The following is a 229,329-nucleotide window of genomic DNA, read 5'->3' as shown; positions in this document are numbered from 1 at the left end:
TGGCGGCTTCCAGCGCGTCGGGCAGCCGCGGCTCGACCTGCACGCGCTCCTCGCCGAACACCTCCACGGCGATCCCGGCGAGCTCGTCGGAGTCCATGGCGCGATGGCTGGAGTTCTGTGTGATGACGACCTCGGCGAACACCGGCTCGAACGCCTCCAGCAGCCCCCGGACGTTCTTCTCGCCGCTCGCGCCGACCACGCCGATGAGGCGGCTGAACTGGAACGCCTCCCCGATCGCCTCGGCCGCCGCCCGGGCACCCGCCGGGTTGTGCGCGGCGTCCAGCACGACCGTCGGAGACCGGCGCACGACCTCCAGCCGGCCCGGCGACGCCACGGCGGCGAAGGCCTTGCGGACCGTGTCCGGATCCAGCGCGTCGGCCCGCTGCGCGCCGACGCCGAAGAACGCCTCGACGGCGGCCAGGGCGACGGCCGCGTTGTGCGCCTGGTGCGCGCCGTGCAGCGGCAGGTACACCTCGGGGTACTCGCCACCGAGCCCGCGCAGCGTCACCAACTGCCCGCCGACGGCCACCTGCCGCTCGACGACACCGAACTCCAGCCCCTCCCGGGCCACGGTGGCGTCCACCTCGACGGCCTTCTTCAGCAGCACCTGCGCCGCGTCGACCGGCTGCTGCGCCATGATGACCGTCGCACCCTGCTTGATGACGCCGGCCTTCTCCGTGGCGATCTCGGCGTGCGTGGTGCCGAGCCGGTCGGTGTGGTCGAGGTCTATCGGCGTGACGACGGCGACGTCCCCGTCGATCACGTTCGTGGCGTCCCAGGAGCCGCCCATGCCGACCTCCACGACGCCTACGTCGACGGGCGCGTCGGCGAACGCCGCGTACGCCATGCCGGTGAGCACCTCGAAGAACGACAGCCGGTACTCCTGCGCGGCGTCGACCATCTCCACGTACGGCTTGATGTCCTGGTACGTCTCGATGAACCGCTCGGGCGAGATGGGGGCGCCGTCGAGGCTGATGCGCTCGGTGATCGACTGCACGTGCGGCGAGGTGTAGCGGCCGGTGCGCAGTTCGAAGGCGCCGAGCAGGGCCTCGATCATGCGGGCCGTGGAGGTCTTGCCGTTCGTGCCCGTGATGTGGATCGACGGGTACGCCCGCTGCGGTTCCCCCAGCACGTCCATCAGCGCGGCGATCCGGCTGACGGAGGGTTCCAGCTTGGTCTCGCCCCACCGGGTGGCGAGCTCGGTCTCGACCTCGCGCAGGGCCTTGTCGACCTCGGGGTCGGCGGGGCGCGTGGGGATGTCGGCGTCGGGGGGTCCGCCCTGGGTGCGCAGGGTTCGGCTGCCGGCCTCGATGACCGCGAGGTCGGGGTCGCGGGTGGTCTCCTCCGCGATGATCTCGTCGAAGGCGTTGAGGGGGTCGGGCTGGTCGTCGGCGTTGTGGTCTGGAGGGAGCTCGCTCACGGGGCCCAGTCTACGGAGACCGACTGACATTGCTTGCGGTGGCTTGTGTCCCCGGGCGGTTGCGGGTCCGTGGGGGTCGCTCGCGCCGTACCCCGCACCCCTGAACAGCAGGTCCGTGCCCCTGAGGCATGCGTGAGGCCCCCGGACCCGACAGCTGCGGGGGCCTCACACTCGTACTGGCCCTTACCCCTGCGGCAGCCTCTCCAGCTGCGCCTGAATGCGGACGATGTCCTCCTCCGCCTTGGCCAGGCGGGTACGGATCTTGTCCACGACGTGGTCGGGGGCCTTCGCCAGGAACGCCTCGTTGCCGAGCTTGGCGTTCGCCTGCGCCTTCTCCTTCTCGGCCGCGGCGAGGTCCTTGGCAAGACGCTTGCGCTCCGCCGCCACGTCGATCGTGCCGGACAGGTCGAGGGCGACCTCCGCGCCGGCGACCGGGAGGGTCGCCGTGGCCGTGAAGGCGTCGCCCTCCGGCTGGAGACGGAGCAGCTGGCGGATGGCCGGCTCGTGGGGCGCCAGGGCGGTGCCGGTCAGCTCCAAGCGGGCCGGGACCTTCTGGCCGTCCTTCAGGCCCTGGTCCTTGCGGAACCGGCGCACCTCCGTGATGACCCGCTGGACCAGCTCGATCTCCTGCTCGGCGGCCTTGTCACGGAACCCGGAGTCCTTGGGCCAGTCGCCGATGACCAGGGACTCGCCGCCGGTCAGGGTGGTCCACAGGGCGTCCGTGACGAACGGGATGACCGGGTGGAGCAGACGCAGCATCACGTCCAGGACCTCGCCGAGGACCCGCCCGGAGACCCTGGCCGGCTCGCCGCCGGCGAAGAACGTGGTCTTGGACAGCTCGACGTACCAGTCGAAGACCTCGTCCCACGCGAAGTGGTAGAGCGCGTCGGCGAGTTTCGCGAACTGGTAGTCGTCGTAGTACGCGTCGACCTGGGCGACCGTGGTGTTCAGGCGCGAGAGGATCCAGCGGTCCGCCGCGGACATCTCGGAGGCGTCCGGCAGCGGGCCCTCGATCGTGGCGCCGTTCATGAGGGCGAAGCGGGTGGCGTTCCAGATCTTGTTGGTGAAGTTCCGGGAGGCCTTGACCCAGTCCTCGCCGATCGGCACGTCCGCGCCCGGGTTGGCGCCGTTGGCGAGGGTGAAGCGGACGGCGTCGGAGCCGTAGGCGTCCATCCAGACCAGCGGGTCCACGGCGTTCGGGTTCGACTTCGACATCTTCTTGCCGAACTCGTCGCGGACCAGGCCGGTCAGCGCGATGGTGTGGAAGGGGGCCTCGCCGTCCATGGCGTAGAGGCCGAACATCATCATCCGGGCGACCCAGAAGAAGATGATGTCGTGGCCGGTGAGCAGGACGTCGGTCGGGTAGAACTTCTTGAGGTCCGGGGTCTTCTCCGGCCAGCCGAGCGTGGAGAACGGCCACAGGCCGGAGGAGAACCAGGTGTCCAGGACGTCGGAGTCCTGGGTCCAGCCCTCGCCGGTGGGCGGCTCGTCGTCCGGGCCGACGCAGACGACCTCGCCGTCCGGGCCGTACCAGATGGGGATGCGGTGGCCCCACCACAGCTGGCGCGAGATGCACCAGTCGTGCATGTTGTCGACCCAGTCGAAGTAGCGCTTCGACATGTCCTCCGGGTGGATCTTGACGCGGCCGTCGCGGACCGCGTCACCGGCCGCCTTGGCGAGCGGGCCGACCTTCACCCACCACTGCATGGAAAGGCGCGGCTCGACCGTGGTCTTGCAGCGCGAGCAGTGGCCGACGGAGTGCATGTACGGGCGCTTCTCGGCGACGATGCGGCCCTGCTCCTTGAGGGCGCCGACAACAGCCGAGCGGGCCTCGAAGCGGTCCAGGCCGATGAAGGGACCATGAACCGTGATCACGCCGTGCTCGTCCATGATCGTCAGGGACGGCAGGTCGTGGCGGCGGCCGATCTCGAAGTCGTTCGGGTCGTGCGCCGGGGTCACCTTGACCGCACCGGTGCCGAACTCGGGGTCGACGTGGGCGTCGGCGACGACCGGGATGGTGCGGTCGGTCAGCGGGAGCTTGATCTGCTTGCCGATGAGGTGCCGGTAGCGCTCGTCGTCGGGGTGGACGGCGACGGCCGTGTCACCGAGCATCGTCTCGGCGCGCGTGGTCGCGACGACGAGGCTTTCCTCGCCCTCGCCGTAGCGGATGGAGACCAACTCGCCCGCGTCCTCCTGGTATTCCACCTCGATGTCCGAGATGGCCGTCAGACAGCGCGGGCACCAGTTGATGATGCGCTCGGCGCGGTAGATCAGCTCGTCGTCGTAGAGCCGCTTGAAGATGGTGAGGACGGCCTTGGAGAGGCCTTCGTCCATCGTGAAGCGCTCGCGGCTCCAGTCGACGCCGTCACCGAGGCGACGCATCTGGCCGAGGATCCGGCCGCCGTACTCCTCCTTCCACTGCCAGACGCGCTCGACGAACTCCTCGCGCCCCAGGTCGTGCCGGGACTTGCCCTCCTCGGCGAGCTGCTGCTCGACCTTGTTCTGCGTCGCGATACCGGCGTGATCCATACCGGGCAGCCACAGCGCCTCGTACCCCTGCATGCGCTTGCGGCGCGTGAGGGCGTCCATGAGGGTGTGCTGGAAGGCGTGCCCCAGGTGGAGCGAGCCCGTGACGTTCGGCGGCGGGATGACGATGGTGTACGGCGGCTTCTCGCTCTTCTCGTCCGCCTCGAAGTAACCCCGCTCTACCCAGCGCTCGTACAGCGGCCCCTCCACGTCGGCCGGCGCGTACTGGGTCGGCAGGTCGGTGCTGGGCGCTGGTGGCTGCTGCTGAGCGTTCTCGGTCACGGGGGTCAGTTTAGAGGTGTCACGGCCCCGTCCCGAAACGCGTTTGCCGTGTAACGGTGGGAGCCCCGGTGCCATGCACACGGCGGGTCTGCGCCAGGATGTCCGAAACACATAAGCATCTGGAGGGGAACCCAGAACATGAGCTACAACCAGCCGGGCCCGTACGGCGGGCAACCCCAGCAGCCCGGTCCGTACGGCCAGCCCGGTCCGTACGGCCAGCCGCCGCAGGCGCCCCAGCCCGGCTACGGCTACCCCCAGCAGGCCCCTCCGCCCCAGCCCGGCTACGGCTACCCGCAGCAGCCCCCGCAGGGCGTCCCGCCCCAGCAGGCGCCCTATGGCCAGCAGCCCCCGTACGGCCAGGCCCCCTACGGCGTCCCCCAGCCACCTGCCCCGGGCGGCGGCAAGAAGAAGACGGGCATCATCCTGGGCGCGGTGGCCGTCGTGGCCGCGATCGCTGTGGGCGCGTACTTCGTGATCGGCGGGGGCGGCGGCGGCCTGGAGGACGACGGGCCCCACAAGCTGTCGACGCCGGCGACCGTGCTCACCGAGTACAAGCGCACCACGAAGGACGGGCAGACCACCGGCTCCGAGGAGAAGTCGGAGTTCGAGAAGAGCGGCGTCAAGAACGCCAAGACCGCGGCGGGACTCTACTCCACGGTGGATCAGAGCGACTACGACCCCGACGATCCCTCCTCCGCGGCGAAGATGGCATCGGCCAAGACCCTGTCGGTCGCCGGCGCCTACGGTGAGATCTCCGACCCCGAGGCGACCCTGGACCTGTTCTTCGCCAGCTTCAAGAAGTCGTTCGAGAAGGAAGCCACCACCGGAGCCGGCAGGCCCGAGCTGGTCGGCGAGCCCGAGGAGACGGACCTCGACGGCGCCGTCATGAAGTGCCAGTCGCTCAAGGGGCAGGACCGGAAGACCCAGAAGACGAAGACCAACTGGTTCTGCGCGTGGGCCGACTACAGCACGATCGCCATCGTGTCGCCGGGGGAGGTGGCACAGGGCATTACCAAGGACGTGGCCATCGACCTCACCACCAAGCTCCGCGAGGAGGTCCGCGTCCCCGCCTGACGCCGGCAACGACGAAGGCGCCCGGCAACTGTGCTGGGCGCCTTCGCGTGCAGTGGGTGACTAGGCCGTCTTCTGCTCGCCCGGCCCGCGGCCGTTGCGCGCGTCCCGCGGGATCAGCGTCGGGTTGACGTTCGACTGGACGACGTCCGCCGTGATGACGACCCGGGCCACGTCCTTGCGGGACGGGACCTCGTACATCACGCCCTGGAGGACTTCCTCCATGATGGCGCGCAGGCCGCGCGCGCCGGTCTGGCGGAGGATGGCCTGGTCGGCGATGGCTTCGAGGGCCTCGCGCTCGAAGTCCAGCTCCACGCCGTCGAGTTCGAAGAGGCGCTCGTACTGCTTGACGAGCGCGTTGCGCGGCTCGACCAGGATCTGGAGCAGCGCCTCGCGGTCGAGGTTGTGGACCGAGGTGATGACCGGGAGACGGCCGATGAACTCGGGGATCATGCCGAACTTGACCAGGTCCTCCGGCATGACCTCCTGGAACTGGTCCTTGGACTCCATCTCGCGCTTGGAGCGGATCTGCGCGCCGAAGCCGATGCCCTTGGCGCCGGCCCGGGACTCGATGATCTTCTCGAGACCGGAGAAGGCACCGCCCACGATGAACAGCACGTTCGTCGTGTCGATCTGGATGAACTCCTGGTGGGGGTGCTTACGGCCGCCCTGCGGCGGGACCGAGGCCGTGGTGCCCTCCAGGATCTTCAGCAGGGCCTGCTGGACGCCCTCACCCGACACGTCGCGCGTGATCGAGGGGTTTTCACTCTTCCTCGCGACCTTGTCGATCTCGTCGATGTAGATGATCCCGGTCTCGGCCTTCTTGACGTCGTAGTCGGCCGCCTGGATCAGCTTGAGCAGGATGTTCTCGACGTCCTCGCCGACGTATCCCGCCTCCGTGAGGGCCGTGGCGTCGGCGATCGCGAAGGGGACGTTCAGCATGCGCGCGAGTGTCTGCGCGAGGAGGGTCTTGCCGGAGCCCGTGGGGCCGAGGAGCAGGATGTTGGACTTCGCCAACTCGATGGCGTCGTCACGGCCGTTCGCCCCGCCGTTCTCGCCGGCCTGGACGCGCTTGTAGTGGTTGTACACCGCTACGGACAGGGCCTTCTTGGCGGCCTCCTGGCCGACCACGTAGCCCTCGAGGAACTCGTAGATCTCGCGGGGCTTCGGGAGTTCCTCCCAGCGGACCTCGCTGGTCTCGGCCAGCTCCTCCTCGATGATCTCGTTGCAGAGGTCGATGCACTCGTCGCAGATGTACACACCGGGCCCTGCGATGAGCTTCTTGACCTGCTTCTGGCTCTTGCCGCAGAACGAGCACTTGAGCAGATCGCCGCCGTCACCGATGCGTGCCACGGTGTGCTTCCCCTTCGCCTGGGAGACTCCTGGACGTCGACGTCCAGCGGACTCCTGGTGCTGCCTTATGTCCGACGGTACCTTGCCGGGCCCCTCGTCCGGGCCCCCCTTGGCGCGGTTCGCTTTGACGTGAACCGAGCCAAACCATGCCAAGGGGCGGCAGACGATACAGCCTCTCGCCTCAACGCAGGCTCGAGTTGTCCATCTTCCGGGTGCTGATGACCTGGTCGATCAGTCCGTAGCTCAGCGCATCCTCGGCCGTGAGGATCTTGTCGCGCTCGATGTCCTCGCGGATCTTCTCGACCGGTGTCGTGGAGTGCTTGGCCAGCATCTCCTCCAGCTGCGAGCGCATCCGGAGGATCTCGTTCGCGGCGATCTCCAGGTCGGACACCTGACCGCGGCCGGTCTCGCTGTACGGCTGGTGGATCAGCACGCGCGCGTTCGGCAGGGCCATGCGCTTGCCCGGCGTACCGGCGGCCAGCAGGACGGCGGCGGCGGAGGCGGCCTGGCCCATGCAGACCGTCTGGACGTCCGGCTTCACGTACTGCATCGTGTCGTAGATCGCAGTGAGCGCCGTGAAGGAGCCGCCCGGGCTGTTGATGTAGACCGAGATGTCACGGTCGGGGTCCATCGACTCCAGGCACAGCAGCTGCGCCATGACGTCGTTGGCGGAGGCGTCGTCGATCTGGACGCCGAGGAAGATCACGCGCTCCTCGAAGAGCTTCGCGTACGGGTCGTACTCGCGGATGCCCTGGGAGGTGCGCTCGACGAAGCGCGGAATGATGTAGCGGGACTCGGCCTGCGGGCCGGTGTAGCGGCCCTGCGAGCCGCTCATGTCCTGCACGGCGTCCATACGGTCGTAGATCCCGCTGCCGGGGAACTGGTTCACGGTGTCTCCTGAAGAGGGCTGAGGCGGTCGGCTGGGGCTGTCTGGGGTCGCTGGGCGCCCGGGAGGGCTCCGTGGGCCTCACGGGGCACCACAGGCCCCGTGGGGACCGCTCAGGCCCCGGTGCCGCCGCCGCCCGGCATACCGGCGGCCGTCGTCATCACGTCGTCGATGAGGCCGTACTCCTTGGCCTCGAAGGCGTCGAACCAGCGGTCGCGGTCCGAGTCGCGGGTGATCTGCTCGATCGTCTGGCCGGTGTGCTGCGAGGTCAGCTCGGCCATGCGCTTCTTGGTGTGCAGCAGCCGCTCGGCGTGGATCTTGATGTCCGAGGCCGAGCCGGCGAGGCCGGCGGAGGGCTGGTGGATCAGGATCTCGGCGTTCGGCAGCGCGAAACGCTTGCCGGGGGTGCCGGCGCTGAGCAGGAACTGGCCCATCGAGGCCGCGAGGCCCATGGCGATGGTCACCACGTCGTTCTTGATGTACTGCATCGTGTCGTAGATCGCCATGCCGGCCGTGATCGAACCGCCGGGGCTGTTGATGTACAGGTAGATGTCCTTCTCCGGGTCGGAGGCAAGGAGCAGCAGCTGTGCGGTGATCTTGTTGGCGATGTCGTCGTCGACCGGCTGGCCGAGGAAGATGATCCGCTCGTTGAGCAGCCGGTTGTAGACCTGGTCGCCGAGGCCACCACCGATGGAAGGGTCGCCGGCGGCTGAGGGCATCAGATTCGTCACGTATCCACCTGCTCGTCTTACGACGGCGCCGGGCCGTCTCACGTTTCCCTAGGGGCTAGGAGCCGTTCGGGGACTCCACTGCCCTCGTATTCATGGACCCTAACGCGCGGGTCCCTTCGGGGAATCCCGGAGATGGGAGTGTTCGCCGGGGGCGTAGCGCGGTGGGCTCCGCCGGGGCGCCGTGCGGTCCCGTCGTGGGTGGTGCGGAAATCGCCGGGCCGCAGGCGGGTGGGGGCTTGTCGCGCAGTTCCCCGCGCCCCCTGGAGTGCGCTTTGCCCCCGGGATGGCGAGAAGGCCCTGGGGCATACCCCAGGGCCTTCTTCACGAACTCACCGCGACCGGGACTCAGCCCTCGGTCTTCTCCTCGGCGGAGGCCTCCGTGGCCTCGGCCTCGACGGCCTCGGTCTCGTCCTCTTCGTCGTCGAGGTCGACGACCTCGCCGTTGGTGTCCTTGACCGTGGCCTTCTCGACCACGACGGCCAGGGCCTTGCCGCGGGCGACCTCGCCGACCAGGAGCGGAACCTGGCCACCCTCGACGACCGCCTGGGCGAACTGGTCGGGGGACATGCCGGAGGAGGCCGCACGGCGCATGAGGTGCTCGGTGAGCTCCTCCTGGTTGACGTTCAGCTTCTCCTGCTTGACGAGCTCGTCGAGCACGAACTGGGTCTTGATGCCCTTGACCGCGGCTTCCTTGGTCTCGGCTTCGAACTCCTCCTCGCTCTTGCCCTGGATCTCCAGGTACTTCGCGAGGTCGAGACCCATCTGGCCGAGCTGGTGGTGCTGGAGGTTGTGCTTGCGCGTGTTGACCTCGTCCTCGAGCAGCTTCTCGGGGACGGGGACCTCGACCAGGTCGAGCAGCTTCTCCAGGACGCGCTCCTGGGCCTGCGTGGCCTGGTCGTACTGCTTCATGTTCTCAAGGCGCTTGCGGCTGTCCTCGCGCAGTTCCCCGATGGTGTCGAACTCGGAGGCGAGCTGTGCGAACTCGTCGTCCAGCTCGGGCAGTTCACGCTTGGCGACCTGGGTGACCTTGACGGTGACCTGGGCCTCCTTGCCGGCGGCGGAGCCGCCCTTGAGCTCGGAGGTGAAGGTGGCCTCGCCACCGGCCTCCAGGCCCTTCACGGCGTCGTCGATGCCTTCCAGCAGCTCACCGGAGCCGATGGTGTAGGAGACACCGTCGGCGACGCCGTCCTCCAGGACCTCGCCCTCGACCTCGGCCTGCAGGTCGATCGTCACGACGTCGCCGTCTTCGGCGGCACGCTCCACCGGGGCGGTGGAGGCGAAGCGCTCGCGCAGCTCCTCGACGGCCTTGTCGACGTCCTCGTCGGTGACCTCGACCGCGTCGACCTCGACCTCGATGCCGGAGAAGTCCGGGATCTCGATGGCCGGGCGGATGTCGACCTCGGCGGTGAAGTTCAGCGTCTCGCCGTCCTTCAGCTCGGTGATGTCGACCTCGGGCTGGCCCAGCACGCTGAGCTCCGCCTCGTTGACCGCGTCGGTGTAGAACTTCGGAAGCGCGTCGTTGACCGCCTCCTCCAGAACCGCACCGCGGCCGAACCGCTGGTCGATGACCCGGGCCGGGACCTTGCCCTTACGGAAGCCCTTCACCGTGACCTGCTGGTTGATCTTCTTGTACGCCGCGTCGAGGCTGTCCTTGAGCTCCTCGAAGGGCACCTCGACAGTGAGCCGAACCCGAGTCGGGTTCAGGGTCTCCACGGCGCTCTTCACGGTTCGGTCTCCTTGTGGCTGACTTCTTGGTTTCTGCCGGGACCAGAACGGCCCGGCGGACTTCGCCGCCCGGAGACTTCAGACCTGAGACACACGGGCGTGCAGCTTGCATAGTAACGGCAGCGACTACACCGCCCAAAAGGCGATCACCTGAGTGATCCGATGGGCGATCACGCGAGTGATCGGGTGGCTGGTCGGGGTGGCGGGATTTGAACCCACGGCCTTCCGCTCCCAAAGCGGACGCGCTACCAAGCTGCGCCACACCCCGTCTGGTGCGACACGTAGGGTACATGCCGACGGGCGGTGCGGCGGCCGCATTTCCACAGGGCCGTGCCGCGTCGCCCCCGGCACGAATGCGGTGTGCGACGAAGGGGGCCGACCCGCTACGATGCCTTCAGTGCCGCGGTCACCCGACCCGCGGCGCGTGCTGTGCGGGCGTAGCTCAATGGTAGAGCCCTAGTCTTCCAAACTAGCTACGCGGGTTCGATTCCCGTCGCCCGCTCCATACGGCTCAGGGCCAGGTCAGAGGATCACTCCTCCGCCTGGCCCTGAGTGTTTCCGGGGACTGCGTTCAGTCCGGCGTGTCCCCCGCGTGCCCCTCCGGGCTCCTGATCTTGTTTCCGCTTCGGCTTCCGTCCCTTGTGGACCAGGGCGCTCAGCATGTCAGCGATCAGCCGGTCACCTGCGGCACTCGCGTGCTGATACAGCGCGGCCCGGGCGGTGCCGTGGCCCATATGTTCAACGGACAGTGCGAGATCAAGGCTCCCAAGAGCGCTGCGGGCAGACGCACCGTGTCGATTCCGGCCGCTCTCGTTCTTTGCCCGACTCGCCATGAGCTTACGAGGCCATGATCACCCGCCCCATGGCAGCTCCCGCCCGAAGCCGCTACGCCGACCGCGTGGTCACACTGCCGCCGTCGCTCCCCCTGGCCGTCGGGGACGAACTCGTCGGCTCACTGCGGTGGGGCTTCCAGGACGAAGCGGATCTCCGTTGTCTCATAGCCCGCGCGGTCGAAGGCGGCGGCCATCGGAACGTTGACGATGTCCGTCGTAGCGGTAATGCGGTCGGCGCCCTCGCTCGCGTGGAACCTGGTGATCTCGGCGAGGATCTCGTCGATCAGGCCCTGTCCGCGCTGCTCTGGAACGACACCCAGGTAGCCGACGTTTCGGTGGTAGGGGGTCGCGGAGGGGATGGCCAGGCCCGCCAGAGTGCCGTCCGGGAGTTCGGCAAGGCGCCACCAGGAGCGCTCACCGGGACAGTCGAGGTAGAACTCGATGTCCTCGCGGGCCAATTGCTCGGCGTCCATCGAGCGGAGCTCGTTCTGCGTGTGCTGATCCAGGCTGCCAGCGGACAGCCGGATGAACGCGTCGAGGAACTCCTCGTCCGTACCCTCCCGGAAGATCAGCTTTCCCTCAGGCACAGGGACCTTGGCAACCGGTGTCCACTCGTACCGCAGACGCTCGATCTCGCTGCTCAGTCCGGACCTGCACGCCGCCTCCCTGCGCCAGGCCACCGCATCGACCAGCACGGGGTCGTTCCGCCAGTCGCGGGGCAGCGAGATGTTGTAAGCAGGAAGAGCCCCGAAGGCGGCATGGCCGGCGGCTAGCAGCCCGGAGGCGATGGCGACCGGGTCGAGGACGCCGGAGCGTACCTGGAGGCAATCGAGCGCGATCGGCCGCGCGCTGTCGGCACGGCCCCACCACAGAGCGCGAGCCAGGATCTCCCCGTCCTCGTCCTCAGCGAACCAGATCCACTCGGGGCGGAACTGGTTGCTCGCGAGCTCCTCTCGGATCCTTTCCGCGGTCAAGGCGGGGACGGGACCATCGGCCGGGTAGGCGGCGGCGCGATTGAGGTCTGCGGGGTCTGCGGTGGCAGCGCGAAAGAGCATCGGATCACGATGACACCGTGCGGCCAACGGGACCACGTCTTTTCGCCCAGGTCTTCGGCTGCTGATCGCGCTCGAGGGAAGCCTGACTCGACCATTGAGCCTCTACCGACTTGTGGCCGGTCTTCGTCCCCGGATCCACCGCCCCGCCGACTGAATCAGAGGTTCCGGACGTCCACGGTGTAGACGGACCGGACGCCGTACGGGACGTACAGGGCGTCGCCGACGAGGAGGAGCGGCGCTCCGGAGGTGACGAGTATGTTGTGGGCCCGGCCGCCGTCATCGCGGCCCTCCCGGGTGCCCTCGACCTTGCCGCTGCGCGCGTTCAGGGCGGCCAGGCGGCCGCTGGGCGAGGCGAAGTACACGTGGGTGGCTGAGGCGGTCGGCGGACCCTGCCGTTCCAGGGTGGAGTTGGATTCCCACAGCGTCCGCCCGGTGCCCGGCGAGACGGCGCGGACGCCGCCGCTGCTGCGCGTGAAGTAGACGGTGCCGCGCACCAGGTACGCCCTGGAGTCCTCGGGCCGGGGCTTCGCCAGTCGGCGCACGGTGAGCTCGTGCGAGGAGACGTCGATCAGGGTGAGATCGCGGGTCGCCGTGGACCGGCCGTCCGCGAACACCAGGCGTCCCTCATGCCGGCCGAGCATCTCCAGGCCGCCCTCGGCCTCGACGGTCCAGCGGGTCCTGCCGGTGGCCGGGTCGATCTCGGAGACGGTGCTTTCGGCTGCATTCTCGTCGTTCGTCTCGTTCTCGCAGATCAGATAGGCACGGTCGGCCGCCGAATCCAGCAGGCAGTCGCCCCGGGCCTCCGGCCTCGGCTGCCGCCAGCGGACCTCTCCGGTATCCGCGTCGAGCAGGGCGTACTGGTCGCCCAGTGATCCGTAGAAGGTGACGACGCCGTCGGGCACGGCCGTGGCCGCGCCCTGCGTGCTGTCGGGGACCGATGCCATTTCGCCGCTACCGGTCGGGGTCCGCCAGAGCTCCTTGCCGGTGTCGGCGGCCAGGGCGTATACCGCGTAGCTGGAGCCGACGCCGCTCGTTCCTTCCGCGTCGTCGGCCCCGTAGGCGAAGACGCGTCCGTCGCCGGTGCCGATGAGCGCGCCCTCGTCGCCGAAGGCGCCGTCGGGGTTGGCGTCGACGGCCCGGCTCCAGGTGTTGCGGCCGTCGGCGAGAGCGAAGCGGGTCGCCATGAGGTCGGAACCGGCACACACCAGGGAGGCGTCCACGGCGGAGCAGCCCTTGAGGGGCGTGTCGGCCCCGACCGGGACGCCCTTGTCCTTGTCCGAGGTCTTCACCGTGGCCACCCACGGCTTCCAGCCCTCGGGAAGGTCGGCCGCCCTCGCGGTGGACGAGGGCGGGCGGTCGTTGTCGCGGGTCAGGGTGACGGTGGTGGTGACGATCGCGGCGAGCGCGACGGCCACCGCGGCCGTGACCAGCAGCAGTCCGTGTCTGCGGCGGCCGCGGATGCGTTCCGCCTCGGGCGTCGGCGGCCCGGCCGGGTCAGGTGGTGTCTGGTGCTGTTCCGTCGAGGTTCCGCCTGGCCGCGGGTGCCGCGCCCCGTCCTGTTCGGCGTCCGCCTCCTCGGGCGGGCGGCGCGACATGTCGTCCCGCTCGGCGCGGGCCGTGCCGGGCCATGCGGTGCCGGCCGGCTCGGTCGGCGGGGCGCCCGGCCACGGACGTACGGGGCGCGGTGCGCGGGTGCCGGGCACCAGGACCGGGCCGGGGGTGCCGCCCTCGCGGAGCAGGGTGAACAGTTCGTCCGCGGCGGGACGGTCCTTCGGGTGCTTCTCCAGGCAGAGGCGGATGAAGGGGAGCAGTTCGTCGGGGACGCCGGTGAGGTCCGGTTCGCCCTCGACGACCCGCAGGGCCGTTTCGTAGGGGCTGGGGCTGTCGAACGGGCCCCGGCAGGTGGCGGCGTGGGTGAGGACGGAGCCGAGGGAGAACATGTCCGCGGCCGGGCCGACGTCCTGCGGGGAGGCGAACTGCTCCGGGGACATGAAGGGCGGGGTGCCCATGACGCGGCCGGTCTGGGTGAGGACGTCGGAGGCGGCGTATTCGGCGGCGCGGGAGATGCCGAAGTCGATGACGCGGGGGCCGTCCTCGGCGAGCATCACGTTGGCCGGCTTCAGGTCACGGTGGACGACTCCGGCGCGATGGATGTCGCGCAGGGCCTCGGCAAGGCCGGCGGCGAGGCCGCGCAGGCGGGGCAGCGGGAGCGGGCCGTGCTCGCGGACGTGGGTGCCGAGGTCCGCGCCCGGGATGTACAGCGTGGCCATCCAGGGGTGCGTGGCGTCGGCGTCGGCGTCCACGACGGGGGCGGTGAAGGCGCCGCTTACCCGGCGGGCGGCGGCGACCTCGCGGCGGAACCGGGTGCGGAACTCGTCGTCGTCGGCGTACTGGCTGTGCACGACTTTGATCGCGAGGCGGCGGCCGGAGGCCGAGCGGGCCAGGTAGACCACGCCCATGCCGCCGGAGCCCAGGCGGTCCTCGATGCGGTAGCCGCCCACCTCCGACGGGTCAGAATCGCGCAGCGCCATCCCTGTACGTTCCCCCCGTCACGCACCGTCCTGTGGTCGGGGCGAGCGTAACCGCCCCTGCGGCGGGCCCGTTGCGCGGGGCGCGGGAGGGGGTGTCGGCGCCCCGGTCAGAAGCTGATGGAGTTGATGGTCTGCGCTATCGAGTTGAGGAACCGCTGGATGTCGTCGGCCATGCCGGTCGAGGCGAGGAAGAAGCCGAAGAGGACCGCCACGATCGCCGGCCCTGCCTTGATGGATCCCCCTCTCAGCAACACCACAAGGATGATCGCCAACAGCAGCACCACAGACAGTGAAATGGCCACAACTGATCACACACCCTCGGTCGGTCCGCTCTCCCGGCCCGGGGACGCGACCCCGCGCACCCCCGCCAGAACCATCGTGCCACCAACACGGCCGGGCTATGCGGCCGGTGACGCATCGACCACACACGTGTCGCACCCGCCCGCCCGGGATGTTTGTGTGCAAGGTCTCAACGCCGAGGAGTCGCACGGCAATTCGACGAGCCACCCGCACAGGGAATTCGACCGCATCGTTTCCATCTCCACACAACGCGTTCGCAGCTAATTCGAATTGCTGCCACGAGCCCATCAACAGCCGTGCGAACCCGGGCCCGAAGAGGGCGGAAGCGGACATTCCACCGGAGTCGCCTGCTGGTCTTATGCATCACTTAGTCCGGAAGTGTCATGACAAGCAAGGCCCAGGCGCCGCACGCGATCCGCCACCGGATGATGTGTCGGCCATCACGCCGGCAGTGACGTCAACTGCCCGTATTCCGGGGTACCCGCAGCGAATAGCCAGGAATCACGTCCGGCGTTTTACGAATAGCTGCAGGGAACGCTAGGGTGCCTCAGATGTTCCACGCTGCCTCGTCCCCCGCACGCGCAGCGAGGTCCCGGATCGTCTCCCCGAGCTCCTGGTGGGAGGGTCTGTGACGAACTCGCTGCGACCGAACGGCGACCGCAGGGCGCCACTTCCCCCGGCACAGTCGCCGGCCGACGGAGTGCCGAGCCCGCGCTCGCCGCAGAGCACGCAGAAGAAGCAGAACGGCAAGCAGCGCGACGCGTTCTTCGACAACGCCAAGTACCTCGCGATCGTGCTGGTGGCCATGGGCCACGTCTGGGAGCCGCTCAAGGGCGACAGCCGGATACTGGAGGCGGCGTACCAGGTCGTCTACGCGTTCCACATGCCGGCGTTCATCCTCATCTCCGGCTACTTCTCCCGCAGTTTCGACATGCGGCCCGACCGGCTGAAGCGCCTGATCACCGGCGTGGCCGTGCCGTACATCATCTTCGAGACGGCCTATCCGCTCTTCAAGCGGGTCATCGACAACGACCCGCACCAGGAGATCAGCCTTCTCGACCCCTGGTACCTGACCTGGTTCCTGGTCGCGCTGTTCATCTGGCGTCTGACCACCCCCATCTGGAACCTGGTGCGCTGGCCGCTGCCGCTCGCGCTGGGTCTCGCGATGATGGCGACCGTCACCCCGGAGATCGGTGACGACCTGGATCTGCAGCGCGTCCTGCAGTTCCTGCCGTTCTTCGTGCTGGGCCTGGTCATGAAGCCCGAGCACTTCCACATGGTGCGCCGCCGTTCCGTGCGGATCGCCTCGGTGCCGGTGTTCGCCGTCGCGCTGGCCTTCAGCTGGTGGGCGGTGCCGCGCATGAACACCGCGTGGTTCTACCACCGTGACGCCGCGCAGGAGCTGGGCGCCCCCTGGTGGACCGGTCCGGTCATGGTGCTCGCGATGTTCGGCTGCTCCCTGGTGCTGACCGCCTGCTTCTTCGCCTGGGTGCCACGCCGCCACATGTGGTTCACCGCCCTCGGCGCCGGCACGCTCTACGGCTATCTGCTGCACGGCTTCCTGGTGAAGGCCGGCGACTACCAGGGCTGGTTCGAGGCGTCCTGGCTGCACCGGCCGACCGGTGAGATCCTCGTGACCGTCCTCGCCGCCGCCGTCGTGACGGCGCTGTGCACCAAGCCGGTGCAGCGCATGTTCCGGTTCGCGATGGAGCCGAAGATGGAGTGGGCCTTCAAGAAGGACGCCGCCGAAGTCGCCCGCGAACGCCAGAGCGCCGAGCGGCGCGAGCGCGAGCGTGAGCGCGAGAAGGTCAACGCCTGACCCTCACAGCGGAATTCATCCGACGAGACCGAGAAGCGCGCCCATCCGTGCGTACTTCTCGGTCAGTCGTTTCCGGGTCGCCTCGTCGAGGACCGCGAGGCGGGCCGGGTCCGCGTTGTGCGCCAGGTCCGACTCCTTCACCAGCAGCGCCCCGGGCGTGGCGAGGATCCGCGCGGCGTACGCCTCCGGCGGCTCCCCCGCCCGTTTGGTGACCGCGAGGACGATGTCCTTCGTACGGCTGCTCAGCGGGGCCTCGCGCAGCCACTGTGCGGAGAGGGCGTCGTCCTCGACGGCGTCGTGCAGCCAGGCCGCGGCGATCTGCTCCTCGTCGCCGCCCCGCGCCCGTACGCCCTCCGCCACGGCTCGGAGGTGCTCGGCGTAGGGCCGTCCCGCCTTGTCGGTCTGTCCGGTGTGCGCGGCCCGGGCGGCGGCCTCGACCTGGGCCAGGGTCATACGGGATGTCTCGGTCACCGCTCCAGTGTCTCCCCGCGCAGCGCCGCCCGGGCCGGCAGGGTGACCGCGGCCAGGCCGAGGACGAGGATCGCGGCGGCGAACGAGCCGTACACGAGCGGGGGTATGTACGGCCCCCGGCCCGTCAGGCCCCTCGTCATCGGTACGAGCGTTGGGGAAAACCCCACCTCAGCGGGGAACGGCGGCCGTCGGTCCCTCGCGGCAGATCAGGAGCAGGGCCCGGTCGTCGTTGACGTCCTTGGCGACCGCCTCGATGAGGTGCCAGGCGGCACCGTGGAAGCCGCCGGCCACATAGCGGTCGGCCTCGCCGGTGAGACGGTCGATGCCCTCGACGATGTCGCGGTCGGCGGTCTCCACCAGGCCGTCCGTGAACAGCATCAGCACGTCGCCCGACCGCAGCGAGCCCTTCACCGGGTCGAACTGGGCGCCGTCGTACACCCCGAGGAGCGGGCCCTCGGCCGTCTTCTCCTCCCAGCGGCCGGTGCCGGCGCTGAGCTGGAGGCCGGGCGGGTGGCCGGCGGAGTAGAGCTCGTAGTCGCCGGAGTCCAGGTCGAGGACCAGGTGGATGGAGGTGGCGAAGCCCTCGTCCCAGTCCTGGCGCAGGAGGTAGCCGTTGGCGGCAGGGAGGAAGGCGTGCGGCGGGAGGGAGCCGAGCAGGCCGCCGAACGCGCCGGACAGCAGCAAGGCACGGGAGCCCGCGTCCATGCCCTTGCCGGAGACGTCGGTGAGGACGACTTCGAGCGTACGGCCGCCGTTGGTGCGCGCCGCGACCACGAAGTCGCCCGAGAACGACTGGCCGCCCGCCGGGCGCAGGGCCATCTCCCGGTGCCAGCCGTCCGGCAGGTCGGGCAGCTTGCTCTGCACCCGGATGCGTTCACGCAGGTCGAAGAGCATGGTGCCGCCGCGCCGCCAGGGCACACCGACCCGGCTGCGGAACTGGGCGAGGAGCAGCCCGAAGAAGCCGCAGGCCGCGACCACGAGCACGACGCCCGGGGTGACCCGCGACGGGCCCTCCGTGTACGGGCCGAGTTGCACCGACTCCACGATCAGTGCCGTGGCCGCCGCCGCGTACAGGCCGAGCAGGCTCGCCGGGCGCAGCAGCAGCCCGCCCACGACGACGGGCAGCACCAGCGCGGCCGGTGAGAACCACACCGAGTTCGCCAGGGTCGCCGCCGCGATCAGCGGGACGGTCAGGAGCAGACCGACCAGGGCGATCCAGTCCGAGCCGTTGCCGCGGAAGTAGTCCACGGCCGCTCGTCGCACGCCGACGCGGACCCGGTGCCACTGCTTGTTCAACCGGGCCGTGAACGTCTCGGCTTCCGCGCGCCGCTCTCGTCCTGATGCCATTAGTTCGGGACCCTATCCATCGGACCAGCCGCTTGGCACGGGAGGTCCCACTTGTCCCCCGTCCGAGGGCCGACTTCACAGTGAACTTCACAGCGCGCCGCTCCGCCGCCACCCGGGAGAAATTCCCTGGCTCGTCCCGCATTGCCCTGGTAGGCATGGCTCATGGCAACTGACGCGAACGGCCTCTCGCCCGGTCTGCGGGTCCTCCGCAGGGATGACTGGGACAAGTGGTACGACACTCTGATCCGGGGCTTCGGAGGCGTGCCGGAGTCCGCCGAGGAGCGGGAGTTGTGGAACTCGCTGACCGAGGTAGACCGTTCACTCGGCGCCTGGGACGGGGACGAGTGTGTGGGGACGGCCGGTGCGTTCAGCTTCCGGCTCACGGTGCCCGGCGGCGCCTCGGTGCCGGCCGCGGGCGTCACCATGGTCAGCGTGGCCGCCACCCATCGCCGGCGCGGGGTGCTGACCTCGATGATGCGGCGGCAGCTGGACGACGTCCGCGCCTCGGGTGAGCCGCTGGCCGTGCTGACGGCCTCCGAACCGGCGATCTACGGCAGGTTCGGATACGGGGCCGCCACCTTCCAGTTGAGCGCCGAGATCGACACGATCCGGGTGCGGCTCACGTCGCTGCCCGCGGGTACGGACGACGTGCGCGTGCGCTACGCCGTTCCCGCCGACGCACTCGATGCCTGCGAGGCGTTGTACGCCCGGCTGGTCCCTTCGCGGCCCGGGATGCTGGCACGGCAACCCGGCTGGGAGCGGCTGGAGTTGCTCGATCCGGAGAGCGACCGGGGAGGAGCGTCTCCACTGCAGTGCGTCCTCGCCGAGCGGGACGGCGAGACGGTCGGGTACGCGCGGTACCGCATCAAACCGGACTGGGAGGCCGCCGGGCCCAACGGCACGGTGATCCTCGAGAGCTCCGCCGCGCTGGACCCCGCGGCGGACGCGGCGCTGTGGCGGTTCCTGTTCGGCATCGACCTGACGTCGTCGCTGGTGGTGCGGGGGCGGGGCCGGCCGGTGGACGACGCGTGGCGGCACTGGGTGTCCGACATCCGGCGGTGCCGGCCGCGGCTGCTGGATTCGCTGTACCTGCGGCCGGTTGATCTGGGGGCCGCACTGGAGGCGCGGACGTATCAGACGCCGGTGGACGTGGTGTTCGAGGTGGAGGACGTGTTCTGCCCCTGGAACTCCGGGCGTTGGCGGCTCAGCGGGGATACGAAGGGGGCGACCTGCGAGCGTACGGCGGATGCGGCGGATCTCGTGCTGTGCGTACGGGAGTTGGGGGCCGCGTACCTCGGGGGTGTGCCGCTGGCCTCGCTGGGGACGGCGGGGCGGGTGCGGGAGGTGCGGCGGGGGGCGCTGGCGGAGGCCTCACTGGGGTTCGGGAGCGGCGTGGCTCCGTGGTTGCCGCACGGCTTCTGAGGCCCGGGGGTCTTGTCCTGAGGCCGGGGGTTCTTGCCGGCGTGGCTGCTCAGGGGCGTTGGCAGGACGGGCACCAGAAGAGGTTGCGGGCTGCGAGGTCGGCGGTGCGGATCTCGCCGCCGCAGATGTGGCAGGGCAGGTTGGCCCTGCGGTAGACGTACACCTCGCCGCCGTGGTCGTCCACGCGGGGCGGGCGGCCCATCGCCTCCGGCGTGTGCTCCGGGCGGACGGTGTCGATGCGGTTGTTGCGGACGCCCTCGTGCATCAGGTCGACGAGGTCGGTCCAGATCGCGTGCCACTCGGCGGGGGTGATGTCCTTGCCGGCGCGGTACGGGTCGATGCGGTGCCGGAAGAGCACCTCGGCACGATAGACGTTTCCCACGCCGGCGATGACCTTCTGATCCATGAGGAGGGCGGCGATCGTCGTACGGCTGCGAGTGATGCGGCGGTACGCGGTGTCCGGGTCGGCGTCCTCGCGGAGGGGGTCCGGGCCCAGGCGGTCGTGTATCGCCTGCTTCTCCGGGGGTGTGATGAGGGCGCAGGTGGTGGGGCCCCTGAGGTCCACGTAGGTGGTGTGGTTCGCCAGGCGGAGGCGGACGGTGTCGGTGGGGGGTGGTTCGGGGGCCGGGCCGAAGGTGACCTTGCCGAAGAGCCCGAGGTGGATGTGGATCCAGTCGGTGTCGCGGAAGCCGAGGAAGAGGTGTTTGCCGTGGGCTTCCGTGTGGGTGAGTTCCGTGCCGGTGAGGAGGGTGGCGGCGGGGGTGAACTTGCCCTGAGGGCTGGTGGTGCGGGGTTTCGTGCCGAGGAAGGCGGTGGCGTAGTCCTGGGCTAGGCGGTGGATGGTGTGGCCTTCCGGCACGGGGTCTCCCTGTGGTCGTTCGCGGTTGCCCGCCGGCGGTGAGGCTCCGCCGCGGGCGGGGGCTTGCCCACCCGCCCGCCCGACACGGTTGGCCGAGAGGCCGAGTCGAAACGCCCCGGGGCTCCGCCCCCGGCGGGGGCCTGCCCACCCGCCCGCCCGACACGGTTCGTCGAGAGGCCGAGTCGAAACGCCTCGGGGCTCCGCCCCGGACCCCGGCGGGGACTTCGTCCCCTGCACCCCTCCCGGGGGCTCCGCACCCGCACCCCCGACGAGGTTTCCACTGCTGCCCCCGACGAGGTTTCCGCTGGTGCCCCCGCAGGGTTTCGCTGCCGACGCCGCAGGGTTTCGCTCCTGCCTCCCGGCAGTGCTCCGCCCCTGGCAGGGCAGCGCGCCCACTCGGGTTGGGCAGTACCCCGGCCCTTGCAGTGCAGCGCGCCCGCTCGGAGCGGGCAGCGCTCCACCCCTGGCGACGCAACGCTCCACTCGGGGTGGGTCGTGCTCCGGCCCAACCAGGGCAGAGCTCTCGCTCGGAGCTGGCTGTGCTCCGGTCCTGGCAGAGGCGGGAGTCCGGCTCCCGCAGGGCGCACGCAGCACCCGCTCCACCTGGGCGACAGTCTGCCCTTCCGGCAGCGGGGCTCCAGCACCGGGCAGGTTCCGGAAACCGGCCCTACGTGCCCGTCCCGGGTGGGCTACTGCTGCGGATGGTGCGGGGGAATCGGAGGCAGGTCGCCGGTCGTCTCGTAGGCGGACAGCATGTCGATCCGGCGGATGTGACGTTCGTCACCGGAGAACGGCGTACCGAGGAACGCCTCCACGAACTTCGTCGCCTCGTCCTGCGAGTGCATGCGCGCGCCCACGGCGACGACGTTCGCGTTGTTGTGCTGGCGGCCCAGGGACGCCGTCTCCTCGCTCCAGGCGAGGGCCGCGCGAACGCCCTTGACCTTGTTCGCGGCGATCTGCTCGCCGTTGCCCGAGCCGCCGATGACGACGCCGAGGGCGTCGGGGTCCGCGGCCGTGCGCTCCGCTGCGCGGAGGCAGAAGGGCGGGTAGTCGTCCTGGGCGTCGTAGATGTGCGGGCCGCAGTCGACGGGGTCGTGACCCGCCTCCTTCAGCCACTCGACGAGGTGGTTCTTGAGTTCGTAGCCCGCATGGTCCGAGCCGAGGTACACGCGCATGGGACGAGTGTGACACGGGTGTTTCCGGGAAGGCGCGCGGGGTGGCGCTCATGAAAACTCGAGGCGACTGTGAGCCACATAACCGAACCTCAGGAAAACCTCAAGTAACAATCTGGATTCAGAGGTTCTCCTCGTGGTTCACCTCAGATTCACTGGACCGGCTCGTACATCGCTCGTGCGAGCCCCCGTACACCGCCATGCCGCGAAACACCCCGTTCGTGCGGCTCGTGCGCTCCGTACGGAAGTACAGCTCCCCGGCGCAAAGGAAATCCGTTCCATGACCTCGCAGCCGACTCTCAACACGACCGGAAACGACCCCGGAGACCCCGGAGACCCCGGAGGCCCCGGAGCCGAGGGCTCCGGCCTGCAGGCCGGGCTCAAGGACCGGCATCTTTCGATGATCGCCATCGGCGGTGTCATCGGCGCCGGACTCTTCGTGGGGTCCAGCTCCGGTATCGCCACCGCCGGGCCCGGCATCCTCCTGTCGTACGCGCTCGTCGGCACGCTCGTGGTGCTGGTGATGCGGATGCTCGGTGAGATGTCGGCCGCCAACCCGACCTCGGGTTCCTTCTCCGCGCACGCCGACCGGGCCCTCGGCTCCTGGGCCGGTTTCTCCATCGGGTGGCTGTACTGGTTCTTCTGGGTCGTCGTGCTGGCGGTCGAAGCGACCGCCGGGGCCGTGATCCTGGAGGGGTGGATACCGGCGGTGCCCCAGTGGGGCTGGGCCCTGATCGTGATGCTGGTGCTGACCGCCACCAACCTCGTCTCCGTCGGCTCCTACGGCGAGTTCGAGTTCTGGTTCGCGGGCATCAAGGTCGTCGCCATCGCCGCGTTCATCGTCATCGGCGGACTGGCGGTCTTCGGGCTGCTGCCCGGTGTGGACAGTGAGCAGGCCGGGCTGAGCAACCTCACCGAGCACGGCGGCTTCCTGCCCCACGGGGCCGGCGCCATCCTCACCGGTGTGCTGCTCGTCGTCTTCTCCTTCATGGGCAGCGAGATCGCCACCCTGGCCGCCGGTGAGTCCGAGAACCCCCGGCAGGCCGTCACCAAGGCCACCAACAGCATCATCTGGCGTGTCGCCGTCTTCTACCTCGGCTCGATCGCCGTCGTCGTGTGCCTGCTGCCGTGGGACAGCAAGTCCATCACCAAGGACGGCTCCTACGTCGCCGCGCTCGACTCCCTCGGCATCGCACACGCCGGTCAGATCATGAACTTCATCGTGCTGACCTCGGTGCTGTCCTGTCTGAACTCCGGCCTCTACACCGCCTCCCGCATGGCCTACTCCCTCGGCCAGCGCGGTGACGCGCCGAAGGCGTTCTCCCGCACGACGTCCAACGGCGTGCCGCGCACGGCGATCCTCGCCTCCGTCGCCTTCGGCTTCGTAGCGGTGTTCTTCAACTACAAGTTCCCGGACTCCGTCTTCCTGTTCCTGGTGAACTCCAGTGGTGCGGTCGCCCTGTTCGTGTGGCTGGTGATCTGCTTCTCCCAGCTGCGCATGCGGAAGATCATCAAGGCCGAGGCGCCCGAGAAGCTCGTGGTGAAGATGTGGCTGTACCCGTATTTGACCTGGGCGACTGCCGCCCTGATCGTGTTCATCCTCGGCTACATGCTCACCGACACCGAGCACGACGGGCGCCAGACCATGCTGCTGTCGCTGCTCGTCGCCGCGGTGGTGCTCGTCATCGCCTTCGTGAAGAAGGGAGTGCGTGGGGGGCACCCGGCCGCCGATGCCCCGCAGGCCCAAGGTGAGGAGCGCAGCGAGGTGTCGGCCGGCTGATCCTCCGGCCGCCGCCCCGCCGTTCGTCGTGAACGGGGCCTGTGGTGCGTGCTGCCGCACGCGCCGCAGGCCCTTCTCGTTTGCCACGGCCGCCTACAGCACCGTGAAACTGTCCCTGACCTTCTCGTAGGTGGCGAGTGCCTCCTGCTCGATCCCGGCGTCGTACCACGTGTTGACCTGGTACGACTTGCCGGTCACGTTGAAGCCGAGCAGACGGGCGTGCCAGTGGACGCCCTTGAGTGTGAACGTGTACTCCCAGACCACCGCAGGGTGGCCGCGGAACGTGGTCTCCTCCAGGCGGATCTTGCGGTAGTCCTGGCCCTGGTGGGCGTTGCGCTCCGAGGTCTGCCAGGTCTCCAGCAGGTCGCCTCGGGCCAGGGAGGACTTGCCGACCAGTTCCTGGGCGCCGTCCGGGGAGGTGTAGTGCACCTCCGCGCCCGTCTTCACGTCCCTGCGCCAGCCGTCCGGCGTCGCCCAGGCGAAGCCGCCTGCCTCCCGGTGTGTGCCGGGCGGCAGGGTCTGCGGCCTGGTGGTGCCCCCGACGGTGGGCGAGGGGGTGGTGCCGCCGGTGGTGGTCGGCGCCGACGCTGAGGATCCGGCGCGGGGAGTGTCGTCGCCTTCCGGTGGACCCGATGACGTCGCCAGCAGGATGCCGGCGACGGTGCCGGCGGTGGCGAGGGTGGCTGCCGCGGCGATGAGCACCGTACGGCGACGACCCGCGCCGGGGCGGGGACGCGAGCCGGGTGCGGCCGGGACGGCGGGCCCGGGGAGCTCGCCCGGCGACATCGGCGTGGACGCGGGGTGGGGGCGGCGCTCTGTCTCCGCCTGGGAGCGGGTGAGGGAAACGGGGCCCCGGGAGTTCGCGGACGCTTCCGTGGGTGCGGTGCGTGCGGTGTGCGCGGTGTGTTCCGTGTCTGCGGTGTCTGCGGGGTGGTGGTCCGGGGCCGGGACGGGGGCGGACCGGCGGGAGGCCCGCGGCCCCACCGCGACCGTCGGTGTCGGGGGCGGGAACGCCACCGGTCGCAGCGCTCCCTCCAGCGCCTCCAGGTCTGGGCGGGCCGACGGCTCCTTCGCCAGCAGGGAAGTCAGCATGTCCCGCAACGGGCCTGCCGAGACAGGGAGTTCAGGCTCCTCGTACAGGACCGCGTGCAGCGTCGCGAGCGTGGTGTCGCGGGAGAACGGGGAGCGACCGCCCAGGGCCGCGCAGAGGGTCGCGCCCAGGGACCAGATGTCGGACGGCGGGCCCTGGGGGCGGCCGGAGATGCGCTCGGGTGCCATGTAGTCGGGCGAGCCGACCAGCATGCCGACCATCGTGAGCGCCTTGGCGTCCTGGATCGCGGCGATTCCGAAGTCAGTGAGGACGATTCGCCCCCCGCGGCCGGAACCGGTGCCGTTGCCGCGTCCGGATCCGGCCACCCCCTCCGCGTGCTCGACGAGTACGTTGCCGGGCTTGATGTCGCGGTGCAGTACGCCCCGTTCATGCACCTGCCGCAGCGCGGCCACCAGACCGAGTCCGATGCGGGCCGCCTCGCCGGGGCCCAGCGGGCCCGTCTCCGCGAGGATCCGTTCGAGGGAGCGACCCGCTACCAACTCCATGACGATCCACAGGCGTTCGCCCTCGTCGACCACGTCGTAGACCCGCACGACGTTGGGATGGTCGATCCGGGCCGTGGCCCTGGCCTCCCGCAGGGTGCGTTCGCGGCGGGTCCTGCTGTCCTCCGCGTCGAGACCGTCGATCCGCATTTCCTTGACGGCGACGGGCCGGTCGAGTATTTCGTCGGCGGCTCGCCACACCCGCCCCATTCCCCCCTGGCCGATACTTTCGACCAACCGATAGCGTCCCGTCACCAATATCCCTGGAACACCGCCGCTGTTCGCATTCCCCGGCAATCCGCTGCACCCCCTCCACGACGCCGCGACCGACTCCAGTGAAACACAACGGTCACACTTCGCGCCGCACCAGGATAGTGCGATGAAATCTTGTGGTACCTCTTTCAGTGCTGCGAATTCAGGCGCAGTACTGGGGGACGCAAGGGGGGACGAACATGAGTTCTCGTCGTTCGACAGCGGTCGCGGGATCGCTGGTCATGGCATCTTTCTCGGCGGTGTTGATCCTTTCCGGCACAGCCGGCGCGGAGGACGAAGGGCCGCCGAGCGGCAAGGGGGGAAAGGCGGTTGACGAGGCACCTGCGGGGGTGAAGCTCACCACGCTGCTGCCCGGGAAGATCTCGGTCGACAACGGTTCGGAAAAGACAGCGATTACCGCCACGGTGAAGAACGAGGGGAGCAAGGACAGCGGGAAGATCAGGCTGTTGGTCGTCGGTTTCGACGGGCTTGTCGTCAAGGGCGTCCAGGGATGTTCGGCGATACCCGAGAACGGACTTCCGGAGGGCTCGAACAGCGGATTCGCATGCCCGATCGACAATCTCGCGGCCGGTAAGTCGAGGTCGTTCCCCGTCGACGCGACGTTCGACCTCGGCAAGACCGGGAAGATCTGCCTGCCCGTGCAGACGGGCGACGGGAAGGAGACCTTCTGGCAGCAGGGCCCGGTGCCGTTCGGCACGAGCAACCCGTCGCCGGACGCCCCGGCCACGCCCTTGCTGCTCGGCACCGACAACGAACCTGCGGGCCCGGGCGGCAAGGAACTGCCGAAGACCGGCCCGGCCCGTGATCTGCTGCCGCTGGGTGCGGCCGGGGCGTCGCTGCTCGCTGCGGGCGTGGCCGGAATGTGGTGGTCGCAGCGGCGGCGGCCGGGGGCTCAAGAGGGCTGAACCAGCCGCTGTCGCACCGTACGGAAACGCGGAGAGGCCCGCCGGGGGACATCGCCCCCGGCGGGCCTCTGTGCAACGCCCGTGGCGTCAGCGCTTGTTCGCGAACTTCCAGGCCGTCGGCAGGGCACCCATCGCCAGCGCCGCCTTCAGCGCGTCGCCGATGAGGAACGGTGTGAGGCCGGCCGCGATCGCGGCGGTGGCGGACATGCCGGTGGCGAGGGCCAGGTAGGGCACGCCGATGGCGTAGATGATCGCCTCGCCCACCAACATCGTGCCGGCCATGCGCAGCATCGAGCGGTCGGCGCCGCGGCGGGCCAGGGCGCCGACGGCGACGGTGGCGAGGATCATGCCGAGGATGTAGCCGAAGGAGGGGGCGACACCGGAGGAGGCGCCGGCGAACCACGGCACACCGGCGATGCCCGCGAGGGCGTACAGCGCGAGCGCGAGGAAGCCGCGGCCGGCACCGAGGGACGTGCCGACGAGCAGTGCGGCGAAGGTCTGGCCCGTCACCGGCACCGGGGAGCCCGGCACGGGCACGGAGATCTGGGCGGCGAGGCCGGTGAGCGCGGCGCCGCCGAGCACGAGGGCCGCGTCCCGGACTCGGGAGGAGGGGAGCAGGTCGGCGAGGACCTGCCCGGCGCGGGCGGGTGTGGCGGCAGCGGTGCTCATGGGGACTCCGCGAGGGTGAGGGCCGGTGGGACATCGTGACGCTATCCCAGCGCGTCCGGCCCGATCACCGTCAGCCGTCCACAAAGGCATGGACCGGCCGTTGGTCGGCTTCGCACAAAGCGTGCCTGTTACAGCGACCGCGGCGTGATACCGGTCACGGTGATGGGGTGCCCTGCACCACGAGAGGCGGAGAGCGTGCCTCTGTAGGTTTCCCCCAAAGCCTCCGCGTCCGCCGTCTCGACAGCCGGCCCCGCCGCCTGCACCGGGTGACGCTCGCCGCGGACGTCCTCTTGAGGTGGAGGGGAAGGGGAGCCACACCACCGGTGGCAACGCCTCGCACGGCACGCCGGTCGCCGCCCGGCCACACAGAGCGACGCGACCGTCCACATGGTGGGATGTCTCCTCGTGCCGACGGGAAGGCAACCGACACTGGCGGCGTTTTTGCCCTCGTACGCCCTCACGCATTGGACGAGCCGCGCCCATGCCCAGCAGCACCACTCAGACGCCGACCGGCACGGACGGCGCCTCCCTCTCCCATGGCCTGAAGCAGCGCCACCTTTCGATGATCGCGCTCGGCGGGGTGATCGGAGCCGGTCTGTTCGTCGGCTCCGGTGCCGGTATCGCAGCGGCCGGTCCGTCGATCGTGGTCGCCTACGCCCTCTCCGGCGTCCTCGTGATGCTGGTGATGCGGATGCTCGGCGAGATGTCGGCCGCGTATCCGTCGTCGGGGTCGTTCTCGGCGCACGCCGAGCGGGCGATCGGCCCCTGGGCCGGGTTCACCGCCGGCTGGTCCTTCTGGGTGCTGCTCTGCACGGCCGTCGGCCTGGAGGGCATCGGCGCCGCGAAGATCGTCAGCGGCTGGCTGCCGGGCACGCCGGAGTGGGCGTGGGTGGCGCTGTTCATGGTCGTCTTCTGCGGCACGAACCTCGCGGCGGTGAAGAACTTCGGCGAGTTCGAGTTCTGGTTCGCGGCACTGAAGGTCGGCGCGATCACCCTGTTCCTGGTGCTGGGTGTCCTGGCGATCCTCGGGATCCTGCCCGGCACTGAGTCGCCGGGCGCGAGTCACCTCACGGACTTCCTACCGAACGGCGGCGAGGGCCTGGTCATCGGCCTGCTCGCCTCGGTCTTCGCCTACGGCGGCCTGGAGACGGTCACCATCGCGGCGGCCGAGTCGGAGAACCCCGTCCAGGGCGTCGCGAGCGCGGTCCGTACGGCGATGTGGCGCATCGCGCTGTTCTACATCGGCTCGATGGCCGTCATCGTCACGCTCGTCCCCTGGGACTCCAAGGAGGTCGTCGAGAAGGGCCCGTACGTCGCCGCCCTCGACGAGCTCGGCATCCCGGGCGCCGGCCAGCTGATGAACGTGGTGGTGCTGGTCGCCCTGCTGTCGGCGATGAACGCCAACATCTACGGTGCCTCCCGCATCGCGTACTCGCTGGTGGAGCGCGGCCAGGGCCCGAAGGGGCTGGGCAGGGTCTCGGGCGGGGTGCCGCGGGTCGCCGTGCTGGCGTCCTCGGTGTTCGGCTTCCTGTGCGTGCTGCTGAGCTACTGGAGGCCCGACGACGTCTTCGCCTGGCTGCTGAACATGATCGGCGCGGTCATCCTGGCCGTCTGGATCTTCATCGCCGTCTCGCAACTGCGCCTGCGCCGCCGCCTGGAGCGCGAGTCCCCCGAGAAGCTGGCCGTGCGCATGTGGGCGTTCCCGTGGCTGACCTGGGTCGCCCTGGCCGGTATGGCCGCGGTCTTCGTCCTGATGGCCCGGGAGCCGGACACGCGGGTGCAGCTGTACTCGACGGGCGGGATGATCCTGGTGCTGGCGGCGGTCGGGTACGGGTGGCAGAAGGCCCGCGGCCGGCAGTAGGAAGTCCACCGCGAAAGGCCCCCGCGACACGCGGGGGCCTTTTGCGTTCCCGGGCCACCCCGCGCCCACTCTTGCTGCTAGCGTGCAGTTGCAAGCTTGTTGCAATAAGAGCCCGGAGGGGATCCCGCCCATGCCCGTCTACACGTTGCCCGAACTGCCCTACGACTACTCCGCGCTCGCCCCCGTGATCAGCCCCGAGATCATCGAGCTGCACCACGACAAGCACCACGCCGCCTATGTGAAGGGCGCCAACGACACGCTGGAGCAGTTGGCCGAGGCGCGGGACAAGGAGACGTGGGGATCGGTCAACGGGCTGGAGAAGAACCTGGCCTTCCATCTCTCCGGGCACATCCTGCACAGCATCTACTGGCAGAACATGACCGGTCCGAAGGACGGCGGCGGCGAGCCGCTGGCGCAGGACGGGGTGGGTGAGCTCGCGGACGCGATCACCGAGTCCTTCGGGTCCTTCGCGAAGTTCAAGGCGCAGTTGTCCAAGGCCTCCGCGACCACGCAGGGCTCCGGCTGGGGCGTGCTCGCGTACGAGCCGCTGAGCGGGCGGTTGATCGTGGAGCAGGTCTACGACCACCAGGGCAACGTCGGCCAGGGCGCCACCCCGATCCTCGTCTTCGACGCCTGGGAGCACGCCTTCTACCTCCAGTACCGCAACCAGAAGGTCGACTTCATCGAGGCGATGTGGCAGGTCGTCAACTGGCAGGACGTGGCCCGGCGTTACGAGGCGGCCAAGTCCCGGGCGGACGTGCTGCTGCTCGCGCCGTGACGACGGCCCCGTGAAGCGTCCTGCCTCGTGATCGTCTTCTCACCCTTCACGAACGGCAGGCGGAAAGAAGGGAGCCCCCGCGAGGACCTGACTCGCGGGGGCTTTCCCGTGCCCGGCGGGGTCAGGGCTTGCGGCCCAGGCCGCCGTGCTGGCCGATCGGCTCGGCCGGCGCGCCCGGCTCGGGGTGCCACAACGGCACCGAGACCACACCCGGTTCCACCAGCTCCAGACCCTCGAAGAATGCCTCGATCTGCTCGACCGGCCGCAGGAAGTACGGCACCGCGCCGGTCTCGTTGTAGGCGTCCTGCGCCTGCTCGTAGACCGGGTCCGTGCCGCGGGAGCCCTCGTTGAGGGAGAGGTGGCTGCCGGAGGGCAGCGGGGCCATGAGGCGGCGAACCAGGTCGCGGGCCTGCTCGTAGTCCGCCACGTGTCCGAGGATGCCGCTGAGGATCAGGGCCGTGGGCCGGGTGAGGTCGAGGGTCTTCCCCGCGGCCTCGATGATCAGCTCGGGCTCGAAGAGGCTGACGGGCTCGTACGCCGTCGCCCCCTCGGGTGTGGAGGTGAGCAGGGCGCGGGCGTGGGCGAGGACCAGCGGGTCGTTGTCGACGTAGACGATCCGCGCTTCGGGGGCGAGCCTCTGGGCGACCTCGTGGGTGTTGTCGACGGTCGGCAGGCCGGTGCCGACGTCGAGGAACTGCCGTACGCCGGCCTCCCGGACGAGGTACCGGATGCTGCGGCCCAGGAAGGCCCGGCTGCTGCGGGCGATGGTGACGATGCCGGGGAAGACGGCGGTGTACGCGTCACCGGCCGCCTCGTCCACCGGGTAGTTGTCCTTGCCGCCCAGCCAGTAGTTCCAGATCCGGGCCGAATGCGGCACCGACGTGTCGATCTGTGTCATGTGCTCATCGTGCTACGGCAGATCGGCCTCGCACGGCACATTGAGTGAAAGGAGTGCGGCGGAACCGTCGGGGTTCATACGCAGTTCGCTGACGGCGGCGTTGCGCAGCCGCGGGAGCACTCTGCGGTACTCGCCGACCGGGATCGACAGCAGGGTGCACAGCACCAGGCGCAGCAGGGTGTTGTGGGCGACGACCAGGACACGTTCGCCGGGGTGGGCGGCGGCGATGCCCCCGAGGGCGCGCACCCCGCGGGCCGCCGCCGCCAGCGGGTCCTCGGCGCCGGGGAAGGAGTGCTCCACCGGGTCGGCCCGGTAGGCCGCGGCCCACTCCGGGTCCTCGGCCTCGAACTCGGCGAGGGTGCGGCCCTCCAGTACGCCGAAGTCGCATTCGCGCAGGTGGGGTTCGCTCTGGGAGGTGAGGCCGAGGGCACGGCAGGCGGGTTCGGCGGTGGCGACGGCGCGGGACAGCGGGGACGTCCAGATCGCGTCGACGGGATGGGCGGCGGCCCACCGGCCGAGGGCCTCGGCCTGTGCGCGGCCGGTGTCGGTGAGGTCGATGTCGCTGATGCCGGCGTAGCGGTTCTCGGCGTGCCAGACGCTCTGTCCGTGACGGACCAGCAGGAGGGTCGTACTCATGATGCGGAAGTATCCCCGCTCAGCCGGCTGTGTGCGTGCGCGGCGACCGGGCCGGGCAGCCAGCCGCGGTCCCGCAGGGCGTCGACCAGACGCGCGTACGGCTCGGCGAAGGCCGCGGTGCGGCCGGGGCGGGGCGCGACGACGGTCCGGACGCGCACCATGCGTTCGGCGACGTCCGCGAGCGCGTCGGCCCCCGACGCCCCGTAGGCGGCCAGTGCCGCCATGCCCAGGGCGGCTTCCGTCTGTTCGGGGACGCGGGCCGGGCGGCCCAGGATGTCGGCGCGCAGCTGGTTCCAGTACGGGCTGCGGGCACCGCCCCCGGTGAAGGTGAGCGGGCCTTCGAGGGGCGCGCCGAGGTGGTGCAGGTAGTCCAGGCACAGGCGTTCGGCGAAGCCGACGCCCTGGAGGAGCGCGGCCCACAGGTCGGCGTCGTCCGCGGGGTCCCCCAGGACGAACGGGGTCGCCTCCGGTGCCCGGAACGGGAACCGCTCCCCCGGCGAGACGAGGGGGTAGGCGATCGCGCCGGACGGTTCGAACGCCCCGGCCCGTTCGTCCATCGCCGCGGGAGCGGCGTCCGGGAAGTGCGCCGCGAGCGCCCCGGCCCCGACGCTCGACGCCCCGCCGGGCAGCCATGTGCCGTCCGGGGCCCGGTGGTTGTAGACCACGCCGGTGGGGTCGCGGACCGGGTCGCGGGCGGCGCCCTTCAGCACGAGCGTGGTGCCGAGCACGGAGTTCCAGGAGCCGGGCCGCAGCGCGCCCGACGCGATCTGGGCCGCGCAGCCGTCGGTCATCCCGGCGAACACCGGGGTGCCGGCGGGGATGCCGGTGGCGTCGGCGGCGGCCGGGCACACCTCGCCCAGACGGGTCCCCGGCCGGACGACACCCGGCAACAGGCTGTCGGGCAGACCCAGTTCGGCCAGGGCGGCCTCCGGCCAGCGGTCGCCCGCCAGGTCGTAGCCCGTTTTCAGGGCATGGCTGGAGTCGGTCGGCTGTGGCTCGCCCGTGAGCCGGCCGACGATCAGGTCGGGCTGGTGCGTCAGGCGCAGCGAGGTGCCGCCGTACTCCCCCAGCAGCCACAGCGCCTTCGGCAGCGCCCAGGTGTCCTGGACCGCGATCCCCGCCTCCCGCGCCCGCGCGGCCTGCGCCTTGGCCCGCCCGTCGTCGTACATCAGCGCGGGGCTCACCGGGCGGCCCGAAGGGTCCGTCAGCAGCACCGTGCCGGACGTGCCGCACACGGCGAGTCCACCGACCGGCAGGCCCGGGGGCGCGGAGCCGAGGGCCGTCCGTGACGCCTCGCACAGCGCCGCCCACCACCGCAGCGGATCCTGCTCGTGCCGCACCCCGTCCCGCCGCCCCGTGAGCGGGGACGAGCCGCTGCCGAGGACCGTACCGTCGGCGGTGACGAGCAGCACGCGGACGCTCTGCGTGCCCAGGTCGACGCCCAGCCAGGCCATGCCCTCGCTCTCGCCCGCACCCTCGTCCACCATCCGGAACCTCCCACACCGTCGCAGCCGGATCTGTGAACTTCTCACTCTGCCCCGATATTTTCCCGTGCGCGAGGGATTGACGCCCAACTTCGGTCGTTCCACCCTCTGTTAACGAGTCGACTCGACGTGTTAACCAGGCTCCACGCGGAGGTACGGATGGACACGCACGCGCACGACCGCCGGCGCTTCCTCGCCCTCGCCGCCGGGGCGGCCGCCGCCCCGCTGCTCACGGCCTGCGGCGCCGGCTTCGGCGGGAACGACGACAAGAGCGACGGCTCCGCCGCGGACGACGTCACCGGTTCCTTCGACTGGAAGCGGGAGAAGGGCACCACCGTCAAGGCACTCCTCAACAAGCACCCGTACACGGACGCGCTCATCGCCGACCTGAAGTCCTTCACCGAGAAGACCGGCATCAAGGTCGAGTACGACGTCTTCCCGGAGGACAACTACTTCGACAAGCTCACCGTGGACCTGTCCAGCGGGCGGGCCTCCTACGACGTCTTCATGCTCGGCGCGTACATGGTGTGGCAGTACGGGCCGCCGAACTGGCTGGAGGACCTCGGCCCCTGGATGCGCAACTCCTCGGCGACGGGCGCCGAGTGGGACCAGGCGGACTTCTTCCCGAACCTGCTCCGGGCCGACCAGTGGTCCCTGAAGGCGGGCGCGCCGCTCGGCCAGGGCGGGCAGTACGCGCTGCCCTGGGGCTGGGAGACCAACGTCGTCGCCTACAACACCGAGGTGTTCCGCAAGCTCGGCGTGAAACCTGCGGAGACGTTCGACGAGCTGACCGAACTCGCCGGGACCATCAAGCGGAAGGCGCCGGGCGCCGGCTTCGACGGCATGTACGGGATCGCCGTGCGCGGCTCTCGGAGCTGGGCGACCATCCATCCGGGCTTCATGACGATGTACGCCCGCAACGGGCTGAAGGACTTCACGGTCGACGGCGGGAAGCTCACCCCCGCCATGAACAGCCCCGAGGCCGTCGCCTTCACCGAGGACTGGGCCCGGATGGTCAAGCGGGGCGGGCCGCCGTCCTGGACGTCGTACACCTGGTACCAGTGCTCCAGCGACCTCGGCGCGAAGAAGGCCGGGATGATGTTCGATGCCGACACGGCCGCCTACTTCCAGGCGGTGAAGGGCGCCAGCCCCGCGTCCGGGAAGATCGCCTTCCACCCGGGGCCGAAGGGGCCGGGCGGGTCGCTCGCCACCAACATGTGGATCTGGTCGCTCGGCATGAACGCCAAGAGCAAGAAGAAGAGCGCCAGTTGGCTGTTCCTCCAGTGGGCCACCGGCAAGGAGCACCTGCGCAAGAGCGCGATCACGCACAACCACATCGACCCGGTGCGCAAGTCCGTCGCCGACGACGCCGCGTACAAGGACAAGATGCGGCATCTGCCGGACTTCCTGGAGACCTTCGAGACGGTCGTCGACCAGACGAAGATCCAGTTCACCCCGCAGGCCCAGTTCTTCGACGCGACGACCAGCTGGGCGGCGGCCCTCCAGGAGATCTACGGCGGTCAGGGCGCGCGGTCCGTCCTGGACGGGCTGGCGGACGATCTCGCCGGCAAGGTGGGCTAGAGCGATGGGGTGGCGGCTCGCCGTGCGCCCGTACGTCCTGATCGTGCCCGCACTGCTGCTGACCTGCGGGATCCTCTACCCGTTCGGGCTCGGCCTGTACTACACGCTGTTCGACTTCTCGGCGAGCAAACCGCAGCCGGACATGGTGCGGTTCGAGAACTACAGCGCCGTCTTCACGCAGGAGGCGTTCTGGAACTCGGCGTGGGTCACGGTGCTGTACGCCGTCGGGGCGGCCCTCGCGGAGACGGTGCTCGGGGTGGCCGTCGCCCTGCTGCTGCACCGCTCGACACTGATCGGCCGGGTCCTGGAGAAGATCCTGATCCTGCCGCTGATGATCGCCCCGGTGATCGCGGCGATCATCTGGAAGCTGATGCTCCAGCCCTCGGTGGGAGTGGTCAACTACCTGCTGAGGCCCTTCGGTCTGGGCGGGGTGCAGTGGACCGACACCCCCACGGGTGCCCTCCTGTCGTCGATCGCCGTGGACGTGTGGGTGTACACGCCGTTCGTGGCGATCCTCGCCCTCGCCGGTCTGCGGTCACTGCCCGCCTCCCCGTTCGAGGCGGCGGCCGTGGACGGCGCGGGGTGGTGGTACACCTTCCGCCGGCTGACCCTGCCGATGCTGTGGCCCTACGTGCTGGTCGCGGTGATCTTCCGGTTCATGGACTCGCTGAAGGTGTTCGACATCATCTACGCCCTGACGGAGGGCGGGCCGGGCGACTCGACGGTGGTGCTCCAGATCCGGGCGTACCTCGAAGCCATCCGCTTCCAGCGGTACTCCTTCGGGATCAGCTACACGATCGTGCTGTGGGCCGTGGTGTACCTGGCCGCGATGGTGCTGGTGAAGCACCTGGGGAAGATCCAGCGGAAGGCCGCGGAGGTGACCACATGAGGAAACGCCTGGTGGGGTGGCTGTGCGACACCGCCCTGATCCTCTACTTCGTCTTCGCGCTGTTCCCGATCGCCTGGATGGTGATCCTGTCGCTGAAGCCGGCCGACCAGCTCTTCTCCACGTACTTCTCCTTCTCCCCCACCCTCGACGGCTACCGGACGGTCCTCGGCGACAGCGAGGGCATCCCGTTCGTGCGGTTCTTCGTCAACAGCCTGGTGGTGTCCGTGGGGGCGGTCGCGCTGTCGCTGGTGGTCGGGCTGCCGGCCGCCTACGCCTCGGCGCGGTGGCGGTTCAAGGGCTCCGAGAACCTGATGTTCACGCTGCTGTCGTTCCGCTTCGCACCCGAACTCACCGTGATCATCCCGCTGTTCGTGCTCTACCAGAAGCTCGGCCTCTTCGACACGTACGTCGGCATGGTGTGGGTCCTGCAACTCGTCACCCTGCCGCTGATCGTGTGGATCATGCGGTCCTACTTCGCCGACCTCACACCGGAGCTGGAACAAGCGGCCCTGCTGGACGGCTACACCCGCAAGCAGGCGTTCTTCAAGGTGGCGCTTCCGCTGGTCAAGCCGGGCATCGCGGCCGTGTCCCTGCTGGCCTTCATCTTCGCCTGGAACAACTTCGTCTTCCCGCTGATCCTCACCTCCAACGAGGCCCAGACGGTGACCGTGGGCGCCCTGTCCTTCCTCGGCGGGGACCGGCCCAAGTACAACCTGACGGCCGCCGCCGCGCTGGTGTCCGTCGTACCGCCGCTGCTGCTGGCGCTGACGATCCAGCGGTACCTGGTGCGCGGCCTGTCGTTCGGGGCGGTGAAGTCTTGATCCGGCTGAGCGGGATACGCAAGGCGTACGGGAGGACCGTCGCACTCGACGAGCTCGAACTGGAAGTGCGGGAAGGCGAGTTCTTCTGCCTGCTCGGCCCGTCCGGTGCGGGGAAGACCACCACCCTGAAAACCGTCGCCGGGCTCGAGCAGCCCGACTCCGGCACGGTCGTGCTCGACGGCGAGGACATGCGGGGTGTCGAGCCGTACGACCGGGGCGTGGCGATGTGCTTCGAGAGCTACGCCCTCTACCCGCACCGCTCGGCCTACGACAACCTGGCCTCGCCGCTGCGCTCGCCCCGGCACCGGCTGCCCGCCGCCGAGGCCCGGCAGCGGATCGGCGCGATCGCCGAACTGCTCGGCATCTCCGGCCTGCTGGACCGGCCCGTCGGCCAGTTGTCCAACGGCCAGCGGCAGCGCGTCGCCCTCGGCCGGGTCCTGGTCCGCCCCGCCCGGGCCTTCCTGCTCGACGAGCCGCTCTCCCACCTCGACGCCAAGCTCCGCCAGCAGATGCGGGCGGAACTGAAGGCGATCGGGGCCGTGCAGCACACCACCACCCTCTACGTCACCCACGACTCGGTCGAGGCACTGGCGCTCGGCGACCGGATCGGGGTCATCCGGGAGGGCCGGATCGTGCAGACGGGCACGCGGGAGGAGATCTGGTACGAGCCGTACGACACGGAGGTCGCGCGGGCCTTCGGCCGGCCCCGGATCAACCTGCTGCCGGGGGTGGTCACGGAGAGCGGGGTCCGCGCGGACGGCGGGATCGAGTTGCCGGTCCGCGCACCGGCCTCGCCCGGCACGGACGTCCTGGTCGGTCTGCGCCCCCGGGACCTCGCCCTGCACGGCGAGGGCCACGAGCTGACCGGGACCGTGTACGTCACCGAGGTGCTCGGCCGGTCCGTCGAGGTCACCGTCCGGCTCGGGACCGGGGAGCAGCGGGTGTCGCTGGTGGCCCCCCGGGCGGACGCGGCGCGCCTCCGTCCGGACGATCCGGTACGGCTCGTCGTGCGGCCTGAGAACCTGCTGCTGTTCGAGGCCGACCGGCCGGAGCGACCGGGACGACGGATAGAGACACAGCCATGAGCAGCAACAGCAGTGGTGGACAGCAGGGGCCCGCGGCACGCCAGGCCGCCATGGCCGAGCAGGTACTGGCCGACGGCTCGGCGACGGCGGCCGAACTCGCCGAGCGGTTCGGGGTGAGCCTGATGACCATCCACCGGGACCTCGACGAGCTCGAACGGCAGGGCATCGTACGGAAGTTCCGGGGCGGGGTGACCGCGCAGCCGTCGGGTGTCTTCGAGTCGAACGTGCAGTACCGGCTGAAGACCATGCGGGCCGAGAAGGCCGCCGTCGCCGAGCACGCGCTGCGGATGGTGGAGCCCGGCATGGCGATCCTGCTGGACGACTCCACGTCCACGCTGGAGATAGCCAGGCGGCTGCGCACGGCCGAGGTCACGCCGCTGACGGTCGTCACCAACTTCCTGGAGGCGATCAATCTCCTCTCCGACCAGCGGGGCATCCACCTGATGGCGCTCGGCGGCGACTACGACCCGCTGCACTCGTCCTTCCTGGGGGTGTCGTGTGTGGAGGCGGTCGAACAGCTCCGGGTGGATGTGTGCTTCGCGTCGACGTCGGCCGTGCACGGGGGTTACGCCTACCACCAGGAGCAGCACATCGTGTCGGTGAAGCGGGCGATGCTCGACGCGGCGGCACGGAACGTCCTGCTGGTCGACCACACCAAGCTCGGCCGGGTCGCCCTGCACCGGGTCGTCCCGCTGTCCCGTTTCGACACGCTCCTCGTGGACGACGGGGCGTCGCCGGAGGCACTGCGGGATCTGGACGAACACAAGGTCCGTTACGAGGTTTGCGCGATGAAGGGCGGCCATGACGGGACTGGAGCTACGTGAGCTGCGGAAGACCTATCGGTCGCGGGGGCGGCCAGGGGTGGACGCCGTCCGGGGGATCGACCTGAGCCTCCGGTCCGGGGAGTTGCTCGGGCTTCTCGGGCCGTCCGGGTGCGGCAAGTCGACCACCCTACGGATGATCGCCGGGCTGGAGTCCGTCACCGGCGGGGACATCCTGGTCGGCGGGACGTCGGTCGTCGGACGGCCCGCTCAGCAGCGGAACATCGGGGTCGCGTTCGAGAACTACGCGCTGTATCCGCCGCTGTCGGTGGCGGAGAACCTGGCGTTCGGGCTGAAGGCCCGCACGAGGGCCGCCCGCGGTTCCAGGGGGGACGTCGACCGCAAGGTGAAGGAGATCGCCGAGCGGGTCGGCCTGACCGGCCTGCTCGGTGCCCGCCCGGCCGGCCTGTCCAGCGGCCAGAAGCAGCGGGTGTCGCTGGCCCGGGCCCTGATCCGCGAACCGGACGTGCTGCTCCTCGACGAGCCGCTGTCCCACCTGGACGCCGCCCAGCGTGACTCCACCCGCCGCGAACTCAAACGCATCCAGCAGGATTTGGGTCACACCGCGATCCTGGTCACCCACGACCAGGAGGAGGCCCTCTCCCTCGCCGACCGGATCGCCGTGATGAAGGACGGCGTCATCCAGCAGCTCGGTACCCCCTACGAGATCTACGACAGCCCGGCCAACGTGTTCGTCGCGGACTTCGTCGGCGAGCCCGCGATCACCCTGCTGCCCGGCGTCTCCGACGGCGACGGCCACGCCCGCCTCTCCGGCACGGTGCGGATCGCCCTGCCCGTGCCGGTGGACCGGGGGCGGGAGGTGGTGGTCGGCATCCGCCCCGAGGACGTCCGCCTCACCGCCGAGGGCGGCCTGCCCGCCCGGGTCGTCGCCCATGAACCGCTCCTGGAGTCGGGCCTCGCGACCCTCGCCCTGGACGGGGTCGAACGGCATCTGGTGGTGCTCACCGACCCCGAGGTGCGGCTCGCCCACGACGACCGGGTCCGGGTCGCCGCCGACCCCCGCCACACCCATGTCTTCGACGCCGAGACAGGAGAGACCCTGCGATGACTGACGGAAACAGCGTGCGTGTCGTGGCCGCCGGTGACCAGTTCGTCCTGCCGTCGCTGATCACGCGGGCGGTGGAGCACGAGGTGGAGCGGGCGCAGATCAAGGAACTGGAACTCGGCTGGCCGCTGGAGCCGTTCGGGCCGGTCGCCGAGGTGCAGGAGGCCAGTGACGCCGAGGACGAGCTGATCGAGGCGCTGGCCGGGGCGCAGGTGCTGGTCACGCAGATGGGGCCGGTCACCGAGCGCGTGCTCGCCGCCTGCCCCGATCTGAGGCTGGTCGTGGTCTGCCGGGGCGGGCCGGTCAACGTCAACCTCGACGCGGCGAAGAACCGTGACGTGCGGGTGTGCTTCGCGCCGGGCCGCAACGCCGCCGCCACCGCGGAGTTCACCGTCGGCCTGATGCTGTCGGCCCTGCGCCGCATCCCCCAGGCCCACACCCCGCTCGCCGGCCGGGGCAGCTGGGAGGGGGCGACGTACTACACGTACGAGCACAGCGGACTGGAGCTGGAGGACCTGCCCGTCGGGCTGGTCGGGTACGGGGCCGTCGGCAGCCGGGTCGCGCGCGTGCTGTGCGCGTTCGGGGCGCGGGTGATGGTCTACGACCCGTATGTGCACGGCGAGATCCACGGCCTGCGGGTGACCTCGCTCGACGACCTGCTGCGCCGCTCTCGGCTGATCACCCTGCACGCCCGGCTCACACCCGAGACGCGGGGGCTGATCGGCGCCCGCGAGCTGGGGCTGCTGCCGTCCGGCGCGGTGGTGGTGAACGTGGCCCGGGGACCGCTGCTGGACGAGGGCGCGCTGTGCGACGCGCTGGAGAGCGGCCGGGTGTCGGCGGCGGCGCTGGACACGTACGAGCGGGAGCCGCTGCCGGCGGAGTCCCGGCTGCCGGGTCTGTCCGACCGCGTGGTCCTCACCCCCCACTTGGGCGGGGCGTCACGCGCCGTCGCGGAGAAGGCCGCCCGGATCGCCGCCGAAGAGGTGGGCCGCTGGGTGCGCGGGGAGCCTCTCGCGCACTGCCTGACCTGAGGACCGGGAGGAGAGCCGTATGTACGTGGGGATCGACGTGGGCACGTCCATGGTCAAGGCGGCGGCCTTTGACGCCATGGGCCGCCAACTGGCGGTGGAGTCCCGCCCGGTGGGCCTGACCATGCACGGCGGGGTCGTCGAGCAGGACATGGAGGAGGTGTACGGGGAGGTCGTCGCGGTGCTCGAAGCGCTGACCTCCGCCGTGGCGGAGCCCGTGGAGCTGACCGGGCTCACGGGGCAGGGCGACGGGGTGTGGCTGGTCGACGGCGAGGGCCGGCCGGTGCGGCCGGCCGTGTCCTGGATGGACGGGCGGGCGCACGAACTGGTCGACCGGTGGCTGGCGGACGGCACCTTCGAGACGGTGTTCCGGCGGACGGGCGGCGCGATGTTCCCGGGCTCCCCGGGCCCGCTGCTGGCGTGGCTGGAACGCCACGAACCGAAGTCACTGGATGCCGCGAAGGCCGCCGTGTACTGCAAGGACATGGTGTTCCAGCGGCTGACGGGCGCCGGTTCGACGACGGACGTGTCGGACGCGTCGATGCCGTTCCTGAACCCGCGGACCCGCACCTACGACAACCGGGTCGTCGAGCTGCTCGGGCTGGCGCACCGCAGGGGTCTGCTGGCCCCGGTCAGCGACCCGGTCGCGACGGCCGGGGCGCGGGGCGAGGGTCTGCCGGCCGGGACCCGGATCGCCAACGGCCCGTACGATCTGCCGGCCTGCGCGCTGGGCGCCGGGGTGACGTCCCCCGGGGACGGCCTGCTGATCGTCGGCACCTGTCTGGCCAGTCTGGTCGCCACCACCGAGCTCGACCTGACCGGCGAACCGGCCGGCCTGTACATCTCCACCGACCGGCCCGGGCACTGGCTGCGCGCCATGCCCGCCATGGTCGGCACGGCGGCTTTGGACTGGGTGCTGTCGACGACGGGAGTGCGGCACGACGAGGTGGACGGCCTGCTGGCCGGGACGCCGCCGGGCGCGAACGGTGTCCGGGTGCTGCCGTACTTCGCGCCCTCCGGCGAGCGCGCACCCTTCGTCGAGCCGCGCCTGCGGGCCGAACTCACGGGCGTCTCACTGGAGTCGAGCCGGGGTGATCTGGTCCGCGCCACCTGCGAGGGCATCGGGTACGCGGCCCGGCACTGCCTGGCGGCGGCGGGCCTCACCGGGAGCCTGGCCGTGTGCGGCGGCGGCACCCGCAGTTCCGCCTGGATGCGGCTGCTGGCCGATGTGCTCGGGCGGCCCCTGCGGGTCGTCGAGGGCGAGGTGGGCGCGCGGGGCGCGGTCCTGGCGGCTGCCGAGCGGTACGGGGTGCCTCTGGACGCGGAGGTGTGGACGAAACCGACGGCGGTCGTCGAGCCGGACCCGGACCGGGCCGCGTTCTACGCGAGGGGTTTCGAGGAGCACCTGGACCGGCTGGCCGGGGCACGGGCCCGGGCACGGAAGTGAACCTGCCTTCGACGAAGGGGAGTCGTATGCGACTCGGACGGAGATCCCTCCTGCTCGCGGCGGCCGCGGGAACCGCCACAGCCGCCACGGCGGCCCCGGCGGCGGCCGGGCCCTCGAAGGGCGGCGGCCCGGTCGTCATCGGCCACCGCGGGGCGGCCGGCTGGCGCCCGGAGCACACGGCCGCCTCCTACACGTACGCCGTGCAGACGGGCGCCGACTGGATCGAACCGGACCTGGTACCGACGAAGGACCATGTGCTGGTGGTCCGGCACGAGAACGAGATCTCCCAGACGACCGACGTGTCCCGCCACCCGGAGTTCGCGGACCGCCGTACGACGAAGACGGTCGACGGACGGCACGTGACCGGATGGTTCACGGAGGACTTCACGCTGGCCGAGCTGAAGACGCTGCGGGCGGTGGAGCGGCTGCCGGCGGTCCGCAACCGCAACACCGTCTTCGACGGGCGTGCGGAGGTCATGACCTTCCAGGAGGTCGTGGACCTGGCGCGGCGGCTGTCGCGGGAGCACGGCCGGACGATCGTGGTCTTCCCGGAGACCAAGCACCCCACGTACTTCCGTTCGATCGGGCTGCCGTTGGAGCCGAGGCTGGCCGCCGCGATCCGCCGCAACAGGCTCGGGCGGCGCGAGTGCGTCGTGCAGTCCTTCGAGCCGACGAGCCTGCGGCGCATGGTGGATCTGAACGTGCCGCTGTGGCAGGCACTGGGGACGACGGGCGGGCCGTACGACCTGCCCTCGACGACCTACCGGGACATGATGACGCCGGCGGGACTGGCGGGAATCGCCGCGTACGCGGACTGGATCGGGCCGGACAAGTCCTCGGTCGCGGGCACGACGCTCGTCGCCGACGCGCACGCGGCGGGGCTGCGGATCGGGCCGTACACCTTCCGCGCGGAGAACCAGTTCCTGCCGGAGCGGTTCCGGCGCGGGAGCGGAGCGAACGATTTCGGGGACACGTTCGCCGAATACGCGCTGTACTACCGCATGGGGGTCGATGCGGTAGTAACCGACTTCCCGGACTTGGCGGTGATCGCGAGGAGGAGCTGATGACGGTGAGCCGGGCGTGCCGGACCTGCGGCACCATGCAGGAGTTCCGGATGTTCAACGCCGCCGAGCGGGCGGTGGTCCGGGCGGTGAAGGGGGCCGGGCACTTCGTGGACGACTACTGGCGCTGCACCGCCGTCGGCTGCCGGTGGTACCAGCGCTACCTCAACCGCGGCGAGGACGGCCTGCTCCCGGAGGGACTCGAGATCCAGGCCGCCCCCGCCGAATGACCCCTACAGGTTGGAGAAGTCCGGGCCCTTGGTGCGGGTGCGCTTGATCTCGTAGAAGCCGGGGACCGAGGCCACGGCGAGGGTGCCGTCCCAGAGGCGGCCGGCCTCCTCGCCCTGCGGGGCCGGGGTGACGACCGGACCGAAGAAGGCGATCTGCTCGCCGTCGGGGCCGGGCACGGCGATGACGGGGGTGCCGACGTCCTGGCCGACCTTGTCGATGCCCTCCTGGTGGGAGGCGCGCAGCTCCGGCTCGTACGGGGTGGAGTCCCAGTGCTCCAGGAGGGACTCGGGCAGGCCGACGTCCTTCAGGGCGGCGGCGACCGTCTCCTTGCCAGGGCCCTCGCCCTGGTTGTGGATGCGGGTGCCGAGCGCGGTGTAGAAGTCGCCGAGGACCTCGGGGCCCTTCTCCTGCTGCGCGGCTATGACGACCCGGACGGGGCCCCACGCCTTGCTCTCCAGCAGTTCGCGGTACTCCTCGGGCAGTTCGTCCAGCTTGTTCTCGTTGAGCACGGCGAGGCTCATGACATGCCAGCGGACCTCGATGTCCCTGACCTTCTCCACCTCCAGCACCCAGCGGGAGGTCATCCAGGCCCAGGGGCACAGCGGGTCGAACCAGAAGTCGACGGGGGTCTTGTCCGACATGTCTCTCCTCAAGAGGAAACCGTTTCTCCGGCAACGCCGGTGTGCGCTCCCGTCATTCCCGGCTGCCCCGTGTCAGGGGCACGTGGCAGGATCGGTCCTGTTCAGCCGTACCCCACGACATCCGAGGAGTGCCGCCCGTGCCCGGTGAGAATCTGTCCCGCGACGAGGCCCGGGAGCGGGCCGCCCTGCTGAGCGTCGACGGGTACGAGGTGTCCCTCGACCTGCGGTCCGCGGTCGGTGAGGACCGGGGGGACGGGCCCCGCACCTTCCGCTCCGTGACGACGGTCCGCTTCCGCTGCAACGAGCCCGGGGCGAGCAGCTTCGCCGACCTGATCGCGCCGAGTGTGACGGCCGTCTCACTCAACGGCCGTGATCTGGACCCCGGCGAGGTCTTCGACGGCTCCCGGATCACGCTGGAGGACCTGGCCGCGGACAACGAGCTGGTGGTCGACGCCCAGTGCGCCTACTCGCGCACCGGTGAGGGACTGCACCGCTTCGTCGACCCCGAGGACGGCGAGGTGTACCTGTACACGCAGTACGAGCCGGCCGACTCGCGCCGGGTCTTCGCCAACTTCGAGCAGCCCGACCTGAAGGCCCCGTACCGCTTCGAGGTGCGGGCTCCCGAGGGCTGGACGGTGTGGAGCAACGGGGCCGGTGAGCAGGCCGACGGGGTGTGGCGGTTCGCCGAGACCAAGCCGATCTCGACGTACATCACGTGTGTGGTGGCGGGCCCGTACCACTACGTGACGGATTCCTACACGCGCTCCTTCGCGGACGGCGCGACGCTGGAGATCCCGCTCGGCGCCCTGTGCCGCAAGGGCCTCGCTCCCTACTTCGACGCCGACGACGTGTTCCTCGTCACCAAGCAGGGCCTGGACTTCTTCCACGACCACTTCGACTACCCGTACCCGTTCGGGAAGTACGACCAGGCGTTCGTGCCCGAGTACAACCTGGGCGCCATGGAGAACCCGGGCCTGGTGACGTTCCGGGAGGAGTTCATCTTCCGCGGGAAGGTGACGCAGGCGTCCTACGAGGGCCGGGCCAACGTCATCCTGCACGAGATGGCGCACATGTGGTTCGGCGACCTGGTCACCATGGAGTGGTGGGACGACCTGTGGCTGAAGGAGTCCTTCGCGGACTTCATGGGCGCGTTCTCGCTCGTCGGCGCGACCCGCTTCGTCAACGGCTGGATCACCTTCGCCAACCGCCGCAAGGCCTGGGCCTACCGCGCCGACCAGCTGCCCTCCACGCACCCGGTCACGGCGGACATCCGCGACCTGCAGGACGCCAAGCTGAACTTCGACGGCATCACGTACGCCAAGGGCGCGTCGGTGCTGAAGCAGCTCGCGGCGTACGTCGGCGAGGAGGCCTTCCTGGAGGGCGCCCGGCGCTACTTCAAGCGGCACGCGTACGGCAACACGCGCCTCGGTGACCTGCTGTCGGTACTGGAGGAGACCAGCGGCCGGGACATGAGCGCCTGGTCACGGTCCTGGCTGCAGACGGCCGGGGTGAACTCGCTGACGCCGCAGGTACTGCTGGACGCGGACGGCCGCGTCGAGGAGCTGGCGGTGGTGCAGGAGGCCGCGGAGTCGCACCCCGAGCTGCGCCCGCACCGGGTCGCGGTGGGCCTGTACCGGGTGACGGACGGCGGGGCTCTGGAGCGCTACGCGCGCGTGGAGACCGACGTCGACGGCGCCCGGACGATCGTGGCGGAACTGGCCGGAGCCGAGGCACCGGACCTTGTCCTGGTCAACGACGACGACCTGACGTACTGCAAGACCCGCTTCGACGCGACGTCGCTGGCGACCCTGCGTGAGCACCTGGGCTCGGTCACCGACCCGCTCGCGCGCGCCCTGTGCTGGTCGGCGCTGTGGAACATGACGCGTGACGCCCTGCTGCCGGCGCGGGACTTCGTGGACCTGGTGCTGCGGTTCGGCGGGCGCGAGTCCGAGATCGGCGTCGTGCAGATGCTGCACGCCTGGGCCCAGTCGGCGGTCACCCACTACACGGCGTCCGCCCGGCGCGAGACGGCCGCCCGGCTGCTCGCCGAGGGCGCCCGCCGCGAGCTGTACGCGGCAGGTCCGGGCAGCGAGCACCAGCTGGCCTGGGCCCGCTTCTTCGCCCGGACGGCCACCGCCGAGGCCGACTTCGAGCTGCTGCGGGACCTGCTCGCGGGCACGGCGACGGTCGACGGCCTCGACCTGGACCAGGAGCTGCGCTGGGCCTTCCTGGAGCCGCTGGCCGCGCACGGCGCCGTGGACGAGAAGGCGCTGGCCGAGGAGCTGGCCCGGGACGACACGGCCTCCGGCAAGCGGCATCAGGTGCGCTGCCTGGCGGCCCGCCCGTCCGAGGCGGTGAAGGCCCAGGCATGGGCGCAGGTCGTGGAGTCGGACGCGCTGTCCAACGCCATGGTCGAGGCGACCATCGCGGGCTTCTCCCAGGGCTCGCAGCGGGAGCTGATCGCGCCGTACGCCGAGAAGTACTTCGCGGCGATCGAGCGGGTCTGGTCCGAGCGGTCGATCCAGATCGGCATGCACGTGGTGCAGGGCCTGTTCCCGTCCCTGCAGCAGTCCCAGGAGACGCTGGACGCCACGGACGCGTGGCTGGACACCCACGAGGAGGCGGCACCGGCGCTGCGCCGGCTGGTGCTGGAGTCCCGTGACGATCTGGCACGGGCGTTGCGCGGACAGGCGTGCGACGAGGCCTGACCAGTAGCTTTGGCCTGAGATCGGGGCGTTCCGCCCTCGTTACGAGACGATCGCCCCGTGAGCCGTAACCCCTGGCCCGCACCCGAACGGACCAGGGGCTTTCGGCATCCGAACACCCGTCCTTTAGAGCCGGATTGTCCGTATGTGTCGACGGACGTGTAACAGCGGTTCAAAGAGGGCCGGAGCGCGGCACATTGCGGGCATGACCCACAACACCCCGCTCTCCCCCCGCCCGCTGCACGACCTGTCCGGTGGTGGCCGCCCCCGTGTGACGACCACGGCCCGGCTCCGCTCGCGAGGCGTCTCCACGGCCGAGACGAACGAGCAGTGCCGCGCGGGCGGCCCCTGGCAGCAGCTCCTCCCGGGCGTCGTCCTGCTCCACCCGGGCCCGCCGACCAGCGAGGAACGGCTGCACGCGGTGCTGATGTACGCGGCGCGGGAGCGCGGCACCGGGGTCCCCGCCCAGCCCGGCGGGAGCCGGCCGCACGCCCCCGCCTACCCCGAGGCGATGATCACCGGCCTGGCCGCGCTGACCTTGCACGGCTTCTCCTCCACTCCCCCGCTGCCGTCCCTGGACACCATCGACGTCCTGATCCCGCGGCTGCGGAGGCTGCGCTCCACGGGCTGCGCGCGCATCGTCCGCACGCCCGTCATGCCCGACCCCGAGCAGGTCACGGGGGTGCCGGTGGCGCCGGTCGCCCGCGCGCTGGCCGACGCGGTGGCCGAACTCGCGGACGCCGGCACCGTCCGCCGGCTGCTCACGGAGGCGGTCCGCGGCGGCCACTGCGACCCGGCGGCGGTGGTCCGTGAACTGAACCAGGCCCGGCTGCTGAGCCGCCCGCACGTCGTGGACGCGGTGGACTCCCTGCTCGCCGAGGGCCGGGCACGCGCGGAGGACCGCCTGTACCGGATGATCCGCGAGTACGACCTGCCCGAGCCGGTCTGGAACGTCGACCTGCGCCTTCCCGGCGGCCCCTACCTCGGCGGCCTCGACGCGTACTGGCCAGACCAGGCGGTGGCGGTGGAGCTCGACACCCGGGCGCCCCGGCAGGACGACGACGCCCTGTGGTCCGAGTACGCCCGCAAACGCGAGCACCTGGAGCGGCTCGGCATCACGGTCGTCCACATCACGCCGCGCAAGCTCCGCGATTCCCCGGAGCAGCAGGCGACGGTGCTCCGCACGGCCCTGATGGCCTCGGCCGACCGCGAACCGGCGGCGTATGTCGCGGTGCTGCCCCGGTAGTGACGGACCGGGGCAGGGCCAGGAGGGGAGAGGAGGGGCCGCCGGGCGTGCCGGGCGGCCCCTCCTCGCGCCGTGGGGCGCTACGGGCCGCAGAACTCCGCCTCGACGACCGCTTCCGTGCTGCCCGACCAGTCCCCGTTGAAGTTGACCGCCAGGGAGTGGCGGCCGTCCCCGGTCGTCACGGCGTCCGAGTTGGACCCGGTGATGCCGCCGTCGTGGCCCCAGACGTGGACTCCGCAGCTGAGCTTGCGGTCGACGAGCCCCAGACCGTAGCGGCTGGTTGCGCGACTGGAGGGGACCGTGGTCTTCATCTTCTTCAGCTGCCGCGGTGGGAGCAGCTTGCCGCGCAGCAGGGCCGAGTAGAAACGGGTCAGGTCGGCCGAGCTGGAGACCATCTGGCCGGAGCCGTAGGCCAGGCGCGGGTTCAGTTCCGTGACGTCGTACGTCGGGCCCGTGTCCGTCCTGGCCAGCTTGGAGTGGGCGCGGCTGCTGGGCCGGGGCAGGGTGACGCGGGTGGTGGGGACCGACGTGGAGGTCAGGTGCAGAGGGTCGATGATCCGGCGGTCGATCTCCTCGCCGTAGTCGTTGCCGGTGGCCTTCTCGATCACCAGGGCGGCCAGGACGTAGTTGGTGTTGGAGTACGTGAACGACCCGTCCGGATCGGAGTGCGGCTCGTTCGCCATGGCGATGGCGAGCAGGTCCTCGGGGTCCGCCTGGTCGAAGCGGTGCTTCATGAAGCCGTCCGCGGTCATGTACTTCTGCTGGAAACCGGGGTCGCGCAGGTAGTCGAAGATGCCGCTGGTGTGGTTCAGGAGCCGGCGCAGGGTGATCCGCCGCCCGTCGTGGCCGTTGCCCCGGACCACGCCCGGCAGCCATTCCTCCACCGTGTCGTCGAGCGAGAGCTTTCCCTCCGCCTCCAGTTGCAGGACGACGGTCGCGACGAACGTCTTCGTGATGCTGGCGACGCGGTAGTGGTCCCGCGTCGAACGGGGCTTGCCCGTCGCGGGGTTGCCCACGCCGGCCGTGGCCGCCCAGGTGCCGTGCCCCCGCCGCACCGTCACGGTCACGCCCGGCACGCCGTCGGCGACCGCGGCCCGTACCGCCTGCCGGGTCGCGCCATGGCCGCCGTGAGCCGTACCGGGGACCGCTGCCAGTGCCGGGGCCGCCAGGGCCGCCGTCAGTGCCACCGCGGTCGCCGCCGTCAGGGTCGTACGTGCGTGTCTACTCATGTCCCCGTTTCCCCCTGCCACTTAGAACCGTGTCGGGGGGAGGGACCGGGGCCGCCCGGACCGGGTTGACCGTGTCCGGGCCGGTTGGGCGGGATTCAGCCCTTCTTGAGCACCAGCTCGGTGTTGCGGTCGGCCGGGGCGCCGCCGAGGGTGGTGCGTGCGCCGGGCGCGTTGAGGGACAGCTCGCGGTAGAGGGCCGCGAGGCCGGTCTGGGAGAGGTCGGAGAAGTCCGTCCGGTGCGGGGCGGAGGACTCGACGAGGGTGGTGAACACGGAGATCGTGCCGTCCTTGTTGTCGGTCAGCTCGATGACCCGGGCCAGCTGCGGGAAGTCGACGTGGGAGGCCGTGGAGATCTCCCAGAAGGAGCCGCCGCTCGCCAGGGCGTGCGGGGTGATGACGTTCTTGTGGATGTGCCCGTTCACCCACGCGAGCACCCTGGGGTGGCCGCCGAGCAGGGCGAGGACCTCCTGGCCGTCGTGACGGCGCTCGGCGGGGCGGGCCGGGTCGCTGCGCAGGTTCGTCATCGTCTTGCTCGTGTGGTGGCTGAAGATCACCGCGTAGGAGTCCTTGTTGTCCCGCAGCGTCTTGTCGAGCCACTTCAGCTGGGCCGTGCCGATGGACCCCTCGTAGTGGCCGCCGGAGTCGGTGGTGTCCAGGCTGATGCCGATGACGTCGTCGGAGATGCGGAAGGCGTAGTACTGGGTGCCCGTGTCCAGGTTCGCGGAGGAGTAGCCGTGGCCGGCCGGGCCGACGCCGCGGTGGGCCGGGTCCAGGTGTGCCCGGAGGTACTCGGCCGGCGTGAAGGGCGCGCGCCTCTCGTCGGGGGTGACCGACCGCATGCCGCGGGCGTGGGACGTGAGGAAGTCGTGGTAGCGGGCGCCCTCGGGGTCGCGGGCCTTCTTGATCTGCGCCTGGAGCCGCTGCGCCTCGGCCGCGGAGACGTCCATCAGCTTCTTGCCGCCGACGGCGAGTTCGGTGAGGTACGAGTCGCCGTGCGAGGCGTAGCAGCCCATCGGCAGCGAGTCGTGGTTGCCGACCGTCGAGTACCAGGGCAGGTTGAGGCCGGGGCTGCGCACCTCCCGGATCGCGGCCTTCAGGAAGCCGTCGAGGTGGGGGAAGCCCGCCTGCTTGTCGCTGTCGCGGACCGGGGCGTCCGGCTGCCAGTACTGCTTGAGGCCGCTGTTCTGGACACCCTCGTACCGGCGCGGGTCGCCGGTGTTGGGCGTGATGCGCCCGCCACTCATGATCTTCAGGAACCAGTCCAGCTCGGACTTGGCGTTGTTGTCCGTGTTGTCTCCGGTGGTCATGGCGAAGTGCAGCGGGGCGCCGGTGACGGGGGCGCCGCGCAGCGCGTTGATCCGCTCCACCAGCGCGATGGCGCCCTGCACGGTCAGCGCCTCGTGCGGACGCCAGGCGTGGATGTCGGCCGAGCGCAGGTACTCCAGACGCAGCGGGTGCTGGGCGTCGATGATGTGCAGGTCGGTGAGCTGTACGAACGCGGCGAGCGGGGTGCGGCGGCCGGCCCGGCCGGGCTTCGGCGCGGCCAGGTCGGAGCGGACGACCCGCTGCCACCCGGGCCCGTCGTTCAGGCGGCGGTAGCCGGAGCTGCCGCGCGGGGCGGCCACGGACGCCACGGTGGTGCCCTTGGTGTAGGGGGCGAGTGGTGCGGCCGGTGCCTGCCGCGAGGAGGCGGCGACGCCCTCGGTGGCCTGCTGAGTACCCGTGGCGGCCTGGCTGTCACTGGGCCGCAGGGCGTAGCCGACGCCCCCGGCCAGGGCGACCGCGCCGGTGGCGGCGAGGACGGAACGACGGTGGATGCCCCGGCCGGAGCCGGCGACTGAGCGTGTGCGCGACATGCGCTTCTCTCCCCGAGTGCGAACGCGTCGGCAGTGGTCGCGGGGCGTTCACGACGTGAACACCCCGCTTCTACTCGATCGTTGGCACCGGGAATGACCTGCGCGTGAACGAGGCGGCAACGCGCAACGCCGATCACCGTACGTGGATCTTGGGCGACCCTGTGCGTCGTCGCCTGCTCCGGATACGGCCCGGAGCCGGTCACACGGCGTTCATCTTCCGGGGTAGTGCACCTGCTCGGGGCGTCGGCCGGGCGTCCGGGGCAGGGCCTACTCCGGGGCGTCGGCCAGCCGTCCGGTGACCGGGCGTTCGCGCCACATCCGCAGGGCGATGTCGACCATCGGCACCCGGACGAGAGCGGGGACCGCGGCCAGGTCCTGCCAGGCGGCGAGGTCGGTGGAGCCGTTCACCTCGTTGCGGAGTTCGCCGCCGATGATCCGGCCCTCGTAGACGAACCGGACGCCGTGGTTTTCGACGGCGCGTCCGAGGCCGTCGCGGAAGACGCGGGTGGAGGAGTTCACGCCGAGCAGTCCGGTCACCTCGATGCGGTACCCGGTCTCCTCCTCCGCCTCCCGCCGGACGGTGTCGTAGGGGTCCTCGCCATGCTCCATGCCGCCGCCCGGCACGACCCACTCGGGCGTGCCGTCCTGGGCGGTCGAGCGGGCGAGCAGGATCTGTCCGTCCCGGACGCATATGGCGTAGGCCGCCACCCTCAACTTCTGTCGCACTTGGGGACGTTAACCGATTTCTTCGCCACCTTCAGGACTGATGCTCACAAAACGCATCGCGGGTTTTCCCCATACATCCATTGCGTTTCGGTCAACGCTCCCCAAAGAACTTCCCCTTGCGTAAGGCTGTGCGATCGTCCGGGCTTGCCGTTCGGACCATCTGCGACCAGGACCGATCGGGCCCCGGTCGCTTCCCGCTCGTTCCTTTACCTACAAGGGATGCCGATGACCCCTCCCACCCCGCGCGATCAGATATCGGGTCCGAGACGTGTGGCACGCATCGCCGTGGCCGCCGGTCTCGTCGCCGCGCTCTCCGCGGCCGGGCCGATCCCGATGGCCTTCTCCGCCGACGGCCCGGGCGCGGACGCCCCGGCCGAGCCGAGCGTCAAGTCCGCGCACGCCAAGCTCGGTTCGACCGACGCGGACCTGCTCGCGGAGGCCAAGGCCGACGGCGACAAGACCGTCACGATGATGATCGCCACCGCGCCCGGGAAGACCGAGCAGGTCGCCGGGCAGCTGGACGCGGTCAAGGGCGGCTCGGTCGGCCGGGCCGACGACAAGCTCGGTTACGTCCGGGCCACCGTCCCGACGGCCAAGGCCGACTCGGCGATCGCCGCCGCCGCCAAGCTGTCCTCCGTGCACGGCATCGACCTGCGCGAGGAGATCCCGCTGGACGACCCGACGCCGAGCGCGCACACCGCCAAGGGCGCCAAGGCGAAGGCCACGTACCCGGCGCCGGGGAAGAAGACCCCGGCGGAGAACCCGTACAACCCGTCGTTCGAGACGGGAGCGGTCGACTTCGTCGAGGACCACCCGAAGGCGGACGGCCGCGGCGTCACCATCGGCATCCTGGACTCCGGCGTGGACCTCGGCCACCCGGCGCTGCAGAAGACGACGACCGGTGAGCGGAAGATCGTCGACTGGGTGACGGCGACCGACCCGATCATCGACAACGACAACACCTGGCGCCCGATGGTCTCGGCCGTGTCCGGCCCGGCCTTCAGCTACCAGGGCCAGTCGTGGAAGGCACCGGCGGGCTCCTACGGCGTCAGCCTCTTCAAGGAGTCGTACACCACCGGCGGTGACGCGGCGGGCGACGCCAACCGGGACGGCGACACCACCGACGTCTGGGGCGTGCTCTACGACGCGGCGGCCGGCACGGTCCGGGTCGACCTGAACAACAACAACGACTTCGCCGACGACGCCCCGATGAAGCCGTACAAGGACGGCCACCAGGTCGGGTACTTCGGCACCGACAACCCGGCCACCGACGTCGCCGAGCGGCAGCCCTTCGTCGTGGAGATCCGCAAGGACGTCCCGATGGACCCGCTGGGCGGCACCTGGGTCGGCAAGAAGTCCGACTTCGTCAACATCGGCGTCATCGAGTCCGAGCACGGCACGCACGTCGCCGGCATCACCGCCGCCAACGGCCTGTTCGGCGGCAGGATGGACGGTGCCGCCCCGGGCGCCAAGCTGGTCTCCTCGCGAGCCTGCACCTGGTCCGGCGGCTGCACCAACGTGGCGCTCACCGAGGGCATGATCGACCTCGTCACCAAGCGCGGTGTCGACATCGTCAACATGTCCATCGGCGGCCTGCCGGCGCTGAACGACGGCAACAACGCGCGCGCCGAGCTGTACACGCGCCTCATCGACACCTACGGCGTCCAGCTGGTGATCTCCGCGGGCAACTCCGGCCCCGGCGCCAACACCATCGGCGACCCGGCCCTGGCCGAGAAGGTCATCTCGGTCGGCGCGTCCGTCTCCAAGGAGACCTGGGCCGCCAACTACGGCTCGGTCGTGGAGAAGAAGTACGCGATGATGCCGTTCTCCTCGCGCGGTCCGCGTGAGGACGGCGGCTTCACGCCGACCCTGGTCGCCCCGGGCGCGGCGATCAACACCATCCAGACCTGGATGCCGGGCCAGCCGGTCGCCGAGGCGGGCTACACCCTGCCGGCCGGCTACGGCATGCTCCAGGGCACCTCGATGGCCTCCCCGCAGGCCGCCGGTGCCTCGGCGCTGCTGATCTCGGCCGCCAAGCAGAAGAAGATCGACCTCACGCCGGCGACCCTGCGCACGGCCCTCACCTCCACCGCCGACCACATCAAGGGTGTGCAGGCGTACGAGGAGGGCGTGGGCCTCATGAACATCCCCGACGCCTGGGACGCCATCCGCGACGACGCGACCTCGCACGCGTACACGGTCAAGGCGCCGGTCGACACCGCGATCGACCAGTTCCTGAAGACCCCGGGCTTCGGCACGGGCCTCTACGACCGTGAGGGCGGCCTGAAGGCCGGCCAGAAGAAGACGTACGAGATCACCATCACCCGTACGTCCGGCGCCGACAAGGCGATCCGGCACGAGCTGCACTTCGAGAACAACACGGGCGGCACGTTCCGCGTCGTCGGCTCCGACGAGGTGAAGCTGCCGCTGAACAAGCCGGTGACCGTCAAGGTCCAGGCCGCGCCGAAGTCCGCGGGCATCAAGAGCGCGATCCTGGAGGTCGACGACCCGAAGACCGAGGGCATCGACCACCAGGTCCTCAGCACGGTCGTGGTCTCCACGCCGCTGAAGTTCACCACCTCCGCGAAGGGCTCGGTGGAGCGCAACAGCTCGCACCACTACTTCGTCACCGTCCCCGAGGGCGCGAAGACCCTCGAGGTCTCGATGAGCGGGCTGAAGGACAAGAGCCAGACCCGGTTCATCTCCATCCACCCGTACGGCGTCCCGTCCGACCCGACGTCGACGATCAACTGCTACCCGAACTACTCCAACCCGGCCAACACCTGCCGCCCCGACCTGCGTTCGTACACGGACCCGCAGCCGGGCGTGTGGGAGATCGAGGTCGAGTCGCGCCGTACGTCGCCGCTGCTCGACAACCCGTACAAGCTGGATGTCGCCGTTCTCGGCGCGGCCTTCGACCCGGAGACCGTGACCGTGACCGAGGCGAAGGTCGGCACCCCGGCCGCCGCCTCCTGGAAGGTGACGAACGGCTTCGCCGCGCTCGACGGCAAGCTCGTCGGCGGCCCGCTCGGCTCGGCCAAGGTGGCCCGCCCCTCGATCAAGCAGGGCGAGACGCAGACCACGACGGTCGAGGTGCCCGCGGGCGCCAAGTCGCTGGACGTCGCCATCGGCGGTGTCTCGGACAACGCCGCTGACCTGGACCTCGCCGTGTACGACGCGTCGGGCACGCAGGTCGGCAGCTCCGCCGACGGTGACTCGGAGGAGTCGGTCTCCATCCCCTCCCCGGCCGCCGGGAAGTACTCGGTCGAGGTCGTCGGTTACTCGGTGCCGTCCGGCACCACGGAGTACGACTACCAGGACGTGTTCTTCTCCCCCTCCCTCGGCAGCGTCACCGTCGACGGGTCGGCTCCGGTGAAGCTCGGCACGGGCGACTCCGCGACGGTCTCGGGCAGCGTCACCGCCGCGGCGGCCGCTCCCGAGGGGCGCGAGTTCTTCGGCCAGGTCCAGCTGGTCAACGCGCGCGGCACGGTCGCGGGCGTGGGCAGCGTGAAGATCGAGAAGGTTCTGCCGTAGTCATATCGCGGCACTGGGGCGGGCGTCCGTTGGGGCGCCCGCCCCTTGCCGTTCCTGGGGGCACGTTTCTACGGGCATCTACGGGCATCTACGGGCGCATTTCTACGGGCACGGCAGCGTGCGCGAGGCGGGCAGCGCGTCGGTGATCCACGCCCGCTCCCGGGCGATCTCCTTCTCCCCCGCGGTCCACGTGTCCGGGTGGGCCTGGTCGCCGGAGACGCCGACGAGCATGTGGTCACCGGCCCGGAGCGAGGGCTCGGCGCCGGTCTCCAGGGGGAAGGTGATCCGCGCCCGGCCCTTGTCGGGCTTGTAGTAGCGCGTCACGTCCAGGGTGATCCGGTCCTGGCCGGTACCGGGAACGGTCTCGACCTTTGCGACGGTGCCCTCGACGACGATCCGGGCGCAGGCGAGATACCCGGCGTTGCCGAACTCGGCGTCCCCGTCGGCGTGCTCCCGCCCGGCGGAACCGTCGGCGGCGGACGACGCGCCCTGGTCGCCCTTGGCGCTCATGCCGCCGCTCTGGACGACGAGCCAGCCCATGCCGATCACGACACTCGCACCTACGGCGGCGACGAGGCTCTTCAGGGCCACGTCCAGGGGCTTGCGACGGCCGCGGCGCGCGGACAGCGGGGTCACGGAGGCGCCGCCTCGTGCCCCCGGTCCGGGCTCGGGGCCCTGGTCGGGGTCCTGCTCGGGGACACGTTCGGGAACCGGTTCGGGCCCGGCGAGTGCCTGTCCGATGAGGCCCAGCTGCTCGCGCAGCAACGCCATGTCGGCGGTCGCGGACCGGTACTCGGTCATGAAGGCGTCGTCCGCGAGGGCATCGTCCGGTGGTGTCTCGCCGGTGATCACCGCCATCAGCGCGGCCTCGCTGTGCCCGTCGTTGTCGTGCTCGGCGGTCACGTCACACCACCTCGTCCTCGTGCAGGCGGGCACGAAGGGCCCGTACCGCCGTGTGCAGCCGGCTCTTGACCGTGCCTTCCGGGACGCCGAGCTGATCGGCGATGGACCGGACCGGCAGGTCGGCGTAGAAGCGCAGGACGACGACCTGCCGCTGGGCGTCGGGCAGCTCGTCCAGGCCCTGGGCGACGGCGACGGACAGCACGCTGCTGTCCTCGCCGGAGGGATGCGCCGGCTGGTGCAGGGCGGCCAGCCGCTCCCCGAGTCGTTCCTGGCGGCGCTTGGCCCGGTGCCAGTCCATGGCCAGGTTGGAGGCGACGACCGCCGCCCACGCCGAGACGTTCCGCGGCGCCTCCCGGCCGCTCGCGGCCCGCTCCAGGAGCCGCAGGCGGACCTGCTGCACCCCGTCCGGCAGGTCCGCCTGCGGCACTCCGCCGAGCGCGAGCACCGCCCGCACCCGGCGCTCCTGCGCCGCGTCCAGCGGATCGGCCGCGGCCTGCGGACCGGCCGCTTCCGGCGGATCGGCCGCTTCCGGCGGATCGGCGTCGCGCAACGTACCGGCGTCGCGCAACGTACCGGCGTCGCGGAACCTACCGGCCTCGCTCGGCGTACCGGCCTCGCGCAACGTATCGGCCCCGCTCGGCGTACCGGCCTCGCGCAACGTATCGGCCCCGCCCGGCGGATCAGCCGCGTCCCGCGGATCGTCGCCGGTCGCGGCGTGCGCCTCCCGGGCGCGCCGGGCCCTACCGCGCAGCAGCACAAGCCACCCCCCTCGCCGTGTTTCCCCTACGACGCCGGTACGGCCCGGAACGTTCGGCCGTTTCCCCGGAAAGTGCCGGCCGGGCGGCAGAGGCGTACATCACACTTCCGTGTGGCCGGGACCGGCATGGGCAGGTGAGCTTGCGGCACACGACCCCTGGCGGACGAATTCCTCCAGCTCAGCGGGGTCGACACCGCAGGTCCGCAACCATGGAGTGGGACAGGCCGTCCCACTCTCCGGGCAGACCGGGGAAAGAAGTGGACAGGCGGGCCGTGGTCGGCCGCATGATGGAAAAGCCTCGGCCAAGCAACGAGCACGCGAAGAGACGCAGGAGAGGGAGTCACCGTGAGGGTCGGAATCGTCGGAGCCACCGGACAGGTGGGCACGGTCATGCGCAGGATCCTCAAGGAGCGGAACTTCCCGGTCACCGAGCTGCGCCTGTTCGCCTCGGCCCGCTCCGCCGGGTCGCAGCTGGACGGCGTGACGGTGGAGGACGCGGCGACCGCGGACTACACCGGCCTGGACATCGTCCTGTTCTCCGCGGGCGGTGCCACCTCCAAGGCGCTGGCCGAAAAGGTCGCCTCCCAGGGCGCCGTGGTGATCGACAACTCCTCCGCGTGGCGCAAGCACCCGGAGGTCCCCCTGGTCGTCTCCGAGGTCAACCCGCACGCGATCAAGGACCGCCCCAAGGGCATCATCGCCAACCCGAACTGCACGACCATGGCCGCGATGCCGGTGCTGCGCCCGCTGCACGACGAGGCGGGCCTCGAGGCCCTGGTCGTCGCCACGTACCAGGCGGTCTCCGGCTCCGGCCTCGCGGGCGTGGCCGAGCTGCACGGCCAGACGCAGAAGGTCGTCGCCGAGGCCGAGAAGCTCACCCACGACGGTGAGGCGGTCGACTTCCCCGAGCCGGGTGTCTACAAGCGCCCCATCGCCTTCAACGTGCTGCCGCTCGCGGGCAACATCGTCGACGACGGCCTGAACGAGACCGACGAGGAGCAGAAGCTCCGCAACGAGTCCCGCAAGATCCTGGAGATCTCCGGGCTGAAGGTCTCCGGCACCTGCGTGCGCGTCCCGGTCTTCTCCGGCCACTCCCTCCAGATCAACGCCCGCTTCGCCCGCCCGATCTCCCCGGAGCGCGCGACGGAGCTCCTGAAGGACGCCCCGGGCGTCGAGCTCTCCGACATCCCCACGCCCCTCCAGGCCGCCGGCAAGGACGCGTCCTACGTCGGGCGCATCCGCCGTGACGAGACGGTGGACAACGGCCTGGCCCTGTTCGTCTCCAACGACAACCTCCGCAAGGGCGCGGCGCTGAACGCCGTGCAGATCGCGGAGCTGGTGGCGGCTGAGCTGAAGGGCTAGTCGCCGCCCTCCGCGGGAGCCCTGCGCACCTCGTAGAGGAAACAGCCGTACTCGACGGCCCGGACGTGGACGAGTGCCACGGCCGGGTCGTCGAGCGCTTCCCGCAGGGCGTGCGAGAAGGCGGCGGCGGTGCCTTCGACGAGCCGTCCGCCCAGGATGTGCCCGTCGGCCGTGTAGCGGCGGAGCGTGCGGTGGCTGTCGGTGAAGGGGAGGGCGTCGGTGTCCGGCCCCGCGCACTCCTCGGCGTGGATGAAGACGGGGCCCTGTTCGTCGTACGCCCCGGGTTGGGCGCCCGTGCGGACCGCCCAGCGGCGCAGGGGCGCGTAGGAGACCAGGGCGATGCGTTCGCCCGGTGCGCTGCGGCGCAGGCAGCACCGGAGCGGGGCGCCGCCCTCGCGGTCGGTGACCCGGACCGCCGGGCGGCCGGCGTCGTCCGCCGTGCGGAGTTCCTCCAGGGTGCCCGGGGCGATGGGGCGTGCGGTGTACGTGGTCGCCGTCATGCTCGTCAGGCTCGCTCGCGCGGCGCCGGGGCACCGGCGGATTCCGGACGTCGCACTCCCTCCGGACGCCCGGACCCTCGCCCCCGAGGGGTATCCCTACCAGCCGCTCAGGTCGTCGCCTGACGCCCGGCCTCCGTGGAAAGATGACGCAACCCACCCATAACGAGGAGATGACCGCGTGCCTGGCACAAACCTGACCCGCGAAGAGGCGCAGCAGCGGGCGCAACTGCTCGCCGTTGAGTCGTACGGGATCGAGCTCGATCTCTCCGGCGCGCAGGAGGGCGGCACCTACCGGTCGGTGACCACGGTGCGCTTCGACGTGACGGCCGAGAACGGCGCGGAGTCGTTCATCGACCTGGTGGCGCCGGCCGTGCACGAGGTGACCCTGAACGGGGACTCCCTCGACCCGGCCGAGGTCTTCGCGGACTCCCGGATCGCCCTGCCCGGCCTGCTCCACGGGCGCAACGTCCTCCGGGTCGTAGCCGACTGCGCGTACACCAACACCGGTGAGGGCCTGCACCGGTTCGTCGACCCGGTCGACGACCAGGCTTATCTCTACACCCAGTTCGAGGTGCCGGACGCCCGCCGGGTGTTCGCGAGCTTCGAGCAGCCGGACCTCAAGGCGACCTTCCAGTTCACCGTGAAGGCGCCCGAGGGCTGGACGGTCATCTCCAACTCGCCGACGCCCGAACCGCAGGACAACATCTGGGAGTTCGAGCCGACGCCGCGCATCTCGACGTACATCACGGCGCTGATCGTCGGCCCGTACCACTCGGTGCACAGCGTGTACGAGCAGGACGGCCGGTCGGTCCCGCTCGGCATCTACTGCCGTCCCTCGCTCGCCGAGTACCTCGACTCGGACGCGATCTTCGAGGTGACCCGGCAGGGCTTCGAGTGGTTCCAGGAGAAGTTCGACTACGCGTACCCGTTCAAGAAGTACGACCAGCTGTTCGTGCCGGAGTTCAACGCGGGCGCGATGGAGAACGCGGGCGCGGTGACCATCCGCGACCAGTACGTGTTCCGGTCGAAGGTGACGGACGCGGCGTACGAGGTGCGCGCGGAGACCATCCTGCACGAGCTGGCCCACATGTGGTTCGGCGACCTCGTGACGATGGAGTGGTGGAACGACCTGTGGCTGAACGAGTCGTTCGCCACGTACACCTCCATCGCCTGCCAGGCGGCGCACCCCGAGTCGCGCTGGCCGCACTCCTGGACCACGTTCGCCAATTCCATGAAGACGTGGGCGTACCGGCAGGACCAGCTGCCGTCGACGCACCCGATCATGCCCGAGATCAACGACCTGGACGACGTGCTCGTCAACTTCGACGGCATCACGTACGCGAAGGGCGCTTCCGTGCTGAAGCAGCTCGTCGCGTACGTCGGCGAGGACGAGTTCTTCAGTGGTGTGCAGGCGTACTTCAAGGCGCACGCGTACGGCAACACGCGCCTGTCCGATCTGCTGGGCGCCCTGGAGACGACGTCCGGCCGTGATCTGAAGGCCTGGTCGAAGGCGTGGCTGGAGACGGCGGGCATCAACGTCCTGCGTCCCGAGATCGAGACGGACGGGAACGGTGTCGTCACCTCCTTCTCGATCCGCCAGGAGGCCCCGGCCCTGCCCGCGGGCGCCAAGGGCGAGCCGACGCTGCGCCCGCACCGGATCGCCGTCGGCCTGTACGAGCTGGACGACGACAGCGGCAAGCTGGTCCGCGACGAGCGCATCGAGCTGGACGTGGACGGCGAGCTGACGGCCGTCCCGCAGCTGGTGGGCAGGCGTCGCCCGGCCGTGATCCTGCTCAACGACGACGACCTGTCGTACGCGAAGGTCCGCCTGGACGAGCAGTCCCTGGCCTTCGTCACGGAGCACCTGGGCGACTTCGAGTCCTCCCTGCCGCGTGCCCTGTGCTGGGCGTCGGCCTGGGACATGACCCGCGACGCCCAGCTCGCGGCCCGCGACTACCTGTCCCTGGTGCTGTCCGGCATCGGCAAGGAGTCGGACATCGGTGTCGTGCAGTCGCTCCAGCGTCAGGTGAAGCTGGCGATCGACCTGTACGCCGACCCGGCCGCCCGCGAGGCGCTGCTGGCCCGCTGGACCGACGCGACGCTGGCGCACCTGCGGGCGGCGGCGCCGGGCAGTGACCACCAGCTGGCGTGGGCGCGCGCGTTCGCGGCGACGGCCCGCACGCCCGAGCAGCTGGATGTGCTGGACGCGCTGCTGGACGGCTCGCAGACCATCGAGGGCCTGGTCGTCGACACGGAGCTGCGGTGGTCGTTCGTGCAGCGGCTCGCGGCGGTCGGCCGGTTCGACGAGGCGGAGATCGCGGGCGAGTACGACCGTGACCGCACGGCCGCCGGTGAGCGCCACGCCGCCACGGCCCGGGCGGCCCGTCCGACGGAGGAGGCCAAGGCGGAGGCGTGGGCGTCGGTCGTCGACTCCGACAAGCTGCCGAACGCCGTGCAGGAGGCGGTCATCGGGGGCTTCGTCCAGACCGACCAGCGCGAGGTGCTCGCCCCGTACGCGGACCGGTACTTCGAGGTGGTCAAGGACATCTGGGAGTCCCGCTCCCACGAGATGGCCCAGCAGATCGCCGTCGGCCTCTACCCGACGGTCCAGGTCTCCCAGGAGACCCTGGACAAGACGGACGCCTGGCTGGCCTCGGCCGGGCCGAACGCGGCCCTGCGCCGGCTGGTGTCGGAGTCCCGGGCGGGCGTCGAGCGTGCCCTGCGGGCGCAGCGGGCGGACGCGGCGGCCGGGGAGTAACCGGCCACACGAGCGGTTGGGGCGCCCGGCTCGTGCCGGGCGCCCCTTCGTCTGCCCTCGGCCCACCCGAGACCGGTTCCGGCCGACCCACTCGCCCGGGCCTACCGCCGGGCGGACGAGCCGATCGGCACCGCCGCGGCGTTCCTCCCCGCCGGGCCGGGGGTTCGCGACGGCCGGGTGACGAACTGCCCCGCCACCGTCGCGCCGAACGCCAGCCCCATGCCTACCAGTTGCACCGGTGTCAGCGTCTGCCCGAGTGCCGCCCAGCCGACGACGGCCGCGGTCAGGGGGGAGAGCGGGCCGAGGAAGGTGACCTGGGTGGCGGTCATACGGCCGATGCCGCGGAACCACAGCCAGTACGCGAGGGCCGTGTTCGCGACGGCGAGGTAGAGGTAGCCGCCGACCGCCGGGCCGTCGAGCGCCGGGGGCGCGCCTTCCACCAGGAAGGCGAGCGGTGCGATCAACAGGCCTCCCGCGGTCAGCTGCCAGCCGGTGAGGGCCAGCGGTCCGACGCCCTCGGGGCGGCCCCAGCGCTGGGTGAGCACGGTGCCGGTCGACATCGACGCCGTGGAGGCGACGGCCGCCAGCACACCGAGCGTGTCCAGGGACCCGGCCGCCTTCAGCACGACGAGGCTGACGCCGAACGCGGCCACGGCCCCGGTCACCAGCGTGCGCGCCGACGGCCGCTGCCCGAGCAGCAGTACGGAGAGGCCGGCCACGAACAGCGGCCCGACCGAGCCGACGACCGCCGCCAGACCGCCGGGCAGCCGGTAGGCGGAGAGGAACAGCAGCGGGAAGAAGGCGCCGATGTTCAGCGCGCCGAGCACCGCCGCCTTCCACCACCAGACACCGCGCGGCAGCACCCGGGCGAGGGCGAGCAGCAGCAGCCCGGCGGGCAGGGCGCGCACCAGGGCGGTGAACAGGGGGCGGTCGGGCGGGAGGAACTCGGTGGTGACCGCGTAGGTCGTGCCCCAGGAGACGGGCGCGAGGGCGGTGAGGGTGATGAGGGCCGGTCGGGAGATGGCCATGGGAAGCACCCTTCCAAGTAGGTCAGCAGGAAGTAGCTTACCGCTAAGCAACTTTCAGTCAAGCTACTTTCTTGCGGGTCACCGAGAGGCGGCCGATACTCGTGGCATGAGCGAACGCCCGGAGCAGCGCAAGGACCCCGTCGACGCGATCATCGGCCAGTGGGCGACGGTGCGGCCCGACCTCGACACGGCCGCCATGGAGGTCTTCGGCCGGATCAACCGGCTCTCGCACGCGATCGGCGAGCGGGTCGGGCAGACGTACGCGAAGTTCGGCATCTCACGCGGGGAGTTCGACGTCCTGGCGACCCTGCGCCGCTCCGGCGAGCCCTACACGCTCTCGCCCCGGCAGCTCTCGGCGACGCTGATGCTCACCACCGGCGGCATGACGGGGCGCCTGGACAAGCTGGAGCGGGCGGGGCTGCTGCGCCGCTCCCCCGATCCGCACGACCGGCGCGGGCTGCAGGTCACGCTCACCGACGAGGGTCTCGCGCTGGTCGACGAGGCGGTCGGGGCGGGGCTGGCGGTGCAGACGGAGGCCCTGTCCGTCCTGGGCGCGGAGCGGGCCGGGCAGCTGGCCGGTCTGCTGCGGGAGCTGCTGGCCGGGACGGACAGGGCCTGACACGACGAGGGCGCCGTCGCGGATGTCGCGACGGCGCCCTTCGAAGAGGAACGCGGATCAGGCCTTGACTTCGCTCTTCGCCTCGGCCTTGGTGGCGATGTTGGAGCTGGTCGGGTCCTTCTTCTTGTGCGACTTGTCGCCGATCACCACCAGCGCGTGGATGACCAGGTACAGCGCGATCGGGGCCACGACGAAGAGGCCCAGCGTCTCGACGACGCTCAGGCCCGGGCCGGGGTCGTCACCGTCGTCGCGGGTGAGCGCGCTCGCGGGGGACGACATGAGCAGCATCATCAGCGTCGTACCGGCTGCCAGGGCGCCGGCGCGCAGAGCGTTCTTCTTGTCCACGGTGTCAAAATATCCAACGCCGACCGGGCCCGCGCGCCCGGGGTGCCGTAAGGGATCCATTTCACTATGCCCGTCCGGGTCGCACGCTCATGGTGAAAGGACCCACAAGAGGCCGCGCGGTCTCACGGGCCGCCGTCCCTGAGCACCTCCATCAGCGCGTGCAGCCGCGGCGAGGCCGCCAGCTCCTCCAGCGTCACCGGCCGTCCCCGCGCGTCCGCGATCGGCAGGCGCCAGTTCGGGTACTGGTCCCAGGTGCCCGGGAGGTTCTGCGGGCGGCGGTCGCCGACGCCGTCCGGGAGCCAGACGCCGACCATGCGGGCCGGGGTGCGCAGCAGGAAACGGTGGACGGCCTGGATCTCGGCCTCCTCCGAGGACGTGTCGCTGCCGCCGCCCGTGCCGTGCAGCAGGCCGAGCCGGGAGAGCAGGGACAGCCACTCCCCCGCGTCGGCGGCGGCCTCGGCGCGCTCCTCCTCCAGGGGTCTGGTCAGCAGGCCCAGGCTGTCGCGGAGTTCGACGTGCTCGCCGGTGAGGCGGGCGGCCGTGGAGGGCAGGTCGTGGGTGGTGGCGGTGGCCAGGCAGTCGGCGCGCCAGCCGTCGGGGGGCAGGGGGCGGCCGTCGCCGTCCCAGTCGCGTTCGAACCACAGCACGGACGTGCCGAGCACTCCGCGCTCGCGCAGGGCGTCGCGCACACCGGGTTCGACGGTGCCGAGGTCCTCGCCGATCACCAGTGCCCCGGCCCGGGAGGCCTCCAGGACGAGAACGGCGAGCATGGCCTCGGCGTCGTAGCGGACGTAGGTGCCCTCGGTGGGCGGGTGGCCGTTCGGGACCCACCAGAGGCGGAACAGGCCCATGACGTGGTCGATACGCAGCGCTCCGGCGTAGCGGAACAGGGCGCGCAGCAGCTCGCGGAACGGGGCGTAGCCGGACTGCGCCAGCCGGTCGGGGCGCCAGGGCGGCAGGCCCCAGTCCTGGCCGCGGGCGTTGAAGGCGTCCGGTGGGGCGCCCACCGACATGCCGGCGGCGAAGTACTCCTGCTGCGCCCAGGCGTCGGCCCCGCCGGGGTGGACGCCGACCGCGAGGTCGTGCACGATCCCGACCGGCATCCCCGCCTCGCGCCCGACCCGCTGCGCGGCGGTCAGCTGGGCGTCGGTGAGCCAGGCGAGCCGGGACCAGAAGTCGACCCGGTCCATGAGGCCGTTGCGGGCCTGGGCGGTCTCGGCCGAACGCGGGTCGCGCAGGCCGGTCGGCCAGCGGTGCCAGTCGGAGCCGTGCACCTCGGCGAGCGCGCACCAGGTGGCGTGGTCCTCCAGCGCCTGGCCCTGCCCGGCGAGGAAGTCGCAGTAGGCGGCGCGCCGACCGGGGCCGAGCGGGACCTCGCCGAGCAGCTCCAGCGCCTCCCGCTTGAGCTCCCACACGGCGTCCCGGTCGATCAACGCGCCTTGTCGCAGCACCGCTTCGCGCAGCCGGCGGGATCTCTCCAGCAGGGCGCGCAGACGGTCGGGGTCCTCGACGTACGCGGCCTCCGGGACGTCCTCGATGCGCAGGTGCACGGGGTCGGGGAAGCGGCGCGAGGAGGGGCGGTAAGGAGAAGGGTCGGTGGGGGTGCCGGGCACGGCCGCGTGCAGCGGGTTGACCTGGACGAATCCGGCGCCGAGGGACCGTCCGGCCCAGCCGGCCAGCTCGGCGAGGTCACCGAGGTCGCCCATGCCCCAGGAGCGGCGGGACAGCAGCGAGTAGAGCTGGACGAGGAGTCCGTAGGAGCGTCCGGCGGGGGCGGGCAGGCGGGGCGGGGCGATGATCAGGTGGGCGGTGGCGGTGCGGCCGTCGGGGGTGGTCGCGGTCAGCCGGTGGACACCGGGCGGGAGGCCGTCCGCCGAGGCGCGGCCCTCGCCCTGCTCGGTGTCGATCCGCAGCCGGGTTCCCCCGGGGAGCGCGGCCAGGGCGGCCGGGGGGCTGCCGCTCCAGCCGACCACGGTCGGCGGCAGCAGCCGTTCGCCCCGTTCCCGCTCGGCGGCCGCGAGCGCGGCGCTCACGGCGCCGGGCGTGCTCGCGTCCACGCCGAGGGAGGCCAGGGTCAGGGTGACCGCGGTGGCCGAGGCCGCGACCGAGCGCTCCGGGGACGGACTGTAGGAAGTGGCGACGCCGTGCAGTGCGGCGAGGCGGGACAGGTCCTCGGAGGGCGGGTCGGCCGGCCGGGGTGCGGTCATCTACATCCTTGTGAAATCCGGGACGAAGGCCGAGGGCTCGCTGGTCAGGGGAGCGGCTTCGGCGAGCGGCGGCTCACTGGTGAGGGGCTCGGCGTCGGGCAGCGGGGGCTCGCTGGTCAGCGGCAGTTCGGTGTGGGTGCTCTCGGAGCTGAAGACGCAGTAGCGCGGGTCGTCGTGGTGCTGGTCGTCGAGGTCGGCGGACGGGTCCGCCACGGGTTTGGACTGGGCCGGGAGCGGGAGGAATGTCATCGCAGCCACGGGGGCCTCCTCGTCGGGTACGGCTTCAAAGGGTCATCGCAGCCCTACCCAGTCGACGCGAAGGCAGACGCCCTGGGCCCAACATCGTGCTTCTGCTCACATTCCACTTCGCTCCACACACTCCAGATTCCGGCATTTCACCCACAATGGCCACTCTCGTTGACACCTTCACCGGGCGGGTGATGGGCTCGTTCCGCCGGTCGAACGCATCTGGAGGGGGCCTGTGGGACTGCGGCGTGGAAAGCGGACCGCGGCCCTCGCGGTCGCCGTCGTCGCCGGGAGCCTCGTCGCCCCGCCCGCCGCGACGGCGGCTCCGCCCGGCCCCGGCGCGACCACGAGGACGGCCCCCGGCACAGCCGCACCGGACCTCTCCGTCTGGCCGCGCCCGCAGTCGCTGCGCGCGAACGGCGCCGCGGTCGCCGTGCCGGACGAGGTCGCCCTGATCACCGACGCCCAGACGGACCCACCCCCACGCTCTCGGCTTCGCTCGGGCAAGGGGGACCCCCATGCGGTCGGCGCCCTGCGCGAGCTGCTGCGGCAGGCCGGGGCCCGTCGGATCACGGACACGGCCGGGCCGGGTGCCCTGGTCGTGCGCGCGCGGACGGAGCCCGTGCGCCCGGGCGACCGGCACGCCCTCCCCGCCGGGGGATACGAGCTGTCCGTGGGCGAGGGCGGTATCTCCCTCACCGGCACCGGCGAGGACGGCCTCTTCCACGCCGTGCAGACACTGCGGCAGCTCCTGCGCCCCGACCGCACGATCGCGGCGGCCGTCGTCCGCGACTGGCCGGGCACCGCCGTCCGCGGCATCACCGAGGGCTTCTACGGGACCGCCTGGACACACCGGCAGCGGCTGGCCCAGCTGGACTTCATGGGCCGCACCAAGCAGAACCGCTACCTGTACGCCCCCGGGGACGACCTGTACCGGCAGGCCCGCTGGCGTGAGCCCTACCCCGCGCGGCAGCGGGCCGGTTTCCGGGAACTGGCCGAGCGGGCGCGGCGCAACCACGTCTCGCTCGGCTGGGCGGTGGCCCCGGGGCAGGCGATGTGCTTCGCCTCGGATGCCGATGTGCGGGCGCTGACGCGCAAGCTGGACGCGATGTGGGCGCTGGGTTTCCGGGCGTTCCAGCTCCAGTTCCAGGACGTCAGCTACAGCGAGTGGCACTGCGGGGCGGACGCCGACCGGTTCGGCTCCGGCCCCGAGGCGGCGGCGCGGGCGCAGGCCCGGGTGGCCAACGCGGTGTCCCGGCACCTGGCGGAACGGCACCCCGGCGCCGCGCGCCTGTCCCTGATGCCGACCGAGTACTACGAGGACGGTACGACCGACTACCGGCGGGCGCTGGCGAGCGAGCTGGCCGCGGGCGTCGAGGTGGCGTGGACGGGTGTCGGGGTGGTGCCCCGCACCATCACGGGCGGCGAACTGGCCGACGCGCGCGAGGCGTTCGGGCACCCGCTGGTCACGATGGACAACTACCCGGTCAACGACTACGCCCCCGGCCGTGTCTTCCTCGGCCCCTACCAGGGCCGTGAGCCGGCCGTCGCGACCGGTTCGGCCGCCCTGCTCGCCAACGCGATGCAGCAGCCGGAGGCGTCCCGCATCCCGCTGTTCACCGCCGCCGACTACGCCTGGAACCCGCGCGCGTACCGCCCCGACGACTCCTGGCGCGCCGCGATCGCGGATCTCGCGGGCGGGGACCGGCGCCGCGAGCAGGCCCTGGCCGCACTCGCCGGCAACGACGCGTCATCGGTCCTGGACGACGAGGAGTCGGCGTACCTTCGGCCGCTGACCGAGGCGTACTGGCGGTCCCGCACGGCGGGCGGCGCGGGCACCGACGGCGACGCCGGGCGCCGGCTGCGCGAGGCCTTCACCGTGCTGCGCGAGCTGCCCCGGCGGCTGTCCGGCACCGGGCTCGGCTCCGAGGTCGCCCCCTGGTCCGAGCAGCTGTCGGACTACGGCGAGGCGGGCCTGGCCGCGCTCGGCATGCTGGACGCGCAGCGCGCCGGGGACGCGGCGGCGGCCTGGACGGCGTACCGCAGGCTCGGCGCGCTGCGGGCCCGGCTGGAGTCGGCGCCGGTCGAGGTGGGCAAGGACGTCCTGGACCCCTTCCTGCAGCGGGCGCAGAAGTCGTACGCCGCCTGGTCGGGCATCCATCACGAGCCGCCCCGCAACCCCGGCGACGGCCGCACCCTGCGCTTCCCGCAGCCCCGGGCGCTGACCGCCGTGACGGCCCTGACCGAGCCGGGCACCGAGGGCGGCGTCGAGGTGCACGTGCCCGGGCGGGGCTGGCGCGAGGCGGGCCGGCTGGACCGTTCCGGGGCGACCGAGGTGCGGCTCGGGGCACGGGCCGACGCCCTGCGGGTCACCGGGCCCGCCCCCTCCCGCGTCCACCACCTCATCCCCTGGTTCACCGGCTCCCCCGCCGTCTCCCTCGGCCTGCCCCGTGACCGGGCGGACGTCGAGACCGGCCGGACCGAGCGACTGACCGCCCGGCTCGGGTCGCTGCGTCCCGCGGACGCCCGCGGCAGGCTCACCGCCGAGGCGCCCGAGGGCGTCCGGGTCCGGGTGCCGAAGGGCGGGCTGACCGTGCGGCGCGGCACGACGGTGGAGGTCCCGGTCGAGGTGACCGTGGAGCGCGGCACCCCGATGCGGTCCTACGACGTCCGGCTCGGGTTCGCGGGCGCGGACCGCACCCTCACCGTCCGGGCCGTCCCGCCCACCGGCGGCCCCGACCTGGCCCGCGCCGGCACCGCCCGTTCCTCGGGCGACGAGACGCCCGACTTCCCCGCGTCGGCGGCGAACGACGGCGACCCGGAGACCCGCTGGTCGTCCCCTGCCGACGACGGCGCCTGGTGGCAGGTGGAGCTGGCCCACCCGGCGCGGCTCGGCCGGGTCGCGCTGCACTGGCAGGACGCGCACCCCTCGTCCTACCGCGTCCAGGTCTCGCCGGACGGGCGCCGCTGGCGCACCGCCGCCACGGTCCGGGACAGCCGGGGCGGCCGGGAGAACGTCCCCCTGGACGAGAAGGACGTGCGCTTCGTGCGCGTGCAGGGCGACAAGCGGGCGACGCCGTACGGGTATTCGCTGTGGTCGGCGGAGGCGTACGCCGTCTCGGAGTGAACCCCGCGCAGCACGGCGGCGAACTTCTTCTCTTCTTCGCTCTTCTTCGCTCTTCTTCGCTCTTCTTCGCTCTTCTTCGGCGAAGACTATTCACTCAGTACATGTACTCAGTACATAATGATCGGCATGAGCACCCGCCACATTCTGCTGGGCCTGCTCGCGGCGGGTCCGAGCCATGGCTACGACCTCAAGCGGCGCCACGACGAACGCTTCCCGCAGGCCCGTCCGCTCGCCTACGGGCAGGTCTACACGACCCTGCAGCGCCTGGTGCGGGACGGTCTCGCGGAGGTCGACGGCACCGACTCGGACGGCGGCCCGGAGCGCACGATGTACCGGGCGACGGGCGAGGGCACGCACGAACTGGCCCGGTGGGCCGGGGAGATCGCGCCGCCCGCGCCCTTCGTGGCGAACGAGATCTTCGCCAAGGTCGTGGTCGCGATCCTCGCGGGCGGCGACCCGGCCCGGTACCTGAGCGCCCAGCGCGCCGCGCACATGGAGCGGATGCGGGAGCTCACGACGGTCAAGGCCGCCAAGGGCGCGGACCTCGCGACCGTGCTCTCGGCGGACTACGCCCTCAACCACCTCGACGCCGACCTCCGCTGGATGAGCACCACGGCGGCCCGGCTCACCACCCTGACCGCGGAGGTCGACGCAGCATGAGCAGACCCGTGCCCCTCCTCACGGCCGGCGGCCTCGTCAAGGCACACGGCCGGACACCAGCCCTGCGCGGCGCGTCGGTCGAGCTGCACGCCGCCGAGATCCTCGCCGTGACCGGCGCGAGCGGCAGCGGGAAGTCGACGCTGCTGCACTGCCTGTCCGGAATCGTCCGCCCGGACGCGGGCTCGGTGACCTACGACGGCCGGCGGCTGGAGGACCTGCCCGAGAAGCGGCTGAGCGAGCTGCGGCGCACCGAGTTCGGCGTGGTCTTCCAGTTCGGGCAGCTCATCCCCGAGCTGACGGCCCTGGACAACGTGGCCCTGCCGCTGCTGCTGGCCGGCACCGACCGGGCCGCCGCCCGGGCCCGGGCCGGGGAGTGGCTGGAGCGGTTCGGGGTGCGGGGCCAGGAGGACCTGCGGCCGGGCGAGCTGAGCGGCGGCCAGGCGCAGCGGGCGGCCCTGGCCCGGGCCCTGGTCACCGGCCCGAGGGTGGTCTTCGCCGACGAGCCGACGGGGGCGCTGGACTCCCTCGCGAGCGAGCAGGTCATGACGGCCCTGCTCCACACGGCCCGTGAGGCGGGCACAGCGGTTGTGCTGGTCACCCATGACGCCAAGGTGGCGGCGTACGCGGACCGCGAGGTCCAGCTGCGGGACGGCGCCCTGGCGCCGCTGGGGGTGACGGCATGAGGACCAGCGTGCCCGCGATCCGGCGTGACCGTCGGCCGGCCGCGGCCCTGCGTTCCGATCTGCGCCTCGCCTGGCAGCTCACCCGGGGTTCCGATCGCGGGGAGTGGTGGCGGGTCGCGCTGACGGCGACGGGCGCCGCGCTCGCGACGGGGTTCGCGCTGGCCGCCGTCGCCCTGGCCGCGCTGCGGGGCAGCTACCGGGTACCCCTGGCCGCGGGGCTGCTGGACGAGCCCGGCACACGGTCCGGTGTGGTCGTAGGCCTGCTGCTCCTGCTCGTGCCCGTGCTGGGGTTCCTCGGCCAGTGCGCCCGGATCGGCGCCGTGCACCGCGACCGGCGGCTGGCCGGGCTGCGGCTGGCCGGGGCGACGCCCTGGCAGGTCCGGCGGATCTCCGCGCTGGAGACCGGCCTGGCCTGTCTGCTGGGCTCGGCTGTCGCCACCGTCCTGTCGGTGCTGGTCCTGCTGCGCCAGTGGGACCGGCCGACCGCCCTGGCCTGGGCGGGCATCGCCGTGGTCGCCGTCGCCGTACCGGTGCTGGGCGCGGTGACGGGCGCTCTCGCGCTGCGCCGGGTCGTGGCCTCCCCGCTCGGCTGGGTGCGCCGGGCCGGGCCGCGCAGCGGACGGGGGCCCGGACTGCTGTTCCTGGCCGGGATCCTGCTCGTCGCGGCGCTGGCGCTGCTGGCCGTGGTCACCACGTCCACGGCCGCCCCCAACCGGCCGAACGGCAGGGTGCCGCTGATGATGACGGGCGCGGTCCTCGCGGCCGGCGCGGGCGCGGTATGGCTCTCCGGGGCCACCGCGAAGGCCACCGGGCGGATCCTCGCGCCCCGGGCCCGGTCGGCGGCGACGCTGATCGCGGCGGAACGGCTGCGCGACGATCCCTGGTCGGCCGCCCGCACCCATGCCGCGGTGCTGCTGGTGACGCTCGTCGGGACCGGTTTCATGGGCATCCGGCAGGTGCTGAGCGACGTGGTGCACACCTCACCGCACCTCTACATGTCCGCGTCCTACTACACCACCGGCCTCGACCTCACCGGCGCCGCCGTCGCCGTCGCCGTCGCGATCACCCTGTCGGGCCTCGCCGTCGGCACCGCCGAGTCCCTGGCCACCCGCCGCCGGGGCCTGGCCGCGCAGGCCGCCGCCGGGGTGGCGCACACGGTGCTCGGCCGGGCGCTGCTGCTGGAGACCGCGCTGCCGCTCGCCCCCGCCGTACTGCTCTCGGGCCTCGGCGGGACGGCCATCGGCGCGTGGTACGCCCTGCTCTCCGACCGGCCGGTCCCCTGGGTGATCGCCCTGGTGCCCGTCGCCGTATACGCCGCCTGCCTGCTGGCCGCGGCCACCGCGCTGCCCCTGCTGCGCCGATCGGTGCGCCCGGGAGAACTGCGGTACGCGTAGGCGATCCGCGCATGATGGATCGGCCCGGGGGAACGGGGGTTCCCCGGGCCGGTCGGCAGGCCGCATGCGGCAATACGAAAGCCCGGATCGTCGTCAGGCGGAAATGCCGTCGATCCGGGCCATGGCGTCCTCCGCGCCGTACGGCTGCAAGTACGGCAGCCAGCGCGGATCCCTGTGGCCGGTCCCGATGATGCGCCAGGCCAGGCCGGACGGCGGGGCGGGTTTGTGGCGCAGCCGCCAGCCGATCTCGAAGAGGTGCCGGTCGGCCTTCACATGGTTGCAGCGGCGACAGGACGCCACCACGTTGTCCCAGACGTGCTTGCCCCCGCGGCTGCGCGGGATGACGTGGTCGACGCTGGTTGCGACGCCACCGCAGTACATGCACCGGCCCCCGTCGCGGGCGAACAGCGCCCGGCGGGTCAGAGGAACGGGCCCCCGATAGGGAACCCGGACGAATCGCTTGAGCCGGACCACGCTGGGTGCGGGGACTGTGACGGTCGCGCTGTGCAGAAAGGCGCCGGACTCCTCAAGGCATACGGCCTTGTTCTCGAGGACGAGGACGAGCGCGCGGCGGAGCGGTACGACACCTAGCGGCTCGTACGACGCGTTGAGGACCAGGACATGCGGCACGGATGCCTCCTTGGACGCCGGCGGCGCGTGGCTCGCGCCGGGACGATTCGTAGCCAGTCTCCCCTCATGCCTGGTGGAAGCGCCACCATGTCCCCGTAACGGGCTGGGAGTGTTTTCGACCACATCTGATTCATCCCCCGGACCATGGCCTGTTCAAGCCCAGGTGAGCACGGTCTCTCCTTCACACATCCCACCGAAGCACACACAATGCCCCGTTAGTGTGGTGGTTCTGCCCCTTCGGTGGCCCAGCCGTGACCTGACCCCCTGAGCCACCGCACCGGGGCAGACCGCTGCACCTGGAGGTACCTGCCGTGTCCCTGTCCGCCGTCCTGCTCGCCGCCGGTCCGTCGCCGTCGCCGACCCCCTCGGACTCGGAGACCCCGAGAGTCCCCTCGCTCGAGGAGGCCCAGGAGAGCGCGACGAACGCCGCCGGCTGGGTCGAGCAGAACTGGTCGACGTGGCTCGCGATCGGCCTGAGGGTCCTGCTCATCGTGGTGATAGCCGCCGTGCTGAGGGTCTTCGTACGCCGGGCGATCACCAAGCTGATCGACCGCATGAACCGAAACCACCAGACCGGGGAGAGCAGCGCGATCGGCGGGCTGCTGGTCAACGTCGAACGCCGCCGCCAGCGCTCGCAGGCCATCGGCTCGGTGCTGCGCTCGGTGGCGTCGTTCCTGATCGTCGGCACGGCCGCGCTGATGATCCTGGGCACCTTCCAGATCAACCTCGCCCCGCTGCTGGCCTCCGCCGGTGTCGCCGGTGTGGCGATCGGTTTCGGCGCCCGCAACCTGGTCACCGACTTCCTCTCCGGTGTCTTCATGATCCTTGAGGATCAGTACGGCGTCGGCGACACGATCGACGCGGGCGTCGCCTCCGGCGAGGTGATCGAGGTGGGCCTGCGCGTGACCAAGCTGCGCGGCGACGGCGGTGAGATCTGGTACGTCCGCAACGGCGAGGTCAAGCGCATCGGCAACCTCTCCCAGGGCTGGGCCACGGCCAACGTCGACGTCACCGTCCACGCCGGCGAGGACCTGGACAGGGTGAAGGCCACCCTGGACGAGGTCGCCGAGAAGATGGGTGCCGAGGAGCCCTGGAACGAGCTGCTGTGGGGTCCGATCGAGGTCCTCGGCCTGGACAGCGTGCTGCTGGACTCCATGGTCGTGCGCGTCACGGCCAAGACGATGCCCGGCAAGTCCCTGACCGTGGAGCGCGAGCTGCGCTGGCGCGTCAAGCGGGCCTTCGACGCGGCGGGCATCCGGATCGTCGGCGGCGCCACGGCCCCGGTGGAGGAACAGCCCGTCGATCCGACGGCGGGGATGGCCGCCCCGTCGGTGTACGCGAACGCGGCCTCCCCGCAGTCGGCGGCGGCGTCCCCGCTCGCACCGTCGGCGCCGACGAGCACCACGAAGTAGCAGCACCCTCCTGAAGCAGCAGCACCCTTGGTACGCCCGCCCGCAGGCTGAGCGGGCCCGCACCCGCGTACGGCGGGAAGGGGACGTGTCGGGGGGTGTCCGCCCGCAGCGGTTGGCGCGTTGACGCCAGTCAGTCGGTATGGCGCCCCATCGCGCCTTTCCGAGGACGGGCACCCCCCGGCGCGGCCCCGACCCCCACCCGGCGAAAGGCGAAGGCGCGCACCAGACCCAAGGCGCGCACCCCCACCCGGCGAAAGGCAAAGGCGCCCACCCCACCCAAGCCGCGCATCCCACCCGGCGAAAGACAAACGCGCGCACCAGACCCCCGGGAACCGAACCCCCTCCCCGTACGTGTTCCTGGACAAGGGGCGGCGCGAGGGGTGGTGCGAGGGGGCGTGGGCCGCGCTCCACGCAGCGATCCGATCAAGATCGAGGCAAGGCCGGTGCGGATGTCAGTCCCGGCAGCGATACTTGCGGCGACGGATGACCACGGGGGAGGTCAAGGTGACGTACACGCCGAAGAGCAGCCCGCCACCACCGGGCCCGGGCCTGCCCGTTCTGCCGGCGGTCCCGGCACAGGCGGCACCCCCGGCCGGGCACCCCGAGAACCCCCCGGCGCCCCCGGCACCCTCGGCGCCCCGCCGCACCGCCTTCGCCGAGGGCCTCGACCAGCTCCGCTCGGCCGCCACCACCGAACCCGGCCGCCTGCGCGTCATCGGCGCCCTCCTCGCGCTCCTCGTCATCGCCTTCGGTGCCGTCACCGCCTGGCAGATGACCGACCGCGCGGCCGCCGCCGACGACGTCCTCACCCGCAGCCAGCCCCTCAGCTCGGACGCCGCCGACATCTACCGCTCCCTCGCGGACGCCAACACCGCCGCCTCCAGCGGCTTCCTCGCCGGCGGCCAGGAGTCGGCCGCCACCCGCGACCGCTACGAGCGGGACATCCGCACGGCCGCCGAGAAGCTCGTCAACGCCGCCGCCAACGCCGAACCGGGCTCCCCGTCCACGGCGACGATCGCCGAGCTCAACAGACTCCTCCCGGAGTACAAGGGCCTGGTGGAGCGCGCCCGCACGTACAACCGCCAGGGCTTCCCCGTCGGCGGCGCGTACCTGCGCTACGCCAACGAGAAGATGCAGAAGGAGATGCTCCCGGCGGCGGAGGACCTCTACAAGAAGGAGAACCAGCGCCTCAGCGCGGACTACGCGAGCGCCACGCCCTACCCCTGGGCGGCCATCGCCCTCGGCGTCGCCGCCCTGGCCGCCCTGGCCTGGGCCCAGCACCGCAACTACCGGCGGACGAACAGGGTCCTGAACCACGGCCTGGTGGCCGCCACGGCCACGGCCACGGTCGTCCTCCTCTGGCTGGTCGTGGGCCACTCCGTCGCCCGCGCGGGCCTGGACGACTCCTACGACCACGGCGTCCGCTCCCTGAACGTCCTGCACGACGCCCGCATCGCCTCCCTCAAGGCCCGGGGCAACGAGAACCTGACCCTGGTGGCCCGCGGCGCGGAGACGAAGAAGGTCGGCGAAGAGACCTACGACGCCTACGACTACGACTTCGGCAGGGACATCAAGGCCCTCGCCGCGCACCTGGCGGCAGCCGAGAAGCTCGCTGACGACTCCTCGGGCGAGCGCCCCGTCACCGCCGCCGTGGGCAACATGACGGAGTGGAAGAAGCGCCACAGCGCGGCCCGCGAGCAGGACGAGAACGGCAACTACCAGGAGGCGCTGGAGCGCGTCATCGGCACCGATGACGCGACGGGCGAGTGCTTCGACAGCGTCGACGAGAACCTGCGCACGGCACTGGCGCACGAGGAGACGGAGTTCAAGCGCGCGGCCGGCGACGGCCGCGACGCGCTGACGGGCATGCCGGCCGGCGCGGCCGTACTGGCGGTGCTGGGGGCCGCCGGCTCGGTCCTGGGCATCGGCCGCAGGCTGTCGGAGTACCGATGAACGGGCCGGGGGCGAAGGGAGGAACGACCGTGCGAGACGCGCTCAGGGGCTGGGGCGGAGTGACCGCGATGGCAGTCGTGTGCGCCCTGGTGGCGCTGGTGGCGCTGGTGGCCCTCTGCCTGCCGCTCACCACGGCAACGACGGCCACCCAGAACACCACCGCGACCACCCGGACCGTGGCCGAAGAGGACTGCGAGGCTCCCGAGAAGCAGACCCTGTCCCCCTCCTCCGCCGACGGCGACACCATCCGGGCGATCAGGAACCGCGAGGGCGGGAAGCGCAAGCTGATCGTCGGCGTCGACCAGAACAGCTACCGCTGGGGCTACCGCAACCCCAACAGCGGCAAGAGCGCGGAGCTCGAAGGCTTCGACATCGACCTGGTCCACCGCATCGCCGAGGACATCCTCGGCGACCCGGACGCCGTGCAGTTCAAGGCGATCCCCACCGACCAGCGCATACCGGCGATCCAGGACGGCCGCGTGGACATGGTCGTCCGCACGATGACGATCAACTGCGCCCGCATCGCCGACGTCGCCTTCTCCGCGCCCTACTTCAAGACGGGCCAGCAGGTCCTGGCCCCGAAGTTCTCCCCCGTCAAGGGCTACGACGACACGCTCGCGGACCGCAGGGTCTGCACGGCGGCCGGCTCGACGGCCTACGCGAAGCTGGCGGCGGACCAGAAGGCAGGCGAACTCCCCGACAGCACCGACATCTCCACCACGGTGCCGAACCAACTCGACTGTCTGGTGCGGCTCCAGCTCGGCGAGGTCGACGCCGTGGTCACCGACGGCGCGCTCGCGGCGAGCCAGGCGGCACAGGACCCGACGGTCCAGCTCAAGGGTGACGCCTTCACTGCCGAGTACTACGGCGTGGCCATGAAGAAGGACGCGGACGATCTGGTACGCCGGGTCAACCAGATCCTGGTGGACTACCGCAAGGACACCGCGAACGGCTGGCAGGCGTCGTACAACCAATGGCTGTCGGCAACTCTGGGCAAGGATGCGAAGAAGTCGGAACCCCCGGCACCGCAGTACCTCCGCACGAGCTGACGACCGGCGCGCAACCGGACCACGACGAAGAACCCCCGACGGGCACTGACGGGCACTACAGCAGCGAGAGGTGATCGATGGGCGTCACGGGACCCACCGGGCCGGTGATGGACCGGGACGAGGTGGACCGTGCGCTGGCGCGGCTCGGCGCGGAGCACGAGGCGATCGAGACCTCGCTCCTCGCCCTGCAGGACCACGCGGGCCGCAGACTCCTGGAGGGCGCCGCGCTCACCGGCGTCACCCAGGAGCGCTGGACGGCCACGGAGGCGTCGATCACGCTGCTGTGGACGTACTTCGACGCGTACACCGACGCGTTGCGCTCAGCCCGCGACATCCGCTCCCGCCGCCGCTGGTCCAGCCGCGAGGACCTGGTGGAGCTGACGGAACTGCTCACCGGCGACTCGGTCACCGTCGCGGGCAGCGCCACGGCGACGGCCAACGCCCCCACCCTGCACGGCGGTCCGACGAAACTCAGCGAGCGCTACTCCCTCGCTGCCCTCGTCGACCGGATGAACGAGCTGTACGCCACGAGCCTGGACATGGTGGTCGCCGCGGACGCGGTCTGGTCAGCCCTGCCGGCCCGGATCGACCTGCTCGCGGCGGAACTCCAGCGCACGCGGCGGCTCGCGCACTCGGTCGGCGTGCGCCCCGGCGAGCACCCCGCGGGCGACGACCTGGAGCACATCACGCGGATACTGACGAAACTGCGCGAGCAGGTGATCTCGGACCCGCTGGCGTTCTGGCTGGCCGCGGAGGGCAGTTCGGCGCCGGGCGGCGGCCGGCCGGACACGACGGTGTACGACCGCGAGGCGCGCGCCCTGGACGACGTACGCCGCGAGATCGACGCGGTGCTGACCGTCCGGCAGGACGCCGAGAAGCGGATCGTGAAGCTGCGCGACCTCCTCAGCCGCGCGGACCGCACGCTCGCCGAGGCGCGCACGGCACGCGGCGAGGTGCTGGCGAAGATCGCGGCGACGGAGGTGCCGGTCGTCAGCGGCCCGCCGACCGTCCTCCAGGAGCAGGTGGCGGCGGCGGCCGAGTACCGCAGGCAGGCGCAGTGGCACCGGCTGTCCCCGCTGCTGGAGTCGCTGGAGCAGAAGGCCGAGGACGAACTGCTGCGCGCCCGCGAGTCGTTGACCGCTGTCACCGCCCCGCTGGCGGTCCGCGCCGAGCTGCGCGGCCGGCTGGACGCGTACAAGGCGAAGGTGGCCCGGCACGGCTTCGCCGAGGACACGCTGCTGGTGGAGCGGTACGAGAAGGCGCGCCGCATGCTGTGGAGCGCCCCGTGCGACCTGCGCGCCGCCGAGCAGGCGGTGCTGCGTTACCAGCACGCGGCCGCGGAGCTGCTGAGCGGCCCACGGGTGCCGGGGCACGGCGTGCCGGAGGACGACCGGAGGGGGCCGGGCGCATGAGCGACGAGGGGGAGTCCATGAGTCAGGCACCGCACGAGCCTCCCGGCGCGCCGCCGCGCACCTGTCAGCGCCCCGCCTGCGACGGCGCGTACGAGGACGTGGGCGGCGGCGAGCTGTACTGCGACACCTGCGGCCTGGCCCCGGTCGTCGCGGCCGGGGGTCCCCCCTCAGGGGGAGGCATGGTCGGGTCGCCTGCCACCGGCGTCACCGCCGGCGGCGGGGGCGGCTCCCGCGGGTCCGCGGGCAGCGGCGGTTCCCGCTCCAGCGGCCGCAGTTCGCGGACGTCGTCCCATTCGTCGAAGTCGCGCCGCTCGGTGTCGGGGCGCCTGTCGCGGTCCCTGTCGGGCAAGCCGACGGGCCGCTCGGTGTCGGTGCGCAGCTCCGGCTCGACCGCCGGTTCCGGCTCCCGGGGCCGGCTGGGCGCCGGTCTTGTGCAGGTGCCGCCGATCCCGCGGCCCGACCCGCGCGAGATGGTCCTGGACAATCCCGAGGTGCCCGAGCGGAAGCGGTTCTGCTCGCGCTCCGACTGCGGCGCCCCGGTGGGCCGGGCCCGCGGCGACCGGCCGGGCCGCACGGAGGGCTTCTGCACCAAGTGCGGTCACCCGTACTCGTTCGTGCCCAAGCTGAAGGCCGGGGACGTGGTGCACGGCCAGTACGAGGTGGTCGGCTGCCTGGCACACGGCGGCCTGGGCTGGATCTACCTCGCCGTCGACCGGGCGGTCTCGGACCGCTGGGTGGTCCTCAAGGGCCTGCTGGACACGGGCGACCAGGACGCGATGGCCGCGGCGATCTCCGAGCGGCGCTTCCTCGCGGAGATCGAGCACGCCAACATCGTGCGGATCTACAACTTCGTGGAGCACCTGGACCAGCGCACGGGTTCGCTCGACGGCTACATCGTCATGGAGTACGTCGGCGGCAAGTCCCTCAAGGAGATCGCCAACGCCCGCCGCACCGCCCAGGGCAGGCGTGACCCGCTGCCGGTGGAGCAGGCCTGCGCGTACGGCATCGAGGCGCTGGAGGCGCTCGGGCACCTGCACAGCCGCAACCTGCTGTACTGCGACTTCAAGGTCGACAACGCGATCCAGACCGAGGACCAGCTGAAGCTGATCGACATGGGCGCGGTGCGCAGGATGGACGACGAGGAGTCGGCCATCTACGGCACGGTCGGCTACCAGGCCCCGGAGGTGGCCGAGGTGGGCCCGTCGGTGGCGAGCGACCTGTACACCGTCGCCCGCACCCTGGCCGTCCTGACCTTCGACTTCCAGGGCTACACGAACGTCTACGCGGACTCCCTGCCCGACCCGGACCACATCGAGGTGTTCCGGCAGTACGAGTCGTTCTACCGGCTGCTGGTCCGTGCCACCGACCCCGACCCGGCCCGCCGGTTCGCCTCCGCGCAGGAGATGACCGAGCAGCTGACCGGCGTCCTGCGGGAGGTCGTCTCCCTCCAGACGGGCCGCGCCCGCCCGGCCCTGTCGACCCTGTTCGGGCCGGAACTGCGGGTGACGGACACGGAGTTGTTCCCCAAGCTGGACGGCGAGGTGTCCCGCCTGGGAGCCCGGGTGGTGCGGGGCGGGGCTCGTGCCGGTGCTCCTGCCGCCCTGCCGCGCCCGCGGAGTGCCGAGGGCCCGCACGGCCTCGTCAGGTCCGTCGACACCCCCGCCGCCGCCTTCGCCCTCCCCGTGCCCCGCGTCGACCCGACCGACCCCAACGCCGGTTTCCTGGCGGGCCTGATGACCTCGGCGCCCGCGGAACTGCTCGGCGCTCTGGCTGCCGCCCCGGCCCCGTCGATCGAGACGCGGCTGAGGCAGATCCGGGCCTGGCTGGAGACCGGCGATCCGGCCGCCTCGCTGCAGACGCTGGTCGCGCTGGAGGGCGAGCGGCCCGACGACTGGCGGGTGGTCTGGTACCGGGGCGTGGCCGCGCTGGTCACGGGCGACGACGAGGGCGCCGCGCTGGCCTTCGACGCGATCTACGACGCCTTCCCGGGCGAGATCGCGCCCAAGCTGGCGCTGGGCCTGTGCGCGGAGGTGCTGGGCCAGCTCGACAACGCCGCCGAGTACTACCGGCTGGTGTGGTCGACCGACCCGAGCTATGTGTCCGCCGCGTTCGGCCTGTCCCGCGTCCAGCTGGCGACCGGGGACCGTCACGGTGCCGTACGGACGCTGGAGTCGGTCCCGGAGTCCTCCATCCACTACACGGCCGCCCGGGTGGCGGCCGTGCGGGCACGGCTGCGGCAGCGCACGGCGAGCGCCTCCGACGCGGCGTTCCTGGGGGATCTGACGGCGGCCGCCGCGCAGGTCGAGGCGCTGGAGGCGTACGGTCTGGATCCGGCGCGGCGGGAGCAGTTGTCGGCCGAAGTCCTCGGTTGCGCGCTGGACTGGGTACTCTCCGGGGACCAGGGTTCCGCCCCTCCCGCCGCCGGGGGACGGACGCTGCTCGGCAGCGGCCTGGACGAGCGGGGCCTGCGTTTCGGTCTGGAACGCTCGTACCGCACGCTGGCCCGGCTGGCGCGGGGCGGCGAGGAGAGAATCGACCTGGTGGAACGTGCCAATCGTTACCGCCCCCGGACGTGGGTGTAGTTGATGTCGCAGATGCCCCGGTTGTCCGCGTGCCCGAGTTGCGAGGAACCCCTCGAGTCGGGTGATCGTTTCTGCGGCGCGTGCGGATACGACGTGTCCGCCGTGCCGGAACGGCCGCAGGACAACCCGACCATCACCATGAACGGCTCGGTGCCCGGTCAGGGCGCTCCGGCCGGCGGGTATCCCCCGCCCCCCGCCGGCGCGGCCTGGACGGCCCCCGGGCCGGGCGGCGCCGGAGCCCCGGAGGCGGTGCACCCGCAGACGGACCTGACGGGCGCGCACCCGGGCGGCTCGGCCCCGCCGCCTCAGGCGCCCCCGCCGCCCAGTGCCCCGCCGGCCGCGGCCGCGGGCGTGCGGTTCGACCGGCCGCGGCAGCCCGACGGGGCTGCGGTGTCGCCGGAGATCTACCAGACACAGCCCGACGAGTACCTCCTCCAGGCGCCGGACCCACGGGCGTCCGCCGAGTCCGCGGCTCAGGCCGCGGGCGCCGGCGGCAAGGTCTGCGTCGCCTGCCGGGCCGGCCGCGTGGACGACGACGGCTACTGCGAGAACTGCGGCCACGCCCAGCCGCGCGAACGGGACCACATGGAGCAGGAGTCCGGCCCGATGGCCGCGGTCAGCGACCGCGGTCTGCGCCACCACCGCAACGAGGACGCCTTCGCCATCGGCACCACCACGCTGCCCGACGGCTCCCCCGCCTCCGTCGCGATCGTCTGCGACGGCGTCTCCTCGGCGACCCGCCCCGACGACGCCTCCGCGGCCGCGTCCAAGGCGGCGGGCGAGACGCTGCTGGCGGCCCTGCCGCGCGGCACGCACCCGCAGCAGGCGATGCACGACGCGATCCTCGCCGCCTCGCGCGCCGTCAACTCGCTCGCCGGGGAACCCGCGACGGTCCGCGAGCAGGCCCCCCACCAGAACGCCCCCGCCTGCACCATCGTCGGCGCCGTGGTGACGTCGGGCCTGCTGATCGTCGGCTGGGTCGGCGACAGCCGCGCCTACTGGGTGCCGGTCGACCGCAGCGCTCCCCCCGCCCGGCTGACCGAGGACGACTCCTGGGCCGCGCAGATGGTCGCCGCGGGCCTGATGAACGAGGCCGAGGCCTACGCCGACGAGCGCGCCCACGCGATCACCGGCTGGCTCGGCGCGGACGCCTACGAGCTGGAACCGCACACCGCCGCGTTCAAGCCGGACCGGCCCGGCGTGGTGGTGGTCTGCACGGACGGCCTGTGGAACTACGCGGAGGCGGCCGAGGAAATGGCCCGGGTCGTTCCGCTCGACGCCGCGTCGCAGCCCCTGCACAGCGCCCGGGTGCTCGTCGGCCACGCCCTGGACGGCGGGGGCCACGACAACGTAACAGTGGCGCTCGTGCCGTTCCCCGCCGTGCCCCAGGGGGCAGGATCGGCCTGAGGCCGCGTACGGGGACGCCTCAACGGACCGGAGGGGACCGGTCCGCCTACCGTCATCACCCCGCCGCGGCGGGGGCTTTGGAGGGGGATCGAAGCAGGCATGGCCAATTTCTCGAAGTCGAACGTGCCGCAGTTCTCGGTGGACGTGTACCAGAACGAGTACCTGCCGGAGGGCGCCGGCGAGGTCAACGCCATCGTCACGGTGACGGCGACCGGCGGTGGCACGATCGGCAGCGCGGTCGCGGCGCCCCACCTCTACTCGCCCGGCCAGCGCCCGTCCGCGGCCGTGGCGGTCATGGTCGACTGCTCCGGGTCGATGGACTACCCGCCGACCAAGATGCGCAACGCCCGCGACGCCACGGCCGCGGCGATCGACACCCTGCGCGACGGCGTGCACTTCGCGGTGATCGGCGGAACGCACGTGGCGAAGGAGGTCTACCCGGGCGGCGGGCGCGTCGCGGTCGCCGACGCCACCACCCGCGAGCAGGCCAAGCAGGCGCTGCGCTCGCTGAGCGCGGGCGGCGGCACGGCCATCGGCACCTGGCTGAAACTGGCCGACCGCCTGCTGTCCTCCGCGGACGTCGCGATCCGGCACGGCATCCTGCTCACCGACGGCCGCAACGAACACGAGTCGCCCCAGGATCTGAAGGCCGCGCTCGAGGCGTGCGCCGGGCGCTTCACGTGTGACGCGCGCGGCGTGGGTACCGACTGGGAAGTGAAAGAAGTCACAGGGATCGCCTCCGCCCTGCTCGGCACCGCCGACATCGTCGCCGATCCGGCCGCGCTCGCCGCCGACTTCACGCGGATGATGGAGACGGCGATGGGCAAGGAGGTCGCGGACGTCTCGCTGCGACTGTGGACCCCGGTCGACACGACCGTGAAGTTCGTCAAGCAGGTCGCGCCGACGGTCGAGGACCTGACCGGCCGGCGCACCGAGGCGGGCCCGCGCGCCGGCGACTATCCCCTTGGTTCCTGGGGAGACGAGTCCCGTGACTACCACGTCTGCGTCGAGGTCCCGATCGCGAACATCGGTCAGGAGATGCTGGCGGGCCGCATCTCACTGGTCATCCCGCAGCCCGACGGCAGCGTCCAGAACCTCGGTGCGCAGGGTCTCGTGCGGGCCGTGTGGACGGACGACATGGTCGCCTCGACGTCGATCAACCCTCAGGTCGCCCACTACACCGGGCAGGCCGAACTGGCACAAGTCATCCAGCAAGGACTGGACCTTCGCAAATCCGGAGATATGGACGGAGCAACGGCCAAACTGGGCCGGGCCGTTCAGCTCGCGAGCGCCTCGGGGAACGCCGATACTGCGAAACTGCTTGCGAAGGTGGTGGACGTGGTCGATGCCGCGACCGGTACTGTGCGACTGAAGGCGAAGGTCGCGGAGGCTGACGAGATGACGCTCGAAACCCGGTCCACCAAGACTGTTCGCGTGAAGAAGTGACCTAGAAGAGATCGAAGGAGGGACGCGCCGACATGCCGACCTGCCCGAACGGACACCAGTCGGGTTCCGACGACTGGTGCGAGGTCTGCGGTCACCGCATGGCGGGTGCCGTGCCTCCGCCTCCTCCCCCGCCGCCCCCGCCCGGCGGCTACGGTTTCCCGCCCCCCGCCGGCCAGGGTGGCCCGCACGGCCACGGCGGCCAGCCCGGTGGGCGCCCGCCGCACCTGTCCGCCGTACCGAACGCCGAGCCGGAGCTCTGCCCGCAGTGCCGTACGCCCCGTGAGGGCGGCGCCCCGTTCTGCGAGGAGTGCCGGTGGAACTTCCTGACGAACACGGCGACGTCGTACACCCCCGCGGCCCCGCCGCCCGGCCCCGGCGCGCGTTTCCAGCCACCGGGCCAGCAGGGCGGCCCGCCCCCCGGTCCGTCGTACGGCGGCGGTGACTCCTACGACTACCAGGGCTCCCGCCCGTCGCAGATGAACCGCCCGGCCGAGCCGATCCCTCCGTTCGGCGGCGACCCGTCCGGCCGTCCGGGCCCGGGCGGCCCCGGCCCCGGTGGTCCGCAGGGCGGCGGCTACGGCTACCCGCAGCCCGGCCCTGCCCCTACTTCGCCCGGCCCCGGCGGTCCTGGTGGCCCTGGTGGCTTCGGCGGCCCTCCCGGCCCCGGCGGCCCTGGCAGTTTCGGTGCCGACCCTTCCCGGCCGGTCCCGCCCCCGCCCGGTCCCGGCGGTCCCGGTGGGCATGGCGGTCCCGGTGGCCCCGGCGGCGCTCCGCAGGCCTTCCACCAGTCCGGCCCGCCGGCCCCGCCCGGATTCCCGCAGGAGACCCGGCGGCCCGGACAGCAGGGCGGTCCGTCATTCGGCGGCGGTGACGACGACTGGGTGATCTCCCCGCCGACGTCCGGCCCGGGCGGCCCCGGCGGTCCCGGCCAGGGCGGCTACGGCTATCCGCAGCCCGGAGCGACCCAGGCCCCGCCCGGCCCCGGTGGCTTCCCGCAGCAGCCCCAGGCGCCCCAGGGACCCGCGACGTGGACGGCGACCATCGGCCCGGACCGCGACTACTTCATGGCGATGATGCAGCGCTCCGGCCCCGAGGCCACCGGCCTGAACCTGCCCGCGTACTCGCCCGAGCAGCAGCGCCGGCTCACCGGCAACCAGCTCACGATCGGGCGGCGCCGGCACTCGACCGGCGACACCCCCGACATCGACCTGTCGACGCCGCCGGAGGACCCGGGCGTCTCACACCAGCACGCGGTGCTGGTGCAGCAGCCGGACGGCAGCTGGGCGGTCGTCGACCAGAACTCGACGAACGGCACGACGGTCAACGGCTCGGACGAGCCGATCCAGCCCTTCGTCCCCGTACCGCTGCAGGACGGCGACCGGGTGCACGTGGGCGCCTGGACGACCATCACGATCCGCCGCGGCTGAGCCCGGCGGGCAGCCACGTCACGACGGGAGGGGCCAGGCGTACGGCCCCTCCGGGTCGTCCAGCCAGGCCCACTGCCTCCCACCGCGGACGGTGATGCCGTAGCGCTCGCGCCGTGGCCTGCCCTCCTGCTCCCACAGCGCGTGCGCCTCCTGAGGGTCGAGGCTGCCGCGGGTCAGGGCCAGCAGGAAGCGGAACAGGTCGTCCTCCCGGGCCCGGCGCGGCACCCCGCCCACCTGGACCGGCTCGCCCCCGGGCCGGCCGGCGCCGCGCAGCGGCACGAAGTAGGCGGGCGTGTGCAGGAAGTGTCCCTCGGCCTGCCCTGTCTCCGTCACCGTGAGCATGATCAGGCCGGTGGCCAGCGGCATGAGGATCCGGCCGCCGGGGCGGCTCTGCGCGACCCACGCGTGCGGGACGCCGCCCAGGGCGCAGGTGGCGATGATCCGGTCGAACGGCGCGCGCTCCGGCACGCCCCGGGCGCCGTCGCCGGTGACGACGACCGGGTGGTACCCGGCGGCTGCCAGGTGCCGGCGGGCCGACTCGGTGATCTCCGGGTCGAGGTCGACGGTGGTGACCCTGTCGTCACCCAGCCGGTGGGCCAGCAGTGCCGCGTTGTAGCCGGTGCCGGCGCCGATCTCCAGGACCGTGTGGCCGTCCTCGACGCCCAGCGCGGCCAGCATGTCCGCCATCAGGGACGGCTGGCTGCTGGAGGACAGCAGTTCGCCGTCGCGCAGCCGGGTGGCCAGCGGGGTGTCCTCGTATGCGCCCCGCATCCACCGCTCACGCGCCTCGGGGTCGGTGCTCTGGCCCCAGCGGCGTTCGTGGCCGCCGGCGACACCGACGTAGTAGTACGGCACGAAGAGATGCCGCGGAACCGCCGCGAAGGCCTCCCGCCAGCCCGGATCGGCGTCCCAGGCCCCGCTCGCCTCGATCCGCCGCACCAGCGCCGCCCGCGCGGCGGTGGCGAGTCCTTCGAGCTCCCTGCCGGGTGCGTAACCGCCCATGTCTCCACAGTAGGGGCGGGCGGGGTCCTAGGTCTTGAGTCCTATGCCGGGGCGTCTGAGACCATGGAGCGCGTGACAGAGATTCGGCGCGGCACGCTTCACGAGCAGACCTTCTACGAGCAGGTCGGCGGGGAGGAGATCTTCCGTCGGCTCGTCCACCGTTTCTACGAGGGAGTCGCCGAGGACCCGCTGTTGCGGCCCATGTACCCCGAGGAGGACCTGGGCCCGGCCGAGGAGCGCTTCACGCTGTTCCTCATCCAGTACTGGGGCGGCCCCACGACGTACAGCGAGAACCGCGGCCACCCTCGGCTGCGGATGCGGCACGCGCCCTTCGCGATCGACCGGGCGGCGCACGACGCGTGGCTGAAGCACATGCGGGTCGCCGTCGAGGAGCTCGGCCTGTCCGAGGAGCACGAGCACACACTGTGGAACTACCTGACGTACGCGGCGGCCTCGATGGTCAACACCGCGGGCTGACGCCTGCCGGGGGCCCGGTCAGCGGACGCTGACGTCCAGCGCCCCGAGCCCGGCATGTCGTACCGCGATGGACCCGTACGGCGTGCGCAGCCTCAGCCACGCGCCCGACGAGAACAGCGTTGGCGCCGCCCCGGGCCGCAGGAAACCGAGGGACTGCGCCGCGTGCACGGCCCGCACGGGCAGCCGGGTGTCCCCGACCGTACGGGACCAGATGTCGCGGCCGATCCGGTCGAGCTCGGCCCGCGTCCGCTGCTCGGAGGGCAGCTCCTGCGTACGGGACCGGAATTCGGCGACGACGGCGGCGACGAGGGACCGCAGGGCGTCCGGCGCGGGCAGCCCCGGCTCGGTACGCCAGCCGCCACGGGGCGGCAGCACACCCGCCCACGGCGGCCCGGTCACCGCGCCCGGCACGACCACCGTGCCGGCCTTCTCGTCCACCGTCTCCAGCAGCTCACCGGCGGACACGGTCACGTCCAGCGTGACCTCGAGACCCTTCTCGTACGGCTTCGCCAGCCGCACCGCCCGCACGGCCAGCACCTCGAAGGACGGCGGCCGGCCGAAGACGGCCAGAGCGGTGCCCGCCGCCTGCAGACGCACCGCGGCTCCACGGTCGTAGTGGAGCAGCCGGGAGAGGAAGGCCGCGAGATCCGCCGCCTCCCCCTCGTCGGCCAGGTGGAGCACCGTCATGCCGCGACGGCCTCCTCCGCGGCGTCATCCGTGTACTCGCGGAGGAACTCCTGCTCCTCCGCGGTGATCCGGCGCGGGCGCTGGGCCTCGAAGTCGAACGGCACGATCACCGTCGAGGCCCGCACGTAGACCTGGTCGCCGTCCTTCACCTCGTAGGTGAGGGTGAAGGACGCGGCCCTGATCTCGGTGACCCACAGCTCGATGTCCACCGGGTGGTGCCGATGCACGAGCTGCCGCTTGTAGTCGATCTCATGGCGTGCCACCACGGACCCCTGCTGGAAGTCCTTGTCCGGGCGGAACAGGAAATCGATACGGGCTTCCTCCAGGTAGCGGAGGAACACCACGTTGTTGACGTGGCCGTACGCGTCCATGTCCGCCCAGCGCAGCGGGCAGCGGTAGATGTGCCGCAAGATCGATCAGCCCCGGGTCAGCTTCTTGTAGGTGGCGCGGTGCGGACGGGCGGCGTCCGGACCGAGCCGCTCGATCTTGTTCTTCTCGTACGACTCGAAGTTGCCCTCGAACCAGAACCACTTGGACTCGCCCTCGTAGGCGAGGATGTGCGTGGCGACCCGGTCCAGGAACCACCGGTCGTGGGAGACGACCACGGCCGCGCCGGGGAACTCCAGCAGCGCGTTCTCCAGGCTGGAGAGGGTCTCGACGTCGAGGTCGTTGGTCGGCTCGTCGAGGAGCAGCAGGTTGCCGCCCTGCTTGAGGGTGAGCGCGAGGTTCAGGCGGTTGCGCTCACCGCCGGAGAGCACCCCGGCCGCCTTCTGCTGGTCCGGCCCCTTGAACCCGAAGGCCGAGACGTAGGCGCGCGACGGCATCTCGACCTGGCCCACGTTGATGTAGTCCAGCTCGTCGGAGACGACGGCCCACAGCGACTTCTTCGGGTCGATGTTCTCGCGGCTCTGGTCGACGTAGGAGATCTTGACGGTGTCGCCGACCTTGATGGCGCCGGAGTCCGGCTCCTCGATGCCCTGGATCATCTTGAACAGGGTGGTCTTGCCGGCGCCGTTCGGGCCGATGATCCCGACGATCCCGTTGCGCGGCAGTGTGAAGCTGAGGTCGTCGATGAGCAGCTTGTCGCCGAAGCCCTTGCTGAGGTTGCTGACCTCGACGACGACGCTGCCCAGGCGCGGGCCCGGCGGGATCTGGATCTCCTCGAAGTCCAGCTTCCGCATCTTGTCGGCCTCGGCCGCCATCTCCTCGTAGCGGGCCAGACGCGCCTTGGACTTGGCCTGCCGCCCCTTGGCGTTGGACCGCACCCACTCCAGCTCTTCCTTGAGCCGCTTCTGCCGCTTGGCGTCCTTCTGGCCCTCGACCTTGAGGCGGGCGGCCTTGGTCTCCAGGTACTTGGAGTAGTTGCCCTCGTAGGGGTAGAGGCGACCGCGGTCGACCTCGCAGATCCACTGGGCGACGTTGTCGAGGAAGTACCGGTCGTGGGTGACCGCGACGACGGTGCCGGGGTACTTGGCCAGGTGCTGCTCCAGCCAGTTCACCGACTCGGCGTCGAGGTGGTTGGTGGGCTCGTCGAGCAGCAGCAGGTCGGGCTGCTCCAGCAGCAGCTTGCACAGCGCGACGCGGCGGCGCTCACCGCCGGACAGGTTGGTGACGGGCCAGTCGCCGGGCGGGCAGCCCAGGGCGTCCATGGCCTGCTCCAGCTGGGCGTCCAGGTCCCACGCGTTGGCGTGGTCCAGGTCCTCCTGGAGCTTGCCCATCTCGTTCATGAGCTCGTCGGTGTAGTCGGTCGCCATCTGCTCGGCGATCTCGTTGAACCGGTCGAGCTTGCCCTTGATCCCGGCGACACCCTCCTGGACGTTCTCCAGGACGCTCTTGTCCTCGGTCAGCGGGGGCTCCTGGAGCAGGATGGCGACCGTGTAACCGGGCGTGAGGAAGGCGTCACCGTTGGACGGCTGCTCGATGCCGGCCATGATCTTCAGGATCGTCGACTTGCCGGCGCCGTTCGGGCCGACGACGCCGATCTTCGCCCCCGGCAGGAAGCTGGTCGTCACGTCGTCGAGGATCACCTTGTCGCCGTGCGCTTTGCGCGCCTTGCGCATGGTGTAAATGAACTCAGCCAAGAGAAACCGTCCGGCAGCTTGAAACTGGCAGTGGGCAGATACACCCCATCTTGCCGTACCGCCAGGCCTGGGTGGAAACGCGTTGGGCTGGGGGGCTGTGACCTGGGGGTTCATGGTGGGCGGCTGAGAGTCGCCTGTCACTGTCGGTCGTCCGGCGTCGTTGATGCCGGCACCTTCTGACCGTGGCTCTACAGAGATCGGTCAACGACCACTGCCGGACGCGGACGGTGCTGTGGCTGCTGTACCTCGCTGCTGCTGTCGATGCCTGGTGTCTGAGCCCGGCTACTGCCGGTCATCTGGCGCGCTGCTCACCGGGAGCCCGGTACTGGACTTGCCCGGCCTTGCGCAGGGCATCCATGGTTTCGTCGATGGTCAGGAGAACGGTCGTCTCGAACGAGCTGAGTGCGCCGCCTCCGCTGATCGCCAGGGCGACCGCGGCCATGGAGACGTTGTCGGGGGCCTCCCACAGGTTGTAGCCGTCGCGGGTGCCGAACGCGTACCAGAAGCCGTGGAGCTTGCCGCCGACGGACTCGATGTACGACTGAGCGGCCTTCGCGCGGTCCTCGGGGTGGCCGATGAGTCTCGCCCAGGTCTCCGGCGTGTAGCTGAACCTCGATAGATAAAGCGGCATCATGTCTCCCTTTCGTCCCAACAGGGATTCCCCCGCGGGGTGGGATACGCCGCCGAGGCCGCGCGCGTATCCCCCGAACGGCCGGGATGTCGACCGGCATGGCCACGGCCGGTGGGCGACTCAACCGCCGAACCACGCATCGAAGCCCTCAGCTCGAGAATGAGCTGCTGCCACCACTCGACGCCGTCCCGTCGACCGGTCCCGGCGAGCGGGGGGGCGTGACGGTCACGTCCACGCTCTGAGCACCCCGAGACATCAGGGTGGGCCCAGGTGGGAGTCCCCTACTCCCTCGTACGCTGTCCCCGTGCCGTCCTCCCGTCTGCATCGCGTCGCCGTCCTCGTGCTCGTGGGTGCGAAGCCGCTCGACGTCGGCATTCCCGCGCAGGTGTTCACGACCCGCGCGAGCATGCCGTACGAGGTGCGCGTGTGCGGGGCGGCGCCCGGTCGCGTGACCGGCGGCGACGGCCTGTCGTACGACGTCGCCCACGGTCTCGACGCGCTCGCGTGGGCCGACATCGTCTTCATCCCCGGCTACCGGTTCCCGGACCGCGACGACCCGCCGCAGGCCGTCGTCGACGCGCTGATCGCGGCCCACGCCCGGGGCGCGCGGCTCGCCGCCATCTCGACGGGTGCCTTCGCGCTCGCCGCCACGGGCCTGCTCGACGGCAGACGCGCCACGACGCACTGGCACTACTCCCGGGCGCTTGCGGCGAAGCATCCGCTCGTCCGGATCGACGAGGAGGTTCTGTTCGTCGACGAGGGCAGCGTACTAACGTCGGCGGGCGCCGCCTCGGGCATCGATCTGTGCCTGCACATCCTGCGCGGCGACCTCGGAGTGGCCGCGTCGAACCACGCGGCCCGGCGCCTGGTCGCGGCCCCCTATCGCAGCGGCGGTCAAGCGCAGTACGTGCCGCGCAGCGTGCCCGAGCCGCTCGGCGAGCGGTTCGCCGCCACCCGCGAGTGGGCGCTGCACCGGCTCGGCAAGCCCCTCACCCTCGACGTGCTCGCGCGGCACGCGGCGGTCTCGCCCCGTACGTTGTCGCGGCGCTTCGTCGAGGACACGGGGTACACGCCCATGCAGTGGGTCATGCGCGCCCGTATCGACATGGCCCGTGAGCTGCTGGAGCGTTCGGAACGGGGCGTGGAGCAGATCGCCGCCGACGTCGGGCTGGGCACCGGTGCGAACCTGCGGCTGCATTTCCAGCGCATCCTCGGCACCACGCCGAGCGAGTACCGGCGCACTTTCGCCCGGGGCGAGTAGCCCGCCGCCTCATGGCGCGATCCTTTTGAACCGTGGCGATCACGCCGCTGTCCCGGGCCGATGCCTGCCGCGACGCTGGTGGCGAACCGAAGAGACCGAAGGGACCCCACCACTCATGACGCGCATCGCGATCAACGGATTCGGCCGCATCGGGCGCAATGTGCTGCGCGCACTGCTCGAACGCGACAGCGACCTCGACATCGTCGCCGTCAACGACCTCACCGAGCCCGCCACCCTCGCCCGGCTGCTCGCCTACGACACGACGGCCGGCCGCCTCGGCCGCCCGGTGACCGCCGACGGAGACACCCTCGTCGTCGACGGCCGCCGCATCAAGGTGCTCGCCGAGCGCGAACCGGCGCAGCTGCCCTGGGCCGAACTCGGCGTCGACATCGTCCTCGAAGCCACCGGCCGCTTCACCTCGGCCAAGGCCGCCCGTGCCCACCTCGACGCCGGCGCGAAGAAGGTACTCGTCAGTGCGCCGTCCGACGGCGCCGATGTCACGCTCGCGTTCGGGGTCAACACCGACGCGTACGACCCGGACGTGCACACGGTCGTCTCGAACGCCTCGTGCACGACCAACGCGCTCGCGCCGCTGGCCGCGGTGCTCGACGAGCTGGCGGGCATCGAGCACGGCTTCATGACGACGGTGCACGCCTACACGCAGGAGCAGAACCTGCAGGACGGTCCGCACCGTGACGCCCGCCGCGCCCGCGCCGCCGCCGTCAATATCGTGCCGACCACGACGGGCGCCGCGAAGGCGATCGGTCTCGTGCTGCCGAACCTCGACGGGAAGCTGTCGGGCGACTCGATCCGCGTGCCGGTTCCGGTGGGCTCGATCGTCGAACTCAACACGACCGTCGCCCGCGACGTGACGCGCGACGACGTGCTGGCTGCCTACCGCACCGCGGCGCAGGGCCCGCTCGCCGGCGTCCTGGAGTACTCGGACGACCCGCTCGTGTCCGCCGACATCACGGGCAACCCGGCCTCGTCGATCTTCGACTCGGCCCTCACCCGGGTCGACGGCCGCCACATCAAGGTCGTCGCCTGGTACGACAACGAGTGGGGCTTCTCGAACCGCGTGATCGACACCCTCGAGCTCCTCGCCGGCCGCTGACGGGGGCGAGAGCGGCCCGAGCGGCGCCGCTCGGCCGGGTCACTCCCCCGCCGTGGCCTCCCTGCGCCGCAGCACGACCAACGTCGTCCCGCCTATCAGGACCAGGCCGATGGCGAGGCCCACGATCACGGGGGTGATCTCCGAGCTGCCCGTTTCGGCGAGGTTGGTGTCCGTGGCGGTGCCGCCCACCGTCGCCGGGCTCGGTTCGCTGAGGGTCTGGGTGGTGGTGCCGGTGTCGCTGCCGCGGGTCTGGCAGTCCAGCATGCCGGTGAAGCGCTTCTCGAAGCCGCCGGGGCCGTGGATCGTGAAGTCGTAGGCCTGGTCCTCCTGGAGCGGGACCGTCACCGTGCGCGTCTCGCCCGCGGCGATGGTGTGCTCCAGACCGGCCAGCTCGAAGGTGAACGGCTCGTCGCCCTGGTTGGACGCGATGATGTCGACGCCGCCCTCGGCGCAGTTCTCCGCCGCCGACAGTGCCGGGACCGGGCCCTGCTTCGCCCAGGTCGCCCCGGCCGTCGCGGACACCGTCGACTCGCTGGAGCCGGCCAGGATCTGGGTCTGGCTGCGGTTCTCCGAGGCGAAGGCCCGGCCGACCGGCACGGTCGTCGAGGCCTGCACGGTCAAGTCCGCCGTACCGTCTGCCGCGTCCTCGGGCACGTCGAAGAACACCTGCCCGCCGTCGGACGTGGTGGTGACGGCCTTGCCCTGCTTGTCGACGACCCGCACCCCGCTCGTGGCGGCGTCCGCGGGCGGGGTGACCGTCGCGCTGCCGGCGTTGGTACGCACCGTCACCGGGCCGATCCGCTCCCCCGGCCGGCCGGCGACAGCGGGCGGCTCCAGGGTGAGCGAGGCCCGGGGCTCGGGCAGATCGCGGGCGCTCTTCTCCAGGTGGTCCGCGAGCTGCTCGGCCTGCGGGTCGAGGGCGTCGACGGCCACGTCGTCCGAGTAGCGCCAGATGGCGACCTGCGTGCCGGCCGCCGCGTCCTGCTCGGTGAACGCACCGCGCACGCCCGCCTTCCGCGCCAGCGTCGCGAGGTCGTTCACCTGCGGGTAGGAGTTCTGCAGGATCCAGCGGATCTTGCCGGCGTCCTTGTTGGCGCCCAGGGACGTGCCGCTCCAGGACGTCTCGTGGTATTTGGCGTCGCGCTGCGTGGGGTTGTGGAGGTCGACGCAGTACGTCTGCAGCATGCCGCCGCCGTCGACGGACATCTCGAACAGGCCCGCCGAGATCTCCTGGTCGCCGGTGCCGGCGTGTATCACCGCCGCGCCGTACGTCTTGAGGCCGCCTATCGTCGCTGCCGCTCCGCCCTGTCTCTGCGTCGTCTCGTCGGCGGCCGCCCGGCCTGCACCGGCCAGCCCGCCCGCGGCGACGAGCCCGGACACCACGGCGGCGGTGGCGAGGCGGGCCGCCGCTCGCCTGCGTACGAACAGCTCAGAGAACGAAGCAAACACCGAATTCCCCTTCGAGCAGGACCGTTGACGTGGGGGGACGGTCCCACCAGCAGAATCAGAGGCCTCACAGGACACAAGAGACCCGCATGTCCGGCATCCTAGGGACGCGGGGGACCCCGCCCGCCGGTCAGACGGTCGGACGAGTGATCCGACTCGGAATCGTTATCGCCAAGATCCCCGGCGGGCAGGGGTTATCGACAAATCCACCCCTGAGCGTTCGGCGCGCACCGGCCGATAGGCCGCAGTTCGGGCGGGCGGATCCGGCCTGGTGATTGACGCTACGTCAATACGGCTTGCGCAGGCCGATGTTGGATTCCAGGTTCCGCTGATGCCGCCGGACCATCCGGTGAGCCGTCCGGTGGCGTCTCCCAGTTGGGTTCCGGCTGAGTCGGCGCAGTTACTGTCTCCGCCTTGCCGGCGCGCCTGAAGGCCGAGGTGCCCCAGGCCAGATCGTGTCCGATCGACACCGCGTCGATGTCCGCCGACGTCCAGCTCTGCCCTTCGCGTACGTCGGTCCGCACCTTCAACCTGCCCTGCACGATCACCGGCTCGCCCACCGTCAGCGACGCCGCCGTGTTCGTGGCCAGCTGGCGGTTGGCCCACACCGTGAAGAAGTTGGTGTGCCCGTCCGTCCACGTGTTCTTCTCCCGGTCCCAGTAGCGCGCGGTCACCGCCAGCCTGAACCTCGCCGACGGGCCGGACGCCATCTCCCGGTACACCGGCTGCGTCGCCACCCTGCCGACCGCGCAGACCATCGTCTCGTTCATCGCGAACCCTCCCTCGCCCGAAGCGCGGCAACGCACCGGGCCGACACGCGTACGGGCCCGTCCCGTACGGCTGTGTCTGCCAGACTGCCGTCGCCGGGCAGGGCCCGCTGAGCGCTGTGGATCGCCGGGTGCCTGTGGACAACGCCGTCACTCACACGGGTGGGGCGGGGCAGGGGTGGGGCACGACCCCGCCCCCGGCCTCACCGCCAGGGCGTCATTGCCGGGGCGGGGTGGGGCGGGGTGGGGCACGACCCCTTCGGCCTCACCGCCAGGGCGTCATTGCCGGGGCGTCATCGCCAGGCGTCACCGCCCCGCCCCGATCACCCTCCCGTACTGCTCCCGGACCTCCCGGTACCGCAGCAGTTCCGCCGCCACCGGATCCAGTACCCGGGCCCTGCCGCATCCGGCCGCCGCCTCCCGCAACCGGCGTTCCGCCTCCAGGCCGTAGCGTCTGGCCGGGCCGCGGGCCGCCATCCGGCAGCTCCACTCGATGAGCGGTCCGCCGACGATGCCGATCACCATCAGCAGCACCGGGACTCCCAGGTTCGGCGCCACGACCCCGATGATCTGGCCCAGCAGCCACAGCCCGCCCAGGAACTGCAGGATCGTCATGCCCGCCTGGGTGAGGACGGCCACCGGCCACCACCCCGGGCGCGGTGGCCGCCCCGAGGGCACGCCCGCACGCGCGGTCAGCTCGTCCAGCGCCTCGGGCAGCCCCTGTGAGCCGCGGACGGCCGCCTCGCGCACCGCCTGCGCCCAGGGCGCAGGCAGCCCGGCCGACGCCCGGTCGGCCACGGTCCGTACCGCCTGCTCGACCCGCTGACGTGCGGTCGCCTCCTCATCGGCCTGCGTGCGCGAGGGGAGGCGGCCCGTGGTGGGTTCCCCGCGGTCCTGGTACCAGCGCCACAGCCGCAGCCAGGGCGTACCGCAGGCGCGGTTGGCGTTGCGCAGCCACGCGCGCTCGGCCGCTTCGCCCGCCGCCGTGGCGCCCACCGCGTCCGCGAGCCGGTCGGAGAATTCCTCCCGGGCCTGTTCGCTGAGCCCGGTCCGCCGCTGGGTGGCGTAGACGGGCCACAGCCGCGCCGCGGCGATGTCCACGTCGGCCGAGATCCGGCGGTTCGGCGCCCCGCGCTCCGAAACGAACTGGCCCAGTGCCTCGCGCAGTTCCCCGAGTCCGTCCCCCGTGAGCGCGGACAGCGCGAGCACGGTCGTGCCCGGTTCGCCGTACTCCCCGAGAGCGATGCCGTCCTCGTCGAGGAGGCGCCGCAGATCGTCGAGAACCTGCTCGGCGGCTTCTCCGGGCAGCCGGTCGATCTGGTTGAGGACGACGAACATGACCTCGGCGTGGGCCGCCATAGGCCGCAGATAGCGCTCGTGGAGGACGGCGTCGGCGTACTTCTCCGGGTCGACGACCCAGATGACCGCGTCGACGAGCGCCAGGATGCGGTCCACGTGCCGGCGGTGCTGTACGGCCGCGGAATCGTGGTCGGGCAGGTCGATCAGGACGAGTCCGCGCAGTGGCGACTCGCCGTCCCCGGTCGGCAACGGCCGGCGGCGCAGCCGGGGCGGGATCCCGAGCCGTTCGATGAGGCCGGCCGCTCCGTCGCTCCAACTGCACGCGATGGGCGCGGCGGTGGTGGGACGGCGTACGCCCGTCTCCGAGATGGTCACCCCGGCGAGCGCGTTGAACAGTTGCGACTTGCCGCTGCCCGTGGCGCCCGCGATGGCGACGACCGTGTGCTGTCCGGAGAGCCTGCGCCGCGCGGACGCCTCGTCGAGTACCCGGCCGGCCCCCGAGAGCGTCCTGCTGTCGAGCCGCGTGCGGGAGAGCCCCACGAGTTCGCGCAGGGCCTCCAGCCGCGAGCGCAGCGACTCCTCGTACACCAGCGGGGTCACCGTCGGCGGGACGGCGGAGCGGTTGTCCGTCATGGGGAACCTGTCTCCTTCGGCTGTCTCGGCGACCCGGCGCGCGATGAGTCCGTCGTCCCAGGTCTCGGTGGAGTCGGTACGTGTCGCGCGCTCGCCGTCCGGGGCACTCCGGTCGGCGGCGCCGCCCCGCTTGTGGGCGTCCTCCGGCCGATCGGTGTGCTCGGTGGGGTCCTGGTCAGTGACGGCGGTCACCGGTCACCTCTCCTTCTGCAGTACGGACAGCGCGGCGATGAGCTCGGCCTGGGGCTCGGGGTGGACGTCGAGCGCGTCGAGCGGGGCGAGCCGGCGCTCGCGTTCGGCGTGCATGACCCGGTCCACGTGCTCGGTGAGCAGCCGCCCGGCCCGGTCGCGCAGCCGCAGCGCGCCATGGGCGCCGATCCGCTCGGCGAGGCCCTCCCCGGCCATCCGGCCCCGACGGCCGCCCAGCAGGGAGGTGGCGACCAGGGCGGCGACCAGCTCGGGGTCGGGCGCGAGGTTACGGTCGAGTTCGCTCACCTCGTCCTCGGCGTGCTCCTCGAGCTCGCGCCGCCACCGCCGCACGGCGAGCCCGATGCGGTGCTCGGCGTTGTCCGCGCCGGAGTCACGTGCGGCGAGTTCCGGGGCTGTGGAGGCCGGTTCGCGCCGCCAGGCGTCGTCGACGCGCTCGTCGGCGGCGGTGACGGCACACACCAGCAGCGCGCTGAGGCTCTCCACGAGCGCGTCGAGGAGTTCGGCGGCGGTGCAGTCCAGGGGGAAGGCACGCCAGCGCTTGAGCGCGTCCCCGGCGAGGACCGCCCCGCCCTGCAGCCGGCCCCGCACGCGCGTGTGCTCGCTGTCGTACGCCCCTTCGACGGCGGAGGTGAGCCGCAGTGCGGCGGCGTACTGAGCGGCGGCGGCCCCGGCCAGCTCGGGCATCCGGGACTTGAGGGAGTCGAGGACGCCGTACGCCGTACGAGCGAGGACGTGCTGGCGGGCCGCGGGGTCCTGGGCCTGGTGCACCAGCCAGGTGCGCAGCTGGGCGACGGCGGAGGCCGGCAGGAGCCCGCCGCCCCAGGCGGACTCCGGCAGTTCCGGCACGGTGAAGCGCGGCACCTCGCCGAGCCCGGCCTTGGTGAGCAGGGCCCCGTACTGTCGCGACACCTCGTTCACCACCTGGTGAGGCACCCGGTCGAGCACGGTCACGAGGGTGACGTCGTACTCCTTGGCGGTGCGCAGCATGTGCCAGGGGACGGCGTCGGCGTAGCGGGCGGCCGTGGTGACCATGACCCAGATGTCGGCGGCGCAGATGAGTTCGGCGGCCAGGACGCGGTTGTCGGCGACCAGGGAGTCGATATCGGGCGCGTCGAGGAGGGCGAGGCCGGGCGGGAGGGTCTCGGCGGTCTCGACGCGCAGTACGCGCGCGGGGTTCTCGCCGGGGAGCAGCAGGTCGTCGGTGGAGTCCTGTTGGGGCACCCACACGCGCGTGAGGTCGGGCAGCACCCTCATCCCGCTGAACCAGTGGTGGTCCTCCGGATGGCAGACCAGCACGGGGGTGCGTGTCGTCGGCCGCAGCACGCCCGCCTCGCTGACCCGCCGTCCCACGAGGGAGTTCACGAGCGTCGATTTCCCGGCTCCGGTCGACCCGCCCACGACGGCCAGAAGCGGCGCTTCGGGGTCCCGCAACCGGGGCACCAAGTAGTCGTCGAGCTGCGCGAGGAGTTCGTCGCGGTTGGCACGCGCGCGTGGGGCCCCCGCCAGGGGCAGCGGGAAGCGTGCGGCGGCGACACGGTCGCGCAGGGCGGAAAGTGCGTCGAGCAGCTGAGGCCGTACGTCCAAGGTCACCACATGTGAAGAATGCCCAATTTTAGGGGAATTCTGAAGCATATGAGCATGTCTGCGCGCCGACGGAACACAAGGGACGGAAGGGACGACTGGGACACGGGCACACTCCAGGCATAACGAGTGCACAACACCCGATGCCTCTGACGCCAAAAGCGGTGCACGATTCGTACCTGCCTGCGATTATCAGGACCGCTTCACCGAACCTCCACATCGAGCCACGGAGGCGAAGCAACAGGGACAAGGTCGCGGGAGCCCTATCCTTGTCCCCGGCAACGTCACGGACCGGCCCACACCCGGGCCCCAAGACAGAGGCCACCACACCGGCCCCCGTAGCTCAGTGGATAGAGCAGGCGCCTTCTAAGCGCTTGGCCGCAGGTTCGAGTCCTGCCGGGGGCGCCACACCTCCTAGCAGCGCAAAAACGCCCCAGAGGGGATCTCCCCTCCAGGGCGTTTCGTGTCTCTGACGGCAACGCTGACGGCAACGCCCCCCTCGCCCGCCGGACAGCAGGTCTCCCAGCTTGTCCAGAGCGGCCCGCTTCTCCGTCATGTCGGCGTGCGAGTAGATGTTCATGGTCACGTCCAGGGCACTGTGCCCGACGATGTCGCGGACGATGTGCGGCAGGATGCGGAGGCCGACCAACAGAGTCACGCAGGTGTGGCGGAGGTCATGAAAGCGGACGTCCAGGCCGAGCCGCTCGCGGATCGGGTAGAAGTGCCGGTTCAGGTTCCGGGGCTCGATCGGGGTCCCTCGCCGGGTGGTGAAGACCAGGCCGGTTTCCTGCCACTGCTCCCCCGCGGCTTCGCGCTCTTCCGCCTGGCGCTCAAAGTGCCGGCGGAGTGCGTCGACATACACGGCCGGGAGCGGTACGGGTCGCTCCGAACGACGCGTCTGGGCGCGGTGAGCGTCAGCTCTTCGTTGACCCGCTGGAGGCGGTACGGATCCAGCGATCCCCCGTCCAGGTCAACGTCCGACCAGTGGAGCCCGAGCAGTTCGCGTGCAGCCAGCGGTTCCCTAGGGGAGGCAACAGCGACTCGGCCAGCTGGGCCGCTCATTGAGGCGTGTCTGGAGCTGAGGGCATAGATCGCACGGTAGCCCAGTGGGCACACAGCCGACAGCCCCGGAACGGGACCATGATCACTCGCCCTATGGCAGCTCCTGCCCGCGGCCGCTCCGTCAGTTGGTTGGGCGCTCTTGCGTGACGGCAGACTCTTCACCCCCCACCCACCCGTCGCTCAAGCCGTTTGAACAGGCCGCGCGCCCCGCCTGCCTGGCGATAGCCTGCGGGCCAAGCCAGGAAGGTGGATCCAGTGGGCTTCGACGCAGAACGAGCAGCACGCATCGCTGCCATGCAGGTAAGCGCCCGGCCCGTCTGGGAGGCCACCGGCGACACGGACGCACTCCAACAGTTCCTCAAGGACAACGGGTGCCACGGAGTGGAAGCCGTATTCGTGACCATGGGCCTGCTGAACTGCGATCTTGCTGAAGCCCAACGAGCCTTCTTCACCGCCCCATGCCGGGACGCCGAGCGCCGCTTCCACAACCACGCCATAGACCTGCTCGAAGAGGCCGCCGACACCGACGTCTGACACCACCAGTGGCCCATCAGAGGCACTTGAAGTCTGCCATTAAGACTCCGCCGACCTCATACCGTCGAATTCCCCCCTGTGCGACGCAGGTCAAAACCTGGCGCCGACTAGATATGCATGTCGTACCGCGTCGTCAGCAGCGCGAGCACGGCCACCAGGAGCACCGTGCACAGGAATCCGACAATCCAGACCATCGCGAGCCGGTCAGGCTTCATCTTGATGTCGGGGTTCTGCTGCTGGGCAACGTAGGCCCTGAGTATCCGTGCGCGGACCGGGAAGAGAGCGATCGGGATGGACGCGAACGCCACGCTGTACAGGAACAGGATCTCTGGTGCCGGTTCGGGCCGGAGCAGGTTCGTCGCCAGGAGGGCGGTGGCGAACACGGGAGTCAGTACTCGACGAGCCGTAGATCGTGATCTTCATGCCTGAGTGGCTTGTCGACGGTAGTGGCCGGCCTGGGATCGGGCCTGGTGGCGGCGCCGCCAGTCGGACCAACCGAGCCGGTGGGCGGCATCGTGGACGGGTCGGACAACGAGTGTGCAGGCGCTGGATCTCGTTGCAGGTGAGCGGAATGAGGGCATCGGGTGCGGGGCGGGCGGGCTCGTCTGCGCGTACGACGGCGAGGAAGGCGTGCGCGAGCATGGCGAGGGTGACCCAGCGGGACCAGGAGGCGTAGCGGCGGACCTGTTGCTCGTCGAGTGCGGCCAGGCCCTTGCCCGACTGGGAGAACTTCTCCACCCGCCATCTTGATCCAGCGACTGTGACCAGCACGGTCAGCGGCACGGGTGTGGGCTCGTAGCTGCGCTAGTAGGCGAGTTCGCCGGTGCTGCGGTTACGGCGGATGAGCAGCTGACGACTCCCGGGTCGGGGGGCCCGGCGAGGTCGATGGCCCAGTCGTAGAAACGGTGGCCCTTGGCCCCGGCCCCTGCGGAGAGCTTCTGCCAGGTCCACCCGGGCACCTTCTTGGCCAGGGTGTCCGCACGGAACCTCCCCGCCCGGTGGTGACTTCGTGCGAGCAGGCCACCGCGAGGACGTAGCCGGTGCCGCGTTCCTCCAGTGCGGTTCGCAGCCCGCGTGCCCGCGTAGACCAGGTATGCGACCTGGGCATTTTCGATCCTGCCCGCGGTACCGGTGTACTGGCGCTGGACGCCGACCGTGTTGGTGCCCTTCTTCACGTCCCCGGTCTCGTCGACCACCAGTACCGCCTGGTCGTCGTGCAGGTGGTCCACCACGTAGTCACGCACATCGCCGCGGACCCGGTCGGCTCGCACTTGGCCCGCCCCAGCAGATGCTGCATGCCGTCCGGGGTCCTCTCCCCGGCCCATTCGGCGATGGTCCAGCAGTTCTTGCGCGGCAGGTCCGACAACAGTCCAAGCACCAACTTCGGCCCCGGAAGCGGGGTTCGACCGTGTGAAGTCCCGCTATCCGGCTCATCAGGCCCTCGAACGCCTCCTGCCAGCGGGCAGGGTCTACGCTGTGACCTGCGGCCACCGCGTGATCGTTTGTCTTCGAACACCGATGATCAACGGGTGGCCGCACCCGTCTCCACAGCGCGTCGGGGTCGCGCAGCGTCCGCCCGCCGTTCCTGTGTCAGGAGGACATGTGCAACGCGGCGAAGTCTGGTGGGTGGAGTTCGACGAGCGGCGGCCGGTCGTGCTGCTGTCGGGAGACGACGCGTCCGGGATCCGGGTGATGCAGGTCGTCGCTCCGGCGGGTGTCGACATCACCGGTCTGGGCGTCGAAGTGGCAGTGGGCGCCGTGGAAGGACTGCCCTTTGAAGGCGTGCTTCGGTTCGCGTTCCCACGTCCGGGGTTTACCCCTTGCACGTGGCTGACCACCGTGTCCCGGGACGACCTGATCGAGCGGGCGGGCGCCCTGTCCTCCGCGAAATTCAGCGAGATTGAGAACGCCCTCCGTCTCGGTGAGCAGGCGAAGGAGTGGACCCCGGCGACGGCCGTGAAGCTAAGCGAGATAAGGAACGCCCTCCGTCTCGGTGGACTCGGGTAGGCGGAGAAGGAAAGGGACGCCCGCGACGGCGTGGTCGGTCTCGTCCCGATGATCGACGCCGCCAGCCGCCTCCTCGGCGCCCCTCACGATCGAGATCACGAACTACGGCTGGAGTACTGGCTGCTTGGCACAGGTGCAACCGGACGGACCGCGGTGAAGTCTTGGAACTCGTCGCGGGTGGCGGAGAGCAGCAGCAGCCACTCGTCGCAGCCCTGCCACGGATAGAGGTCGCCGGCCCCTCCGCGCACCACCTGCGGTCCGTCCCCGGTGCGGGGGCGTGCGTCCGCGGGCGCGTCCTCGAAATGCGGGATCCACACGTCAGAGCAGATTTCATTTGCCGACCCCATCGCCGCCACACCGAAGGCATTCTCAGCAGCGGCAGTGCGCTCCTCGTCGGCGAAGACGTCGAGCACCTGGTCCTCGTCCGGTCTCCCGTTCCCTCGGAAGGTCAGAGTGGTCGTGCCCGCCCGGGCCGCATATTCCCACTCCGCCTCGCTGGGCAGCCGGAAGGGCAACGTCGCAAGCAGGTCATCCAAGTCGTCCTCGAACCGGGCCGTGCTCGAGGCTGAGTCGGCGAAGCTGTCCTCGTACTCAGGCAGCCAGTGCCGTGCTTGCGCCACGGTGAGGGGATGCCGAGCGATCAGGAATGGCTCGACCCGCACTTCTCGCACCGGCCGGGCCCCGACAGCATCAGCGAAGAACGCTTTGAGATCGTCATCGGCATCGTCGGCCCGCTCGATGGCACGAACGGCCTCCAGTTCCTCGTCGGACAATCCCATCCGGAACGTCCCACCGGGAATGGCCCGGAAGACCACTCCGGAGGGGGTGTGCCGCCAAGCTGGTCGGCCGGCCACGGTCTCTGAAACCCACATGGTCCCGGACGCTAGCAGCCTGGCATCCCGGTGAAGGAGGGGCTTTCGATCCCCTCGCACCGCCATAGGGCAACGGCCAGAAGACTTCCGACACCACGAAGCCGGACGGGGCGTACACCAGCACTTCCGTCCGGCCGCTGCACCAGCCGATGACGGTTCCCGGCGGACTCGGATCGAAGTCCTGAAGCGGTGGTCACCGAGTTCAGCCCCATGGTGAGTGGGCCAAGGGCACGTCAGATGAGGCAGGGAACCCTGGGTCGTCGTCGCGGCTCCTGCCGCACTACACACAGCTGTCGCCCAGTTCCCCTTACGGTGCCCAGGCGCGACCGGCCTGCGCCCGCGGCTGGTCGCTACGCGCCGGCCTGCGCAGCCGAACCCTCTGACGCACTCGAAACGACCGGTCCGTTCACGCGGCTGCCATGTCGCCCGTCCTCTCCTCTTGGTAGCCCGGGCTGCGAAGCAACCGAGGCCCGAGGAAACCCTGTTGGCGCAGTTCTTCCGTACGTGTCTCGATAGGCTTTCAGCCCGCTCCGCAGGGAATTCCGCCCGCTTCGAAAGGCACCCGTGTTACGACTCGCATGGCGGACTCTGTCGGGCCGCGGAGCCGGCTGGGCGGCCGGTTTGGTGGCGCTCGTGCTCGCGCTCGTCTTGACGACGGCGTGTGCCGTTCTGCTGGAGTCGAGCGCCCGTGCCGGCTCTCCCGCCGAGCGCTACGCGGGTGCGGACGTGGTCGTCGGCGGGCAGCCGTTCGTGCCGCGGGCCGGGGAACTGCGTACGGCGCTGGAGGGGCTGCCGTCCGTCGAGCGGGCCGTGCCCGAGCTGTCGTTCCCCACCACGGCGGTGGACGCGTCGGGCGGGACCGTCGAGCCGCCCTGGGGCGGGCCGTCCCTGGGGCACTCCTGGCAGAGCGCCGTACTCGGGCCGTTCGCTCTGCGGGCGGGCCGCGCCCCCGCGGGCGACGGCGAGGTCGTCCTGGACAGCGGCCTGGCCGGACGCCTGACCGCCCGGCTGGGCGGCACCGTACGGCTGACCGGCCCGGACGGGCTGCGCTCCTACCGGGTCTCCGGCATCGCCGAACCGCCCCGCGAGCCGGCGCGCCAGTACGCCGTGTTCCACTCGCCGCGGGAGGCCCAGCGGCTCGCCACCTCGGCGCAACCGGTGCGGGCGATCGGGGTTCTGGCGAAGGGCGCGGCGGACCCGGGGGCGCTCCGGCGGCAGGTGGAGAAGGCCGTCGGCGACCTGTACGGGGAGGATTCCGGGACCGTGGTGGTCGCCTTTGGATCCGGGCGGGCGGACGCGGAGTTCTGGGACGTGCCGTCGCCCGCGTCGGTGCTCTCCTCGCTCGTCGGGACGTTCGGGGCGCTGTCGCTGTTCGTGGCGGGGTTCGTCGTCTCCGGCACGCTGACGCTCGCGGTCGCCGGGCGGCTGACCGAGATCGGTCTGCTGCGGGCGGTCGCGGCCACGCCCGGGGGGCTGTCGAGGGCCGTCTCCTGACCACGGCCCCCGGCGGGCACTTCCGCACCTCCGGCTCACGCGCGATCATGGCCCCGGGACCGGACAGACCCCGGGCCGTGAAAGGGGCACGACGTGCGGCTGCGCTGCGCTGTACTGGACGATTTTCAGAGGGTGGCGGCCGAGGCCGCCGACTGGTCGGTGGTGGCGGACGACGTGGAGGTCGTGTCCTTCGACCGGCACATCGAGGGCGAGGACGACCTGGCCGCCGCCCTGGCCGGCTTCGACCTCGTGGTGACCCTGCGCGAACGCGTCCCCTTCCCCGGGTCGCTGATCGCCCGGCTGCCCCGGCTGAAACTGATCGTCGCCTCCGGCATGCGGAACTCCGTCATCGACTACGCGGCCGCCGAGGCACACGGCGTAACCGTGTGCGGCACGGCCAGTTCCTCCACCCCGCCCGTCGAACTGACCTGGGCCCTGCTGCTCTCTCTCGCCCGCGGCATCGTCGAGGAGAGCAACGCCCTGCGCTCCGGCGGCCCCTGGCAGAGCACCGTCGGCGCCGATCTGCACGGGCGGCGGCTCGGGCTGCTCGGCCTGGGGAAGATCGGCAGCCGGGTCGCCCGGGTGGGGCTCGCCTTCGGCATGCAGGTGAGCGCCTGGAGTCAGAACCTCACCCGCGAGCGCGCAGACGAGGTAGGTGTCGCACACGCGGGCTCCAAGGAGGGACTGCTCGCGAGCAGTGACTTCGTCTCTGTCCACCTGGCCCTCGGCGACCGCACCCGGGGCCTGCTCGGCCCGGCGGAACTCGGCCTCCTCAAGCCGGCCGCCTACCTGATCAACACCTCGCGTTCGGCGATCGTCGACCAGGACGCCCTGCTCGACGCCCTGCACGCGGGCCGTATCGCCGGAGCCGGCGTGGACGTCTTCGACATCGAGCCCCTCCCCGCGGACCACCCCATGCGCACGGCACCCCGCCTCCTGGCCACCCCGCACCTGGGCTACGTCTCCCGCGCCAACTACGCGACCTACTACGGCCACGCCGTCGAGAACATCCGTGCGTTCCTCGACGGCGCGCCCGTGCGACGGCTTCCCTGACGCCCCGAGCAACCCCGCCCCAGGGCGTGCGCGCCTGGTCCAAGACGGGTGATCCGGCCATGATCGCCGTGACCACCCGTGTACAGGCGCGTTGAACGGTGAGCACGGCGGCGCCACCTGCCGCCGTGCTCACCGAGTCAGAAGGAGAACGTGATGTCTCGCATCGCGAAGGCAGCCGGTGTCGCGCTCGGCACGAGCGCCGTGGTACTCAGCGGAGCCGGTCTGGCCGTGGCCGACGCGGGTGCCCAGGCCAAGGCCGTCGGGTCGCCGGGCGTCCTCTCGGGCAACATCGTCCAGGTTCCGGTCCACATCCCGGTCAACCTGTGCGGCAACACCGTCAACGTCATCGGTCTGCTCAACCCGGCGTTCGGCAACGAGTGCGAGAACAAGGACGACCCCAAGGGCCACCCGGGTGGCTACGGGTACGGCCACTGATCGCACGCACCACCTCGTGCACCCACGGAGAGCCCCGGCACCTCGAGCGCCGGGGCTCTCCGCATGAGCCGGACGGCGGTCACCCGTAGCGGTAGATCCGCCCGTGGTCCTCCAACTGGTCCGGTGTCACGTTCCACGGCGGCAGCTTCTCGTGCCGCGCCACGACCCGCCGGTACTGCGCGCTGCCCGGGCCGGGCGGCTTGGCCGGCAGATAGCGGTGCTCGCGGTGCCGCCGCTGCCAGCGGGACCACACCAGATCGACGAAGGCGTGGTGCAGCCAGAACACCGGGTCGTTGACGGAGGCGCCGCCGACCATGGCCCCGCCGACCCAGCGATGCACCCGGTTGTGGTTCCGCCAGGAGGCACTGCCCCGGCCGCTCCCCCACCCCTCCAGCTTGTTGCGGAAGCCCTTGCCCGCCGTCGAGTCCCAGGGGGACGCGTCGTAGAGCGGGTCCTTCAGGGCCCGTTCCAGGTCGGCCTTGGTGGGCAGCTGGATCGGGTCGCGGGGGCGGCCCAGGTCCCGGGTGAGGAACTCCTCGTCGGTGATGCCCTCCTTGATGGTCCAGTTGCCCTCCGCGTAGGCGAACGGGCCGGTCATCACCTGACGGTCGGAGCGCCGCCCCGTGCCGCCGAGGAGGTCCGCGGTCCAGGGCGCGGACGTGGTGGTGCGGTCGCGCGTCCAGTCCCAGTAGGGCACCGACACCGACGCGTCGACCCGGCGCAGCGCCTTCTCCAGGTCCAGCAGGAACTGCCGGTGCCAGGGCAGGAAGGAGGGCGCCATGTGGGCCGTGCGCAGGCCGTCCTCGCCGTCGGAGGTGTAGTACTCGATGTGCGTGCGGACGAACTCGTCGTACTCGCCCCGCCGTTTCACCTCCAGCAGCGCCTTCACGAAGCGGCGCTTCTCGGTGCGGGTGAGGGTGCTGACGTCCTTACGCGTGTACGCCATGGGCTCCCCCGTCCAGGTGCCCCGGGCCGTGGCCGGGCAGGTCGCGCAGGCGCTGCCCGGGGCCCAGTTCGTCGACGGCGGCGCGGGTCGCCGCCAGGGGGGTGGGGTAGGAGCGGTAGTGGTCGACCATGCTCAGCCAGCTGCCGTCCGCGCGGCGCATCAGGTGCAGTGGCCGCCCGTCCACGGTGACGTGCCACTCAGCGTCCCCGGCGGCCTGCTCCGGGGACGGGACGGCGACCGGGACGCCCCGGATGCGGCGGCCGCGGTAGATCTCCTCGAACATGCCGTCGCCGGCCCACACGTCCGTGTTCTTGGTGTCGGACTCCCCTGGCCAGGAGGCCAGGACGACGGGTGTGAGCGCGGCTCCGGCCGCCGCGGCCGCCAGACCGCGCAGCACACCCCGCCGGGTGCCTCCGGCCTCCCCGTCTCCCGCGGCTCCCACCGGTACTCCGCCTACGCCTACGACCATGTCGTGCTCCTCGTTCCGCTCGGGTTGTCGTAGCGGTAACAGCCCGAAGGCCCCCGCGGTCACCACCGCGAGGGCCAGACGAGAACACCCGGTACGGACCGGCGCCCTACAGACCGGGGCCGATGCCCAGGTCCGCCGTGGGCACCGTCTGCACCAGCGGGGCCAGTACGCCCACCTGCGGGAGCTTCGCCTGGGGCAGGCCGAAGCCGTCCGCGTGGGGCGAGGTGAGCGGGGCGTCGACGGACACACCGGGGGCGAGCGTGCGCAGGTCGGAGGCGGGGGCGTCGACACCGACGTGGTCGAAGCCGGTGCCGAGGAGGTGCGGCAGGGGCGCGCGCAGGTCGGCGCCGGGCAGTCCGCCGTGGACGGGCAGCTGCGGGACGGCGCGCTCCGGGATGAGCCGGCCCTCGACGTAGCGGGGTCCTTCGGGCGAGCCCGGCACCGGCACCGGGAGCTGCCCGGTGGCCTCGGGCAGTTCCACGTTGAGGGCCTTCTCGGCGCCGCCCAGCGGCACGGGGACGGGGACCGTGCCGACCGCGGCGGCGGGGGTCGCGGCGGCGGCGCCGGCCGCGGCCGCCACACACGTGATCACTGCGGCGAGGGTTCCTCGGGTGGTCGACTTCATCTGGGGTACGGTCCCTTTCGCGTGTCGGGGGCTCAGCGTGCGTATCGGGTAACGAGCCGGGGAACCGCACCAGCGGACAATTCCCCCGACTGCCGCAGTAATACGACGGACCGCACCCGCCCCTGAACGGCCGTCCGTCAGCTCGTCCAGAAGTCCCACCAGCGCGTCAGGACCAGCATGCCGACGATGCCGAGGTGCAGCACCGGAAGCACCCAGGTGAACTCGTCGAGGAACCGGCGCACCGCCCCGGGCGCGGGCAGGAACCCCTGGCGCACGGCGAACGAGGTGACGTACCAGAAAAGGGGGATCGTCGCGGCCCAGGCCAGGCAGCACCACAGGCACAGCGCGTTGATCCGGTACAGCGACTCGAACTGCAGCCACGTCACGAACCCCACGCCGAACAGGCATCCGGCGTCGAAGCCCAGCCAGTACCAGCGGGGGAAGCGGGCACCGGCCAGCAGGCTCAGGCCGACGCCGATGACGACGCCGTAGGCGACCAGTCCCAGCATCGGGTTGGGGAACCCGAAGACCTCCGCCTGGTCGCTCTCCATGACGCTGCCGCAGGACACCACCGGGTTCAGGCTGCAGCCGGGCGTGAAGTCCGGGTCCTCGAGCAGCTTGAACTTGTCGAGGGTGATGATCCAGGAGGCCAGCACCCCGGCCGCGCCCGTGACGACGAGCAGCAGGGCGAACGCCCGGCCGGCGCCCGCCGTGCGCGGCCCGGCGGGCGCGGGTGGGGTCACTTCGGCAGCGGAAGACCGCCGAGGAGCCCGCCGCCCGAGTTCAGCTGCGTGGTGGCCTGCTTGAAGGTGCTGAGCACGGAGTCCTCGTTCTCGGTGTCGAGCGCGTTGGACTGGTGCTTGAGCGGCATCGGGTCGATGGGCTCCCTGGTGAGGGCGTTGACGGCGCCGTTGAGGCTGGTGGGGGTCACGGTGGCGGGGTCGTAGGCGGCGTGCGCGGGTGCGGCGGCGCCCGCGACGACGAGGGAACCGGCGACGACGGCGGCGGCCTTCAGGGACTTCATCGTGAATCCTTTCTTCGGCGACGGATGTCACCGGCGGGGAATTCGGACGCCGTGCCTAACGATGCCTGTGCGGAGCGGAAACCCCGTCGCCGGAACGTCATATGAGTCGCTGAACAGAAGTCGTGCCGGTCCGGGGGCCGGCACGACGACCGGGTGAGCGGGGGCGGCTCAGGGGGCCTTCGGCAGGGAGGGCAGGCCGGCCAGGTCCGGGGCGGGCAGGCGGCTGCCGACCAGGGTCGCGGCGACGGCGTTCACGATCCCGGCCACGACGTCGTCGACCGCCGGGGCGACCTGGGCGGCGTCGCCGGAGGTGACGGCCTTGACCAGCCCGTCGGTGGACTTCTCCAGGGCGGTCAGGGCCTCGGCCGCGAGGCCTTCGGGCAGCTCGGCGCCGTCCTCGACGGGGGCGGGCAGCGTGCTGGCCTGCGGCAGGGGGCTGTTCTGGGGTGCGGCGCCCGGCGCGGTAGGGGCCGTCGCGGTCGCCTGGTCGATGGCGTCCTGCACCGAGGTGCTCAGTTCGGCAGCCTGGGAAGGCGGCAGCTGGCCGTTGTCCGCCTTGAGTACTGCGGTCAGCAGGTCGGCGACCGGGACGAGGACGCCGCCCAGGTCGCCCAGGCTCTCGACCTGGGCGAGCAGTTCGTCCGCGTCGGGGACGGGGGCCCGGGACGCCGCGTGGACGTGCTCCGGGGCCGATGCGCTGTCGGCGGCCACGGCCGCGGGCCCGGTGACCCCGAGCAGCAGCGTGGCGCAGAGCGCGGACGTCGCGATTCGCCGTGCGGGCAGACGCATGGGGGGTTCCTTTCGGTGGTGCGTCGGATCTTGTGCCCACCGTGCGAGCGGCCGGAACGCTCCGCAACCGAGCGAACGCCCCAGGTCAGCGCCGCGTCCCCGGGGCCGCGGCGTCCCCCCTGGTAGGCGGCGTGCGCGTTCCCCGTCCGCCGGGCCGCGCACCCGCCCCCGTTCGGGGCAACGCGAGCCGGCCGCTCTCCCGCGTGATCCCGCAGGAGAACGGCCGGTCAGGGTTTCGAGGCGACGTCAGTCGTTCTCGCACTCGTTGCCGAACGCCGGGTTCAGCAGGCCGATGATGTCGACCGTGTTGCCGCAGACGTTGACCGGGATGTGCAGCGGAACCTGGACGACGTTGCCGGACAGCACGCCCGGGGAATGGGCGGCGGCGGCCTGCGCGCCGCTGTCGGCGGCGGCGATGCCGGTGCTGCCCGCGACAGCGGCAGCGGCAGCGGAGGTCAGGACCAGGCCCTTCGCGATACGCGACATGGAGAGGTGCTCCTTGGGGGTTGACACAAACATCCGGGCGGATGCCCGGCGCTGTGTCAACGCGTGGCGTGCACGCGAGTTGTGCCGCCAAAGGAGTGATCTCACCGGGCGGGCCCTCTTCACCGTTCCGACACACACGCCCGGTTTCAGGGGAAAAGTACGGAGAGCAACTAGAGTCGCAAACCTCTCAACGCATCCCTACAGCAGGCACATCGCACTCAGGGACGAGGGAGGACACCACGGTCCGCGAAGCCCTCCGGTGCGGTGGTGACCAGGTGGCCGTCCGGCTCGTTTCCCAGCGGGACGCGGCGTGCGCCGGGCGTGCACTTCGGCGCTGTCGGCACTCGGCAGTTCAGGCGCGTTCCCGCCGTCCCGAGCGCCATCCGTGAGCGAGGAATACCGCGCATGCACCTGTCACAGACCGACCCTCCGCCACGGGTCCTCCACGTCACTCAACCCGTGGAGGGCGGGGTCGCCCGGGTCGTGACGGACCTGGCCCGTGCGCAGCTGGCCGCCGGACTGCACGTCACGGTCGCCTGCCCCGACAGCCCCCTCGCGACCCGGCTCACGGCGCTCGGCGCCGACGTACGGCACTGGGCGGCGACGCGTGCGCCGGGGCCGTCGCTCACGGGCGAGGCACGGCGGCTCGCCCGGGTCGTCGAAGACGTAAGGCCCTGTCTGGTGCACGCGCACAGCGCGAAGGCCGGGCTGGCCGGGCGGCTCGCGGTGCGAGGGCGCATCCCGACCGTGTTCCAGCCGCACGCCTGGTCGTTCGAGGCGGTGGGCGGCGTCACCGCGGCCCTCGCGCGCGGCTGGGAGCGGCGGGGGGCCCGGTGGGCGGCGCGGGTGGTGTGCGTGAGCGAGGCGGAGCGCCGGCTGGGGGCGGAGGCCGGGGTACGCGGGCGGTGGAGCGTGGTCCCCAACGGGATCGACGTCGAGCGCTTCCGTCCGGCCGACGCGGACACGGTACGGGCCAGGCTGCTGCCGGACGGCGGTCGGCGCGGGCCGCTCGTGGTGTGCGTGGGGCGGCTGTGCCGGCAGAAGGGGCAGGACGTCCTGCTGACGGCGTGGGAGTCCGTGCTGCGGCGGGTGCCCGGGGCGCGACTGGTGCTGGTCGGCGACGGGGCGGACCACGGCCGGCTGCGGGCCCTGGCCCCCGGCTCCGTGCTGTTCGCGGGGGACGTCGACGACGTCGTGCCCTGGTACCAGGCGGCGGATCTGGTGGTCCTGCCGTCGCGGTGGGAAGGCATGGCGCTGGCCCCGCTGGAGGCCATGGCGTGCGGGCGGCCGGTGGTGGTGACGGACGTCGGCGGGGCCCGGGAGAGCCTGCCGCCGGACCTCGTGCCGCACTGTCTGGTCCCCGCCCTGGCTCCGGCGGCACTGGCCGCGGCCGTCGCCGGGCTGCTGCTGGACCGGCCGCTGCGCACCGCGCTCGGCGAGCAGGGGCGCCGGCACGTCCTGTCCACGCACGACGTGCGCCGCACGGCTCAGGCGGTCGCGGACGTGTACCGCGAACTCCTGGCCGCGCACGCCGTGTCCACCGAGCGCAGGGAGTCTGTCGCCTCGTGACCGCGGAAAGCACCGTTCCCACTCCTGCCGGGCAGTCGCGGGATCCCGGCTATTCGCCCGTGTCGGTCCTGCCGCCGCGCGGCCCCACGGCGGGCTTCCGCTTCCCCGACCGGCGCCCGCCGGCCCGGCCCGTGTCACGGCTGCCCCTGCTCGCCGCGGACGGCACCGCCGCCGTGCTGGGCGGGCTGGCGCTGTCCGGGACCCAGCGCCACCCGCTGCTGCTGGCGGTGCTGGTGACCGCCTCGCTGCTGCTGCGTCCGCCCCGGCCCGGGCGCGTGCCGGCCGTGCTCGACGAACTGCCCGCCGTGAGCGGCCGGATCGCGGTGGCCTGGCTGGCACTCGCGGCGTTCGTGGCGGCGTACACCCCGCAGCACGTGCTCTCCGCTTCGACCCTTCTCGCCGGCTTCCTGCTCCAGACCGCGGCGGGCTGCGCGGGGCGGGGCGCGGTGCACGCCTGCCGGCGCGCCGAGTTGCTGCACCGGCCGCGGGCCGCGCTCGTGGTCGGGCCCGCCGCGACCGCGCAGCGGGTGGCCGCGGCCGTACTGCGTCATCCGCGGGACGGGGTGCGGCCGGTGGGCGTCGTCGCCGACGAGCCGGACGGCACCGGGGGCCTGCCCGTGCTGACCACGGGCGAGGAGGTCCAGCGGGCGATCGTCCAGAACGGGGTGCGCGAGGTGCTGGCCGTGCATCCCTGCATGCGGGCCGGGCAGGGGCCGCTGCTGCGGGCACTGGCCGAGTCGGGCTGCAGGGTGTGGGAGATCGACCCGGACGTGCCGTCGTACCGGACCGGGGACCGGCTCGCCGGGTTCTCCTGCCGTCGCCTGGACCTCGGGACGGGGCAGTCGGGCAGGACCGGCAAGCGGGCGCTGGACGTCGTGGTGTCGGGGGCGCTGCTCCTCCTGGTCAGCCCGCTGCTGCTGGTGTGCGCGGTGGTGCTGCGGCTGAGCGGCGGGCCGGGGGTCGTCTTCCGGCAGGAGCGCATCGGCAGGCACGGGCGGCCCTTCACGCTGCTGAAGTTCCGCACCCACCGCCCGGTCGACGCGCACGAGTCGGCGACCCGCTGGAGCGTGGCGAACGACCGCCAGATGCCGTGGTTCTGCCGCTTCCTGCGCCGCACCTCCCTGGACGAGCTGCTCCAGTTGTGGAACGTGCTGCGCGGCGACATGAGCCTGGTGGGGCCGCGGCCGGAACGCCCGTACTTCGTCGGCAAGTTCGGCCAGACCCACCCGGGCTATGCCGCCCGCCACCGGGTCCGGACCGGTATCACCGGTCTCGCCCAGGTGCACGGGCTGCGCGGGGACACCTCGATCGAGGACCGGGCCCGGTTCGACAACGCGTACATCGACGACTGGTCGCTGTGGCAGGACGTGTGCATCCTGCTGCGTACGGCGGCCGCGCTCGTGCGTCCGACGGGGAGCTGAGCGCGGATGACCCGGGTCGGGGCCTTCGCGCCCGTCCTCGCGCTGCTGGCCGTCGTGGTCCTGCTCGCCCTGCCGCTGGGGCCGGGCGGCGAAGGCGGTGCCGGACCCGCCGACGCGGTGTCCGCGCTGGCCGTGCTGTTCTGCGCGGTCCGTCTCGTACGGGAGCGGCGGCGGCCCCTGTCCCGTACGGCGGCCCTGGTACTGGGGCTTCCGGTGCTCGGCGTCGCCGTGGCCGCCCTCGGGGCGGTGTCGCCGGGCGAAGGACTCACCGGCCTCGGCCGCTATCTCCAGGTCTTCGTGCTGGTCCCGGCCGCCGTGCTGCTGCTTGTGCGGGACCGGGGTGACTTCCGGCTGCTGGCCTGGTCGTTCGTGGGTCTCGCGGTGTGGCAGGGGGCGGTCGGCGTGCACCAGTACGCGACCGGGACCGGTGCCTCGTACCAGGGCCGGCCGGTGCGGGCCGTCGGCACGTTCGGGGCGCAGGACGTGATGGGGATGGCGACGGTCGTCTCCCTCGGGCTGGTGTGCGCGGTGGGGCTGGCGCTGGGCAGTGCGCCGGTGCGGCAGCGGGTCGTCGCCCTCGCCTGCGCGCTGGTGCTGCTGCCGCCGCTCGCGCTGTCGTTCAGCCGCGGGGCGTGGATCGCGACGGCGGTGACGTGCGCGGTGCAGCTCCTGCTGGTCGGGCTGCGGCGGGCGCTCGCGGCCGGGGCGGTGGTGGTCGCTGCGAGCGTGATCCTGGTGGGCGGTTTCGGAGTCGGTACGGCGATGCTGCAGGAGCGGATCGGCAGCATCACGCAGGTCGCCGACGCCCCTGACCAGTCGGTGACCGACCGGTACACCATGTGGGCGGCGGCGACCGGGATGTGGCGCGAGCACCCGCTGGCCGGCGTGGGTCTGAAGGGCTTCCCCGAACACCGGGACTCGCACGCCTCGCTGGCCCTCTCGGCGGGCAGCGACACGGAGGGCGCGGGCGCGGCCTTCCGCAAGCAGCCGCTGCTCTCCCCGCACAACATGTACCTGCTCGTCCTGGCCGAGCAGGGGCTGATCGGGCTCCTGGCGCTGGTGGGCAGCTGGCTGGCTCTGCTGCTGTGTGCGGTGCGTGCCCTGTGGCGGACCCGACGGGCCCGCGCACCGGGCCTCGACTGCGGCCTGGTCGCCTGCGGCCTGCTGGTCTGGCAGCTGACGGACTTCGCCTACGCGGACATCGGCGGCCCGTCGACCGTCCTGACGGCGATGTGCTTCGGGCTGACGGCGTGGTGGGGCCTGTCGGACGCGGCCGCCCCGGCGACGACCGGCCGAGACCGGCCCGGTCCGGCCGCGCTGCCCCTGGCGAAGGAGGCACCGACGCGATGACGGTGACGCCCGAACAGACGAACACGGCCGGGGGGACGACGGTCCCCCGCACGACGCCTCCGTCCATCCCACGGGCGGCGACTCCACACGAGCCCGTGGCCGCCCCTTCGACCACGACCCCGCACCAACCGGGCGCCACCTCCACGACCACCACCCCGCCCCAACCTGTGCCCACCCCCACGGCCACCGATCCGCAGGAGCCAGTCCCCGTCCTCACGGCCACCACCCCGCCCCAACCTGTGCCCACCCCCACGGCCACGACCCCGCCCCAACCTGTGCCCACCGATCCGCACGAGCCGGCCCCCGCCCCCACGGCCTCCACCCCGCACCAGCCTCCGGCCCTCCCCGAAGCCGTGGCCTCGACCGCGGCCACGGCCGCACACGAACCTCCGGCCCTCCCACCGGCTGTGGCCGTCGGCAGGGAGTCGGGCGGCCCCCGGTCCTCGACTGCCTCCGGTGCACCGCTCGGCGCTCACCCCTCGGTGGGCCCGCGGGCTCCGGCCGCCGACGGTGCACCGGCCGCCCCCGACCCCTCCCCGGCGGACGCCCCGGTCACCCGGGGGTTCCTCGCCCGGGCCACCCTCATCACCGCTGTCCTCTCCTTCGCCGGGGCGCTGCTCGGGCTCGTGCGCGATCAGGCGCTGGCCCGGATGTTCGGGGCCGGGAGTGCGACGGACGCGTTCCTCGTGGCGTGGACCGTGCCCGAGTTCGCCGCCACGCTGCTCATCGAGGACGGGCTGGCCATCGCGCTGATCCCGGCGTTCAGCATGGCCCTGGCCCGGCGGGCGCAGGGCGCCCCCGGCGACCCGGTCCGCACGCTGGTCGCCGGCACGCTGCCCCGGCTCGCGCTGGCCTTCGCCGCCGTCGCCGCGCTGCTGGCCGCCTTCGCCCCGCAGGTCGTGCGCGTCCTGGCGCCGGGCCTGCCCGACCCCGCACTCGCCGTGGACTGCACCCGGCTCACCGCCACCTGCGTGCTTTCCTTCGGCCTCGCCGGGTACTGCAGCGCGGCCCTGCGCGCCCACCGCCGGTTCCTGGCCCCGGCGGCCATCTACGTCGCCTACAACACCGGCATCATCACCTGCGTCCTCGTCCTGGGCACGCGGTGGGGCGTGCGCGCGGCGGCGGCCGGGGTGGCGATCGGCGGCTGTCTGATGGTCGTCGCGCAACTGCCCGTGCTGTGGCGCCTGCTGCGGGCCCGGCCGGTGGCCGGGTCCACCGGCGCGGAGAGCGGCGGCCGCCCCATGGGGGTCGCCCTGCTCGCCGCCGTGCTGCTGTTCGCGCTGTGCCGGCAGTCCCAGGTGCTGGTCGAGCGGTTCCTCGGCTCCACACTCCCCTCCGGTGCCATCTCGCACCTGAACTACGCGCAGAAGATCGCCCAGATCCCCATGACCCTGTCACTGATGCTGTGCACGGTCACCTTCCCGGTGGTCGCACGCGCCCTGGCCGACGGGGACACCGAGCGGGCCCGCAACCGGGTCGAGCGGGACCTGGCCCTGGCCGCGTGCGTCATGCTGGCCGGTGCCTCCGTCGTCGTGGCCTGCGCTCCGCAGATCGTCGAACTGCTCTTCCAGCGGGGCGCGTTCACCGCCCAGGACACGGCGGCCACGGTCCGGGTGATGCGCGTGTACGCCCTGGGCCTGCTCGCGCACACCCTGGTCGGCGCCCTGATCCGCTCGTACTTCTCGGCGGGGCGCGTCACCTGGTATCCGCTCGGCGCGATGGCCGTCGGTCTCGCCGTCACCGCCGGGATCGGGGCGGGAGCGGTGGGCCCCTGGGGCGTCATGGGCATCGCCGCCGCCAACGCCGCCGGCATCACCGTCACGGCCGCCCTGCTGCTCGCCGGCATGGGCCCGCGCAGCATCCCCCTCCGCATCCCCCGTGTGCTGGCCGAGCTGAGCAGGCCCGTGGGGGCGGCGGCCGTCGCGACGCCCGCCGGTGTCTGGGCCGCGAGCCAGGTCTCCACTCCCGTCTGCTCCCTCCTCGCCGGCGCGCTCACCATCGGCGCCGTCTTCCTCCTGCTCGGCCGGGCCCTGGGCGACCAGGGCTGCGTCACCGCGCTGGAATCCCTCCGTTCCGTCTCACGAAGGCTCCCTCATGACCGCTCCCGTTGACTCCCCGGACACCCGCACCCGCACCAGACCCGGTCCGGTCCTGTTCATCGCGATGTACCACTCCGTCGGCGACCCCACGGACGACCCCTACCGCGTCACGGTCACGCCCGAGCGGCTGGACCGGCAGCTGGGCTGGTTCAGGCGGCGCGGGCTGCGGGGCGTGTCCATGGCCGAGCTGCTCGCCGCCCGGGCCCGGGGCGAGGGCCGCGATCTGGTCGGGCTGACCTTCGACGACGGCTACGCCGACTTCGTCTCCGAGGCCCTGCCCGTCCTGCGCCGGCACGACTGCGGCGCGACCCTCTTCGTGCTGCCGGGCCGGCTCGGCGGCGACAACGCCTGGGACCCGCTGGGCCCGCGCAAGCGGCTGCTGACCGCCGACGGCGTCCGGCAGGCCGCGGCCGAAGGCGTCGAGATCGGCTCGCACGGCCTGACGCACGTCGACCTGACCAAGGCCGATGACGTCACCCTGAGATCGGAGGCCGAGGGCAGCAGGACCGTCCTCGCCGAGCTGACGGGCGCCGCGCCCGCCGGCTTCTGCTACCCGTACGGCACGCTCGACCAGCGGGCCGTGGACGCCGTCCGGGACGCCGGATACGCCTACGCCTGCGCCATCGACCCCGGCCCGCTCGGCGGCCCGCACGCCCTGCCCCGGGTGCACATCGGCCAGAACGACACCGCCGTACGGCTGTTCCTGAAGTACCGGCTGCACCGGCTGCGCCGCCGACCCGTCGAGGAGCCGCGGTGAAGGCCCTGCACGTCATCACCGGCCTCGGCGTGGGCGGCGCCGAGCAGCAACTGCGGTTGCTGCTGCGGCATCTGCCCCTCGACTGCGACGTCGTCACCCTGACCAATCCCGGCGCGGTGGCCGCGGGGCTCGCCGCCGACGGGGTGCGGGTCCTCGACCTCGGCATGGCCGGCAACCGCGACCTGGCCGCGCTGCCCCGCCTGGTGCGGGTCATCCGCTCGGGCGGCTACCAGCTCGTGCACACCCACCTCTACCGGGCCTGCCTCTACGGCCGGCTGGCCGCGCGCCTCGCGGGGGTCCGGGCGGTCGTCGCCACCGAGCACTCCCTCGGCGACTCGCAGATGGAGGGCCGCCCGCTGAACGCCGGGGTGCGCGCCCTGTACCTGGCGGGCGAGCGGCTCGGCCGTACCACGGTCGCCGTGTCCCCCACGGTCGCCGAGCGCCTGCGGCGCTGGGGCGTGCCCGGGCCGCGCATCGAGGTCGTGCCCAACGGGATCGACGTGGCCCGCTTCCGCTTCGACGCGGCCCGCCGCCATGACACCCGCCGCAGGCTCGGCCTGCCGGACGACGCCTACGTCATCGGCGCCGTCGGCCGGCTCGCCCCCGGCAAACGCTTCGGCGTGCTCGTCCGCGCGCTGGCGCAGCTCCCCGGCGACCACCGGCTGCTGCTGGTCGGCGGCGGCCCGGAGGAGGACGTGCTGCGCCGCACCGCCCGTGCGGCCGGGGTCGCCGACCGCGTGCTGTTCACGGGCGAGCGGCCCTGCGTCCCGGACGGCACGCCCGGCCCCGACCTGCCGTCGCTGACCAGTGCGATGGACGTCCTCGCCTCGCCGTCTCCGGAGGAGGCCTTCGGCCTGGCGATCGTGGAGGCCCTGGCGTCCGGCCTGCCGGTGCTCTACGCCTCCTGCCCGGCCCTGGAGGACCTGCCGCCGTCCGCCGCGCCCGCCGCCCGGCGCGTCACCGGCGGTCCCGACGCCTACGCCCGCGCCCTGACGGACGTACGACGGCAGGGCCCCGCACCGCGCACCGCACCCGAGGCCGCCCGCCACTACTGCATCACCCGCAGCGCCGCCCGGCTCATGGACGTGTACGCCGCCGCGGTCTCCCGCCCCCTGTCCACCTCCCTCCAGGAAGCCCGCACCTCATGACCGACATCCCCGCAAGGCAGCACCGTCAGGTCACCGCCCTCACCAGGGCTCTGCCACCCTGGTCACTGCTCGCGGCCGGGGCCGTCGCAGGTGGTCTGCTCGGCGGCACGTACGGCCTGGTCAGGACGCCGGCGTACACGGCCACCAGCTATGTCGTCGCCGTGCCGACGGAGAAGTCCGACACCGCCACCGCCCTCGGTTTCGCCCAGGCCTACGGCCGGGTCGCCCCGCAGCTCGCGGTGCTCGGCGACGCCCAGGTGTGGGCGGGCGTGCCCGTGAGGACCCTGCAGGAGAGCGTGCGGACGGCGACCTCGCCGGACGCGCCGATGGTGTCGGTCACGGCCACCTCCTCCCGTCCGGACGCGGCCGCCGACATGGCCAACGCCGTGGCCCGTGCGCTGACCCGGCACGCCGGGGACACCGAGCGCTCCACCCACGTGGAACTCCAGCAGTTCGCCAGGGCGGTGAAGCCCACCGAGCCGTCGTCCGCCTCGGCACGGGTGACGGGCCTGGTCGGCGCGAGTGCGGGCGGTCTGCTGGGCGGGCTGGCGCTGCTGGTCCGGCCGCGGCGGGTCGCCGACCGCACCGGGCGCCCCGCCGCCGTGCCCGGCCCGGCCGTCGCCGCCGACACTCACGGGCAGCTGTGACCTACGCGGCCCAACTGGTCACCGACGAGCGGGCCTTCGCGGGCCTGGCCGCCGACTGGGACCGGCTGCACCGGCGGTGTGGCTCAGCGACCCCGTTCCAGAGCCACGCGTGGCTGCACTCGTGGTGGCAGTCGTACGGCGGGCGCGGCCGGCTTCGGCTGGTGCTGGTGCGGCACGGCGGTGCGCTCGTCGCGGCGGCGCCGCTGATGCGCGTACGGCGCCCGCTGCCGGCGCTGGTGCCGCTCGGCGGGGCGATCTCCGACTACGGGGACGTGCTGCTGGACGACGAGCACGGCGAGGGGGCGCTGGCCGCGCTCACCCACGCGCTCGCGGCCGCCGCCCGGGCCGCGCTGATCGACCTGCGCGAGGTACGGCCGGGCGGCGCGGCCGAACAGGTCTACGAACGGTGGGCCGGGCCGCGCAGCCGGGTGAACGACTCGGTGTGCCTGGAACTGCCGGCCGTGCCGATGGACGAGCTGATCGCCCGGCTGCCGTCCAAGACCCAGCAGCGGCTGCGCGCCAAGCTGCGCAGACTGGACACGCTCGGGATCCAGCGCCATGTCGTCTCCCCCGGGGAGGTGGAGAGCGCCCTGCTGCGGCTGCTGGAGCTGCACCGGTTGCAGTGGCAGGGCCGGAAGGTGACGTCGGAGCATCTGCGGAGCCGGTTCCGTGAGCATCTGGTGCGGTCGGTGGGCCCGATGGTCCGCTCCGGGAACGCGGTGGTCACCGAGTTCCGGCTCGACGACGAGGTCGTGGCCGTGGACGTGACGCTGCTGTCGCCCCGGCTCGCGGGCGGCTATCTGTACGGCGCCCATCCGGGGCTGCGCGAGCGCAAGGCGGACGTGGCGGCGATGCTGCTCGACTCGACCGTCACCCACACAAAGGACGGAACGCCGGCGACGCTGAGTCTGCTGCGCGGCAACGAGCCCTACAAGCACCACTGGCGTCCGCGGACGGCGGTGAACCAGCGGCTGCTGCTGGCCCGGCGGCGCACGGCACCGCTGCTGACGGCGGCACTGTGCGACGCGGCGGCGCGGAGGCGGGGCAAGGAGCTGCTGCGGCGCCTGCGGGGACGCGGCGGGTCCTGACCGGGCACCTCGGCGGCGTCTCGGCTACTTCGTCCGTGACCACCAGTCGAGGCGCAGGCACAGTTTGCCGCCGATCCAGTACTCGACCCAGTCGCCGAGGCTCAGCGGCGAGCAGTTCGCCGGACGCTCCGGGGCGGGTGCCTGGGGCTGGGCCGGGGTGGAGGGAATCGGAGGGGTGGGGGCCGGGGTCGTGGGGGCCGGTGTCGTAGGAGCCGGGTCCGGGCCGTCGTCGCGGCCGAAGAGGAAGGACCGGTAGATCTGGGAGGCCCGGGGATTGTCGTCGCACTGCCACACCCCGTGCGGGCAGTAGTCCGTGAGCGTCTGGTACAGCGGTTTGTGCTCGTCCATCCACGCGAGCATGCGCTTCATGTACTCGGGGTTGTCGCCGTTGCGGAAGAGTCCCCACTCCGGGAAGGAGATGGCCTTGCCGCGGGCTCTGGCGAACTCCACGTGGTGCTGGAGCCCGTAGGGTTCCTTCACCTGCTCGTCGAACGACATGCCGCGCGGCTGGTCGTAGGCGTCCATTCCGATGATGTCGACGGTCTCGTCCCCGGGGTAGCACTGCGTCCAGGGAACGGCGTCCCGGCCGCGGCTCGGGGTGAAGTCGAACCGGAACTTCTGGCCCGGCACCGAGCGCATGGTGGTGACGATCCTGTTCCAGTACTGCTTCCAGGCCTCGGGGTCCGGCCCGCAGCGGTGGGTGTAGGTGATGCCGTTCATCTCCCAGCCGAGCACCAGGACCGTGTCCGGCACCCCCAGCTCGACCAGCCGCTCGGCGAGTTTGCGGAAGTGGTGGTCGAACCGGCCCTCCGCGCCCTGCCGCAGGAGCCGGCGCACCTCCCAGTCCGAGACGCCCTCCTCGTTGCGCTCCATCATGGGCACGTTGAGGACGAGCAGCCGGTCGGCCCGCTCGCGCCGCCAGTTGGCCCACACGTCGAGGAAGCCGGGGAGTCCCTCGATGTTGCTCCAGCGGTCGCCCGGCAGGTAGGTGTGCCCGACGCGCAGTTCGGCACCGCCGAGCCAGGTGCTGAGCTGGGCCATCCGCGCCACGCCACGGGGCCCGTAGTCGAGGTAGGCACCGAAGGCCGGGACGTCCGCGGCGGAAGCGGCGGGAGTCGGCGTCGCGGACGACTCGGCCGGGGCGGCGGGCGCCGTCGGTGTGGCGGCGGAGACGGCCGGGGTGGTGGCGGAGGCGGCCGGTGTGGTGGCGGGGACCGGTGCGGGCGGCTCGGCGGACCGCACCGGTCCGGCGCCCGCGGCGACCGGGTGACCGGCCGTCAGCGCCGCCGTCGCGGCGACCGCCGCCGCGACGAATGCCAGCCGCCGGGACCGTGCGCGCCGCTGCTGTGTGGCCATGGGCCGCCCCTCTCGCGTTCTCCTCCACTTACTGACACCCAGTCATATGAGAGGCATGCGCGCCACCGGCGCTGAGGCTTTCGAGTGGAGGGGTTCACTCGACCGGCCCGGCAGAAGTACGCGGTTTCTATTATGAAATGTCTATTTTGTTCCCATGAACCACATGAAGCGCACCGCCACGGTGCTTTCCAGCCTGGCCCTGAGCGTCGCCGTCCTCGGCGGCACCGCGGCCGCCGAGGACGCGGACCTCCTCCCCGAGGTCAGCGACCAGTCGACCTCCCGGGAGTGCGACGAGCACGACAGCCTGGGACTGACCCTGCTGGGCATCCCGTTGCTCAGCTTCTTCTTCCCGGACCAGTGCTGATCCCACTGGCTGCACGGGTGCCGGGCGCTTGCGTCCGGCACCCGCTGTGTCAGCGGTGGGACGCGGCCCGGCCTCGCCGGTAGAGCACGACGCCGCTCACGATCAGCGCGGCGCTGGTGGCCGCGGCCCCGAGCAGGGCCTCGGCTCCGGTCTCGGGGAGACTGGGCGGCTGCTCGTGACCGCCGGGGGGCGGCGGGGTGTGCCGGTCACCCGGGGGCGTGCCCGGAGGTGTCGACTGATGGCCGCCCGGCGGGGGTGTGTGCGGGGGCTCGGTCGGCGGGGTGTGCGGGGGTTTCGTCGGGGGCGTGTGCGGGGGTTTGGTCGGCGGGGTGTCGCCGTAGCCGTAACCACCGTCGTCGTCCCCGTAGCCGCCGTCGCCGTAGGACCGGTCCTCGTCGTCACCGCGGGACCTGTCCTCGCCGTCTCCGTGAGGCCAGCCCTCGCCGTCTCCGTGAGGCCGGTCCCCGCCGTTCCCGTCGGACCAGTCCTCGCCGCGTCCGGGGAACGCGTCGTTGCCGCCGCCGCGTCCGGAGGCCTCGTGGCGGTCGCGCCCGTGGCCGCGGTCACCGTGGCCACCGTGAGCGTCCGCCTTGTCGGCGCAGGAGTTGCCGAAGGCCGGGTTGAGTGCGGCGACTACGTCGACGGTGTTGCCGCAGGCGTTCACCGGTACGTCGACCGGTGCCTCGATGGTGTTGCCGGACGCGGCGCCCGGCGAGCCCTTGGTGACTCCGTCAGCCGACGAGTCGGCGAGAGCGGCGCCGCCACACAGGGACAGGATGCCTGTCGCAGCCGCGGCCGCGACCATTCCCCTGCTCAGGGTCTGTCGCAATCTCGTTGTCTTCCTGCTGGTAGAAGTGGGAAAAGCCGGCCCCGGAACGAACGGTGCTGTCCCGGGGCCGGCCAGGTCGCAGCCGATGCTGCGCGTGCGTTACTCGTCAGTCGTTCTCGCACTCGTTGCCGAACGCCGGGTTCAGGGCGGCGATCACGTCGATGGTGTTGCCGCACACGTTGATCGGGATGTGCACGGGAATCTGGATCACGTTGCCGGAGAGGACACCCGGGGAACCGACGGCGGCACCCTGGGCGCCCGAGTCGGCGATGGCCGGACTGGCCATGCCCAGAGCCATGATCGCGCCCGCGACGACAGCAGCGCTCTTCTTCATGAACTTTCCCTTCTCTGCGGTCATGCCCACCATGACCTGCAGCCTGCAAACGAGGAATTGACAGCCGAAGAAACTGAACAACGTACGAGGTGGGGGAATTCACTCGATTGCCCCACGAAAAGTGGACAGATACGGCCGGGCGGCCCGCCGTGCATACGGTGGGCCGCCCGGACTGCGTACGGTACGGCTCAGTCGCCGTTCGCAGACAGGACCGACAGGTCCTCCAGGATGTGGTTGAGCGCACCGTCCCGCTTGCTGTTCGTGGAGTTGTCCGCGCACTGCTGCTGGACGTGGTCCGACAGGACCGGGATGTCCTGGACCACCACGCCGATGAGGGCGGCGACACCGACGTCGAGGTCCTGAACGGCGAGACAGGGCTTGTTGAGCGTGCCGTCGACCAGCGAGAGCTGAGGGCTCATGTCGCCCTTGGTCGCCGAGTTGCCGAACGACGACGAGGCGCCGTTGCCGTTGGCGACGGACGGCCCGGAGTCGTCCCCGACGGCAAGAGCCTGGGGAGCAGCCGCCACCGACATTCCGATGACAGAAGCGGCGGCTGCCGCGGCGACCATTGCCTTCTTGAGCACTTCGCGTTCCTTTCCTCGTAGCGACGCATGTCCTACGGCCTCATCAACCCGGCTCCGGATGATTGGTTGCGGGTGTTCACCCGGTTGGCCCGCAGCGCCCGGAACCCCTGATAATCACCGGGAACGAAGAACACACAAACTGTCCTGGCATGGGCTGACAGAGTGATGGGGAGAAACCATGCACCGCCCGTGCAGTTGACCAGAGCGCTCCGGAGGACGGGGTTTCCTCAGAAAGGACTGGTCAGTGATCAAGAAGGTTATTGCCACTGCGGCGATTGCCGCTTCCGTCATGGGAGCCTCCGCTGCCGCGGCCCCGCAGGCGCTGGCTGTCGGCGACGACAGCGGCCCGACGGCCGTGAACGGCAACGGGGCGATGCAGAGCTTCGGCAACTCGTCCACGTACGGCAACATGAGCCCGCAGATGGCTCTGATCCAGGGCTCGTTCAACAAGCCGTGCATCGCCGTGAACGACCTGCCCATCGGGGTCGGCGCGCTCATCGGTATCCCGATCCAGGACATCCCGATCCTGTCGGACCACCAGCAGCAGCAGTGTGCGGAGAACTCCACCAACGCCAAGCGCGACGGTGCGCTGGCGCACCTGCTGGAGGACGTGTCCGTCCTGTCGACGAACAGCGGCTGACGCACCGGCGCCGAAGGGGCGGGCCGTCGGGTGCAACTGCCCGGCGCCCCGCCCCCTTTGCTGTGCTCGCGGCGTCAGGCCTTGGCCGCGTAGAGCGCCTCGATCTGCTCCGCGTAGGCGGCCGTCGCCGCCTTCCTCTTGACCTTCAGGGACGGGGTCAGCAGCCCGTTCTCCTCGGTGAAGTCACCCTCGACGAGGGTGAAGGCGCGGATCGACTCCGCGCGGGAGACGGCCTCGTTGGCGTGGTCGACCGCCTTCTGCACGTCGGCGCGCAGGCGTTCGTCGTGGACCAGCTCGGACAGCGGGGTGTCGGCGGGGAGTCGGCGGACCGCCAGCCAGTGGGCCAGGGCTTCCGGGTCGAGGGTGATCAGGGCCGCGACGTAGGGGCGGTTGTCGCCGACGACGAGGCACTGGCCGACGGGCGGGCGGCTGCGCAGGCGGTCCTCCAGGACGGCCGGGGAGACGTTCTTGCCGCCGGTGGTGACGAGGATGTCCTTCTTGCGGCCGGTGATGGTGAGGTAGCCGTCCTCGTCGAGGGAGCCGAGGTCGCCGGTGGCGAACCAGCCGTCGTCCAGGGCCTCCCCGGTGGCCGCCGGGTTGTTCCAGTACGCGCCGAAGACGATGCCGCCCTTGATGAGGACCTCGCCGTCGTCGGCGATGCGGACGGCGGTGCCGGGGACCGGCAGGCCGACCGTGCCGGGACGGGGGTCCAGGGGCGGGACGATGGTGGCGGCTGCGGTGGTCTCGGTGAGGCCGTAGCCCTCGTAGATCAGGATGCCGGCCGCGTAGAAGAAGAGGTTGAGCTCGCGGTCCAGGGGGCTGCCGCCGCTGATGGCGTAGCGCACGCGGCCGCCGAGTTCCTTGCGGATGCGGCGGTAGACCAGCAGGTCGTACAGGGCCCACGCGGCGCGCAGACCGGGGCCGGGCCCGGGGCCCTTGCCCAGGAACCGGTTCATGTGGGCCTCGCCGAAGCGGACGGCGATGCGGTGGGCGCGGTCGAAGGAGGCGCCGCGGCCGAGCTTCTCGGCGGTGGCGCGGCCGGTGTCGTGGATCTTCTCGAAGAGGTACGGGACGCCGACCAGGAAGGTCGGGCGGAACGCCCTGAGGGCCGGCCGGAGTTCGTCGGGTTTGATGCTCGGGCAGTGGCCGATCTCGATGCGGCCCATCAGGCAGGCGATCTGCAGGGTGCGGCCGAGGATGTGCGCGAGCGGCAGGAAGAGGAGCGTCGAGGCGGTCTCGCCGGTGACCTCCTTGAAGAGGGGGTGCAGCAGTTCGACGGTGTTGGCTGCCTCGGCGTGCAGGTTGGCGTGGGTGAGGACGCAGCCCTTGGGGCGGCCGGTGGTGCCGGAGGTGTAGCAGAGGGTCGCGGTGGTGTCGGGGGTCAGGGCGGTGCGGCGCTTGGTGACCTCCTCGTCGGGAACGTCCCGGCCGAGGGCGGTGAGGTCGTCGAGGGCGCCGACGTCGAGTTGCCAGACGCGCGGCGGCTCGCGGTGGGCGGCCGTGCCGGTCAGGACGGTGTCGGCGTTCGCGGCGGTCTCGGTGACGACGTACCGGGTGCCGGAGTCGCGGACGATCCACTCCACCTGGTCGGCGGAGGAGGTGGCGTAGACCGGGACGGTCTGGCCGCCCGCCGACCAGATCGCGAAGTCCAGGACCGTCCACTCGTAGCGGGTGCGGGACATCACGGCGACGCGGCCGCCCGGTTCGAGGCCGGCCGCGATCAGGCCCTTGGCCACGGCGGTGACCTCGCGGGCGAAGTCCGCCGCCGTGACGGGCTGCCAGCCGCCGTGCCGCTCGCGGCGCAGGACCACGGCGTCGGGGGTCTCGGCCGCGTTGGTGTGGGGGATGTCGGCGATGCTGCCGGTTCTCGGGCGCGGCGCGAGGGGGGCCGTGCGGGCCTCGCGGACGATGCCCCGCTCGTCCCTGACGGTCTCGGCTTTCGTGCGGATCGTCAGGTCGGTGCGGTGTTTCGCCCGTTGCAGGTCCTTGCGTACGCCCATGACGGCTCCCGGTCGCGGATGAGGCTGACGTGCTGCCACACTACTTACTCTGGAGTCAACTTACTCATAAGTAAGCGTAGGTCAATGGGCCGGGGGTCACATCAGGCGGCTCGCGGTGCCGATCGCATCGGCGAGCCGGCGGATCTCCTCGCTGTCCGTGCGCTCGGCCAGGTCGTCGGCGTGGCCGGCGAGCTCGTCGAGCCGCGGGGCGTCGGGCAGGCCCGGCTTGTCGTGGCCGAGGGCATCGGCGAAGTAGGCGGCCGTGGCGGTGGTCCGCAGGCCGCGGTTCGCGCTCCAGACGGAGTCGTCCAGGGCACCGGTCTCCAGGTCGCCGGTCTCCTCGTGCGGGTCGCGGGTCTCAGGGTCGAGCCAGCGGACGGTGGCGGTGGCGAGGTGGCCCCGGGCGCCGGGCTCGGTGCGCACGGCGTACAGGGCGGTGACCGTGTGGCCGGGGCCGACCTCGCCGCCGTCGACCCGGTCGTCGCGGAAGTCCTCGTCGGCGACGCGGCGGTTGTCGTAGCCGACGAGGCGGAACTCCTCGACCGTCTCGGGGTCGAAGGCGACCTGCGCCTTGGCGTCGCGGGCGGTGAGGTCGATATTGCGCGGTAGCTGCTCGGAGAAGACCTCGCGGGCCTCGTCCTCGTCGGACACGTAGACGGTGTGGCCGTCGCCCTTGTCCGCGAGCCTCTCCATGAGGGCGTCGCCGTAGTCGCTGCCCACGCCGACGCCGAAGAGGGTGATGCCGTGCTCGCGGCGTTCGCCGGAGATGCGCTCCAGGATGCTGTCCGCGTCGGTGTCGCCGGTGTTGGCGAGGGCGTCCGAGATGAGGACGACGCGGTTGGTGGCGCCCTCGCGCAGGCCCTCGACGGCCGTCTCGTAGCCGGTCTCGACGCCGGCGCCGAGGTTGGTGGAGTCCTGGGTGTCCAGGTCGGAGACGGCGTCCTGGATCTCGTCGCGGTTGCCGTCGAGACGGGTCATGGGCAGGACGGTCTCGGCCTCGTCGCTGAAGGTGACGAGCGCCACCGAGTCGTCGTCGCGCAGCCGGTCCGTCATCACGGACAGGGACTCCCGGGCGAGGTCGAGCCGGCCCGGTTCGGCCATGGAGCCCGAGACGTCGATGACGAAGGTGAGGGCCGCGGGCGGGCGTTCGCCGCCGCGTTCCGTGGTGCGGGTGGCGAGGCCCACGCGGACCAGGGACCAGTCCTCGTCGTCGGTGCGGGCGCCGTCGACGGTGACCGAGAAGCCGTCGCCGTCGGGGCGGTCGTAGTCCTGGCGGAAGCTGTTGACGAACTCCTCGGGGCGGATCGTCGACGGGTCGGGGACCCGGCCGTCGGCGAGGGCGCGGCGGGCGTAGTCGTAGGAGGCGGTGTCGACGTCCAGGGCGAAGGTGGAGAGGTGGTCGGGTTCTTCGCGGCGGTCGTCCCGCTCGCTCGTGCCGTCCTCGTCGCCGTGGGTGGGTGCGGGCTGCGCGCCGTAGCCGGGGCGGTCGGCGGCCTTGCTGCCCTCGCCGGTGTCGGTGCCCCCGCTGCACGCGGTGAGCAGCAAGCCGCTCGCCGCCGTGAGCGCGAGCAGCGCCTTGCGTGTCCGGAACCGCTCCATCGTCCTGCCCCCTGCATCCGTTGTCGTCTGCTTCTTGCGACTGTGACGGCGCAGGGGGCCCGAACGTGCGGTACGGGGTGTTGCGGAAGCGTCTCGAAGCGGCCACGGGGACCGGCCGTCGAGACCGGTGGGTGACCCTCCGTTGACCTAGTGCCGCGGCACTAGGAGACGACGTCCTTGCGGGCGAAACCCCGGAAGGCCAGGGCGAACAGCACCAGCGCGTACGTTACGGAGATCGAGGTGCCCTGGATCATGTCCGACCACTCCAGCTGGGGCCGGACGGCGTCGAGCCAGGCGTACTGCCAGTGCGCCGGCAGGAAGTCGCGCCAGTCGCCGAGGGCCGTCACCTCGTCGAGGACGCTGCCGATGATGGTGAGGAACACCGCGCCGCCGACCGCGCCGAGCGGGGCGTCCGTCCTCGTCGAGAGGTAGAACGCGAGCGCGGCGGTGACCAGTTGGGACACCATGATGTACAGCACCACGATGAGCAGGCGCTGGGCGGCCGTGCCGGTGGGCAGGGTGCCGCCGGTGGGCAGTTCGAGTGGTCCCCAGCCGTAGGCGGCCGTTCCCACGGCGAGGGCGACGACCGGGAGCAGGACCATCGCGGCCAGGCTCAGGGTGAGTCCGACGGCGAGCTTGGACCACAGGAGCCGGGCCCGGGGCACGGGGGCCGCGAGCAGGTAGCGCAGGGACGACCAGCTCGCCTCCGAGGCGACGGTGTCGCCGCAGAACAGGGCGACGGGGATGACGAGCAGGAAGCCGGCGGCGGAGAAGAGGTTGACGGCGGCGAAGTTGGCTCCGGACGCGGTCGCCGTGTCCATGAGGTTGATGCGGTTGTTGGAACCGCCCGGCTCGCCGCCCACCTGGAAGGCGATGAGCAGGATGATCGGCAGGGCGAGCAGTACGCCGCCCATGACCTGCGTGCGACGCCGCTTCAGTTGCCGGACCAGCTCGACGCGGAAGGGCAGGGTGCGGCCCGCGCGGTAGCCGTCGGCCACCTCGACGGGCGGCTCGGCGAGCTGGCTCATGCTTCGGCTCCGATCAGGGTGATGAAGGCGTCCTCCAGGCGGCGGTGGGGGCCGACCGACCGCACCGCCACGTCCAGCCGTACGAGGTCGGCGACCAGGCGCTGCGGGGTGCCGTCGGCGTCGAGCCGGACGAGGAGACCCTCGTCGGTGCGCACGGCCGAGGCGACGCCGGGCAGGGCGGCGACCTTCTCCACGACCGGCTCGTCCACGGGTGTGGCCGTACCGACCAGGAGCGTGTCACCCGAGCCGACGATGTCCTCGACCGCGCCCGCCTGGACGAGCCGGCCGTGGTCCATCACGACCAGGTGGGTGCAGGTCTGCTCGACCTCCGCGAGGAGGTGGCTGGAGACGATGACCGTGCGGCCGACGGCCGCGTAGCGGATCATCACCTCGCGCATCTCGCGGATCTGGGGCGGGTCGAGGCCGTTGGTCGGCTCGTCGAGGATGAGCAGGTCCGGCAGGCCGAGCATGGCCTGGGCGATGGCGAGGCGCTGGCGCATGCCCTGGGAGTAGGTGCGCACCGCGCGGGCGAGGGCGTCGCCCAGGCCCGCGATCTTCAGGGCCTCCTCCAGGTGCGCGTCCTCGGGCGGGCGGCCGGTGGCGCGCCAGTACAGCTCCAGGTTCTCGCGGCCGGACAGGTGGGGCAGGAAGCCCGCGCCCTCGACGAAGGCGCCGACCCGGGACAGGACCGGGGCGCCCGCGCTGATGGCGTGGCCGAAGACGCGGATCTCGCCGCCGTCGGGCCTGATCAGGCCCATCAGCATGCGCAGGGTGGTGGTCTTGCCCGCCCCGTTCGGGCCGAGCAGGCCCAGGACCTGGCCCTTTTCCACGCGGAAGGAGAGGTCCTTGACCGCGTACCGGTCCGACGCCTTCGCGTAGCGCTTGGTCAGGTCGGTGATCTGAAGGGGGACTTCGGCCAGTGCGGGGTCCGGCGGGGCCGGTGCCACCGTGCGGCGGCGTCCCGTGAGGATCAGCGCGAGCGCGATTCCTGCGCCGGCGAGCGGCAGCCACCACACCCAGGCGGGCAGCCCGGCCTGGCTGTCGCGCTCGCCGAGGGCGGAGGGGACCTTCAGATCGCCCTTGAGGGAGACGGTGTACGTCGCCGGGGCGGTCGGGGAGGCGTAGCCGAGGTCCGTCGAGGCGAGGACCAGGCGCAGCCGGTGGCCGTCGTCGATCTCGTGGTCGATCGCCGGGAGCGTGATCCGGACGTCCTTGCCGGCCTTGGCGCCCTCGACCCGGATGGGCGTGACGAGCTGGGAGGGCAGTACCTGCTGGGTGTCGCCGCCGGGGCCGACGTCGTAGAGCTTCGCGAAGAGCACGGCGTCGTCGCTGCTGGACCTCAGGTGCACGGTCGCGGTGGGCGAGCCGGTGATCTGCAGGTCCTCGCGCTGCGGCGCCGACTCGAACGCGGCGAACTGGCCGGGGAAGTCGAGGGAGACGCCGATACCGAGCGTGGAGAGCTGGCTGAGGCCGCCGGCACCGCCGAGGCCGGGCAGGGCGGAGACACCGGGCGGGCTGGCGCCGGGCGGATTGTCGAAGCTCTGCTCGCGGCCGGCCAGGGCGATGGAGCGCTGCTCGGCCTCCAGGCCGGGGTAGCGGTCCGAGGTCACGCCGGTCAGGCGGGGTTCGCCGTCGCCGGAGCCGGCGCCGAGGGTGCGGGTGACACGGAAGGCGGGGCCGGTGTCGGCGCCCTTGTCGTCGTTCAGGTAGCGGTCGAACCAGGTCTTCACGCGGTCCTGGACGCGGCCGGTCTCCATGTCGCCGCCGTCGTGGCCGCCGGAGATCCAGTCGACGTCGACGGGGGCACCGTTGGCACGGATCGCCTTCGCGGCCTGGTCGGCCTGGCCGAGCGGGAAGAGGGAGTCGGACTGGCCCTGCATCAGCAGCGTCGGAACCTTGATGTTCTTGCCGACCTCGGACGGCGAACGCTCTTCCAGCAGCTCGCGGGCCTGCGCGTCCGGCTCGCCCGACTCGGCGACCCTCTCGTACATGCGGCACAGGGCGGGCTCGAACTTCTCGCAGCCGCCGCCGGAGTTGACGAAGATGCCGGCCCAGAGCTTCTTGAACACGCCGTTCGGGAAGAGGGCGTCGGCGAGGTTCCAGTAGGTGATCGCCGGGGCGATGGCGTCGACACGGGGGTCGTGGCCCGCGGTGAGCAGGGCGATGGCGCCGCCGTAGGAGCCACCGGCCATGCCGACGCGGGGGTCGCCCTTCTTGTCGAGCTCGACCTGGGGCTGCCGGGCGAGCCAGTCGATGAGCTTCGAGACGTCGGCCACCTCGCCCTTGGGGTCGTTGAGGCCGATCTTCCCGTTCGACTTGCCGAAGCCGCGGGCCGACCAGGTCAGGACCGCGTAGCCGTCCCGGGCGAGGTCCTGGGCCTGCTGCCGTACGTCGCTCTTGCTGCCGCCGAAGCCGTGCCCGAGCAGGACGGCGGGGCGACGGCCGTCTCCTTGGGAGGTGAAGAAGGAGGTGTCGATGCGGACGCCGTCACCGGTGTCCACGGCCCGGTCTTCGCGGTGGACCGGGGGCACCGCGTCGTTCCCGACGGCTGTCCACGTTCCCGCGCCCGCGAGGACGACGACGGCGGCCCCGGCGGCGAGGAGCCGCCGGGGCCTCCGAAGCAGCCCGTTCAGTCCGGGCAGTCGAAGATCCATGCGTCAACGGTACGGGGTGAAGCTGTCGATGAGTTGTCGACCGGAGACCGAGGTACGGGGCATTCCAGGGGTGTACACGGAGTTTCGGCGTACTGCGGGTGCTGTACGGGGTCCGAGCTCGGGTGGAGCGGTGCCGGGGCGGGTGCGGCTTCCGTTGTGGCTTGTCGCGCCCACGCGTCGGAGCCGCATGTCGATACAGCCCCGCGTCCCTGGGAGGCGAGTGCCTCAGTGGTTGCGCGGGAAGCCCAGGTCCACGCCTGCGGGGGCGTCGGCCGGGTCCGGCCAGCGGGTGGTGACGACCTTGCCGCGGGTGTAGAAGTGCGTGCCGTCGTTGCCGTAGATGTGGTGGTCGCCGAAGAGGGAGTCCTTCCAGCCGCCGAAGGAGTGGTAGCCCACGGGGACGGGGATCGGGACGTTCACGCCGACCATGCCGGCCTCGACCTCCAGCTGGAAGCGGCGGGCCGCACCGCCGTCCCGGGTGAAGATCGCGGTGCCGTTGCCGAACGGCGAGGCGTTGATCAGGTCCAGGGCTTCCTCGTAGGTCCCGGTGCGCAGCACGGTCAGCACCGGACCGAAGATCTCGTCCTGGTAGGCCTTGGCGGACGTGGGCACCTTGTCGAGCAGCGAGATGCCGATCCAGTGGCCGTCCTCGAAGCCTTCGACGGTGTGGCCGGTGCCGTCGAGGATCACCTCACAGCCCTCGGCCGCCGCGCCCTCGACGTAGGAGGCGACCTTGTCGCGGTGGACCTTGGTGATCAGCGGGCCCATCTCGGACGTCGGGTCGTCGCCCGGGCCGATCTTGATCTTCTCGGCGCGCTCGCGGATCTTCTCCACCAGCTCGTCGCCGATCGAGCCCACCGCGACGACCGCGGAGATGGCCATGCAGCGCTCGCCGGCCGAGCCGTAGGCGGCCGACACGGCGGCGTCGGCGGCCGCGTCGAGGTCGGCGTCGGGCAGGACCAGCATGTGGTTCTTGGCGCCGCCGAGGGCCTGGACGCGCTTGCCGTTGGCGGAGGCGGTGGTGTGGATGTAGCGGGCGATCGGGGTCGAGCCCACGAAGGAGACGGCCTTGACGTCCGGGTGCTCCAGCAGGCGGTCCACGGCCACCTTGTCGCCGTGGACGACGTTGAAGACACCGTCGGGCAGGCCCGCCTCCGACAGCAGTTCGGCGATCTTCAGCGAGGCCGACGGGTCCTTCTCGGACGGCTTCAGCACGAAGGTGTTGCCGCACGCGATGGCGATGGGGAACATCCACATCGGCACCATGGCCGGGAAGTTGAACGGGGTGATGCCCGCCACGACGCCGAGCGGCTGGCGGATCGAGGAGACGTCGACGCGGCTGGCGACCTGAGTGGACAGCTCGCCCTTCAGCTGGACGTTGATGCCGCAGGCCAGGTCGACGATCTCCAGGCCGCGGGCGACCTCGCCGAGGGCGTCGGAGTGCACCTTGCCGTGCTCGGCGGTGATCAGCTCGGCGATCGCGTCCCGGTTGGCGTCCAGCAGGGCGCGGAACTTGAAGAGGATCGAGGTGCGCTGGGCCAGCGAGGACTGGCCCCAGGTCAGGTAGGCCTCCTTGGCGGCGGCGACCGCCGCGTCCACCTCGTCGACCGAGGCGAACGCGACCTTCGTCGTCACCTCGCCGGTCGCCGGGTTGGTCACCGGCCCGTGCGTGCCCGAGGCGCCTTCGACGGTCTTGCCGCCGATCCAGTGGTTGACGATCTTCGTCATGGCCGGGAACTCCTTCACAGATGGCGGCGTCGGGTGGAGACGTGCCGTTCGTACAGCTCACGTGCCTTGACCGCGGACGGCCGTGTCGCGGTCTCGGCCACGGGTACATCCCACCAGGCCTGGGCGGGAGGCGCGCCCGACACTGTGTCTGCCGTTTGGGTCTCGACGTAGACACATGTGGGAGTGTCGGCCGCCCGGGCCTCGGCGAGGGCCTCGCGCAGGTCCCGTACGGTCTTCGCGCGCAGGACGCGCATGCCGAGGCTGGCCGCGTTGGCGGCGAGGTCCACGGGCAGCGGCGGCCCCGTGTGCGAGCCGTCCTCGGAGCGGTAGCGGTAGGCGGTGCCGAACCGCTCGCCACCCACCGACTCCGACAGTCCGCCGATGGACGCGTAGCCGTGGTTCTGGATGATCAGGACCTTGATCGCGATGCCCTCCTGCACGGCCGTCACGAGCTCCGTCGGCATCATCAGGTACGTGCCGTCGCCGACCAGCGCCCACACGGGCCGGTCCGGGGCGGCCAGCTTCACGCCGATGGCCGCGGGGATCTCGTAGCCCATGCAGGAGTAGCCGTACTCCAGGTGGTACTGGTCGGGCGACCGGGTGCGCCACAGTTTGTGCAGGTCGCCGGGGAGGGAACCGGCGGCGTTGATCAGGATGTCCGACGCGTCCGCGATCTCGTCCAGGGCGCCGAGGACCTGCGGCTGGGTCGGGCGGGTGTCCGGTTCGTCGACCTCGTAGCAGGCGTCGACGCGCTGCTCCCAGCGCTCCTTGTCCTCGGTGTACTCGGTGGCGTAGCCGCCGGCGACCCGGTACGCGTGCGGGCGCAGGGCGTGCGTGAGCTCCGTGAGGCCGCTGCGGGCGTCCGCGATCAGGGGCCGGCCGGCGAGCTTGTGGCCGTCGAAGGGGGCGATGTTGAGGTTGAGGAACCGCACGTCCGGGTTGCCGAACAGCGTGCCGGAGGCGGTGGTGAAGTCGGTGTAGCGGGTGCCGACGCCGATCACCAGGTCGGCGGTGCGGGCGAGTTCGTCCGCGGTGGCCGTGCCCGTGTGGCCGATGCCGCCGACGTCCTGGGGGTGGTCGTGGCGCAGGGATCCCTTGCCGGCCTGGGTGGAGGCGACCGGGATGCCGGTGGTCGCGGCGAACTCGGCGAGGGCCTCCTCGGCGCGGCTGTGGTGGACGCCGCCGCCCGCGACGACCAGCGGCCGCTTCGCCGCCCGGATCGCCCGCACGGCCGCGGCCAGTTCCGCCGGGTCGGCGCCGGGCCGCCGTACGGTCCAGACGCGCTCGGCGAAGAACTCCTCCGGCCAGTCGTACGCCTCCGCCTGCACGTCCTGGGGCAGGGCGAGGGTGACGGCGCCGGTCTCGACGGGGTCGGTGAGCACGCGCATCGCGGCGAGCGCCGAGGGGATCAGGGCCTCGGGCCGGGTGATCCGGTCGAAGTACCTCGACACCGGGCGCAGGCAGTCGTTGACCGACACGTCGCCCGCGTAGGGCACCTCGAGCTGCTGGAGGACCGGGTCCGCGGGGCGGGTGGCGAACACGTCACCGGGCAGGAGCAGCACCGGCAGGTGGTTGATGGTCGCGAGGGCCGCGCCGGTGACGAGGTTGGTGGCGCCCGGGCCGATGGAGGTCGTCACCGCGTGCGTGGACAGGCGGCCGGACTGGCGGGCGTAGCCGACCGCCGCGTGCACCATGGCCTGTTCGTTGCGGCCCTGGTGGTACGGCATCTCCTCGGCGTGCTCCAGGAGCGCCTGGCCGATGCCGGCGACGTTGCCGTGGCCGAAGATGCCCCAGGTGGCGCCGATGAGCCGTTGCCGGACGCCGTCACGTTCGGTGTGCTGGGCCGCCAGGAAGCGCACGAGCGCCTGTGCGACCGTCAGCCTCGTCGTCGAGGTCATCGGTGTCCCTCCCTCCGGGTGGTCACGGATACGCGACGGCCACGATGAATGTTCACCCGGCGGGGCCGCGTACGCCTCCTGCGGGAGACCTCCGGCGCGGGGCCGTAGCGGGCGGGGAGTTGTCGCTCGCACTTCGCTCCTGCCAAAGCAAAGCGGCCTCCCGCGCCGGAGGCGATCTGGACCCGGGGCCTGCCCGGGAGAGGGAACTCGTGGTCTTCCGTGCCGTCGCCCGTGGTGAAGGTGCGGGTGGTCATGAGGCGGCCCTCACAGCAGTCCGACGGCGGTGTCCACGGCGGCAGCCACATCGCCGTCCGCCGGGTACAGCAGTGAACGCCCCACGACCAGCCCGCACACGGTGGGCAGTTGCAGGGCGCCGCGCCACTTCTCGTACGCCCCGTCCTGGTCGTCGCCCACCTCGCCGCCGAGCAGCACGGCGGGCATCGTCGAGGTGGCCATGACGTCGGCCATGTCGTCGGGGTTGTCGGTGACGGGGACCTTCAACCAGGTGTAGGCGGAGCTGCCGCCGAGGCCCGAGGCGATGGCGATCGACTTGGTGACGGCTTCGGCGGAGAGGTCGTTGCGCAGCCGGCCCTGCTCGTCGCGGTAACTGATGAACGGCTCGACGAAGACGGGGAGTTTGCGGGCGGCCATGGCGTCGACGGCCCGGGCGGTGGACTCCAGGGTGGTGAGCGAGCCGGGGTCGTCGTAGTCGATGCGCAGGAGCAGCTTGCCCGCGTCGAAGCCGAGTCGCTCGATGTCCTCGGGGCGGTGACCGGTGAAGCGGTCGTCGAGTTCGAAGCGCGCGCCCTGGAGGCCGCCGCGGTTCATCGAGCCCAGGACGACCTTGCCGTCGAGGGCGCCGAGCAGGAGCAGGTCGTCGAGGATGTCGGCGGTGGCGAGGACGCCGTCCACGCCGGGGCGGGACAGGGCCAGGCAGAGGCGTTCGAGGAGGTCGGCGCGGTTGGCCATGGCGAGGCTGCGACCGCCGACGCCGAGGGCGCCGCGGGCCGGGTGGTCGGCGGCGACGATCATCAGTCGGCCGTTGTCGTTCAGCAGGGGCCGGCGCGGGCGGCGGGCGGCGGCCTCGGCGACGGCCTCCGGGCGGTGGCTGCGCAGGCGGACGAGTTCGGAGACGTCGACGGTCACTGGACGGCCCCCGCGGTGACGGCCGTCTCGATCTCGGCCGGGGTGGGCATCGCGGAGGAGCACTCCAGGCGGGAGGCGACGATGGCGCCGGCGGCGTTGGCGTGCCGCATGGTCTTCTCCAGGTCCCAGCCGGCCAGCAGGCCGTGGACGAGTGAGCCGCCGAAGGCGTCGCCGGCGCCGAGGCCGTTGAGGACGTTCACGGGCAGCGGCGGGACCTCGGCGCTCTCGCCGGCGCTGTTCACCGCGAGGACGCCCTTGGGGCCCTGCTTGACGACGGCCAGCTCGGCACCGGCGTCCAGGAGGGCACGGGCGGCGGCGTGGGGTTCGCGCACGCCGGTGGCGACCTCCACCTCGTCGAGGTTGCCGACGGCGACGGTGGTGTGGCGCAGGGCCTCGGTGTAGAAGGGGCGGGCCGCGTCGGGGTCGGACCAGAACATGGGGCGCCAGTCGAGGTCGAAGACCGTCGTGCCGGACTTGGCGCGGTGGGCGAGGGCCGCGAGAGTCGCCGTCCGGCTCGGTTCCTCGCTCAGGCCCGTGCCCGTGACCCAGAAGACGCGGGCGTCGCGGACGGCGTCGAGGTCGAGCTCGTGGGCGTCGATCTCCAGGTCGGGAGCCTTGGGCTGCCGGTAGAAGTACAGCGGGAAGTCGTCCGGCGGGAAGACCTCGCAGAAGGTGACCGGGGTGGGCAGGCCGGGGACCGGGGTGACCCAGCGGTCGTCCACGCCGAAGCCTTGCAGGGCTTCGTGGAGGTAGGTGCCGAAGGGGTCGTCGCCGGTGCGGGTGATCACCGCCGTCCGCCGCCCCAGGCGGGCCGCCGCGACCGCGACGTTGCTCGCGGAGCCGCCGAGGAACTTGCCGAAGGACGTGACCTGCGGCAGCGGGACGCCGGTCTGGAGCGGATACAGATCCACTCCGATCCGCCCCATGGTGATCAGGTCGTACGTCATCGGTGTCCCCTCGGTGCTCGGCTCTCCCCGGTTTTGTAGCCCCCTCTCGACGCCCTGTCAATGTTTTGTCCGGACATTCGGACCAGATCATGACAGCGCTTTCCGCGCGGGCCGGTCCGGATGTCCTGGTCCGGGTTTCACGGTTCCGTGGTGTTCAGGCCTCTGGGCGGGTCCGCCTCTCGGGACGGATGACTGCCGGACGGCGGGATGACGGGCATGCGCCACTGGGGGCGCCGACGAGCAGGGCTCCTGCCGAGGCCGGGTGTCGCGTCAAGCGCCCCGGACGAGCGGGGCTCCTGTGGAGGCCGGGTGTCGCGTCAAGGCGCCCCGCCGACCGTCAGGTGCGCGACTTTGCCCCGGCTGTGTCACAAACGCCCCCGTCCTGTCACGTGCGTGCCGTGTAGGCGGGTCTTCCGTCACACCCGGCCCACAGGCACTGCCCCGTATCACCGGGTGTCGTTGAACCGGACACAGGCTTGTTGATCGCCAGCGCAGCGCCCGGCTCCCCCGGACGGCCGTCCCCGGCCGCCGCCGTGGTGCGCGCGGGGAGGTGCACGTCATGACCGACCGAAGGCTCTGGTCCTACAAGGAGATCGCGGCGCACATCCGGGTGCAGCCGGACACCGTGCGGTCCTACCGCAAACACGGGCTGCTGCCTCCGCCCGATCACGTCGAGGGCGGCAAGCCCTACTGGTACGCCGACACCGTCCGGGCCTGGGTCGCCTCCAGGCCCGGCAACCGCGGCCGAAGAGCCGAGTGAGCGTGTCCCCCCGATTCGACCTCGTGCCCCACCCTCGCGTGGGGCACGGCCGCCGCCCAAAGTGTCAGCTCCACGGCTCGATGACCGTCGCCCCCGCTCCCGGCGCCGTCCCCATCGCCGCCAGCGCGGCCGGGACCCCGTCCAGCGCGATCGTCGACGTCACCAGCAGGTCGGGGCGCAGGACGCCGCCGCGGACCAGCTCCAGCATCGGCGGGTAGCTGTGCGCGGCCATGCCGTGACTGCCGAGGATTTCGAGCTCCAGGGCGATCACGCGGGCCATCGGCACGGGGGTCGTGCCGGCCGGTGAAGGCAGCAGGCCGACCTGGACGTGCCGGCCGCGGCGACGCAGGCCGTTCACCGAGGCGGCGCATGTGCCGGGTGAGCCCAGGGCGTCGAGGGAGAGGTGGGCACCACCGCCGGTCAGTTCGCGGACCGCGGCCGCGGTGTCCGGCACGGCTGCCGCGTCCAGGCACTGTGCCGCGCCGAACTGCCGCGCCAGCTCCAGAGCCCGTTCCGACACGTCGACCGCCACGACCGCGCGCCCGACCCGCCCGCCGCGATCATCACGGCCGAGAGCCCGACCCCGCCGCAGCCGTGCACGGCGCCCCTTCCCCAAGCTCACAACTTCGTTCGAGCAGGGGAGACCCCATTCCCGCCGCCACCCGGCCCTGCCGCACCACCGCCCGGTACGCCGCGGCGAAGCGGCAGCCCAGCGAGGCCGCCGTCGCGAAGGACAACTCCCCGGGCAGCGCCACGAGGTTCACATCGGCGTGGTCCAGCGCCATGTACTGGGCGAAGGAGCCCCAGTGGGTGAAGCCGGGCTGGGTCTGCCGCTCGCACACCTGATGGTCGCCCGCCGCACAGGACGGGCAGGTGCCGCAGGCGCAGATGAACGGCACGGTGACCCGGTCGCCGGGCCTCCACCCGGCCACCCGGGCGCCCACCGCCTCGACGACCCCGGCGAGTTCATCCCCGGGCGCGTGCGGCAGTGCGATGTCCGGGTCGTGGCCCTGCCAGCCGTGCCAGTCGCTGCGGCACAGCCCGGTGGCCTCGACCCGCACGACGACCCCGTGCTCCGCGGGCTCCGGATCCGCGACCTCCCGTACCTCGGCCGCGTCCCCGTACCGCTCGAACACCACGGCCCGCATGGACCCACCCGCCTTTCGTCGCAGTCGTGCCCGGGGCGCCAGCCCGGGGCGCAGGGCGACTGCCCGCGCCCGGGCGTTCGGCGCCTCGGGGAACGCTGGCGCTGCACTGCGGGACGCCGCCGCCCCCGAGCCTCCGGGCGCCCCGGTCAGCCGGCCGAGGCCCCGGCCTTGCCCCGTTCGGGTTCCGTCTCGGCAACCGTCCGCTCTGGTTCGGCCTCGCTCAGGCCGAAGCGCTCGTGGAAACGGCGCAGGGGGCCCGGGGCCCACCATGTGGCGCGGCCGGTGAGGCGCATGACCGCGGGGACCAGGAGGCTGCGAACGATCATCGCGTCCATCAGGACCGCCAGGGCGATGCCCAGACCGAGCATCTTGGTGTTGGTCACCCGGGAGGTGCCGATCGCGACCATCACCACGGCCAGGATGACCGCCGCCGCCGTGATCAGCCCGCCGGTGCGTGCCAGCCCGTGCCGGACGGCCTGGTCGTGGTCGCCGGTGCGGTCGTACTCCTCCTTGATGCGGGAGAGCAGGAACACGCCGTAGTCCATGGAGAGGCCGAAGGCCACGCAGAACATCAGGACCGGGAGGGTCGTCTCGATGGAGCCGGGGCTGGTGAAGGCCAGCGGGCCGGACAGGTGGCCGTCCTGGAAGACCCAGACGACCGCGCCGAACATGGCCGTGAGACTCAGCGCGTTGAGGACGACCGCCTGGATCGGTATGAGCACGCTGCCCGTGAGGAGGAAGACCAGGAACAGGGTGACGACCGTGATGAAGACCGCCGCGAGCGGCAGCCGTTCCCCTATGGCGTGCTTGGAGTCGACCAGGACGGCCGCCGTGCCGGTCACCGCGGTGTCGAAGGGGGCGCGCGTCTCACGCAGGTCGCCGACGAGGCGCTGGGCCGCGTCGTCGACCGCCTCGCCCTTCGGCAGGACCGTGAAGTACGCGGAGTCACCCTTCACCAGTGGTCCGTCGACCCGGGCCACGTCGGGCAGTGCGGCGACGCGCTCCTTGTAGGCGCCGTACTGCGCCTCGGTCGCACGGCCCTCGGCGAGCACTTCGAGGCCGCCGCCGGGGCTGCCCGGGAAGCCCTCCCGGATGTGCTGCTGCACGACATGGGACTCGGATGTCGAGGGCAGCTGGCGGTCGTCGGCGGTGCCGAACCTCACGCCCAGGAAGGGCAGGCCGAGCAGGACGAGGACGGCTGTGGTGCCGAGGGCGAAGAAGGGGGCACGGCGCATGACGAGCGTCGCCGTGCGGGCCCAGGCCCTGCCCTCCTGCCGGGCGGGGTCCGGCCGGTGCCGGCGCCGGAACAGGCGGCGCAGGTCCAGCGCGTTGACCCGGTGGCCCAGCAGGATCAGCGCCGCCGGGAGCAGGATCAGCGCGGCCGCGGCGGCCAGCAGCACCACGGCGATCCCGGCGTAGGCGAAGGAGCGCAGGAAGTACTGCGGGAAGACCAGCATCGCGGCCAGGGAGACCGCGACCGTGAGAGCGGAGAACAGCACGGTGCGGCCGGCTGTGCGCAGGGTCGTACCGATGGCGGTCAAGGGATCGACACCCGTGGCCAGTTCCTCGCGGAAGCGGCGGACGATGAAGAGCGCGTAGTCGATGGCGAGGCCCAGGCCGAGGGCCGTGGTGAGGTTGATCGCGAAGACGGACACGTCCGTGAGCTCGGTGAGGCCGCGCAGCACGGCGTTCGTCCCGAGGATGGCGACGATGCCGATGCCGAGTGGCAGCAGGGCCGCGACAGCGCTGCCGAAGACCATGACGAGCAGCACCAGCGTCACGGGCAGGGCGATGAGCTCGGCCCGCGTGAGGTCCTCCTGGATGATCGTCTGCATCTCGTGCCGCACGGCGACCGGGCCGCCGATGCCGGCCTCCACCGGTCCGTGCGTGCCGCGGTAGTGGGGCGCGAGGCGCTCCAGGGTCTCGCCGGCGGTCTTCTCGTCGCCTGTGATGCGGGCGGCTATCAGCGCCTCGTGCCCGTCCTCCGCGCGCAGGGCCGGGGCGCCGGACTGCCAGTAGGAGCCGACTCCGGTGACGCCCCGCTCGCCCGCGAGGCGCTCGGCGAGCCGCTTGGCCTCGGCGGCGACCGCCGGGTCGTCGACCGAGGCCTCGCCCGCGTCGACCAGGAGCAGCAGGTTGGGCTGGGAGCCCGGGAACTCGCGCTCCAGGGCCTTGGTCGCGTAGGTGGACTCGGCGGCCGGGTCCTCCCAGCCGCCGGCACCGAGCCGGTCGGCGACACCGCTGCCGGCCAGCACCGCGAGTGCGGTGAGCACCAGCGCCACCAGCAACGACAGCCTGGGCCGGGCGGTAACGAAACGGGTCCAGCCGCCGACGCGCGGCGGTGTGTTGACTTCGGTCATCGTGCGGTGTCCCCTTCACCGTGACCCGTGTCCAGGCGCAGCCTGACAGCACGGGGCTGCCATAGACTGGCAAACACGAGAGATCGCTCGCATTTCTGCCGACCCCAGAATGCGAGCGACCACTCGCGTTTGTCAATCGCGTTCTGAGACCTGGGGATAACGCGTGCCCGAGAAGACCGAGAAAGCCGGAACCGAGACGACGACGTCCGAGACGGCCATGGCGGCCGGGACACCGGTGAACGCCGGGACCGCCGGAACGACTCGGACCGCCGGAACGACGGGGGCCACCAAGACCAAGGCCGCCGGGACAACCGGCACGACCGGGACGACCGGAACCACCGGCACGACCGGGACCACAGCGGCAACCGGGGCAGCGGCGGCCGATGAACGGCCGCGCCGTCGCCAGGCCCGCGGTGAGCGTCGGATCGCCCAGCTGCTCGAAGCCGCCGCCCGGGTCTTCGCCACGACCGGCTACACGGCCGCCAGCACCAACGCGATCGCCCGCGAGGCGGGCGTCTCCCCGGGGACGCTGTACCAGTTCTTCCCGAACAAGGAAGCGATCGCGATCGAGCTGGGCAGCCGGCTCATGCACGAGATGCGGCAGTCGTACGACGAGGTCCTCACCCCGATCACCGCCGACGCGACCCCACTGGAGGAGGTGATCGCCGGGACCGTCGACCGCTTCATCGAGTTCAACTGCCGCCACCCGGCCTTCTTCGCGCTGATGCACGGCCCCGACGTCCCGGGCCGCATCGCCGAGGAGCACGAAGCGCTGCACACGACGCTGGTCGCCCGGGTCGAGACGATCCTCGCCCCGTTCGCACCCGCCGCGCCCCCGGCGGCCGTCACCCGCACCGCCCAGATGTGCTTCGGCATCTACAAGGCCGGCCTGGAGCTGATCCTGGCTCATGAGGGCGACGAGCGGGACGCGTACGTGCAGGAGCTGAAGGGCGCTCTCGTGCGCTACCTGGAACCCCTCATGGGGACGTCGTGAACTGATACCCCCTGGGGGTACAGTTGGAATGTGCGGGTCCCTCAGCGGACCCCACAGCCCCACATGCCTCGACGAGGAGTAACGACATGACCGCCCAGACCGACACCACGGGCCCCGTCACCACCGTCTTCAAGGTGAGCGGCATGAGCTGCGGCCACTGCGAGGGCGCGGTCTCCGGCGAGATCTCCCAGATCTCCGGCGTGAGCTCGGTGACGGCCGTCGCCAAGACCGGCGAGGTCACCGTCGTCTCCGCGGCTCCGCTCGACGACGAGGCCGTACGCACCGCCGTCGACGAGGCCGGCTTCGAGCTGGCCGGCCGGGCCTGAGCCACCCGTCCGGCGCGCGGCCGTACCCGAGCCCCCGGTCCGGCACACACAGCCGGGCCTGAGCCACCCGATCCGGTACACACGGCCGGGCCTGCGCCACCCGGGGTGCGGCAGTCCGCGAGGTCTGAGACGCGCCGCCCATGGCACTCGTACCCGTGTACGGGCCGTACGCCGCCGCCCCGGCCCGTGCGGCCCGTTCCGCTCCCCGGGCGCCCGCATCTCCAGGAGTCAGAGGACATGACCAGCACCACCGCCAAGGCACCGGCCGACCGCGAGCCGGCCCTCGCCGAGGCCGAGCTGCTCATCGGCGGGATGACCTGCGCCTCCTGCGCGGCCCGCGTCGAGAAGAAGCTCAACCGCATGGACGGCGTCTCCGCCACGGTGAACTACGCGACGGAGAAGGCCCGGGTCACCTACCCCGCGAGCGTCGAGGTCGCCGATCTCATCGCCACCGTGGTGAAGACCGGGTACAGCGCCGAGGAGCCCGCACCCCCGCGGGAGGAGGCCCCCGAAGGCGAGGAGGAGGACCCCGGCCTCACGGCCCTCCGGCAGCGCCTGACCGTCTCCGCTCTCCTCGCCCTGCCCGTGATCCTCACGGCGATGGTGCCGGCGCTCCAGTTCGACAACTGGCAGTGGCTCTCGCTCACCCTCGCCGCACCGGTCGTCGTCTGGGGCGGGCTGCCCTTCCACCGGGCGGCCTGGACCAACGCCCGGCACGGCGCCGCCACCATGGACACGCTGGTCTCCCTCGGCACCCTGGCCGCGTTCGGCTGGTCCCTGTGGGCGCTGTTCCTCGGCGACGCGGGCATGCCGGGCATGCGGCACCCCTTCGAGCTCACGGTCTCGCGCGGGGACGGCGCCTCCTCGATCTACCTGGAGGTCGCCTCCGGCGTCACCGCGTTCATCCTGCTGGGCCGCTACCTGGAGGCCCGTTCCAAGCGCCGCGCGGGAGCCGCGCTCCGGGCGCTGATGGACCTGGGCGCCAAGGACGTGGCCGTGCTGCGGGACGGCCGCGAGGTGCGGATCCCGGCGCAGCGCCTCGCCGTCGGCGACCGGTTCGTCGTACGGCCCGGCGAGAAGATCGCCACCGACGGCACGGTCGTCGAGGGGGCCTCCGCCGTGGACGCCTCGATGCTGACCGGCGAGTCGGTGCCGGTGGACGTGAGCGCGGGGGACGCGGTCACGGGCGCGACGGTCAACGCCGGCGGGCGGCTGGTCGTCGAGGCCACCCGCGTCGGCGCCGACACCCGGCTCGCGCGGATGGCGAAGCTGGTGGAGGACGCGCAGAACGGCAAGGCCGAGGTGCAGCGGCTCGCCGACCGGATCTCCGGGGTCTTCGTGCCGGTGGTCCTGCTGATCGCCGTCGCCACGGCCGGGGCCTGGCTCGGGCTGACGGGCGACGTCGTCGCCGCGTTCACCGCGGCCGTCGCCGTGCTGATCATCGCCTGCCCGTGCGCGCTGGGCCTGGCCACCCCGACCGCCCTGATGGTCGGCACGGGCCGCGGCGCCCAGCTCGGCATCCTCATCAAGGGCCCGGAGGTCCTGGAGTCCACACGCCGGGTCGACACGGTCGTCCTGGACAAGACCGGCACCGTCACCACGGGCCGGATGACCCTCCAGGAGATCCACCTCGCCGAGGGCGCCGACGAGAAGGAGGTGCTGCGGCTGGCGGGCGCCGTCGAGCACGCCTCCGAGCACCCCGTCGGCCGTGCGATCGCGCTGGGCGCCGAGGAGAGCGCCGGGCGGCTCCCGGAGGCCGAGAGGTTCGAGAACGTGCCCGGACGGGGCGTACGGGGGTACGTGGAGGGCCGTGACGTCGCCGTGGGGCGGCTCTTCGACGAGCTGCCGCCGGAGCTGGCCCGCGCGCGGGACGAGGCCGAGCGGGCCGGGCGTACGGCGGTCGTGGCCGGCTGGGACGGGACGGCGCGGGCCGTGCTGGCCGTCGCGGACGCGGTCAAGGAGACCAGCGCCGAGGCCGTGCGTGAGCTGCGCGCCCTGGGACTCACGCCGGTGCTGCTGACCGGGGACAACCGTGCGGTGGCCGAGACGGTGGCGGCGGCCGTGGGAATCGGGCAGGTGGTGGCCGAGGTGCTGCCCGAGGACAAGGTCGACGCGGTACGGCGACTGCAGGCCGAGGGGCGGGTCGTCGCCATGGTGGGCGACGGCGTCAACGACGCGGCCGCGCTCGCCACCGCCGATCTGGGCCTGGCCCTGGGCACCGGCACGGACGCGGCGATCGAGGCGGGCGATCTGACTCTGGTCCGCGGTGATCTGCGGGCGGCCGCGGACGCGATCCGGCTGTCGCGCCGGACCCTGGCCACGATCAAGGGCAATCTCGTGTGGGCCTTCGGCTACAACGTGGCCGCGCTGCCGCTGGCCGCTGCGGGCCTGCTGAACCCGATGATCGCGGGGGCCGCGATGGCCTTCTCGTCGGTCTTCGTCGTGACGAACAGTCTGCGACTGCGGACATTTCGGTGAAGTCGCCGGAATTCGGCCCACGTTCACAGCGAACGGGATTTGACCCCCTCTGGAGTCCCGGGCCCGGCTCACATAAGCTCTTCACAAGGCGCGCGCATCATCCTTACGCTTGGGCCTCGAACGGCATATCCGGGCTCTTGCGCATCTACCGGACATACGCAAGAGACGCAGATCACAGTGATGTGAACGTAACCATCGAAGGGGTTCGAAGGTCTAAGTTGACGATGTCAGGGAGCGTCTTGGGGGGCGCCGTCTGACATCCGGAGATGTCTTGGGGGACTTCTCCGGTTGGGGGTGCCTCCCTGCTCGAACGGTTGAGAGCTTGGGGGAGCGTTGCCGGGGCACGTACACCGGGAAGCTTTGAGCGGCCCTCCCGGGCGTGCGCTGTCCCGGCAGATCGCACACCACCGCAGTACCGCAGTACGACGAGTTCTGCTCGTTCTGCTCAACAGCGATTCAGGCGCTGTCCTCACAGACGCCCGGCCGGATCCCGTGGGGGGAATCCGTACCGGGACTGGGAAGGCGCCCTGGACGTCGGCCCGTGGGGGGACCGACGCCGGGGCGCCTTCTTCATTGCGTAGGAATGCGTAAGAAAGTCGCGCGAGAGATCAACGCGAAAGCCCCCGCACCCGGCAAGCGGATACGGGGGCCGAAGCGGGTGCTGCGCCTCAGCGCTCCTCGACGGGAACGAAGTCGCGCTCGACCACGCCCGTGTAGATCTGGCGCGGGCGGCCGATGCGGGAGCCGGGCTCCTTGATCATCTCGTGCCACTGGGCGATCCAGCCCGGCAGCCGGCCGAGGGCGAACAGGACCGTGAACATCTCGGTCGGGAAGCCCATGGCCCGGTAGATCAGGCCGGTGTAGAAGTCGACGTTCGGGTAGAGGCTGCGCGAGACGAAGTAGTCGTCGGAGAGCGCGTGCTCCTCCAGCTTCAGCGCGATGTCCAGCAGCTCGTCGGACTTGCCCAGCGCCGACAGCACGTCGTGCGCGGCGGCCTTGATGATCTTGGCGCGCGGGTCGAAGTTCTTGTAGACCCGGTGGCCGAAGCCCATCAGGCGGACGCCGTCCTCCTTGTTCTTCACCTTGCGGATGAAGGAGTCGACGTCACCGCCGGCGTCGCGGATGCCCTCCAGCATCTCCAGCACGGACTGGTTGGCACCGCCGTGCAGCGGGCCCCACAGCGCGTTGATGCCGGCGGAGATCGAGGCGAACATGTTCGCCTGCGAGGAGCCCACCAGGCGGACCGTGGAGGTGGAGCAGTTCTGCTCGTGGTCCGCGTGCAGGATCAGCAGCTTGTCGAGGGCCGAGACCACCGTCGGGTCCAGGTCGTACTCCTGCGCGGGGACCGAGAAGGTCATGCGGAGGAAGTTCTCCACGTAGCCGAGGTCGTTGCGCGGGTAGACGAACGGGTGACCGATCGACTTCTTGTACGCGTACGCGGCGATCGTCGGAAGCTTCGCGAGCAGCCGGATCGTGGAGAGGTTGCGCTGACGCTCGTCGAAGGGGTTGTGGCTGTCCTGGTAGAACGTGGACAGCGCCGAGACGACCGAGGACAGCATGGCCATCGGGTGGGCGTCACGCGGGAAGCCCTTGTAGAAGTTCTTGACGTCCTCGTGCAGCAGGGTGTGCTGCGTGATGTCGTTCTTGAACACCGAGAGCTCGTCGACGGTCGGCAGCTCGCCGTTGATCAGCAGGTAGGCGACCTCCAGGAAGGTGGAGCGCTCGGCCAGCTGCTCGATCGGGTAGCCGCGGTACCGCAGGATGCCCGCTTCGCCGTCCAGATACGTGACGGCGGATTTATACGCGGCCGTGTTGCCGTAGCCGCTGTCCAGCGTCACCAGACCGGTCTGGGCGCGGAGCTTTCCGATGTCGAAGCCCTTGTCACCGACGGTGCTGTCGATCACCGGGTAGGTGTACTCGCCGTCGCCGTACCGCAGTACTACAGAGTTGTCGCTCACGTCTTCCCTCACCGACGTTGTGCCTCATCTTCGAGGTGCCCTGACTGTCTCTACCATCCCCCACTTGGCTCAGGAGAGTGCACTCGGGGTCGACCATCGGGCCTATTGACGGCACTGAGTGCCGCCAACTTGCTCATCCTGCCCCCTGTGTTCCCCTTCCGGAAGGGTCTTGTGACCTTCACGACTCGTTTGATCGATCATTTTTCGTTGAACCGAGCCGGAAGTCGAGTGCCGTGCACCGCCGGCCCGCCGAAATCGTGCGCACCGCCTGGCCGATCGCCCTGCGCGAACCGACGAGGACGACCAGCTGCCTGGCCCGGGTGACCGCCGTGTAGAGCAGGTTGCGCTGGAGCATCATCCAGGCGCCCGTGGTGACCGGGATGACGACCGCCGGGTACTCGCTGCCCTGCGAGCGGTGGATCGTCACGGCGTAGGCGTGGGCCAACTCGTCGAGCTCGTCGAACTCGTACGGCACCTCCTCGTTCTCGTCCGTGAGCACCGTCAGGCGCTGGTCGACCGGGTCGAGCGAGGTGACCACGCCGACGGTGCCGTTGAAGACACCGTTCTCACCCTTCTCGTAATTGTTGCGAATCTGGGTGACCTTGTCGCCGACGCGGAAGACCCGTCCGCCGAATCTCTTCTCCGGCAGGTCGGGCCGGCCCGGGGTGACGGCCTGTTGCAGCAGGCCGTTGAGGGTGCCGGCGCCGGCCGGGCCGCGGTGCATGGGGGCGAGGACCTGGACGTCACGGCGCGGGTCCAGACCGAACTTGGCCGGAATGCGGCGGGCAGCCACATCGACGGTGAGCCGGCCGGCGGCCTCGGTGTCGTCCTCGACGAAGAGGAAGAAGTCCTTCATGCCGTCCGTCACCGGGTGTTGGCCGGCGTTGATCCGGTGCGCGTTCGTCACCACGCCGGACTGCTGGGCCTGCCGGAAGACCCGGGTGAGGCGGACCGCCGGGATCGGGCCGCCGTCGGCCAGGAGGTCCCGCAGGACCTCGCCCGCGCCGACACTGGGCAGCTGGTCCACGTCCCCCACGAAGAGCAGGTGCGCTCCCGGCGGGACCGCCTTGACCAGCTTGTTGGCCAGGAGCAGGTCCAGCATGGACGCCTCGTCGACCACCACCAGGTCGGCGTCCAGCGGATGGTCCCGGTCGTAGGCGGCGTCGCCCCCCGGCTTGAGCTCCAGCAGGCGGTGGACGGTGGAGGCCTCGGCGCCGGTGAGCTCGGACAGGCGCTTGGCGGCCCGGCCCGTGGGGGCGGCGAGCACGACCTTCGCCTTCCTGGCGCGGGCCAGCTCCACGATCGAGCGGACCGTGTAGGACTTGCCGCAGCCGGGGCCACCGGTGAGGACGGCCACCTTCTCGGTCAGCGCCAGCTTGACGGCCGCCTCCTGCTCCGGGGCGAGATCGGTGCCCGTGCGCCCCTTGAGCCAGCTCAGCGCCTTGTCCCAGGCCACGGTCCTGAAGCCCGGCATGCTGTCCTCGCCGGTGCGCAGGAGGCGCAGCAGCTGGGCGGAGAGGGAGAGTTCGGCGCGGTGGAAGGGGACGAGGTAGATCGCGGTGACCGGTTCCCCGCCGTCGGGGCCCGGCACTTTCTCGCGGACGACGCCGGGGTCCTCGCCGTCCTCGGGGGGTTCGGCCAGTTCGGCCAGGCATTCGATGACCAGGCCGGTGTCGACCTGGAGGAGCTTCACCGCGTCCTTGATCAGCTGCTCCTCCGGGAGGAAGCAGTGGCCCTGGTCGGTGGACTGGGACAGCGCGTACTGCAGGCCCGCCTTGACGCGCTCGGGGCTGTCGTGCGGGATGCCGACGGACCGGGCGATCTTGTCGGCGGTGAGGAAGCCGATGCCCCAGACATCGGAGGCGAGCCGGTACGGCTGGTTCTTCACGACCGAGATGGAGGCGTCGCCGTACTTCTTGTAGATGCGCACGGCGATGGAGGTGGAGACCTCGACCGTCTGGAGGAAGAGCATGACCTCCTTGATGGCCTTCTGTTCCTCCCAGGCGTCGGCGATCTTCTTCGTGCGCTTGGGGCCGAGGCCGGGGACCTCGATGAGCCGCTTGGGCTCCTCCTCGATGATCTGGAGGGTGTCCACGCCGAAGTGCTGTGTGATGCGGTCGGCGAAGACCGGCCCGATGCCCTTGACCAGGCCGGAGCCGAGGTAGCGGCGGATGCCCTGGACGGTGGCCGGCAGGACCGTCGTGTAGTTCTCGACGTGGAACTGCTTTCCGTACTGCGGGTGGGAACCCCAGCGGCCCTCCATGCGCAGGGATTCGCCCACCTGCGCGCCGAGCAGCGCGCCGACGACCGTGAGCAGGTCTCCCGCGCCTCTGCCGGTGTCGACCCGGGCGACCGTGTAGCCGTTCTCCTCGTTGGCGTACGTGATGCGTTCCAGTACGCCTTCCAGCGTGGCCATGCGCCGCTCGCCCGCCTGGGCGGCCCCCGCCTGATCGGTCATGATCCGACGGTACCGCCCGGGTCCGACAGCGTGGCGGGGGCGGAGCGGCCGGCGGCCCTCGCATAAAGCGACCGATCAGTATGCGGCCAAGGCTTCACCTTTCACGGCGAGTTCACAGAAGAGACCGAAGCTTTACAGTTCAAGCATCCCGGCCGCCCCTTTTGTGATCCTTTCCCGTGGAAGAATTCAGGGGTTCGTCAAATTGGGGGGCGGATCCGATTCCGGAGCGACCGTGATGCCGATGCGTTCCCCAGGCCCGAGCGTCCCTGTGCGCGCGTACACGGCGGGCACCCTCCTCGTCGGCCTGTGCGCCATCAGCACGTTGCCGCTGCTCGTGATGGCCCCGGCGATCTCCGGGGAGCACGCGGTCGTGGCTCCCGGACCTTCCGCTCCGGACGGGAACACCCCCGGCTCCCCTCCGCTGCACCGGGCGCCCGCGCCGGAATTCCGCCCGCTGCCCAGCCCGGGGCCGGGCTGATTTCCGGCCAGGCCCTTTGCCTTCTCCCCCGCCCCGAATGACGACGAGGAACGATGTCACCCCAGGCCCAGAGCGTCGCCCTGTGGATCATGTCCCTGGCCATCAACATCACGGCGGCGTGCGCGGGGATCGTATGGGGCTTCGAGGCCTTCGCGCAGTTCCTGCTGCCGGCGTTCGGCTCGGTGGTGGGGGCGTCGATGGTGAGCTACAGCCTGCGACGGTGAGAACGCCGCGGGAGCGGACGAACCTCGGCACCGGACGCCTTCGGAGAACGGCCTCGCCCGTACCTCGCGGAAAGCCGATTGCCGCTCGCGTTCCGACTGGCTAGCGTCCGTTTCCATGCCTCCGACGCTGCGCACCCCGCGCCTGCTCCTCACCCCCTACGCCCCGGGCGACGAAGAGGACTTCGTCGCCCTGTTCCAGGACCCCGGGGTCTCCCGGTGGATGGGGGACGGGCCCTCTCCCGAGGCGGACGACCGGGCCCTGTTCGGGCGGATCTTCAGCAAGGTCTACGCACAGGACCTCTTCGACGTGTGGGCGGTCCGGCGCGACGGGCGACTGGTCGGGCACGCGGAGATCAAGCGGACCGACGAGGCGGACGGGCACGAGATCGTCTACGCGCTGTCCCCCGGGGCCTGGGGAAGCGGACTCGGGACGGAGCTCGCCGAGGCGCTCGTGGCGTACGGCTTCGGGACGCTCGGGCTCACCGAGGTGCACGCCACCGTCGCCGCGGAGAACGAGGCCTCGCTGCGCCTGCTCGGGCGGATCGGGTTCGCGCACGTGCGCGACATCGAGGAGGACGACGGTGGTCTCACCCGCGTGCTCACAGCCGTCCGAAGACCACTGAGCGCCACGTCCAGCCCGCTGTGAGGACGGCGTTTCTGAGGGGGTCGCGCAGCTCCGCGCCGTCGAAGCGCCAGGTCTCCGTCGCTTCGAGCCGGCCGTTCGCCCCGCGGCCGATCGTGTAGTGGCGGGTGACGGTCCGGTCGGGCCCGCGCGTGTACCGCCCGGAGATCTTCAGCCGCGGCGGGTCGCCGACCCGGGTGACCTCCCGCCCCTCCTCGACGACACGCACGGCGTGGGTCTCCGGGACCAGGCGCATCCGGAACCGGACGGCGCGCGTCAGCTGCGACCGGGCGAAGAGGGTCTGCCAGGCGGGATCGGCCGTTCGCCACTCCGCGACCAGGTCAGCGCTCCCGGCGGCGCCGTTCCGGATGACGTACGGCACGTCTGGCCGGCCCAGGCCGAGCAGGGCCGTCCGCACCTCCTCGGCCGGACGCGGAGCGACACCGTCGGCGGGGCGGATCGTCCCGGTCAGCTTGTCGAAGAGGCTCATGGTGTCAACCTAGGGCGGCCGTCACGGCCCCGGCGGGGGCCCCTCAAGAATCCGGCAAGAATTTCTTACGTTGCCGTGCAACCCTTTCCGCCCTCCCGGGGTCGTACTAGGCGTCAGGACTCTTGGAGGGGGATCCGGGGGGATCGCGGGGGTTCCTGACGGGAGGGGAAAAGCCGAGGGGCCCGGTCGACGGACCGGGCCCCTCGAAACCGTCCGGAAGCCTTTCACGGGTGAACGGGTGCCGAGCGGCTGTCGGCACGGGTGTCAGAAGAAGACGCCGCACCTCAGCAGGACGTTCGCGTACGGCCGTGCCTCACCCGTGCGGACGATCAGGCGGGCCCCCGCCGAGAGCTCCTTGAGCCGCTCGTGCGACACCAGGCGCAGCCCGGGAAAGTGCCCCTCCAGCAGCGACCATGCCGGCGGGTTGGCCTCCCGCAGCTCCTGCGCCGCCGTCGCCCCCTCGACCACCAGTTCGGCCAGCAGCCCGTCCAGTACCTCGGCGAACGCCGGCACCCCTGCCCGGAAGGCCAGGTCCACCACCCGAGGGCCGTCGGGGATGGGCATGCCCGCGTCGCACACCAGCACCCCGTCGCCGTGCCCGAGTTCGGCCAGCGCACCGGCGAGGTGACGGTTCAGTATTCCGCTCTTCTTCACCGGGCGGCGACCTCCGCCGCCGTCGGGAAGGACGCCTGTGCGCCCTTCTTCGTCACGGTCGCGGCCCCCACCCGCACCGCGTACGCCGCCGCCCGGGCCAGGGACTCGCCCGCGCCCAGCCGCCAGGCCAGCGCGGCGGTGAAGGAGTCGCCCGCGCCGGTGGTGTCCACCGCGTCCACCTTCACGGCCGGGACACGCGAGACGCCCTCCGCCGACGCCACCAGGGCGCCCTGTGCGCCCAGCGTCACCACCACCGACCTCGGGCCCTTGGCGAGGAGGATCCGCGCCCAGTCCTCGGGGGTGTCCCCGACGGCCGAGTCGCCGAGGATCACCTTCGCCTCGTGCTCGTTCACGATGAGCGGGTCGCAGGCCGCCAGCACCTCCCGCGGCAGGGGGCGCGGCGGCGAGGGGTTCAGTACGAAGCGGCTCTCCGGCGCCAGGCTCCGTACGGTCTCCACCACCGTCTCCAGCGGGATCTCCAGTTGCGCCGACACCACCCGGGAGCCCTGGAAGAGACAGCCGGCCGCGCTGACGTCCTCCGGGGTGAGACGGCCGTTCGCGCCGGGCGAGACGACGATGCTGTTGTCCCCGGACGGGTCGACCGTGATCAGCGCCACACCGGTCGGCGCGCCGCCCACCAGAACACCCACCGTGTCGACGCCGGCCTCCCGCTGCGAGTCCAGCAGCAGCCGGCCGTGCGCGTCGTCGCCGACCCGGGCCAGCAGCGCCGTACGGGCACCGAGCCGGGCGGCGGCCACCGCCTGGTTCGCGCCCTTGCCGCCCGGGTGGACGGCCAGGTCGGAGCCGAGCACGGTCTCGCCGGCACCGGGCCGGCGCTCCACCGAGATCACCAGGTCGGCGTTGGCCGACCCGACGACCAGGAGGTCGTAGTCGTTCATGAGTTGCTCCCCACGTGAGTGACATGGCCGGGCGGTCCCCCCACGCTGTGGACAACCGCCCGGCCGTTCCCCGATGTCAGCCGCTGAAGCCGGCCACGTTCTCCTTCGTGACCACCTTCACCGGCACCTTCACCGTCTCCTCGACCTTCTCGCCCTTCAGGGCCCGCAGGGCGTTGTCCACGGCGATCTTCCCGAGCTGGGACGGCTGCTGCGCCACCGACGCGTACAGCGTGCCGCCCTCGACCGCCTTCAGTCCGTCCGGCGTGCCGTCGAAGCCGACGACCGAGACCGACTTTCCGGCCTTGGAGCCCAGGGCCTTGATCGCGCCGAGGGCCATCTCGTCGTTGGCGGCGATGACGCCCTGGACGTCGGGGTGGGCCTGGAGCAGGTTCGACATGACGTCGAGGCCCTTGGTGCGGTCGAAGTCGGCGGGCTGCTGGGCCACGACCTGGATGCCCGGGAAGGCCTTGAGGCCGTTGGCGAAGCCCTGCGCGCGCTCCCGGGCCGCGGACGTGCCGGCCTGCCCCTGGAGGATCACGATCTTGCCCTTGCCGCCCAGCTTGTCGGCGATCGTCTTGGCGGCGAGTTCACCGCCGGCCACGTTGTCGGAGGCGACCAGGGCGTCCACCGGCGCCTTGTTGACGCCCCGGTCGACCGCGATGACCGGGATCTTCGCCTTGTCCGCGGCCTTGACGGAGTTGCTCGCCGCGTCCGAGTCCACCGGGTTGACGATGATCGCGCCGAGTCCGGAACTGGTGAAGTTCTGCAGCTGGTTGGCCTGCTGGGAGGCGTCGTTCTGGGCGTCCGTGACGGTCAGGTCCACGCCTCGCTTCTCCGCCTCGGCCTCGGCGCCCGCCCGGATCTGCACGAAGAAGGGGTTGTTGAGGGTGGACAGCGACAGGCCCACCTTGGGGCTGCTCGTGGCGGAGGAGCCGTTGTGCAGGAAGGACGTCGCGCCGACGATCGCGACGGTGACCACGGCCGCGAGCCCGTACGTCGCCGCCTGCTTGCCCCTGCCTCCCTGGGAAGCACCGGACACCGGGGTCGCCCCCGCCTTGCGCCGCAGCGTGTCGAACAGCACCGCGAGCGCGATGACGACACCGATGACGACCTGCTGCCAGAACGCGGACACGTTCAGCAGGTTCAGCCCGTTGCGCAGCACGGCCAGGATCAGCGCGCCGATGAGCGTGCCGGAGGCCTTGCCGGTACCGCCGGCGAGGGAGGCGCCGCCGATGACGACGGCGGCGATCGCGTCCAGCTCGTAGCCGTCGGCGGCCTGGGGCTGCGCGGAGGAGAGGCGGGCGGCGAGGACGACACCGGCGACGGCGGCGAAGACACCCGAGAAGGCGTAGATGGCGAGCTTCTGCTTCTTGACGCGCAGGCCGGAAAGGCGCGCGGCCTCCTCGTTGCCGCCGATCGCGTACATGGAGCGGCCGATGTAGGTCCGGCCGAGCACGGCGGCGGCGATCAGGCCCATGACGATCATCACCAGGACCGGCACCGGCAGCCAGCCGCCGAGGGTGTCGCCGAGGTGGGAGACCGAGTCGGGGAAGGCGATCGGGGAGCCCTCGGAGATGACGAGGGACAGGCCGCGGGCCACGGACAGCATGGCCAGCGTGGCGATGAACGGCGGCAGCTTGCCGTAGGAGATCAGGATGCCGTTGACCAGGCCGCAGACGATGCCCGTCGCTATGGCGAGGAGGACGGCGAGGAAGACCGGCACACCCGCGGAGGTGGCGCTCCAGGCGAGGACCGTGGCGGACAGCGCCGCGACCGAGCCGACCGACAGGTCGATGCCCGCCGAGACGATCACGAACGTCACGCCGAAGGCGAGGATGGCGGTCACGGCCGCCTGCACGCCGACGTTGAGGAGGTTGTCGGTCGTCAGGAAGTCGCCGGACAGCGCCGACATCGCGATGACGAGGACGATGAGCGCGGTGAGCGCGCCGTTGTCGAGCAGGAGGCGGCGCAGGCCTCCCGAGGCGCCACCCGCGCCCGTCGTGCTCTTGAGCGTGTCAGTGGCCACGGGAGGCCTCCGTTCCGGTGGTGATCGGGTTCGTGGTCGCCGGGGTGCTGACGGCGAGTGCCATCACGGCGTCCTGGGTCGCCTCGTCGGCGGAGAGTTCACCGGCGATCCGGCCCTGGGCCATCACCAGCACCCGGTCGCTCATGCCGAGCACCTCGGGCAGGTCGCTGGAGATCATCAGGACGGCCGCGCCGGCGGCGGTGAGTTCGTTGACGAGCTGGTAGATCTCGACCTTGGCGCCGACGTCGATGCCGCGCGTCGGCTCGTCGAGGATGAGCACCTTGGTGTCGGCGAGCAGCCACTTGCCGATGACGACCTTCTGCTGGTTGCCGCCGGAGAGGGTGCGCACGTGCTGGCCGAGTCCGGCCATCCGCACGCCGAGCTGCTTCGCGATCCGCTCGGCGGCCTCGCGCTGGCCCCTGAGGTCGACGAGCCCGCCGCGCGTGGCCGACCGCAGCGTCACCAGCCCGAGGTTCTCCTCGACCGAGGCGTCCAGCACCAGGCCCTGGCCCTTGCGGTCCTCGGGGACGAGACCGATCCCGGCGGTCATCGCCGCGTTGACGTCGTACTTGGCGATCGGGGCGCCGGACACCTTCACGGTGCCCCTGTCGTACGCGTCGGCCCCGAAGACCGCCCGGACGACCTCGGTACGGCCGGCGCCGACCAGCCCGGCGATGCCGACGACCTCACCGGCGTGCACCTCGAAGCCGACGTCGTGGAAGACGCCGTCGCGGGTGAGTCCCTCGACGGACAGCAGGGCTGCGCCGCGCTCGGCCCGCTCGCGGGGGTACTGCTGCTCGATGGAGCGCCCGACCATGAGCCGGACCAGCTCGTCCTCGGGCGTGGAGGCGGGCACCTGGCCGACGCTCTTTCCGTCCCGGATGACCGTCACCCGGTCGCCGAGCGCGGCGATCTCCTCCAGGTGGTGGGTGATGAAGACGATCCCGACGCCGTCCTCGCGCAGCGTGCGCACGATCGCGAAGAGCTTGTCGACCTCCTCGGAGGTGAGCACGGCGGTCGGCTCGTCCATGATCAGCACGCGGGCGTTCAGGCTGAGCGCCTTGGCGATCTCGACCATCTGCAGGCGCGCGATGCCGAGGTCGCGGACCCGCGCACGGGGCGACACGGAGACGCCGACCCGCTTGAGCAGGACCTCTGCGTCGGCCTCCATCCGCTTCCGGTCGATCATCCCGAAGCGGCGCGGCTGGCGTCCGAGGAAGATGTTCTCGGCGACGGTGAGATCGGGTACCAGGTTGAACTCCTGGTAGATGGTGGCGATCCCGAGCCGCTCGGAGTCCTGCGCGCCCTGGATGCGCGTCTCCCGGCCGCCGACCAGGATCCGCCCGGCGTCGGGGGTGTAGGCGCCGGAGAGCATCTTGATGAGGGTGCTCTTGCCGGCGCCGTTCTCACCGAGGAGTACGTGCACCTCGCCGCGGCGCAGGTCGAAGTCGACGCCGTCCAGCGCGACCACGCCCGGGAAGGTCTTCCGTATGCCCTCGATGCGCAGCAACTCGTCCGCGTCGCTCACGTCGTGCTCCTTTGCACTGGGGTGGAGTTCTCGCCGCACGAGCGGCGTACGACGAGACGGGCGGGGAGGGTGACGGACTCGCCGGGCCGCCCCTCGATGCGGTCGACCAGGGCCCGTACGGCGGCCCGGCCCAGCTCGCCCGTGGGCTGGGCGATCGCGGTGACCGGCGGATCGGTGTGCACGAACCACCGGATGTCGTCGAAGGCGGCCAGCGCCAGGTCGTCCGGTACGCGCAGGCCACGCGCGCGTACGGCGTCCAGGGCGCCGAGCGCCATCAGGTTGTCGGCGGCGAAGACGACCTCGGGCGGTTCGGCCAGGTCGAGGAAGCCCTCGGTGACCAGCCGGCCGCTCTCGGCCTGGAAGTCGCCCTGCCCCGTGTAGGCGTCGGGCAGTTCGAGCCCGTACGCGCCGAGCGCCTCGCGGAAGACCTCCACGCGCTCGCGGCCGGTCGTGGTCGCAGCCGGGCCCGCGATGATGGCGAGCCTGCGGTGCCCGAGCCCGTACAGATGCGCCACGAGGTCCCGTACGGCACCCCGCCCGTCCGACCGCACCACCGGCACGTCCACGCCCGGGATCCACCGGTCCACGAAGACCATGGGCGTCCCGGCCCGTGCGGCGTCCAGCATCAGCGGCGAGCCGCCGTCCGTCGGGGAGACGAGCAGCCCGTCGATCCGCCGATCCAGCAGGGTGCGTACGTGGTGGTCCTGGAGGTCCGGCCGCTCGTCGGCGTTGCCGATGATGACGCTGTAGCCGAGCGCACGGGCCTCCTCCTCGACGGAGCGGGCCAGTTCGGTGAAGTACGGGTTCATCACGTCGCTGATGACCAGGCCGAGGGTGCGGGTCTGGTCGGTGCGCAGGGAGCGGGCGACGGCGTTCGGGCGGTAGCCCAGGGTCTCGACGGCGGCCAGCACGCGGGTGCGCGCGTCGGCGCTGACCGACGGGTGGTCGTTCAGGACGCGCGAGACCGTGGCGACGGAGACACCGGCCTCGGCAGCGACGTCCTTGATGCTGGCCACCGCCGCTCCACCTCCTCGTGGATCAGTCGGGGAGCACGGGCGAGTGCTCGTGGAATCGATTACATCGACGGGAGCATGGAATCGATTACACGCGTCTGAATCAAGCCCCCGGCGGTACCTCTTGACCGGATCGTGATGTCGCGGGGCGCGGCCGGACGGGCCAGGCTGGAGGTACGGGGGTTTCACGAGGGGCGTTCGAGGCCCTGGCGGGCCGGAGCGGAGGAACCATGACGGCTGCGACCCGGAACGACGTACCTGTCGCCCTCCAGGGCGACGGAGTGGAACTGCGCACCAAGCCCATCGGCGGCGGCCTCTCGGTGGGGTACATCACCCTCCCCCGGGGCACGGACATGGGCCCGGCCCTCAAGGGACTGCCCGACGACGCCTGCCAGTGCCCGCACTGGGGCTACCTGCTCAAGGGCCGGATCCGGGTGCGCACGACCGCGGGCGAGGAGGAGTACGAGGCGGGGCAGGCGTACTACTGGGGCCCCGGCCACGTGCCGGTGGCGCTGGAGGACAGCGAGCTGGTGGAGTTCTCGCCGAGTGAGGACTTCCAGCAGGTGATCGACCACGTGGTGGCGCAGGCCGGGTGAGCCGGGGAAGACCGTCGGGTCCGTGCCGATGAGTTTCGCCGACCCGGGCGGTCTCCGTCTCGTCGACCTCAGGAGGAGCGCCGTGACCCAGCTGCTGCGCGTGCAGAATTTCAACGTCTCGAGTGACGGATTCGGGGCCGGTGAGGGCCAGAGCCTGGAGCGGCCGTTCGGCCACGCCGACCCGGGGACGATGTTCGCCTGGGCCGGCGCGACCGCGAGCTGGCCGAACCGCACCGACCCGGGCGGGAGCCGCGGCCTCGACGACTACCTGGTGCGCGACTTCCACCACGACATCGGCGCCGAGATCATGGGCCGCAACAAGTTCAGCCCGCAGCGCGGCCCCTGGCAGGACCACGAGTGGCAGGGCTGGTGGGGCGACGAGCCCCCGTTCCACACGCCGGTGTTCGTGATGACGCACCACGAGCGCCCCTCGTTCACCCTCTCCGACACGACGTTCCACTTCGTGGGCGGGGATCCCGCCGAGGTACTCGCCCAGGCGCGCAAGGCGGCCGGGGGCAAGGACGTCCGGCTCGGCGGCGGGGCGATGACCGTCCGGGAGTTCCTGGACGCCGGCCTGGTGGACACGCTGCACGTGACCGTTTCGCCCGGCGTGGTGCTCGGATCCGGCTCACGGCTGTGGGAGTCGCCCGAGGAACTGCTGGACCGTTTCCACCGCGATGTCGTGCCGAGTCCGAGCGGGGTGGTTCATCACCTGTTCTGGCGGAAGTAGACGCGCGATCCGCTCCGCTCGGCGGAAGGGCCGCAGGTCAGGCGCCCTTGCCCCAGTCCAGCCGGTCGGCGAGCCCGGCTGCGGTGAAAGCGGCTTCCAGCGCGTCGCCGCCTTCGGTGAAGTGGGCCCAGCTGTCGTAGTGGACGGGGACGACGCGGCGGGCGCCGAGGATCTGCGCGGCCTCGGCGGCCATCGCGCTGTCCAGGACGATGACCTGGTTGTCGAAGAGGACGGGGAAACGGGGAGCACCGGCGAAGAGCACGGCGGTGTCGACGGGGGCGAAGCGGCCGGCGATCTCACGGACCGCATCCAGTGAGGCGTTGTCGCCGCTGACGTAGACGGTGGGCAGGCCCTCGCCGGTCAGGACGAAGCCGACGACCTGGCCGGCGAGCTGCTCGACCTGCTCGCGCGGGCCCGGGCCGTGCAGGGCGGGGACGCCGGTCACGGTGACGGTGCCGCCGCCGGGCCGGTCCAGCTCGACGGACTCCCAGTCGGCCAGGCCCCTGACCCTGTCCCCGAGGCTCTCGCGCAGGCGCTCGCCGCCGCCGGGCGTGGTCAGGGTCAGGGGTATGCCGGCGAGCAGGGCCCGGCCGGAGGTGTCGAGGTTGTCGGGGTGCTCGTCGTGAGAGAGCAGGACCACGTCGACGCGGCCGAGGTCACCCGGGCTGCCGGCGGACGGCGCGGTCTTGGTCAGGAGCGGACCCTCGGGACGGCGGTAGTCGCCTGGGGCGTCGAAGGTCGGGTCGGTCAGGAAGCGCAGGCCGCCGTACTCGAAGAAGGCGGTCGGGCCGCCGAGGACACGGACGGGGAAGTCGGTCGTCACGGGCAGGGAGGACATGAGGCACCTCACGGATAGGAGTGGTTGAACCGTGAGACGACCGTAGCCGCTTCTCACGGATACAAGCAAGCCGTACCATGAGAAGCATGGAGGAGTCCGTGACTGAGCAACCCGCCCCGCCGCCCGCACAGGGCGAGGAGGAGCACCCCTCGCTCGCCCTCGCCAACACCGCGATCGCCCTGCCCGGCGGGCGCACGCTGGACCTCCTGGGCACCCCCGCCCGGACGAACCACTGGCTGACCCAGCGCGGCCTCGCCCCCGTCGACGCCGGCATGCGGGAGATGTGCGCGGCCCAACTGAGGTCGCTGCGCGAACAGATCAGGTCGCTGTTCGCCGCCCGCGCCGACGGCGTACCCGCCCTGCCCGCGGCGGTGACGGCCATCAACGACGCGATGACCAGGGTTCCGACGGCCCCGCTGCTGCGGTGGGACGACAAGACCGGCCCCTGCCGGACCGCCCCCCACCCCACCACCGCGATCGTCGACCTCGCGCTGGCGACCCTCGCCGCCGACGCCGCCGATCTGCTCACCTCCCCCGCGGCCGAGCGCCTGACCGCCTGCGGTTCCCCGCCCTGCAACCGCTACCTGCTCCGTCACGGCCGCCGCCACTGGTGCTCCACCCGCTGCGGCGACCGCGCCCGCGCGGCCCGCGCGTACGCCCGACGCACCGAGCAGCGCTGACACCGTCCCGGTCAGAGCCGGGGCGGACGGGTGAGCCGCGCCCCTCTGCTCTCCGCGACCCTTTTGACGTCCCGCAGGGACTCGCTGAGCCGCCGGGCCACGTAGTGCAGTTCCGCGCTGGTCACCCGGCGTTCCGCGAGGAGTTCGGCGGCGTGCCCCAGCAACTGGTCCGCCATGTCGATCTGCACGTCCTCGATCTCGTCGGCGAGCCCCGAGACGTAGCCGGTTCCGTCGCCCACGAGGTAGCACGGCCTTCCGTCGGCACCGGTCCACGGCAGGAGCCGCCCGGTCAGCGCGTGATCGCGCGCCCCGCCGGTCACGCACCCGCCTCCGCCATCAGGTAGGGGCGCACCAGCCGGTTGTCCTCTCCCCGGAGCGGACGCTCGCCGGGACGGCAGCAGGCCGCCGGGCATGCGTACGGGCGCGGGGGTGGTGCCGCCGATCGCCGTCGCCTCCCACGAGGAGGGAAGAGGAAGCGGAGGAACGGCTCCAGGAGCCGGGCGATGAGGTCTACCACGTCTGTCTGCCTGCCTTCTCACCTGCGGTGAATGCGTTCTGTGGTGAATCACTCACAGGGTGAGGTCGGCCCTCGCTACGCTGCCAGGGGGTGGAGCTTGACATCGCGCTTGTCAAGAAGAGGAGTTGGCCGATGGACGAACGTCGCATGCTTCGAACGCCGCGTCAGAAGTACGGGGAGGAGATGCGGCTGAGGCGGACAGCAGCCCGCCTCACCCAGGAGGAACTGGGCGACCAGGTGGTGTGTTCACCCACGCTGATCAGTCATTTCGAGGCGGGCAGACGCCTCCCCAAGCCGGATGACGCACAGCGGATCGACCGGGCCCTGGGGACGGACGGGTTCTTCGCGAGGTGGTTGGAGGATCTGGAGTCGCACTACACCGATCATTTCGCGGCGGTGGCCGAGCTGGAGCAACTGGCAACACACATCCAGCAGTTCGCACTCTCCCTGGTTCCCGGAGTGCTTCAGACCGAGGACTACGCACGCGCCCTTTTCCGGGCCTACCGTCCGAACCACACGACCGAGAAACTTGACGAGCTGGTTGTCATTCGAACGCAACGCCGTCGAATCCTCGACGGGCCGGCTCAGCCTGTCGTCTGGACGCTGCTCGACGAGGCAGTCCTCCGCCGACGCGTCGGCGGACCGCAGGTCATGGCGGAGCAGTTGCACAAAGTGGCGGACATGGCCGAGTCGGGGCGGCTGCGCCTGCATGTGCTTCCCTACGGCGTGGGGGCGCACGCACTCATGCAGAGTCTGCTCACGCTCATGACCTTCGAGGACTCGGCCCCGGTGGCGTACGTCGAGGGCTTCCAGACCGGCAACTTGATGGACGAGCCGGCTCTGGTGAGTGCCTGTCAGACCGCTTACGCTCTGGCTCTGAGCGACGCGTTGTCGCAGAAGGAGTCACTGGCCCTCGTCAGGGCGGCAGCGGAGGATCATGCACATGATCGGCAGTAAGCACATCGCCCTCGCCGGTTGGTACAAGTCCAGCTACAGCGGCGGTGATCAAGGCGAGTGCCTCGAAGTCGCCCCCGGCCACCCCGGCGTCCCGGTGCGGGACAGCAAAGCCGCCCACGGCCCCGCCCTGGTCTTCTCGCGGAGCGGCTGGGCGGCGTTCGTCACCGCCGTCAAGGACGGGCACATCAGGGGCTAGGCGGGCAGCGTGAGGCCCAAGGGCGGGTAGCTCTCGCCGCCCACGCGTTCGGCCGCCTCGATGTAGTCGGTCAGGGCCTCGCGGGAATGGGCGAGTCTTTCCATCTGGTCGTCCAGGCGGCGCAGGCGGGACCGCATGGCGGCCAGGAGCTCGGGGCAGCCGAGCAGTTCCGGGGCCTCCCCCGTCGCACAAGGCAGCAGGTACGCGATGTCCTCCGAGGACAGGCCGGCGCCGAGCAGGTGGCGGATCTGCTTCACCCGCAGCAGGGCGCTCTCGTCGTACTCGCGGTAGCCGTTCGCTCCGCGGGCCGGTTCCAGCAGCCCCTGGGACTCGTAGTAGCGCAGCTGATGCGCGTTGGCGCCCGTCCGTCGGCTCAGTTCCCCGATCCGCATCGACAACCTCGCTTGACCTTCACACCGGTATCAACGTTGACGATGCTGCCATGGACGACGAAACCACAACACCCGTGACTGTCATCGGACTCGGCCTGATGGGCCAGGCACTCGCCGGGGCGTTCCTGAAGGCGGGGCACCCCACGACGGTATGGAACCGCACGGCCGGCAAGGCCGACCGGCTGGTGGCCGGGGGCGCGCGGTCGGTCCCGACCGTCGGCGACGCCATCGGGCCCGGTCGCCTGACGGTCATCTGTGTCACCGACTACCGAGCCGTGCACGAGGTGCTCGGCGCGAGCGATGTCGAGCTGAGCGGCACGACGCTGATCAACCTGACCTCGGGCGACTCGGGCCAGGCCCGGGAGACCGCCCGGTGGGCGCAAGCGCGAGGTGCCCGTTACCTGGACGGCGCCGTCATGGCCATCCCGTCGGCCATCGGGACTCCTGACGCGGTGATCCTGCAGAGCGGGGCGCGCCCGGACTTCGACGCGCACGAGTCGGCACTCGGCGCCCTGGGCACCGTCACCTACCTCGGTGCGGACCACGGATTGGCGTCGCTGTACGACGCGGCCGGACTGACCATGATGTGGAGCGTGCTGAACGCCTGGCTCCAGGGCACGGCCCTGCTCAGGACGGCGGGTGTCGACGCCGGGACGTACGCACCGTTCGCGCGGCACATCGCCGCCGGTGTCGCCGACTGGCTGCCGGGGTACGCCGAGCAGATCGACAGGGGTTCGTTCCCGGCCGAGGTGTCGGCGCTGGAGACCGACGCGCGGGCGATGGCGCATCTGATCGAGGAGAGCGAGGCGGTGGGGGTCAACGCCGAGCTGCCGAAACTGATCAAGGCGATGGCCGATCGTGCGATCGCCGCCGGGCACGGGAAGGAGCAGTATCCGGTGCTGATCGAGGAGTTCGGCAGGCCCGGCGCCCGCTGACCGGGGGCTGACGCCTCACGCGGAGTCGTTCAGCAACCTGCTCAAGTGCTCACTCCCGGGCCCCAGCAGGTCGGGCAGCGGCGCCGCCTCCTCGTACCAGCGCTTCTCGTACTCCCAGCAGAGCCAGCCGTCCCAGTTGTGGCGGGAGAGGACCTCGACGCATTCGGCCAGCGGGAGGACGCCCTGGCCGAGGGCCAGGGGGGTGGTGTCCTCGACGGAGGCGATGTCCTTGACCTGGACGTAGCCAAGGTGGGGGGAGAGCGCCGCGTAGGTCTCGGAGGGCTGTTCGCCGCCGAGCCAGGTGTGCATGACGTCCCAGAGGGCGCCGACCTGGCGGTGGCCGACGAGGCCGAGGATCCGCATCGCGTCGGCGGCGGTGCGGTGCGAGTCGTGGGTTTCGAGGAGGATGCGTACGCCCAGGTCATTGGCGTGTTCGGCGGCCGTCCCCAGGCGGCGGGCGGCCGTCGCGTCGGCCTCTTCGGGGGTCTGGACGTCGAGGTCGCCGCCGGGGAAGACGCGGATGTACGGGGCGCCGAGGTCGTGGGCCAGGTCCAGGAGGGCGCGGATCTCGGCCAGGACGGGCTCGTCGTCGCCCGGCGCGGCGACCCGTGCGTAACCCGCCAGGCCGAGGAGCTCTACGCCCGCTCCCTTGAACTCGGCCGCGACGTCCGCCCGTTCGGCGGAGCCGAGGCCGGTGTGGACCGGTTCCTCGGGGTGGGTGCGCAGCTCCACGCCGTGATAGCCGTGGGCGGCCGCGAGCCGCAGGACGTCGGGCAGGGGCAGGCCGGGGACACCGAGGGTGGAGAACGCCAGCTTCATGTGGACGGACCCTACCCGGCACCCCCGCCTGCGACTCCCCTCCGGCCCCCGGGTGTTGCGTGAAGATCCAGTCGCCAGTCCTGGCCGGTCAGGTCCCGGCCGAAGGAGCGGTGCGGTTTCTCCGCGACCAGGGCGAAACCGTGGCGCCGGTAGATGCGGCGGGCCGCGGTGAGGACGTCGTTCGTCCACAGGACGACCTCGCGGTAGCCGGCCTCGCGCGCGAAGTCGACGAGCGTCCCGACCAGGCGGTCTCCGATGCCGAGGCCGTGCGCGTCCGGCTCGACGAGCAGGAGCCGCAGGCGGGCGGTGCCGGGCGCATCCCGTACGCACATCACGCACCCGACCGGCCTGCCGTCCAGGTCGGCGATCCAGGTGCGCTCCAGACGCGGGTCGTGGTCGTCGGCGTAGTCGGCGACGATCCTCGCGACCAGCCCCTCGTAGTCGGCGTCGAAGCCGTACTCGGCCGCGTAGAGCGCGGCGTTGCGCTGGACGATCCAGCCGAGGTCGCCGGGGGCCGGCTCGCGCAGGACGACGTCCTCGGGGTGCGGGGTCCGGCCGTCGCCGAGGATCGTCCGGACGGTCCGCATGGCCTCCGCGAGCCGGGGCCGGTCCTCGGCCCGGACCGTGTCCAGCATCGCCCCGACCGACTGCCGCGCCCGTTCGTCGAGCAGTGCGGCGGCTTCCCGGCCGGGCGTGGTGAGTGTGACGCTGCGGCGGCGCGGGTCCGTCTCGGACGGGCCGCGCTCGACCAGCCCGTCCTCCTCGAACTTGGTCAGGATGCGGGTCAGGTAGCCGGCGTCCAGGTGCAGCTGGGCCCGCAGGTCGGCGGCGTCCGTGCGGGGCGCGTGCGCCAGCTCGTAGAGCACGCGGGACTCGGTGACGGTGTAGGGGGCTTGAAGCTCTCCCCTCCTTTCGCAAGCTCCGGAAGGGGATTCCCGTCTACCTTGCGGTGACAGGTTTGACGGTTTTAGCCGCCCTGCGACCGCGCCTTCCGGCGGCCGGGACCTCCACGATGACGTGGCCGATCCGGTACAGGTGCAAGATGTTGCGAGCCGCGTTCCAGTCGGCGTTCGCCGTCCAGCCGCAGTCGGGGTTCTTACAGGAGAACAGTTCCTGGCTCTCTCGGCTGCCGGGTGGTGAATCCGCAGGCTGAGCACCGCTGGGAGGTGTGGGGGGGCAGGGACCTTGACGAGCCGGCCGCCGTATCGGGCGGTCTTGTACATCAGCATCGTCACCGTCCGGCCCCACGCCTCTTGGGCGATGGAGCGGTTGAGTCCGGCCTTCGCCTTGGCCCCATTGCGCAGGAACGCGCCCTCGTTGTCGGGGTCGGGCCTGGGGGCCGGGCTCTTGGTCATGCCGAGGATGTTGAGCTGTTCGACCACCAGTACGCCGTACGTGCGGGCGAGGTAGGTGGTGGTCTGGTGCTGCCAGTCCAAGGCTCGTCGCGTGGCTTTTGCTCGGAGCTGCCTGATCTGGTCGTAGGCATGCTGCAAACGCTTGGAGGTCTTCTCCCCGCGCTTGCGGAACGTCTTGCGGTGCGCGGCCTGCCGCTCCAGCTTGAGGAGCTTGGCCTTCTCCTTCGGGGTCAGCCACTTGTCCCGGTCGGCGGTGCCACCGGGAAGTCGAGGCGGGCGCCCGTGGTCCTGGTGGTCCTTGTTGGACAGGGCCAGGGGGATGTTCACCCCGGCATCGATGCCGACCTGCGGCCCCTGGTGGGGCTCGGGGGCGCGTTCGAGGGTCTGGACGCGGAAGGCGATGTGCCAGCCGTTCGTTTCAGCAGCAACGCCCCGTGGGATGAGCTGAACAGTGCAGACCTGCACCTCGGCGCGGGACACACCCATTTCGAGATGGCCTTCACCCCCGGCGTAAACGCCGCAGCACTGGCCAAGATCAAAGGTAGAGCCGGCGGCCGTAGTCGAGGGCGCCGATGACGTTCGTGTAGAAGCGGTTGAAGGAGCGGATGTCCTGGACGGTCATGGCTTTCGACCCCCGATACTTGACTCACTGTTCGTTTCAAAATGTGGGCGAGTGTTGTCGCTTCTCATCGACAGAGCCAGGTAGTTGCGTAGCCGCCGAGCGTTTGCGGTCAGGGCGCCACGTCCGTGGTGTCGAGTAGTACGCACTGATCGAATTTCATGCAACCGCACTCCAGGCAGTCCGCAACTGCCTGCCGTAGGGCCTGGGTCTGCGCGATGTGACGATCGAGTTCGGGCAGCTTGCGCGTGGCCATGTCCCGCCATTGACGGGTTGCGGATGGCGTGGTGTCTTCGGCCAGCAGTTGCGTGATCTCGGCGAGGGTGAAGCCCGCCCGCTGCGCCATCTTGATCAGGGCGACCCGGCGGACGGTGGTCGCGGGCCATACCCGACGCCCGCCTTCGCGACGCGCGCCGGGCAGCAGACCGCGCTCCTCCCAATAGCGCAGTGCCGAAGCCCGCACATGGGCTTTCTCCGCGAGCTCGCCAATGGGTAGATACCGCATGCCCGCCCCTCCTCGATCCGGCCTTGACTTCAAGCATGCTTGAAGCGCGACTGTGACCTGCATGTTCTCAGCCGCACCGGGACGCCTGCTGCCCGGCCCCTACCGTTTGCTGTTCGCCGACCGCACCTTTCGGCGGCTGCTGCCGGTCTTCGCGTTGTCCGACCTGGGCGACGGCATGACCGTCGTCGCGGTCGCGTGGCTCGCGCTCGCACTGGGCCCGGACGGTGGCCAAGGCACGCTGGCAGGCATCGCTGTCGCCGCCTACGTCCTGCCCGGCGCCCTGGGCGCACTGCTCCTGGGCCGGTGGATGCGCCGGCTGCCCGCGCGACGGCTCCTGGTCACCGACTCCACGCTACGGGCCGTACTGCTGGGGGCGGTCCCGCTCGCACACATGGCGGGGCTGCTCACCCCGGCCGTGTATGTCGGGCTCCTGGGCGCCTCCTCTCTGCTGCACGCCTGGGGCAAGGCCGGAAAGCACGCACTCTTCGCCCCTTTGCTCCCCGAAGACCAGCGACTGGCGGCCAACAGCGTGATCAGCACCAGCCTCTGGACCGCGACCATCGCGGGGCCCGCCCTCGCGGGCCTTCTCGTGGGAGTGATATCTCCGGCATGGATCATCGGCCTGGACGCCGCCACGTTTGCCATGCTCGCCCTCCAGACCGGTCGCACCGCCTTGCCCCGGACACCGGTGCCCCCAGTGACCGGCGGCACACAGCGCGGGCTGAGTATCCTGCGCCGCCAGCCGGAACTGTTCGGCCTGCTTCTCGTGACCTGGGTGTTCAACCTCGCCTTCGGCCCCGTCGAAGTCGCCCTTCCCCTGTTCGTCTCCGACGACCTCGACGCCGGCGCCGGGCTGCTCGGCGCCTACTGGGCCGCCTTCGGTATCGGAGCCGTCATCGGGGCCCTCGGCCTGGGCGCGGCCAGACGGCTTCCCTTGTGGCCGGCCATGCTCGGCATCATCGCGGGCCACGGCATCGGGATGCTCCCTTTCGCAGTCACGGACACCGCCATCCCCTCCCTGATCGGCTTCGCTTTCGCCGGACTCGTCTACGGCCCCTACTCCGCGCTCTCCTTCACCCTGATCCAGGACCGCGCACCCGTCGACTCCCTCACCACGGTTCTGGCCGCGCGCAGCGCCGTACTCCTGACAGCCTCTCCCCTCGGAGCCGCACTCGGAGGTTTCCTGCTCGACCGGACCAGCGCACCCGCTGTCCTCGTCGGCTGCGGTGCGCTGATGTTCCTCACCGTCCCCACCAGCATCGTTGTACTGAAGCTCTGCGGAAGCCGCCGACGACGGCATCAGCCCGCGCATGCCCCGGCCGAGCGGGCAAGGTGTACCGACCGGGACCGGCCGGAGCCACAGCACTCACGTCGCTTCGACCAGGCCGAGATCTCGACACGTGACTGACAATCTCGTTCCCGATGACCTGTGGGAGCGTGTCGAGCCCTTGCTTCCCGCACCACCGGCGCGCAGGCATCGATCCCCCGGACGAGTGCGCACTCCCGACCGGGTGGCACTGGCGGGCATCGTGTATGTCCTGCGCAAGGGAGTGGCCTGGAGAGACGTGCCCGCAAGGCTGATCGGTTGCTCAGGAGTCACCAGCTGGCGACGCTTGCGCGATTGGACCCAGGCCGGTGTCTGGCCGCGCCTGCATCAAGCACTCCTGACCGAGCTACGGACCGCAGGAAAGCTGGAGATGGACGACTGCGCGATCGACGGTTCACACATCAGAGCGTTGAAAGGAGGGAGACATGTCGGGCCATCGCCGGTTGACCGTGCCCGCCCAGGCTCCAAGCACCACGTGATCGTTGACCGGCACGGTACTCCGCTGGCGATCTCTCTGACCGGAGGGAACCGTCACGACGTGACGGAATTGAACCCCTGCTGGACGCAATTCCGCCGATACCCGGGCTGCGCGGACGGCCCCGCAGCAGGCCCAAGCGCCTTTTCGCCGACCGCGGCTACGACTTCGACAAGTACCGTCGGCTGCTGTGGAAACGCGGTATCAAACCCGTGATTGCCCGGCGCGGTGCCCCGCACGGTTCTGGTCTCGGACGCACCAGGTGGGTGGTGGAGCGCACCTTCGCCTGGCTCCACCAGTTCAAGAGGCTCCGCATCCGCTACGAACGCCGAGCAGACCTCCATCAAGGTCTACTCGAACTTGCCTGCTCGATCATCTGCCTCCGCCGACTCCGGAAGGCATTCTGAAACGATCAGTCAGTCAGAGATAGTCGTGGTTCGAGGCTAGCGGTCCAGGGCGGCCGAGCCCAGGCACGAGGCGATCCGGACGGGCGACAGCCGATGACTTTCTCCGTGTTCCGCAGTCAGAGGAAGTGATCGTGCGTCGCAGCCGCGAGTTTCGTGGAAGCGTGCACCGACGGAAATCCGCTGAGAAGCCGGCACGAGATACCGAGGAACCAGGATGCGTACTCTGATCAGCACCGCTTTCATCTCTCTCGACGGCGTCGTGGAGGCCCCGGGCGGCGAGCCCGGCTACCGGAACTCCGGGTGGACCTTCAAGGACGTCGAGTTCCTTCCCGAGGCGTTCGAGATCAAGGGCCGGGAGCAGCAGGAGGCCACCGCGATGATGCTGGGCCGGACCAGCTATGAGGCGTTCAGCCCGGTGTGGCCCGACATGGAGGACTTCGCCGACTACAAGGTGATGCCGAAGTACGTCGTCTCCACCACCCTCACCGAGGACGACCTGGTGTCGAACTGGGGCGAGACCACGATCCTGCGCTCACTGGACGACGTCGCCGCTCTGAAGGAGACCGAGGGCGGCCCGATCATCGTCCACGGCAGCGCCTCCCTGAACCAGTCGCTTTCGGACGCCGGCCTGATCGACCGTTACCACCTGCTCGTCTTTCCGCTCCTGCTGGGGGCGGGCAAGCGGCTCTTCAGCGCCACGGACAAGGACACCCAGAAGCTGCGGCTCGTCGAGCACGAGGCCTACGCCAACGGTCTGCAGAAGAACGTCTTCGACGTCGTCCGCTGACGAGGCCCGGCGGGTCCGTTCAGGCCGAAGCAGGGGCGTGGGGCCGGCAGCGGCCCCACCCGCCCCCCACCCCTCTCGTCCAGCGGCGCCTCAAGAGGGCCGCGGCACCCCGGAGGACCCGCGCACCATCAACTCCCCCCGCACCGACGCGATCCCCCCGGGCGGCGCGTCCTCCCGCCCCATCGCGATCCGCCCGGCCCGGGCCCCCGCCTCCGCCAGCGGCAGCCGTACGGTCGTCAGCGACGGCACCGCGTCGATGCTGAACGGCAGATCGTCGAAGCCGGCCACCGACACGTCCTCCGGGATCCGCAGGCCGGAGTCGCGCAGCGCCGCGCACGCTCCCAGGGCTACGGAGTCGTTCGCCGCGACGACCGCCGTCAGCGACGGGTCACGCCGGAGCAGTTCCAGCGTCGCCTCGTATCCGGACCGCCGGTCGTAGCGCCCGAACACCGTCCACCGGGGGTCCTCCTCGATCCCGTGTGCGGCCAGCGCGGCCCGGTGCCCTTCGAGCCGGTGCCGTGTGGTCGTCCGCTCCTCGGGGCCCGCGATGTAGCCGAGCCGCCGGTGCCCGAGCCCGAGCAGGTGCTCGGTCAGTTCCTGCCCGCCGCCGCGGTTGTCGAAGGTCAGCGCGATCGCCCCGGTCTCGGGAGCCGGCGGGCGCCCGCACAGCACGACCCGCGTCCCGGCCTCCACCAGCTTCCGCACCTTCGCGTCCATCGCCGCCTGGTGCGCCGCGTCCTCGATCGCCCCGCCGGTCAGCACCACGGCCGCGGCCCGCTGGCGCTGGAGCAGCGTGAGGTAGGTCAGCTCCCGTTCGGGTGAGCCGCCCGTGTTGCAGACCACCGCGAGTCTCTCCCCGCCCGCACGGCCGCCCGGCCCGCCGATCTCGGCCTGGATCGCGCTCGCCATGATCCCGAAGAACGGGTCGGCGATGTCGTTCACCAGGATCCCGACCAGGTCGGAGGTGGCGGCGGCCAGCGAGCTCGCGGGCCCGTTGAGCACGTAGTCCAGCTCGTCCACGGCCTTCAGCACCCGCTCGCGGGTGGAGGCCGCCACGGGGTAGTTCCCGTTCAGCACGCGCGACACCGTCGCGGGTGAGACCTGGGCGCGGGCCGCCACGTCCGCCAGGGTCACCGTCATCTCGTCGTCCTCCGGTCGCGCATCTCGTCTCGTCTCCGCCCTCGTACACACCCAGACCACTGGCTATGGTTCCGCGCGGATCAGCAGGTCTACGGTCTCTGCCCCGACGAACCCATGGCCAAGGTTCCGAGCAGACCTTAAGCCCCCGACCCCCGGTTGTTCGCCCCCTCGAACAACTCGTCCTGGTCACGGTCTTGTCCGGACCGCGGTTCAGAGGCTAGCTTCTCCGTAGATAGAAAGCGCTTGCTGCAACGCTCACCAGTCCTCGGGTGGCTCACCGGGCCGTCTGTGACGGATGAGGCGTACGCGGCGCCGCGACCGCGTACGAAGGGAACGACGTGACACGCAAGACGGTGCGAATCGCCATGAACGGCGTGACCGGGCGCATGGGCTACCGCCAGCACCTGGTCCGCTCCATCCTCGCCCTCCGCGAGCAGGGCGGCCTCGACCTCGGCGACGGCACCGTGCTGTGGCCAGAGCCGATCCTGCTCGGCCGCCGGGAGCACGCGCTGAAGGCGCTGGCCGAGAAGCACGGGCTGGAGCACGTCTCGACGGACCTGGACGCGGTCCTCGCCGACGAGACGGTCGACATCTACTTCGACGCCCAGGTCACCTCCGCCCGCGAGGAGGCCCTGAAGAAGGCCATCGCGGCCGGCAAGCACATCTACACCGAGAAGCCCACCGCCACCGGCCTCGACGGCGCCCTGAACCTCGCCCGGCTGGCGAACGAGGCCGGCATCAAGCACGGCGTCGTCCAGGACAAGCTGTTCCTCCCGGGCCTGCTGAAGCTGAAGCGCCTCATCGACGGCGGCTTCTTCGGCCGGATCCTGTCCGTGCGCGGCGAGTTCGGCTACTGGGTCTTCGAGGGCGACTGGCAGACGGCCCAGCGCCCGTCCTGGAACTACCGGTCCGAGGACGGCGGCGGCATCGTCGTCGACATGTTCCCGCACTGGGAGTACGTGCTGCACGAGCTGTTCGGCCGGGTGAAGTCCGTCCAGGCTCTCACCGCCACCCACATCCCGCAGCGCTGGGACGAGAACGACAAGCCGTACGACGCGACGGCCGACGACGCCGCGTACGGCGTCTTCGAGCTGGAGGGCGGCGCGATCGCCCAGATCAACTCCTCCTGGGCCGTGCGCGTCAACCGCGACGAGCTGGTGGAGTTCCAGGTCGACGGCACCGAGGGCTCCGCGGTCGCGGGCCTGCGCAACTGCCGCGTGCAGCACCGCAGCGCCACCCCCAAGCCGGTCTGGAACCCGGACATCCCCGCCACGGAGGTCTTCCGCGACCAGTGGCAGGAGGTCCCGGACAACACCGAGTTCGACAACGGCTTCAAGGCCCAGTGGGAGCTGTTCCTGCGGCACGTCTACGCCGACGCCCCCTACCACTGGGACCTGCTGGCCGGTGCCCGCGGTGTCCAGCTCGCCGAGCTGGGCCTGAAGTCATCGGCCGAGGGCCGCCGTCTCGACGTCCCGGAGATCTCGCTGTGACGATCCGACTCCCTGGCAGCGACGGGGTGTTGCGGACGTACGAGCCGCGCACCGAGCCCCTCGCCGTGACACCGGGCACGCCGTTCACGTCCCGTACGGTCTTCTCGGCGGCGCACGTCGTCGCCGACCCGTTCGCGGACGTCTCCCCCGACTCGCCCGCCGCGGTCGACTGGGACGCCACGCTCGCCTTCCGCCGCCACCTGTGGTCGCACGGGCTGGGCGTCGCCGAGGCCATGGACACCGCCCAGCGCGGCATGGGCCTTGACTGGGCGGGCGCGGCGGAGCTGATCCGCCGGTCGGCGGCCGAGGCCAAGTCGGTCGGCGGCCGTATCGCCTGCGGCGTGGGCACCGACCAGATCGCCTCCGGCTCGCTCGCGGAGGTCCGCGCGGCCTACGAGGAGCAGCTCGCCCTCGTCGAGGAGTCCGGCGCGCAGGCCATCCTGATGGCCTCCCGGGCGCTCGCGGCGGCGGCCTCCGGGCCGGAGGACTACCTGGAGGTCTACGGCCACCTGCTGCGCCAGGCGGCCGAGCCGGTGGTCCTGCACTGGCTGGGCCCGATGTTCGACCCGGCCCTGGAGGGCTACTGGGGGTCGGCCGACCTGGACACGGCGACGGACACGTTCCTGGAGGTCATCGCCGCCCACCCGGACAAGGTCGACGGCATCAAGGTCTCCCTGCTGGACGCCCGGCGCGAGATCGACATCCGCCGCCGGCTCCCGAAGGGCGTGCGCTGCTACACGGGCGACGACTTCAACTACCCGGAGCTGATCGCGGGCGACGAGCAGGGCTTCAGCCACGCGCTGCTCGGCATCTTCGACCCGCTGGGCCCGCTGGCGGCGGAGGCGGTCAGGGTCCTGGACAGGGGCGACGTGCGGGGCTTCCGTGATCTGCTGGACCCCACGGTCGGGCTCTCCCGGCATCTCTTCCAGACCCCGACCCGCTTCTACAAGACGGGTGTGGTCTTCCTGGCCTGGCTGGCGGGCCACCAGTCGCACTTCACGATGGTCGGCGGCCTGCAGTCGGCCCGCTCGCTGCCGCACTTCGCGACGGCGTACGAACTGGCCGACGGGCTGGGGCTGTTCCCCGACCCGAAGCTGGCGGAGGAACGGATGAAGACGCTGCTGAGCGTGTACGGGGTGGACCAGTGAGCGGGCCGTCGCAACGGTCGCTGGAGCGCTTCTCCATCAACCAGATGACGGTGAAGCAGCTGTCGCTGCCGGAACTGGCCGACGGCTGCGCGCGCCTGGGCATCCGCAACGTGGGGCTGTGGCGCGAGCCGGTGCAGGCGTTCGGCCTGGAGGCCACGGCCAAGCTGGTCCGGGACGCGGGCCTGACGGTGACGACGTTGTGCCGGGGCGGGTTCCTCACGGCGATCGACCCGGCGGAGCGGGCAAAGGCCCTGGCCGACAACCGTCGCGCGATCGACGAGGCGGCGGCGCTGGGCACGGACACGCTGGTCCTGGTCTCGGGCGGTCTCCCCGCGGGCTCCAAGGACCTGCACGGCGCCCGCGAGCGCATCGCGGACGCCCTGTCGGAACTCGGCCCCTACGCGGAGCGGCACGGCGTCCGCCTGGCCATCGAGCCGCTCCATCCCATGTACGCCGCGGACCGCTGCGTGGTGTCGACCCTGGCCCAGGCCCTGGACCTCGCCGAACGCTTCCCGGCGCACCAGGTCGGCGTCACGGTCGACACGTACCACATCTGGTGGGACGACACCGCCCCCGCGCAGATCGCCCGGGCGGGCGCGGGCGACCGTATCCACACCTTCCAGCTCGCCGACTGGACGACTCCTCTCCCGGAGGGCGTCCTCACCGGCCGCGGTCAGATCGGCGACGGGTCGATCGACATGCGGGAGTGGCAGGACCACGTGGAGGCAGCCGGCTACACCGGCGCCATCGAGGTGGAGCTGTTCAACGACGTCCTGTGGGCCCGGGACGGCCAGGAGGTCCTGGCCGAGACGGCGAAGAGGTTCACCGAGCACACCCGCTGACCCGGCCCCGCACCACACCCGCTGCCCTGCCCCGCGTACCCGGGGGCGGGGCGGTGGCGTGCCGGGGCAGCGGCGTACCGGGGCCGCCCGTGCCCCATGCCTCCGTGCCCCGTGGCTCCGTGCCCCGTGGCTCCGTGCCCCGGGGCTCCGTGCCCCGGGGCTCCGTGCCCCGGGGCTCCGTGCCCCGGGGCTCCGTGCCCCGCGGCCCCGCGGCCCCGTGGCTCCGTGCCCCGTGCCCCCGTGGCCCCGCGCCCCCTTGCCCCCGTGCCCCCGTGCCGTTCCGGATGCACCCGTCCTCCGGGCGTGACACGCTTTTCCCAAGGACTCGGCCGGTCGTAGTGCTCTCTCTTCCCCTCGCAACCCGATTCGGAGAGCAGCCATGGCTGATTTCCCCGTGAACTCCACCAAGTCCGGTGACCAGCTCCAGCCTGCCGTCGACGCCCTGTTCGGCACGCAGTTCCTGGAGCTGTGGTCGGACGAGAGCGACTTCGTCATCAAGGGGCAGTTCCTGGCGGACGACGGCGACAAGCTCGGAGACGAGTTCGCCGTCAGTACGCAACCGGCGGACGGGCCGGGGGTGCGGCCGCTGTGGCCGTCCGTGCTGTCCGCCGGGATCAGCGGCCAGTTCGCCGCGTGGCTGGAGACGCCGGTCGGAACGCCCGGCCCGAGCCCGTCCGTGAAGCTCCAGCGGTTCACCGAGGGCCGGAAGGCCGGTCCGGAGACACTCGTCACGGCGGACGCGGATCCGGAGGTCCGGCCGTGCCTCGCGTTCATGATCGACGGCGGTGTGCTGGTCACCTGGGCGAGCCGACGGCCCGACCAGCGCATTCGCGCGCGGCGGTTCCGTTCGGACGGCAGCCCGGCGACGCCGGAGTTCACGGTCAGCACCACCGAGGGCTTCCACGAGAGGCCCGCCGCCTCGATCCTCACGAACGGCAACGTGGTCGTCGCCTGGTCGACCGATCCCTCGGCGATCGGCGGGGGCCGGCTCGCCCTGCGGTTCTTCGACTTCGAGGGCAACCCGCTGGGCGGGGAGATCCAGCCCAACGTGGGCGGCTTCACCGGGGTCAACGCGATCACGCTGCTCGACAGCGGACGGTTCGTCGTCGCGCACATCGAGGGCATCCAGCCCAGCGAGCTGGGAAAACCGCAGACCACGGTCGCGGCGAGCATCTTCCAGCCCGACGGCACGGAGACCTTCGACATCACGGCCGGCAACCCCCGGGGCTTCACCCGGAGCTCCCCGTCCCTGTCCCGGCTGCCGGGCGGGCGCTTCCTGATGGCGTGGGTCGAGGAGAGCGCGGACACCCACGCCACCGTGCCGACGGTGATGGCCAAGGTCTGCTCGGAGAGCCAGGGCTCACTCGGCGACCCGGTGCGGGTCAGCACGGCCGACCCGGGGACGCGGTCCCACACCTGCACCGCGACGGCCTTCGGCAACGGGCCGGAGAGCGTGATCGTCACCTGGGACGACGACAGCCACCTGGACGGCGACACGGGCTTCGGCGTACGGGCCCGCACGTTCCATGTCAGCCCGCCCGGGATGCTGGTGGAGGCGTCCTAGACCGCGCGGAGCTCAGTGACCGCCCGGAGCTCGGTGACCGCCCGGAGCTCGGTTCGAGGGCGGCCGGCCGTCCCGGACCCAGGTCACCACGGCCGCGGCGGCGGTGACGTACATCAGACGCTGAAGGTGGCCGTGGACTCGACGTACGCCCGGTCCGACGCCGGTGCGGCGGCTGTACGCACCGCGGCGGGCGGGGCGGCGCGGCGTCCGGCCCTCGCGGAAACCGTACGGGTGCTCGGTGAGCAGTGGCCGGAAGTGGTGGCCCATCCGCCCCGCCGGCCCCGTGACTTCCCCTGCGTACCGACTTGCGGAAACCCGGGCCGAGTCGGGAACCCGGGCCGGACCGTCCCCGTCCAATCGCCGGCCGCCGGGGAGTCATCACGGTGCGGTGTCGGCCCTCGCCACTGGCTGCGATCGCTGACCACCCTCTCCGCCGTACCGCGGCCGGCGGCACCCGCCGCCATCGGCGCGCCCCCCTCCAACCGCGCCGGTGGCGGCCCCTGGGCGGTTACCGTGCATTCCCTTGACTGGCAGAAACTTCCCGGATATTGGTGACCTCTTGGAAGTTTCCTTCAGCGGATCCGAGCGGATCACCTCCGGAAGGAGCGCACGTGCACGACACCGGCACGGGAAGCACGGGAAACACGGCTCAGCCCTCCAGACGCACCCTCCTCGCCGCCACGGCCGGCGTCACCGCCGCCCTCACGGCCGCCGGGCCCGCGCGCGCCGCCGCCCCGGACAACAGCCGACTGCGCGCCATCGTCTCCCGCATGACGCTGCCGGAGAAGGTCGGCCAGCTCTTCGTGATGCGGGTCTACGGCCACTCCGCCACCGCCCCCGACCAGGCCGACATCGACGCCAACCTCAAGGAGATCGGGGTCCGCACGGCCGCCGAGCTGGTCGCGAAGTACCGGGTCGGCGGCATCATCTACTTCGCCTGGGCGCACAACACCCGCGAGCCGCACCAGATCGCCGAGCTGTCCAACGGCATCCAGCGGGCCTCCCTGGAGCTGCCGCGCGGGCTGCCCGTGCTCATCTCCACCGACCAGGAGCACGGGATCGTCGCCCGGGTGGGCGAGCCCGCCACGCTCTTCCCGGGCGCCATGGCCGTGGGCGCGGGCGGGTCGCGGTCCGATGCGCGCACCCTCGGCCGGATCGCGGGCGCCGAGCTGCGGGCGATGGGGATCCGGCAGGACTACTCCCCCGTGGCCGACGTGAACGTCAACCCGGCCAACCCGGTCATCGGCGTACGGTCCTTCGGCGCCGATCCGCGGGCGGTGTCCGCGCTGGTGGCCGCCGAGGTCGCCGGGTACCAGGGATCCGGGGTCGCCGCGACCGCCAAGCACTTCCCCGGGCACGGCGACACCAACGTGGACAGCCACACCGGCTTCCCCACCATCACGCACAGCCGGGAGCTGTGGGAGAGGCTGGACGCCCCGCCGTTCCGGGCGGCGATCGCCACGGGCATCGACTCGATCATGACCGCGCACCTGATGGTCCCGGCCCTCGACGACTCCGGCGACCCGGCCACCCTCTCCCGCCCCATCCTCACCGGCATCCTGCGCGAACGCCTCGGCTACGACGGGGTCGTGGTCACCGACTCCCTCGGCATGGAGGGCGTACGCACCAAGTACGGCGACGACCGGGTGCCGGTGCTCGCGCTGAAGGCGGGCGTGGACCAGCTCCTCAACCCACCCGACCTCGACCTCGCCTGGAACGCCGTCCTGACCGCCGTGCGCGAGGGCGAACTCACCGAGGCCCGGCTCGACGAATCGATCCTGCGGGTGCTGCGGCTGAAGTCCCGGCTGGGGCTGTTCCGTTCGCCGTACGTCAGTCAGGCCGGTGTGGACCGGACCGTCGGCACCCGGGCGCATCTGGCGGCGGCCGACCGGATCGCCGAACGGACGACCACACTGCTCGTCAACGAGGGGCGGCTGCTGCCCCTGTCCCGGCGCCGGGACCCCAGGGTGCTGGTGGTCGGGGCGGATCCGGCCTCGCCGTCCGGCACGACGGGGCCGCCGACCGGCGTGCTCGCGGGCGCCTTGAGCGAGCTGGGCTTCACCGCCACGGCCCTGTCGACCGGCACGGCCCCCTCCGCGGCGACCATCGCGAAGGCGGTCGCGGCGGCGCGGGACGCGGACGCGGTGGTGGTGGCCACGTACAACGTCACGGCGGGCAGCGGCCAGAAGGCGCTGGTGGAGCAGCTCGTGGCGGCCGGTAGGCCGGTCGTGGCCGTGGCGGTCCGCAACCCGTACGACGTGGCCCAGCTGCCGTCCGCGCCGGCCTGCCTGGCCTCCTACTCCTGGACCGACGTCGAACTGCGGGCCGCCGCACGGGTGATCGCCGGACGGGTGAAACCGCGCGGGAAGCTGCCGGTGGCGGTGCGGCGGGCGGATGATCCGGAGCAGGTGCTGTACCCGATCGGCTACGGGCTGTCGTACTAGACGTACGCCACGGACCGGGCGCACCACCCCCAACGTGCGCAAACCGCCCCGTGTGCCTGGCGTGCGCCCGCCACGGCGGGTCACGCTGGGCGAGCACACTCGGGGGGTCGGCGATGCGTGAGAGAAGTTCCGTGGGGGTGGTCTGCGGCCTGGCGGCGCTGCTCGGCATGCTGCTGACCGGCTGTCAGAGCCCGTCGGGCGGCGTGGCGGAGGACGGCCGGCTGGGCGATCCCGCGGCCGGCGGGTCCGCCCAGACGGCCACGGCGTCGCCGGTGCCGACCCGGCCCTCCGGGTACGGGGCGGTGTTCCTCGCGGTCGGCGAGTGCAGTTCGTTCGGCACGACGAGCTTCACCGAGGTGCCGTGCGCCGGTGAGCGGGCGGCGGCCCGGGTGGTGGCGCGGCACGAGGGCACGGTGCGGGACGGCCCGCGCTGCCCGGCGACCACCGACTTCGTCCTGCACATCAGCGAGCAGCGCCCCTCGTCCGACGAGGACGGCGACGGGGCGGTCCCGCAGGGCTACGCCTGTATGCGCAACCTCCAGCCGCCGCACCCCGGCGACCCGGGCGGCGGGGGCGGGCCCCGCACGATCGTCGGCGACTGCGTCTACGGCTCCGGCGACGGGCAGGTCCGCGAGACCGCCTGCGACGGCGAGGGCGAGCGGAAGCCGCAGTACAAGGTGGTCCGGGCGGTCACCGAGCGGGCCGACTGCCCCGGCCCGACCGCCCTGTACGTCCGGCTGGGCGGGAAACGGCCGGTGGGGTGCGCCCGGTCGCTGTGAAACGGCCGGGCGCGACAGGGACGTGCCCTGAGTCCCTTGCGTGCTCCCTGAGTGCCCTGCGTGCCCCCGCGGACAGGGACGTTCCCTACGGACGCAGCGTCATCTCACGCCGGGTGTCCCGCTTGTCGAGCTTGGCGTCGAACTTCGCCAGCGGCTTGGCCGCCTGCGGGTCCGCCTGCACCGAGCTGGAGGCGACCCCGGCCCAGTCGAGGATGCGGGCGGTGGCCAGGGCCTTCTGCTCGGGCACCAGGCCCGCGACGTTGGCGCCGTGGTTCATGCCGGGGGCGGTCATGACGTAGGAGTCCTTCGCGCCCTTGCCGACGCGGAAGGGCTCAGCGCTCCAGGGGTCGTTCTCGCCGTTGACGAAGAGCATGTGGCGGGCGTTGTGGCGAACCCAGGTGTCCACGTCCCGCATCGCCGACGGCTGGAACCTCATGGGGATGTCCCGGGGGACGAAGTTGCGCGGCGGCTGGTAGCCGTAGCGGATGTACTGCTTCTCGATGTGCGGGAAGCGGATGGTCGGGGCGCCGAGCTGGGTGCCGGCCTGGTAGTAGTACGGCGTGTAGGTCGTCAGGCCCTGGTCGGCGTAGGCGGAGAAGCCGGAGATCGTGTCGACGGACTCCCAGATCTCGTCGTCGGTGGCGTTCTTGGCGTCGGCAGGGATCTGGTCGCAGTCGGACAGCCCGCTGTACTGCCAGAAGCCCCACACGTAGTCGAGGACGGTCGCCTCGTAGGCCTTGTCCAGGCTGCCGATGGTGGTGAAGGTGAGGCCGTTGTCCTGCGCGAAGGCCGCGTACTTCTTCTCCAGCGGCTCACGGCGCACCAGCGCCTCGCGCTGCACGCCGTTCAGCCGGTCGCGGCACTCCTCGGTTCCGACGCGGGCGAAGAAGCGGTCGTAGGCCGAGTCCTCCTTGTTCACCACGTCGTTGGGGGCGACGTAGGCGACGACGCCGTCCATGTCCCGCGGGTAGAAGCGCTCGTAGTAGGTGGCGGTCATGCCGCCCTTGGAGCCGCCCGTGGAGATCCACTTCTTGCCGTAGATGCCCTTCAGGGCCTTGAAGACGCGGTGCTGGTCGCTGGCGGCCTGCCAGATGTCCAGCTTGGACCAGTCCGCCGGGGCGGGCCGGGACGGGGTGAAGAAGCGGTACTCCAGGGAGACCTGGTTGCCGTCCACGATCTGGGTCGGCTCGCTGCGGCGGGGCGTCGTGGAGACGTTGTAGCCGCTGGTGAAGAACACCGTCGGGCGGGAGACCTCCTTGTGCAGCACGGTGATGCGCTGCTGGAACGTGCCCTTGGACGGCTTGCGGTGGTCGACCGGCTGCGTGTAGTTCAGGACGAAGAAGCGGTAGCCGGTGTACGGCTTCTCCTCCACCAGGCTCATGCCCGGTACGGAGAGCAGCCTCTCCTTGATGTCGGTGGTGCCGGCGGCGTCGGCGGCGGTGGCCGCTCCCGCCGTGCCCAGTGTGCCTATGAGCACCGTGAGCGCCAGCAGCCATCTGAGCGCCTTGCGCATGCGCACTCCCCTGTGAGACAGATGTGCGCCGGAAGCTAGCGGACCAACTCACCGGAGCACCAGGGGACATAGGGAAAACCCTGTGCGCGGGGCAGGGCGTGTCGCGGGGTGCGCGGCTCAGCAGAGGATCCAGCCGGAGCTGAACTTTCCCCGGCCGACCTGGCCCTTGAGCCAGACGCAGCGGCGCCCGGCGTGCACGGTCACCGGGCCCGCGTGATAGGCGTACTTGCCCTTGTCGACGACCGGCCGGTTTCCGCGCGCCTGCACGCTCACCGACATCTTGCGCTTCACGCCGGGCTTCTTGGTGAGGGTCACGGCGCAGACGTAGCCGCCGCGCTTGTAGACGAGCACGGTCCCGGTGGCGAACGGCAGGCTGCGGACCTTGCGGCCGGGACAGTGCGCGGAGGCGGCCTGCGCCTCCCCCGGGGCGGCGACGGCGAGCAGCCCGGAGGCGGTCAGCACGGCCAGTCCGAGCGCGAGCCGCCGGCGTATCGCTCCACTGTGCACTCTCGTCCTCCCGTACCGCGTCGTCCGCGACCATCGGCGTACGCCTGTACGGACGCATGACGTATGTCGGATGGTTGCACGAGCGTTACGAAAACGCCGTCGGCCGGATCCGTCAGCGGGACGCGGCGACCGGCTCCTCCGGCTCGGCGGCGCCGATGAACGTCCGCCACAGCTCCGCGTACCGGCCGCCGCGGGCGAGCAGCTCCTCGTGCGTGCCGTCCTCGGCGACCCGGCCGCGGTCCATGACGACGACCCGGTCGGCGCGGGCGGCGGTGGTGAGGCGGTGGGCGACGACGAGCGTGGTGCGGCGGCCCGCGATCCGGTCGGTGGCCTGGTTGACCTGGGCCTCGGTGGCCAGGTCCAGGGCGGCCGTGGCCTCGTCGAGCAGCAGGACGTCCGGGTCGACCAGCTCGGCGCGGGCCAGCGCGATCAGCTGGCGCTGCCCGGCGGACAGGTTGCGGCCCCGCTCGGCGACCTCGTGGAGGTAGCCGCCCTCCAGCGTGGCGATCATGTCGTGCGCGCCGACCGCGCGGGCCGCCGCTTCTACCTCGGCGTCGGTGGCGTCGGGGCGGCCGTAGGCGATGGCGTCGCGGACGGTGCCCTGGAAGAGGTACGCCTCCTGCGGGACGACTCCGAGACGGTGCCGGTACGAGGTGAGGTCCAGGTCCCGCAGATCGGTGCCGTCGACGGTGACCCGGCCTCCGGTGGGGTCGTAGAAGCGGGCCACGAGCTTGACGAGGGTCGACTTGCCCGCGCCGGTCTCGCCGACGAAGGCGACGGTCTGCCCGGCGGGGATGCGCAGGTCGACCCCGCCCAGAGCCTCTTTGTCGTCGCCGTACGCGAAGCGCACGTCCTCGAAGGCGATGTCGCCGCGCAGCGACTTGACCTGCAACGGTTCGTCGGCGGACTTCGTCGACGTAGGCTCCCTCAGCAGCTCCTGGATGCGGCCGAGAGACACGGTCGCCTGCTGGTAGCCGTCGAAGACCTGGGAGAGCTGCTGCACGGGCGCGAAGAACAGGTCGATGTAGAGCAGGTACGCCACCAGAGAGCCGATGGCCAGCGTCCCGTCGTCGACCCGGGCCCCGCCGACGATCAGCACGGCCGCCGCGGCCACCGACGACAGGAACTGCACGAACGGGAAGTACACCGAGATCAGCCACTGGCCCCGGATGCGGGCCGCACGGTAGTCGGCGCTGCGTGCGGCGAACCGCCGCCCGCCGTCCCGCTCGCGCCGGAACGCCTGCACGATCCGCAGCCCGGACACCGACTCCTGGAGGTCGGCGTTGACCACCGACACGCGTTCGCGAGCCAGCTCGTACGCCTTCACGCTCGCCCGGCGGAAGAAGAACGTGGCGATGATCAGCGGCGGCAGTGTCGCGAAGACGACCAGCGCCAGCTCCACGTCGATCAGCAGCAGGGCGACCATGATGCCGAAGAAGGTGACGACCGAGACGAAGGCCGTGACCAGGCCGGTCTGGAGGAACGTCGACAGCGCGTCGACATCGGTCGTCATCCGGGTCATGATCCGCCCGGTCAGCTCACGCTCGTAGTAGTCGAGCCCGAGGCGCTGGAGCTGGGAGAAGATCTTCAGCCGGAGCGAGTACAGGACCCGCTCGCCGGTCCGCCCGGTCATCCGGATCTCACCGATCTGGGCCGCCCACTGCACCGCGACCGTCAGCAGCCCCAGCAGGGCGGCCGCCCACACGGCGCCGAGCGCGGCCTGCGTGACGCCGGAGTCGATGCCGTGCCGGATCAGCACGGGCAGCAGCAGGCCCATGCCCGCGTCGGTGGCGACCAGGGCGAGGCTGACCAGCAGCGGCAGCCCGAAGCCGCGCAGCAGCCGGCGCAGGCCGTAGGACGCCTCGGGCCGGACGGCCTGCGACTCGTCGACGTCCGGGACGTCGGTGGCCGGGGGCAGCGCCTCGACCTGGGCGAGCAGCTCGGGCGTGGCGGGGCTTTCGGCGAGGGCGAGGTCCTTGCGCTCGCGGTCGCCGGTCCACAGCCGGGGGGTGACCCCGCGCTCGGCGTCGAACTCGGCGTCGAGCTCGTCCCGTACCGAGGTGTCCTCCGTGGGGCAGGCCGGCTGGGTGTGGCCCGGGGAGACCGCGCCCAGCTCGTCCGGGTCGGTGAGCAGGCGCCGGTAGAGGGCGGACCGCTCCTGGAGCTCCTCGTGGGTGCCGATGTCGGCGAGGCGCCCGCCGTCCAGGACGGCGATGCGGTGGGCGAGGTTCAGGGTGGAGCGGCGGTGGGCGATCAGCAGGGTCGTACGGCCCCGCATGACCCCCTTCAGGGCCTCGTGGATCTCGTGCTCCACGCGGGCGTCCACGGCGGAGGTGGCGTCGTCCAGGACCAGCAGGCGCGGGTCACTGAGGATGGCGCGGGCGAGGGCGACGCGCTGGCGCTGGCCACCGGAGAGGGTGAGGCCGTGCTCGCCGACGGTGGTGTCGTAGCCCTCGGGGAGTTCCGCGATGAAGCGGTCCGCCTGGGCGGCGCGGGCGGCCTTCTCGATCTCCTCCCGGGTGGCGTCGGGCCGGCCGTAGGCGATGTTGTTGCGGACGGTGTCGGAGAAGAGGAACGAGTCCTCGGGGACGAGGCCGATCGCGGCGCGCAGCGACTCGGTGGTCAGCTCGCGCACGTCGTGGCCCCCGACCAGGACGGCCCCGCGGGTGACGTCGTAGAAGCGCGGCAGGAGGAGGGAGACGGTGGACTTGCCGGAGCCGGAGGAGCCGACGACGGCGAGGGTCTCGCCGGGGCGGATCTCGAAGGACAGCCCGTCGAGGACGTTGCCGGTCGCGCCGGGGGCGTCGTCGTATCCGAAGGAGACGTCGTCGAACTCGACCGTCGCGGGGGCGTCGGCGGGCAGGTCCTTGTGGCCGTCCTCGATCGACGGCTCGGTGTCGATCAGCTCCAGGACGCGCTCGGTGCCGGCGCGGGCCTGCTGGCCGACGGTGAGCACCATCGCGAGCATGCGGACCGGGCCGACCAGCTGGGCGAGATAGGTGGAGAAGGCGACGAAGGTGCCGAGCGTGATGTGCCCGCGCACCGCCAGCCAGCCGCCGAGGGCCAGCATCGCGACCTGTCCGAGCGCGGGAACGGCCTGCAGGGCCGGGGTGTAGACCGAGTTCAGGCGGATGGTGCGCAGACGGCCCGCGAACAGCCTGCGGCCGACCTCCCGGAGCTTGCCGGTCTCCTGCTCCTCCTGCCCGAAGCCCTTCACCACGCGTACGCCGCTGACGGCGCCGTCCACGACGCCCGCGACGGCGGCGGCCTGGGCCTGGGCGTACCAGGTGGAGGGGTGCAGCCGGGTGCGGCTGCGCTTGGCGATCCACCAGACGGCGGGCGCCACCGCCAGGGCGACCAGGGTCAGCGGCACGGACAGCCAGGCCATGATCACCAGGGAGATCAGGAAGAGCATGAAGTTCCCGATGGTCATCGGGAGCATGAAGAGCAGGCCCTGGATGAGCTGGAGGTCGCTGGTGGCGCGGCCGACGACCTGGCCGGTGGACAGCTCGTCCTGGCGGCGGCCGTCCAGCCGGGTGATCGTGCCGTACATGTCCGTCCGCAGGTCGTGCTGGACGTCGAGGGCCAGGCGTCCGCCGTAGTACCGGCGGACGTAGGTGAGGACGTAGACGACCAGCGCGGCGGCGACGAGGAGACCGGCCCAGGTGGTCATGTCCCTGGTGTGCTCGCTGATGACGTCGTCGATGATCACCTTGGTGATCAGCGGGACCAGGGCCATGACGGCCATGCCGGCCAGGGAGGAGCCGAGGGCGAGCACGACGTCCTTCGGATGGCGCCACGCATAGGCCCACAGCCGCCGTGCCCATCCCCGTTTCGGTGTCACACCGGTGCCTTCCAGTCGTCCTGCTCTGCCGGAAGGCACCAACGTCTTCGGGAGCCGATTTCATCCCGCCGTAACGGTTCTCTTTGCGGACGGGGCGGCACCGTACGGTTCCCTTTGCGGACGGGTGCGGCACCATCTCGGCTGCTCGCGCCGGTTCACCGCGCCCCTGGGAGAGAGGCCTTGCCCTAACCGGCGAGTAGGTGACGAGGTGCGTGCCGTCGCCGTCCACGGCCAAGCCCTCGGAGTCGAGCGCGGCTCCGGTCTCGTCGGCGAGGGGTGCCGGTGACGCCGGATGGGCGGCGGGGTGAAGGTGGGCCGTTCCGGTGAGCCGACCACGCGGACAGCTACTCGCCCCACCTTGCGGTCGTTTGCCCGGATATGGAAAACATCCTTCCCCCCGCGCTCTACACCATCCTCGCCGTCGTCAGGAGGTTCTTGGACCTTCTCGGCTAGGACCTGTCAACTCGCCTTCAGATCCTTGTGGATGACCTTGGCCACGGCCTGAATGGTGGCGATGCCGTAGTTCATCGTGCTGTTGCCGTGGGACAGCACGGTCATCACGTAGTCGTGTCCACCGCCCTTGAACGCGCCGACGCTGTGCACGCGCCAGCCGTTCGAGGAGCGCTGCAGCCAGCCGTTCTTGACGGCCACGGTGACGCCTGAGGGCACTCCGTACGGGGTGCCCCAGCGCTGGGACGAGACGACCTGGCCCATCAGCTTGACGATGTAGGCGCGGGAGTTGTCGCTGAGGACCGCGTTCTTGGCGGTGAGGAGCTTCAGCAGCTTCTGCTCGTCGGTGACGGTGATCTGCGTCAGGCCCCAGTAGCCGTTCGCGCCGGGCTTGGTCTGCGTCATGCCGGCGGCCTTGAGGAAGTTCTTGATCTTCGTCATGCCGAGCTGCTTCCACAGGGTGGAGGTCGCCGCGTTGTCCGACTTGGTGATCATCGCCTTGGCGAGGGTGCTCTCGCGGTCGGTGAGGTACCGGTTCGTCTTCTTGGCGTCCCACAGCAGCGTGGCGAGGACGGTCACCTTGACGATGCTGGCCGAGTCGTAGGCGGAGCTCGCGCGCAGTGTGCACGTCGTCTTGGTGCTGCGGTCGTAGAGGCCGACGGCCACCGTGCCCTTGCGGGTGGCGAGCGCGGCGGTGATGTCCTTCTTCAGCTTGGCGGCGAGCCCGGCCTTGGCGGACGTGCAGGTCACGGCCGGAGCGGCGGCGGAGGCGGGCGTGGCGGCGGCGACGAGCGGCACGAGGACGACCGTACCCACGACCGCCGCCAGCACTCGCGCGCGGCGGGATATCCCAGAAGTCATGCACCTCATGACTCCGGGACGGGGGCGAATGGTTGTAGGTATGGCGAAGACTTGTGCGAGTCGTTACCGGACGACGGCGACGACTCCGAATCCTCTTCGCGGTCCCGCCAGTCGGGCCGGGCGGTGGCCGACTTGGCCGGACGGCTGTGGGATGATCGCATGGACGCCCCGGGCGCCGCAGGTGGGCGCGAATGGCGCGTGAGCCCCCTAGGGGGCCTTTCGGGGCTGCCCGTGCGGGAAGGTGTGGCGGCGAGTCAGATGCCGAGCATCTGGTTGAGCTCGTCGAGGGACTTGACCGTCACGTAGTCGTAGCCGTGGGTCACCGGGTCGTAGCCGCGGTCCAGCAGGACCAGGTTGCGGAAGCCCATGTCGTGCATCGACTGGTGGTCGTACCGGGTGTGCGAGGCGACGTGCACGAAATCCTCGGGGGACGCGTCGAGCTTCTCGAGCATGTACTCGAACGCCGCGTAGCGGGGCTTGTAGTAGCCGGCCTGCTCAGCGGTGAGGACCGCGTGGAACTCCGCGCCGAGCTTCGGCACGCTCTCCGCGAGGAAGGAGTCGTCGGCGTTGGAGAGAATGACCAGCTTGTAGTGCTCGGCCATCTTCTTCAGCGGCTCCACCACGTCCGGGTGTGGTCCCCAGCCGCGGACACCGTCGGCGAACCGCTTGCCCGCGTCCGGCGCCGCCTTCACGCCCCACTTGCGGCAGACCCGCTCGAAGGAGTCCTGCAGCACCTGCTCGTAGGGGTAGTACTCGCCGCGGACCTGGTCGTAGCGGTAGCCGCGGAACTCCCGTACGAACTGGTCGAACTGCCCGGCTGGGACCTGGTCGCCGACGAGTTCACGCGTGATGGGGGTGATCGGGTATTCGATGAGCGTGCCGTAGCAGTCGAACGAGACGTACTTCGGGCGGAACTGAAACGAGGGAATGGGCATGAGGATGCTCCTGTCCTGCTTCGGGGAACCGGTTACACCAGGGCGGGCCTTTCAGCAGCCAGTCGGGCGCCGCCACCGTGTGGCCCCTTTCGGTTCGGGCCTCACTTGATTGACATTCATTTTCAATTCGGGAAACCGGCAGGTCAACCCACACTGTGTGCCACCTTGGGGCCTTCTCGAGACGGTCTGTCACTGCGGACGGCCTCTGGACCCGACGCCGGCCGAGGAGACGGAACCTGGTTGGGCCGGGCCGGGCCGGCCGGTCCGGCCGGCCCATCGGCTCCCGCCTCGACGCGGCCGACGTCGGCCGCCCCGGCCCCACCGCACATCGCCGCGCGGCCCCCGACCCCCTCGGTCCGGGGCCGCTCCCGCGTCCCGGATCATGGACACCGGTGTCCGGCGATCGGGTAAAGGGGAGCAGAACGGTGGGCTACTGCCTGGAGATGAGCACCGGCGACATGAGAACGGTGGTACGGCTGCTCACGGCGGTGGAGCGGACCGAGCAGCAGGAGCGCACCCTGACCCGGGTGCGCACGGAGTGCGAGCGGACCGACGACCGCTTCCAGGAGCAGGGCATCGACCTCGACGTCTCCATCAGCCGGGCCCTGGAAGAGCTGATCGACGGCACCCCGAGCACCGACCTCTGCCCCGCCTACAGCTACGCCTTCTACCAGGCCGTCGCGGCACACTTCTCCGACCCCACCGACCTCGGCGCCTGGCGCCGCCCGGCGTGGTTCTACGCCATGGACGACGAACTGGCCCGGCACGGCGTGCCGTCCGACCTGCTCCCGGGTACGTTCCTGTTCAGCGGTCCGCCGCTGCGGCTGCCCCACCCCGGTGACGCGGTACCCGCGATCGGCACCCTGCCCGCCCAGCGGGCCTCCGCTCTGGCCGATGCCTACGGGTCCGTACTCGGCCGCCTGAATCCCGAATTCCGCGACGCCGCCCGCCGGTTCGCCGAGGTCATGCGGTTCGAGGCGGAGGAGTGGGAGAGCGCCCGGAAGCTCGGGACGAATCCGGACACGCTGCTCTTCTGGTTCCACTGACCTCCGCCGGCCCCTGCCGGACCTCTTGACGCCGTCCTTCCCGCCGGGATACTTGCGGTCGACAGCGCCAACTGCCGTGTCAGTCAAGGGCTTTATGAGACGGCGAGGGCGCCTGTCCGAGATCCCGAACGTCGTGCGAAGTTTCGCAAGCTTCGTGTCGACCACCCCCACCGGAGGATCCGCACATGAGCCCACGCAAGGCACTCATAGCCGCCCTGACCGCCGCACTGCTGGCCGGCCCCGGAGTCGCCCAGGCCGCCACTCCCCAGGCTCCGCCCGCCCCCGCCCGGGAACGCGCCGCGGCGGCCACCATCACCTGGTCCCTCGTCCGCGCGAGCAACCCCACCGCGGACCAGCGCTCGGCCTACGACCTCATCACCAAGGCCATGAACGCGGCCGTGGCCCGCTACAACAACCTCAGCGACCTGGGCAAGACCATCACGGTCCGCTACGAGCCGGGCGTCCCCACCGCCGACGGCAGCATGAACGGCACCATCCGCTTCGGCAGCAACCGCAGCTACATGAACGAGCGGACGGCCCTGCACGAGATCGCCCACACCATCGGCGTGGGACTGAGCGGGGGCTGGTCCCGCCTCGGCGGCAGCGGCACCTGGACCGGCGCCCAGGCCACCGCGCTCGTCAGGCAGTACGACGGCTCCGGTGCCAAGATCTCCACCGGCGGCGGCCACTTCTGGCCCTACGGCCTGAACTTCGACAACGAGTGGTCGGGCACGGCGGCCGACCGCCACGTCCACATCGTCGCCGCGATGGTCCGCGACGGCCTGTAGGAGGCCTCGCGGGGCCGGCCGTCGCTCATCCCCGGGCATCCCCCCAGATACGTCGGCCCGAACATCCGCTGCACGGCCGGGAGCAGGATCACCGAGGGGCGCGCGCCTGAAGCGCCTTCGCCAGGTCCTGCTCCGGGTTCTCCGGGGTCCCCGGGGTGAGTTCCCGGGCGGCGGTGCGGTCGGTTCGTGAGCACCTCCCTGACCCGGTCCGGGGCCGTCGCGTCCTCGCGGGACGTCACAGCAGCGCCTGCGACGCGAGGCGGGCGTCCGCGTGGACCGAACGGCCCCGACCCGCCCGCGGAGGACCGTTCTGCACGTCAACTCACGTAGACACGACCGACTTGCCGGTTTCCGTCACCTGATCGCCACGTCACATTCATTTACATGGCCGCATGTCCATGTCACTCTCCCGATTGCCGCCTCCAATCAACCCGCGTAGATGGGACCCCCCACATGCTGGCGACAACACGGATACGACGATGGAAGCCGGTGGCACTGGCCACCGCCGCCGCCCTGGCCGGCCTCACCGCGGCCACCCTGACCGCTCCCCCGGCCGCGGCCACGACGACCGCGTACGACACGACGTACTACAAGAACGCGGTCGGCAAGACGGGCACCAGCCTCAAGTCCTCCCTGCACACCATCATCAGCAGCCAGACGAAGCTCTCGTACTCCGCGGTCTGGAACGCCCTCAAGGCCACCGACCAGGACCCGAACAACAGCAACAACGTGATCCTGCTGTACAGCGGTGAATCGCGCAGCAAGTCCCTCAACGGCGGTGACACCGGCGACTGGAACCGCGAGCACGTGTGGGCCAAGTCCCACGGCGACTTCGGCGAGGCTACCGGTCCCGGCACCGACCTGCACCACCTGCGCCCGTCGGACGTGCGGATCAACAGCGTCCGCGGCAATCTGGACTTCGACAACGGCGGCAGCGCGGTCACGAACGGCGGCGGCAGCCTCGTCGACTCCGACTCCTTCCAGCCGCGTGCCGCGGACAGGGGCGACGTGGCCCGCATGATCCTCTACATGGCCGTCCGCTACGAGGGCGACGACGGCTTCGCCGACCTGGAGCCCAACGAGAAGGTCGGCAACGGCAGCAACCCGTACATCGGCAAGCTCTCCGTCCTCAAGGCATGGAACGAGGCGGACCCGCCGAGCGCCTTCGAGGAGAAGCGCAACCAGGCCATCTACGACACGTACCAGCACAACCGCAACCCGTTCATCGACCACCCGGAGTGGGTCGAGGCGATCTGGTAGCGACTGCTGTGACTGAACTCCCTTCTGTGTGAAGGGGGTTCAGCACACCGTCTTCCTCTCCGGGCTCAGAATCCTGGCCGCATCCGACATCGGCCCCGCCGGGACGCCTGCGACCTCACGGAACATCTCCCGTGAAGGCCGTCACGCCCGGCCGATCGGGTGATCAGTCCGAGCCCGGGTGCGTCGGCGCGAACATCCGCAGCACGGCCGGGAGCAGGACCACCGAGGGCCCGCTCGCCTGTAGCGCCTTCGCGAGGTCCTGCTCCAGGTTCTCCGGGGTCGTCCGTACCCCGGGCACGCCGAAGGACTCCGCGAGGGCCACGTAGTCGGGCCGGGTCAGTTCCGTCGCGGTCGCCTCGCCGAACGCGTCGGTCATGTACTCGCGCAGGATGCCGTAGCCGCCGTCGTCGACGATCAGCCAGGTGACGTCCAGGTCGTACTGGCGGGCCGTCGCCAGCTCGGCGATCGAGTACAGGGCCCCGCCGTCGCCGGAGACGGCGAGGACCGGGCGGGTCGGGTCGGCCGCCGCCGCGCCGAGGGCCGCGGGGAAGGCGTAGCCGAGGCCGCCCGCGCCCTGGGCGGAGTGCATGTGGTTGGGGCCCTTGGCGTCGAAGGCCGACCAGGCCCAGTAGGCCAGGATCGTCATGTCCCAGAAGGACGGGGAGTCGGCCGGGAGCGCCTTGCGGACGGACGCCAGTACGTCCTGCTCCAGGGTGAGTTCCTGGGCGGCGATGCGGTCGGCGACCTTCGCGAGCACCTCCCGGACCCGGTCCGCGGCCGTCGCGTCCTCGCGGGGCGTCACCGTCTCCAGCAGCGCCTGCAACGCGAGCCGGGCGTCCGCGTGGATGCCCAGCGCCGGGTGGTTGGACTCCAGCTTGCCGAGGTCCGCCTCGATCTGGACGACCCTGCCGCGGGGCTTGAACGTGTGGTAGTTCGAGGAGAGTTCACCGAGGCCCGAGCCCACGACCAGCAGGACGTCGGCGTCCTCCAGGAAGTCGGTGGTGTGCCGGTCCTCGATCCACGACTGGAGCGACAGCGGGTGCTTCCAGGGGAACGCCCCCTTGCCGCCCGGTGTCGTGACGACCGGCGCCCGGAGCCGCTCCGCCAGCTGCCTCAGCTTGCCGGAGGCGTCCGCCCGGACCACTCCCCCGCCCGCGATGATCGCCGGACGGGCGGCCCTGGACAGCAGGTCGGCGGCCACGGCGGTCAGTTCGGGACGCGGCGGCAGCTCCTCGGGGAAGGCGTCGCCGCCCGTGACGACCGGAATCGCCGTCTCGGCGAGCAGCACGTCCTGCGGGATCTCCACCCACACCGGGCCGTGCGGGGCGCTCAGCGCGGACTTCCAGGCCGCCTCGATCGCCGAGGGGATCTGGGACTGGGCGCGGACGGTGTGCACGGACTTGACCACGCCCCGGAACGAGGCGGCCTGGTCCGGGAGTTCGTGGAGGTAGCCGTGCCGGCCGCCGCCCAGGCCCGCCGTCGGGACCTGGCTGCTGATCGCCAGCACGGGCGCGGAGGCCGCCGCCGCCTCCTGGAGGGCGGCCAGGGAGGTCAGGGCGCCCGGCCCCGTCGACAGCAGCAGGGGCGCCGCCTCCCCGGTGATCCGGCCGTACGCGTCCGCCGCGAACCCGGCGTTGTTCTCCACCCGCAGGCCGATGTACCTCAGGTCCGAGCGGCGCAGCGCGTCGAACATGCCGAGGGCGTGCTGGCCGGGCAGCCCGAACACCGTCGTGGCGCCCAGCCCGGCCAGCGTCTCCACGACCAGGTCTCCGCCGCTGCGGCCGGGAGGAGGGTTCAGGGCGGCCTCCGTCTGGGCGGGCGTGGGGCGCAGTACCAGGTCGTGGTCGTGGGTCACGTGGCTTCCGAGTCCTTCCGGGCCGCGGCGATCTGGCGCGACATGATCGTGGTGAGTTCGTACGCGGTGTGGGAGGCCGCCACCGACGTGATCTCCGCGTGGTCGTACGCGGGAGCCACCTCGACGACATCGGCCGACACCAGGTTGCAGGATGCCAGGCCCCGCAGGATCTCCAGCAACTCGCGCGAGGTCATGCCGCCGGCCTCGGGCGTGCCGGTGCCGGGGGCGTGGGCCGGGTCGAGGCAGTCGATGTCGATGGAGATGTACAGCGGGCGGTCGCCGATGCGCTGGCGGAGCTGGTCGGCGACCTCGTCGGCACCACGCCGGTAGACATCGGCCGAGGTGACGATGCCGAAGCCCATCTTCTCGTCGTCGGTCAGGTCCTGCTTGCCGTAGAGCGGGCCGCGGGTACCGACGTGGGACAGGGCGGAGGTGTCGAGGATGCCCTCCTCGACCGCGCGGCGGAACGGGGTGCCGTGCGTGTACTCGGCGCCGAAGTAGGTGTCCCAGGTGTCGAGGTGGGCGTCGAAGTGCAGCAGGGCGACCGGGCCGTGCTTCTTCGCCACCGAGCGCAGCAGGGGCAGCGCGATGGTGTGGTCGCCACCGAGGGTCATCAGACGGGCGCCGGTGCCGAGCAGGTCGTCCGCGGCGGCCTCGACGGTCTCGACGGCCTCGTTGATGTCGAACGGGTTCACGGCGATGTCGCCGCCGTCCGCTACCTGGGCGAGGGCGAACGGCGAGGCGTCCTGTGCGGGGTTGTACGGGCGCAGCAGCCGGGACGCCTCGCGGATGGCGTTGCCGCCGAAACGGGCGCCCGGCCGGTACGAGACGCCCGAGTCGAACGGCACGCCCACCACCGCGACATCGGCCCGGCCGACCTCGTCCAGCCGGGGCAGCCGGGCGAAGGTCGCCGGTCCCGCGTACCGCGGAATGCGGGAGGAGTCGACGGGCCCGCGCGGAGTCTCGTTGCTGCTCATGGAGGAATGCCTTCTTTCCTACGCTTCATCGCGTATGTACTGCTTGTCGTACGACTTTACCGGGGAGTCGGGACCGGCTCGGACACGGTTCGAATGCCTGCCCGGCGACGCCTTCGCGCCAGGCGGCGAGGACGGCCACGCCGGTCGGCCTCGCCATCAAGCAGACGGCGCCGTAGCCCCCGAGCGACGACATTCAGTCCCAGCACATCCGCCTGAATCCGGGGCGACCACTGCAGTCGACACTAGGCACCCGCCAACGACTGCGACATGTACATTTCGTACACCGCAGCGCGAAGGTATGGAAGGATCGGCGTGGATGAGCGGGAGCTGCCCGGGTGCGGATCTGAGTACGTGAGCGGTGTCCCTCTGAGCACGTGACGCACGTCCCAGCGCTCGATACGCCAGGGACGCCCGCAGTCGGCTGCCTCACAATGGATGCCATGCCGATATCCGGGACACCCAGCCGCGCCGAACTCGTCGAGCACCTCGTCAGAACGCGCATCGCGGGCGACGTCGCCACTCCCCGCGAGAACAACCTTTCCCACTACCGCAAGCTGGCGAACAGCGACCGACACTACTGGTTCGGGCTGGAACTCGGCGACCGCTGGAGCGACGAGCAGGACGTCCTCGCGGTGATGGCGGAGCGCGTCGGCGTGAACGACGACCCCGAGTACCGGTACGGCCAGGACACCATCGACCCGGAGCTGACCGTCGACGGCCTGGAGCGGATGGCCGGGCGGCTGCGCAAGGCGGCGGACGGGCAGCAGCGCGTCCTCTTCGCCACCGGCCACCCCGGCGGCCTCCTCGACGTGCACCGTGCGACCGCGTCGGCGCTGCGCGCGGCCGGCTGCGAGATCGTCGTCATCCCGGACGGGCTGACGACGGAGGAGGGCTACGTCATGCAGTTCGCGGACGTGGCGGTGCTGGAGCACGGCGCCACCCTGTGGCACACCCACTCCGGCGAACCGATGAAGGCGATCCTGACGGCCCTGGAGCGGGAGGGCCGCCCGCTGCCCGACCTGGTGGTCGCCGACCACGGCTGGGCGGGCTACGCGGGGCAGCACGGCGTGGACTCCGTCGGCTACGCCGACTGCAACGACCCGGCTCTCTTCATCGCCGAGGCCGAGGGCACCGTGCAGGTGACGGTCCCCCTCGACGACCATGTGGTCAGCCCGCGCCACTACGACCCGATGACGGCGTACCTGCTGTCGGAGGCGGGCCTCAGCTAGGGCCCGGCTCGCGCGGGACGCGGACCACGCCCTCCTGGATCACGGTGATGGCCAGCCGCCCGTCCTGCGTGTAGATCCGCGCCTGCCCCAGTCCCCGGCCGCCGTACGCGGACGGGGACTCCTGGTCGTACAGCAGCCACTCGTCGGCGCGGAACGGCCGGTGGAACCACATCGCGTGGTCGAGCGAGGCCCCGACGACGTCCCCGACGGCCCAGCCGCCGCGCCCGTGCGCGAGCAGCACGGAGTCGAGCAGCGTCATGTCGGAGACGTACGTGGCGAGGACGACGTGCAGCAGCGGCTCGTCGACCGCGCCGCCCAGTTTGCCGTTGGTGCGGAACCACACCTGCGAGTGCGGCTCGCGCGGCTCGCCGAACTTCCCGTAGGGCGGCTCGTCGACGTACCGCAGGTCGACGGCGGAACGGGCCTCGATGAACTTCTCCACCACGACGGGATCGAGATGCCCGTACCCGCGCAGCCGCTCCTCGCCGGTCGGGAGGGTCACGGGATCGGGCGCGGCCGGCATGGGCTCCTGGTGGTCCAGCCCGTCCTCATACGTCTGGAAGGACGCCGAGAGGTGGAAGATCGGCTTGCCGTGCTGGACGGCGACGACGCGGCGGGTGGTGAAGGAGCGGCCGTCGCGGATCCGGTCGACGGTGTAGACGATGGGCGCGCCGGGGTCGCCGGGGCGCAGGAAGTACGCGTGCAGCGAGTGCGCGGGCCGGTCCTCGGGGACCGTGCGCCCGGCGGCGACGAGCGCCTGGGCGGCGACCTGCCCGCCGAAGACCCGCGGGACGACGGCGGACCGGGACCGGCCGCGGAAGATGTCCTCCTCGATCTGCTCGAGGTCGAGCAGATCGAGGAGGTCCTGAAGTGCATTGCTCATGGCAACTGTTGTACCGGCCAATGACTACGGCCGGTTCACAGCCCCATGTTCTTCGCGATGATCGACTTCATGATCTCGCTGGTGCCGCCGTAGATGCGGTTGACGCGGTTGTCCGCGTACAGGCGGGCGATGGGGTACTCGTTCATGAAGCCGTAGCCGCCGTGCAGCTGGAGGCAGCGGTCGATGACGCGGTGGGCGACCTCGGTGCAGAACAGCTTCGCGGAGGCGGCCTCGGCGGGGGTGAGCTCGCCGGCGTCCAGGGCCTCGGTCGCGCGGTCGGCGACGGCCTCGGCGGCGTCCACCTCGGCCTGGCAGGCGGCCAGCTCGAACTTGGTGTTCTGGAAGGACGCGACCGTCTTGCCGAAGACGGTGCGGTCCTGGACGTACTGCTTGGCGAACCGGACGGCGGCCTTGGCCTGGGCGTAGGCGCCGAAGGCGATGCCCCAGCGCTCGGAGGCCAGGTTGTGGCCGAGGTAGTAGAAGCCCTTGTTCTCCTCGCCGAGCAGGTCCTCGACGGGCACCTTGACGTCGACGAACGCCAGCTCGGCGGTGTCGGAGGTCTTCAGGCCGAGCTTGTCGAGCTTGCGGCCGACGGAGTAGCCCTCGGACTTGGTGTCCACGGCGAAGAGGGAGATGCCGTGGCGGCGGTCCTCGGCGGTCGGGGCGGAGGTGCGGGCGCAGACGATCATGCGGTCGGCGTGCACGCCGCCGGTGATGAAGGTCTTGGCGCCGTTGAGGACGTAGTGGGTCCCGTCCTCGCTCAGCTTGGCGGTGGACTTCATGCCCGCGAGGTCGGAGCCGGTGCCGGGCTCCGTCATGGCGATGGCCCACATCTCCTCGCCGCTGACGAACTTCGGGAGGAAGCGCTTCTTCTGCTCGTCGGTGGCGAGCATCTTGATGTACGGCAGGGCAAGCAGCACGTGCACGCCGGAGCCGCCGAAGGCGACGCCCGCTCGAGCGGTCTCCTCGTAGAGGACGGCCTCGAACTTGTGGCTGTCCAGACCAGCTCCGCCGAACTCCTCGGGGACGTTGATGCCGAAGATGCCCAGCTCACCGAGCTTGTAGTAGAAGTCACGGGGCGCCTGGCCCGCTGCGAACCACTCGTCGTACACGGGTACGACCTCGGCCTCGATGAAGGCGCGAAGGGTCTCCCGGAACGCCTCGTGATCCTCGTTGAACACCGTACGGCGCACGCCGCCACCTCCACGACTTCGCATGTCTAAGCGCTTGCTCAGCCAAAGATACCGGCGAGTATCGAGACACGTCCAGGGTGGAGCCGGGGTGGTCGGGGTAACGCTCGTCACGCCGGGGGCCGCCGGGCGGGGGCGAGATCCCTCGGGGCGCAGGGGGGCGAAGCCCCGCCGGGGTCCGGGTCAGAACCCACGCCGGGGTTCGGGGCGCAACCTCGGGGCGTGGCCGGCCGCCGGCTTGACCGTTCCAGGCGGGTGGGAAACGCCGGGGGCACAGGGGGCTAAGCCCCCGCAGGCGTTCGGGCGAAACCCGTCGGCGTTCGGGGCGGAGCCCCGGGGCGAGCCCGGCCTCTGGCCGACAGTCATGGGCGGGCGGGTGGGTGGGCAAAGGCCCCCTGAACCTCCGCCGCGGCGAACGCCCCCCGGGCCATCCGGTGGAGCAGCTCCGCCGTAGCCCCCCGCCCGGGCAGCGACCCGCCCCTGCCCAGATGCGGCGTCGAGTTCAGCAGCCCGAACACCGAGTGCACGGCCGACCGGGCGGCCGGCTCCCCCAGCCCCGGGTACACCTCCCGAACGACCCCAACCCACAGCTCCACGTACTGCCGCTGCAGCTGCCGCACCATCTTCCGGTCACTGTCCCGCAGGCGATCCAGCTCCCGGTCGTGCAGGGTGATCAGGGGCCGGTCATCGAGCGCGAAGTCGATATGCCCCTCGATCAGCGAGTCGAGCACCCCCTCCGCCCCACCCCCGTCCGCCTCCGCCAGCCTCCGCTTCGCCCCGGTCAGCAACTGCCCGCTGATCCCCACCAGCAGCTCCGCGAGCATCGCGTCCTTGCCCGCGAAGTGCCGGTACAGCCCGGGTCCGCTGATCCCGACCGCGGCGCCTATCTCGTCGACCCCGACCCCATGGAAGCCCCGCTCGGCGAAGAGCCGGGCAGCCTCCTTGAGGATCTGCTCGCGTCGGGTGGGGGCGTCGGTTCTCGTGGCCATGAAATCAATTCTAGACAGGGAGGTTAGCGGTCGTTAACCTGAAGGAAATGCGTTAACGCTCATTAACAAGGTGAGGGGACCCGCAGGATGCACGAGGCACCGGAGCTCACGAGCGCGGCAGACCCCGCGTCGGAGGCCTTTCGGGCCAACGAGGAGGCGCACCACACCCTCGTGGCGGAGCTGCGCGCCAAGCTCGCCGCCGCCGCGCAGGGCGGTGGCGAGAAGGCCCGCGCCCGCCACACCGCGCGCGGCAAGCTGCTCCCCCGCGACCGTGTGGACACCCTCCTCGACCCGGGCTCGCCGTTCCTGGAGCTGGCCCCGCTCGCGGCCGACGGGATGTACGAGGGCCAGGCCCCGGCCGCCGGAGTCATCGCCGGCATCGGCCGGGTCAGCGGCCGCGAGACGGTGGTCATCGCCAACGACGCCACGGTCAAGGGCGGCACGTACTATCCGATGACGGTCAAGAAGCACCTCCGCGCCCAGGAGGTCGCCCTCGACAACCGCCTCCCCTGCGTCTACCTGGTGGACTCCGGAGGCGCCTTCCTCCCCATGCAGGACGAGGTCTTCCCCGACCGCGACCACTTCGGCCGCATCTTCTACAACCAGGCCCGCATGTCCGGCGCCGGCATCCCCCAGATCGCCGCCGTCCTCGGCTCGTGCACGGCCGGCGGGGCGTACGTCCCGGCGATGAGCGACGAGGCGGTGATCGTCCGCAACCAGGGCACCATCTTCCTGGGCGGCCCGCCCCTGGTGAAGGCGGCCACGGGCGAGGTCGTCACGGCCGAGGAGCTCGGCGGCGGCGAGGTCCACTCCCGCGTCTCGGGCGTCACCGACCACCTCGCGGAGAACGACGCGCACGCCCTGCGCATCGTCCGCACCATCGTCTCCACACTCCCCGCGCGCGGGACGCTCCCCTGGGAGGTCACCGAGGCGACGGAACCCAAGGTCGACCCGCACGGCCTCTACGGCGCGGTCCCGGTCGACTCCCGCACCCCCTACGACGTGCGCGAGATCATCGGCCGGGTCGTCGACGGCTCCCGTTTCGCCGAGTTCAAGTCGGAGTTCGGCCAGACCCTGGTCACCGGCTTCGCCCGGATCCACGGCCACCCGGTGGGCATCGTCGCCAACAACGGCATCCTGTTCTCCGAGTCCGCCCAGAAGGGCGCCCACTTCATCGAGCTGTGCGACCAGCGCGGCATCCCGCTGGTGTTCCTCCAGAACATCTCGGGCTTCATGGTCGGCAGGGACTACGAGGCGGGCGGCATCGCCAAGCACGGCGCCAAGATGGTCACGGCGGTGGCCTGCACCCGCGTACCGAAGCTGACGGTCGTGGTCGGCGGCTCGTACGGCGCGGGCAACTACTCCATGTGCGGCAGGGCGTACTCCCCCCGCTTCCTGTGGATGTGGCCGAACGCCAAGGTCTCGGTCATGGGCGGCGAGCAGGCCGCCTCGGTCCTCGCGACCGTCAAGCGGGACCAGCTGGAGGGGCGCGGCGAGTCCTGGCCCGCCGAGGAGGAGGACGCCTTCAAGGCCCCGATCCGCGCCCAGTACGAGCGCCAGGGCAACGCCTACTACGCGTCGGCCCGCCTCTGGGACGACGGTGTGATCGACCCGCTGGACACCCGTCAGGTCCTGGGCCTGGCCCTGACCGCGTGCGCCAACGCGCCCCTGGGTGATCCCCAGTTCGGCGTCTTCCGGATGTGAGGGGACGGACGACGATGTTCGAGACAGTACTGGTGGCCAACCGCGGCGAGATCGCCGTACGGGTGATCCGTACGCTGCGGTCGATGGGCGTGCGCTCGGTGGCCGTCTTCTCCGACGCGGACGCCGACGCCCGGCATGTCCGCGAGGCGGACACGGCGGTCCGGATCGGCCCGGCTCCCGCGTCCGAGAGCTATCTGTCGGTGAAGCGCCTGCTGGAGGCCGCGGCCCGCACGGGCGCCCAGGCCGTCCACCCCGGCTACGGCTTCCTCGCGGAGAACGCCGCCTTCGCGCGTGCCTGCGCCGAGGCGGGCCTGGTCTTCATCGGCCCTCCGGCGGACGCGATCGCGCTCATGGGCGACAAGATCCGCGCCAAGGAGACGGTGCAGGCGGCCGGAGTGCCGGTCGTGCCCGGCGGCCGCGACCCGGATCTGGCCGAGGCGGCCCGCGCGCTCGGCGCGCCCGTCCTGCTGAAGCCCAGCGCGGGCGGCGGCGGCAAGGGCATGCGCCTGGTGCGGGACCTCACCCGGCTGGAGGACGAGATCGCCTCGGCCCGCCGGGAGGCCCGCGCCTCCTTCGGCGACGACACCCTCCTGGTGGAGCGCTGGATCGACCGGCCCCGCCACATCGAGATCCAGGTCCTGGCGGACGGCCACGGCAACGTGGTCCACCTGGGCGAGCGCGAGTGCTCCCTCCAGCGCCGCCACCAGAAGATCATCGAGGAGGCGCCGAGCGTGCTCCTCGACGAACGGACGCGTGCCGCGATGGGCGAGGCGGCGGTCCAGGCGGCCCGTTCCTGCGGCTACCGGGGCGCGGGCACGGTGGAGTTCATCGTCCCCGGCACCGACCCGTCGTCGTACTACTTCATGGAGATGAACACCCGCCTCCAGGTGGAGCACCCGGTCACGGAGCTGATCACCGGCCTGGACCTGGTGGAGTGGCAGCTGCGGGTGGCGGCCGGCGAGCCGCTCGGCTTCGCCCAGGGGGACGTACGGCTGACCGGTCACGCGGTGGAGGCCCGCATCTGCGCCGAGGACCCGGCCCGCGGCTTCCTCCCCTCCGGCGGCACGGTCCTCAGGCTGCGCGAGCCGCAGGGCGACGGCGTCCGCACCGACTCGGGCCTCACCGAGGGCACGGAGGTCGGCAGCCTCTACGATCCGATGCTCTCCAAGGTCATCGCCTACGGCCCCGACCGTGCGACGGCCCTGCGCAAGCTCCGCGCGGCCCTGGCGGGGACGGTCACGCTCGGGGTGCAGACGAACGCCGGTTTCCTGCGCCGCCTGCTCGCCCACCCGGCGGTGGTCTCCGGCGACATGGACACCGGTCTGGTCGAGCGCGAGGTGGACGGCCTGGTCCCCACGGACGTACCGGAGGAGGTGTACGAGGCGGCGGCGGCCGTACGTCTGGAAGCCCTGAGGCCGGAGCCGGGCGGCTGGACGGACCCCTTCTCGGTGCCGAGCGGCTGGCGCCTGGGCGGCGCACCGAAGCCGGCCGCCTTCCACCTGCGGGTGCAGGAGGCCCTGGAGTACACCCCGCGCGGCACGGCCACGGTCACCGACGACCGGGTCGCCGTGACACTCGACGGCGTCCGCCACACCTTCCACCGCGCCGCCGACTGGCTCGGCCGTGACGGCGACGCGTGGCACGTCCGGGACCACGACCCGGTCGCCGCGTCCCTCACCCGCGCCGCCCACGGGGGCGCCGACTCGCTGACCGCGCCGATGCCCGGCACGGTGACAGTGGTGAAGGTCGCCGTCGGCGACGAGGTGAGCGCCGGTCAGAGCCTGCTGGTGGTGGAGGCGATGAAGATGGAGCACGTCATCGCGGCGCCGCACGCGGGCAAGGTCACCGAGCTGGACGTGGCACCCGGCACCACGGTCGCCATGGACCAGGTGCTGGCGGTCATCGCACCGCACGAGGAGGCGGCGGAATGACGGTCCCAGGGCTCCCGATGGCCGTCCCTAGCAGGGACCTGCCCACGCGCGTCCGCATCCACGAGGTCGGCGCCCGCGACGGCCTGCAGAACGAGAAGGCGACGGTCCCCACGGAGGTCAAGGCGGAGTTCATCCGCCGTCTGGCCGACGCCGGCCTGACCACGATCGAGGCGACGAGCTTCGTCCACCCCAAGTGGGTCCCCCAGCTGGCGGACGCGGAGCAGCTGTTCCCTCTCGTCAGCGACCTCCCGGTGGCGCTCCCGGTCCTCGTCCCGAACGAGAGGGGCCTCGACCGGTCCCTGGCACTGGGCGCCCGGCGGGTCGCGGTGTTCGCCAGCGCGACGGAGTCCTTCGCCAAGGCCAACCTCAACCGCACGGTGGACGAGGCGCTGGCGATGTTCGAGCCGGTGGTGGCCCGTGCGAAGGCGGAGTCGGTGCACGTCCGCGGCTACCTCTCGATGTGCTTCGGCGACCCGTGGGAGGGCGCGGTTCCGATCCCCCAGGTGGTGAAGGTCTGCCGGGCCCTGCTGGACATGGGCTGCGACGAACTGAGCCTGGGCGACACGATCGGCGTGGCGACGCCGGGCCACGTGGTGGCGCTCCTCGCGGCCCTGGACGAGGCGGGCGTCCCGCCCACCGCCCTCGGCGTGCACTTCCACGACACCTACGGACAGGCCCTGGCCAACACCCTCGCGGCGCTCCAGCAGGGCGTCACCACGGTCGACGCCTCCGCGGGCGGCCTGGGCGGCTGCCCGTACGCGAAGTCGGCGACGGGCAACCTCGCCACCGAAGACCTCGTGTGGATGCTGCGGGGCCTCGGCATCGACACCGGAATCGACCTCGGCCGCCTCGTCGCCACGAGCACGTGGATGGCCGCCCACCTGGGCCGACCCAGCCCGTCCCGCACCGTCCGAGCCCTGTCCCACGAGGACACCGAGGAGCACTGATCACCATGGACTACCGTCTCTCCCCCGAACTGGAGGAACTCCGCCGTACGGTCGAGGAGTTCGCGCACGAGGTGGTGGCGCCGAAGATCGGCGACTTCTACGAGCGGCACGAGTTCCCGTACGAGATCGTCCGGGAGATGGGCCGCATGGGTCTGTTCGGTCTGCCGTTCCCCGAGGAGTACGGCGGCATGGGCGGCGACTACCTGGCGCTGGGCGTGGCCCTGGAGGAACTGGCGCGGGTGGACTCCTCGGTGGCGATCACCCTGGAGGCCGGAGTCTCACTGGGCGCGATGCCGATCCACCTCTACGGCACCGAGGCCCAGAAGCAGGAGTGGCTCCCCCGTCTCTGCTCGGGCGAAGTGCTCGGCGCGTTCGGCCTGACCGAGCCGGACGGCGGCAGCGACGCGGGCGCGACCCGTACGACGGCGCGCCTGGACGAGTCGACGAACGAGTGGGTGATCAACGGCACGAAGTGCTTCATCACCAACTCTGGCACGGACATCACGGGCCTGGTGACGGTCACGGCGGTCACCGGCCGCAAGCCCGACGGCAGGCCGCAGATCTCCTCGATCATCGTCCCGTCGGGCACCCCGGGTTTCTCGGTCGCGGCCCCCTACTCCAAGGTCGGCTGGAACGCCTCGGACACCCGCGAGTTGTCCTTCACGGACGTCCGCGTCCCGGCGGCGAACCTCCTGGGCGAGGAAGGCCGCGGCTACGCCCAGTTCCTGCGCATCCTCGACGAGGGCCGCATCGCGATCGCGGCCCTGGCGACGGGCCTGGCGCAGGGCTGCGTCGACGAGTCGGTCAAGTACGCCAAGGAGCGTCACGCCTTCGGCAAGCCGATCGCCGCGAACCAGGCGATCCAGTTCAAGATCGCCGACATGGAGATGAAGGCCCACACGTCCCGCCTCGCCTGGCGCGACGCGGCGGCCCGCCTGGTGACCGGCGCGCCCTTCAAGAAGGAAGCGGCCCTGGCGAAGCTCCACTCGTCGACGGTGGCCGTCGACAATGCCCGCGAGGCCACCCAGATCCACGGCGGCTACGGCTTCATGAACGAGTACCCGGTCGCCCGCATGTGGCGAGACTCCAAGATCCTGGAGATCGGCGAGGGCACGAGCGAGGTCCAGCGGATGCTGATCGCGCGGGAGTTGGGGCTGGTGGGCTGAGGGACGGATGCGGGGCCGGAGGCCCTCGGTCGCACGGGCGCAGTGACTCGGATCACTGCGCCCGTTCGCATGTCGACGCCTCCTCCGGGCACCCAGCCGAGGGCCCTCCTGGACACGATCTGAGGTTAGGCTAACCTAATTCTGATCTCAGCCAAGCGGCTGCAAGCCGTGCCCGCAGTGGCTCCGTACGCACGAAAGCAGATCCCGTCATGTCGAACGCCAGAACCGCCCGTTACTCCCGCCGCGGCCTGCTCGCCGCCGGTGGCGCTCTCGGGCTCGGCGCCCTCGTGACCGCGTGTGGCAGTGAAGACTCCAAGGACGGCGGCTCGGACGCGAAGGGCGCCGCCAAGTCCGGCCCGTGGTCCTTCAAGGACGACCGCGGCAAGACCGTGAGCCTGGACCAGGTCCCCACGAAGATCGCCGCGTTCACCGGTGTCGCCGCCGCCCTGCACGACTACGGCATCACGGTCGAGGGCGTCTTCGGCCCGACCAAAACGAAGGACGGCAAGGCCGACGTCCAGGCCGGCGACATGGACGTCAGCAAGCTGACCGTCTTCGGCAACCGGTTCGACCAGTTCAACGTCGAGCAGTACGCGGCCTTCCAGCCCGAGGTGCTCATCACCACCACGTTCGACGCCGCCGGCACCCTCTGGTACGTCCCGGAGACGTCCAAGGACAAGATCGCCAAGCTCGCCCCGAGCGTGGCCCTCTCGGTCTTCGACCGTCAGATGCCGAAGCCGCTGCAGCGCATGGCCGAACTCGCCGAGTCCCTCGGCGCCGACCTGAAGGCCGCGAAGACCGTCGAGGCGAAGAAGCGCTTCGAGGCCGCCTCCGAGCGGCTGCGCAAGGCCGCCAAGTCCCGCCCCGAGATCAAGGTGCTGGCCGGTTCCGCCTCGGACGCCATCTTCTACGTCTCCGGCTCCAACTTCTCCATCGACCTGGAGTACTTCAAGGCCCTCGGTGTGAACCTCGTCGAGCCTCCGAAGAAGGCCATGGAGGCCAACGGCGGCTGGTTCGAGAACCTCAGCTGGGAGAACGTCGACAAGTACCCGGCGGACATCATCATGATGGACGACCGCGCCTCGACCATCCAGCCGGCCGACATCACCGAGGCGACCTGGAAGAAGCTGCCCGCGGTCAAGGCCGGTCAGGTCATCTCGCGTTCCCCCGAGCCGATCCTGTCGTACGACAAGTGCACGCCGCTGGTGGAGAACCTCGCGAAGGCCATCGAGTCCGCCAAGAAGGTCGCCTGACCCGCCCAGGGACTGACCCCCTCCCCCTTCCTGACGTCCAGGAGCCGCACGTGACCACCGCCGTAGCCGCCCCGTTCCGTTTCTTCTCCCTCCAGGTCGTGCGGACGAGGCGGCTCGGGCCGTCTCTGGTCCGTGTCACCTTCGGCGGGCCGGATCTGCACGCCTTCCACTCCGACGGGCACGACCAGTCCCTGTCGCTGTTCCTGCCGCACCCCGGGCAGCCCGAGCCGGTCGTGCCGCTCGAACTGGGGGACGGCTGGTGGCAGGGGTGGCGCGAACTCCCGGAGGACGTCAGGGCCGTGATGCGGTCGTACACCCTGCGCGGTCTGCGCCGGGACCCGGACGAGATCGACGTCGACTTCGCCCTGCACGGCATCGAGCCGGGCGCCGCGGTCCAGGCAGGACCGGCCTCTCGCTGGGCCGCCCGGGCCGCCGCCGGGGACCGGGTCCTGCTGCTCGGCCCGGCGGTGGCCGACAACCGGGCGATCCGCTTCCGGCCACCCGAGGACACCGATCTCGTCATCGTCTGGGGCGACGAGACCGCCGTACCCGCCGCCTCGGCCATCGTCGAGGCACTGCCGGCCGGCACCCGCGCCCGGGTCTGGCTGGAGGTCCCGCACGCCGGCGACATCCAGGACCTGGTGACCGAGGCCGACGCCGACATCACCTGGCTCGTCAGGGAGGAGCGGAGCGCCGAGGGGGCTCCCATGGCCCTCGACGCCCTCCGCGCCGCCCGTCTGCCGTCCGCCGAGCGGCCGTACGTCTGGATCGCCGGCGAGTCCGCGTGCGTGAAGGAGCTGCGCCGGCACTTCGTGCGCGAGCGCGGGATCGACCGCCGCAGGGTGACGTTCGTCGGCTACTGGCGCCGCGGTGTCAGCGAGGAGCAGCTGCGGGCCGAGGGATAGCCGCAGCGCCGCCATCACCGAAGTGACACGAGTGACCACGATCACGGCAGGGCCTGCCGAACCCTCGATCAACTTAGGTTAGCCTTACCTAAGTATTGGACGCCGGAGACCAGCCCACCCCGTCCCACACCGGACTGTCCCCACCGGAGGACCCCCACATGCGCTCGCACCTGCTCAACGACACCACCGCGGAGCAGTACCGCCGCTCCGTGACCGACGGAGTCGAGCGGGTGGCCGCCAAACTCGCCACCACCGACCGGCCGTTCACCGGCATCACCGTCGACGCCCTGGCCCCGCGCATCGACGAGATCGACCTCGACCAGCCGCTGCACGACACCACGGCGGTACTCGACGAACTGGAGGACGTCTACCTCCGGGACGCGATCTACTTCCACCACCCCCGTTACCTGGGCCACCTCAACTGCCCGGTCGTCATCCCGGCCGTGCTCGGCGAGGCCGTCCTGTCCGCCGTCAACTCCTCCCTCGACACCTGGGACCAGTCGGCCGGCGGCACGCTCATCGAGCGGAAACTGATCGACTGGACGACCGAGCGGATCGGCCTCGGCCCGGCCGCCGACGGCGTGTTCACCTCCGGTGGCACCCAGTCCAACCTCCAGGCACTCCTGCTCGCCCGCGAGGAGGCCAAGACGGACACTCTCGCCGACCTGCGCATCTTCGCCTCCGAGGTCAGCCACTTCAGCGTGAAGAAGTCCGCGAAGCTGCTCGGCCTCGGCCAGGACGCCGTGGTCTCCATACCCGTCGACCACGACAAGCGCATGCAGACCGTCGCACTCGCCCGCGAGCTGGAACGCTGCGAGCAGGACGGCCTCGTCCCCATGGCCGTCGTCGCCACCGCCGGCACCACCGACTTCGGCTCCATCGACCCGCTGCCCGAGATCGCCGAGCTGTGCGAGCAGTTCGGCACCTGGATGCACGTCGACGCGGCGTACGGCTGCGGCCTGCTCGCCTCCCTGAGGCACCGGGACCGCATCAGCGGCATCGAACGCGCCGACTCGGTCACCGTCGACTACCACAAGTCCTTCTTCCAGCCGGTGAGTTCATCGGCCGTGCTCGTGCGGGACGCCGCCACCCTGCGCCACGCCACCTACCACGCCGAGTACCTCAACCCGCGCCGCATGGTGGAGGAGCGCATCCCCAACCAGGTGGACAAGTCCCTGCAGACGACCCGCCGCTTCGACGCCCTCAAGCTGTGGATGACCCTGCGGACCATGGGCGCCGACGGCATCGGGCAGCTCTTCGACGAGGTGTGCGACCTGGCTCGGGAGGGCTGGCAGCTGATCGCCGCCGACCCGCGCTTCGACGTGGTCGTCCGGCCGAGCCTGTCCACCCTCGTCTTCCGCTACATCCCGGCGGCCGTCACCGACCCCTCGGAGATCGACCGCGCCAACCTCTACGCCCGCAAGGCCCTGTTCGCCTCCGGTGACGCCATCGTCGCGGGCACCAAGGTCGGCGGTCGCCACTACCTGAAGTTCACCCTGCTCAACCCCGAGACGCAGGCGTCCGACATCGCCGCCGTCCTCGACCTGATCGCCGGCCACGCCGAGCAGTACCTGGGAGAGTCCCTTGACCGCGCGTCCTGAACACCCGACCAGAACCCATGACTTCGTGGGGATCGGGCTCGGCCCCTTCAACCTCGGCCTGGCCTGCCTGACCGAGCCGATCGACGAGCTCGACGGCGTCTTCCTGGAGTCCAAGCCCGGCTTCGAGTGGCACGCGGGCATGTTCCTGGACGGCGCCCACCTCCAGACCCCGTTCATGTCGGACCTGGTCACCCTCGCCGACCCCACGTCCCCGTACTCCTTCCTGAACTACCTGAAGGAGAAGGGCCGGCTGTACTCGTTCTACATCCGCGAGAACTTCTACCCGCTGCGCGTCGAGTACGACGACTACTGCCGCTGGGCCGCGGGCAAACTGAGCAGCATCCGCTTCGGCACCACGGTCACCGAGGTGACGTACGAGGACGAGCTCTACGTCGTGAGGACCACCGCCGGCGACACCTACCGGGCCCGTCACCTGGTCCTCGGCACCGGCACCCCGCCCCACATACCCGAGGCCTGCCAGGGCCTGGGCGGCGACTTCTCCCACAACTCCCGCTACCTGGACAACAAGGCGGAGCTGCAGAAGAAGGACTCGATCACGCTGGTCGGCTCCGGCCAGTCGGCCGCCGAGATCTACCACGACCTGCTCGGCGAGATCGACGTCCACGGCTACCGGCTGAACTGGGTCACCCGCTCCCCGCGCTTCTTCCCGCTGGAGTACACCAAGCTCACGCTGGAGATGACGTCCCCCGAGTACGTCGACTACTTCCGCGAGCTGCCCGAGGCGACCCGCTACCGTCTCACGGCCGAGCAGAAGGGCCTGTTCAAGGGCATCGACGGCGACCTCATCAACGAGATCTTCGACCTGCTGTACCAGAAGAACCTCGGCGGCCCCGTCCCCACCCGGCTGCTCACCAACTCCGCCCTGACCAGCGCGCGCTACGAGAACGGCACGTACACGCTCGGCTTCCGCCAGGAGGAACAGGGCAAGGAGTTCGAGCTGGACTCCCAGGGCCTGGTCCTGGCCACCGGCTACCGGTACACCGAGCCGGAGTTCCTGGCCCCGGTCAAGGACCGCCTGGTCTACGACTCCCACGGCAACTTCGACGTCGCCCGCAACTACGCCGTCGACGTCACGGGCCGCGGCATCTTCCTGCAGAACGCCGGCGTCCACACGCACAGCATCACCAGCCCGGACCTGGGCATGGGCCCGTACCGGAACGCGTACATCATCCGCGAGCTGCTCGGAAGCGAGTACTACCCGGTGGAGAAGGCGATCGCGTTCCAGGAGTTCGCCGTATGAGCGCCACCACCGGCATCGGAACGCTCACCGTCCGCCCCCTCGACCCCCTGAGGGACGCCGAGCTGCTGCACTCCTGGGTCACCCACCCCAAGGCGGCCTACTGGATGATGCAGGACGCGAAACTCCAGGACGTCGAACGCGAGTACATGCGGATCGCCGCCCACGAGCACCACCACGCCTACCTGGGCCTGCACGAGGGCCGGCCGGCGTTCCTGATGGAGAAGTACGACCCCCGGTACGTCGAGCTGACCGGGCTGTACGACCCGGAGCCCGGCGACGTCGGCATGCACTTCCTGGTCGCGCCGACCGACCGGCCGATCCACGGCTTCACCAAGGCCGTCATCACCGCCGTGATGGACGAGCTGTTCGCCGACCCGCGCACCCGCCGGGTCGTGGTGGAGCCCGACGTGAGCAACAAGGCAGTCCATGCGCTCAACGAGGCCGTCGGCTTCCTGGCAGAGCGCGAGATCGACAAGCCGGAGAAGCGCGCGCTGCTGAGCTTCTGCACGCGTGCACAGTTCCTGGCCGCCCGAGGAGTAGCCGTATGACCCTGTCCGACGCCGTGGCGCACCTGTCCCCCCACCGCTGGGCGCGGGCCAACCGCCTCCTGATCCGCAAGGCCCTCGCCGAGTTCGCGCACGAGCGGCTGATCACCCCCGAGGAGGACGGGGAGCAGTACGTCGTCCGCAGCGACGACGGCCTGACGAGCTACCGCTTCTCGGCGGCCCGCCGGGCCCTCGACCACTGGCAGGTGGACGCCGAGTCGATCACCCGGAACCGGGACGGCGCCGAACTCCCGCTCGCAGCCCTCGACTTCTTCATCGAACTGCAGAAGTCCCTGGGCCTGAGCGACGACATCCTGCCGGTGTACCTGGAGGAGATCTCCTCCACCCTCTCCGGCACCTGCTACAAGCTCACCAAGCCGGACATCACGGCGGCCGAACTCGCTCGCGGCGACTTCCAGGCCATCGAGACCGGCATGACCGAGGGGCACCCCTGCTTCGTCGCCAACAACGGGCGGCTCGGCTTCGGCATCCACGAGTACCTGTCGTACGCACCCGAGACGGCGAGCCCGGTCCGGCTGGTGTGGCTGGCCGCGCACCGGTCCCGGGCCGCGTTCACGGCCGGTGTCGGCATCGAGTACGAGTCGTTCCTGCGCGAGGAACTGGGCGCGGAGACCGTCGAGCGCTTCCACGGCGTCCTGCGCGACCAGGACCTGGACCCGGCCGACTACCTGTTCATCCCGGTCCACCCCTGGCAGTGGTGGAACAAGCTCAGCGTCACCTTCGCCGCCGAGGTGGCCCGCAGGCACCTGGTGTGCCTGGGCGAGGGCGACGACGAGTACCTGGCCCAGCAGTCCATCCGGACCTTCTTCAACAGGACCAGCCCGGAGAAGCACTACGTCAAAACCGCCCTGTCGGTCATCAACATGGGCTTCATGCGCGGTCTGTCGGCGGCCTACATGGAAGCGACCCCGGCGATCAACGACTGGCTGGCCCAGCTCATCGAGGGCGACCCGGTGCTGCGGTCCACGGGCCTGTCGATCATCCGGGAGCGGGCGGCCGTCGGCTACCGGCACCTGGAGTACGAGCAGGCGACGGACCGCTACTCGCCCTACCGCAAGATGCTCGCCGCGCTGTGGCGGGAGAGCCCGGTGCCGTCCCTCGAGGAGGGCGAGTCCCTGGCCACCATGGCGTCCCTGGTCCATGTCGACCACCAGGGGGCGTCCGTGGCGGGCGCGCTGATCGAGCAGTCGGGCCTCACGCCGAAGCAGTGGCTGCGCCGCTACCTCCAGGCCTACTTCACGCCCCTGCTCCACAGCTTCTACGCCTATGACCTGGTGTTCATGCCGCACGGGGAGAACGTCATCCTCGTGTTGAAGGACGGGGTCGTCGAGCGCGCGATCTACAAGGACATCGCCGAGGAGATCGCGGTCATGGACCCGGACGCGGTGCTGCCGCCGGCGGTGGAGCGGCTGCGCGTGGAGGTCCCGGAGGACAAGAAGCTCCTGTCGATCTTCACGGACGTCTTCGACTGCTTCTTCCGCTTCCTCGCGGCGCACCTCGCCACCGAGGGCATCCTGGAGGAGGACGACTTCTGGCGCACGGTCGCCGAGGTCACCCGTGCCTACCAGGACTCGATGCCCGGACTGGCCGACAAGTTCGAGCAGTACGACATGTTCGCCCCCGAGTTCGCCCTCTCCTGCCTCAACCGCCTCCAACTCCGCAACAACGAACAGATGGTCGACCTGTCGGACCCGTCCGGCGCCCTCCAGCTGGTCGGCAGTTTGAAGAACCCGATCGCGGAGTTCTGACCCACAGACAGACGGGCACCCCGGAGTACGGTCCTCCGGGGTGCCCGTCATTCGCCTCAGGGGCGCGCCTTTCAGGGGCGCGGGGCGCGCCTTTCAGGGGCGCGGGGAACTGCGCACCTTCAGGGGCGCGGGGAACTGCGCAACCAGCCCCCACCGGCCCGCAGAGACATCACCGCCCGGCGGCACCCCACGGAACCTGCGGCGACCGATACCACTCGATCCCCAGCGCATCCCACCGCTCAGCCTGCGCAGCAAGCCGCCCCTTGTACCGCTCCCAGTCATGCGTACCGGCCGGCGACCACCCCAGCTCCGCAACGCCCGGCAACCGCGGAAACGCCATGAACTCGATGTGCTCGGAGTTCTCAAGGGTCTCCGACCACATCGGCGCCTCGACGCCCCGCACCGCACCATCCGGCACCCCCGCCAGATACGCCCCGGGGTCCCAGTCGTACGACCGCCGCACCTCGACGTACCCCGCCCAGGACAGCCCCAGCGGCGTCTCCTCGGTGTACTTCATGTCGAGGTACACCCGGTCCGCCGGGGACAGAATCACCCCGGTCCCGCTCTGTGCGGCCTTCGCGACCCGCGCCTTCTCCTCGGCGCTGGTCCCGTCCAGACCCCAGTACTGGACGAGGGCCCCCTTCGCCGGGGTCGCCCCGGTCAGCTGGTGCCACCCGACCACGGTCTTGCCGTACTTCGCGACGATCGGCTGCACCCGCTCCATGAACCTGACGTAGTCCTCATGGCTGGTGGAGTGCGCCTCGTCGCCCCCGATGTGGAGGTAGCGGCCCGGCGTGAGCGCGGCGAGTTCCCGGATCACGTCGTCCACGAAGTCGTACGTGATCTCCTTGCCGACGCACAGCGAGCTGAAGCCGACCTCCGTGCCGGTGTAGAGCGGCGGTGCCACACCGTCGCAGTTCAGGCCGGCGTAGGAGGCGAGGGCCGCGTTGGTGTGGCCGGGCATGTCGATCTCGGGCACGACCTCCAGGTAGCGGGAGGCGGCGTAGCGCACGATCTCCTTGTAGTCGGCCTTGGTGTAGAAGCCACCGGGGCCGCCGCCGACCTCCGTCGAGCCGCCGTGTTCCGCCAGGCGCGGCCAGGAGTCGATGGCGATGCGCCAGCCCTGGTCGTCGCTGAGGTGCAGGTGCAGCTTGTTGATCTTGTAGAGGGCCAGCTGGTCGATGTAGCGCTTGACCTGGTCGACGGTGAAGAAGTGCCGGGAGACGTCGAGCATGGCGCCGCGCCAGCCGTAACGGGGGGTGTCCGTGATCGTGCCGCCCGCGACCAGCCACGGGCCGGGCTGGACGGAGTCCTTCTCGACGGCCGCCGGGAGGAGCTGGCGCAGGGTCTGCACGCCGTGGAAGAGGCCGGCGGGCCGGGCGGCGGTGATGGTGACGCCGCCCCGGCCGCTGTCGAGCCGGTACCCCTCGGCGCCGAACGGGCCCTCGGCGACGCGCAGCCGGATGCCGCCCGCGCCCTGGGCGGTGACGGGGAGGCGGTAGCCGGTCGAGGGGCGCAGGATCCTCGCGAGGTACTCGCCGACGCCCCGGGCCTCCCTGGAACCGTCGACCCGTATGTGCGTGCCGCGGGTGATCCGGTACGGGGATCCGCCCGGGTCGGCGGAGGCGGGGGCGGGGACCACCCGGTCGAGCGGGGTGGGCGATGCCGCCGGTGCGGGAGCGGCGCCGGTCACCGAGGCGGTCATCGCGACCAGCAGCAGGGAACCGAGCAGGCGGAGCGTTCTGCGGTGCTGTCTCACACGGCCATCTTCCACAAACGTGTCCCTTCACGAGCCGTTGAGCTCCAAGAGGTCTGGACCACTCTCTCGCGAGGCAGGTGGAACAATCCAGCCCATGGTGGAAATCATCCAGAAGGACGGCACATGGGCCTTCGACGGGGACGCACTGCGGCTGACACCAGGACGGGACAAGAACGTCAGCCTGCTGCGCAAGGAGCTGGGTGAACTGGTCGTGCCGTTAGGGGCGTTGGCCGGTATCTCCTTGGAGCAGGGCAAGAAGTCGGGGCGCCTCAGGCTCCGGCTGCGCGACGGTGCCGACCCGCTGCTGCACGCCACCGGCGGCCGGCTCACCGAGCCCCACGACCCGTACCAGCTGATCGTGGAGTCCGACCGCTACGGGGTCGCCGAGTACTTCACGGACGAGGTCCGCAACGCGCTGCTCCTGGACCAGGTCCCCGCCGGGCCGGTCGACACGTACCTGCTGCCGGGCCCCTCCGTCCCCCTGTCGGTCTCCGCCGGGGACGGCACCGCCGGTTTCGACGGTGAGCGCATACGCCTGGAGTGGAACTGGAAGACGGAGGACGCCAAGGCCGCCGCTGGCTCCCGCACGCTCGCGCTCGCCGACATCACGGGCGTGGAGTGGCACCCGGCGGCCGGCCTGGAGAACGGCCATCTGCGCTTCACCGTGCGGCACGCGCCCACCAAGGCCCCGCCCAAGTACGACCCCAACGCCGTGGAGCTGTGGGGCTTCAGGAAGGACCCGCTGATGGCACTGGTCGCGGCGGCGGTCCAGGCCAGGCTTCCGCACCCGGCCCGGGCCGCCGACGACCCGGTGGACGCACGACCGGAGCTGCCTTCCGCTCCGGTCGCGTCCGCCGAGGACGATCACGACGCCCTGTTGCGCCGCCTGCGCGAGCTCGGTGATCTGCACCGCACGGGCGTGCTGACGGACGAGGAGTTCGCCCTCGCCAAGCAGGCGGTCCTCAAGCGCATTTGACATGCTCCTCGGGCTGAAGCCCGAGGATTCTGGCCGTCCTCACCTGTTGCTGTGCCGCTACGCGGCACAGGTTCGGGTGGGGGTTCCATGGCTTCCTGTTTCTTCGCGCTGTGCCGGGACGAGTCCCGGTCTTACCGGCGCTCCGCAGGCCGATGCCGCCAGTCCGGCGGCCTGTTTGACGTTGATCGCGGCGTTGTGGTCGCGGTCGTGGAGGGTGCCGCAGGCGGGGCAGGTCCATTCCCGTACGTGCAGGGGTTTGGGTCCGTCCCGATGCCCGCAGGTGGAGCACACCTGGCTGGTGGGCTCGAACCGGCCGATCTTGACGAAGGCCCGCCCGTATCGCTGCGCCTTGTACTGAAGTATGGCCACGAACTGCGACCAGCCCGCGTCATGCACACTCTTCGCCAGACAGGTGCGCGCCAGTCCCGAGACCGCCAGATCCTCCACCGCGACCGCTTGGTTCTCGCGAATCAACTGAGTGGAGAGCTGGTGGTGAAACTCTTTGCGCGCGTCAGCCACGGCCGCGTGAGCACGGGCGACCTTCGAGCGGGCCTTGGCCCGGTTCTTCGATCCCTTCTGTTTGCGGGACAGCTCCCGCTGGGCTTTCCTCAGCTTCTTCTCCGCGCGGCGCAGAAACCGTGGGGAACAGATTTTCGTCCCGTCGGAGAGGACCGCGAAGTGTGTGAGCCCCAGATCGATGCCGACGGCGCTGCCTGGCTCCGGCTCATTCCAGCGCGCCCGGTCCGTTTCGGAATCGGTGTCGATGACGAACGAGGCGAAATACCGCCCCGCCGAGTCCAGGATCACCGTCACACTGGAGGGCACGGCGGGCAGGACCCGCGACCACGTGACCCTCACGTCACCGATCTTCGGCAGGGACAGCCTCCCCGTCTCGGCGATCTTCCAGCGGGCGCTGGCGGTGAACCGGATCGACTGCCGGGTGTCCTTACGCGACTTGAAACGCGGCGCACCCACCCGCTTCCCCTTGCGCTCCCCTTTGTGGGAGGCGAAGAAGTTCTTGTACGCGCCCTCCACATCCCGTAAAGACTGCTGCAGCACCACCGAGGAGACCTCACCCAGCCAGCAGCGCTCGGCCGTGTGCCGGGCCTGGGTGATCAGCCGTTTCGACAGCTCGGCCGCGTTCGGGAACGGCAGGCCCGCGGTGCGGGCGTCCTCCCGGGCCCGTACCGCGTCGTTGAACACCACCCGTGCACACCCGAACGCCCTGGCCAACGCGGCGCGTTGACCGGGCTCCGGGTACAGGCGGAAGGCGTACCGAAGCTGCATTCGATGATCGTACGAACACACACCACTCGATGTCGCCGGGAACACCCGTTCCCCACCTCACCCCCATGACGCGGTGTCCGGCTCCGCCGGAACGACACCGCGACGCTCCGCGCCGCCGTCACGAGATTCGCTTCACCACCGGGCTGAAGCCCGATGCACTGCGAATGAAGCTCGGTGGCGCACCCGGGACCATGCCACTGTCTCGTTCTGCTTGCCGCCCTTGACGTTGACGAACGAGGCCACGGAGTCCACGTCGTGCTCGTTGCCCTCGTGCGACAGCGGGGCGCTGAACGCGTAGAGGCTGCGGCCCGCCGCACCGGCCGTCACATAGACCACGCCGTCGGTCTCGGGGTAGGCCGTGCCGCCGATCGGGAGCTTCTTGGTGACCTTGTTCCCCTTGATCACGTCGGTGCGCTCGCAGGTGGTGGTTGTGACCCCACCCACAGGCACCTGCCCGAAAACGGGCAGAATTCTTGCGAAAGTGCCGCCGGTACCCCAAGATCTAGCGAGTGCACGACGAACTCGTTGATCATCTGACGCGGTCCACGGCCCTCGGCCGGGGCGAGGCGCTGCGTGTGATCCAGGACGTGCTCGCCTACTTCGACGAGACGACCGAGGAATACGTCCGTCGCCGCCACCGCGAGCTCCAGGCCCAGGGCCTGGTCAACGCGGCGATCTTCGAACGGATCGAGGCGGACCTCAAATACCGCGCGGTGGCCCCGCCGGAGCTCTCGCTCCGGCAGCTGCGGCGCATCGTCTACGGCTAGGAATACGTATACATGTGCGGAATCGTCGGTTACATCGGGAAGCGTGATGTCGCGCCCCTCCTCCTGGAGGGCCTCCAGCGGCTGGAGTACCGCGGCTACGACTCCGCGGGGATCGTCGTCACGTCCCCGAAGACGTCCGGCCTGAAGATGGTCAAGGCCAAGGGCCGCGTCCGCGACCTGGAGGCCAAGGTCCCGGCCCGCTTCAAGGGCACGACCGGCATCGCCCACACCCGCTGGGCCACCCACGGCGCCCCGTCCGACGTCAACGCCCACCCGCACATGTCGGCCGACAACAAGGTCGCCGTCGTGCACAACGGCATCATCGACAACGCCTCCGACCTGCGCCGCAAGCTGGAGGCGGACGGCGTCGAGTTCCTCTCCGAGACCGACACCGAGGTCCTCACCCACCTCATCGCCCGCGCGCAGGCACCCAAGCTGGAGGACAAGGTCCGCGAGACCCTCCGGCTCGTCGAGGGCACGTACGGCATCGCCGTCATGCACGCCGACTTCCCCGACCGGATCGTCGTCGCCCGCAACGGCTCCCCGGTCGTCCTCGGCATCGGCGAGAAGGAGATGTTCGTCGCCTCCGACATCGCCGCGCTGGTCGCCCACACCCGCCAGATCGTCACCCTCGACGACGGCGAGATGGCCACCCTCAAGGCCGACGACTTCCGCACCTACACCACGGAGGGCACCCGCACCACGGCGGAGCCCACCACCGTCGAGTGGGAGGCCGCCTCCTACGACATGGGCGGCCACGACACCTACATGCACAAGGAGATCCACGAGCAGGCCGACGCCGTGGACCGCGTGCTGCGCGGCCGCATCGACGACCGCTTCTCCACCGTGCACCTGGGCGGCCTGAACCTGGACGCCCGCGAGGCCCGGCGGATCCGCCGCGTGAAGATCCTCGGCTGCGGCACCTCGTACCACGCGGGCATGATCGGCGCCCAGATGATCGAGGAGCTGGCCCGCATCCCCGCCGACGCCGAGCCGGCCTCCGAGTTCCGCTACCGCAACGCGGTCGTCGACCCCGACACCCTCTACGTCGCGGTCTCCCAGTCCGGCGAGACCTACGACGTGCTGGCCGCCGTACAGGAGCTGAAGCGCAAGGGCGCGCGTGTCCTGGGCGTGGTGAACGTGGTCGGCTCGGCGATCGCCCGCGAGGCGGACGGCGGCATCTACGTGCACGCCGGCCCCGAGGTCTGCGTCGTCTCCACCAAGTGCTTCACCAACACCACGGTCGCCTTCGCCCTCCTCGCCCTGCACCTGGGCCGCACCCGTGACCTCTCGGTCCGCGACGGCAAGCGCATCATCGAGGGCCTGCGCAAGCTGCCCACGCAGATCGCCGAGATCATGGAGCACGAGGAGGACGTCAAGAAGCTGGCCCTGCAGTTCGCCGAGGCCCGCTCGATGCTCTTCATCGGCCGCGTCCGGGGCTACCCGGTGGCCCGCGAGGCCTCCCTGAAGCTCAAGGAGGTCTCCTACATCCACGCGGAGGCCTACCCGGCCTCGGAGCTCAAGCACGGCCCGCTGGCCCTGATCGAACCGGCCCTGCCGACGGTCGCGATCGTCCCCGACGACGACCTGCTGGAGAAGAACCGCGCCGCCATGGAGGAGATCAAGGCCCGCAGCGGCAGGATCCTCGCGGTGGCCCACCAGCACCAGGAGAAGGCCGACGAGACGATCGTCGTCCCGAAGAACGAGGACGAGCTGGACCCGATCCTGATGGGCATCCCGCTCCAACTCCTCGCCTACCACACGGCCTTGGCCCTGGGCCGCGACATCGACAAGCCGCGCAACCTCGCCAAGTCGGTGACGGTTGAATAGCAAACCCCTGACCACCGAAGCGATAATTGAGGGACCACCGCGGCGAGCAACCACGTCCGCGAGAGCGGCGCCGGTTTAGGCGCAAAGAGAGGACGGACCCCGACGTGCTGCCACCATGGCACGGGGGGTCCGTCTCAGTCGCCGGGAAGCCGCCCAACCCCCCGGCCCGCGCAGCTAACCGGTGGCCGTCACGCCCCGGCCGGCAGCGCGTCGCGGAATCACCGTGGGCCAGTGCGCCAGCGCCGCGGTCGCCGCGTACCAGGCCACCGCGCCCGCGGCGACGGCGAACCAGCCGCCGACCTTGGTGAGCCCGCCGTTGCCGGCGAACTCGGCGACCGCCATGAGCAGCAGGGCGACGAAGAACAGCCCGTACATCACCTGACCGAGCTGCTCCCCGCCCGCGAGCGTCATGGACAGCGCCATCAGGGCGAACAACAGCAGGAACATCCCTGCTCCGTTGCCGGAGGCACCGTCGGACACGGCCCAGGTGAACCACAGCGCCCCGAGAACCGAGAACGCCGTGCCACCGGCGGCGTCACCCTCCCGCAGGGCCACCAGCCCCGCGACGAAGAGCGCGATGCCGCCCACGTACTGGGCGATTGACGCGGCGTCAGCGGCCGACACACCGTCGATCACGGCGGTATGCCCCAGCCCGAAGGCCAACAGGGTGATTCCCAGGGCGAGTCGACCGGCCACGGTCGTGATTCCGTTTCCCGCGGAGACGTCTTTGTCCACGGCGGGCTCCCTTCGTGCTTGTGCAGTTGTGCGGTGTTCCGTATATGCCCTTCACAAGGGCACAAACACCTCTACGCGTGAGTAGATTCACGGGGGCACGAGGGGAGTTGAACGCTCAGGGAATGACGATGACGGGCCGCTGCGCCCGCTTGGCGAGCCGCCCGGCGACCGAGCCGAAGATGCGGCCCACGAGACCGTGGGTGGACCCGACGACGATCGCGTCGGCCTCGTACTCCCGGCCGACCTCTTCGAGTTCGTGGCAGATGTCCCCGCCGCGCTCGACCAGGATCCAGGGCACCTCGGCGAGGTAGTCCGCACACGCCAGTTCCAGACCGAGCACCTCGGTGCGGTGGTCCGGCACGTCCACGAACACGGGCGGTTCACAGCCGGCCCACACCGTGGTCGGCAGCCGGTTGGCGACGTGCACGATGATCAGGCCCGAGCCGGAGCGATGGGCCATGCCGATCGCGTACGCCAGGGCGCGCTCACTGGACATGGAGCCGTCGAAGCCGACGACGACCCCGTGCTTGAAGGCGGGGTCGCAGGAATGGCGTGACTCTTCCGCCGCCAGGGGCTCGGCCGCCGTGTGATCGGCGACGGGCCGCTTGCGGTCCGCTGGTTCGAAGAATTCGTGACCGGCCATGGCTGTCTCGGCGTTGTGATCCTTATATGGGGGACAACAGTGTGCGGCGGAGCTGTGTCCGGGAATGGTCTTCCCACCCCCATACCCCCAAGGGTACGGCGGCACGCCTCCTTGGCCCAGATCCCGCTCACGGTGCGTGTGGGTTCCAGGGAGCATGCACGAGGCACCGCCCGTAACGCAATGGTTGCTGCGCTGTACAGGCGGTTTGCACGGGATTCACTGACCTGAGGAGGTCATCCGGGCAGCCAGTGACCGACGCCGCCGCCACGCGTTGAACCCGGAGAGTCACGCCCCAGGGAGCACGCATGTCCGGACCCCGCCCCGCCGCCGAGGCGGACCGCGCGACCCCGCCGCCGCGGGACACCGCGACGGATGTGGTTCGCTGGGCTGCCTTCAGTTGCCTGCTCGTCCCGGTGGTGCTCCTCGGCTACGGCGCCTCTCTGGCCGGCGCCGCCGGCACGGCCCTCGGGCTGGCGGCCGTCACGGGCGCCTGCCGGGTCCTGCTGCGCCAGTCGGAGCGCGGCGCGGCGCGGCTCGCGGCCGAGGACCGGGCACCCCACCGGGGCCGGCGCCACCGCACCGGAACCGGGTCCCACCGTGGCGGACGGCACACCGGGGGAGATACACCGGTCGGCTGACCGGTTTCAGCGCACGCGCACGTCACTTTTCAGCCAACTTCACGCCCCTGTGCATCCCCTGCTCCCTCCACCCCCCAACCCCCGTTCGACCTGCACGGAAAGGGCCTCAGGGGGTCCGCGCACCCTACGTGGATTGGCCACTGCGACAAGGCGCACTTCCCTGCACGCCCCACGAGTGCAACGCTTCGTGATCGAATGCTTCACGCCAAGTTGCCAAGTCGACAATGTGCCGAGTGCCGAACCGGCCACTCCGGCACGACGGGACACAGTAGATTCGATCTTGACTGTCTACGGCGGGGGACTCGTGCAGGACCGAGGGGAAACGTGCAGGAGCGACACAACCGAGGAGCCGCGACCACCGAGGGGGGCTTAGCAGTATGAGCCACGACTCCACTGCCGCGCCGGAAGCCGCGGCCCGGAAACTTTCCGGGCGACGCCGCAAGGAGATCGTCGCGGTGCTGCTGTTCAGCGGCGGCCCCATCTTCGAGAGTTCCATACCGCTGTCGGTGTTCGGGGTTGACCGCCAGGACGCCGGCGTACCGCGCTACCGACTGCTGGTGTGCGGGGGCGAGGACGGTCCGCTACGGACCACCGGGGGACTCGAACTCACCGCACCACATGGCCTGGAAGCGATCTCGCGCGCGGGCACGGTCGTCGTACCGGCCTGGCGTTCGATCACTTCTCCGCCACCGGACGAGGCGCTCGACGCACTGCGCCGGGCCCACGAGGAGGGCGCCCGCATCGTCGGGCTGTGCACCGGCGCCTTCGTCCTCGCGGCGGCGGGCCTGCTGGACGGCCGCCCCGCGACGACACACTGGATGTACGCACCGACGCTGGCCAAGCGCTATCCGTCGGTGCACGTGGACCCGCGCGAGCTGTTCGTCGACGACGGCGACGTGCTGACGTCGGCGGGTACCGCCGCGGGCATCGACCTGTGCCTGCACATCGTGCGCACGGACCACGGCAACGAGGCGGCCGGGGCCCTGGCCAGGCGGCTCGTCGTGCCGCCGCGCCGCAGCGGCGGGCAGGAGCGCTACCTCGACAGGTCTTTACCAGAGGAGATCGGCGCCGACCCGCTCGCCGAGGTCGTCGCCTGGGCGCTGGAGCACCTCCACGAACAGTTCGACGTGGAGACCCTGGCGGCACGCGCGTACATGAGCCGGCGTACGTTCGACCGCCGCTTCCGCTCGCTGACCGGGAGCGCCCCGCTGCAGTGGCTGATCACGCAGCGGGTGCTCCAGGCGCAGCGCCTGCTGGAGACGTCGGACTACTCGGTGGACGAGGTGGCGGGGCGCTGCGGCTTCCGGTCGCCGGTCGCCCTGCGCGGGCACTTCCGCCGCCAGCTGGGCTCGTCCCCGGCCGCGTACCGGGCCGCCTACCGCGCCCGGCGCCCGCAGGGCGAGCGGCCCCAGGACACCGAGAGCGCCCCGGGCGGCCACGGGCCCGGCATGCCGGGTCACGCCGGGCACCCGGGCCAGCCCGGACAGGCACCGACCCCGCTCCACCCGGAGCACCCGGTGCCGCTGCAGTCCCGCCGCACGGCGGCGGCGAACGCGGTCGGCCAGTCCCCGGCCCTGTCGGCCAGCCTGCCCGGGCAGCGCAGCGCGCCCTGATGCGGTAGCCGAGGGGCCCGCGAGGAGCACGTCTCCTCGCGGGCCCCTCGGCTTTCCCGGCACGGGCGGCCCGGCCGGTGGCGGCGGGCCGTAAGGTTAGACACATGAACGATCGCATGGTGTGGATCGACTGCGAGATGACCGGCCTCTCGCTGTCGGACGACGCGCTCATCGAGGTGGCCGCCCTCGTGACCGACTCCGAGCTGAACGTGCTCGGGGAGGGCGTGGACATCGTCATCCGGCCGCCGGAGCAGGCGCTGGAGACGATGCCGGACGTGGTGCGTCACATGCACACCGCCTCCGGGCTGCTCGAAGAGCTCGCCGCCGGAACCACCCTGAAGGACGCCGAGGACCAGGTCCTGACGTACGTGAGGGAGTTCGTCAAGGAGCCGGGCAAGGCGCCGCTGTGCGGGAACTCCGTCGGCACCGACCGCGGTTTCCTGCTGCGCGACATGCCGACGCTGGAGAGCTACCTCCACTACCGGATCGTCGACGTGTCGTCGGTCAAGGAGCTGGCCCGCCGCTGGTACCCGCGGGCGTACTTCAACAGCCCGCAGAAGAACGGCAACCACCGTGCGCTCGCCGACATCCGCGAGTCGATCGCGGAGCTGCGGTACTACCGCGAGGCCGTGTTCGTCCCGCAGCCCGGGCCCGACTCGGACACCGCGAGGACGATCGCGGCGAAGCACGTTCTGCCTGCTCAGTAAGGCCGCCCGGGGCCCCGTCGAGGGGCGCCGCGAAAGCCGGGCGCGAGCACCCCTTCGGACCCTGTACACTTTTTCTCGGCCGGTCAGGGAAGTCACTGACCTCCAAGCCGGTCATGGTGGGTGTAGCTCAGCTGGTAGAGCACCTGGTTGTGGTCCAGGATGCCGCGGGTTCAAGTCCCGTCACTCACCCTGAGTAATCAGCCGGTGGCTTCGTGAAGAAGCCACCGGCTGAAGCTTTTTGCGCGCCTCTCCGGGGCGGCGCGGCGCTCTGGCTACCGTCGGCGGCATGGACGGTCGACGCCCAGGATGGCGCGCGTGTGTGCTCAGCGGGGCGGTGTTCGCCGTCTGCATGGCCGGCACCACGCTGCCGACTCCCCTCTACCCCCTCTACCAGGACAAGTTCGGCTTCTCCGAGCTGACGGTCACCGTGGTGTACGCCCTCTACGCCTTCGCCGTGATCGGTGTCCTGCTGCTGGTCGGCAACGCCTCGGACGCCGTGGGCAGGCGCCCGGTGCTGCTGTGCGGCCTGGGTTTCGCGGCGCTGAGCGCCGTCTGTTTCCTGTGCGCCACCGGCCTCGGCTGGCTCTACGCGGGGCGGCTGCTGTCGGGCCTGTCCGCCGGGCTGTTCACCGGCGCCGCCACGGCGTACGTGATGGAGCTGGCACCCGAGGGCGGCGCCTCCCGGGCCACGTTCGTGGCGACGGCCGCCAACATGGGCGGGCTGGGCTGCGGGCCTCTGCTCTCCGGGCTGCTCGCGCAGTACGCCGCATGGCCGCTGTACCTGCCGTTCGTCACCCATCTCGCCCTGGTGGCCGCCTCGGCCGCAGTGCTGCTGAGGCTCGCGGAGACGGTGCGGGAACGGCAGCCGCTGCGCACCGTGCGCCCGCAGCGGCCCGCGCTGCCCCCGCAGGTGCGCGCGGTGTTCGGCCCCGCCGCCACCGCCTCCTTCGTCGGCTTCGCCCTGTTCGGGGTGTTCACCTCGGTCAGCCCGGCCTTCCTCACGGAGTCCCTGCACGTGGACGACCACGCCGTGAGCGGCCTGATCGTCGCGCTGGCCTTCTTCTCCTCGACGGCCGGGCAACTGGTGGTCGGCCGGGTCGGCGTACGGCGCTCCCTCCCGCTGGGCTGCGCCGGGCTCCTCGCCGGGCTGGCGCTGCTCGCCGGCGCGCTGCGGTGGGACCAGATGTCCCTGCTGATCGCCAGCGCGCTCGTCGGCGGAGTCGGCCAGGGGCTGGCGTTCCGCGGTGCCCTCGCCGACGTGGCCGAGGCCTCTCCCGAACACCGGCGTGCGGCGGTGATCTCGACCCTGTTCGTGGTCGCCTACACGGGCATCTCCGTGCCCGTGATCGGCGTCGGCCTCCTGACCGGCCCGATCGGCCTGGAAGGCGCGGGGCTGGTGTTCATCGCCTGCATGGCCGTCCTGGTCGTGACGGCGGCGGTATATCTGCTGCGACGGCCCGACCCGGCCCGGGTCTGAGCGCGTGCGATCGTGGGCCCCATGGACGAGCTGGTAGAGGCGAGCCCGTGCGAGCGCGGGCCCCTGGACGAGCTGGTGGAACCGAGCCCGTGCCATCGTGAGCCCGTGGGCGAGCTGGTGGAACGGGTCGACGAGCGGGACCGGGTGCTTGGGGTGGTCGACCGGGACGAGGCGATCCGCAACGGCTGGCTCCACCGGATCGCGACCACGGTGTGCCGTGATCCGCACGGGCGGGTGCTGGTACATCGCAGGCCGGAGCACGTGTCGCGGTTTCCGGGACACCACGACTGGCTCACCGGCGGGGCCGTCGAGGTCGGCGAGTCGTACGAGGAGGCGGCGGCCCGGGAGCTGACCGAGGAACTGGGCGTCCGGACGCGGGTGCGTTTCGTCTTCAAGTTCCTCTGCCGAGGGGCGATCAGCCCGTACTGGCTCGGGGTGCACGAGGCCGTCCTGACGGAACCTCTTACTCCCGACCCGTCCGCGATCGCCTGGCACGGCTGGTTCGACCAGCCGGAGCTCCGGGAGGCGCTCCGGACGCGGCTGTTCGTGCCCGACGGGATGGAGGCCCTGCGGCGCCACCCCGACCTCGCCTCACCGACCGCCGCCACGCGGCAGCGAACTCCCCCACTCCGGTGAACCGTTCAGCCGGTTCGGGGCGAACGGCCCGGCCCACCACCGCCGGTTGCTCGGATGTGCCCGGCGGGCGCGTCCTCGTCACCCGCGTCCAGGAGGAGGCGGAGGGAGCGGGCGGCCCGTCACGACGACGACCGCGACACCAGCTCCGTGGCCAGGACCATCTGCCGGCGCTCCAGGCCCCGGGACGCGAGCGGGCGGCGGTCGGCGACCTCGGTGAGCAGGAGGTCTATCATCCGGCGGCCCATCTCCTCGATGGGCTGGCGGACGCTGGTCAGCGGCGGCTCCATGTGACGGGCGATGGCGGAGTCGTCGTAGCCGACGAGCGCCACGTCATCCGGGATGCGGCGGCCCGCGTCGCGCAGCGCCCGGCGGGCTCCGGCCGCGGTGACGTCGGAGGCGGCGAAGACCGCGTCGATGTCGGGGTGGCGCTCGAGCAGGGCCGCCATGGCCCGGTGTCCGCCCTCCTCGGTGAAGTCGCCCGCCTCGATCATCCCCTCGTCCGCCCCGAGACCGGCGTCGCTCATGGCCTCGCGGTAGCCGTCGACACGGCGCTGGGCGCCGTAGACGTCGAGGCGGCCGGTGATGTGGGCCACCCGGGTCCGGCCCCGGGACAGCAGGTGCTCGACGGCCTGGCGGGCGCCGCCGTAGTTGTCCGAGTCGACCGACGGCAGGGTCTCCGCCGACGAGCGCGGGCCGCTGATCACCGCCGGGATCTCCAGCTGGGCCAGCAGGTCCGGCAGCGGATCGTCCGCGTGCACCGAGACCAGCAGGACGCCGTCCACGCGGTGGGCCGCCAGGTACTGGGCGAGGCGGGCGCGTTCGCGATCACTGCCCGCGAAGATCAGCAGCAGCTGCATCTCCGTGTCGGACAGCGCGGCCCCGACGCCCTTCAGCATGTCCGAGAAGTACGGCTCCGCGAAGAACCGGGTCTCCGGCTCGGGCACGACCAGCGCGATCGCGTCCGTACGGTTGGCGGCCAGGGCGCGGGCCGCGGTGTTGGGGACGTAGCCGAGCTCCGCGACCGCCGCCTCGACGGCCGCACGCGTCGTGTCGCTGACCCGGGGCGAGCCGTTGATCACCCGCGAGACGGTGCCGCGGCCGACACCGGCGCGCGCCGCCACCTCTTCGAGGGTGGGCCGGCCACCACTTCGGCCCCGCGCTCCGTGGGTTGCCATGGGCTCCGCCTTCCCGTCCACACCCGCACTCTGCGACTGGCCTGGAATTTAACAGGCTCGTTGGCCGTGACGCCCGATGCCGAGGGCTCACCGCCCCCGGCCTTCCGTTTCGGCCCAACGAGCCGGAACGACCGGTGGTCCGACTGGCTCGATGCAACCGGCCCGGGACTCCGACACCGCCCGAGCGGTTTCTTCTTTCTGTCAGCCGCAGGTTCGCTGTACCTGGGCTGACAGCCCGATAAGTCAGCTGCCTGTCGCTACTGCCGTCAGACTTGCGTTGCGGGCACCACTGGCTGTGGTGTTCCGCCTGCGTCCAGCCGTCCCTTGTCCAGGAACGGCAGAGGCCACTGACCGGGCCCCGCGTCGCCACAACTGCCACGCCCGAGCGCGGATGTTGCGGGAGCTGTTCCGGTCCGCGTGATCAACGAATCCGCACGACCGGCAAGCGAAGCTGGCCTGCGAGACCCGGTTCGCTGTGTCCACATGCCCGCACTCGGCGCACGTGCGCGAGGTGTACGCCGGATCGACGAACACTACTGGCACCCCCGCCCGACGAGCCTTGTAGGCAATGAAGCGTCCCAGCTGGGCGAAGGCCCAACCGTGGAGTGTGGCCCGTTGGGGCTTTCTCAGCCGTACCCGCTCGCGGATGCCCTTCAGGTCTTCAAGAGCAATTCCACGACCGGTGCGTTCAGCCTCGGCCACGACATGCTTCGCGATCTTGTGATTGATGTCCCGCGTTCGGCGAGCTTCCTTACGACGTCGACGCCTGGCACGACGCTTGGCCGATGCGGTGTTCTTCCTTCTCAGCTTGCTCCGCAGGGCGCGGTCCCGCGCTCTGCAGCGATTGATGTGCCGTCCCGACAAGATCTCGCCGTCACTGGTGGCAGCGATGTTCACGATGCCCAGGTCCACTCCGAGGAAGTCGACGGGTTCGCCGTGGGCCACGCTCTCCGGGACTTCGCACGTGGCCAGCAGAAACCACATGCCGTCCCGGTATGCCAGGTCCGACTCGCCCTTCCGGTAGCGAGCGAGGGTTTCCAGGTGCTGCTGGCTACCGGTGAAGGCGACCCCCTTGAGCCGCCCCTCGACAGTCCAGACGGACACCGTGCGTGCTTCTGTCTGCCATGACAGCATGCGATCGTCATACGGCTGGGCCGACTCCGCACGGAAAGCGATCGGTCGATGCACGGTTCCGCAGAGAGCCCTTAATCCCCTCTTGGCGCCACTGGATGCCTTCAGACTTGCACGCAGGACCGTGTAGGCGTCGGACACCTTCTTGATCACGTGCTGGGCGGCCTGGGCCCCCAACCCCCAGCGGCCCCTCACCTCGCCATAGCACTGTTTGCGCAGGGTGAAGTTCTTGAAGGCGTCAGATTGGAAAGCCACATCGGACACCCAGCGAGCGGCTTCGTTGCAGACGCGCAGCGTCGCCCGGAGCGCAGCCTCCTGCTCCGGCGTCGGCAGGAGCTTGACCTGGACCACCATTTTCACCTCACGGACGCTACGGATGGGCGGGGCGCTTCGCATGCGAACAGATCAACCTCCTTCGAACGAGCGACTGTCCGACCATCGCCCCCCACCTCTCGCCAACAGGGCCGAACCTCCCGGGACATGGCCGCGGCGACAGAAATGTCTCGAAGCTATATAGGGCTGTCCGGTCCCTTGACACCCCCGCCGCGACCGGGGACTCTTCAACACATCACCGGTGGGAGCGCTCCCACGCTACCTGACACATACACAACCCGCACGTTCCCCGCCCGAGCCTTTAAGCGCGTAAAACGGTCCGACGATGCAGTTGGCCGGGGGGTCGGCACGTCAGGGCAACAGGAGGACGACATGCGAGCACGCATCCGAACCGCCCGCAAGGCGATGGTCGTCGCGGCCGTCGCGTCGCTGGGCGCCGGGCTGCTGGCCGGCTGTGCCGACGACGGCGGAGGCGACGGCTCGTCGGGCGGCAGCGGCGGCGACAGCGGCGGCAAGACCAAGATCACTCTGGGGCTCTTCGGCACCTTCGGGTTCGAGGAGGCCGGCCTCTACAAGGAGTACGAGAAGCTCCACCCGGACATCGACATCCAGCAGACGGTCGTCGAGCGGAACGAGAACTACTACCCCACCCTGGTCAACCACCTGACCACCAACAGCGGCCTGCAGGACATCCAGGGCGTCGAGGTCGGCAACATCGCCGAGATAGTCAAGACCCAGTCCGACAAGCTGCTGGACCTCTCCAAGTACGGCAAGAAGAGCGACTACCTGGAGTGGAAGTGGCAGCAGGCCACCACCGAGGGCGGCGAGACCGTCGGCCTGGGCACGGACGTCGGCCCGATGGCCATCTGCTACCGCAAGGACCTCTTCGAGAAGGCCGGTCTGCCCACCGACCGCGAGGAGGTCGCCAAGCTGTGGGCCGGTGACTGGAAGAAGCTGGTCCAGGTCGGCGAGGACTACAAGAAGAAGGCGCCGAAGGGCACCACCTTCCTGGACTCCCCCGGCGGTCTGCTCCAGGCGATCCTCAGCAGTGAGAAGGACCGCTTCTACGACTCCTCCGGCAAGGTCATCTACAAGTCGAACCCGGCGGTGAAGGACGCGTTCGACCTCACCGCGAAGGCCGCCGAGGACGGACTGATCGGCAACCACACCCAGTTCCAGCCCGCCTGGGACACGACGATCGCCAACAGCAAGTTCGCCGCGATGTCCTGCCCGCCGTGGATGCTCGGCTACATCAAGGGCAAGTCCAAGCCGGACGCCAAGGGCAAGTGGGACGTGGCCGCGTCGCCGAAGTCCGGCAACTGGGGCGGTTCCTTCCTGGCGGTTCCCAAGTCGGGCAAGAACGCCGAGGAGGCCGCGAAGCTGGCCGCCTGGCTGACCGCACCCGAGCAGCAGGCCAAGCTGTTCGCCGTGCAGGGCAGCTTCCCGAGCACCCCGGCGGCCTACGAGTCGGACGCGGTCAAGAGCGCCAAGAACGAGATGACCGGTGACGCGCCGATCGGCACCATCTTCGCCGCGGCCGCCAAGAGCAGCCCGGTCCAGACGATCGGCCCGAAGGACCAGATCGTCCAGCAGGGGCTGACGGACAACGGCGTCATCCTCGTCACCCAGGGCAAGTCGCCCGAGGAGGCGTGGAACACGGCCGTCAAGACCATCGACAACAACCTGGACCAGTGACCGGAATGGCATCCAGGCACGACACCGCCGCGCCCCCCGTGAAGGGGGGCGCGGCCCCGGGCCGCCCGCCGGCCGACGCGGACACGGAGCGGGCGATGAAGAAGCGCGCCCGGCTCTCCCGTCGCTGGCAACGCGACATGCGGTGGAGCCCCTACGCGTTCGTCTCGCCCTTCTTCCTGCTCTTCCTCGCGTTCGGCCTGTTCCCGCTGCTGTACACCGGTTGGGCCTCGCTCCACCAGGTGGAGCTGACGGCACCCACGGACATGTCCTGGGTGGGCCTGCGCAACTACACCCGGATCTTCGACGACGACTTCTTCTGGAACGCGGCGAAGAACACCCTGACCATCGGCATCATCTCCACGGTTCCGCAGCTGCTGATGGCGATGGGCCTGGCGCACATCCTCAATTACAAGCTGCGCGGCTCCACCTTCTACCGCGTCGTCATGCTGGCTCCCTACGCCACGTCGATCGCCGCCGCCTCGCTGGTCTTCGTGCTGCTCTTCGGCCGCGACTACGGCATGATCAACTGGGCGCTGAACGCCGTCGGCATCGACCACGTCGACTGGCAGAACGACAAGTGGCCGTCCCAGATCGCCGTGTCCAGCATCATCGTCTGGCGCTGGACCGGGTACAACGCGCTGATCTACCTGGCCGCGATGCAGGCGATCCCGCAGGACCTCTACGAGTCGGCGGCACTGGACGGAGCCAGCCGCTGGCGGCAGTTCCTCCACGTCACGCTGCCCTCGCTGCGTCCGACCATCCTGTTCACGGTCGTGGTGTCGACCATCGGCGCCTCGCAGGTGTTCGGCGAGCCACTGCTCTTCGACGCGAACAAGGGCGCCTCCGGCGGATCCCAGCACCAGTTCCAGACGCTCGGCCTGTACCTGTACGAGCAGGGCTGGATCAACCAGCACCTGGGCCGCGCCTCCGCCATCGCCTGGACGATGTTCCTGATCCTCATCGTGATCGGTGTCGTCAACTACGTCATCTCGCGCCGGCTGCGCGCCAGTAGCTAAGGAGAACCGGCCGTGACGACGACCCTGACGAAACCCCCGGCCGACGCGGTCCCCGAGCCGCCGAAGCGGTCCCGTGGCATGAAGGCGGCACGCGCGGGCGGGCAGCTGCACGCCGGCCCGGTGGCGTACGTCATCCTCGCCCTCTTCACCGTCATCTCGCTGTTCCCGCTGGTGTGGACAGCCATCGCCGCCTCGCGCGACAACCAGCGCCTGGCGCAGACCCCGCCGCCGTTCTGGTTCGGCTCCGGCCTCTTCGACAAGCTCGAAGTGGCCTGGACCGACGCCAACCTGGGCGAGGCGTTCCTCAACACCACCCTGGTGGCCGGCATCTCGTCGTTCACCATCGTGTTCCTGTCGACGATCGCCGGATTCGCCTTCGCCAAGCTGCGCTTCAAGGGCCGCGGCGCGGCCATGCTGGTGGTGATCGGGACGATGATGGTTCCGCCGCAGCTCAGCATCATCCCGCTGTACATGATGGTCGCCAAGCTCGACTGGACGGACCAGCTCCAAGCGGTGATCTTCCCGTCGCTGGTGAGCGCGTTCGGGGTGTTCTTCATGCGGCAGTACCTGATCCAGGCGCTGCCGGACGAGATCATCGAGGCGGCCCGGGTGGACGGCGCGAGCAGCTGGCGCGTGGTGTGGCACGTGGTGTTCCCGACCGCGCGGCCCGCGATGGCAGTCCTGGGCATGCTGATGTTCGTGCAGACCTGGAACGACTTCCTGTGGCCCTTCCTGGTCCTGACCCAGACCGGCAATCCGACCGTGCAGGTGGCGGTGGCGGGGCTGGGACGCGGCTACACCCCCGACCAGTCGCTGATC

191 protein-coding genes, 4 tRNA genes and 9 pseudogenes (2 of these 204 only partly in view) are annotated in these 229,329 nt (G+C 71.3%); 103 read left to right on the top strand and 101 right to left on the bottom strand.

Annotated elements, in window-relative coordinates; all coding sequences use genetic code 11:
• A protein-coding gene (locus ACFY9S_RS02105; RefSeq protein ID WP_391121585.1) for a glutamate ligase domain-containing protein crosses the window boundary here: on the bottom strand, positions 1-1,420 show its 5' portion. 104 nt of this gene lie to the left of the window's left edge; the window shows 1,420 of its 1,524 coding nt (coding positions 1-1,420); its start codon is at positions 1,418-1,420; its stop codon lies beyond the left edge, outside the window.
• A gap of 183 nt (positions 1,421-1,603) precedes the next feature.
• Positions 1,604-4,228 carry a valine--tRNA ligase gene (locus tag ACFY9S_RS02100; RefSeq protein ID WP_391121582.1) on the bottom strand — a complete coding sequence of 875 codons (2,625 nt, stop codon included), beginning with the start codon at positions 4,226-4,228 and terminating at the stop codon, positions 1,604-1,606.
• A 138-nt stretch (positions 4,229-4,366) separates the two neighbouring features.
• Between ACFY9S_RS02100 and ACFY9S_RS02095 the strand changes: the two genes are divergently transcribed.
• The gene (locus tag ACFY9S_RS02095; protein WP_391121579.1) at positions 4,367-5,302 is read left to right on the top strand and encodes a hypothetical protein; all 936 of its coding nucleotides are present in this window, start codon (positions 4,367-4,369) and stop codon (positions 5,300-5,302) included.
• A 60-nt stretch (positions 5,303-5,362) separates the two neighbouring features.
• Here ACFY9S_RS02095 and clpX read toward each other — a convergent pair whose 3' ends face one another.
• From clpX to ACFY9S_RS02070, 5 genes are all read right to left on the bottom strand, one after another.
• Positions 5,363-6,652 carry an ATP-dependent Clp protease ATP-binding subunit ClpX gene (clpX, locus tag ACFY9S_RS02090; RefSeq protein ID WP_102911101.1) on the bottom strand — a complete coding sequence of 430 codons (1,290 nt, stop codon included), beginning with the start codon at positions 6,650-6,652 and terminating at the stop codon, positions 5,363-5,365.
• A 181-nt stretch (positions 6,653-6,833) separates the two neighbouring features.
• Complete coding sequence (locus tag ACFY9S_RS02085) at positions 6,834-7,541, bottom strand: ATP-dependent Clp protease proteolytic subunit (protein ID WP_391121576.1); 708 nt, start codon at positions 7,539-7,541, stop codon at positions 6,834-6,836.
• Positions 7,542-7,651: 110 nt separating this feature from the next.
• Positions 7,652-8,257 carry an ATP-dependent Clp protease proteolytic subunit gene (locus tag ACFY9S_RS02080; RefSeq protein WP_179879105.1) on the bottom strand — a complete coding sequence of 202 codons (606 nt, stop codon included), beginning with the start codon at positions 8,255-8,257 and terminating at the stop codon, positions 7,652-7,654.
• A 357-nt stretch (positions 8,258-8,614) separates the two neighbouring features.
• Complete coding sequence (tig, locus tag ACFY9S_RS02075; RefSeq protein WP_391121573.1) at positions 8,615-9,994, bottom strand: trigger factor; 1,380 nt, start codon at positions 9,992-9,994, stop codon at positions 8,615-8,617.
• A 191-nt stretch (positions 9,995-10,185) separates the two neighbouring features.
• Positions 10,186-10,262 (bottom strand) — tRNA-Pro (locus ACFY9S_RS02070).
• Positions 10,263-10,425: 163 nt separating this feature from the next.
• On the opposite strand from ACFY9S_RS02070, the gene ACFY9S_RS02065 reads away from it, so the two are divergent.
• A tRNA-Gly gene (locus tag ACFY9S_RS02065) sits at positions 10,426-10,499 on the top strand.
• 447 nt (positions 10,500-10,946) lie between these two features.
• On the opposite strand, the gene ACFY9S_RS02060 is transcribed toward ACFY9S_RS02065, so the two are convergent.
• From ACFY9S_RS02060 to ACFY9S_RS02050, 3 genes are all read right to left on the bottom strand, one after another.
• On the bottom strand, positions 10,947-11,882 hold the full coding sequence (locus ACFY9S_RS02060; protein ID WP_391121570.1) for a GNAT family N-acetyltransferase: 936 nt from the start codon (positions 11,880-11,882) through the stop codon (positions 10,947-10,949).
• A 155-nt stretch (positions 11,883-12,037) separates the two neighbouring features.
• Positions 12,038-14,413, bottom strand: a complete 2,376-nt coding sequence (locus ACFY9S_RS02055; protein ID WP_391121567.1) for a PQQ-binding-like beta-propeller repeat protein — start codon at positions 14,411-14,413, stop codon at positions 12,038-12,040.
• Positions 14,414-14,520: 107 nt separating this feature from the next.
• Positions 14,521-14,715 carry a hypothetical protein gene (locus ACFY9S_RS02050; protein ID WP_086603929.1) on the bottom strand — a complete coding sequence of 65 codons (195 nt, stop codon included), beginning with the start codon at positions 14,713-14,715 and terminating at the stop codon, positions 14,521-14,523.
• 698 nt (positions 14,716-15,413) lie between these two features.
• Between ACFY9S_RS02050 and ACFY9S_RS02045 the strand changes: the two genes are divergently transcribed.
• Positions 15,414-16,532, top strand: a complete 1,119-nt coding sequence (locus tag ACFY9S_RS02045; protein ID WP_391122914.1) for an acyltransferase family protein — start codon at positions 15,414-15,416, stop codon at positions 16,530-16,532.
• 15 nt (positions 16,533-16,547) lie between these two features.
• Here ACFY9S_RS02045 and ACFY9S_RS02040 read toward each other — a convergent pair whose 3' ends face one another.
• From ACFY9S_RS02040 to ACFY9S_RS02030, 3 genes and pseudogenes are all read right to left on the bottom strand, one after another.
• Complete coding sequence (locus ACFY9S_RS02040; RefSeq protein ID WP_391122911.1) at positions 16,548-16,985, bottom strand: HD domain-containing protein; 438 nt, start codon at positions 16,983-16,985, stop codon at positions 16,548-16,550.
• 14 nt (positions 16,986-16,999) lie between these two features.
• Positions 17,000-17,155 (bottom strand): annotated as a pseudogene (locus ACFY9S_RS02035) (ABC transporter permease); the annotation flags it as partial.
• 16 nt (positions 17,156-17,171) lie between these two features.
• The gene (locus ACFY9S_RS02030; protein WP_102911109.1) at positions 17,172-18,350 is read right to left on the bottom strand and encodes a PP2C family protein-serine/threonine phosphatase; all 1,179 of its coding nucleotides are present in this window, start codon (positions 18,348-18,350) and stop codon (positions 17,172-17,174) included.
• A gap of 162 nt (positions 18,351-18,512) precedes the next feature.
• Here ACFY9S_RS02030 and ACFY9S_RS02025 point away from each other — a divergent pair, with 162 nt between their 5' ends.
• Entirely contained in the window at positions 18,513-19,772 is a 1,260-nt protein-coding gene (locus ACFY9S_RS02025; RefSeq protein WP_391121564.1) for a GNAT family N-acetyltransferase, read from the top strand.
• Positions 19,773-19,821: 49 nt separating this feature from the next.
• Here ACFY9S_RS02025 and ACFY9S_RS02020 read toward each other — a convergent pair whose 3' ends face one another.
• Positions 19,822-20,631, bottom strand: coding sequence for a DNA-formamidopyrimidine glycosylase family protein (locus tag ACFY9S_RS02020; RefSeq protein WP_391121561.1), 810 nt, complete (start codon positions 20,629-20,631; stop codon positions 19,822-19,824).
• Positions 20,632-21,320: 689 nt separating this feature from the next.
• Positions 21,321-21,806 (bottom strand): ribose-5-phosphate isomerase, encoded by a 486-nt coding sequence (locus ACFY9S_RS02015; RefSeq protein WP_391121558.1) that lies wholly within the window; start codon positions 21,804-21,806, stop codon positions 21,321-21,323.
• Between the two features lie 277 nt (positions 21,807-22,083).
• Between ACFY9S_RS02015 and ACFY9S_RS02010 the strand changes: the two genes are divergently transcribed.
• The gene (locus ACFY9S_RS02010) at positions 22,084-23,583 is read left to right on the top strand and encodes an amino acid permease (RefSeq protein WP_391121555.1); all 1,500 of its coding nucleotides are present in this window, start codon (positions 22,084-22,086) and stop codon (positions 23,581-23,583) included.
• 93 nt (positions 23,584-23,676) lie between these two features.
• Here ACFY9S_RS02010 and ACFY9S_RS02005 read toward each other — a convergent pair whose 3' ends face one another.
• Positions 23,677-25,386, bottom strand: a complete 1,710-nt coding sequence (locus tag ACFY9S_RS02005) for a protein kinase (protein ID WP_391122908.1) — start codon at positions 25,384-25,386, stop codon at positions 23,677-23,679.
• A 242-nt stretch (positions 25,387-25,628) separates the two neighbouring features.
• Between ACFY9S_RS02005 and ACFY9S_RS02000 the strand changes: the two genes are divergently transcribed.
• The gene (locus ACFY9S_RS02000; RefSeq protein ID WP_391122905.1) at positions 25,629-26,354 is read left to right on the top strand and encodes a hypothetical protein; all 726 of its coding nucleotides are present in this window, start codon (positions 25,629-25,631) and stop codon (positions 26,352-26,354) included.
• A gap of 87 nt (positions 26,355-26,441) precedes the next feature.
• Here ACFY9S_RS02000 and ACFY9S_RS01995 read toward each other — a convergent pair whose 3' ends face one another.
• Positions 26,442-27,023, bottom strand: a complete 582-nt coding sequence (locus ACFY9S_RS01995) for a biotin transporter BioY (RefSeq protein WP_391121552.1) — start codon at positions 27,021-27,023, stop codon at positions 26,442-26,444.
• Positions 27,024-27,504: 481 nt separating this feature from the next.
• On the opposite strand from ACFY9S_RS01995, the gene ACFY9S_RS01990 reads away from it, so the two are divergent.
• Positions 27,505-28,884, top strand: coding sequence for an amino acid permease (locus tag ACFY9S_RS01990; RefSeq protein WP_391121550.1), 1,380 nt, complete (start codon positions 27,505-27,507; stop codon positions 28,882-28,884).
• A gap of 130 nt (positions 28,885-29,014) precedes the next feature.
• Positions 29,015-29,662 (top strand): Fe-Mn family superoxide dismutase, encoded by a 648-nt coding sequence (locus tag ACFY9S_RS01985; protein WP_391121547.1) that lies wholly within the window; start codon positions 29,015-29,017, stop codon positions 29,660-29,662.
• A gap of 121 nt (positions 29,663-29,783) precedes the next feature.
• On the opposite strand, the gene ACFY9S_RS01980 is transcribed toward ACFY9S_RS01985, so the two are convergent.
• Genes ACFY9S_RS01980 through ACFY9S_RS01970 form a run of 3 tightly spaced genes read right to left on the bottom strand, consistent with a single transcriptional unit; the run spans position 29,784 to position 32,683 of the window.
• A complete protein-coding gene (locus tag ACFY9S_RS01980; protein WP_391121544.1) occupies positions 29,784-30,560 on the bottom strand; it encodes an SAM-dependent methyltransferase in 777 nt (258 codons plus the stop codon).
• Between the two features lie 12 nt (positions 30,561-30,572).
• Positions 30,573-31,196, bottom strand: a complete 624-nt coding sequence (locus ACFY9S_RS01975) for a histidine phosphatase family protein (RefSeq protein WP_391121541.1) — start codon at positions 31,194-31,196, stop codon at positions 30,573-30,575.
• Positions 31,193-32,683 carry an FGGY-family carbohydrate kinase gene (locus ACFY9S_RS01970; protein ID WP_391121538.1) on the bottom strand — a complete coding sequence of 497 codons (1,491 nt, stop codon included), beginning with the start codon at positions 32,681-32,683 and terminating at the stop codon, positions 31,193-31,195. The genes ACFY9S_RS01975 and ACFY9S_RS01970 overlap by 4 nt, the downstream gene beginning before the upstream one ends.
• A 156-nt stretch (positions 32,684-32,839) precedes the next feature.
• Here ACFY9S_RS01970 and ACFY9S_RS01965 point away from each other — a divergent pair, with 156 nt between their 5' ends.
• Genes ACFY9S_RS01965 through ACFY9S_RS01920 form a run of 10 tightly spaced genes read left to right on the top strand, consistent with a single transcriptional unit; the run spans position 32,840 to position 42,709 of the window.
• Entirely contained in the window at positions 32,840-34,261 is a 1,422-nt protein-coding gene (locus ACFY9S_RS01965) for an extracellular solute-binding protein (RefSeq protein ID WP_391121536.1), read from the top strand.
• Positions 34,262-34,265: 4 nt separating this feature from the next.
• A complete protein-coding gene (locus ACFY9S_RS01960) occupies positions 34,266-35,150 on the top strand; it encodes an ABC transporter permease subunit (protein WP_391121532.1) in 885 nt (294 codons plus the stop codon).
• Complete coding sequence (locus tag ACFY9S_RS01955) at positions 35,147-35,971, top strand: ABC transporter permease subunit (protein WP_391121529.1); 825 nt, start codon at positions 35,147-35,149, stop codon at positions 35,969-35,971. The genes ACFY9S_RS01960 and ACFY9S_RS01955 overlap by 4 nt, the downstream gene beginning before the upstream one ends.
• Positions 35,968-37,056: an ATP-binding cassette domain-containing protein gene (locus ACFY9S_RS01950; RefSeq protein ID WP_391121526.1), complete on the top strand. Its 1,089-nt coding sequence runs from the start codon at positions 35,968-35,970 to the stop codon at positions 37,054-37,056. The genes ACFY9S_RS01955 and ACFY9S_RS01950 overlap by 4 nt, the downstream gene beginning before the upstream one ends.
• Positions 37,053-37,880 (top strand): DeoR family transcriptional regulator, encoded by an 828-nt coding sequence (locus ACFY9S_RS01945; RefSeq protein ID WP_391121524.1) that lies wholly within the window; start codon positions 37,053-37,055, stop codon positions 37,878-37,880. The genes ACFY9S_RS01950 and ACFY9S_RS01945 overlap by 4 nt, the downstream gene beginning before the upstream one ends.
• Positions 37,858-38,946: an ATP-binding cassette domain-containing protein gene (locus ACFY9S_RS01940; protein WP_391121520.1), complete on the top strand. Its 1,089-nt coding sequence runs from the start codon at positions 37,858-37,860 to the stop codon at positions 38,944-38,946. The genes ACFY9S_RS01945 and ACFY9S_RS01940 overlap by 23 nt, the downstream gene beginning before the upstream one ends.
• Positions 38,943-39,974 carry an NAD(P)-dependent oxidoreductase gene (locus tag ACFY9S_RS01935; protein ID WP_391121517.1) on the top strand — a complete coding sequence of 344 codons (1,032 nt, stop codon included), beginning with the start codon at positions 38,943-38,945 and terminating at the stop codon, positions 39,972-39,974. Before ACFY9S_RS01940 ends, ACFY9S_RS01935 begins: the two co-directional genes overlap by 4 nt.
• Before the next feature lie 19 nt (positions 39,975-39,993).
• On the top strand, positions 39,994-41,418 hold the full coding sequence (locus ACFY9S_RS01930; protein ID WP_391121514.1) for an FGGY family carbohydrate kinase: 1,425 nt from the start codon (positions 39,994-39,996) through the stop codon (positions 41,416-41,418).
• A gap of 26 nt (positions 41,419-41,444) precedes the next feature.
• Entirely contained in the window at positions 41,445-42,482 is a 1,038-nt protein-coding gene (locus tag ACFY9S_RS01925) for a glycerophosphodiester phosphodiesterase family protein (RefSeq protein WP_391121511.1), read from the top strand.
• On the top strand, positions 42,482-42,709 hold the full coding sequence (locus tag ACFY9S_RS01920) for a hypothetical protein (RefSeq protein WP_391121508.1): 228 nt from the start codon (positions 42,482-42,484) through the stop codon (positions 42,707-42,709). Before ACFY9S_RS01925 ends, ACFY9S_RS01920 begins: the two co-directional genes overlap by 1 nt.
• 3 nt (positions 42,710-42,712) lie before the next feature.
• Here the strand turns inward: ACFY9S_RS01920 and ACFY9S_RS01915 are convergent, their stop codons facing one another.
• Positions 42,713-43,351 (bottom strand): DsbA family protein, encoded by a 639-nt coding sequence (locus ACFY9S_RS01915; protein WP_391121505.1) that lies wholly within the window; start codon positions 43,349-43,351, stop codon positions 42,713-42,715.
• Positions 43,352-43,488: 137 nt separating this feature from the next.
• Here ACFY9S_RS01915 and pepN (ACFY9S_RS01910) point away from each other — a divergent pair, with 137 nt between their 5' ends.
• On the top strand, positions 43,489-46,059 hold the full coding sequence (gene pepN / locus ACFY9S_RS01910; protein ID WP_391121502.1) for an aminopeptidase N: 2,571 nt from the start codon (positions 43,489-43,491) through the stop codon (positions 46,057-46,059).
• A gap of 202 nt (positions 46,060-46,261) precedes the next feature.
• Positions 46,262-47,302: a hypothetical protein gene (locus tag ACFY9S_RS01905; protein ID WP_391121499.1), complete on the top strand. Its 1,041-nt coding sequence runs from the start codon at positions 46,262-46,264 to the stop codon at positions 47,300-47,302.
• An 80-nt stretch (positions 47,303-47,382) separates the two neighbouring features.
• Here ACFY9S_RS01905 and ACFY9S_RS01900 read toward each other — a convergent pair whose 3' ends face one another.
• The 3 genes from ACFY9S_RS01900 to ACFY9S_RS01890 all read right to left on the bottom strand — a co-directional run bounded on the left by ACFY9S_RS01900 (position 47,383) and on the right by ACFY9S_RS01890 (position 51,113).
• A complete protein-coding gene (locus tag ACFY9S_RS01900; RefSeq protein ID WP_391121496.1) occupies positions 47,383-48,531 on the bottom strand; it encodes a serine hydrolase in 1,149 nt (382 codons plus the stop codon).
• 95 nt (positions 48,532-48,626) lie between these two features.
• Positions 48,627-50,387, bottom strand: a complete 1,761-nt coding sequence (locus ACFY9S_RS01895) for a TIGR03767 family metallophosphoesterase (RefSeq protein ID WP_391121493.1) — start codon at positions 50,385-50,387, stop codon at positions 48,627-48,629.
• Between the two features lie 267 nt (positions 50,388-50,654).
• Positions 50,655-51,113, bottom strand: a complete 459-nt coding sequence (locus ACFY9S_RS01890) for an NUDIX domain-containing protein (protein ID WP_391121490.1) — start codon at positions 51,111-51,113, stop codon at positions 50,655-50,657.
• A 225-nt stretch (positions 51,114-51,338) separates the two neighbouring features.
• On the opposite strand from ACFY9S_RS01890, the gene ACFY9S_RS01885 reads away from it, so the two are divergent.
• Entirely contained in the window at positions 51,339-54,647 is a 3,309-nt protein-coding gene (locus ACFY9S_RS01885; protein WP_391121488.1) for a S8 family serine peptidase, read from the top strand.
• A gap of 102 nt (positions 54,648-54,749) precedes the next feature.
• Here the strand turns inward: ACFY9S_RS01885 and ACFY9S_RS01880 are convergent, their stop codons facing one another.
• Together ACFY9S_RS01880 and ACFY9S_RS01875 are read right to left on the bottom strand one after the other, a co-directional pair.
• A complete protein-coding gene (locus ACFY9S_RS01880; RefSeq protein WP_391121485.1) occupies positions 54,750-55,550 on the bottom strand; it encodes a hypothetical protein in 801 nt (266 codons plus the stop codon).
• 1 nt (position 55,551) lies between these two features.
• Complete coding sequence (locus ACFY9S_RS01875; protein ID WP_391122902.1) at positions 55,552-56,028, bottom strand: sigma-70 family RNA polymerase sigma factor; 477 nt, start codon at positions 56,026-56,028, stop codon at positions 55,552-55,554.
• A 624-nt stretch (positions 56,029-56,652) separates the two neighbouring features.
• Here ACFY9S_RS01875 and ACFY9S_RS01870 point away from each other — a divergent pair.
• Positions 56,653-57,669: an aspartate-semialdehyde dehydrogenase gene (locus ACFY9S_RS01870; protein WP_391121482.1), complete on the top strand. Its 1,017-nt coding sequence runs from the start codon at positions 56,653-56,655 to the stop codon at positions 57,667-57,669.
• Here the strand turns inward: ACFY9S_RS01870 and ACFY9S_RS01865 are convergent.
• The gene (locus ACFY9S_RS01865; RefSeq protein ID WP_391121479.1) at positions 57,666-58,169 is read right to left on the bottom strand and encodes a DUF1203 domain-containing protein; all 504 of its coding nucleotides are present in this window, start codon (positions 58,167-58,169) and stop codon (positions 57,666-57,668) included. The genes ACFY9S_RS01870 and ACFY9S_RS01865 overlap by 4 nt on opposite strands.
• 178 nt (positions 58,170-58,347) lie before the next feature.
• On the opposite strand from ACFY9S_RS01865, the gene pepN (ACFY9S_RS01860) reads away from it, so the two are divergent.
• Positions 58,348-60,927 (top strand): aminopeptidase N, encoded by a 2,580-nt coding sequence (pepN, locus tag ACFY9S_RS01860; protein ID WP_391121476.1) that lies wholly within the window; start codon positions 58,348-58,350, stop codon positions 60,925-60,927.
• Between the two features lie 101 nt (positions 60,928-61,028).
• Here pepN (ACFY9S_RS01860) and ACFY9S_RS01855 read toward each other — a convergent pair whose 3' ends face one another.
• On the bottom strand, positions 61,029-61,955 hold the full coding sequence (locus ACFY9S_RS01855; protein WP_391121473.1) for an EamA family transporter: 927 nt from the start codon (positions 61,953-61,955) through the stop codon (positions 61,029-61,031).
• Positions 61,956-62,061: 106 nt separating this feature from the next.
• On the opposite strand from ACFY9S_RS01855, the gene ACFY9S_RS01850 reads away from it, so the two are divergent.
• Positions 62,062-62,574 carry a MarR family transcriptional regulator gene (locus ACFY9S_RS01850; protein ID WP_391121470.1) on the top strand — a complete coding sequence of 171 codons (513 nt, stop codon included), beginning with the start codon at positions 62,062-62,064 and terminating at the stop codon, positions 62,572-62,574.
• A gap of 57 nt (positions 62,575-62,631) precedes the next feature.
• Here ACFY9S_RS01850 and ACFY9S_RS01845 read toward each other — a convergent pair whose 3' ends face one another.
• The 3 genes from ACFY9S_RS01845 to ACFY9S_RS01835 form a co-directional block, all read right to left on the bottom strand.
• Positions 62,632-62,919, bottom strand: coding sequence for a hypothetical protein (locus ACFY9S_RS01845; protein ID WP_102914099.1), 288 nt, complete (start codon positions 62,917-62,919; stop codon positions 62,632-62,634).
• Positions 62,920-63,041: 122 nt separating this feature from the next.
• Positions 63,042-65,126, bottom strand: coding sequence for a 4-alpha-glucanotransferase (gene malQ / locus ACFY9S_RS01840; RefSeq protein WP_391121466.1), 2,085 nt, complete (start codon positions 65,124-65,126; stop codon positions 63,042-63,044).
• Positions 65,127-65,384, bottom strand: a complete 258-nt coding sequence (locus ACFY9S_RS01835) for a hypothetical protein (protein ID WP_102913928.1) — start codon at positions 65,382-65,384, stop codon at positions 65,127-65,129.
• A 223-nt stretch (positions 65,385-65,607) separates the two neighbouring features.
• Between ACFY9S_RS01835 and ACFY9S_RS01830 the strand changes: the two genes are divergently transcribed.
• The 4 genes from ACFY9S_RS01830 to ACFY9S_RS01815 all read left to right on the top strand — a co-directional run bounded on the left by ACFY9S_RS01830 (position 65,608) and on the right by ACFY9S_RS01815 (position 71,236).
• A complete protein-coding gene (locus ACFY9S_RS01830) occupies positions 65,608-68,499 on the top strand; it encodes a beta-N-acetylglucosaminidase domain-containing protein (protein WP_391121462.1) in 2,892 nt (963 codons plus the stop codon).
• 126 nt (positions 68,500-68,625) lie between these two features.
• Positions 68,626-69,159 carry a helix-turn-helix transcriptional regulator gene (locus ACFY9S_RS01825; protein WP_391121460.1) on the top strand — a complete coding sequence of 178 codons (534 nt, stop codon included), beginning with the start codon at positions 68,626-68,628 and terminating at the stop codon, positions 69,157-69,159.
• Positions 69,156-69,842 (top strand): ATP-binding cassette domain-containing protein, encoded by a 687-nt coding sequence (locus ACFY9S_RS01820; protein WP_391121457.1) that lies wholly within the window; start codon positions 69,156-69,158, stop codon positions 69,840-69,842. The genes ACFY9S_RS01825 and ACFY9S_RS01820 overlap by 4 nt, the downstream gene beginning before the upstream one ends.
• Entirely contained in the window at positions 69,839-71,236 is a 1,398-nt protein-coding gene (locus ACFY9S_RS01815) for an FtsX-like permease family protein (protein ID WP_391121454.1), read from the top strand. Before ACFY9S_RS01820 ends, ACFY9S_RS01815 begins: the two co-directional genes overlap by 4 nt.
• Positions 71,237-71,329: 93 nt before the next feature.
• Here ACFY9S_RS01815 and ACFY9S_RS01810 read toward each other — a convergent pair whose 3' ends face one another.
• Positions 71,330-71,866 (bottom strand): HNH endonuclease, encoded by a 537-nt coding sequence (locus tag ACFY9S_RS01810; RefSeq protein ID WP_102913293.1) that lies wholly within the window; start codon positions 71,864-71,866, stop codon positions 71,330-71,332.
• Between the two features lie 311 nt (positions 71,867-72,177).
• Between ACFY9S_RS01810 and ACFY9S_RS01805 the strand changes: the two genes are divergently transcribed.
• From ACFY9S_RS01805 to ACFY9S_RS01770, 8 genes are all read left to right on the top strand, one after another.
• Positions 72,178-73,278, top strand: coding sequence for a mechanosensitive ion channel domain-containing protein (locus tag ACFY9S_RS01805; protein ID WP_391121450.1), 1,101 nt, complete (start codon positions 72,178-72,180; stop codon positions 73,276-73,278).
• 504 nt (positions 73,279-73,782) lie between these two features.
• On the top strand, positions 73,783-75,231 hold the full coding sequence (locus ACFY9S_RS01800) for a hypothetical protein (RefSeq protein WP_391121449.1): 1,449 nt from the start codon (positions 73,783-73,785) through the stop codon (positions 75,229-75,231).
• Complete coding sequence (locus tag ACFY9S_RS01795) at positions 75,228-76,280, top strand: transporter substrate-binding domain-containing protein (RefSeq protein WP_391121446.1); 1,053 nt, start codon at positions 75,228-75,230, stop codon at positions 76,278-76,280. Before ACFY9S_RS01800 ends, ACFY9S_RS01795 begins: the two co-directional genes overlap by 4 nt.
• 77 nt (positions 76,281-76,357) lie before the next feature.
• The gene (locus ACFY9S_RS01790; RefSeq protein WP_391121443.1) at positions 76,358-77,692 is read left to right on the top strand and encodes a hypothetical protein; all 1,335 of its coding nucleotides are present in this window, start codon (positions 76,358-76,360) and stop codon (positions 77,690-77,692) included.
• A gap of 17 nt (positions 77,693-77,709) precedes the next feature.
• Complete coding sequence (locus ACFY9S_RS01785) at positions 77,710-80,274, top strand: tetratricopeptide repeat protein (RefSeq protein ID WP_391122899.1); 2,565 nt, start codon at positions 77,710-77,712, stop codon at positions 80,272-80,274.
• Positions 80,275-80,277: 3 nt separating this feature from the next.
• Positions 80,278-81,681 (top strand): protein phosphatase 2C domain-containing protein, encoded by a 1,404-nt coding sequence (locus ACFY9S_RS01780; RefSeq protein ID WP_391121440.1) that lies wholly within the window; start codon positions 80,278-80,280, stop codon positions 81,679-81,681.
• Between the two features lie 99 nt (positions 81,682-81,780).
• Complete coding sequence (locus ACFY9S_RS01775; RefSeq protein ID WP_391121437.1) at positions 81,781-83,127, top strand: VWA domain-containing protein; 1,347 nt, start codon at positions 81,781-81,783, stop codon at positions 83,125-83,127.
• A gap of 32 nt (positions 83,128-83,159) precedes the next feature.
• The gene (locus ACFY9S_RS01770; protein WP_391121434.1) at positions 83,160-84,554 is read left to right on the top strand and encodes an FHA domain-containing protein; all 1,395 of its coding nucleotides are present in this window, start codon (positions 83,160-83,162) and stop codon (positions 84,552-84,554) included.
• Positions 84,555-84,572: 18 nt separating this feature from the next.
• Here ACFY9S_RS01770 and ACFY9S_RS01765 read toward each other — a convergent pair whose 3' ends face one another.
• Positions 84,573-85,556, bottom strand: coding sequence for a methyltransferase domain-containing protein (locus tag ACFY9S_RS01765; RefSeq protein WP_391121431.1), 984 nt, complete (start codon positions 85,554-85,556; stop codon positions 84,573-84,575).
• A gap of 63 nt (positions 85,557-85,619) precedes the next feature.
• Between ACFY9S_RS01765 and ACFY9S_RS01760 the strand changes: the two genes are divergently transcribed.
• A complete protein-coding gene (locus tag ACFY9S_RS01760; RefSeq protein ID WP_391121428.1) occupies positions 85,620-86,033 on the top strand; it encodes a globin in 414 nt (137 codons plus the stop codon).
• A gap of 18 nt (positions 86,034-86,051) precedes the next feature.
• On the opposite strand, the gene ACFY9S_RS01755 is transcribed toward ACFY9S_RS01760, so the two are convergent.
• From ACFY9S_RS01755 to ACFY9S_RS01740, 4 genes are all read right to left on the bottom strand, one after another.
• Entirely contained in the window at positions 86,052-86,720 is a 669-nt protein-coding gene (locus ACFY9S_RS01755) for a hypothetical protein (RefSeq protein WP_391121425.1), read from the bottom strand.
• Positions 86,717-87,130: a thioesterase family protein gene (locus ACFY9S_RS01750; protein ID WP_391121422.1), complete on the bottom strand. Its 414-nt coding sequence runs from the start codon at positions 87,128-87,130 to the stop codon at positions 86,717-86,719. Before ACFY9S_RS01750 ends, ACFY9S_RS01755 begins: the two co-directional genes overlap by 4 nt.
• Positions 87,131-87,136: 6 nt before the next feature.
• Positions 87,137-88,801 carry an energy-dependent translational throttle protein EttA gene (ettA, locus tag ACFY9S_RS01745; RefSeq protein WP_391121419.1) on the bottom strand — a complete coding sequence of 555 codons (1,665 nt, stop codon included), beginning with the start codon at positions 88,799-88,801 and terminating at the stop codon, positions 87,137-87,139.
• A 292-nt stretch (positions 88,802-89,093) separates the two neighbouring features.
• Positions 89,094-89,432 carry a GYD domain-containing protein gene (locus tag ACFY9S_RS01740; protein ID WP_391121416.1) on the bottom strand — a complete coding sequence of 113 codons (339 nt, stop codon included), beginning with the start codon at positions 89,430-89,432 and terminating at the stop codon, positions 89,094-89,096.
• A gap of 304 nt (positions 89,433-89,736) precedes the next feature.
• On the opposite strand from ACFY9S_RS01740, the gene ACFY9S_RS01735 reads away from it, so the two are divergent.
• Both ACFY9S_RS01735 and gap read left to right on the top strand, forming a co-directional pair.
• Positions 89,737-90,693: a helix-turn-helix domain-containing protein gene (locus ACFY9S_RS01735; protein ID WP_391121413.1), complete on the top strand. Its 957-nt coding sequence runs from the start codon at positions 89,737-89,739 to the stop codon at positions 90,691-90,693.
• 115 nt (positions 90,694-90,808) lie between these two features.
• Positions 90,809-91,807, top strand: a complete 999-nt coding sequence (gap, locus tag ACFY9S_RS01730; protein WP_391121410.1) for a type I glyceraldehyde-3-phosphate dehydrogenase — start codon at positions 90,809-90,811, stop codon at positions 91,805-91,807.
• Positions 91,808-91,846: 39 nt separating this feature from the next.
• Here the strand turns inward: gap and ACFY9S_RS01725 are convergent, their stop codons facing one another.
• The 4 genes from ACFY9S_RS01725 to ACFY9S_RS01710 all read right to left on the bottom strand — a co-directional run bounded on the left by ACFY9S_RS01725 (position 91,847) and on the right by ACFY9S_RS01710 (position 97,755).
• Positions 91,847-93,256, bottom strand: coding sequence for a Cys-Gln thioester bond-forming surface protein (locus tag ACFY9S_RS01725; protein ID WP_391121407.1), 1,410 nt, complete (start codon positions 93,254-93,256; stop codon positions 91,847-91,849).
• A gap of 278 nt (positions 93,257-93,534) precedes the next feature.
• Entirely contained in the window at positions 93,535-94,023 is a 489-nt protein-coding gene (locus tag ACFY9S_RS01720) for a single-stranded DNA-binding protein (protein ID WP_391121405.1), read from the bottom strand.
• 303 nt (positions 94,024-94,326) lie between these two features.
• Complete coding sequence (locus tag ACFY9S_RS01715; protein WP_391121402.1) at positions 94,327-96,144, bottom strand: GTP-binding protein; 1,818 nt, start codon at positions 96,142-96,144, stop codon at positions 94,327-94,329.
• Between the two features lie 3 nt (positions 96,145-96,147).
• A complete protein-coding gene (locus tag ACFY9S_RS01710) occupies positions 96,148-97,755 on the bottom strand; it encodes a dynamin family protein (protein ID WP_391121399.1) in 1,608 nt (535 codons plus the stop codon).
• A gap of 320 nt (positions 97,756-98,075) precedes the next feature.
• On the opposite strand from ACFY9S_RS01710, the gene ACFY9S_RS01705 reads away from it, so the two are divergent.
• Positions 98,076-98,151, top strand: a tRNA-Arg gene (locus ACFY9S_RS01705).
• 202 nt (positions 98,152-98,353) lie between these two features.
• On the opposite strand, the pseudogene ACFY9S_RS01700 reads toward ACFY9S_RS01705, so the two are convergent.
• Positions 98,354-98,605 (bottom strand): annotated as a pseudogene (locus tag ACFY9S_RS01700) (tyrosine-type recombinase/integrase); the annotation flags it as partial.
• A gap of 455 nt (positions 98,606-99,060) precedes the next feature.
• Here ACFY9S_RS01700 and ACFY9S_RS01695 point away from each other — a divergent pair.
• Positions 99,061-99,339, top strand: coding sequence for a hypothetical protein (locus ACFY9S_RS01695; protein ID WP_391121396.1), 279 nt, complete (start codon positions 99,061-99,063; stop codon positions 99,337-99,339).
• A 107-nt stretch (positions 99,340-99,446) separates the two neighbouring features.
• Here ACFY9S_RS01695 and ACFY9S_RS01690 read toward each other — a convergent pair whose 3' ends face one another.
• Positions 99,447-99,722 carry a hypothetical protein gene (locus ACFY9S_RS01690; protein WP_391121393.1) on the bottom strand — a complete coding sequence of 92 codons (276 nt, stop codon included), beginning with the start codon at positions 99,720-99,722 and terminating at the stop codon, positions 99,447-99,449.
• Positions 99,723-99,758: 36 nt separating this feature from the next.
• Positions 99,759-100,773: pseudogene (locus ACFY9S_RS01685) on the bottom strand (transposase).
• A 168-nt stretch (positions 100,774-100,941) separates the two neighbouring features.
• Here ACFY9S_RS01685 and ACFY9S_RS01680 point away from each other — a divergent pair.
• Positions 100,942-101,346: a type II toxin-antitoxin system PemK/MazF family toxin gene (locus tag ACFY9S_RS01680; protein ID WP_391121390.1), complete on the top strand. Its 405-nt coding sequence runs from the start codon at positions 100,942-100,944 to the stop codon at positions 101,344-101,346.
• A 95-nt stretch (positions 101,347-101,441) separates the two neighbouring features.
• Here ACFY9S_RS01680 and ACFY9S_RS01675 read toward each other — a convergent pair whose 3' ends face one another.
• Positions 101,442-102,125, bottom strand: a complete 684-nt coding sequence (locus tag ACFY9S_RS01675; RefSeq protein WP_391121388.1) for an SUMF1/EgtB/PvdO family nonheme iron enzyme — start codon at positions 102,123-102,125, stop codon at positions 101,442-101,444.
• 726 nt (positions 102,126-102,851) lie between these two features.
• Here ACFY9S_RS01675 and ACFY9S_RS01670 point away from each other — a divergent pair.
• The 3 genes from ACFY9S_RS01670 (at position 102,852) to ACFY9S_RS01660 (ending at position 105,200) form a co-directional block, all read left to right on the top strand.
• Positions 102,852-103,712, top strand: coding sequence for an ABC transporter permease (locus ACFY9S_RS01670; protein ID WP_391121385.1), 861 nt, complete (start codon positions 102,852-102,854; stop codon positions 103,710-103,712).
• A gap of 93 nt (positions 103,713-103,805) precedes the next feature.
• Positions 103,806-104,765 carry an NAD(P)-dependent oxidoreductase gene (locus ACFY9S_RS01665; protein ID WP_391121382.1) on the top strand — a complete coding sequence of 320 codons (960 nt, stop codon included), beginning with the start codon at positions 103,806-103,808 and terminating at the stop codon, positions 104,763-104,765.
• A 153-nt stretch (positions 104,766-104,918) separates the two neighbouring features.
• Complete coding sequence (locus tag ACFY9S_RS01660) at positions 104,919-105,200, top strand: chaplin family protein (RefSeq protein WP_391121379.1); 282 nt, start codon at positions 104,919-104,921, stop codon at positions 105,198-105,200.
• Positions 105,201-105,279: 79 nt separating this feature from the next.
• Here ACFY9S_RS01660 and ACFY9S_RS01655 read toward each other — a convergent pair whose 3' ends face one another.
• The 7 genes from ACFY9S_RS01655 to chpG form a co-directional block, all read right to left on the bottom strand.
• Positions 105,280-106,146, bottom strand: a complete 867-nt coding sequence (locus ACFY9S_RS01655; RefSeq protein WP_391121376.1) for a tyrosinase family protein — start codon at positions 106,144-106,146, stop codon at positions 105,280-105,282.
• On the bottom strand, positions 106,130-106,615 hold the full coding sequence (locus tag ACFY9S_RS01650) for a tyrosinase family oxidase copper chaperone (RefSeq protein WP_391121372.1): 486 nt from the start codon (positions 106,613-106,615) through the stop codon (positions 106,130-106,132). The genes ACFY9S_RS01655 and ACFY9S_RS01650 overlap by 17 nt, the downstream gene beginning before the upstream one ends.
• A 106-nt stretch (positions 106,616-106,721) precedes the next feature.
• Positions 106,722-107,240, bottom strand: a complete 519-nt coding sequence (locus tag ACFY9S_RS01645; RefSeq protein WP_391121369.1) for a hypothetical protein — start codon at positions 107,238-107,240, stop codon at positions 106,722-106,724.
• Positions 107,241-107,377: 137 nt separating this feature from the next.
• The gene (locus tag ACFY9S_RS01640; protein ID WP_391121367.1) at positions 107,378-107,983 is read right to left on the bottom strand and encodes a vitamin K epoxide reductase family protein; all 606 of its coding nucleotides are present in this window, start codon (positions 107,981-107,983) and stop codon (positions 107,378-107,380) included.
• On the bottom strand, positions 107,980-108,264 hold the full coding sequence (locus ACFY9S_RS01635) for a hypothetical protein (protein WP_391121364.1): 285 nt from the start codon (positions 108,262-108,264) through the stop codon (positions 107,980-107,982). Before ACFY9S_RS01635 ends, ACFY9S_RS01640 begins: the two co-directional genes overlap by 4 nt.
• Before the next feature lie 168 nt (positions 108,265-108,432).
• A complete protein-coding gene (locus ACFY9S_RS01630; RefSeq protein WP_391121362.1) occupies positions 108,433-109,053 on the bottom strand; it encodes a hypothetical protein in 621 nt (206 codons plus the stop codon).
• Positions 109,054-109,299: 246 nt separating this feature from the next.
• On the bottom strand, positions 109,300-109,539 hold the full coding sequence (chpG, locus tag ACFY9S_RS01625) for a chaplin ChpG (RefSeq protein WP_030838293.1): 240 nt from the start codon (positions 109,537-109,539) through the stop codon (positions 109,300-109,302).
• Between the two features lie 405 nt (positions 109,540-109,944).
• On the opposite strand from chpG, the gene ACFY9S_RS01620 reads away from it, so the two are divergent.
• From ACFY9S_RS01620 to ACFY9S_RS01585, 8 genes are all read left to right on the top strand, one after another.
• Positions 109,945-111,108, top strand: coding sequence for a glycosyltransferase (locus tag ACFY9S_RS01620; protein WP_391121360.1), 1,164 nt, complete (start codon positions 109,945-109,947; stop codon positions 111,106-111,108).
• A complete protein-coding gene (locus ACFY9S_RS01615) occupies positions 111,105-112,529 on the top strand; it encodes an exopolysaccharide biosynthesis polyprenyl glycosylphosphotransferase (protein ID WP_391121357.1) in 1,425 nt (474 codons plus the stop codon). The genes ACFY9S_RS01620 and ACFY9S_RS01615 overlap by 4 nt, the downstream gene beginning before the upstream one ends.
• A gap of 6 nt (positions 112,530-112,535) precedes the next feature.
• Positions 112,536-113,879 carry an O-antigen ligase family protein gene (locus ACFY9S_RS01610; protein ID WP_391121354.1) on the top strand — a complete coding sequence of 448 codons (1,344 nt, stop codon included), beginning with the start codon at positions 112,536-112,538 and terminating at the stop codon, positions 113,877-113,879.
• 407 nt (positions 113,880-114,286) lie between these two features.
• Positions 114,287-115,990 (top strand): lipid II flippase MurJ, encoded by a 1,704-nt coding sequence (gene murJ / locus ACFY9S_RS01605; protein WP_391121351.1) that lies wholly within the window; start codon positions 114,287-114,289, stop codon positions 115,988-115,990.
• Positions 115,974-116,735 carry a polysaccharide deacetylase family protein gene (locus ACFY9S_RS01600; protein WP_391121348.1) on the top strand — a complete coding sequence of 254 codons (762 nt, stop codon included), beginning with the start codon at positions 115,974-115,976 and terminating at the stop codon, positions 116,733-116,735. The genes murJ and ACFY9S_RS01600 overlap by 17 nt, the downstream gene beginning before the upstream one ends.
• On the top strand, positions 116,732-117,883 hold the full coding sequence (locus ACFY9S_RS01595) for a glycosyltransferase (protein WP_391121345.1): 1,152 nt from the start codon (positions 116,732-116,734) through the stop codon (positions 117,881-117,883). Before ACFY9S_RS01600 ends, ACFY9S_RS01595 begins: the two co-directional genes overlap by 4 nt.
• Positions 117,880-118,530 carry a lipopolysaccharide biosynthesis protein gene (locus tag ACFY9S_RS01590; RefSeq protein WP_391121342.1) on the top strand — a complete coding sequence of 217 codons (651 nt, stop codon included), beginning with the start codon at positions 117,880-117,882 and terminating at the stop codon, positions 118,528-118,530. The genes ACFY9S_RS01595 and ACFY9S_RS01590 overlap by 4 nt, the downstream gene beginning before the upstream one ends.
• Complete coding sequence (locus ACFY9S_RS01585) at positions 118,527-119,618, top strand: GNAT family N-acetyltransferase (RefSeq protein ID WP_391121339.1); 1,092 nt, start codon at positions 118,527-118,529, stop codon at positions 119,616-119,618. The genes ACFY9S_RS01590 and ACFY9S_RS01585 overlap by 4 nt, the downstream gene beginning before the upstream one ends.
• 24 nt (positions 119,619-119,642) lie before the next feature.
• Here the strand turns inward: ACFY9S_RS01585 and ACFY9S_RS01580 are convergent, their stop codons facing one another.
• Complete coding sequence (locus ACFY9S_RS01580; RefSeq protein WP_391121336.1) at positions 119,643-120,974, bottom strand: glycosyl hydrolase; 1,332 nt, start codon at positions 120,972-120,974, stop codon at positions 119,643-119,645.
• A 154-nt stretch (positions 120,975-121,128) separates the two neighbouring features.
• Here ACFY9S_RS01580 and ACFY9S_RS01575 point away from each other — a divergent pair, with 154 nt between their 5' ends.
• Complete coding sequence (locus ACFY9S_RS01575; protein WP_391121334.1) at positions 121,129-121,338, top strand: hypothetical protein; 210 nt, start codon at positions 121,129-121,131, stop codon at positions 121,336-121,338.
• 49 nt (positions 121,339-121,387) lie between these two features.
• Here ACFY9S_RS01575 and ACFY9S_RS01570 read toward each other — a convergent pair whose 3' ends face one another.
• The 3 genes from ACFY9S_RS01570 to ACFY9S_RS01560 form a co-directional block, all read right to left on the bottom strand.
• The gene (locus ACFY9S_RS01570; RefSeq protein WP_391121331.1) at positions 121,388-122,167 is read right to left on the bottom strand and encodes a chaplin family protein; all 780 of its coding nucleotides are present in this window, start codon (positions 122,165-122,167) and stop codon (positions 121,388-121,390) included.
• Positions 122,168-122,273: 106 nt separating this feature from the next.
• Positions 122,274-122,501, bottom strand: a complete 228-nt coding sequence (locus ACFY9S_RS01565) for a chaplin family protein (RefSeq protein ID WP_391122896.1) — start codon at positions 122,499-122,501, stop codon at positions 122,274-122,276.
• A gap of 188 nt (positions 122,502-122,689) precedes the next feature.
• Positions 122,690-123,085, bottom strand: a complete 396-nt coding sequence (locus ACFY9S_RS01560; RefSeq protein WP_107455060.1) for a rodlin — start codon at positions 123,083-123,085, stop codon at positions 122,690-122,692.
• A gap of 244 nt (positions 123,086-123,329) precedes the next feature.
• Here ACFY9S_RS01560 and ACFY9S_RS01555 point away from each other — a divergent pair, with 244 nt between their 5' ends.
• Positions 123,330-123,725 (top strand): rodlin, encoded by a 396-nt coding sequence (locus tag ACFY9S_RS01555; protein WP_391121328.1) that lies wholly within the window; start codon positions 123,330-123,332, stop codon positions 123,723-123,725.
• A gap of 74 nt (positions 123,726-123,799) precedes the next feature.
• Here ACFY9S_RS01555 and ACFY9S_RS01550 read toward each other — a convergent pair whose 3' ends face one another.
• The 9 genes and pseudogenes from ACFY9S_RS01550 to iolC all read right to left on the bottom strand — a co-directional run bounded on the left by ACFY9S_RS01550 (position 123,800) and on the right by iolC (position 136,725).
• A complete protein-coding gene (locus ACFY9S_RS01550; RefSeq protein ID WP_391121325.1) occupies positions 123,800-125,725 on the bottom strand; it encodes an AMP-binding protein in 1,926 nt (641 codons plus the stop codon).
• 96 nt (positions 125,726-125,821) lie between these two features.
• The gene (locus ACFY9S_RS01545) at positions 125,822-127,324 is read right to left on the bottom strand and encodes a von Willebrand factor type A domain-containing protein (RefSeq protein WP_391121322.1); all 1,503 of its coding nucleotides are present in this window, start codon (positions 127,322-127,324) and stop codon (positions 125,822-125,824) included.
• Between the two features lie 161 nt (positions 127,325-127,485).
• The gene (locus tag ACFY9S_RS01540) at positions 127,486-128,352 is read right to left on the bottom strand and encodes an ABC transporter permease (RefSeq protein ID WP_391121319.1); all 867 of its coding nucleotides are present in this window, start codon (positions 128,350-128,352) and stop codon (positions 127,486-127,488) included.
• Entirely contained in the window at positions 128,349-131,006 is a 2,658-nt protein-coding gene (locus ACFY9S_RS01535; RefSeq protein ID WP_391121316.1) for a CocE/NonD family hydrolase, read from the bottom strand. Before ACFY9S_RS01535 ends, ACFY9S_RS01540 begins: the two co-directional genes overlap by 4 nt.
• Before the next feature lie 225 nt (positions 131,007-131,231).
• Positions 131,232-132,734 carry a CoA-acylating methylmalonate-semialdehyde dehydrogenase gene (mmsA, locus tag ACFY9S_RS01530; RefSeq protein ID WP_391121313.1) on the bottom strand — a complete coding sequence of 501 codons (1,503 nt, stop codon included), beginning with the start codon at positions 132,732-132,734 and terminating at the stop codon, positions 131,232-131,234.
• A gap of 14 nt (positions 132,735-132,748) precedes the next feature.
• Positions 132,749-134,632: a 3D-(3,5/4)-trihydroxycyclohexane-1,2-dione acylhydrolase (decyclizing) gene (gene iolD / locus ACFY9S_RS01525; RefSeq protein ID WP_391121310.1), complete on the bottom strand. Its 1,884-nt coding sequence runs from the start codon at positions 134,630-134,632 to the stop codon at positions 132,749-132,751.
• 71 nt (positions 134,633-134,703) lie between these two features.
• Positions 134,704-134,832, bottom strand: a pseudogene (locus ACFY9S_RS01520) (5-deoxy-glucuronate isomerase); the annotation flags it as partial.
• A 64-nt stretch (positions 134,833-134,896) separates the two neighbouring features.
• Positions 134,897-135,778 (bottom strand): deoxyribose-phosphate aldolase, encoded by an 882-nt coding sequence (locus ACFY9S_RS01515; RefSeq protein WP_391121307.1) that lies wholly within the window; start codon positions 135,776-135,778, stop codon positions 134,897-134,899.
• Positions 135,775-136,725: a 5-dehydro-2-deoxygluconokinase gene (gene iolC, locus ACFY9S_RS01510; RefSeq protein ID WP_391121304.1), complete on the bottom strand. Its 951-nt coding sequence runs from the start codon at positions 136,723-136,725 to the stop codon at positions 135,775-135,777. The genes ACFY9S_RS01515 and iolC overlap by 4 nt, the downstream gene beginning before the upstream one ends.
• A 559-nt stretch (positions 136,726-137,284) precedes the next feature.
• On the opposite strand from iolC, the gene ACFY9S_RS01505 reads away from it, so the two are divergent.
• Complete coding sequence (locus tag ACFY9S_RS01505; RefSeq protein WP_062926956.1) at positions 137,285-137,485, top strand: AlpA family transcriptional regulator; 201 nt, start codon at positions 137,285-137,287, stop codon at positions 137,483-137,485.
• A 64-nt stretch (positions 137,486-137,549) separates the two neighbouring features.
• Here ACFY9S_RS01505 and ACFY9S_RS01500 read toward each other — a convergent pair.
• Both ACFY9S_RS01500 and ACFY9S_RS01495 read right to left on the bottom strand, forming a co-directional pair.
• Positions 137,550-138,633, bottom strand: a pseudogene (locus tag ACFY9S_RS01500) (zinc-dependent alcohol dehydrogenase family protein).
• Between the two features lie 146 nt (positions 138,634-138,779).
• Entirely contained in the window at positions 138,780-140,993 is a 2,214-nt protein-coding gene (locus ACFY9S_RS01495) for an MMPL family transporter (RefSeq protein WP_391121300.1), read from the bottom strand.
• A gap of 217 nt (positions 140,994-141,210) precedes the next feature.
• On the opposite strand from ACFY9S_RS01495, the gene ACFY9S_RS01490 reads away from it, so the two are divergent.
• The 3 genes from ACFY9S_RS01490 to ACFY9S_RS01480 all read left to right on the top strand — a co-directional run bounded on the left by ACFY9S_RS01490 (position 141,211) and on the right by ACFY9S_RS01480 (position 144,791).
• A complete protein-coding gene (locus ACFY9S_RS01490; protein WP_391122893.1) occupies positions 141,211-141,987 on the top strand; it encodes a TetR family transcriptional regulator in 777 nt (258 codons plus the stop codon).
• Between the two features lie 86 nt (positions 141,988-142,073).
• Positions 142,074-142,313 carry a heavy-metal-associated domain-containing protein gene (locus ACFY9S_RS01485; protein ID WP_062926958.1) on the top strand — a complete coding sequence of 80 codons (240 nt, stop codon included), beginning with the start codon at positions 142,074-142,076 and terminating at the stop codon, positions 142,311-142,313.
• A gap of 237 nt (positions 142,314-142,550) precedes the next feature.
• Positions 142,551-144,791, top strand: coding sequence for a heavy metal translocating P-type ATPase (locus ACFY9S_RS01480; RefSeq protein WP_391121296.1), 2,241 nt, complete (start codon positions 142,551-142,553; stop codon positions 144,789-144,791).
• A 668-nt stretch (positions 144,792-145,459) separates the two neighbouring features.
• On the opposite strand, the gene ACFY9S_RS01475 is transcribed toward ACFY9S_RS01480, so the two are convergent.
• Positions 145,460-146,749, bottom strand: a complete 1,290-nt coding sequence (locus ACFY9S_RS01475) for a citrate synthase (protein WP_102908209.1) — start codon at positions 146,747-146,749, stop codon at positions 145,460-145,462.
• Between the two features lie 178 nt (positions 146,750-146,927).
• Positions 146,928-149,207, bottom strand: coding sequence for an ATP-dependent RecD-like DNA helicase (locus ACFY9S_RS01470; RefSeq protein WP_391121292.1), 2,280 nt, complete (start codon positions 149,205-149,207; stop codon positions 146,928-146,930).
• Positions 149,208-149,448: 241 nt separating this feature from the next.
• On the opposite strand from ACFY9S_RS01470, the gene ACFY9S_RS01465 reads away from it, so the two are divergent.
• The 3 genes from ACFY9S_RS01465 (at position 149,449) to ACFY9S_RS01455 (ending at position 150,555) form a co-directional block, all read left to right on the top strand.
• Positions 149,449-149,685 (top strand): hypothetical protein, encoded by a 237-nt coding sequence (locus tag ACFY9S_RS01465; RefSeq protein WP_391121289.1) that lies wholly within the window; start codon positions 149,449-149,451, stop codon positions 149,683-149,685.
• Positions 149,686-149,738: 53 nt separating this feature from the next.
• Entirely contained in the window at positions 149,739-149,909 is a 171-nt protein-coding gene (locus tag ACFY9S_RS01460) for a hypothetical protein (RefSeq protein ID WP_180989447.1), read from the top strand.
• A gap of 115 nt (positions 149,910-150,024) precedes the next feature.
• Positions 150,025-150,555, top strand: a complete 531-nt coding sequence (locus ACFY9S_RS01455) for a GNAT family N-acetyltransferase (protein ID WP_391121286.1) — start codon at positions 150,025-150,027, stop codon at positions 150,553-150,555.
• On the opposite strand, the gene ACFY9S_RS01450 is transcribed toward ACFY9S_RS01455, so the two are convergent.
• The 6 genes from ACFY9S_RS01450 to ACFY9S_RS01425 form a co-directional block, all read right to left on the bottom strand.
• A complete protein-coding gene (locus ACFY9S_RS01450) occupies positions 150,509-151,021 on the bottom strand; it encodes a hypothetical protein (RefSeq protein WP_391121283.1) in 513 nt (170 codons plus the stop codon). The two genes, ACFY9S_RS01455 and ACFY9S_RS01450, sit on opposite strands and share 47 nt — an antisense overlap.
• 264 nt (positions 151,022-151,285) lie before the next feature.
• Positions 151,286-151,675, bottom strand: coding sequence for a D-ribose pyranase (rbsD, locus tag ACFY9S_RS01445; RefSeq protein WP_391121281.1), 390 nt, complete (start codon positions 151,673-151,675; stop codon positions 151,286-151,288).
• Positions 151,672-152,574, bottom strand: a complete 903-nt coding sequence (locus ACFY9S_RS01440) for a PfkB family carbohydrate kinase (RefSeq protein WP_391121278.1) — start codon at positions 152,572-152,574, stop codon at positions 151,672-151,674. The genes rbsD and ACFY9S_RS01440 overlap by 4 nt, the downstream gene beginning before the upstream one ends.
• A 76-nt stretch (positions 152,575-152,650) precedes the next feature.
• A complete protein-coding gene (locus tag ACFY9S_RS01435; protein ID WP_391121275.1) occupies positions 152,651-154,600 on the bottom strand; it encodes a substrate-binding domain-containing protein in 1,950 nt (649 codons plus the stop codon).
• Positions 154,590-156,128, bottom strand: coding sequence for an ATP-binding cassette domain-containing protein (locus ACFY9S_RS01430; protein ID WP_391121272.1), 1,539 nt, complete (start codon positions 156,126-156,128; stop codon positions 154,590-154,592). Before ACFY9S_RS01430 ends, ACFY9S_RS01435 begins: the two co-directional genes overlap by 11 nt.
• Positions 156,125-157,144 carry a substrate-binding domain-containing protein gene (locus tag ACFY9S_RS01425; protein WP_391121269.1) on the bottom strand — a complete coding sequence of 340 codons (1,020 nt, stop codon included), beginning with the start codon at positions 157,142-157,144 and terminating at the stop codon, positions 156,125-156,127. Before ACFY9S_RS01425 ends, ACFY9S_RS01430 begins: the two co-directional genes overlap by 4 nt.
• A gap of 227 nt (positions 157,145-157,371) precedes the next feature.
• On the opposite strand from ACFY9S_RS01425, the gene ACFY9S_RS01420 reads away from it, so the two are divergent.
• A complete protein-coding gene (locus ACFY9S_RS01420) occupies positions 157,372-157,737 on the top strand; it encodes a hypothetical protein (RefSeq protein WP_391121266.1) in 366 nt (121 codons plus the stop codon).
• A gap of 82 nt (positions 157,738-157,819) precedes the next feature.
• Complete coding sequence (locus ACFY9S_RS01415; RefSeq protein ID WP_391121264.1) at positions 157,820-158,467, top strand: dihydrofolate reductase family protein; 648 nt, start codon at positions 157,820-157,822, stop codon at positions 158,465-158,467.
• Between the two features lie 37 nt (positions 158,468-158,504).
• Here ACFY9S_RS01415 and ACFY9S_RS01410 read toward each other — a convergent pair whose 3' ends face one another.
• Positions 158,505-159,305 (bottom strand): MBL fold metallo-hydrolase, encoded by an 801-nt coding sequence (locus ACFY9S_RS01410; protein WP_391121261.1) that lies wholly within the window; start codon positions 159,303-159,305, stop codon positions 158,505-158,507.
• 86 nt (positions 159,306-159,391) lie between these two features.
• Here ACFY9S_RS01410 and ACFY9S_RS01405 point away from each other — a divergent pair, with 86 nt between their 5' ends.
• Positions 159,392-159,985 carry an ABATE domain-containing protein gene (locus ACFY9S_RS01405; protein ID WP_391121258.1) on the top strand — a complete coding sequence of 198 codons (594 nt, stop codon included), beginning with the start codon at positions 159,392-159,394 and terminating at the stop codon, positions 159,983-159,985.
• Between the two features lie 11 nt (positions 159,986-159,996).
• Here the strand turns inward: ACFY9S_RS01405 and ACFY9S_RS01400 are convergent, their stop codons facing one another.
• The gene (locus ACFY9S_RS01400; protein ID WP_391121255.1) at positions 159,997-160,305 is read right to left on the bottom strand and encodes a hypothetical protein; all 309 of its coding nucleotides are present in this window, start codon (positions 160,303-160,305) and stop codon (positions 159,997-159,999) included.
• A gap of 329 nt (positions 160,306-160,634) precedes the next feature.
• On the opposite strand from ACFY9S_RS01400, the gene ACFY9S_RS01395 reads away from it, so the two are divergent.
• Positions 160,635-161,459 carry a Scr1 family TA system antitoxin-like transcriptional regulator gene (locus ACFY9S_RS01395; RefSeq protein ID WP_391121252.1) on the top strand — a complete coding sequence of 275 codons (825 nt, stop codon included), beginning with the start codon at positions 160,635-160,637 and terminating at the stop codon, positions 161,457-161,459.
• On the top strand, positions 161,446-161,655 hold the full coding sequence (locus ACFY9S_RS01390; protein ID WP_391121249.1) for a DUF397 domain-containing protein: 210 nt from the start codon (positions 161,446-161,448) through the stop codon (positions 161,653-161,655). Before ACFY9S_RS01395 ends, ACFY9S_RS01390 begins: the two co-directional genes overlap by 14 nt.
• On the opposite strand, the gene ACFY9S_RS01385 is transcribed toward ACFY9S_RS01390, so the two are convergent.
• Complete coding sequence (locus ACFY9S_RS01385) at positions 161,652-162,047, bottom strand: MerR family transcriptional regulator (RefSeq protein ID WP_391121246.1); 396 nt, start codon at positions 162,045-162,047, stop codon at positions 161,652-161,654. The genes ACFY9S_RS01390 and ACFY9S_RS01385 overlap by 4 nt on opposite strands.
• Before the next feature lie 50 nt (positions 162,048-162,097).
• Between ACFY9S_RS01385 and ACFY9S_RS01380 the strand changes: the two genes are divergently transcribed.
• Positions 162,098-162,982, top strand: a complete 885-nt coding sequence (locus ACFY9S_RS01380) for an NAD(P)-binding domain-containing protein (RefSeq protein WP_391121242.1) — start codon at positions 162,098-162,100, stop codon at positions 162,980-162,982.
• Between the two features lie 15 nt (positions 162,983-162,997).
• Here ACFY9S_RS01380 and ACFY9S_RS01375 read toward each other — a convergent pair whose 3' ends face one another.
• The 4 genes and pseudogenes from ACFY9S_RS01375 to ACFY9S_RS01360 form a co-directional block, all read right to left on the bottom strand.
• A complete protein-coding gene (locus ACFY9S_RS01375) occupies positions 162,998-163,801 on the bottom strand; it encodes a TIM barrel protein (protein ID WP_391121239.1) in 804 nt (267 codons plus the stop codon).
• A gap of 11 nt (positions 163,802-163,812) precedes the next feature.
• A pseudogene (locus ACFY9S_RS01370) lies at positions 163,813-164,700 on the bottom strand (GNAT family N-acetyltransferase); the annotation flags it as partial.
• A 40-nt stretch (positions 164,701-164,740) separates the two neighbouring features.
• Positions 164,741-165,567, bottom strand: a pseudogene (locus ACFY9S_RS01365) (RNA-guided endonuclease InsQ/TnpB family protein); the annotation flags it as partial.
• A gap of 320 nt (positions 165,568-165,887) precedes the next feature.
• Positions 165,888-166,280: a MerR family transcriptional regulator gene (locus ACFY9S_RS01360; protein ID WP_391121236.1), complete on the bottom strand. Its 393-nt coding sequence runs from the start codon at positions 166,278-166,280 to the stop codon at positions 165,888-165,890.
• A gap of 61 nt (positions 166,281-166,341) precedes the next feature.
• Here ACFY9S_RS01360 and ACFY9S_RS01355 point away from each other — a divergent pair, with 61 nt between their 5' ends.
• The 3 genes and pseudogenes from ACFY9S_RS01355 to ACFY9S_RS01345 all read left to right on the top strand — a co-directional run bounded on the left by ACFY9S_RS01355 (position 166,342) and on the right by ACFY9S_RS01345 (position 169,276).
• A complete protein-coding gene (locus ACFY9S_RS01355; protein ID WP_391121233.1) occupies positions 166,342-167,688 on the top strand; it encodes an MFS transporter in 1,347 nt (448 codons plus the stop codon).
• Positions 167,591-168,489, top strand: a pseudogene (locus tag ACFY9S_RS01350) (IS5 family transposase). Before ACFY9S_RS01355 ends, ACFY9S_RS01350 begins: the two are co-directional and overlap by 98 nt.
• 214 nt (positions 168,490-168,703) lie before the next feature.
• Positions 168,704-169,276 carry a dihydrofolate reductase family protein gene (locus ACFY9S_RS01345; protein ID WP_391121231.1) on the top strand — a complete coding sequence of 191 codons (573 nt, stop codon included), beginning with the start codon at positions 168,704-168,706 and terminating at the stop codon, positions 169,274-169,276.
• 90 nt (positions 169,277-169,366) lie between these two features.
• On the opposite strand, the gene ACFY9S_RS01340 is transcribed toward ACFY9S_RS01345, so the two are convergent.
• On the bottom strand, positions 169,367-170,416 hold the full coding sequence (locus ACFY9S_RS01340) for a substrate-binding domain-containing protein (RefSeq protein WP_391121228.1): 1,050 nt from the start codon (positions 170,414-170,416) through the stop codon (positions 169,367-169,369).
• Between the two features lie 338 nt (positions 170,417-170,754).
• Between ACFY9S_RS01340 and ACFY9S_RS01335 the strand changes: the two genes are divergently transcribed.
• From ACFY9S_RS01335 to ACFY9S_RS01320, 4 genes are all read left to right on the top strand, one after another.
• On the top strand, positions 170,755-171,906 hold the full coding sequence (locus ACFY9S_RS01335) for a Gfo/Idh/MocA family oxidoreductase (protein ID WP_391121225.1): 1,152 nt from the start codon (positions 170,755-170,757) through the stop codon (positions 171,904-171,906).
• The gene (locus tag ACFY9S_RS01330; RefSeq protein ID WP_391121222.1) at positions 171,903-173,054 is read left to right on the top strand and encodes a DUF993 family protein; all 1,152 of its coding nucleotides are present in this window, start codon (positions 171,903-171,905) and stop codon (positions 173,052-173,054) included. The genes ACFY9S_RS01335 and ACFY9S_RS01330 overlap by 4 nt, the downstream gene beginning before the upstream one ends.
• 44 nt (positions 173,055-173,098) lie before the next feature.
• Positions 173,099-173,896, top strand: a complete 798-nt coding sequence (locus ACFY9S_RS01325) for a TIM barrel protein (protein ID WP_391122890.1) — start codon at positions 173,099-173,101, stop codon at positions 173,894-173,896.
• Positions 173,897-174,275: 379 nt separating this feature from the next.
• The gene (locus tag ACFY9S_RS01320; protein WP_391121219.1) at positions 174,276-175,460 is read left to right on the top strand and encodes a hypothetical protein; all 1,185 of its coding nucleotides are present in this window, start codon (positions 174,276-174,278) and stop codon (positions 175,458-175,460) included.
• A gap of 12 nt (positions 175,461-175,472) precedes the next feature.
• Here ACFY9S_RS01320 and ACFY9S_RS01315 read toward each other — a convergent pair whose 3' ends face one another.
• Positions 175,473-175,574 (bottom strand): SCO3870 family protein, encoded by a 102-nt coding sequence (locus tag ACFY9S_RS01315; RefSeq protein ID WP_391122887.1) that lies wholly within the window; start codon positions 175,572-175,574, stop codon positions 175,473-175,475.
• A gap of 497 nt (positions 175,575-176,071) precedes the next feature.
• On the opposite strand from ACFY9S_RS01315, the gene ACFY9S_RS01310 reads away from it, so the two are divergent.
• Together ACFY9S_RS01310 and ACFY9S_RS01305 are read left to right on the top strand one after the other, a co-directional pair.
• Positions 176,072-177,904, top strand: a complete 1,833-nt coding sequence (locus ACFY9S_RS01310; RefSeq protein WP_391121216.1) for a glycoside hydrolase family 3 N-terminal domain-containing protein — start codon at positions 176,072-176,074, stop codon at positions 177,902-177,904.
• 113 nt (positions 177,905-178,017) lie between these two features.
• A complete protein-coding gene (locus tag ACFY9S_RS01305) occupies positions 178,018-178,683 on the top strand; it encodes a hypothetical protein (protein ID WP_391121213.1) in 666 nt (221 codons plus the stop codon).
• 85 nt (positions 178,684-178,768) lie between these two features.
• On the opposite strand, the gene ACFY9S_RS01300 is transcribed toward ACFY9S_RS01305, so the two are convergent.
• The 5 genes from ACFY9S_RS01300 to ACFY9S_RS01280 form a co-directional block, all read right to left on the bottom strand.
• Positions 178,769-180,196 (bottom strand): S28 family serine protease, encoded by a 1,428-nt coding sequence (locus ACFY9S_RS01300; protein WP_391121210.1) that lies wholly within the window; start codon positions 180,194-180,196, stop codon positions 178,769-178,771.
• Positions 180,197-180,313: 117 nt separating this feature from the next.
• A complete protein-coding gene (locus ACFY9S_RS01295; RefSeq protein ID WP_391121207.1) occupies positions 180,314-180,703 on the bottom strand; it encodes a hypothetical protein in 390 nt (129 codons plus the stop codon).
• A 112-nt stretch (positions 180,704-180,815) separates the two neighbouring features.
• On the bottom strand, positions 180,816-184,547 hold the full coding sequence (locus tag ACFY9S_RS01290; RefSeq protein ID WP_391121204.1) for an ABC transporter transmembrane domain-containing protein: 3,732 nt from the start codon (positions 184,545-184,547) through the stop codon (positions 180,816-180,818).
• Between the two features lie 459 nt (positions 184,548-185,006).
• The gene (locus ACFY9S_RS01285; protein ID WP_391121202.1) at positions 185,007-185,858 is read right to left on the bottom strand and encodes a serine hydrolase; all 852 of its coding nucleotides are present in this window, start codon (positions 185,856-185,858) and stop codon (positions 185,007-185,009) included.
• A gap of 254 nt (positions 185,859-186,112) precedes the next feature.
• A complete protein-coding gene (locus ACFY9S_RS01280; RefSeq protein WP_391121199.1) occupies positions 186,113-186,793 on the bottom strand; it encodes a haloacid dehalogenase type II in 681 nt (226 codons plus the stop codon).
• Positions 186,794-187,251: 458 nt separating this feature from the next.
• Between ACFY9S_RS01280 and ACFY9S_RS01275 the strand changes: the two genes are divergently transcribed.
• The 3 genes from ACFY9S_RS01275 to ACFY9S_RS01265 all read left to right on the top strand — a co-directional run bounded on the left by ACFY9S_RS01275 (position 187,252) and on the right by ACFY9S_RS01265 (position 189,887).
• Entirely contained in the window at positions 187,252-187,839 is a 588-nt protein-coding gene (locus tag ACFY9S_RS01275; RefSeq protein ID WP_391121196.1) for a hypothetical protein, read from the top strand.
• A gap of 185 nt (positions 187,840-188,024) precedes the next feature.
• Positions 188,025-188,627: a hypothetical protein gene (locus ACFY9S_RS01270; protein ID WP_391121193.1), complete on the top strand. Its 603-nt coding sequence runs from the start codon at positions 188,025-188,027 to the stop codon at positions 188,625-188,627.
• A 453-nt stretch (positions 188,628-189,080) separates the two neighbouring features.
• Complete coding sequence (locus ACFY9S_RS01265) at positions 189,081-189,887, top strand: endonuclease (protein WP_391121190.1); 807 nt, start codon at positions 189,081-189,083, stop codon at positions 189,885-189,887.
• 163 nt (positions 189,888-190,050) lie between these two features.
• On the opposite strand, the gene ACFY9S_RS01260 is transcribed toward ACFY9S_RS01265, so the two are convergent.
• Positions 190,051-191,742, bottom strand: a complete 1,692-nt coding sequence (locus ACFY9S_RS01260) for a thiamine pyrophosphate-dependent enzyme (protein WP_391121187.1) — start codon at positions 191,740-191,742, stop codon at positions 190,051-190,053.
• Positions 191,739-192,719: an agmatinase gene (gene speB / locus ACFY9S_RS01255; protein WP_391121185.1), complete on the bottom strand. Its 981-nt coding sequence runs from the start codon at positions 192,717-192,719 to the stop codon at positions 191,739-191,741. The genes ACFY9S_RS01260 and speB overlap by 4 nt, the downstream gene beginning before the upstream one ends.
• Positions 192,720-193,159: 440 nt before the next feature.
• Here speB and ACFY9S_RS01250 point away from each other — a divergent pair, with 440 nt between their 5' ends.
• Entirely contained in the window at positions 193,160-193,948 is a 789-nt protein-coding gene (locus ACFY9S_RS01250; protein WP_391121182.1) for a phosphatase, read from the top strand.
• Here ACFY9S_RS01250 and ACFY9S_RS01245 read toward each other — a convergent pair.
• From ACFY9S_RS01245 to ACFY9S_RS01235, 3 genes are all read right to left on the bottom strand, one after another.
• The gene (locus ACFY9S_RS01245) at positions 193,941-194,831 is read right to left on the bottom strand and encodes an acyl-CoA thioesterase domain-containing protein (protein WP_391121180.1); all 891 of its coding nucleotides are present in this window, start codon (positions 194,829-194,831) and stop codon (positions 193,941-193,943) included. The two genes, ACFY9S_RS01250 and ACFY9S_RS01245, sit on opposite strands and share 8 nt — an antisense overlap.
• A 35-nt stretch (positions 194,832-194,866) precedes the next feature.
• Positions 194,867-196,024, bottom strand: coding sequence for an acyl-CoA dehydrogenase family protein (locus tag ACFY9S_RS01240; protein WP_102912870.1), 1,158 nt, complete (start codon positions 196,022-196,024; stop codon positions 194,867-194,869).
• Positions 196,025-196,383: 359 nt separating this feature from the next.
• Positions 196,384-197,010, bottom strand: coding sequence for a TetR family transcriptional regulator (locus ACFY9S_RS01235; RefSeq protein WP_391121176.1), 627 nt, complete (start codon positions 197,008-197,010; stop codon positions 196,384-196,386).
• Between the two features lie 87 nt (positions 197,011-197,097).
• Here ACFY9S_RS01235 and ACFY9S_RS01230 point away from each other — a divergent pair, with 87 nt between their 5' ends.
• The 10 genes from ACFY9S_RS01230 to ACFY9S_RS01185 all read left to right on the top strand — a co-directional run bounded on the left by ACFY9S_RS01230 (position 197,098) and on the right by ACFY9S_RS01185 (position 210,092).
• Complete coding sequence (locus ACFY9S_RS01230) at positions 197,098-198,714, top strand: carboxyl transferase domain-containing protein (RefSeq protein ID WP_391121173.1); 1,617 nt, start codon at positions 197,098-197,100, stop codon at positions 198,712-198,714.
• Between the two features lie 14 nt (positions 198,715-198,728).
• Positions 198,729-200,645 (top strand): biotin carboxylase N-terminal domain-containing protein, encoded by a 1,917-nt coding sequence (locus tag ACFY9S_RS01225; protein WP_391121170.1) that lies wholly within the window; start codon positions 198,729-198,731, stop codon positions 200,643-200,645.
• Positions 200,642-201,592 carry a hydroxymethylglutaryl-CoA lyase gene (locus tag ACFY9S_RS01220; RefSeq protein WP_391121167.1) on the top strand — a complete coding sequence of 317 codons (951 nt, stop codon included), beginning with the start codon at positions 200,642-200,644 and terminating at the stop codon, positions 201,590-201,592. Before ACFY9S_RS01225 ends, ACFY9S_RS01220 begins: the two co-directional genes overlap by 4 nt.
• Positions 201,593-201,597: 5 nt before the next feature.
• Complete coding sequence (locus ACFY9S_RS01215; protein WP_391121164.1) at positions 201,598-202,758, top strand: acyl-CoA dehydrogenase family protein; 1,161 nt, start codon at positions 201,598-201,600, stop codon at positions 202,756-202,758.
• A 209-nt stretch (positions 202,759-202,967) separates the two neighbouring features.
• Complete coding sequence (locus ACFY9S_RS01210) at positions 202,968-204,011, top strand: ABC transporter substrate-binding protein (RefSeq protein ID WP_391121161.1); 1,044 nt, start codon at positions 202,968-202,970, stop codon at positions 204,009-204,011.
• Between the two features lie 50 nt (positions 204,012-204,061).
• Positions 204,062-204,916, top strand: coding sequence for a siderophore-interacting protein (locus ACFY9S_RS01205; RefSeq protein ID WP_391121158.1), 855 nt, complete (start codon positions 204,062-204,064; stop codon positions 204,914-204,916).
• Positions 204,917-205,074: 158 nt separating this feature from the next.
• Positions 205,075-206,517 (top strand): lysine decarboxylase DesA, encoded by a 1,443-nt coding sequence (desA, locus tag ACFY9S_RS01200; protein WP_391121156.1) that lies wholly within the window; start codon positions 205,075-205,077, stop codon positions 206,515-206,517.
• Positions 206,501-207,778: a SidA/IucD/PvdA family monooxygenase gene (locus tag ACFY9S_RS01195; RefSeq protein WP_391121154.1), complete on the top strand. Its 1,278-nt coding sequence runs from the start codon at positions 206,501-206,503 to the stop codon at positions 207,776-207,778. The genes desA and ACFY9S_RS01195 overlap by 17 nt, the downstream gene beginning before the upstream one ends.
• Complete coding sequence (locus ACFY9S_RS01190; protein ID WP_391121152.1) at positions 207,775-208,326, top strand: GNAT family N-acetyltransferase; 552 nt, start codon at positions 207,775-207,777, stop codon at positions 208,324-208,326. The genes ACFY9S_RS01195 and ACFY9S_RS01190 overlap by 4 nt, the downstream gene beginning before the upstream one ends.
• Positions 208,323-210,092 (top strand): IucA/IucC family protein, encoded by a 1,770-nt coding sequence (locus tag ACFY9S_RS01185; RefSeq protein WP_391121150.1) that lies wholly within the window; start codon positions 208,323-208,325, stop codon positions 210,090-210,092. The genes ACFY9S_RS01190 and ACFY9S_RS01185 overlap by 4 nt, the downstream gene beginning before the upstream one ends.
• Before the next feature lie 169 nt (positions 210,093-210,261).
• Here the strand turns inward: ACFY9S_RS01185 and ACFY9S_RS01180 are convergent, their stop codons facing one another.
• Positions 210,262-211,797 (bottom strand): family 20 glycosylhydrolase, encoded by a 1,536-nt coding sequence (locus ACFY9S_RS01180; RefSeq protein WP_391122884.1) that lies wholly within the window; start codon positions 211,795-211,797, stop codon positions 210,262-210,264.
• A 148-nt stretch (positions 211,798-211,945) separates the two neighbouring features.
• Between ACFY9S_RS01180 and ACFY9S_RS01175 the strand changes: the two genes are divergently transcribed.
• The gene (locus tag ACFY9S_RS01175) at positions 211,946-212,827 is read left to right on the top strand and encodes a DUF4429 domain-containing protein (RefSeq protein WP_391121148.1); all 882 of its coding nucleotides are present in this window, start codon (positions 211,946-211,948) and stop codon (positions 212,825-212,827) included.
• A 57-nt stretch (positions 212,828-212,884) separates the two neighbouring features.
• Here the strand turns inward: ACFY9S_RS01175 and ACFY9S_RS01170 are convergent, their stop codons facing one another.
• Together ACFY9S_RS01170 and ACFY9S_RS01165 are read right to left on the bottom strand one after the other, a co-directional pair.
• Entirely contained in the window at positions 212,885-214,114 is a 1,230-nt protein-coding gene (locus ACFY9S_RS01170; RefSeq protein ID WP_391121146.1) for an RNA-guided endonuclease TnpB family protein, read from the bottom strand.
• A 174-nt stretch (positions 214,115-214,288) separates the two neighbouring features.
• Positions 214,289-214,550 (bottom strand): annotated as a pseudogene (locus tag ACFY9S_RS01165) (phosphoesterase); the annotation flags it as partial.
• Between the two features lie 73 nt (positions 214,551-214,623).
• On the opposite strand from ACFY9S_RS01165, the gene ACFY9S_RS01160 reads away from it, so the two are divergent.
• Positions 214,624-214,881 (top strand): hypothetical protein, encoded by a 258-nt coding sequence (locus ACFY9S_RS01160; RefSeq protein WP_030838058.1) that lies wholly within the window; start codon positions 214,624-214,626, stop codon positions 214,879-214,881.
• 12 nt (positions 214,882-214,893) lie between these two features.
• Entirely contained in the window at positions 214,894-216,711 is a 1,818-nt protein-coding gene (gene glmS / locus ACFY9S_RS01155; protein WP_391121143.1) for a glutamine--fructose-6-phosphate transaminase (isomerizing), read from the top strand.
• A 174-nt stretch (positions 216,712-216,885) separates the two neighbouring features.
• Here the strand turns inward: glmS and ACFY9S_RS01150 are convergent, their stop codons facing one another.
• Positions 216,886-217,446, bottom strand: a complete 561-nt coding sequence (locus ACFY9S_RS01150; protein ID WP_391121140.1) for a GPR1/FUN34/YaaH family transporter — start codon at positions 217,444-217,446, stop codon at positions 216,886-216,888.
• Positions 217,447-217,561: 115 nt separating this feature from the next.
• Positions 217,562-218,089: a universal stress protein gene (locus tag ACFY9S_RS01145; protein ID WP_391121137.1), complete on the bottom strand. Its 528-nt coding sequence runs from the start codon at positions 218,087-218,089 to the stop codon at positions 217,562-217,564.
• Between the two features lie 305 nt (positions 218,090-218,394).
• Between ACFY9S_RS01145 and ACFY9S_RS01140 the strand changes: the two genes are divergently transcribed.
• The 6 genes from ACFY9S_RS01140 to ACFY9S_RS01115 all read left to right on the top strand — a co-directional run bounded on the left by ACFY9S_RS01140 (position 218,395) and on the right by ACFY9S_RS01115 (position 223,160).
• The gene (locus ACFY9S_RS01140) at positions 218,395-218,727 is read left to right on the top strand and encodes a hypothetical protein (RefSeq protein WP_161366500.1); all 333 of its coding nucleotides are present in this window, start codon (positions 218,395-218,397) and stop codon (positions 218,725-218,727) included.
• A 377-nt stretch (positions 218,728-219,104) separates the two neighbouring features.
• Positions 219,105-220,340 carry a helix-turn-helix domain-containing protein gene (locus ACFY9S_RS01135; RefSeq protein ID WP_391121134.1) on the top strand — a complete coding sequence of 412 codons (1,236 nt, stop codon included), beginning with the start codon at positions 219,105-219,107 and terminating at the stop codon, positions 220,338-220,340.
• A 104-nt stretch (positions 220,341-220,444) separates the two neighbouring features.
• Positions 220,445-221,047 (top strand): oligoribonuclease, encoded by a 603-nt coding sequence (orn, locus tag ACFY9S_RS01130; RefSeq protein WP_391121131.1) that lies wholly within the window; start codon positions 220,445-220,447, stop codon positions 221,045-221,047.
• Between the two features lie 116 nt (positions 221,048-221,163).
• A tRNA-His gene (locus ACFY9S_RS01125) sits at positions 221,164-221,236 on the top strand.
• 97 nt (positions 221,237-221,333) lie between these two features.
• The gene (locus ACFY9S_RS01120; RefSeq protein WP_391121129.1) at positions 221,334-222,524 is read left to right on the top strand and encodes an MFS transporter; all 1,191 of its coding nucleotides are present in this window, start codon (positions 221,334-221,336) and stop codon (positions 222,522-222,524) included.
• Between the two features lie 105 nt (positions 222,525-222,629).
• Entirely contained in the window at positions 222,630-223,160 is a 531-nt protein-coding gene (locus ACFY9S_RS01115; protein ID WP_391122881.1) for an NUDIX domain-containing protein, read from the top strand.
• Between the two features lie 119 nt (positions 223,161-223,279).
• On the opposite strand, the gene ACFY9S_RS01110 is transcribed toward ACFY9S_RS01115, so the two are convergent.
• Positions 223,280-224,335, bottom strand: a complete 1,056-nt coding sequence (locus ACFY9S_RS01110; protein ID WP_391121126.1) for a substrate-binding domain-containing protein — start codon at positions 224,333-224,335, stop codon at positions 223,280-223,282.
• A 243-nt stretch (positions 224,336-224,578) separates the two neighbouring features.
• Complete coding sequence (locus tag ACFY9S_RS01105) at positions 224,579-225,826, bottom strand: RNA-guided endonuclease TnpB family protein (protein ID WP_391121123.1); 1,248 nt, start codon at positions 225,824-225,826, stop codon at positions 224,579-224,581.
• 345 nt (positions 225,827-226,171) lie between these two features.
• On the opposite strand from ACFY9S_RS01105, the gene ACFY9S_RS01100 reads away from it, so the two are divergent.
• The 3 genes in view from ACFY9S_RS01100 to ACFY9S_RS01090 are tightly spaced (at most 12 nt apart) and all read left to right on the top strand, a layout consistent with a single transcriptional unit that may run on beyond the window.
• Entirely contained in the window at positions 226,172-227,494 is a 1,323-nt protein-coding gene (locus ACFY9S_RS01100) for an extracellular solute-binding protein (protein ID WP_391121120.1), read from the top strand.
• A 5-nt stretch (positions 227,495-227,499) separates the two neighbouring features.
• Entirely contained in the window at positions 227,500-228,510 is a 1,011-nt protein-coding gene (locus tag ACFY9S_RS01095) for an ABC transporter permease subunit (protein ID WP_391121117.1), read from the top strand.
• Positions 228,511-228,522: 12 nt separating this feature from the next.
• Positions 228,523-229,329: the 5' portion of a carbohydrate ABC transporter permease gene (locus ACFY9S_RS01090; protein WP_102912406.1), read on the top strand. 102 nt of this gene lie beyond the right edge of the window; the window shows 807 of its 909 coding nt (coding positions 1-807); its start codon is at positions 228,523-228,525; the stop codon falls past the right edge of the window.

Origin of the sequence: Streptomyces sp. NPDC012474, assembly GCF_042955185.1 — a bacterium.
Classification (GTDB): domain Bacteria; phylum Actinomycetota; class Actinomycetes; order Streptomycetales; family Streptomycetaceae; genus Streptomyces; species Streptomyces cahuitamycinicus.
The sequence above is the reverse complement of the archived record's forward strand: the minus strand, read 5'-3'. Positions and strand labels throughout refer to the sequence as shown.

Coding starts and splice junctions, on each gene's coding strand:
- ACFY9S_RS01575 (WP_391121334.1), top strand. CDS start 121,129: ATGAACCACATGAAGCGCACCGCCACGGTGCTTTCCAGCCTGGCCCTG.
- speB (WP_391121185.1), bottom strand. CDS start 192,719: ATGAGCAGCAACGAGACTCCGCGCGGGCCCGTCGACTCCTCCCGCATT.
- ACFY9S_RS01780 (WP_391121440.1), top strand. CDS start 80,278: ATGTCGCAGATGCCCCGGTTGTCCGCGTGCCCGAGTTGCGAGGAACCC.
- ACFY9S_RS01420 (WP_391121266.1), top strand. CDS start 157,372: ATGACGGCTGCGACCCGGAACGACGTACCTGTCGCCCTCCAGGGCGAC.
- ACFY9S_RS01405 (WP_391121258.1), top strand. CDS start 159,392: ATGGAGGAGTCCGTGACTGAGCAACCCGCCCCGCCGCCCGCACAGGGC.
- ACFY9S_RS02095 (WP_391121579.1), top strand. CDS start 4,367: ATGAGCTACAACCAGCCGGGCCCGTACGGCGGGCAACCCCAGCAGCCC.
- ACFY9S_RS01305 (WP_391121213.1), top strand. CDS start 178,018: ATGCGTGAGAGAAGTTCCGTGGGGGTGGTCTGCGGCCTGGCGGCGCTG.
- ACFY9S_RS01245 (WP_391121180.1), bottom strand. CDS start 194,831: ATGAGCAATGCACTTCAGGACCTCCTCGATCTGCTCGACCTCGAGCAG.
- ACFY9S_RS01110 (WP_391121126.1), bottom strand. CDS start 224,335: ATGGCAACCCACGGAGCGCGGGGCCGAAGTGGTGGCCGGCCCACCCTC.
- desA (WP_391121156.1), top strand. CDS start 205,075: ATGCGCTCGCACCTGCTCAACGACACCACCGCGGAGCAGTACCGCCGC.
- ACFY9S_RS01795 (WP_391121446.1), top strand. CDS start 75,228: ATGAACGGGCCGGGGGCGAAGGGAGGAACGACCGTGCGAGACGCGCTC.
- ACFY9S_RS01645 (WP_391121369.1), bottom strand. CDS start 107,240: ATGAAGTCGACCACCCGAGGAACCCTCGCCGCAGTGATCACGTGTGTG.
- ACFY9S_RS01210 (WP_391121161.1), top strand. CDS start 202,968: ATGTCGAACGCCAGAACCGCCCGTTACTCCCGCCGCGGCCTGCTCGCC.
- glmS (WP_391121143.1), top strand. CDS start 214,894: ATGTGCGGAATCGTCGGTTACATCGGGAAGCGTGATGTCGCGCCCCTC.
- ACFY9S_RS01215 (WP_391121164.1), top strand. CDS start 201,598: ATGGACTACCGTCTCTCCCCCGAACTGGAGGAACTCCGCCGTACGGTC.
- gap (WP_391121410.1), top strand. CDS start 90,809: ATGACGCGCATCGCGATCAACGGATTCGGCCGCATCGGGCGCAATGTG.
- ACFY9S_RS01320 (WP_391121219.1), top strand. CDS start 174,276: ATGGCTGATTTCCCCGTGAACTCCACCAAGTCCGGTGACCAGCTCCAG.
- chpG (WP_030838293.1), bottom strand. CDS start 109,539: ATGTCGCGTATCGCGAAGGGCCTGGTCCTGACCTCCGCTGCCGCTGCC.
- ACFY9S_RS01095 (WP_391121117.1), top strand. CDS start 227,500: ATGGCATCCAGGCACGACACCGCCGCGCCCCCCGTGAAGGGGGGCGCG.
- ACFY9S_RS01220 (WP_391121167.1), top strand. CDS start 200,642: ATGACGGTCCCAGGGCTCCCGATGGCCGTCCCTAGCAGGGACCTGCCC.
- ACFY9S_RS01940 (WP_391121520.1), top strand. CDS start 37,858: ATGACGGGACTGGAGCTACGTGAGCTGCGGAAGACCTATCGGTCGCGG.
- ACFY9S_RS01340 (WP_391121228.1), bottom strand. CDS start 170,416: ATGACGGTGACCCTGGCGGACGTGGCGGCCCGCGCCCAGGTCTCACCC.
- ACFY9S_RS01915 (WP_391121505.1), bottom strand. CDS start 43,351: ATGTCGGACAAGACCCCCGTCGACTTCTGGTTCGACCCGCTGTGCCCC.
- ACFY9S_RS01285 (WP_391121202.1), bottom strand. CDS start 185,858: ATGACTTCTGGGATATCCCGCCGCGCGCGAGTGCTGGCGGCGGTCGTG.
- ACFY9S_RS01385 (WP_391121246.1), bottom strand. CDS start 162,047: ATGCGGATCGGGGAACTGAGCCGACGGACGGGCGCCAACGCGCATCAG.
- ACFY9S_RS02000 (WP_391122905.1), top strand. CDS start 25,629: ATGAGTTCTCGTCGTTCGACAGCGGTCGCGGGATCGCTGGTCATGGCA.
- iolC (WP_391121304.1), bottom strand. CDS start 136,725: ATGACGTACGACCTGATCACCATGGGGCGGATCGGAGTGGATCTGTAT.
- ACFY9S_RS01720 (WP_391121405.1), bottom strand. CDS start 94,023: ATGAACGAGACGATGGTCTGCGCGGTCGGCAGGGTGGCGACGCAGCCG.
- orn (WP_391121131.1), top strand. CDS start 220,445: ATGAACGATCGCATGGTGTGGATCGACTGCGAGATGACCGGCCTCTCG.
- ACFY9S_RS01135 (WP_391121134.1), top strand. CDS start 219,105: ATGAGCCACGACTCCACTGCCGCGCCGGAAGCCGCGGCCCGGAAACTT.
- ACFY9S_RS01790 (WP_391121443.1), top strand. CDS start 76,358: ATGGGCGTCACGGGACCCACCGGGCCGGTGATGGACCGGGACGAGGTG.
- ACFY9S_RS01755 (WP_391121425.1), bottom strand. CDS start 86,720: ATGACGGTGCTCCACCTGGCCGACGAGGGGGAGGCGGCGGATCTCGCG.
- ACFY9S_RS01455 (WP_391121286.1), top strand. CDS start 150,025: ATGCCTCCGACGCTGCGCACCCCGCGCCTGCTCCTCACCCCCTACGCC.
- ACFY9S_RS01450 (WP_391121283.1), bottom strand. CDS start 151,021: ATGAGCCTCTTCGACAAGCTGACCGGGACGATCCGCCCCGCCGACGGT.
- ACFY9S_RS01865 (WP_391121479.1), bottom strand. CDS start 58,169: ATGACGGCGACCACGTACACCGCACGCCCCATCGCCCCGGGCACCCTG.
- ACFY9S_RS01270 (WP_391121193.1), top strand. CDS start 188,025: ATGAGCCCACGCAAGGCACTCATAGCCGCCCTGACCGCCGCACTGCTG.
- ACFY9S_RS01325 (WP_391122890.1), top strand. CDS start 173,099: ATGACGGTGAAGCAGCTGTCGCTGCCGGAACTGGCCGACGGCTGCGCG.
- ACFY9S_RS01355 (WP_391121233.1), top strand. CDS start 166,342: ATGTTCTCAGCCGCACCGGGACGCCTGCTGCCCGGCCCCTACCGTTTG.
- ACFY9S_RS01535 (WP_391121316.1), bottom strand. CDS start 131,006: ATGGATCTTCGACTGCCCGGACTGAACGGGCTGCTTCGGAGGCCCCGG.
- ACFY9S_RS01480 (WP_391121296.1), top strand. CDS start 142,551: ATGACCAGCACCACCGCCAAGGCACCGGCCGACCGCGAGCCGGCCCTC.
- ACFY9S_RS02030 (WP_102911109.1), bottom strand. CDS start 18,350: ATGGCATCAGGACGAGAGCGGCGCGCGGAAGCCGAGACGTTCACGGCC.
- ACFY9S_RS01390 (WP_391121249.1), top strand. CDS start 161,446: ATGATCGGCAGTAAGCACATCGCCCTCGCCGGTTGGTACAAGTCCAGC.
- ACFY9S_RS01140 (WP_161366500.1), top strand. CDS start 218,395: ATGTCCGGACCCCGCCCCGCCGCCGAGGCGGACCGCGCGACCCCGCCG.
- ACFY9S_RS01375 (WP_391121239.1), bottom strand. CDS start 163,801: ATGAAGCTGGCGTTCTCCACCCTCGGTGTCCCCGGCCTGCCCCTGCCC.
- ACFY9S_RS01850 (WP_391121470.1), top strand. CDS start 62,062: ATGAGCGAACGCCCGGAGCAGCGCAAGGACCCCGTCGACGCGATCATC.
- ACFY9S_RS01230 (WP_391121173.1), top strand. CDS start 197,098: ATGCACGAGGCACCGGAGCTCACGAGCGCGGCAGACCCCGCGTCGGAG.
- ACFY9S_RS01360 (WP_391121236.1), bottom strand. CDS start 166,280: ATGCGGTATCTACCCATTGGCGAGCTCGCGGAGAAAGCCCATGTGCGG.
- ACFY9S_RS01990 (WP_391121550.1), top strand. CDS start 27,505: ATGCCCAGCAGCACCACTCAGACGCCGACCGGCACGGACGGCGCCTCC.
- ACFY9S_RS01265 (WP_391121190.1), top strand. CDS start 189,081: ATGCTGGCGACAACACGGATACGACGATGGAAGCCGGTGGCACTGGCC.
- ACFY9S_RS01930 (WP_391121514.1), top strand. CDS start 39,994: ATGTACGTGGGGATCGACGTGGGCACGTCCATGGTCAAGGCGGCGGCC.
- ACFY9S_RS01175 (WP_391121148.1), top strand. CDS start 211,946: ATGGTGGAAATCATCCAGAAGGACGGCACATGGGCCTTCGACGGGGAC.
- ACFY9S_RS01960 (WP_391121532.1), top strand. CDS start 34,266: ATGGGGTGGCGGCTCGCCGTGCGCCCGTACGTCCTGATCGTGCCCGCA.
- ACFY9S_RS01620 (WP_391121360.1), top strand. CDS start 109,945: ATGCACCTGTCACAGACCGACCCTCCGCCACGGGTCCTCCACGTCACT.
- ACFY9S_RS01765 (WP_391121431.1), bottom strand. CDS start 85,556: ATGGGCGGTTACGCACCCGGCAGGGAGCTCGAAGGACTCGCCACCGCC.
- ACFY9S_RS01955 (WP_391121529.1), top strand. CDS start 35,147: ATGAGGAAACGCCTGGTGGGGTGGCTGTGCGACACCGCCCTGATCCTC.
- ACFY9S_RS01895 (WP_391121493.1), bottom strand. CDS start 50,387: ATGTCGCGCACACGCTCAGTCGCCGGCTCCGGCCGGGGCATCCACCGT.
- ACFY9S_RS01465 (WP_391121289.1), top strand. CDS start 149,449: ATGCGTTCCCCAGGCCCGAGCGTCCCTGTGCGCGCGTACACGGCGGGC.
- ACFY9S_RS01675 (WP_391121388.1), bottom strand. CDS start 102,125: ATGGGATTGTCCGACGAGGAACTGGAGGCCGTTCGTGCCATCGAGCGG.
- ACFY9S_RS01775 (WP_391121437.1), top strand. CDS start 81,781: ATGGCCAATTTCTCGAAGTCGAACGTGCCGCAGTTCTCGGTGGACGTG.
- mmsA (WP_391121313.1), bottom strand. CDS start 132,734: ATGACGAAGATCGTCAACCACTGGATCGGCGGCAAGACCGTCGAAGGC.
- ACFY9S_RS01935 (WP_391121517.1), top strand. CDS start 38,943: ATGACTGACGGAAACAGCGTGCGTGTCGTGGCCGCCGGTGACCAGTTC.
- ACFY9S_RS01145 (WP_391121137.1), bottom strand. CDS start 218,089: ATGGCCGGTCACGAATTCTTCGAACCAGCGGACCGCAAGCGGCCCGTC.
- ACFY9S_RS01600 (WP_391121348.1), top strand. CDS start 115,974: ATGACCGCTCCCGTTGACTCCCCGGACACCCGCACCCGCACCAGACCC.
- ACFY9S_RS01440 (WP_391121278.1), bottom strand. CDS start 152,574: ATGAACGACTACGACCTCCTGGTCGTCGGGTCGGCCAACGCCGACCTG.
- ACFY9S_RS01540 (WP_391121319.1), bottom strand. CDS start 128,352: ATGAGCCAGCTCGCCGAGCCGCCCGTCGAGGTGGCCGACGGCTACCGC.
- ACFY9S_RS01820 (WP_391121457.1), top strand. CDS start 69,156: ATGAGCAGACCCGTGCCCCTCCTCACGGCCGGCGGCCTCGTCAAGGCA.
- ACFY9S_RS02040 (WP_391122911.1), bottom strand. CDS start 16,985: ATGACCCTGGCCCAGGTCGAGGCCGCCGCCCGGGCCGCGCACACCGGA.
- ACFY9S_RS01410 (WP_391121261.1), bottom strand. CDS start 159,305: ATGTCCTCCCTGCCCGTGACGACCGACTTCCCCGTCCGTGTCCTCGGC.
- ACFY9S_RS02055 (WP_391121567.1), bottom strand. CDS start 14,413: ATGGCGCTGCGCGATTCTGACCCGTCGGAGGTGGGCGGCTACCGCATC.
- ACFY9S_RS01485 (WP_062926958.1), top strand. CDS start 142,074: ATGACCGCCCAGACCGACACCACGGGCCCCGTCACCACCGTCTTCAAG.
- ACFY9S_RS01900 (WP_391121496.1), bottom strand. CDS start 48,531: ATGAGTAGACACGCACGTACGACCCTGACGGCGGCGACCGCGGTGGCA.
- ACFY9S_RS02080 (WP_179879105.1), bottom strand. CDS start 8,257: ATGCCCTCAGCCGCCGGCGACCCTTCCATCGGTGGTGGCCTCGGCGAC.
- malQ (WP_391121466.1), bottom strand. CDS start 65,126: ATGACCGCACCCCGGCCGGCCGACCCGCCCTCCGAGGACCTGTCCCGC.
- ACFY9S_RS02025 (WP_391121564.1), top strand. CDS start 18,513: ATGGCAACTGACGCGAACGGCCTCTCGCCCGGTCTGCGGGTCCTCCGC.
- ACFY9S_RS01490 (WP_391122893.1), top strand. CDS start 141,211: ATGGCGGCCGGGACACCGGTGAACGCCGGGACCGCCGGAACGACTCGG.
- ACFY9S_RS01185 (WP_391121150.1), top strand. CDS start 208,323: ATGACCCTGTCCGACGCCGTGGCGCACCTGTCCCCCCACCGCTGGGCG.
- ACFY9S_RS01470 (WP_391121292.1), bottom strand. CDS start 149,207: ATGACCGATCAGGCGGGGGCCGCCCAGGCGGGCGAGCGGCGCATGGCC.
- ACFY9S_RS01920 (WP_391121508.1), top strand. CDS start 42,482: ATGACGGTGAGCCGGGCGTGCCGGACCTGCGGCACCATGCAGGAGTTC.
- ACFY9S_RS01315 (WP_391122887.1), bottom strand. CDS start 175,574: ATGTACGTCACCGCCGCCGCGGCCGTGGTGACCTGGGTCCGGGACGGC.
- ACFY9S_RS01945 (WP_391121524.1), top strand. CDS start 37,053: ATGAGCAGCAACAGCAGTGGTGGACAGCAGGGGCCCGCGGCACGCCAG.
- ACFY9S_RS02010 (WP_391121555.1), top strand. CDS start 22,084: ATGACCTCGCAGCCGACTCTCAACACGACCGGAAACGACCCCGGAGAC.
- ACFY9S_RS01995 (WP_391121552.1), bottom strand. CDS start 27,023: ATGAGCACCGCTGCCGCCACACCCGCCCGCGCCGGGCAGGTCCTCGCC.
- ACFY9S_RS01925 (WP_391121511.1), top strand. CDS start 41,445: ATGCGACTCGGACGGAGATCCCTCCTGCTCGCGGCGGCCGCGGGAACC.
- ACFY9S_RS01785 (WP_391122899.1), top strand. CDS start 77,710: ATGAGTCAGGCACCGCACGAGCCTCCCGGCGCGCCGCCGCGCACCTGT.
- ACFY9S_RS01975 (WP_391121541.1), bottom strand. CDS start 31,196: ATGAGTACGACCCTCCTGCTGGTCCGTCACGGACAGAGCGTCTGGCAC.
- ACFY9S_RS01590 (WP_391121342.1), top strand. CDS start 117,880: ATGACCGACATCCCCGCAAGGCAGCACCGTCAGGTCACCGCCCTCACC.
- ACFY9S_RS01495 (WP_391121300.1), bottom strand. CDS start 140,993: ATGACCGAAGTCAACACACCGCCGCGCGTCGGCGGCTGGACCCGTTTC.
- ACFY9S_RS01980 (WP_391121544.1), bottom strand. CDS start 30,560: ATGACACAGATCGACACGTCGGTGCCGCATTCGGCCCGGATCTGGAAC.
- ACFY9S_RS01985 (WP_391121547.1), top strand. CDS start 29,015: ATGCCCGTCTACACGTTGCCCGAACTGCCCTACGACTACTCCGCGCTC.
- ACFY9S_RS01630 (WP_391121362.1), bottom strand. CDS start 109,053: ATGCGTCTGCCCGCACGGCGAATCGCGACGTCCGCGCTCTGCGCCACG.
- ACFY9S_RS01815 (WP_391121454.1), top strand. CDS start 69,839: ATGAGGACCAGCGTGCCCGCGATCCGGCGTGACCGTCGGCCGGCCGCG.
- ACFY9S_RS01300 (WP_391121210.1), bottom strand. CDS start 180,196: ATGCGCAAGGCGCTCAGATGGCTGCTGGCGCTCACGGTGCTCATAGGC.
- ACFY9S_RS01565 (WP_391122896.1), bottom strand. CDS start 122,501: ATGAAGAAGAGCGCTGCTGTCGTCGCGGGCGCGATCATGGCTCTGGGC.
- ACFY9S_RS01280 (WP_391121199.1), bottom strand. CDS start 186,793: ATGCCCATTCCCTCGTTTCAGTTCCGCCCGAAGTACGTCTCGTTCGAC.
- ACFY9S_RS01825 (WP_391121460.1), top strand. CDS start 68,626: ATGAGCACCCGCCACATTCTGCTGGGCCTGCTCGCGGCGGGTCCGAGC.
- ACFY9S_RS02005 (WP_391122908.1), bottom strand. CDS start 25,386: ATGGGGCGGGTGTGGCGAGCCGCCGACGAAATACTCGACCGGCCCGTC.
- ACFY9S_RS01250 (WP_391121182.1), top strand. CDS start 193,160: ATGCCGATATCCGGGACACCCAGCCGCGCCGAACTCGTCGAGCACCTC.
- ACFY9S_RS01235 (WP_391121176.1), bottom strand. CDS start 197,010: ATGGCCACGAGAACCGACGCCCCCACCCGACGCGAGCAGATCCTCAAG.
- ACFY9S_RS01655 (WP_391121376.1), bottom strand. CDS start 106,146: ATGGCGTACACGCGTAAGGACGTCAGCACCCTCACCCGCACCGAGAAG.
- ACFY9S_RS01100 (WP_391121120.1), top strand. CDS start 226,172: ATGCGAGCACGCATCCGAACCGCCCGCAAGGCGATGGTCGTCGCGGCC.
- ACFY9S_RS01740 (WP_391121416.1), bottom strand. CDS start 89,432: ATGCCGCTTTATCTATCGAGGTTCAGCTACACGCCGGAGACCTGGGCG.
- ACFY9S_RS01770 (WP_391121434.1), top strand. CDS start 83,160: ATGCCGACCTGCCCGAACGGACACCAGTCGGGTTCCGACGACTGGTGC.
- ACFY9S_RS01380 (WP_391121242.1), top strand. CDS start 162,098: ATGGACGACGAAACCACAACACCCGTGACTGTCATCGGACTCGGCCTG.
- ACFY9S_RS01855 (WP_391121473.1), bottom strand. CDS start 61,955: ATGGCCATCTCCCGACCGGCCCTCATCACCCTCACCGCCCTCGCGCCC.
- ACFY9S_RS01635 (WP_391121364.1), bottom strand. CDS start 108,264: ATGAAGTCCCTGAAGGCCGCCGCCGTCGTCGCCGGTTCCCTCGTCGTC.
- ACFY9S_RS01180 (WP_391122884.1), bottom strand. CDS start 211,797: ATGACCGCCTCGGTGACCGGCGCCGCTCCCGCACCGGCGGCATCGCCC.
- ACFY9S_RS02060 (WP_391121570.1), bottom strand. CDS start 11,882: ATGCTCTTTCGCGCTGCCACCGCAGACCCCGCAGACCTCAATCGCGCC.
- ACFY9S_RS01885 (WP_391121488.1), top strand. CDS start 51,339: ATGACCCCTCCCACCCCGCGCGATCAGATATCGGGTCCGAGACGTGTG.
- iolD (WP_391121310.1), bottom strand. CDS start 134,632: ATGACCTCGACGACGAGGCTGACGGTCGCACAGGCGCTCGTGCGCTTC.
- ACFY9S_RS02015 (WP_391121558.1), bottom strand. CDS start 21,806: ATGCGCGTGTACCTCGGCTCGGACCATGCGGGCTACGAACTCAAGAAC.
- ACFY9S_RS01345 (WP_391121231.1), top strand. CDS start 168,704: ATGCGTACTCTGATCAGCACCGCTTTCATCTCTCTCGACGGCGTCGTG.
- ACFY9S_RS01460 (WP_180989447.1), top strand. CDS start 149,739: ATGTCACCCCAGGCCCAGAGCGTCGCCCTGTGGATCATGTCCCTGGCC.
- ACFY9S_RS01905 (WP_391121499.1), top strand. CDS start 46,262: ATGACCCACAACACCCCGCTCTCCCCCCGCCCGCTGCACGACCTGTCC.
- ACFY9S_RS01225 (WP_391121170.1), top strand. CDS start 198,729: ATGTTCGAGACAGTACTGGTGGCCAACCGCGGCGAGATCGCCGTACGG.
- ACFY9S_RS01965 (WP_391121536.1), top strand. CDS start 32,840: ATGGACACGCACGCGCACGACCGCCGGCGCTTCCTCGCCCTCGCCGCC.
- ACFY9S_RS01580 (WP_391121336.1), bottom strand. CDS start 120,974: ATGGCCACACAGCAGCGGCGCGCACGGTCCCGGCGGCTGGCATTCGTC.
- ACFY9S_RS01275 (WP_391121196.1), top strand. CDS start 187,252: ATGAGAACGGTGGTACGGCTGCTCACGGCGGTGGAGCGGACCGAGCAG.
- ACFY9S_RS01170 (WP_391121146.1), bottom strand. CDS start 214,114: ATGCAGCTTCGGTACGCCTTCCGCCTGTACCCGGAGCCCGGTCAACGC.
- ACFY9S_RS01190 (WP_391121152.1), top strand. CDS start 207,775: ATGAGCGCCACCACCGGCATCGGAACGCTCACCGTCCGCCCCCTCGAC.
- ACFY9S_RS01545 (WP_391121322.1), bottom strand. CDS start 127,324: ATGGAGCGGTTCCGGACACGCAAGGCGCTGCTCGCGCTCACGGCGGCG.
- ACFY9S_RS01970 (WP_391121538.1), bottom strand. CDS start 32,683: ATGGTGGACGAGGGTGCGGGCGAGAGCGAGGGCATGGCCTGGCTGGGC.
- ACFY9S_RS01505 (WP_062926956.1), top strand. CDS start 137,285: ATGACCGACCGAAGGCTCTGGTCCTACAAGGAGATCGCGGCGCACATC.
- ACFY9S_RS01550 (WP_391121325.1), bottom strand. CDS start 125,725: ATGGGCGTACGCAAGGACCTGCAACGGGCGAAACACCGCACCGACCTG.
- ACFY9S_RS01395 (WP_391121252.1), top strand. CDS start 160,635: ATGGACGAACGTCGCATGCTTCGAACGCCGCGTCAGAAGTACGGGGAG.
- ACFY9S_RS01610 (WP_391121354.1), top strand. CDS start 112,536: ATGACCCGGGTCGGGGCCTTCGCGCCCGTCCTCGCGCTGCTGGCCGTC.
- ACFY9S_RS01660 (WP_391121379.1), top strand. CDS start 104,919: ATGTCTCGCATCGCGAAGGCAGCCGGTGTCGCGCTCGGCACGAGCGCC.
- ACFY9S_RS01120 (WP_391121129.1), top strand. CDS start 221,334: ATGGACGGTCGACGCCCAGGATGGCGCGCGTGTGTGCTCAGCGGGGCG.
- ACFY9S_RS01650 (WP_391121372.1), bottom strand. CDS start 106,615: ATGGTCGTAGGCGTAGGCGGAGTACCGGTGGGAGCCGCGGGAGACGGG.
- ACFY9S_RS01760 (WP_391121428.1), top strand. CDS start 85,620: ATGGAGCGCGTGACAGAGATTCGGCGCGGCACGCTTCACGAGCAGACC.